Source organism: Vibrio tapetis subsp. quintayensis (assembly GCF_030409945.1).
GTDB lineage: Bacteria > Pseudomonadota > Gammaproteobacteria > Enterobacterales > Vibrionaceae > Vibrio > Vibrio quintayensis.
Window position 1 is genome coordinate 1 of the sequence record NZ_JAUFQV010000032.1, and the last position, 230,686, is coordinate 230,686.

At 44.1% G+C, this 230,686-nt stretch carries 199 protein-coding genes and 2 pseudogenes (1 of these 201 cut by a window edge); 96 read left to right on the forward strand and 105 right to left on the reverse strand.

Going from position 1 to position 230,686, the window contains the following annotated elements:
• The 5 genes and pseudogenes from QWZ04_RS15685 to QWZ04_RS15705 form a co-directional block, all read left to right on the forward strand.
• Positions 1–101 (forward strand): annotated as a pseudogene (locus QWZ04_RS15685) (IS6 family transposase); the annotation flags it as partial.
• A gap of 531 nt (positions 102–632) precedes the next feature.
• Positions 633–791 (forward strand): hypothetical protein, encoded by a 159-nt coding sequence (locus QWZ04_RS15690; protein WP_290329194.1) that lies wholly within the window; start codon positions 633–635, stop codon positions 789–791.
• Between the two features lie 111 nt (positions 792–902).
• Positions 903–2,810 (forward strand): methyl-accepting chemotaxis protein, encoded by a 1,908-nt coding sequence (locus QWZ04_RS15695; RefSeq protein ID WP_290329195.1) that lies wholly within the window; start codon positions 903–905, stop codon positions 2,808–2,810.
• Positions 2,811–3,562: 752 nt separating this feature from the next.
• Positions 3,563–4,267, forward strand: coding sequence for an oligogalacturonate-specific porin KdgM family protein (locus QWZ04_RS15700; protein ID WP_290329196.1), 705 nt, complete (start codon positions 3,563–3,565; stop codon positions 4,265–4,267).
• Between the two features lie 367 nt (positions 4,268–4,634).
• Positions 4,635–5,333, forward strand: coding sequence for an oligogalacturonate-specific porin KdgM family protein (locus tag QWZ04_RS15705; protein ID WP_290329482.1), 699 nt, complete (start codon positions 4,635–4,637; stop codon positions 5,331–5,333).
• Positions 5,334–5,474: 141 nt separating this feature from the next.
• On the opposite strand, the gene QWZ04_RS15710 is transcribed toward QWZ04_RS15705, so the two are convergent.
• From QWZ04_RS15710 to QWZ04_RS15725, 4 genes are all read right to left on the reverse strand, one after another.
• On the reverse strand, positions 5,475–6,350 hold the full coding sequence (locus QWZ04_RS15710) for a DMT family transporter (protein ID WP_290329197.1): 876 nt from the start codon (positions 6,348–6,350) through the stop codon (positions 5,475–5,477).
• Between the two features lie 71 nt (positions 6,351–6,421).
• Positions 6,422–7,138 (reverse strand): 3'-5' exonuclease, encoded by a 717-nt coding sequence (locus tag QWZ04_RS15715; RefSeq protein WP_290329198.1) that lies wholly within the window; start codon positions 7,136–7,138, stop codon positions 6,422–6,424.
• Positions 7,138–9,006, reverse strand: a complete 1,869-nt coding sequence (locus tag QWZ04_RS15720) for a putative nucleotidyltransferase substrate binding domain-containing protein (RefSeq protein ID WP_290329199.1) — start codon at positions 9,004–9,006, stop codon at positions 7,138–7,140. Before QWZ04_RS15720 ends, QWZ04_RS15715 begins: the two co-directional genes overlap by 1 nt.
• Before the next feature lie 158 nt (positions 9,007–9,164).
• Positions 9,165–9,884, reverse strand: coding sequence for a FadR/GntR family transcriptional regulator (locus tag QWZ04_RS15725; protein ID WP_290329200.1), 720 nt, complete (start codon positions 9,882–9,884; stop codon positions 9,165–9,167).
• Between the two features lie 389 nt (positions 9,885–10,273).
• Between QWZ04_RS15725 and QWZ04_RS15730 the strand changes: the two genes are divergently transcribed.
• A complete protein-coding gene (locus QWZ04_RS15730; RefSeq protein WP_290329201.1) occupies positions 10,274–10,996 on the forward strand; it encodes a FadR/GntR family transcriptional regulator in 723 nt (240 codons plus the stop codon).
• Between the two features lie 133 nt (positions 10,997–11,129).
• The gene (locus tag QWZ04_RS15735; RefSeq protein ID WP_435433626.1) at positions 11,130–12,434 is read left to right on the forward strand and encodes an MATE family efflux transporter; all 1,305 of its coding nucleotides are present in this window, start codon (positions 11,130–11,132) and stop codon (positions 12,432–12,434) included.
• A gap of 154 nt (positions 12,435–12,588) precedes the next feature.
• Here the strand turns inward: QWZ04_RS15735 and QWZ04_RS15740 are convergent, their stop codons facing one another.
• From QWZ04_RS15740 to QWZ04_RS15750, 3 genes are all read right to left on the reverse strand, one after another.
• A complete protein-coding gene (locus QWZ04_RS15740) occupies positions 12,589–13,344 on the reverse strand; it encodes an SDR family NAD(P)-dependent oxidoreductase (protein ID WP_290329203.1) in 756 nt (251 codons plus the stop codon).
• A gap of 224 nt (positions 13,345–13,568) precedes the next feature.
• Positions 13,569–14,855, reverse strand: coding sequence for a sensor histidine kinase (locus QWZ04_RS15745; protein ID WP_290329204.1), 1,287 nt, complete (start codon positions 14,853–14,855; stop codon positions 13,569–13,571).
• Positions 14,856–14,868: 13 nt separating this feature from the next.
• Positions 14,869–15,552, reverse strand: coding sequence for a response regulator transcription factor (locus QWZ04_RS15750; RefSeq protein WP_290329205.1), 684 nt, complete (start codon positions 15,550–15,552; stop codon positions 14,869–14,871).
• 212 nt (positions 15,553–15,764) lie between these two features.
• On the opposite strand from QWZ04_RS15750, the gene QWZ04_RS15755 reads away from it, so the two are divergent.
• Both QWZ04_RS15755 and QWZ04_RS15760 read left to right on the forward strand, forming a co-directional pair.
• Entirely contained in the window at positions 15,765–16,538 is a 774-nt protein-coding gene (locus QWZ04_RS15755; RefSeq protein WP_290329206.1) for an efflux RND transporter periplasmic adaptor subunit, read from the forward strand.
• A gap of 8 nt (positions 16,539–16,546) precedes the next feature.
• Positions 16,547–19,588 (forward strand): efflux RND transporter permease subunit, encoded by a 3,042-nt coding sequence (locus QWZ04_RS15760; protein ID WP_290329207.1) that lies wholly within the window; start codon positions 16,547–16,549, stop codon positions 19,586–19,588.
• Between the two features lie 111 nt (positions 19,589–19,699).
• Here the strand turns inward: QWZ04_RS15760 and QWZ04_RS15765 are convergent, their stop codons facing one another.
• The 3 genes from QWZ04_RS15765 to QWZ04_RS15775 all read right to left on the reverse strand — a co-directional run bounded on the left by QWZ04_RS15765 (position 19,700) and on the right by QWZ04_RS15775 (position 25,828).
• Positions 19,700–21,451 carry a sodium:solute symporter family transporter gene (locus tag QWZ04_RS15765; protein ID WP_290329208.1) on the reverse strand — a complete coding sequence of 584 codons (1,752 nt, stop codon included), beginning with the start codon at positions 21,449–21,451 and terminating at the stop codon, positions 19,700–19,702.
• Positions 21,452–21,545: 94 nt separating this feature from the next.
• Complete coding sequence (locus QWZ04_RS15770; protein WP_290329209.1) at positions 21,546–23,696, reverse strand: heparinase II/III domain-containing protein; 2,151 nt, start codon at positions 23,694–23,696, stop codon at positions 21,546–21,548.
• On the reverse strand, positions 23,696–25,828 hold the full coding sequence (locus QWZ04_RS15775) for a heparinase II/III domain-containing protein (protein WP_290329210.1): 2,133 nt from the start codon (positions 25,826–25,828) through the stop codon (positions 23,696–23,698). The genes QWZ04_RS15770 and QWZ04_RS15775 overlap by 1 nt, the downstream gene beginning before the upstream one ends.
• A 305-nt stretch (positions 25,829–26,133) precedes the next feature.
• On the opposite strand from QWZ04_RS15775, the gene QWZ04_RS15780 reads away from it, so the two are divergent.
• The 6 genes from QWZ04_RS15780 to QWZ04_RS15805 all read left to right on the forward strand — a co-directional run bounded on the left by QWZ04_RS15780 (position 26,134) and on the right by QWZ04_RS15805 (position 33,231).
• Positions 26,134–26,475, forward strand: a complete 342-nt coding sequence (locus QWZ04_RS15780) for a cupin domain-containing protein (protein WP_290329483.1) — start codon at positions 26,134–26,136, stop codon at positions 26,473–26,475.
• A gap of 31 nt (positions 26,476–26,506) precedes the next feature.
• Entirely contained in the window at positions 26,507–27,439 is a 933-nt protein-coding gene (gene kdgK, locus QWZ04_RS15785; RefSeq protein WP_290329211.1) for a 2-dehydro-3-deoxygluconokinase, read from the forward strand.
• 25 nt (positions 27,440–27,464) lie between these two features.
• Positions 27,465–28,088 (forward strand): bifunctional 4-hydroxy-2-oxoglutarate aldolase/2-dehydro-3-deoxy-phosphogluconate aldolase, encoded by a 624-nt coding sequence (locus QWZ04_RS15790; RefSeq protein WP_290329213.1) that lies wholly within the window; start codon positions 27,465–27,467, stop codon positions 28,086–28,088.
• Between the two features lie 488 nt (positions 28,089–28,576).
• A complete protein-coding gene (locus QWZ04_RS15795; RefSeq protein ID WP_290329214.1) occupies positions 28,577–30,340 on the forward strand; it encodes a sodium:solute symporter family protein in 1,764 nt (587 codons plus the stop codon).
• 239 nt (positions 30,341–30,579) lie between these two features.
• Positions 30,580–32,013 (forward strand): sodium:proton antiporter NhaD, encoded by a 1,434-nt coding sequence (nhaD, locus tag QWZ04_RS15800; RefSeq protein WP_290329215.1) that lies wholly within the window; start codon positions 30,580–30,582, stop codon positions 32,011–32,013.
• Between the two features lie 210 nt (positions 32,014–32,223).
• Positions 32,224–33,231 (forward strand): substrate-binding domain-containing protein, encoded by a 1,008-nt coding sequence (locus tag QWZ04_RS15805; protein WP_290329216.1) that lies wholly within the window; start codon positions 32,224–32,226, stop codon positions 33,229–33,231.
• A 129-nt stretch (positions 33,232–33,360) separates the two neighbouring features.
• Here the strand turns inward: QWZ04_RS15805 and galM are convergent, their stop codons facing one another.
• From galM to QWZ04_RS15830, 5 genes are all read right to left on the reverse strand, one after another.
• Positions 33,361–34,383 carry a galactose-1-epimerase gene (gene galM / locus QWZ04_RS15810; protein ID WP_290329217.1) on the reverse strand — a complete coding sequence of 341 codons (1,023 nt, stop codon included), beginning with the start codon at positions 34,381–34,383 and terminating at the stop codon, positions 33,361–33,363.
• Between the two features lie 9 nt (positions 34,384–34,392).
• Positions 34,393–36,528 (reverse strand): alpha-galactosidase, encoded by a 2,136-nt coding sequence (locus QWZ04_RS15815; RefSeq protein WP_290329218.1) that lies wholly within the window; start codon positions 36,526–36,528, stop codon positions 34,393–34,395.
• Between the two features lie 113 nt (positions 36,529–36,641).
• On the reverse strand, positions 36,642–37,862 hold the full coding sequence (locus tag QWZ04_RS15820) for an ABC transporter substrate-binding protein (protein WP_290329219.1): 1,221 nt from the start codon (positions 37,860–37,862) through the stop codon (positions 36,642–36,644).
• Between the two features lie 102 nt (positions 37,863–37,964).
• Positions 37,965–38,816: a carbohydrate ABC transporter permease gene (locus tag QWZ04_RS15825; protein ID WP_290329220.1), complete on the reverse strand. Its 852-nt coding sequence runs from the start codon at positions 38,814–38,816 to the stop codon at positions 37,965–37,967.
• On the reverse strand, positions 38,816–39,736 hold the full coding sequence (locus tag QWZ04_RS15830) for a carbohydrate ABC transporter permease (RefSeq protein WP_290329221.1): 921 nt from the start codon (positions 39,734–39,736) through the stop codon (positions 38,816–38,818). The genes QWZ04_RS15825 and QWZ04_RS15830 overlap by 1 nt, the downstream gene beginning before the upstream one ends.
• 309 nt (positions 39,737–40,045) lie before the next feature.
• On the opposite strand from QWZ04_RS15830, the gene QWZ04_RS15835 reads away from it, so the two are divergent.
• Positions 40,046–41,140 carry an ABC transporter ATP-binding protein gene (locus QWZ04_RS15835; RefSeq protein ID WP_290329222.1) on the forward strand — a complete coding sequence of 365 codons (1,095 nt, stop codon included), beginning with the start codon at positions 40,046–40,048 and terminating at the stop codon, positions 41,138–41,140.
• A gap of 178 nt (positions 41,141–41,318) precedes the next feature.
• Here the strand turns inward: QWZ04_RS15835 and QWZ04_RS15840 are convergent, their stop codons facing one another.
• From QWZ04_RS15840 to QWZ04_RS15870, 7 genes and pseudogenes are all read right to left on the reverse strand, one after another.
• Complete coding sequence (locus QWZ04_RS15840) at positions 41,319–43,004, reverse strand: methyl-accepting chemotaxis protein (RefSeq protein WP_290329224.1); 1,686 nt, start codon at positions 43,002–43,004, stop codon at positions 41,319–41,321.
• Positions 43,005–43,205: 201 nt separating this feature from the next.
• Positions 43,206–43,895: a hypothetical protein gene (locus QWZ04_RS15845; protein WP_290329225.1), complete on the reverse strand. Its 690-nt coding sequence runs from the start codon at positions 43,893–43,895 to the stop codon at positions 43,206–43,208.
• Positions 43,896–44,128: 233 nt separating this feature from the next.
• Positions 44,129–44,470 carry a DUF3316 domain-containing protein gene (locus QWZ04_RS15850; RefSeq protein ID WP_290329226.1) on the reverse strand — a complete coding sequence of 114 codons (342 nt, stop codon included), beginning with the start codon at positions 44,468–44,470 and terminating at the stop codon, positions 44,129–44,131.
• 193 nt (positions 44,471–44,663) lie between these two features.
• Positions 44,664–45,851, reverse strand: a complete 1,188-nt coding sequence (gene manA / locus QWZ04_RS15855; RefSeq protein WP_290329228.1) for a mannose-6-phosphate isomerase, class I — start codon at positions 45,849–45,851, stop codon at positions 44,664–44,666.
• Positions 45,852–45,865: 14 nt separating this feature from the next.
• Positions 45,866–47,008: a glycerate kinase gene (locus QWZ04_RS15860; protein WP_290329230.1), complete on the reverse strand. Its 1,143-nt coding sequence runs from the start codon at positions 47,006–47,008 to the stop codon at positions 45,866–45,868.
• Between the two features lie 44 nt (positions 47,009–47,052).
• On the reverse strand, positions 47,053–49,692 hold the full coding sequence (mngB, locus tag QWZ04_RS15865; RefSeq protein ID WP_290329231.1) for a mannosylglycerate hydrolase: 2,640 nt from the start codon (positions 49,690–49,692) through the stop codon (positions 47,053–47,055).
• 160 nt (positions 49,693–49,852) lie between these two features.
• Positions 49,853–50,329 (reverse strand): annotated as a pseudogene (locus QWZ04_RS15870) (fructose PTS transporter subunit IIA); the annotation flags it as partial.
• A 262-nt stretch (positions 50,330–50,591) separates the two neighbouring features.
• On the opposite strand from QWZ04_RS15870, the gene QWZ04_RS15875 reads away from it, so the two are divergent.
• From QWZ04_RS15875 to QWZ04_RS15885, 3 genes are all read left to right on the forward strand, one after another.
• Positions 50,592–51,335, forward strand: coding sequence for a GntR family transcriptional regulator (locus tag QWZ04_RS15875; protein ID WP_290329232.1), 744 nt, complete (start codon positions 50,592–50,594; stop codon positions 51,333–51,335).
• 231 nt (positions 51,336–51,566) lie between these two features.
• Positions 51,567–53,189, forward strand: coding sequence for a PTS fructose transporter subunit IIC (locus QWZ04_RS15880; protein ID WP_290329233.1), 1,623 nt, complete (start codon positions 51,567–51,569; stop codon positions 53,187–53,189).
• Positions 53,190–53,405: 216 nt separating this feature from the next.
• Positions 53,406–54,122, forward strand: coding sequence for a GntR family transcriptional regulator (locus QWZ04_RS15885; RefSeq protein ID WP_290329234.1), 717 nt, complete (start codon positions 53,406–53,408; stop codon positions 54,120–54,122).
• 205 nt (positions 54,123–54,327) lie between these two features.
• Here the strand turns inward: QWZ04_RS15885 and QWZ04_RS15890 are convergent, their stop codons facing one another.
• Entirely contained in the window at positions 54,328–54,918 is a 591-nt protein-coding gene (locus tag QWZ04_RS15890; protein ID WP_290329236.1) for a beta-phosphoglucomutase family hydrolase, read from the reverse strand.
• 185 nt (positions 54,919–55,103) lie between these two features.
• Between QWZ04_RS15890 and arfB the strand changes: the two genes are divergently transcribed.
• The 4 genes from arfB to QWZ04_RS15910 all read left to right on the forward strand — a co-directional run bounded on the left by arfB (position 55,104) and on the right by QWZ04_RS15910 (position 56,744).
• Entirely contained in the window at positions 55,104–55,517 is a 414-nt protein-coding gene (gene arfB / locus QWZ04_RS15895; protein ID WP_102525483.1) for an alternative ribosome rescue aminoacyl-tRNA hydrolase ArfB, read from the forward strand.
• A gap of 144 nt (positions 55,518–55,661) precedes the next feature.
• Positions 55,662–56,018, forward strand: coding sequence for a hypothetical protein (locus QWZ04_RS15900; RefSeq protein WP_290329238.1), 357 nt, complete (start codon positions 55,662–55,664; stop codon positions 56,016–56,018).
• Between the two features lie 8 nt (positions 56,019–56,026).
• On the forward strand, positions 56,027–56,371 hold the full coding sequence (locus tag QWZ04_RS15905) for a hypothetical protein (RefSeq protein WP_290329240.1): 345 nt from the start codon (positions 56,027–56,029) through the stop codon (positions 56,369–56,371).
• A gap of 58 nt (positions 56,372–56,429) precedes the next feature.
• Entirely contained in the window at positions 56,430–56,744 is a 315-nt protein-coding gene (locus QWZ04_RS15910; protein ID WP_290329241.1) for a hypothetical protein, read from the forward strand.
• A 90-nt stretch (positions 56,745–56,834) separates the two neighbouring features.
• Here QWZ04_RS15910 and QWZ04_RS15915 read toward each other — a convergent pair whose 3' ends face one another.
• Entirely contained in the window at positions 56,835–58,652 is a 1,818-nt protein-coding gene (locus QWZ04_RS15915; RefSeq protein WP_290329485.1) for a PhoX family protein, read from the reverse strand.
• Between the two features lie 437 nt (positions 58,653–59,089).
• Between QWZ04_RS15915 and QWZ04_RS15920 the strand changes: the two genes are divergently transcribed.
• The 5 genes from QWZ04_RS15920 to QWZ04_RS15940 all read left to right on the forward strand — a co-directional run bounded on the left by QWZ04_RS15920 (position 59,090) and on the right by QWZ04_RS15940 (position 62,804).
• Positions 59,090–59,491 carry a hypothetical protein gene (locus QWZ04_RS15920; RefSeq protein ID WP_290329243.1) on the forward strand — a complete coding sequence of 134 codons (402 nt, stop codon included), beginning with the start codon at positions 59,090–59,092 and terminating at the stop codon, positions 59,489–59,491.
• 30 nt (positions 59,492–59,521) lie between these two features.
• Complete coding sequence (locus QWZ04_RS15925) at positions 59,522–60,319, forward strand: class I SAM-dependent methyltransferase (protein WP_290329244.1); 798 nt, start codon at positions 59,522–59,524, stop codon at positions 60,317–60,319.
• Between the two features lie 74 nt (positions 60,320–60,393).
• Positions 60,394–60,585 carry a YwbE family protein gene (locus QWZ04_RS15930; RefSeq protein ID WP_290329245.1) on the forward strand — a complete coding sequence of 64 codons (192 nt, stop codon included), beginning with the start codon at positions 60,394–60,396 and terminating at the stop codon, positions 60,583–60,585.
• 307 nt (positions 60,586–60,892) lie between these two features.
• Positions 60,893–62,080 carry a DUF3103 domain-containing protein gene (locus tag QWZ04_RS15935; protein WP_290329247.1) on the forward strand — a complete coding sequence of 396 codons (1,188 nt, stop codon included), beginning with the start codon at positions 60,893–60,895 and terminating at the stop codon, positions 62,078–62,080.
• Positions 62,081–62,333: 253 nt separating this feature from the next.
• The gene (locus QWZ04_RS15940; protein WP_290329248.1) at positions 62,334–62,804 is read left to right on the forward strand and encodes an RDD family protein; all 471 of its coding nucleotides are present in this window, start codon (positions 62,334–62,336) and stop codon (positions 62,802–62,804) included.
• A 183-nt stretch (positions 62,805–62,987) separates the two neighbouring features.
• Here QWZ04_RS15940 and QWZ04_RS15945 read toward each other — a convergent pair whose 3' ends face one another.
• Positions 62,988–63,539 carry a TetR/AcrR family transcriptional regulator gene (locus QWZ04_RS15945; protein ID WP_290329249.1) on the reverse strand — a complete coding sequence of 184 codons (552 nt, stop codon included), beginning with the start codon at positions 63,537–63,539 and terminating at the stop codon, positions 62,988–62,990.
• Between the two features lie 98 nt (positions 63,540–63,637).
• On the opposite strand from QWZ04_RS15945, the gene QWZ04_RS15950 reads away from it, so the two are divergent.
• The 5 genes from QWZ04_RS15950 to QWZ04_RS15970 all read left to right on the forward strand — a co-directional run bounded on the left by QWZ04_RS15950 (position 63,638) and on the right by QWZ04_RS15970 (position 66,986).
• Positions 63,638–64,093 carry an HPP family protein gene (locus QWZ04_RS15950; protein ID WP_290329250.1) on the forward strand — a complete coding sequence of 152 codons (456 nt, stop codon included), beginning with the start codon at positions 63,638–63,640 and terminating at the stop codon, positions 64,091–64,093.
• Positions 64,094–64,328: 235 nt separating this feature from the next.
• Positions 64,329–64,919, forward strand: coding sequence for an outer membrane beta-barrel protein (locus QWZ04_RS15955; protein ID WP_290329251.1), 591 nt, complete (start codon positions 64,329–64,331; stop codon positions 64,917–64,919).
• A 339-nt stretch (positions 64,920–65,258) separates the two neighbouring features.
• Positions 65,259–65,513 (forward strand): type II toxin-antitoxin system Phd/YefM family antitoxin, encoded by a 255-nt coding sequence (locus tag QWZ04_RS15960; protein ID WP_290329252.1) that lies wholly within the window; start codon positions 65,259–65,261, stop codon positions 65,511–65,513.
• Positions 65,506–65,775, forward strand: coding sequence for a Txe/YoeB family addiction module toxin (locus QWZ04_RS15965; RefSeq protein ID WP_290329253.1), 270 nt, complete (start codon positions 65,506–65,508; stop codon positions 65,773–65,775). Before QWZ04_RS15960 ends, QWZ04_RS15965 begins: the two co-directional genes overlap by 8 nt.
• A gap of 449 nt (positions 65,776–66,224) precedes the next feature.
• Positions 66,225–66,986 (forward strand): hypothetical protein, encoded by a 762-nt coding sequence (locus QWZ04_RS15970; RefSeq protein WP_290329254.1) that lies wholly within the window; start codon positions 66,225–66,227, stop codon positions 66,984–66,986.
• Between the two features lie 715 nt (positions 66,987–67,701).
• Here QWZ04_RS15970 and pstB read toward each other — a convergent pair.
• The 4 genes from pstB to QWZ04_RS15990 form a co-directional block, all read right to left on the reverse strand.
• The gene (gene pstB, locus QWZ04_RS15975; RefSeq protein WP_290329255.1) at positions 67,702–68,451 is read right to left on the reverse strand and encodes a phosphate ABC transporter ATP-binding protein PstB; all 750 of its coding nucleotides are present in this window, start codon (positions 68,449–68,451) and stop codon (positions 67,702–67,704) included.
• Positions 68,452–68,495: 44 nt separating this feature from the next.
• Positions 68,496–69,374, reverse strand: coding sequence for a phosphate ABC transporter permease PstA (gene pstA / locus QWZ04_RS15980; RefSeq protein WP_102524764.1), 879 nt, complete (start codon positions 69,372–69,374; stop codon positions 68,496–68,498).
• Positions 69,375–69,376: 2 nt separating this feature from the next.
• The gene (gene pstC, locus QWZ04_RS15985; RefSeq protein ID WP_102524763.1) at positions 69,377–70,306 is read right to left on the reverse strand and encodes a phosphate ABC transporter permease subunit PstC; all 930 of its coding nucleotides are present in this window, start codon (positions 70,304–70,306) and stop codon (positions 69,377–69,379) included.
• Positions 70,307–70,400: 94 nt separating this feature from the next.
• Entirely contained in the window at positions 70,401–71,222 is an 822-nt protein-coding gene (locus tag QWZ04_RS15990; protein ID WP_102524762.1) for a phosphate ABC transporter substrate-binding protein, read from the reverse strand.
• A 388-nt stretch (positions 71,223–71,610) separates the two neighbouring features.
• Here QWZ04_RS15990 and QWZ04_RS15995 point away from each other — a divergent pair, with 388 nt between their 5' ends.
• The gene (locus QWZ04_RS15995; protein ID WP_290329257.1) at positions 71,611–73,254 is read left to right on the forward strand and encodes a methyl-accepting chemotaxis protein; all 1,644 of its coding nucleotides are present in this window, start codon (positions 71,611–71,613) and stop codon (positions 73,252–73,254) included.
• A 96-nt stretch (positions 73,255–73,350) separates the two neighbouring features.
• Here the strand turns inward: QWZ04_RS15995 and QWZ04_RS16000 are convergent, their stop codons facing one another.
• Entirely contained in the window at positions 73,351–74,712 is a 1,362-nt protein-coding gene (locus tag QWZ04_RS16000; protein WP_290329258.1) for a DEAD/DEAH box helicase, read from the reverse strand.
• A 310-nt stretch (positions 74,713–75,022) separates the two neighbouring features.
• On the opposite strand from QWZ04_RS16000, the gene QWZ04_RS16005 reads away from it, so the two are divergent.
• Complete coding sequence (locus QWZ04_RS16005; protein ID WP_290329259.1) at positions 75,023–75,313, forward strand: Lpp/OprI family alanine-zipper lipoprotein; 291 nt, start codon at positions 75,023–75,025, stop codon at positions 75,311–75,313.
• A gap of 50 nt (positions 75,314–75,363) precedes the next feature.
• Here the strand turns inward: QWZ04_RS16005 and QWZ04_RS16010 are convergent, their stop codons facing one another.
• On the reverse strand, positions 75,364–76,278 hold the full coding sequence (locus tag QWZ04_RS16010) for a L,D-transpeptidase family protein (protein ID WP_290329261.1): 915 nt from the start codon (positions 76,276–76,278) through the stop codon (positions 75,364–75,366).
• A 436-nt stretch (positions 76,279–76,714) separates the two neighbouring features.
• On the opposite strand from QWZ04_RS16010, the gene deoD reads away from it, so the two are divergent.
• The 4 genes from deoD to QWZ04_RS16030 all read left to right on the forward strand — a co-directional run bounded on the left by deoD (position 76,715) and on the right by QWZ04_RS16030 (position 82,270).
• Complete coding sequence (deoD, locus tag QWZ04_RS16015; protein ID WP_102524755.1) at positions 76,715–77,425, forward strand: purine-nucleoside phosphorylase; 711 nt, start codon at positions 76,715–76,717, stop codon at positions 77,423–77,425.
• A 119-nt stretch (positions 77,426–77,544) separates the two neighbouring features.
• Positions 77,545–79,056 (forward strand): lactate dehydrogenase, encoded by a 1,512-nt coding sequence (locus QWZ04_RS16020; protein WP_290329263.1) that lies wholly within the window; start codon positions 77,545–77,547, stop codon positions 79,054–79,056.
• Positions 79,057–79,221: 165 nt separating this feature from the next.
• The gene (locus tag QWZ04_RS16025) at positions 79,222–80,706 is read left to right on the forward strand and encodes a tetratricopeptide repeat protein (protein ID WP_290329265.1); all 1,485 of its coding nucleotides are present in this window, start codon (positions 79,222–79,224) and stop codon (positions 80,704–80,706) included.
• Positions 80,687–82,270, forward strand: coding sequence for a diguanylate cyclase (locus QWZ04_RS16030; protein ID WP_290329266.1), 1,584 nt, complete (start codon positions 80,687–80,689; stop codon positions 82,268–82,270). The genes QWZ04_RS16025 and QWZ04_RS16030 overlap by 20 nt, the downstream gene beginning before the upstream one ends.
• 33 nt (positions 82,271–82,303) lie before the next feature.
• Here QWZ04_RS16030 and QWZ04_RS16035 read toward each other — a convergent pair whose 3' ends face one another.
• The 9 genes from QWZ04_RS16035 to QWZ04_RS16075 all read right to left on the reverse strand — a co-directional run bounded on the left by QWZ04_RS16035 (position 82,304) and on the right by QWZ04_RS16075 (position 92,111).
• Entirely contained in the window at positions 82,304–83,512 is a 1,209-nt protein-coding gene (locus tag QWZ04_RS16035) for an iron-containing alcohol dehydrogenase (protein WP_290329267.1), read from the reverse strand.
• Between the two features lie 132 nt (positions 83,513–83,644).
• Positions 83,645–84,418 carry a substrate-binding periplasmic protein gene (locus tag QWZ04_RS16040; RefSeq protein WP_290329268.1) on the reverse strand — a complete coding sequence of 258 codons (774 nt, stop codon included), beginning with the start codon at positions 84,416–84,418 and terminating at the stop codon, positions 83,645–83,647.
• 121 nt (positions 84,419–84,539) lie between these two features.
• Positions 84,540–85,424 carry a DMT family transporter gene (locus tag QWZ04_RS16045; RefSeq protein ID WP_290329269.1) on the reverse strand — a complete coding sequence of 295 codons (885 nt, stop codon included), beginning with the start codon at positions 85,422–85,424 and terminating at the stop codon, positions 84,540–84,542.
• A gap of 46 nt (positions 85,425–85,470) precedes the next feature.
• Entirely contained in the window at positions 85,471–86,691 is a 1,221-nt protein-coding gene (locus QWZ04_RS16050) for a sugar efflux transporter (RefSeq protein ID WP_290329270.1), read from the reverse strand.
• A gap of 276 nt (positions 86,692–86,967) precedes the next feature.
• The gene (locus QWZ04_RS16055; protein ID WP_290329271.1) at positions 86,968–88,224 is read right to left on the reverse strand and encodes a quaternary amine ABC transporter ATP-binding protein; all 1,257 of its coding nucleotides are present in this window, start codon (positions 88,222–88,224) and stop codon (positions 86,968–86,970) included.
• Positions 88,217–89,116 (reverse strand): ABC transporter permease, encoded by a 900-nt coding sequence (locus QWZ04_RS16060; protein WP_290329272.1) that lies wholly within the window; start codon positions 89,114–89,116, stop codon positions 88,217–88,219. The genes QWZ04_RS16055 and QWZ04_RS16060 overlap by 8 nt, the downstream gene beginning before the upstream one ends.
• A 111-nt stretch (positions 89,117–89,227) precedes the next feature.
• Positions 89,228–90,217 (reverse strand): ABC transporter substrate-binding protein, encoded by a 990-nt coding sequence (locus tag QWZ04_RS16065; protein ID WP_290329273.1) that lies wholly within the window; start codon positions 90,215–90,217, stop codon positions 89,228–89,230.
• A gap of 366 nt (positions 90,218–90,583) precedes the next feature.
• Positions 90,584–91,501, reverse strand: coding sequence for a cation efflux transmembrane domain-containing protein (locus QWZ04_RS16070; RefSeq protein WP_290329274.1), 918 nt, complete (start codon positions 91,499–91,501; stop codon positions 90,584–90,586).
• Positions 91,502–91,754: 253 nt separating this feature from the next.
• Positions 91,755–92,111, reverse strand: coding sequence for a YibL family ribosome-associated protein (locus tag QWZ04_RS16075; protein WP_290329275.1), 357 nt, complete (start codon positions 92,109–92,111; stop codon positions 91,755–91,757).
• 179 nt (positions 92,112–92,290) lie between these two features.
• Here QWZ04_RS16075 and QWZ04_RS16080 point away from each other — a divergent pair, with 179 nt between their 5' ends.
• Entirely contained in the window at positions 92,291–93,190 is a 900-nt protein-coding gene (locus QWZ04_RS16080) for an ROK family protein (protein ID WP_290329276.1), read from the forward strand.
• 145 nt (positions 93,191–93,335) lie between these two features.
• Positions 93,336–94,322: an endonuclease/exonuclease/phosphatase family protein gene (locus tag QWZ04_RS16085; protein WP_290329277.1), complete on the forward strand. Its 987-nt coding sequence runs from the start codon at positions 93,336–93,338 to the stop codon at positions 94,320–94,322.
• A gap of 81 nt (positions 94,323–94,403) precedes the next feature.
• On the opposite strand, the gene QWZ04_RS16090 is transcribed toward QWZ04_RS16085, so the two are convergent.
• Positions 94,404–95,375 (reverse strand): phosphotransferase, encoded by a 972-nt coding sequence (locus QWZ04_RS16090; RefSeq protein ID WP_290329278.1) that lies wholly within the window; start codon positions 95,373–95,375, stop codon positions 94,404–94,406.
• Positions 95,376–95,563: 188 nt separating this feature from the next.
• Between QWZ04_RS16090 and QWZ04_RS16095 the strand changes: the two genes are divergently transcribed.
• Together QWZ04_RS16095 and QWZ04_RS16100 are read left to right on the forward strand one after the other, a co-directional pair.
• Entirely contained in the window at positions 95,564–96,298 is a 735-nt protein-coding gene (locus tag QWZ04_RS16095; protein WP_290329279.1) for a PilZ domain-containing protein, read from the forward strand.
• 250 nt (positions 96,299–96,548) lie between these two features.
• Positions 96,549–97,292: a flagellar brake protein gene (locus QWZ04_RS16100; protein ID WP_435433623.1), complete on the forward strand. Its 744-nt coding sequence runs from the start codon at positions 96,549–96,551 to the stop codon at positions 97,290–97,292.
• 216 nt (positions 97,293–97,508) lie between these two features.
• Here the strand turns inward: QWZ04_RS16100 and cspE are convergent, their stop codons facing one another.
• The 3 genes from cspE to yfcC form a co-directional block, all read right to left on the reverse strand.
• On the reverse strand, positions 97,509–97,718 hold the full coding sequence (gene cspE / locus QWZ04_RS16105) for a transcription antiterminator/RNA stability regulator CspE (protein WP_102524737.1): 210 nt from the start codon (positions 97,716–97,718) through the stop codon (positions 97,509–97,511).
• Between the two features lie 401 nt (positions 97,719–98,119).
• On the reverse strand, positions 98,120–99,130 hold the full coding sequence (locus tag QWZ04_RS16110; protein WP_290329280.1) for a succinylglutamate desuccinylase/aspartoacylase family protein: 1,011 nt from the start codon (positions 99,128–99,130) through the stop codon (positions 98,120–98,122).
• A gap of 100 nt (positions 99,131–99,230) precedes the next feature.
• Entirely contained in the window at positions 99,231–100,706 is a 1,476-nt protein-coding gene (gene yfcC, locus QWZ04_RS16115) for a putative basic amino acid antiporter YfcC (RefSeq protein WP_290329487.1), read from the reverse strand.
• Positions 100,707–101,047: 341 nt separating this feature from the next.
• Between yfcC and QWZ04_RS16120 the strand changes: the two genes are divergently transcribed.
• Both QWZ04_RS16120 and QWZ04_RS16125 read left to right on the forward strand, forming a co-directional pair.
• The gene (locus tag QWZ04_RS16120) at positions 101,048–101,944 is read left to right on the forward strand and encodes a DMT family transporter (RefSeq protein WP_290329281.1); all 897 of its coding nucleotides are present in this window, start codon (positions 101,048–101,050) and stop codon (positions 101,942–101,944) included.
• 43 nt (positions 101,945–101,987) lie between these two features.
• Positions 101,988–102,605 carry a glutaredoxin domain-containing protein gene (locus QWZ04_RS16125; protein ID WP_290329282.1) on the forward strand — a complete coding sequence of 206 codons (618 nt, stop codon included), beginning with the start codon at positions 101,988–101,990 and terminating at the stop codon, positions 102,603–102,605.
• A gap of 108 nt (positions 102,606–102,713) precedes the next feature.
• On the opposite strand, the gene QWZ04_RS16130 is transcribed toward QWZ04_RS16125, so the two are convergent.
• The gene (locus QWZ04_RS16130; protein ID WP_290329283.1) at positions 102,714–102,857 is read right to left on the reverse strand and encodes a hypothetical protein; all 144 of its coding nucleotides are present in this window, start codon (positions 102,855–102,857) and stop codon (positions 102,714–102,716) included.
• Between the two features lie 272 nt (positions 102,858–103,129).
• On the opposite strand from QWZ04_RS16130, the gene QWZ04_RS16135 reads away from it, so the two are divergent.
• On the forward strand, positions 103,130–104,020 hold the full coding sequence (locus tag QWZ04_RS16135) for a patatin-like phospholipase family protein (RefSeq protein ID WP_290329284.1): 891 nt from the start codon (positions 103,130–103,132) through the stop codon (positions 104,018–104,020).
• A 142-nt stretch (positions 104,021–104,162) separates the two neighbouring features.
• On the opposite strand, the gene QWZ04_RS16140 is transcribed toward QWZ04_RS16135, so the two are convergent.
• Positions 104,163–104,513, reverse strand: coding sequence for a hypothetical protein (locus QWZ04_RS16140; RefSeq protein ID WP_290329285.1), 351 nt, complete (start codon positions 104,511–104,513; stop codon positions 104,163–104,165).
• A 740-nt stretch (positions 104,514–105,253) separates the two neighbouring features.
• On the opposite strand from QWZ04_RS16140, the gene QWZ04_RS16145 reads away from it, so the two are divergent.
• The 4 genes from QWZ04_RS16145 (at position 105,254) to glpD (ending at position 109,803) form a co-directional block, all read left to right on the forward strand.
• The gene (locus tag QWZ04_RS16145) at positions 105,254–105,922 is read left to right on the forward strand and encodes a YoaK family protein (RefSeq protein ID WP_290329286.1); all 669 of its coding nucleotides are present in this window, start codon (positions 105,254–105,256) and stop codon (positions 105,920–105,922) included.
• 247 nt (positions 105,923–106,169) lie between these two features.
• Entirely contained in the window at positions 106,170–107,540 is a 1,371-nt protein-coding gene (locus tag QWZ04_RS16150; protein ID WP_290329287.1) for a YjiH family protein, read from the forward strand.
• Positions 107,541–107,741: 201 nt separating this feature from the next.
• Positions 107,742–108,161, forward strand: coding sequence for a GNAT family N-acetyltransferase (locus tag QWZ04_RS16155; RefSeq protein ID WP_290329288.1), 420 nt, complete (start codon positions 107,742–107,744; stop codon positions 108,159–108,161).
• Positions 108,162–108,303: 142 nt separating this feature from the next.
• Positions 108,304–109,803: a glycerol-3-phosphate dehydrogenase gene (gene glpD / locus QWZ04_RS16160; protein WP_290329289.1), complete on the forward strand. Its 1,500-nt coding sequence runs from the start codon at positions 108,304–108,306 to the stop codon at positions 109,801–109,803.
• Between the two features lie 118 nt (positions 109,804–109,921).
• Here the strand turns inward: glpD and QWZ04_RS16165 are convergent, their stop codons facing one another.
• A complete protein-coding gene (locus QWZ04_RS16165) occupies positions 109,922–111,922 on the reverse strand; it encodes an ATP-binding protein (RefSeq protein WP_290329290.1) in 2,001 nt (666 codons plus the stop codon).
• Positions 111,923–112,207: 285 nt separating this feature from the next.
• On the opposite strand from QWZ04_RS16165, the gene QWZ04_RS16170 reads away from it, so the two are divergent.
• A complete protein-coding gene (locus tag QWZ04_RS16170) occupies positions 112,208–113,725 on the forward strand; it encodes an HD domain-containing phosphohydrolase (protein WP_290329291.1) in 1,518 nt (505 codons plus the stop codon).
• Positions 113,726–113,819: 94 nt separating this feature from the next.
• On the opposite strand, the gene QWZ04_RS16175 is transcribed toward QWZ04_RS16170, so the two are convergent.
• On the reverse strand, positions 113,820–114,155 hold the full coding sequence (locus QWZ04_RS16175; RefSeq protein WP_290329292.1) for an ArsR/SmtB family transcription factor: 336 nt from the start codon (positions 114,153–114,155) through the stop codon (positions 113,820–113,822).
• A 268-nt stretch (positions 114,156–114,423) separates the two neighbouring features.
• Between QWZ04_RS16175 and QWZ04_RS16180 the strand changes: the two genes are divergently transcribed.
• The 4 genes from QWZ04_RS16180 (at position 114,424) to QWZ04_RS16195 (ending at position 118,113) form a co-directional block, all read left to right on the forward strand.
• The gene (locus tag QWZ04_RS16180) at positions 114,424–115,158 is read left to right on the forward strand and encodes a nucleoside recognition domain-containing protein (protein ID WP_290329293.1); all 735 of its coding nucleotides are present in this window, start codon (positions 114,424–114,426) and stop codon (positions 115,156–115,158) included.
• Positions 115,158–115,625, forward strand: a complete 468-nt coding sequence (locus tag QWZ04_RS16185) for a YjiG family protein (RefSeq protein ID WP_290329294.1) — start codon at positions 115,158–115,160, stop codon at positions 115,623–115,625. Before QWZ04_RS16180 ends, QWZ04_RS16185 begins: the two co-directional genes overlap by 1 nt.
• 10 nt (positions 115,626–115,635) lie before the next feature.
• Entirely contained in the window at positions 115,636–116,772 is a 1,137-nt protein-coding gene (locus tag QWZ04_RS16190; RefSeq protein ID WP_290329295.1) for a M20 family metallopeptidase, read from the forward strand.
• 495 nt (positions 116,773–117,267) lie between these two features.
• Positions 117,268–118,113: a DUF6279 family lipoprotein gene (locus QWZ04_RS16195; protein ID WP_290329296.1), complete on the forward strand. Its 846-nt coding sequence runs from the start codon at positions 117,268–117,270 to the stop codon at positions 118,111–118,113.
• Between the two features lie 43 nt (positions 118,114–118,156).
• On the opposite strand, the gene QWZ04_RS16200 is transcribed toward QWZ04_RS16195, so the two are convergent.
• Complete coding sequence (locus QWZ04_RS16200; RefSeq protein WP_290329297.1) at positions 118,157–120,517, reverse strand: Lon protease family protein; 2,361 nt, start codon at positions 120,515–120,517, stop codon at positions 118,157–118,159.
• 253 nt (positions 120,518–120,770) lie between these two features.
• On the opposite strand from QWZ04_RS16200, the gene QWZ04_RS16205 reads away from it, so the two are divergent.
• Together QWZ04_RS16205 and QWZ04_RS16210 are read left to right on the forward strand one after the other, a co-directional pair.
• A complete protein-coding gene (locus tag QWZ04_RS16205) occupies positions 120,771–121,949 on the forward strand; it encodes a GGDEF domain-containing protein (RefSeq protein WP_290329298.1) in 1,179 nt (392 codons plus the stop codon).
• 240 nt (positions 121,950–122,189) lie between these two features.
• Positions 122,190–123,056 carry a pirin family protein gene (locus QWZ04_RS16210; RefSeq protein WP_290329299.1) on the forward strand — a complete coding sequence of 289 codons (867 nt, stop codon included), beginning with the start codon at positions 122,190–122,192 and terminating at the stop codon, positions 123,054–123,056.
• An 80-nt stretch (positions 123,057–123,136) separates the two neighbouring features.
• On the opposite strand, the gene ppnP is transcribed toward QWZ04_RS16210, so the two are convergent.
• The 3 genes from ppnP to QWZ04_RS16225 all read right to left on the reverse strand — a co-directional run bounded on the left by ppnP (position 123,137) and on the right by QWZ04_RS16225 (position 125,341).
• Complete coding sequence (ppnP, locus tag QWZ04_RS16215) at positions 123,137–123,418, reverse strand: pyrimidine/purine nucleoside phosphorylase (RefSeq protein WP_290329300.1); 282 nt, start codon at positions 123,416–123,418, stop codon at positions 123,137–123,139.
• A 119-nt stretch (positions 123,419–123,537) separates the two neighbouring features.
• Positions 123,538–124,779, reverse strand: coding sequence for a DEAD/DEAH box helicase (locus QWZ04_RS16220; protein WP_290329301.1), 1,242 nt, complete (start codon positions 124,777–124,779; stop codon positions 123,538–123,540).
• 55 nt (positions 124,780–124,834) lie between these two features.
• Positions 124,835–125,341 carry a GNAT family N-acetyltransferase gene (locus QWZ04_RS16225; RefSeq protein WP_290329302.1) on the reverse strand — a complete coding sequence of 169 codons (507 nt, stop codon included), beginning with the start codon at positions 125,339–125,341 and terminating at the stop codon, positions 124,835–124,837.
• 208 nt (positions 125,342–125,549) lie between these two features.
• Between QWZ04_RS16225 and QWZ04_RS16230 the strand changes: the two genes are divergently transcribed.
• The 3 genes from QWZ04_RS16230 (at position 125,550) to QWZ04_RS16240 (ending at position 127,726) form a co-directional block, all read left to right on the forward strand.
• Positions 125,550–126,551, forward strand: coding sequence for a hypothetical protein (locus tag QWZ04_RS16230; protein WP_290329303.1), 1,002 nt, complete (start codon positions 125,550–125,552; stop codon positions 126,549–126,551).
• Between the two features lie 93 nt (positions 126,552–126,644).
• The gene (locus QWZ04_RS16235; protein ID WP_290329304.1) at positions 126,645–127,064 is read left to right on the forward strand and encodes an MAPEG family protein; all 420 of its coding nucleotides are present in this window, start codon (positions 126,645–126,647) and stop codon (positions 127,062–127,064) included.
• 149 nt (positions 127,065–127,213) lie between these two features.
• Positions 127,214–127,726, forward strand: a complete 513-nt coding sequence (locus QWZ04_RS16240; RefSeq protein WP_102524704.1) for a peptidylprolyl isomerase — start codon at positions 127,214–127,216, stop codon at positions 127,724–127,726.
• 36 nt (positions 127,727–127,762) lie between these two features.
• Here QWZ04_RS16240 and QWZ04_RS16245 read toward each other — a convergent pair whose 3' ends face one another.
• Positions 127,763–128,152, reverse strand: a complete 390-nt coding sequence (locus tag QWZ04_RS16245; RefSeq protein ID WP_290329305.1) for a hypothetical protein — start codon at positions 128,150–128,152, stop codon at positions 127,763–127,765.
• 229 nt (positions 128,153–128,381) lie between these two features.
• Between QWZ04_RS16245 and QWZ04_RS16250 the strand changes: the two genes are divergently transcribed.
• The gene (locus QWZ04_RS16250; protein ID WP_290329306.1) at positions 128,382–128,759 is read left to right on the forward strand and encodes a DUF2061 domain-containing protein; all 378 of its coding nucleotides are present in this window, start codon (positions 128,382–128,384) and stop codon (positions 128,757–128,759) included.
• Between the two features lie 211 nt (positions 128,760–128,970).
• Here QWZ04_RS16250 and QWZ04_RS16255 read toward each other — a convergent pair whose 3' ends face one another.
• On the reverse strand, positions 128,971–129,930 hold the full coding sequence (locus QWZ04_RS16255) for a transposase (protein ID WP_290329307.1): 960 nt from the start codon (positions 129,928–129,930) through the stop codon (positions 128,971–128,973).
• A 216-nt stretch (positions 129,931–130,146) separates the two neighbouring features.
• On the opposite strand from QWZ04_RS16255, the gene QWZ04_RS16260 reads away from it, so the two are divergent.
• A complete protein-coding gene (locus tag QWZ04_RS16260; protein ID WP_290329308.1) occupies positions 130,147–130,620 on the forward strand; it encodes a peptide-methionine (S)-S-oxide reductase in 474 nt (157 codons plus the stop codon).
• A gap of 45 nt (positions 130,621–130,665) precedes the next feature.
• Positions 130,666–131,133: a GNAT family N-acetyltransferase gene (locus QWZ04_RS16265; RefSeq protein ID WP_290329309.1), complete on the forward strand. Its 468-nt coding sequence runs from the start codon at positions 130,666–130,668 to the stop codon at positions 131,131–131,133.
• A 122-nt stretch (positions 131,134–131,255) separates the two neighbouring features.
• Here the strand turns inward: QWZ04_RS16265 and QWZ04_RS16270 are convergent, their stop codons facing one another.
• The 8 genes from QWZ04_RS16270 to QWZ04_RS16305 all read right to left on the reverse strand — a co-directional run bounded on the left by QWZ04_RS16270 (position 131,256) and on the right by QWZ04_RS16305 (position 139,465).
• Positions 131,256–134,033, reverse strand: a complete 2,778-nt coding sequence (locus tag QWZ04_RS16270) for a beta-N-acetylhexosaminidase (RefSeq protein ID WP_290329310.1) — start codon at positions 134,031–134,033, stop codon at positions 131,256–131,258.
• Positions 134,034–134,187: 154 nt separating this feature from the next.
• Positions 134,188–135,069: a DUF7916 family protein gene (locus QWZ04_RS16275; RefSeq protein ID WP_290329311.1), complete on the reverse strand. Its 882-nt coding sequence runs from the start codon at positions 135,067–135,069 to the stop codon at positions 134,188–134,190.
• The gene (locus tag QWZ04_RS16280) at positions 135,050–135,412 is read right to left on the reverse strand and encodes a PTS lactose/cellobiose transporter subunit IIA (RefSeq protein WP_290329312.1); all 363 of its coding nucleotides are present in this window, start codon (positions 135,410–135,412) and stop codon (positions 135,050–135,052) included. The genes QWZ04_RS16275 and QWZ04_RS16280 overlap by 20 nt, the downstream gene beginning before the upstream one ends.
• Positions 135,396–136,745 carry a PTS sugar transporter subunit IIC gene (locus QWZ04_RS16285; RefSeq protein WP_290329313.1) on the reverse strand — a complete coding sequence of 450 codons (1,350 nt, stop codon included), beginning with the start codon at positions 136,743–136,745 and terminating at the stop codon, positions 135,396–135,398. The genes QWZ04_RS16280 and QWZ04_RS16285 overlap by 17 nt, the downstream gene beginning before the upstream one ends.
• 4 nt (positions 136,746–136,749) lie before the next feature.
• Positions 136,750–137,073 (reverse strand): PTS sugar transporter subunit IIB, encoded by a 324-nt coding sequence (locus QWZ04_RS16290; RefSeq protein WP_290329314.1) that lies wholly within the window; start codon positions 137,071–137,073, stop codon positions 136,750–136,752.
• A gap of 341 nt (positions 137,074–137,414) precedes the next feature.
• Positions 137,415–138,416: a LacI family DNA-binding transcriptional regulator gene (locus QWZ04_RS16295; protein ID WP_290329315.1), complete on the reverse strand. Its 1,002-nt coding sequence runs from the start codon at positions 138,414–138,416 to the stop codon at positions 137,415–137,417.
• Positions 138,417–138,547: 131 nt separating this feature from the next.
• Positions 138,548–138,985 (reverse strand): DUF3859 domain-containing protein, encoded by a 438-nt coding sequence (locus QWZ04_RS16300; protein WP_290329316.1) that lies wholly within the window; start codon positions 138,983–138,985, stop codon positions 138,548–138,550.
• Positions 138,986–139,204: 219 nt separating this feature from the next.
• Complete coding sequence (locus tag QWZ04_RS16305; RefSeq protein WP_290329317.1) at positions 139,205–139,465, reverse strand: DNA polymerase III subunit epsilon; 261 nt, start codon at positions 139,463–139,465, stop codon at positions 139,205–139,207.
• Positions 139,466–139,792: 327 nt separating this feature from the next.
• Here QWZ04_RS16305 and QWZ04_RS16310 point away from each other — a divergent pair, with 327 nt between their 5' ends.
• The 3 genes from QWZ04_RS16310 (at position 139,793) to QWZ04_RS16320 (ending at position 142,264) form a co-directional block, all read left to right on the forward strand.
• Positions 139,793–140,527, forward strand: coding sequence for an HAD-IIB family hydrolase (locus QWZ04_RS16310; RefSeq protein ID WP_290329318.1), 735 nt, complete (start codon positions 139,793–139,795; stop codon positions 140,525–140,527).
• A gap of 447 nt (positions 140,528–140,974) precedes the next feature.
• On the forward strand, positions 140,975–141,355 hold the full coding sequence (locus QWZ04_RS16315; RefSeq protein WP_290329319.1) for a Rid family detoxifying hydrolase: 381 nt from the start codon (positions 140,975–140,977) through the stop codon (positions 141,353–141,355).
• Between the two features lie 219 nt (positions 141,356–141,574).
• Positions 141,575–142,264 carry a helix-turn-helix transcriptional regulator gene (locus QWZ04_RS16320; protein WP_290329320.1) on the forward strand — a complete coding sequence of 230 codons (690 nt, stop codon included), beginning with the start codon at positions 141,575–141,577 and terminating at the stop codon, positions 142,262–142,264.
• 69 nt (positions 142,265–142,333) lie between these two features.
• On the opposite strand, the gene QWZ04_RS16325 is transcribed toward QWZ04_RS16320, so the two are convergent.
• From QWZ04_RS16325 to QWZ04_RS16355, 7 genes are all read right to left on the reverse strand, one after another.
• Positions 142,334–142,984 (reverse strand): lysoplasmalogenase, encoded by a 651-nt coding sequence (locus tag QWZ04_RS16325; RefSeq protein WP_290329321.1) that lies wholly within the window; start codon positions 142,982–142,984, stop codon positions 142,334–142,336.
• A complete protein-coding gene (locus QWZ04_RS16330; protein WP_290329322.1) occupies positions 142,968–143,375 on the reverse strand; it encodes a hypothetical protein in 408 nt (135 codons plus the stop codon). The genes QWZ04_RS16325 and QWZ04_RS16330 overlap by 17 nt, the downstream gene beginning before the upstream one ends.
• A 120-nt stretch (positions 143,376–143,495) precedes the next feature.
• On the reverse strand, positions 143,496–144,152 hold the full coding sequence (locus QWZ04_RS16335) for a Qnr family pentapeptide repeat protein (protein ID WP_290329323.1): 657 nt from the start codon (positions 144,150–144,152) through the stop codon (positions 143,496–143,498).
• Positions 144,153–144,457: 305 nt separating this feature from the next.
• Positions 144,458–144,607: a hypothetical protein gene (locus QWZ04_RS16340; protein WP_290329324.1), complete on the reverse strand. Its 150-nt coding sequence runs from the start codon at positions 144,605–144,607 to the stop codon at positions 144,458–144,460.
• A gap of 124 nt (positions 144,608–144,731) precedes the next feature.
• Positions 144,732–145,406: a pyrimidine 5'-nucleotidase gene (yjjG, locus tag QWZ04_RS16345; protein ID WP_290329325.1), complete on the reverse strand. Its 675-nt coding sequence runs from the start codon at positions 145,404–145,406 to the stop codon at positions 144,732–144,734.
• Positions 145,407–145,477: 71 nt separating this feature from the next.
• Positions 145,478–146,308: a substrate-binding periplasmic protein gene (locus QWZ04_RS16350; protein ID WP_290329326.1), complete on the reverse strand. Its 831-nt coding sequence runs from the start codon at positions 146,306–146,308 to the stop codon at positions 145,478–145,480.
• Between the two features lie 414 nt (positions 146,309–146,722).
• Positions 146,723–149,863: a chitinase C-terminal domain-containing protein gene (locus tag QWZ04_RS16355; protein ID WP_494338494.1), complete on the reverse strand. Its 3,141-nt coding sequence runs from the start codon at positions 149,861–149,863 to the stop codon at positions 146,723–146,725.
• 434 nt (positions 149,864–150,297) lie between these two features.
• On the opposite strand from QWZ04_RS16355, the gene QWZ04_RS16360 reads away from it, so the two are divergent.
• The 3 genes from QWZ04_RS16360 to QWZ04_RS16370 are packed head-to-tail and all read left to right on the forward strand — an operon-like array spanning position 150,298 to position 153,395.
• On the forward strand, positions 150,298–150,849 hold the full coding sequence (locus tag QWZ04_RS16360) for an ECF-type riboflavin transporter substrate-binding protein (protein ID WP_290329327.1): 552 nt from the start codon (positions 150,298–150,300) through the stop codon (positions 150,847–150,849).
• A 3-nt stretch (positions 150,850–150,852) separates the two neighbouring features.
• Entirely contained in the window at positions 150,853–152,550 is a 1,698-nt protein-coding gene (locus QWZ04_RS16365) for an ABC transporter ATP-binding protein (protein ID WP_290329328.1), read from the forward strand.
• Entirely contained in the window at positions 152,547–153,395 is an 849-nt protein-coding gene (locus QWZ04_RS16370) for an energy-coupling factor transporter transmembrane component T family protein (protein ID WP_290329329.1), read from the forward strand. Before QWZ04_RS16365 ends, QWZ04_RS16370 begins: the two co-directional genes overlap by 4 nt.
• A 93-nt stretch (positions 153,396–153,488) precedes the next feature.
• Here QWZ04_RS16370 and QWZ04_RS16375 read toward each other — a convergent pair whose 3' ends face one another.
• Positions 153,489–154,643, reverse strand: coding sequence for an aminotransferase-like domain-containing protein (locus QWZ04_RS16375; protein ID WP_290329330.1), 1,155 nt, complete (start codon positions 154,641–154,643; stop codon positions 153,489–153,491).
• A 110-nt stretch (positions 154,644–154,753) separates the two neighbouring features.
• On the opposite strand from QWZ04_RS16375, the gene QWZ04_RS16380 reads away from it, so the two are divergent.
• The gene (locus QWZ04_RS16380; protein ID WP_290329331.1) at positions 154,754–155,656 is read left to right on the forward strand and encodes an AraC family transcriptional regulator; all 903 of its coding nucleotides are present in this window, start codon (positions 154,754–154,756) and stop codon (positions 155,654–155,656) included.
• Between the two features lie 162 nt (positions 155,657–155,818).
• Here QWZ04_RS16380 and QWZ04_RS16385 read toward each other — a convergent pair whose 3' ends face one another.
• From QWZ04_RS16385 to QWZ04_RS16395, 3 genes are all read right to left on the reverse strand, one after another.
• Complete coding sequence (locus QWZ04_RS16385; protein ID WP_290329489.1) at positions 155,819–157,816, reverse strand: alpha-amylase family glycosyl hydrolase; 1,998 nt, start codon at positions 157,814–157,816, stop codon at positions 155,819–155,821.
• Between the two features lie 298 nt (positions 157,817–158,114).
• Entirely contained in the window at positions 158,115–158,669 is a 555-nt protein-coding gene (locus QWZ04_RS16390; RefSeq protein WP_290329332.1) for a hypothetical protein, read from the reverse strand.
• A 177-nt stretch (positions 158,670–158,846) separates the two neighbouring features.
• Positions 158,847–159,326, reverse strand: coding sequence for an Lrp/AsnC ligand binding domain-containing protein (locus tag QWZ04_RS16395; protein WP_290329333.1), 480 nt, complete (start codon positions 159,324–159,326; stop codon positions 158,847–158,849).
• Positions 159,327–159,917: 591 nt separating this feature from the next.
• On the opposite strand from QWZ04_RS16395, the gene QWZ04_RS16400 reads away from it, so the two are divergent.
• Complete coding sequence (locus tag QWZ04_RS16400; RefSeq protein WP_290329334.1) at positions 159,918–161,567, forward strand: GGDEF domain-containing protein; 1,650 nt, start codon at positions 159,918–159,920, stop codon at positions 161,565–161,567.
• 22 nt (positions 161,568–161,589) lie between these two features.
• On the opposite strand, the gene QWZ04_RS16405 is transcribed toward QWZ04_RS16400, so the two are convergent.
• The 3 genes from QWZ04_RS16405 to QWZ04_RS16415 all read right to left on the reverse strand — a co-directional run bounded on the left by QWZ04_RS16405 (position 161,590) and on the right by QWZ04_RS16415 (position 164,267).
• Entirely contained in the window at positions 161,590–161,835 is a 246-nt protein-coding gene (locus tag QWZ04_RS16405; RefSeq protein WP_290329335.1) for a hypothetical protein, read from the reverse strand.
• Between the two features lie 258 nt (positions 161,836–162,093).
• Entirely contained in the window at positions 162,094–162,294 is a 201-nt protein-coding gene (locus tag QWZ04_RS16410; protein ID WP_102524675.1) for a chromosome partitioning protein ParA, read from the reverse strand.
• A gap of 56 nt (positions 162,295–162,350) precedes the next feature.
• A complete protein-coding gene (locus tag QWZ04_RS16415; RefSeq protein ID WP_290329336.1) occupies positions 162,351–164,267 on the reverse strand; it encodes a methyl-accepting chemotaxis protein in 1,917 nt (638 codons plus the stop codon).
• Between the two features lie 306 nt (positions 164,268–164,573).
• Between QWZ04_RS16415 and QWZ04_RS16420 the strand changes: the two genes are divergently transcribed.
• Genes QWZ04_RS16420 through QWZ04_RS16445 form a run of 6 tightly spaced genes read left to right on the forward strand, consistent with a single transcriptional unit; the run spans position 164,574 to position 171,477 of the window.
• Positions 164,574–165,530, forward strand: a complete 957-nt coding sequence (locus QWZ04_RS16420) for an AAA family ATPase (RefSeq protein WP_290329337.1) — start codon at positions 164,574–164,576, stop codon at positions 165,528–165,530.
• 8 nt (positions 165,531–165,538) lie between these two features.
• A complete protein-coding gene (locus QWZ04_RS16425) occupies positions 165,539–166,537 on the forward strand; it encodes a DUF58 domain-containing protein (protein ID WP_290329338.1) in 999 nt (332 codons plus the stop codon).
• A complete protein-coding gene (locus tag QWZ04_RS16430; protein WP_290329339.1) occupies positions 166,527–167,027 on the forward strand; it encodes a DUF4381 domain-containing protein in 501 nt (166 codons plus the stop codon). Before QWZ04_RS16425 ends, QWZ04_RS16430 begins: the two co-directional genes overlap by 11 nt.
• Entirely contained in the window at positions 167,020–167,982 is a 963-nt protein-coding gene (locus tag QWZ04_RS16435; protein ID WP_290329340.1) for a vWA domain-containing protein, read from the forward strand. The genes QWZ04_RS16430 and QWZ04_RS16435 overlap by 8 nt, the downstream gene beginning before the upstream one ends.
• Positions 167,975–169,831 (forward strand): vWA domain-containing protein, encoded by a 1,857-nt coding sequence (locus QWZ04_RS16440; RefSeq protein ID WP_290329341.1) that lies wholly within the window; start codon positions 167,975–167,977, stop codon positions 169,829–169,831. The genes QWZ04_RS16435 and QWZ04_RS16440 overlap by 8 nt, the downstream gene beginning before the upstream one ends.
• Positions 169,825–171,477 (forward strand): BatD family protein, encoded by a 1,653-nt coding sequence (locus QWZ04_RS16445; RefSeq protein ID WP_290329342.1) that lies wholly within the window; start codon positions 169,825–169,827, stop codon positions 171,475–171,477. The genes QWZ04_RS16440 and QWZ04_RS16445 overlap by 7 nt, the downstream gene beginning before the upstream one ends.
• Positions 171,478–171,615: 138 nt before the next feature.
• Here the strand turns inward: QWZ04_RS16445 and QWZ04_RS16450 are convergent, their stop codons facing one another.
• From QWZ04_RS16450 to QWZ04_RS16460, 3 genes are all read right to left on the reverse strand, one after another.
• A complete protein-coding gene (locus tag QWZ04_RS16450; protein ID WP_290329343.1) occupies positions 171,616–174,432 on the reverse strand; it encodes a M16 family metallopeptidase in 2,817 nt (938 codons plus the stop codon).
• A 163-nt stretch (positions 174,433–174,595) separates the two neighbouring features.
• Positions 174,596–176,728 carry a sensor domain-containing diguanylate cyclase gene (locus QWZ04_RS16455; RefSeq protein WP_435433624.1) on the reverse strand — a complete coding sequence of 711 codons (2,133 nt, stop codon included), beginning with the start codon at positions 176,726–176,728 and terminating at the stop codon, positions 174,596–174,598.
• Between the two features lie 229 nt (positions 176,729–176,957).
• Positions 176,958–178,157: a multidrug effflux MFS transporter gene (locus QWZ04_RS16460; RefSeq protein ID WP_290329344.1), complete on the reverse strand. Its 1,200-nt coding sequence runs from the start codon at positions 178,155–178,157 to the stop codon at positions 176,958–176,960.
• A gap of 100 nt (positions 178,158–178,257) precedes the next feature.
• Between QWZ04_RS16460 and QWZ04_RS16465 the strand changes: the two genes are divergently transcribed.
• Positions 178,258–179,136 carry a LysR family transcriptional regulator gene (locus tag QWZ04_RS16465; RefSeq protein ID WP_290329345.1) on the forward strand — a complete coding sequence of 293 codons (879 nt, stop codon included), beginning with the start codon at positions 178,258–178,260 and terminating at the stop codon, positions 179,134–179,136.
• A 97-nt stretch (positions 179,137–179,233) separates the two neighbouring features.
• On the opposite strand, the gene QWZ04_RS16470 is transcribed toward QWZ04_RS16465, so the two are convergent.
• On the reverse strand, positions 179,234–179,533 hold the full coding sequence (locus QWZ04_RS16470; protein ID WP_290329346.1) for an isoamylase early set domain-containing protein: 300 nt from the start codon (positions 179,531–179,533) through the stop codon (positions 179,234–179,236).
• A 984-nt stretch (positions 179,534–180,517) separates the two neighbouring features.
• On the opposite strand from QWZ04_RS16470, the gene QWZ04_RS16475 reads away from it, so the two are divergent.
• Positions 180,518–180,988 (forward strand): MarR family winged helix-turn-helix transcriptional regulator, encoded by a 471-nt coding sequence (locus QWZ04_RS16475; protein ID WP_290329347.1) that lies wholly within the window; start codon positions 180,518–180,520, stop codon positions 180,986–180,988.
• 140 nt (positions 180,989–181,128) lie between these two features.
• On the opposite strand, the gene aroG is transcribed toward QWZ04_RS16475, so the two are convergent.
• From aroG to QWZ04_RS16495, 4 genes are all read right to left on the reverse strand, one after another.
• Positions 181,129–182,181: a 3-deoxy-7-phosphoheptulonate synthase AroG gene (aroG, locus tag QWZ04_RS16480; RefSeq protein ID WP_290329348.1), complete on the reverse strand. Its 1,053-nt coding sequence runs from the start codon at positions 182,179–182,181 to the stop codon at positions 181,129–181,131.
• A 319-nt stretch (positions 182,182–182,500) separates the two neighbouring features.
• Positions 182,501–182,956: a GNAT family N-acetyltransferase gene (locus QWZ04_RS16485; protein ID WP_290329349.1), complete on the reverse strand. Its 456-nt coding sequence runs from the start codon at positions 182,954–182,956 to the stop codon at positions 182,501–182,503.
• Positions 182,957–183,224: 268 nt separating this feature from the next.
• Complete coding sequence (locus tag QWZ04_RS16490; protein WP_290329350.1) at positions 183,225–183,848, reverse strand: LysE family translocator; 624 nt, start codon at positions 183,846–183,848, stop codon at positions 183,225–183,227.
• Between the two features lie 166 nt (positions 183,849–184,014).
• Positions 184,015–184,257 carry a hypothetical protein gene (locus QWZ04_RS16495; RefSeq protein ID WP_290329351.1) on the reverse strand — a complete coding sequence of 81 codons (243 nt, stop codon included), beginning with the start codon at positions 184,255–184,257 and terminating at the stop codon, positions 184,015–184,017.
• A 151-nt stretch (positions 184,258–184,408) separates the two neighbouring features.
• On the opposite strand from QWZ04_RS16495, the gene QWZ04_RS16500 reads away from it, so the two are divergent.
• Positions 184,409–185,293 carry a LysR family transcriptional regulator gene (locus tag QWZ04_RS16500; RefSeq protein WP_290329352.1) on the forward strand — a complete coding sequence of 295 codons (885 nt, stop codon included), beginning with the start codon at positions 184,409–184,411 and terminating at the stop codon, positions 185,291–185,293.
• A 9-nt stretch (positions 185,294–185,302) separates the two neighbouring features.
• Here the strand turns inward: QWZ04_RS16500 and QWZ04_RS16505 are convergent, their stop codons facing one another.
• On the reverse strand, positions 185,303–186,160 hold the full coding sequence (locus tag QWZ04_RS16505) for a helix-turn-helix transcriptional regulator (protein WP_353958863.1): 858 nt from the start codon (positions 186,158–186,160) through the stop codon (positions 185,303–185,305).
• Between the two features lie 90 nt (positions 186,161–186,250).
• On the opposite strand from QWZ04_RS16505, the gene QWZ04_RS16510 reads away from it, so the two are divergent.
• Positions 186,251–187,624, forward strand: coding sequence for an MATE family efflux transporter (locus tag QWZ04_RS16510; RefSeq protein ID WP_290329354.1), 1,374 nt, complete (start codon positions 186,251–186,253; stop codon positions 187,622–187,624).
• A gap of 59 nt (positions 187,625–187,683) precedes the next feature.
• On the opposite strand, the gene pepT is transcribed toward QWZ04_RS16510, so the two are convergent.
• Positions 187,684–188,913, reverse strand: coding sequence for a peptidase T (gene pepT, locus QWZ04_RS16515; protein ID WP_290329355.1), 1,230 nt, complete (start codon positions 188,911–188,913; stop codon positions 187,684–187,686).
• A 110-nt stretch (positions 188,914–189,023) separates the two neighbouring features.
• The gene (locus tag QWZ04_RS16520) at positions 189,024–189,356 is read right to left on the reverse strand and encodes a nuclear transport factor 2 family protein (protein ID WP_290329356.1); all 333 of its coding nucleotides are present in this window, start codon (positions 189,354–189,356) and stop codon (positions 189,024–189,026) included.
• Positions 189,357–189,524: 168 nt separating this feature from the next.
• Between QWZ04_RS16520 and QWZ04_RS16525 the strand changes: the two genes are divergently transcribed.
• A complete protein-coding gene (locus tag QWZ04_RS16525) occupies positions 189,525–190,124 on the forward strand; it encodes a class I SAM-dependent methyltransferase (RefSeq protein WP_290329357.1) in 600 nt (199 codons plus the stop codon).
• Positions 190,125–190,164: 40 nt separating this feature from the next.
• Here QWZ04_RS16525 and QWZ04_RS16530 read toward each other — a convergent pair whose 3' ends face one another.
• Positions 190,165–191,208, reverse strand: a complete 1,044-nt coding sequence (locus QWZ04_RS16530) for a GGDEF domain-containing protein (protein WP_290329358.1) — start codon at positions 191,206–191,208, stop codon at positions 190,165–190,167.
• Positions 191,209–191,491: 283 nt separating this feature from the next.
• Positions 191,492–192,031 carry a GNAT family N-acetyltransferase gene (locus QWZ04_RS16535; protein ID WP_290329359.1) on the reverse strand — a complete coding sequence of 180 codons (540 nt, stop codon included), beginning with the start codon at positions 192,029–192,031 and terminating at the stop codon, positions 191,492–191,494.
• Positions 192,032–192,554: 523 nt separating this feature from the next.
• Here QWZ04_RS16535 and QWZ04_RS16540 point away from each other — a divergent pair.
• Positions 192,555–194,432 (forward strand): methyl-accepting chemotaxis protein, encoded by a 1,878-nt coding sequence (locus QWZ04_RS16540; protein ID WP_290329360.1) that lies wholly within the window; start codon positions 192,555–192,557, stop codon positions 194,430–194,432.
• Positions 194,433–194,509: 77 nt separating this feature from the next.
• On the opposite strand, the gene codB is transcribed toward QWZ04_RS16540, so the two are convergent.
• The 6 genes from codB to QWZ04_RS16570 all read right to left on the reverse strand — a co-directional run bounded on the left by codB (position 194,510) and on the right by QWZ04_RS16570 (position 204,087).
• The gene (gene codB, locus QWZ04_RS16545) at positions 194,510–195,733 is read right to left on the reverse strand and encodes a cytosine permease (protein ID WP_290329361.1); all 1,224 of its coding nucleotides are present in this window, start codon (positions 195,731–195,733) and stop codon (positions 194,510–194,512) included.
• Positions 195,730–197,799, reverse strand: coding sequence for a diguanylate cyclase (locus tag QWZ04_RS16550; RefSeq protein ID WP_290329362.1), 2,070 nt, complete (start codon positions 197,797–197,799; stop codon positions 195,730–195,732). The genes codB and QWZ04_RS16550 overlap by 4 nt, the downstream gene beginning before the upstream one ends.
• A gap of 264 nt (positions 197,800–198,063) precedes the next feature.
• Positions 198,064–200,376: a methyl-accepting chemotaxis protein gene (locus tag QWZ04_RS16555; protein ID WP_290329363.1), complete on the reverse strand. Its 2,313-nt coding sequence runs from the start codon at positions 200,374–200,376 to the stop codon at positions 198,064–198,066.
• 295 nt (positions 200,377–200,671) lie between these two features.
• Positions 200,672–202,033 carry an alpha-amylase family protein gene (locus tag QWZ04_RS16560; RefSeq protein ID WP_290329364.1) on the reverse strand — a complete coding sequence of 454 codons (1,362 nt, stop codon included), beginning with the start codon at positions 202,031–202,033 and terminating at the stop codon, positions 200,672–200,674.
• A gap of 280 nt (positions 202,034–202,313) precedes the next feature.
• Positions 202,314–202,883 (reverse strand): RNA-binding S4 domain-containing protein, encoded by a 570-nt coding sequence (locus QWZ04_RS16565; protein ID WP_290329365.1) that lies wholly within the window; start codon positions 202,881–202,883, stop codon positions 202,314–202,316.
• A gap of 73 nt (positions 202,884–202,956) precedes the next feature.
• Positions 202,957–204,087, reverse strand: a complete 1,131-nt coding sequence (locus QWZ04_RS16570) for a hybrid sensor histidine kinase/response regulator (protein ID WP_290329366.1) — start codon at positions 204,085–204,087, stop codon at positions 202,957–202,959.
• A 127-nt stretch (positions 204,088–204,214) separates the two neighbouring features.
• On the opposite strand from QWZ04_RS16570, the gene QWZ04_RS16575 reads away from it, so the two are divergent.
• Positions 204,215–208,264 (forward strand): response regulator, encoded by a 4,050-nt coding sequence (locus QWZ04_RS16575; protein ID WP_290329367.1) that lies wholly within the window; start codon positions 204,215–204,217, stop codon positions 208,262–208,264.
• A 352-nt stretch (positions 208,265–208,616) separates the two neighbouring features.
• Positions 208,617–209,012 (forward strand): hypothetical protein, encoded by a 396-nt coding sequence (locus QWZ04_RS16580; protein WP_290329368.1) that lies wholly within the window; start codon positions 208,617–208,619, stop codon positions 209,010–209,012.
• Positions 209,013–209,085: 73 nt separating this feature from the next.
• On the opposite strand, the gene QWZ04_RS16585 is transcribed toward QWZ04_RS16580, so the two are convergent.
• The 7 genes from QWZ04_RS16585 to QWZ04_RS16615 all read right to left on the reverse strand — a co-directional run bounded on the left by QWZ04_RS16585 (position 209,086) and on the right by QWZ04_RS16615 (position 216,161).
• The gene (locus QWZ04_RS16585) at positions 209,086–209,601 is read right to left on the reverse strand and encodes a YgjV family protein (RefSeq protein ID WP_290329491.1); all 516 of its coding nucleotides are present in this window, start codon (positions 209,599–209,601) and stop codon (positions 209,086–209,088) included.
• Between the two features lie 84 nt (positions 209,602–209,685).
• The gene (locus tag QWZ04_RS16590; protein WP_290329369.1) at positions 209,686–210,312 is read right to left on the reverse strand and encodes a bifunctional 4-hydroxy-2-oxoglutarate aldolase/2-dehydro-3-deoxy-phosphogluconate aldolase; all 627 of its coding nucleotides are present in this window, start codon (positions 210,310–210,312) and stop codon (positions 209,686–209,688) included.
• Positions 210,309–211,277 carry a sugar kinase gene (locus QWZ04_RS16595; RefSeq protein WP_290329370.1) on the reverse strand — a complete coding sequence of 323 codons (969 nt, stop codon included), beginning with the start codon at positions 211,275–211,277 and terminating at the stop codon, positions 210,309–210,311. The genes QWZ04_RS16590 and QWZ04_RS16595 overlap by 4 nt, the downstream gene beginning before the upstream one ends.
• A 1-nt stretch (position 211,278) precedes the next feature.
• Positions 211,279–212,697 carry a glucuronate isomerase gene (uxaC, locus tag QWZ04_RS16600; RefSeq protein WP_290329371.1) on the reverse strand — a complete coding sequence of 473 codons (1,419 nt, stop codon included), beginning with the start codon at positions 212,695–212,697 and terminating at the stop codon, positions 211,279–211,281.
• Positions 212,698–212,766: 69 nt separating this feature from the next.
• A complete protein-coding gene (locus QWZ04_RS16605) occupies positions 212,767–214,230 on the reverse strand; it encodes a fructuronate reductase (protein ID WP_290329372.1) in 1,464 nt (487 codons plus the stop codon).
• Between the two features lie 87 nt (positions 214,231–214,317).
• Positions 214,318–215,625, reverse strand: coding sequence for a TRAP transporter large permease (locus tag QWZ04_RS16610; RefSeq protein ID WP_290329373.1), 1,308 nt, complete (start codon positions 215,623–215,625; stop codon positions 214,318–214,320).
• Positions 215,626–215,642: 17 nt separating this feature from the next.
• Positions 215,643–216,161, reverse strand: coding sequence for a TRAP transporter small permease (locus QWZ04_RS16615; RefSeq protein WP_290329374.1), 519 nt, complete (start codon positions 216,159–216,161; stop codon positions 215,643–215,645).
• A 288-nt stretch (positions 216,162–216,449) separates the two neighbouring features.
• Here QWZ04_RS16615 and QWZ04_RS16620 point away from each other — a divergent pair, with 288 nt between their 5' ends.
• The 4 genes from QWZ04_RS16620 to QWZ04_RS16635 all read left to right on the forward strand — a co-directional run bounded on the left by QWZ04_RS16620 (position 216,450) and on the right by QWZ04_RS16635 (position 221,029).
• Positions 216,450–217,433 carry a TRAP transporter substrate-binding protein gene (locus QWZ04_RS16620; RefSeq protein WP_290329375.1) on the forward strand — a complete coding sequence of 328 codons (984 nt, stop codon included), beginning with the start codon at positions 216,450–216,452 and terminating at the stop codon, positions 217,431–217,433.
• 139 nt (positions 217,434–217,572) lie between these two features.
• A complete protein-coding gene (locus QWZ04_RS16625; RefSeq protein ID WP_290329492.1) occupies positions 217,573–218,334 on the forward strand; it encodes an FCD domain-containing protein in 762 nt (253 codons plus the stop codon).
• Positions 218,335–218,479: 145 nt separating this feature from the next.
• Positions 218,480–219,661, forward strand: a complete 1,182-nt coding sequence (gene uxuA, locus QWZ04_RS16630) for a mannonate dehydratase (RefSeq protein ID WP_290329376.1) — start codon at positions 218,480–218,482, stop codon at positions 219,659–219,661.
• 213 nt (positions 219,662–219,874) lie between these two features.
• Positions 219,875–221,029 carry an acyl-CoA desaturase gene (locus QWZ04_RS16635; RefSeq protein ID WP_290329377.1) on the forward strand — a complete coding sequence of 385 codons (1,155 nt, stop codon included), beginning with the start codon at positions 219,875–219,877 and terminating at the stop codon, positions 221,027–221,029.
• Positions 221,030–221,119: 90 nt separating this feature from the next.
• Here QWZ04_RS16635 and QWZ04_RS16640 read toward each other — a convergent pair whose 3' ends face one another.
• Complete coding sequence (locus QWZ04_RS16640) at positions 221,120–221,302, reverse strand: hypothetical protein (RefSeq protein WP_290329378.1); 183 nt, start codon at positions 221,300–221,302, stop codon at positions 221,120–221,122.
• A gap of 104 nt (positions 221,303–221,406) precedes the next feature.
• Here QWZ04_RS16640 and QWZ04_RS16645 point away from each other — a divergent pair, with 104 nt between their 5' ends.
• The 6 genes from QWZ04_RS16645 (at position 221,407) to QWZ04_RS16670 (ending at position 227,365) form a co-directional block, all read left to right on the forward strand.
• The gene (locus QWZ04_RS16645; protein WP_290329379.1) at positions 221,407–222,009 is read left to right on the forward strand and encodes a LysR family transcriptional regulator; all 603 of its coding nucleotides are present in this window, start codon (positions 221,407–221,409) and stop codon (positions 222,007–222,009) included.
• A 54-nt stretch (positions 222,010–222,063) separates the two neighbouring features.
• Complete coding sequence (locus tag QWZ04_RS16650) at positions 222,064–222,294, forward strand: hypothetical protein (protein WP_290329380.1); 231 nt, start codon at positions 222,064–222,066, stop codon at positions 222,292–222,294.
• A 189-nt stretch (positions 222,295–222,483) separates the two neighbouring features.
• Entirely contained in the window at positions 222,484–224,562 is a 2,079-nt protein-coding gene (locus tag QWZ04_RS16655) for a DUF4962 domain-containing protein (RefSeq protein ID WP_290329381.1), read from the forward strand.
• Between the two features lie 150 nt (positions 224,563–224,712).
• A complete protein-coding gene (locus QWZ04_RS16660; protein WP_290329382.1) occupies positions 224,713–225,363 on the forward strand; it encodes a cupin domain-containing protein in 651 nt (216 codons plus the stop codon).
• A gap of 172 nt (positions 225,364–225,535) precedes the next feature.
• A complete protein-coding gene (locus tag QWZ04_RS16665; RefSeq protein ID WP_290329383.1) occupies positions 225,536–226,813 on the forward strand; it encodes a cytosine deaminase in 1,278 nt (425 codons plus the stop codon).
• A gap of 273 nt (positions 226,814–227,086) precedes the next feature.
• Positions 227,087–227,365, forward strand: a complete 279-nt coding sequence (locus tag QWZ04_RS16670; protein ID WP_290329384.1) for a helix-turn-helix domain-containing protein — start codon at positions 227,087–227,089, stop codon at positions 227,363–227,365.
• Positions 227,366–227,399: 34 nt separating this feature from the next.
• Here QWZ04_RS16670 and QWZ04_RS16675 read toward each other — a convergent pair whose 3' ends face one another.
• A complete protein-coding gene (locus QWZ04_RS16675) occupies positions 227,400–228,008 on the reverse strand; it encodes a GyrI-like domain-containing protein (protein WP_290329385.1) in 609 nt (202 codons plus the stop codon).
• Positions 228,009–228,401: 393 nt separating this feature from the next.
• On the opposite strand from QWZ04_RS16675, the gene QWZ04_RS16680 reads away from it, so the two are divergent.
• On the forward strand, positions 228,402–230,318 hold the full coding sequence (locus QWZ04_RS16680; RefSeq protein WP_290329386.1) for a hypothetical protein: 1,917 nt from the start codon (positions 228,402–228,404) through the stop codon (positions 230,316–230,318).
• A gap of 50 nt (positions 230,319–230,368) precedes the next feature.
• On the opposite strand, the gene QWZ04_RS16685 is transcribed toward QWZ04_RS16680, so the two are convergent.
• On the reverse strand, positions 230,369–230,686 hold the 3' portion of the coding sequence (locus tag QWZ04_RS16685) for a hypothetical protein (RefSeq protein ID WP_290329387.1). The gene runs 231 nt beyond the window's last position; the window shows 318 of its 549 coding nt (coding positions 232–549); its start codon lies off the right edge, out of view; its stop codon occupies positions 230,369–230,371.

A 230,686-nucleotide genomic window follows, 5' to 3' on the forward strand; every position in this document is an offset into this window, starting at 1 on the left:
ACGCCCCCATCAAGAAGCTCGTCGTCAGCACAGGCGGTTTTAAAATACGAAAGCGAGCTTGGTCAACCATCGAGGGATTCGAATCACTTCGAATGTTGAACAACTGGGTAGATCTGCACTCTCTGATTAATTGCAACAGCCCCCTAATTAGTAAAAAAAAGCCCTTACCTAGGGTGTTGTGTAAGGGCATAACCGAAATATTTATACACTACGCTAAATGGTGATTGGGGGATACCACCGCGATCTTGAACAAATCTACAACAAGTGTGTACGTTCACTGGCATTACTCCAACGACAGGCCTGCTCCACCTACATAAAACAAAACCACGCTGACAATAAACCAAATTAACAAACGTGTGGCAACCGATTTAATCGATAATAATGTAATACAAATAAACTTACCACATCTTTGCTTACAAAATATCAATTATACTGTCAGATTGTGCATCAACTCACATCCCAACAAAACCAAAAACCAATCAAAACCAATAAAATCAATTACTTAAAATCACCAGCCTAATCTAAAAAAGCGATATGGACGATGAACGACAACAAAATGATCCGTTTCACAGAATGTCACACGCGCATAGTCTATTATTATTGTAGTATTTAAAACCCATAAAGATGTAGAAATGAAGCACCTCAGAGATGATAACGCAGGCGTTGTGGCTAACAAGTCAGAATGGGGGTCGTTAGCTAAAGACGCAGACTTTTCTCACTTTACGGTTAAGAAAAATCTAGCCGAGGTATGGGCACAGCCCGGCATAGAACTCCTCAACCCACAAAAGTAGTACTTACTATCATTCAATAATTTAAGCCCACAATTAGGCCTCGACTCTGAGGCCATTGTTTTTTTGCCTACGCGCATTAATGACTCATTTATTATCATAAAGGACATATACATGAGAGCTCTTGGATTTAAGCTCAGCTTACTATCTGCCATTACCGCCTGCCTAATTTTGGCTTCTATCATTACAGGCTATTTTTCTCATAGCCAAATTAAAGAGCAAGTAGAAGCTCGCTTGATCAATAATATTCAACATTCTTTGCATGCCGAAAGTAAAGACATCTCCATTCTTTTTGACCGCGCAATCGGCTCAGTCACGGAGTTGGCAGCGCTATACAAAGAAAACCAATACAGCACTGCTCATGAAAAACACGTTGCTTCAGCTGCTCGTATCGGTGGCGTATCAAAGATCACTCTGGGGTTTAATGATGGTCGTTCATACGTTTCTAAATCTTCAGAGTCGTTTCCAAATGGCATTGGTATATTAGAAAAATACGACCCAAGAACTCGTCCGTGGTACCAAAAAGGCAAAAGCAATAACGGGCTTAGCTTAAGTGACGTCTTTTTCACAAAAAGTGACGGTACTCCAATGATTGGCGTGATGCATTCGGTCGCAGACGGTGTAATCATGGCTGACATCCGTTTTAGTAACTTACAAAAACAGTTAGAAAACATGCAATACATCGATGGAGCATCTGGCATCATTGTTGATAAACAAGGAACTGTACTCGCCTCGACTGCAACTTATGCCACAGTAAAAGACAATTTACACAACGGCCTTTTAAGCGAAGTAAGTACCCACATGTTTGGTCAGAGTAATGCCAATATCGAAGGGCAAATTGACGGAGTCAACACTCTGTTCGTCTCTCAGAAAATTCCATTAGTTTCAGGGGATGAGTGGTACCTCATTGTGTCGATAGACAAAGAAGTCGCTTACGCTCCGGTAGCCGATGCTACCTGGAAAATGGCCATTATCATCTTAATGACTGGGCTATTCACTCTACTGATCATGCTTTTCGCCCTAAATCGTCTTTACAGACCAATTCATTCTTTAAGAACACTGGTGGATGACTTATCTCATGGAGAGGGCGACCTAACTCAGCGCCTAAAAGTAGAAAGCAAGGACGATTTAGGTCAAATAGCGACAAGCATTAATGCATTCGTGAGTAAATTGCAGCAAATGTTAATAGAGATACAAAGTGCCACCGCATTGCTTACCGACCGTGTAGACAACTTACATGTGCACAGTCGAAGCAGTGCTGAAATACTGGCTACGCATACAGAAGAAACCACTCAAATCGTTACCGCTGTTGAAGAGTTGTCGCATACTGCGCTGCAAGTTGTCGAACACTCTCAAACCGCGTCTTCATCCACGCAAGAAGCGCACGAGAATACACAAACAGCGAATAACACCATCGGTGCAGCTCAAGGCCGCATTCAAACATTATCGACCGAAATTCAAGAAACCTCACATAATGTTCAAAACATGAATAATGAAACCACCAGTATTCAATCCATTGTTGAAGTGATTGGCGGAATTGCCGATCAAACAAACTTGCTTGCTTTGAATGCGTCTATCGAAGCCGCACGAGCGGGAGAGCAAGGCAGAGGGTTTGCCGTGGTTGCCGACGAAGTCCGAGCTCTCGCCAGTCGAACTCAGTCAAGCACAACAGAAATTGAACACGCGCTATCCAAATTGAAGCAAGAAGCTGAGATGGTCGTAACTTCAATTAACAACACTCAAACGACCTGTGACAAAACCGTTGAAGAAGCACAAGACGTATCAGTAAGCCTGAACGCACTGAACGTAAACATCACGGGGGTGAACGATCTTAACACCCAAATTTCTACCTCGGCCAACGAACAAAACACCGTCATACAAACCATCAGTGAGAATATCCATCACATCCATGCCATCGTAGAAAAGCTAAATGATGAGGGGCAAAACCTCCATTCAGAAACTCAAGAAATTGCTAAAGTTAATCAAAACCTGACTGCACTTTTGAATCAATTCAAGCTATAACGTTAAGAGCAGATTGATAGGCTCTAGGCGATATGCAATGGTCTACAAGTACTAAACAATTAAGCAGTACCGATTTAAGCTCCCTAATCTGGGAGCTTTTTTTGATCTCTTGTCAGTACGTAAACAACACCAACAGTACTCATCACGTCACTACTCACATGGCAGGCGATAGACCTCCGTAATACGTCAGTCATCCACACTACTATCAGATTAGTCCTCTACACAATTCATAAGCACTTAAATGCAAGGGCTCCTGACAACATCCCATTCATATCCCTGTAAAGAGCATGATGTGATCCTCCTCGGCATCCCCCCCCTTTCGGGTGGCTTAGAAGTTAGTGCACTTACTTCAACACAAGCCAATTATTTTTATCTTTCATTCATTGTTTTTAAGCTTTTCATTGATGGTAATTAGAGCGTTATGGGCATACATCACATCGTAGTTGGTTATCACGCCAACTAATGTAATATTAAATGATAAAATAACCTAAAAGATGAGTTAATTACTTCACATTTTCATTGATAAAACCATTCCTCCCCCATGAAACACAAACAACAAAATCAGATAGAAATATATTAAAATCAAACTATTATGATACAGAAATATATGTTTTATAAATTTTATATTTTCTATGCGTGATGTCGATCACGTGAAATAGAATAAAAACAAGCATAAAATATTTGTCATACATTAATTCAATATTGTTAAAGCGCGCCTCCCCTATAGGTGTTCATATAAAGATGGAACTAAAATGAAAAACATAAATAAAATTACTATTGCTCTGACTACTACTTTACTTGCTTGCTCGGTTTCTGCTGCTTCTATTGACTACCGTCACGAGTATAAGCATGAGCAAAAGCGCCACGCTGACCGTATTAAGATTGGTGGTAGCAGTAACGATTTCTACTTCGGTGTAGAGATGAAGTTCAATGGTGCTCAAAATGATGATGGCAGCCAAGATTTGTACAAAAACCTACAACGAGGCGATTCTGAGTTTGATTTTGGTTACAAACACAAAATTGATGACAAATGGTTCGTCCAGCCAGGTATGCCAATCACATTTAGTAGTGAAAAAGTAACCTTTAAGCCTCAGGTTCGTGTTGGATACAAATTTGATTCTGGTGTTCAAGCGAAACTTCGTTACCGCCATGAGTTCCAGCAGTACACAGAACAATCAGGTGATGATAACCGCCAAAAAAGCAAAATCACCGGTAACCTAGACTACAGCTACGAGCAGTTCCAATTTGGTTTTGAAGGTAACTACGAAATCGCTCAAACGGATGGCTACAAACTGTTTAATGATGGTGACACTAACTACGAACTGAACTTTAAAGTGGGTTACAAAATTCCAGATACAGCATGGCGCCCATACGTAGAAGTAGGTAACGCGTCAGTTTCTAGCAGCACGGATCAACGTCAAATGCGTACTCGTGTCGGTATGACATACAGCTTCTAGCGTCAAGTTTTCAAGGTCCTAATGCTAAACCAGCTCACTGAGCTGGTTTTTTTGTGCTCTATTCCCAAAAAACATAGAAACCGGCATCTAAACCAGCTCAATACATCAAAATCGACCTAAATATGATGTTATAGACCTCACAAGTCGAACCAATAGCCCTATTTTCGCCTTTCTGTATAGAACACACTTTTGTTCACTAAGTCACTGTATAGCAAGTAAATGATATCGAAACCATTCGTTACAACTATTAATTAATGTAAAACAGGGAACTTCTAGTGATGGCCGTCACATCAATCAAGTCATTCGATCCGATATTATATTTGTCATACATTACTATGAATCATCAAAAGGGTATCGAATGAGACTTATCTCTAAAACTAATCTTACGCTTGCTGCTACTGCGTTACTGGCTACTACTGCTGTATCTGCTGCTTCTTTTGACATGCGCCACGAATACAAGCACAGCTCTGATCAACATGCGACTCGCGTTAAAATGGGCGATAGCATCGATAACTTCTATTACAGCGGCGAATTAAAGTTTAAAGGTAAAGATGGCGAGTTCCTAAAAGATCTGCAAAACAACGGTTGGGAATTGGACCTAGGTTACCGCCACAAAATCAATGATAATTGGACATTACAACCAGGAATGCCAATTGAAGCTCGTACAAGCGGAATTACGTTCAAGCCTCAACTTCGCCTGACCTACGCGCTAGACAGCATTGAAGGCCTTAGCTTGAGCGGTCGTTACCGTTATGACATCAAGCAATACAGTGACGGTACATCAACCCAGAACCGCCACCGTTTAACCGGTAACATTAACTACAAATTCGATGAGTGGAGCCTAGGTCTAGAAGGTAACTACTACAAAGCAGACGGCTACGATTTATACGAAGATAAAGACACTAATGTTGAGTTTAACTCTACCATTCGTCGCAGCTTCGGACAGTGGGCACCGTACGCTGAATTTGGCTATGCGAGCTACTCTAAAGACGGCGGTTATGGCCAACAAGCGACCAACAACGCATTTGAACTGCGTAGCCGTGTCGGTCTAACGTACAGCTTCTAATCTGCACACATGCTAGGTAATAAAGGCGCTAATATAAGCGCTAGGCAATAAAAAGCCAGCTCGGCAACGAGCTGGCTTTCATCTATCAGCCGATTAACACTTAGTAAAAAGTCAAAACAGCCATTTAAGCGACTAAAGCTATCAATGTGATGCTGCGGTATCTCTACGCCAAGTAAACCACTTGCGCCATTTTATCGGCATCATAGGGACGACAATAAGTAGAATACCAAATGCGGTGAACACATCTGGAATTTCATCAAACCACATCACGCCAAACGCCGTCACAAACGCCAAACCAGAATATTCAGCAAGCGCAATTTGACTCGCATCCGCTTTTTTATAAGCGACCACCACGATGGCGTGGTAGCCTAAGACAAATACGTTAATCGCCATAATCCACATCACGTGATGCCATTCAATCGCTTGCCACTGGTACCAAGCGATCACAGCCGCTAAGGGTAATGTCATTACCGTGGTCCAAAAAAGTGTCGATACCAAATGCTGCTCTGCTGGCAATTTTCTGATCAGAATATTGCCCAACCCCATGGCTAATGCGCTGCCTAGTGCGACAATCGCTGCCCAGTGAAACTGCTCGGGCCGCAACACAATGAGTACACCAACAAAGCCGATGAGAGTTGCGATCACTTTAGCTAAAGGCGGGGACTCTTTTAACAACACGACCGATAACGGCAACATCATCAGAGGCCCAACATAAAACATGGCGTTTGCGGTTGCCAACGTTAAGTGGGTGATCGCCACCATGGCACATGCACTGCCACCTAAAATCAATTGTGCCCGCCAAAACGTAATCGAACAGCACCCTTGATTGCGTGTTTTTTTAGGTAACGTTATCCAAAGCGGAAAAATCAACAACAAGCTCAAAACTTGCCGAATAAAAACATATTGGAAAGTGGGTACTTCACCATTCAGAACTTTAAGAGACACATCTGAAAAAGACGCAAGTAAGTTAGCTAGCACAAGCAAAAAAATCGCTTGGCTAATATTTTTTTGATTCATAGATATTTACAGCACTTATCTGGGGAACAAAAACGGTTCGTAGAACAACGAACCGTTGGATCGGGTTAGCATTAATGGCTCATGCGATACAGGGTGCCAAAGGTTGCCGGTTTATTGGGAGAAATTCGTTTTGATTGTGCCAATAACAGCTCTGCTGTAGAAACCGCATCGACTAACGCATTATGATTATTATACTCAGGCAAACGATAGCGAGCCCTTGTAGTAGCCAGTGTTACGTCAACATCTTCTTGCTGGCTAATGGCATTGACCAACGTCTTCTCCATGCACATGGTATCAAGCCATAATAATGGCAACGCACTAAAACCATAGCTCTTCTTCAGATAGCTGCTGATAAAATTCGCCTCAACGACACAAGCGTGAGCAACCAAAACTTTACCTTCAGCCGCTTCAAAAAATGTCATCATCGCGTCATGAATCGACCCGGCGTCAGAAATCATCTGCGGAGTAATGTGATTGATCACCGCTGTTTCGGGTTTTATTTGAGACTTATCTTTGACGTAAAGGTGCCGGCTAGAGGCGAGATCTATTTTCCCCTTAGCCACTTCCACCCAACCAATCGACAAAATTCTATCTTCATTACAATCAAGCCCCGTCGTTTCAAGATCCAAAACGATGTACTCCAGCTCATCCGCTGATTGGAAAGTGTCAGGACAAGGCTGTTCAATTAGGCGGGTTAATACCTCTGGAAGAACAACTGAATTAACGTATTGCTTACGCTCTCGTTTCATACGCTCCAGTGGGTGGAAATAGTTAAATAACTTTTTCATTACCGTGCACCAAATCGAATTTTTGCCGCATCTTGCATATCTGCCACAATTCTAAAGGCATCTTTAAGGTGTTTTCGCTCAAAGCTGCCAAAGCTATCTGGGTCAATATGATTATCCGGCACTTCGCCTTTCTTTAACGCGTCTAACTGATGGCTATACCTTACCGACAAAATAAATCGGTAAGCGTCCAATATATTACGGTGGGCATCTTCGCTCAAAATACCTTTTTCTCTCGCACGGGCAAACCGTTCATCGGTCGACGAGGAATCGCATTCAACCGCCAAACCGTAAATTCGCGCTAAATCAATAATGAGGTTGATTGCGTATTTTTTAACGTTGAGGGTTTTTCTGTTTTCTCCGGATTTTTCTAACACCAAGTTATTAAATATGCCAAGCGGCGGGTTAGTCGTGACGGCGTCTCGAACCAACATGCTCAAAAACTCTCGGTTAGTTCGGATACTTTGATGCAGCGAATCCCTCATTTCATCGCCAAAGCTTTGGTTGCCGTAAATGGCCCGCACTTCAAGGAACACACTGATATTGAGTAAGCGCTCGTATTCCGGATTCGCAACCCATTTGCTGTAATACTGTTTCCAAACCGATATAGGTTGACACCATTTTGGTGTTGCGGCCATAAATTTGCCCGGGCATAACGGATATGCGCAGGAATCAAGGCCGTTAGCAACCATCATCGATAAGTGTTTAAAGTAAATCCGATCACTATCAGTGGCTGAATCGCTCAACACGATGGCGCTATCTTGGTCAGACAACATGTGCACTTCATTCCGAGCGTGTGAACCCGCAACGATCCAGGCAAACTCACACGGTGGAGGGCCCAATTTGTCGATCGCTATTTGAATTAAACGACGATTATAGGCATCCATGATCATCGCCATCACTTTACCCACGGTTTCCGTGGCGACTTTCCCCTCCACCAAGGCTTCAAAAATCGCTTGGCGTTCAGAGGTAAAGGCGGCCAGCTCTTTAACACTGCCTGCATATTTTATCTTCTCTATCAAAAATATGGCTTGGACACGGTGGTTTTGTACCAAGTGCGACGTGGTCAGAAGGCCAAGTACCTTGTTGTCTTTCACAACAGGCAGATTGCGTATGTTAAATTGCATCATGACTGACGCAGCATGTAACACCAAGTCGTCTGGTTTTATGGTTAATGGCGCATAGGTCATGACATCAGAAATGGGACGCTCGATTGACACCCCTTTCGCGATCACACGCTTAGTCATGTCTCTGTCGGTAATAATGCCGACGATTTTGTCGTCTTCATAAATCACGGCTGAAGACGAACGTTGAACCAAGCGCATTTCATGAGCGACCGCTTGAATCGACATATCTGCTGTCACCACAGCGATACGACCACTTGCCACATCTTCCACTTTACGAATGAACAAACCTTTTTCTTTGTTCGACCACACCACATCAAGCGCCGACTTTAAACGCACTTGAGCTTGTGAGGCAAAATGCTCAGCATATTCTGGATTATTGACGAACAACTCTTTCAAAGCGGCATGAGGAATAAGGTAAAGAAGAGAGCTTTCAATCGCGATGGCTGTATAGCCTTTTTCACTTTCGACGCTGTGATCCAAGAACGTAAAGCCGAACAAATCTTCAGACTGTAAACGAGCTCTTAGTACACCGTCGGGCTTTCTTTGCTCCATGGAGCCGGTGCGAACAATGTAGAGAAACTTCTCCGTCTTTTTGTCCTTGCAAAGGTCAATCACTTCCCCCTTACCCAAATAGGTGATTTGCACCTTCTCAGCGAGTTTTATTAAGATCGGCTTAGGCAGCTTATCAAACGGGTCAATCTGACTAATAAACTGGATAATATTGGGAAGCAGTGATTGTTGCATGGTGATCCTCCATTGTTATCATCATATTGTATAACCAATTAACAATGGATGCGCCAATTTATCTCTCAAAAAATTGAACCTAACCGGTAAGCCTCTAAATAACAGCCACAAAAAAGGCCAGCTCGTAGGCTGACCTTCTGCCAATGCACTAAGGAGTATTAGTTCATTGCAGGTAAACGGTGTTTAGATTCTTGCAAGTGATCAGCCGATGCTTGTCTTGCTTTGTCTTCGTTACCGGCCATGATCGCTTCATAGATTTCACGGTGTTCGTTAATGCAAGTACTGCCCTCTTCTGATGAGTGAGTGATAAAGTTAACAAACATGGTTGTCAAAATATTCCCAAACGGCAGATAGAAGTCATTACCAGTAGAACTAAAAACTAGGCGATGGAATTTTGTGTCGACTTCCGTCCACTTTTCCATATCAAAGACTTCTGCTTCGTCTATGTCACACATTTCTTGGAAAGCTTCAGATATCTTGATACGTTGTTCCGCAGTGGCATAACGAGCAGCCAAAGCACATGCTTCTGGTTCAATCGCACGACGTAGACCTAAGAACTGTTGGCAGAATTCTTCAAGATCGGTTAACCCATCCATCCACTCAATCAATTGAGGGTCAAGGAAGTTCCAATAAGCGCGATCGACAACCTTCGTCCCAATCTTCGGTCGTGATTCTAACAACCCTTTAGAGGTCAAAAGTTTTACTGCTTCTCTGAGCGCCGTTCGGCTAATACCAAACTGCTCACATAACGCCATCTCACCAGGTATGATTGAGCCTTGAGGCAAATCACCAGACAAAATACCACGCGCAATTTCACGTGCAACTTGCACGTGTAGGCTGCGCTTTGAGCCTGAGATTGAAGCAAAATTACCAGCCATAGTCACTTTTCTGCATATATGTATTATTTAAGCCTTATTATAGCATCAACGAATACCCCTACATATAGCAGCATTTAATAAACGTGACGTAGGAGCTTAGTTGCCATCAATACCAATAGTCATACAATACAACTAAAAAGAGTGTTTCATGTCACATTGCTTCAAACAAACCTCCTATTTATTGGCTAACATCGTAAATTTTCGATCCTACCACCTTGACGAAATGATGTGCTATTGTATGATTATTATCACTTATGATAATGAACAACAAATTAAGTGAACCGTGATGTTTAGCAGTTTAAAAGGTAATAATGCTCCAAATACCGAATCAGCAGCCGGTACAATCTTAAAAGTTGCGCATATTTCAGTCGAATTTGGGAGAGCATGAAATGGCTGTTTTTTCCATAGTCTCTGATTCTAGTCGCCGTCTTCATGTCCAGGTCGCTCGACAAATCGCTCGAAAGATACTCTCTGGTGAGTTACAACAGCGCGAAAAGCTGCCCAGTGAGCTCGAGTTGTGTAAACAATTTGGTATTAGCCGGACTGCCTTGCGAGAATCAACTAAACTCCTCACCTCTAAAGGCTTATTAGAATCTAAGCCGAAAGTCGGTACGCATATTAGAGAACGTCAGTTTTGGCACTTTCTAGACCCGCAACTACTGGAGTGGATACAAGATATCGAAGATACTGAACCATTCTTGACGCAATTCTTAGGCTTAAGAAAAGCGATAGAACCAGAAGCGTGTGCGCTCGCAGCGAACAATGCCAGTATTGAGCAACGAAAAACACTATCAGTATTAATCCAAAAAATGACGGTCGCGGCTAAAGAGTTTGATTACGCCACATGGGGGGAAGTTGATCATAAGTTTCACCAAACTATATTCCTTTCAACAGGCAATCAGTTTTATATTCCGTTTGGCAATATTTTGAATACTATCTTTTTGCAGTTTATTGATAAGTCAGCCGAGGGCGGACGCTTTTGTATTGACGAGCATCGTGCAATTTACGATGCCATTATGTCAGGGCAGCCGGATCAAGCACGCTTTTCATCATTAAATCTACTCAATGATGAAAATCAAAAGTTGGCGCAAGAGCATGCCATTAGCGGCTAGTTAATTCTGAATGGCACACCACTCAAACCATAATGTCTTAGGGCATTATGGTTTTTTACATCACAGCGAGGTCTATTTCTTGTCTTCTCCATCTTATGCTAGAAAGAACTTCTCGTTAGCGTGGCCATTAGCGTTGAACGCGCTATTGATGCAATCAATGCTAATGATCGATACTCTTTTGGTTTCACCTCTTGGTGAACTTCCTCTCGCCGCTATGGGCATATCCACCACAGTTGTCGCCTTTATCTTAGGCATTCAGATGGCGCTGGCGAACGGTACTCAATTGGTTATTAGCCGAGCTGTGGGTTCAGGTGTCAAGGAGTCGTTGTCGAAATCGTTTTGGTCGGGGCTGTTAATCAACCTATCCGTTGCGGTTCTATTTTGGTTATTGCTGACTGTTTTTGAACGCCCTTTATTAGAAGCACTGACCGATGACCCGAAATTGTTTAGTCAAATCAGCAGCTACATCGATATTTCTAAGTATATCGTTATCTTCAACGCCCTAACACAGATCATTATCGCGTTGTTCAATGGTTTAGGCCGAACCAAAGTACCGTTTAAAGGCTACTTGATTGAAATGCCGGTCAACGCCATCGTCTCTTACCTGTTAATTCATGGCTATGGCTCAATACAAGGTATTGGTGTTGAGGGAGCAGCTTTGGGTAGCTTATTCGCCATTGCTGTTCGTTTGGCTTATCTCAGTTTGTGCATGCGTTTCGATGACGAAGTAAATATCAGTAAGTTCTCGGTGCTGTCTTCAATGAGGAAAAACATTCGTAACCATCTCATCGAAATATTCCCCGTAGCCGCGAATATGACCATTTTGTCGATTGGTGTAACCGTTTATCAATTACTTTACTCCCAGCTCAACATTAACGCATATGTAGCCATTACGCTTATCATGCCTTGGTTACGTTCTGGCACGCAGTTCATCACCGCGTGGGCTCACGCAACGGCAATCACCATCAGCCAAGCGATTGGTTCTAAGAGTTTGGATAACCTGACCAAAAATGTCGATACGAGTATTAACATCGCTGTTGGTATTTCATTCTTGTGTGCGCTGGCCTTTACTTTAATCAGCTTGGTCATTGCCGATATTTACCCTGATTTAGACCCATCGACCTACGAAGCGCTTGCACTCATTGCCCCGCTGTACATCTTTTTACCCATTGCTCGTGGTTACAACACGGTTCATGGCCATATATTGCGATCTCTTGGCAAAACAACCGCGGTATTTAAGATTAACTTTACCGGCCAGTGGTTAATTTCGATCCCGTTATGTGCGCTACTCGTGCTGGTGTTTGACGTGTCCATTTTTTGGGCATTTGCCATTCAACCATTTGAAGAGATCATCAAAGCCTTGCCATTCCGCCACCTTGCTCGAAAATCGTTAAAAGAGTTTGATGCGAAAAAAGCAAGCAAACTCATGTACGACTAGCTAAACAGAGACGCTCTTCGGAACCATGCCTAAGCAAGTCCGAAATAGCTCAACCAAAAATAGCCATCACATCAACAAAAAAGCACCTCAGATAAGGTCATATCTGGGTGCTTTTTTTATTTCTAACAGTAGCTACTTTGCAAGCTTAACGAGACTAGATACCTAGAGCTTGACCACCACCAATTTGAAGTGTTTCTGCCGTCATGAATGACGCATCTTTGCTTACCAAGAAAGAGATAACAGAGGCCACTTCTTCAGGCTGACCAAGGCGACCTAGCATGATGCTGTCTGCCCATGAAGCAAATACTTCAGGCTTAGTTGATTTGATTTGAGCATGGAATGGCGTGTCGATAGTACCCGGAGAAACCGCATTAACACGAATGTTTGCTGGCGCTAACTCTTTTGCCAAAGCACGAGTTAATGTGTGAACGGCCGCTTTAGAAGTACCGTAAATACCCGCACCAGGGCCGCCTGCGTTCCATGCAGCATTTGAAGTGAAGTTGATGATTGAAGCATTATCAGATTTCTTCAAAAATGGAATCGCTGCACGTGAAACAAAAAATGCGCTATCAAGGTTAAGTGCCATTACAGAACGGAAAAACTCAGTGCTCATTTCCTCAATTGAGCTACGACCGCCTAGGCCACCAGCATTGTTAACGACAACGTCGATGTGGCCGTACTTCTCACCAATGGCTGTGATTGTTTCAGTCACGGCTTTATCATCCGTAACATCAAACCCGTAATACTCAGCTTCAATACCAGACTCTTGAAGTTTCGCAACACAAGCTGCGCCTTTCTCTGATTCGATGCCATTAAGAATAACGGTGTAGCCATCTTGACCAAGACGTGTAGCCACTTGGAAACCAATGCCGCCTGTTGCGCCAGAAATAAATGCGATTTTCTTAGACATAATGACACTCTCCTGAGTAATAAATAATATTTAGGAATGAAGCGGTTGAGTCACATTTCATTGGGATCATTCTACCAAGATGAATACGAAACAACTTAAATCCTATTGTATTACAAATGAGGACTATTTAGAACCGACCCAACAAGGAGAAACAAGAAAATGACTGATAACTCGTCTATTTAAGCGAGAAGTGTGACGAGGGGCTCATCACACATAATTGAAAACTAGTTTGTATCAGGACGTAAACACACCAACCGAGCCACACAGCCGCCTTTCTCGTGATTATCTAGCAAGAATGACCAACCGTAGCTTTCACACAGCCGGCGAACAATCAGTAAACCTAGCCCATGCTCAGTGTTATTCCCACTGAGTTCATTCAGCCCAGAGCCTGTGTCAGTGACTTCAATAAAATCGGAGGTAATCTCAACATGGATGTATCCCTTTTGAGTAAACCGGATGGCGTTTTCAACCAGATTTTTAAGTAGGATATTCATGACGGTATACGGCATATTTAGGCGCGTTCCCTCCCCTACATTCATATTGAACGTCACATCGGCATTAAGCTTGCTGAGGGACTTATCAAGGCTCAGGGTTTCAACGGTATAGTCATACAAGATACCGGTCTGATTAGCGTTTTCTTGCTTTACAATGTTGAGCAGCACTTCTACCGTGTCTTGCATCCCCGTGGCGGCATTAATAATTCGGTCGCGTTGCTTTTTCTGAAAGTCTTTATCCTCTTTCATGCTTTGTAAATTAGCCGCGCCAAGCACAATGGATATTGGAGTTTTCAATTCGTGGCTAGCGTAATTTGCAAACATACGTTCTTGCTTCATTAAGCGGTTTTTCATTTGGTTGTAGTCGTTCAGTCGCTCAGTTAGCATTTGTACTTCATCAATCGCTCGCTCTGATACGGCAAAATCATGATCACTTTGTTTTGCAAGTTGGGCACTTAAATCAGAAATCGGTGACATCAAGCCATCAAACATGCGCTGTAAGGAGAAACGTAAGAATGCGATTAACAGCAGCATCAATATCATAGCCGTCAGCAATAAGGTGTCCCAGTTATCATCACCAAAGTCTAATGCTCTTGAACCGACACTCAGGTACAGCGGACGTTCAATACCAGCATCATCAGTAAAACGAGTGTGAAGTACCATAAAGCCGTTTTCAGAAAAAGGCTTATATCGAGTCACTCGACCGAGTTCGTAAGGCAATTGAGATTTTAATTCATCCGGTAAAAATTGTTCATTATAGTAGGCGTACACATTGGGGCTTATCTTAGCCGTGCCAACTTGTTCTAGCGAATAGTGAGTAATGGCGACGCTCTCAAATGCGACTAAATGTTGCTGGGTTTGCTGATCCTCGTTGTAAACCAGATATAAAGAAAATACCAAAAAAACAACAAATGAAGAGGACAGAGCGATAACCGAAAAGGTTTTGAGTAGCCTAGATTTCACATCTTGAATCGAGTTACCGCCTCGAGCGAGATGACGCGCTTTTAACCATTTCATTCTGTCACCAGCCTCAAGCTTTCACCAATCGGTAACCCGATTTCGGCACGGTCATTAACATTGGATAAGCATACGGCTTGTCCAGTACATTTCGTAACAAATAGATGTGGCTGCGCAACACATCCTTGTCCGGAATATCTTCCCCCCATAGTTGATAAATCAACGCTTCTCGAGAGACAATATCACCTTGTGCTTTTACCAAGGAAAGTAATATTTGATATAGCGCAGGAGCTACCACTACAGAGCATCCGGCACGAGTCACCAAATGCGTTTTTTGATCAATCGAGATTTCACCATAGGTCAGTAGCGTTTGGGCAACTTGCCCTCGGTAACGCTTGATAAGGGCCGTTAAGCGAGCTTCTAATTCAGGGAATTGAAACGGTTTACTAATGAAATCATCAACACCACTTTCGAAGCCCGTCAACAAGTCTTGCTGCCCGTTCAACGCCGTAAGCATCAAAATTGGCGTGGTGCAGCCGCTGTCTCTAAGCTCTTGTGCCATTTGCATGCCATTTTTCTTTGGCATCATCACATCTAAAATGATCACATCAAATTCATTCTCTAGAGCAAGCTGTAACCCTTGCTCACCATTGTCCGCAAAATCGACTTCAGCACCTTTCACTTCTAGAAAATCCGCCAGTATGCCTTGCAGTTCCTCATTGTCTTCTACTACTAAAATCTGTCGACCCGCTAGCATTCTATTACCTCTGCCCTAGTTTCTATTCTGTCTTTCTCTTTGCCATCATACGGATTTTCTGTCGAAAAAAAGTCGAAGCTATGCCAAACCTTACCGTATGTTTCATCCATTCTAAAGTTCCTGTCGATAAAGTCTCTATCTATGTAGTTTCGACAAAAACTCGACACGCTCCCCATCAAACTGCAGCCAACTTGAACATTTAGGAGTCCATCATGAATAAAACATTTCTGTTTTCACTGGCATTGCTACAAGGCGTTTCAACCCACGCATATTCCCTCGACCTCATTGGCAAAGCCACAGGAATCGACCCAGTCAATGTTGTTTCAGAAGTAAGCGGTGTTCTGAAACAGATTAACTGGTACACGGGAGATGTCATTACTCGCGGTGCGCCACTGGCGTTAATCAACCCTGTCGACTTTCAATTAGAAGTACGCAAACAAAAGGCCAACGTTTCTTTAGTAGAGGCCGACTTATCTATCAAGCGTTCTTTATACAAGCGCTACGTCGAACTGCGAGGCAAAAACAGCTTATCGCAAAATGAACTCGACATCGCTAAAGCAGATTTCGATGCCGCTAAGGCTCAGTTGTCTCTTGCCAAAATTGAACTTCAAAAGGCCCAGCTAGATTTAGACCGCACGTCCATTCATTCAAGCATTGAAGGTTACGTGGTGTCTAGGCCACTAGAAGCAGGCGCGTGGGTCAATCAGGGGGATTTACTGTACCAGTTGATCAACATAGATAAACTCAACGTGCGCTTGCTTGCGAGCGAGTTCGACTTAGCGTCACTGTATGTCGGCCAACCGATTCAACTATGGTCTGAATCCAATCAGAACAACAAGATACTTGCCAGTATCAAACGTATTGGCGTTGAGCTTGATCCTAGTACTTACGCCTATCCTGTCGAAGTGAGCATCAATAATGCCGAACATCAATTTAAGCCGGGAATGTCTATTCACGCAACCACCACCTTTGAAACCAATAAGTAAGGGTTACCATGAAATCACTATTGGCCTACTTTGCGCAGCGTAGCTTTTTAGCGCGTATTATAACCTTAATGGTCTTGCTGATTGGCTTTGGGGCAATGAGCACGTTGAAAATGCAAGAATTACCCGACGTGGCGTTCGCTGAAGTCGACATTACCACCCAATACCCGGGGGCATCAGCTCAAGATATTGAGCTTAATATTACCAACAAAATTGAAAAAGAACTTAAGTCCGTCGAGGGCATTAAAAAGTACAATTCCACATCCGCTGACGGTCGCTCTTCCATAAGCCTAGAACTTAACGAAAGCTACGATACAGCGAAGGTCTTGGCAGATATTCAGCAAGCGGTCGATCGAGTAAAAGGCCTACCAAAAGACATCAGCGATCCTCCTCTAGTCGCACAAAAAAGCACCTCTTCTTTTGAGGTCATGACCTTTGGCGTTGTAACTCCCGTAAGCGAAGTTAAATTAACGAAAGCTGAAATTGCCAATAAAAATAGTGCACTGCAAAACTACGCGAGAGAGCTTGAAAAAAGGCTGCGTGATGTTGCCGGAGTAGGTAACATCAGCATGACCGGCTTTACAGAACGCGAATACTGGATTGAAGTCGACCCGAGTAAAGTTTCCCGTTATCAACTGACTTTTTCAGATATTACCTCGGCCATCAACACTCGCAATTTATCCTTATCCGGTGGTGTTGTGGAATCGTGGAATAGCGAGCAACGCATCGTCACACTCACTCAAATACAATCAGTCCAAGAGCTAGAGCAAACGATTGTTGATGTACTCCCTACCGGTGAAATCATTCGAATTGGCGACGTTGCAACGGTTTCGGATACCTTTGAAAAAGCCACTAAATTGGGCATGGTAAACGGGCAAAATGGCATTGTCTTTTCCGTTATAAAAAGCGCGAATGCCGACATCATCGCAACCATTGATCGAATCAAAGCCCTCTTAGAAAAGGAAGAAACCCGTTTAAATAGCAAGTTTGCATTCCCGGTATCACTGAATCTTGCTGATGATATGAGTGACAAATTTTCCATCGTAACAACCAATGGCGGCGTGGGTCTGATATTGGTATTAATCGTTCTTAGCATGGTATTAAAACGCCAGGTCGCTTTTTGGGTATCGGTCTCGATTCCATTTTGTGTGCTTGGGGTAATGGCCGTGTTGCCTATGATGGGAATGAACCTAGACAGCATCACACTAGCAGCGCTTTTATTGGTAATAGGCATAATAGTAGATGACTCGGTCATTGTTGCCGAGAGCATCTACCAAGAAAAAGAAAAAGGGAAAAATGCGTTAGACGCCGCCACGTCGGGCGTACAACAGGTCATAACACCAATCATCGCCAGCCTAACTACAACGGCCTTAGTCTTCATCCCGATGTTTTTTATCCCTGGCTCCATGGGCAAAGCCGTGATTGTGATTCCGATTACTGTGATTGCAGCGCTGCTGTTTTCATTAGCCGAATGTACATTTACGCTACCGGCGCACCTCGCTAAATCGCTAGAAAAAGAACCTCTGAAAACGGACAAAAAAGATCGTTTCCAGTCAATTACTCGTCGCTATCAAGCATTATTGACGCTTTGCCTTAACTGGAAGAAAAGTGTACTCGCGTTTTCTATTCTAGCCTTATTTGGTAGCGCCACGCTGTTAAGCACCATCACGTTGGATTTATTTCCAAGTGAATCGGCAAAATACATTGAGGTTTACACAGAAGTTGCGCCCGGCACTCCGCTAGAAAGCGTTCAAGCTGCCCACCAAGAATTAGAACAAGCTATCTCCGCACTGGAAGACAGCGAACTGGCTGCCTTTCAGATGGCATATGGAAACCCTGCCAGTCGTGGGCTTGTTACCTTAACCAACTTTGAAAAAAGAGAGCGCACGGCCAATACTATTGCGGATGCACTCAATGCACAACTGAGCAGTAACGGTGCGATTCAATTCGTGAAATTCACGGTTGATGCTGGCGGACCGCCTCCAGGAGAGCCCGTTGAAATCCGTGTGATCAGCAACAATCACGCTGAAAGAAACCAAGCTCTGGACATGGTGATGGGTTGGATGGAACAACAGCCAAGTTTAAATAAAGTCAAACACAACGAGGCGCTTACCGATCCACAGTTGCAGATTTTACCTCAATACGAATGGTTGGCTCGCTACAATCTCACTGTTCAAGATTTAGCGGTCACACTTCGTATTGCCTTTGATGGTGAAAACGTCACATCAACATGGATTGGCGATCAAGAAGTCAGCCTGAGAGTGCTACTAAACGAACAACATCGCAGCCTAGAGAAATTGCAAACCACAAAAATATCGACGCCGAGCGGGGCGCAAGTACCACTCAGCCGTCTTGCGAAAGTACAAGAAGTGCAAGCCCCCCGAGAGATATTACATTATGGCGGGGATCGTCAGGTTTTAGTCAGTGCACAAATTGTCGATGAAAATCTGAGCCCGGGCTTACTAAGCAGCCAACTGACCGAAGCGCTGGCAAGTAAAGTCGGCAATTCTGTTCGGTTAGAAATTGGTGGTGAGGCTGAAAATACAGATGAAACTATGTCTGGGTTCCTCGTCGCATTTCCTGCCGCCATGGTTGGCATTTACTTTGTCCTCGCGATTATGTTTGGATCATTGCTGCAACCTTTGATGATCATGGCGGTTATTCCGTTTGCGGTGGTTGCTGCGTTGATGGCGCTATTTGTACACATGCAGCCTTTATCTTTGTTTGCGCTGATTGGTGTGTTGGGGATGACAGGGGTGGTCGTTAATAACTCGTTAGTGCTAATCAACCGAATCAACGAACTACGTCAAGATGGGCTCGCGATGTTAGAGGCCGTGGTGCAAGCATCCACCAGCCGTTTAAGGCCGATATTATTGACATCGATTACCACAGTAGTTGGCTTGCTACCGCTGTCTTACGGGATCGGTGGAACCGATGTTTACATGGGCCCAATGTCCTTAACGCTCGGTTATGGCTTGTTGTTTTCACTGCCTGTCGTATTACTGGTTATTCCATGCCTATACGCCGTAAGCTTTAGCCGTAAATCGTCATAGTATTCACTCTTAGTTGGCTCGCTATGTCTTCACTTAAGCCGCTCGAAAAAGCCTAGCGAGTGCACTGTAAGGGGAGTGGCAATATAGACCCGCCATTCCCCTAATTAGCATTTACTCTGGTTGCACTTCAGGCATTGCCGGTTTTCGGCTTCGATACAAGTGGCTGCCAGCAAGCAAAATCAATCCACCGATCACAAAGAACGTTGCCTTATCTGAGGTTTGATCAAAAAAGAAACCAATACTCAAAATCAATGCTCCTAGTACCTGAGTTATTCTACCCAGGTACGCTCCTTGTCTTCGGTCTACTTTCGCTTCCTCGTCCTTGTCTATATTGGTGTCCAAGTTCTTCATCATTTGATTAAGCTCTTGGCTTCGTTTCCCTACCGGGTCTTGATAAAACAGGCTGGACAATATGAAGAAACCACCGGTAATGACGAACTGCGCAGACAGGGCCGACACAACTGCCAAATCAACAGATTCACGGTGGGTAAAGTTCTGAGCACCAAACAGCGGTAGAAGCCAGTCAACATCAAATACAAAATGCATGAACGAAGAAACCAGTAACCCAACCACAATGGTTGCCCAACCAGACCAATCTGGAGTGCGGATGACCACCAACGCCAACAATGACGGAATAGACAATGGCATTTGCAACAGGGCGCCAAACAACATCATCAAATCAAAGAAGCTGTATTCGTCAATTGATGCGAAAACCAATGCGGCTGCAACGGACAGTACACCAGTGATCACGGTGGCGAGTTTCCCCACTCTCATTTGCTGCTGCTCTGTTGCCTTAGTATTGATAACAGACTGATAAACATTTCGAACAAAAATGCCTGCATTGCGGTTCAACGCGGTGGTCATCGGTGCAATTGTGGCCGCGATCATCGCCGCGAGCACCAAACCCAGCACGCCTGTTGGCATATACTGGTCGATGTAATAAAGATACGCCGCGTTATTTGCACTGGCTCCTAGATTAGGATAAATGGCTTGAAGATCAACGTTCATCGTCGCGGCAACCCAGGGCGGTACAAACCACATCACCGGGCCAATAATAAACAACACACCCGCAACCCAAGCGGCTTTCTTGGCTTCTTTCTCGTTAGTTGTGACTAAAAAACGATAGCACGTCAGCGCATTATTGGTATTGACGGTTTGTTTGGTCATGATAATCACGATCCACACAAAGAATATTTGCCAATATTGGATCCCCTCGCCCATCAAGACGTTGTGTGGATATTTAGCAACCAACTCGCTCGGACCGCCAACATGCACTAATGCAAACACACCAACCGTCATCGTGATCGCCACCAATAAAATTAGTTGAATCACATTCGTCGCCGAAACTGTCCATGCGCCACCACTCACCGCAATAAAAGTAACTAATACCCCCACGGCAAGGATCGTGACATAAAGATCCACATTGAGTACCGCCGCAACGAAAATCGCTAACCCGTTTAGCCAAATTGCGGCGCCTAAAATACCCAGAGGAAAGCTAAGCCAGGTGTAGGTTTGTTCCGATACCTTGCCAAATCGAATCCGAATAACTTCCATTGCGGTTTCAACGCGTAACTTGCGATAACGCTCCGCGAAATAGGCCGCCGCAACAAAAAACCCTAACGCATTGCCCCAAAATAGAAACAACACCGTTAGGCCATCTTCATACGCTTTTGCTGCCGCTCCAGTGAATGTCCAGGCAGAAAACTGAGTCATAAATGCCGTAGCTCCCGCCATCCACCACATCATGGCACCGCCACCACGAATGTAGCCTGAAGAGTTTTTAGAAAAACGCTTGAACACGATTGCCGCCAGCACAATGAAGCCAAAGTAGGCTCCGATAATGGACACATCTAATACTTCCATAATACTCCAGGTCAGTAAAAAAAGGGCGCATTCCTAAGAAAGCGCCCGTTTATTCAGGTTCAATTTGACGATTCAGCGTTCAGCTGATTCAAACTTATAGCTGAGCGAAAGAGCCTTCCCAAGTGAACGTCTCGCCGCCAAATTCAACGGTATGAGTCGCGTTTTGGGCATCTTCAGTTAAGTTAGAAATCGCATAGTGGTAAGTGTTGCCTGATGTTGTCTCGATTTTAACAACCGTTGCAACTTCGTTGTTACCAACCACTGATACCGCTTTAACAAGGCCACGCGCACCGACTGATGCTTCAATTGACTCATTGAAGTAGCCATGAGTTTCTAGTACCGACGCAAACACGTGGTTTTGACCCGTTTGACGCAGGATAAACGCAGGTTCGCTCTTCAGGTTGAAATCTGGATCGTTAGCACCTGTGCGAGCAAAAATCACTTCGCTGCCTTCAACAGCACTGGTTACCATGCTGTAGTAGCTGTTGCCGTGTAGCCAACTCACAAGTGAACCTTGATCAACAGAACCAGATGCAACGTTCCATAGGTGTTGGTAACCGTTATCTTCGCCCAGTGGCTTCAACGTTTTTTCAGCGTTGTAGTCAAAGTCCGTACGGATGATTTGACCTGAGTGGTGTACTGGCAAGTCATATTGGTGTTCAGCATCCGCTTCAATACGGTATACATCAATGACCAGTGGTTTTTCAAATTCAGGCAGCTCAGCCAGAATCACACTACGCTGCATGTCTACGCCAGTGTAGTAATCAGAAATAGTACCGCTCATGCCTTGTAGCGACTGATCGCCGGCAACAAAGAAGTGCTTTTGGCCAAACTTAGACTCAGCTAACGCTGTGTTGAAGTTGTTTTGAGTTTTCTTATCTACAACAACGGTATTGTGCGCAACAGTTTGCTTACAGTACGTTTTGTTTTCAGGAATGTAACGACCACCGAATTTCGGTTCAACGTTCACCCAACGACCAAAGCCGTAATCGTGCAGCACTTCTTGACCGCGGTTAAATACACTTAGGTGCAGGCCGTCGTAATGACCGTGATCCAACGCTGAGTGATATTGATGATCAGAACCATGTTGACCGAACCAGATCAATGCCATGGTATCGTCGTCTTTTTCATCACGATGACGCAAAATGCTGACGCCGCCTTTCTCACCTTTAGGGCCATCCGTTACAAACAAGCTGCCCCAGTTAAATGGTTTGATTTCGTCTGCTGCTGCAACCGCATTAGACAAAGTTTGGCCTGAAGAATGAACCCACACATCTTGTTGGTGGTTCGCCATGCCGAGCAAGGTTTCTGTTTGCTCGTAACGGTGGTAACAAACAGACGTTGCCATGATAACGCCTTCATCATTGATAGAAATCGTCTTAGATGAATCGTTAAGTGCTGGCAAGGTACCGTCTGGGAAGGCTGTCTTAAACACAGAGTACGACGTCGTTTTGATAACAGAATCGTTAAACTCGTAAATGCCGATTTCTGGCTGGCGACGTTCAATGGCTTCTGCGAACAAGTAAATTGGGCGCAATGAGAAGCGGTGGTAGTAAGGCCCTTCCATGTAGTAGCCGTCTGGCGAGAACAATTGGTCTAGCTGTGCTAGGAAGCCGCCGCTTACTTTGTCCATTTTCAGGCCGTATAGCGCTTTGTCTACTGACTCTTGATCGTTAATTGCATAACCACAAATACCGACTGCCGCTACCGCCCAAAGGCCATGGTTGTGCACAATATCGAAATCATGAGCGTAAGTGACCACGAACATTTCGATCATTTGCTTAAGCAAGTCGTCTTCAATCAGGCGCTTTTGCTCGTCAGAAATCGTGTGATAAATACAGCTGTAAGCACATGATGCATAAAGCATCCACATGTTTTCATTCAACGTTTGGTGGAACAACTTACCCGGAGGATTAGAGTCGAGGCTCACGTTGCTTTCTAGTGTAGGGTACACCGTTGCGTATGCTGTTAGCATATCTACAATGTAATCACGGTATTTAGTTTCTTCAGTGATCAGAAACAGACGACCCGCAAGATCCATGTGGATGTAGTTTTGCTTATGACGGTTATGCTCGTAACCGCCACCTTCGCCGTGTCCTGGTACTTCAATACCAACGTCAACCATATAAGCGTCAGTTTTAGCGATATCGCGTGCAAGTGCATTACCAAGCAGAGTGTCTTTACCTAAGTCTTGGCGCAGAACTGCTGCTTCTTCAAAATTTAATAGTAGTGGTTGGTAGCTCATTACTTTGTCTCCATTTCTACAGCGAAGAAGCCTTTCCAGCTATAGATTTTGCCGTTAATTTCTACTTGATTGACCGTATTTTCATTGGCGTCTTCTTGATTACTTACCATAACTAAGTGACGCGCACTTCCGGTTTCAATTGCCACGACACTGCCTTGTTGGTTGTGACCAAGTACTTGAATTTTCTTCACTTCACCACGAGCACTAACCGATTGCTCAAACTCTTCATTAAAGTAACCGTGTGTTTCTAGCACGGAAGCAAACAAAGTATCTTCGCCTTTGCTGCGCATGATAAAGCTTGGTTCTGAGCGCAGGTTAAAGCTAGGGTCATTTGCGCCAGTTTGGGTAAAGATAACTTCATTAGACGCGTTTGAGCTTGTGCCTAACCAAGTGTAATAGGTATTGTTTTGCAGCCAGCTCACAAGCGCACTTTCACCGCATTCGCCACGAGCCACTTCCCATAGGTGCTGATAACCGTAGTCATCGCCTACCGTATTCAGCTCTTTGTGAGCGGTGTAGTCGAAGTCGGTGCGAATCAGTTGACCTTGGAACTGATGAGAGTAGTCGTACTCATGTTCTGCGTCACTTGATAGACGGAACAAATCAAGCAGTAGTGGCGCTTCAAGTTCATCAAACTGAATCATGAACACACTACGCTGCATACCCACATCATCAAAATGTTCGTTAGCAAAAGCACTCATACCATGAATTCGCTCGCCCGCGACTTTAAAGAAGTGCGGCTTACCATGAACGGCATCTGCGCGCTCTACGTCAAAGTAGTTTTGGCACGTTTGGTCAATGGTCACACAGTTATGAGCGATGGTTTGACGGGCGTATGATTTGTTTTCATCAAGGTAACGACCACCGAACTTCGGCTCAACGTTAACCCAGCGGCCAAAACCGTATTCACGCAGTACCTCTTGACCTCGGTTAAAGTAAGTAATACCCAAAGTATCAAAGTGACCATGGCCCATACCGTGCTGACCGTAGTTCATCGACAACTGGAAGACATCTTTTTTGCTGTCTTGCATACGAACAAAACCTTGAGCACCGCAATCGCCATTCGGCCCTTCACTTAGCTCAACACTTGGCCAAAAAGGTAGGCCCACGTTGTCTGCCGCTTCAAGCGCTCGTGATAGTTCTAGACCACACGCATGCATCCAAACGGCACCTTGAATTTTCGCCATACCTAATAGGTTTTGATCTAACTCGTAGTGTTTAGCGTATTGGCTAATCGCCACTTGTACGCCCATGTCGGTGATGCCCATAGTATGAGATGCATCGTTTAGTGCTGGGAATTCACCATTAGGGTATGCGGTTGATAGCATCGCCTGTACCGTGTTACCAATCACGCCACCTTTGTATTTAAAGATATCCAATTCAGGCATATGACGGTGCAATACTTCAGCAAATACACAAGTAGGACGGATCGCATAACGGTGATAGTACGGCCCTTCGATGTAGTAGCCCGACGTAGAAAACAGTTGCGAAATTTGCGCCAGGAAACCGCCGGTATCGTTTTTCTCGATACCATAAACAGACATTTCTAGATATTCACGTTTACCAATCGCCAAACCACAGATACCAACAGCCGCAACAGCCCAAATGCCGTGGTTATGAATACGGTCGAAATCGTGCGCGTACTTTTCAGTAAACATGTCTAGCATTGGGTTAAACAAACGAGAAACTATATGCTGGCGTTCCGTTTCAGACAGATAAGACGCAACGCATGAGTATGCTAGGCTTGAATACATTAACCACACATGTTCATTTAGAATTTGATGGAACAAACGACCTGTCGGGTTGGTGTTTTTCTGAACATGGAAACCAAACGTGAGGTACTTATCGGCGTAAATGTTCAGCAATTCTGCGACGAATTTAGCGTATTTTTCTTCTTTGGTGATAACGAACAAGCGACCCGCTAGGTTCATGTAAGTGTAGTTTTGCTTGTGACGGTTGTGCTCGTAACCGCCCGCTTCACCGTGACCAGGAACATCAATAGCCATCGCCATAAATGCATCCACGTCTTTTTTATGTGCAGCAATAGATTGACCCATCAAAGACGGGCGTCCTACTTCCTTACGTAGTTCCACAATTTCGTCTTCTGTAAACAAAATCGGTTGTGTCGTCATATTCATCATAACCCTCAAAGTATTCGCTGTATTGCTCATCTGCCACATAAAGTAATACAATAAGTCTTATCTGACCACTCAGACTTGATAAAAGAATGAGGAAAGTCACACAAATAAGCTTATAAATGCTGCATTTAGTTGGGTATCACCAAGAACATTAATCACCTAAGCTATTGTTTTATTTGAATTATGAAATAATACTTTTGACTCAGGTCACATATTACCAATGATATTGTATTACAAATAAGACTGGCGTTATATGATTACAACCATCAAAGAGACTGCTAATGATTAAGGGCACCACCATGTTAACTGACAACTTTTTCAACGCGGATGACCAGCCTTGGGAAATGATCTCGGATGGTGTCAAACGTAAAATTGTTGGATACACCGACGATTTAATGGCAGTACATATCAGCTTCGACAAAGGCGCTATTAGCCCGCCTCATGCTCATGAGATTCATGATCAGATAGGTTATGTCGTACGAGGCAGTTTCGAAGCCCAAATTGATGGTGAAACCAAAATCCTAAACGCTGGTGATGCTTACATCGCGAAAAAACACATGCAGCATGGCGCACGTGCTCTTGAACAAGACAGCGTTTTACTGGATATGTTTTCACCCTCTCGTGAAGATTTTTTAGGCTAATAAATATTTTAAGTTAAGGTGAGACAGACATATGACAACCTTTAAGATTGCCGTACTCGGCGAATGTATGGTCGAATTGCAAAAGAAAGGCGACCTAATTAAACGTACCTTTGGCGGCGATACGCTTAACACTGCACTTTATCTTTCTCGCCTAACTCAAGACCAAAATCTTGCGACCTCCTATGTAACGGCTCTTGGCAACGACCCTTTTAGCCAAGACATGCTTGCTAGCTGGCAAGAAGCTGGCGTTGACACTAGCTTAGTTGGCAAAGTCGACGGCAAGCAACCTGGCCTGTATTACATCGAGACTGATGAAACTGGCGAGCGTAGCTTCTTCTACTGGCGTAACGATGCCGCCGCTAAATTCGTATTCGATCAACCAGAAACTCCGGCTTTGATCGAAAAACTATTCGAATTTGACGCGCTATACCTAAGTGGTATTTCACTTGCTATTCTGACTAAAAACGGTAAAGAAGTTTTATTTAACTTCCTAGAGCAGTACCGTGAGCGCGGTGGCAAGGTTATTTTTGATAACAACTACCGTCCAAAACTTTGGGACTGTCGTCGTGACGCAATCGAAACCTACACTAAAATGCTAGGCTTCACTGACACCGCACTATTGACGTTTGACGATGAGCAAGAGCTTTACGGAGACCTGTACATCGAGCAATGCATCGAGCGTACAACAGAGGCTGGCGTTAAAGAGATTGTAATCAAGCGCGGCAGCAAAGACTGTCTGGTTATTGAAGACGGTAAAGGCGAATACGTGCCACCAACTCTAGTAAGCAATGTTGTTGATACAACCGCTGCGGGTGATTCATTCAGCGCTGGTTACTTAGCTAAACGCCTATGTGGCGGTACTCCAATTCAATCAGCTGCTGCAGGTCACATCGTTGCAGGCGCTGTAATTCAACACCAAGGCGCGATCATTCCTGCCGATGCAATGCCAACCCTAGACTTATAATTTTTTGATTAAAGAGAATACGAATATGGCAACTTTAGAACAACAACTTGCAGCTCTTAAAGTAATCCCTGTAATTGCAATCAATAAAGCAGAAGACGCAATTCCACTAGGCCGTACATTGGTTGAAAATGGCATGCCTTGTGCTGAAATCACTCTACGTACTGAGTGTGCAATTGAAGCTATCCGTTTAATGCGTAAAGAATTCCCAGAAATGCTAATCGGTTCTGGTACCGTTTTGACTAACGCTCAAGTTGATGCATCAATTGAAGCTGGTGTTGATTTCATTGTAAGCCCGGGTTTTAACCCTCGCACAGTCCAATACTGCCTAGACAAAAATATCCCTATCGTACCTGGTGTTAACAACCCTAGCCTTGTTGAGCAAGCAATGGAGATGGGCCTAAAAACACTTAAGTTCTTCCCAGCTGAGCCATCTGGCGGCGTTGGCATGCTTAAAGCACTAACAGCCGTTTATCCAGTACAGTTCATGCCAACTGGTGGCGTTAGCGTTAAAAACATCGATGATTACTTAAACATCCCAGCAGTACTTGCTTGCGGTGGTACTTGGATGGTTCCAACCAAACTTATCGACGAAGGTAAGTGGGAAGAACTAGGCCAGTTAGTTGCTGATGCAGTAGCAACAGTAAAATAACCAAATTCTTATAATAATTAGTTCCAATTTTCTGTCGTATTAACTTTAGCGGGCCTTGGCCCGCTTTTTTTTCCTCTCCATCGACTGCTTCATCTGAACGCTCAGATTTCGCCTTCCGCCAAGATTAACTGTCCTGTAACGTCCGTCAATCCGTATCAATTGGGTTTTGATAATTAAACCCACAAAATAAGTCGTGTTGATTATCTCGAGCTTTACGACTAGTTTAGTGATGAAGAATACATCAACGCTCGATTTAATGCCCCTTTGTCAGGTAAATGTAAATTGTATGACAATATAAATGCAAAATTTGGGCTAAATTCATGATATTTCCACGACTCTCACAAAGCCTTACCGTTCATGGGCTCAGCGGATATATGTAACTATTTATTTCATGAGATCGTGATCACGCGCTGGGTATATTGTAGTACAAATTACCTCAACAACGCGCTATATTAACCACAGTTAATACTGACCTTTAAGGCTGAAACATGACCATAGATACGCTAGTTGTTCTTGCCTACTTCTTCTTTTTAGTAGCAATTGGATGGATGTTTAGAAAATTTACAACGTCAACCAGTGACTACTTCCGTGGGGGAGGCAAAATGTTGTGGTGGATGGTAGGTGCTACCGCTTTCATGACACAATTTTCAGCATGGACGTTTACGGGAGCCGCAGGACGCGCATTCAATGACGGTTTCGTTATTGTCATCCTATTCCTAGCCAACGCATTTGGCTATTTCATGAACTATATGTATTTCGCTCCGAAGTTCCGCCAACTACGTGTGGTAACAGCGATCGAAGCCATTCGTCAGCGTTTTGGTAAAACATCTGAACAGTTCTTTACGTGGGCGGGCATGCCAGACAGCTTAATATCTGCGGGTATTTGGTTGAACGGTCTAGCGATTTTCGTTGCAGCAGTATTTAACATCCCTATGGAAGCCACCATTGTGGTGACGGGTATGGTACTTGTATTGATGGCGGTAACGGGTGGCTCTTGGGCTGTTGTTGCATCTGACTTCATGCAAATGCTGGTTATCATGGCGGTAACAATTACTTGTGCAGTTGCTGCATACTTCCACGGTGGTGGTCTGACCAACATCGTAGCGAACTTTGATGGCGACTTCATGCTAGGTAACAACCTTAACTACATGAGTATCTTTATCCTTTGGGTAGTATTCATCTTCGTTAAGCAGTTTGGTGTTATGAACAACAGCATCAACGCATACCGTTACCTTTGTGCAAAAGACAGTGAAAACGCACGTAAAGCCGCTGGCCTTGCATGTATCCTTATGGTTGTTGGCCCACTTATTTGGTTCCTACCGCCTTGGTACGTAAGTGCATTCATGCCAGATTTCGCATTGGAGTACGCTTCAATGGGTGATAAAGCGGGTGATGCTGCATACCTTGCATTCGTTCAAAACGTAATGCCAGCAGGTATGGTTGGCCTACTGATGTCAGCAATGTTCGCGGCAACCATGTCTTCAATGGACTCTGGTTTGAACCGTAACGCTGGTATCTTCGTAATGAACTTCTACAGCCCGATTCTACGTAAAGAAGCAACACAACGTGAATTGGTTATTGTAAGTAAAATTACAACGATTGCTATGGGTCTCATCATCATCGCTATCGGCTTATTCATTAACTCATTACGTCACCTAAGCTTGTTCGACATTGTAATGAATGTTGGTGCTCTAATCGGTTTCCCAATGCTAATTCCTGTACTACTTGGTATGTGGATTCGTAAGACTCCAGATTGGGCGGGTTGGTCAACTCTGATTGTAGGTGGTTTCGTTTCTTACATCTTCGGCATCTCGCTACAAGCAGAAGACATCGAAAACCTATTTGGTATGGAAACGGCATTAACAGGACGTGAGTGGAGCGACTTGAAAGTTGGTCTAAGCTTGGCAGCACACGTTGTGTTCACCGGTGGCTACTTCATCATGACATCTCGCTTATACAAAGGCTTAACGCCAGAGCGTGAAAAAGAAGTCGACCAACTGTTTACTAATTGGAACACACCAATTGTCGCTGAAGGCGAAGAGCAACAGAACCTTGATACAAAACAACGTTCTATGCTTGGTAAACTGATCAGTACTGCTGGTTTCGGTATCCTTGCTATGGCATTGATTCCAAATGAACCAACAGGACGTCTACTGTTCTTGTTGTGTGGTTCAATGGTTCTGTGTGTTGGTATTCTACTTGTTAACGCAGCCAAGACTGGCTCAGGTCAAGCAGAAGCTGCATCAGAGTAATCAAAACTAGCAACACAATTTAAATACAAACCTCTGCATAGCAATATGCAGAGGTTTTTTATTTGCTCTCTACTTCGCAAAAACTCCCCTCGCTTAAGAAAACAAACCGAGACATGCAACAGCTCACGTTTATTTATCAATTTTTTAAATAAAATTTAACCATTCATAACAATCTTACCTGTAATGATGCTATTCGCCTGCTAAATTCTTTTCATATTCTCAAGGAGTTGAGTCATATTATGAAACTTGTGTTAATCCTATTGTCATCCTGTTTGGCCCTATTCTCTTGGCCCGCATTTTCTGCGGAGTCGTCCTTAGATTTTACAACTTCAATGGTCGGTTATTCGGCCCTTATTATTTTTGTTTTGGCCTATTCCTTGGTTATGGCAGAGGAATATCTCAAGCTTAAAAAGTCTAAACCCGTTCTGCTCGCCGCTGGATTAATTTGGATGATCATTGGCTTTGCTTATCAAGAAGCAGGGCAAATAGAAGTCGCCAAGCATGCGCTGGAACATAACCTATTAGAATACGCTCAGTTGTTGCTATTCCTACTTGTTGCGATGACCTATATCAACGCCATGGAAGAGAGAAGATTGTTTGATGCTCTACAATCATGGATGGTCAATAAAGGGTTTGATTTACGTTCACTGTTTTGGATTACCGGCATACTTTCATTTTTTATATCCCCTATCGCCGATAACCTAACCACTGCCCTTTTGATGTGTGCTGTTGTCATGAAAGTGGGCGGCGACAACGACCGTTTCATCAATTTAGCCTGTATTAATATCGTGGTAGCAGCGAATGCCGGTGGTGCATTCAGCCCATTTGGAGACATCACAACCTTAATGGTGTGGCAAACAGGCTTAGTAACTTTTAATCAATTTTTAAGCCTGTTCTTACCATCAGTCCTTAACTATTTAGTGCCAGCTTTGATCATGTCGTTCTTTATCCCTAAGGGGCATCCTTCGGCTTCCGGCGAAGTCATTGAATTAAAACGTGGTGCTAAGCGAATTGTCTTACTATTCCTATTGACCATAGGGACCGCAGTTGCCTTCCACGGCGTGCTGCACTTCCCACCGGTGATCGGCATGATGATGGGCCTGGCCTATTTGCAGTTCTTCAGCTACTTTTTACGCAAAACACTAAGAGGATCTTTGGCGAAAAAACGGGCTCGTGCGGAAGCATCCCACGATGAAGCCGCGTTAAAACGGTTGGGCTCGGTTGTTCCGTTTGATGTGTTCCAAAGGGTATCACGGGCCGAGTGGGACACATTATTGTTTTTCTACGGTGTGGTTATGTGTGTGGGGGGGTTAAGTCTTATTGGTTACTTGAGCGTCATTTCTGAAATCATGTATACCCAGTGGGACCCAATTCTGGCAAATACAGTCGTGGGCATCTTGTCCGCCATTGTTGATAACATTCCGGTGATGTTTGCTGTCTTAACCATGCAACCCGAAATGGATTTAGGTAACTGGCTACTCGTGACACTCACCGCCGGTGTGGGTGGCAGTTTGTTGTCGATTGGTTCAGCGGCAGGTGTGGCATTAATGGGAGCGGCACATGGTAAATACACCTTCTTCGGCCATTTAAAATGGGCTCCGGTGATTGCCATCGGCTATTTCGTTAGTATCGCGGCGCATTTGATGATCAACAGTCATTTATTTACTCCTTAACCAAACGAGTTAATGTCACTGAGTTTACAAGAGCGGTCTCCCCGCTCTTTTCTTTTGCCTTTGAATAAGATAAATGGGTAAACCTTTACACAAAACTAAACGCTTAAAATATAACAACTTAGGGTTAGACATCATGTATTCGTGTAACGTCGATTGCCATCATTGCATTTACGTAGTTTAATAGCTTAAGTAATACGAATAAGGAACGTTATGGCTACCATCAAAGATGTGGCTCGTGAAGCTGGGGTATCTGTTGCCACTGTGTCTCGCGTGATCAATAAATCTCCCAAAGCAAGTGCCAAATCCATCGAATCTGTTAGCCGTGCCATGAAAATGTTGGGTTATCGCCCAAATGCAAATGCACGAGCATTGGTAAGCCAAAGTACGAATACCGTCGGTGTGTTGGTCAGCGATGTCTCTGATCCTTTCTTCGGCACTATGGTTAAATCGGTCGATGAAGTCGCACACTCTCAAGGTAAACACATTCTGATTGGTAATGGCTACCACGATGAAAACGATGAACGAAGCGCCATTGAATTACTGATTAACAGCCGATGTGAAGCCCTCATCATTCACTCTAAAGCGTTATCTGATGAAGAGCTTATTGCTTATGCCAATGAAGTTAAGGGACTGGTCCTTGTCAACCGCCACATTCCAGAGCTAGCTCATCGCTGTATTTCGTTGGATAACTACCGTGGTGCTTATCTGGCAACAGAATACCTGATTCGTAATGGCCACCGACAAATTGCCTGCATTGGTTCTTCTCATAAAATTGAAGATGCCGACGAGCGCATTGCCGGTTACCTAGCCGCATTAAAAGACAATGATATTTCCTTGTCTTCAAGCTACATTGAATATGGCGAGCCAAACAGTGAGGGAGGCGAAGCGGCAATGACCAATCTGCTAACCAAATCCTTGCCTCTAACCGGCATTGTTGCTTATAACGACAATATCGCCGCCGGTGCCTTGTCTATTCTAGAAGAAAACGGCATTAAGGTACCAAGCCAAATGTCGATTATCGGCTTTGATGATGGCCTAATCGCTCGTTACGTTCACCCAAAACTCACCACGGTCCGTTATCCAATTAAGATGATGGCAGAAAAAGCTGCTCATCTTGCACTGGCGTTGGCCCAAGGAAACGCTCCAGAACCAGAGCCTATGATTTTCTCGCCAACATTGGTTAGGCGCGTTTCGGTAGATAAATGCCCAACCCCCTAAGCCGGTCTAACACTTAATTAACGATGTGATTAGAGCTTAATTAGATACAGAATCGAAATCGGAGCCTAGCGCTCCGATTTTTTTCATTCAGACATCTGCCGAACTGAGTCTTACTTGGCTAACCCTAGGCTAGAACTCAAATCGATAATGAGTGAAGTGACGATAGGTTTCCCCTGGTTCTAGAAAACAGCTTGGTTGCGGCCATTCCGGGTGATTAGGGGAATTAGGCAACATTTCCGACTCTAACGCGACACCTGCATAATCATCATATTCGCCACCTCCTCGCTTTGGATTACCTCCGAGCCAATTACCTGTATATAACTGCATGGCAGGTTGACTTGTCGTAACAAACAAGGAAATCGCACCGTCAGGAGATTTCACTGCCGCGCAAGGTTTTAGTTTGTCTCGGCTCGCATCCAGCAGAAAGGCGTGGTCGTATCCTTTCGCAGAACGTTGTTGTTCATCCTCAAGAAAACCCTTGGAAATAGGCCTCATTTTCCTAAAATCGAAATGGCTTGTTTCCACATCGACCAAATCCCCTAACGGAATTCCCGTCTCATTGATAGGTAGGTATTGGTCAGCCGAAATCTGTATTTGATGCTGTAAGATAGTGTCATCGTCACTTAAATTGAAATACGCATGGTTGGTCATCCCAACAAGAGTTAGGACATCAGTAGATGCTTCATATTCTATCTGTACTTCGTTTTCATCCGTCAGAACATAACGAGTTGAGACGATTAGATTACCAGGGAAACCTTGGTCACCATCCGGTGAATCTAACTCAAACACAACTTCATTATCTACTTGATGGGCGACACGCCAGCGGCGCTGATCAAACCCGTCTGGGCCGCCATGCAACGTATTACCCGCCTGGTTAGTCTTAAGTTGAATCACCTCACCGTTAAGTGAGAATTGACCATTTGCTATGCGGTTAGCATACCTCCCTACCGTAGTACCAATAAAAGCAGTCTGACGATAAAAATCTGCCATAGAACTAACGCCAATCAGCACCTCTTTGGGCTTATTTTCTAGGGGCAACCGACAACTCAACCAAGTTGCGCCAATGTCCATAAAGCTAGCGGTCACACCATTTACATTAGTTAAGGTGATGACCCGGGCCGGCTTGCCATCTTTTGCGAGTCCAGTGATCATTTTTGTTCCTTATATTCGAGTTAAATGCAGCATCATGGCGGCTTCGGGATCAAGGACAGGCAGGCTTAAACCATTGCGTTTTAGCACATCGCCGCTAACAACCAGCTCATTCTCTTTCAACCATTGAGGTTGTTTTTTCATTAATGCGGAACTGGTCTCAGGGAAATCCACCAGCTCAATACGGTAGTTAGCCTTGCTGTCTAGCCAGTCAAAAAGAATGTACTCAGGCAAAGCGTAATCAGGCATTGCTAACTGTGCGACCAATACCACCGCCTCATGTGGGTTGTGGACGCCATACACATTGCGCCGTTGGTCGTTATTATCTAGATAAAATGTCTCACCTGTATGCAGTAAATGCCTAAAGCGCTTATGCAGCTGTATGTAATGTGAAAACTGTTGTTTTTCGTGCTCACTCTCTTTAACTGGATCAAGCTCAACCCCCATATGACCGGTTAGAGCGGTTAATCCACGCCAATGAATGTCGTGCGTGCGTCTTGTTGTGTGGCTTTGTTTCGGGCCAATATGTGCGCCCATCACTTCTGGCGGCATAAACAGACTCAAATAGCGCTGCATAGTTTGGCGCTCTAACGCATCGTTACAGTCTGAGGTCCAAAAGCGGTAGGTGTGATGCAGAATTTGATAGTCGATTCGAGCACCGCCAGAAGAACACGACTCAAATTCAACCAATGGGTGCGCCGTGGTGATTTTTTGGAACAACCGGTACATCGCTTTAGTTTGACCGTGAATCGCCGCTCGGCCTAAATGGCTAGCCTGTACGATTTCTCGGTTCATGTCCCACTTCACGTATCTTATTTGGTGATTACTGAGCAGGTTATCTAAGTGCTCATACAAGTAATCAAAACATTGTGGGTTTTGTAGGTTTAAAACCAACTGATTTCGACCCGTGGTCACAGGATAATTGGCCGTAGCAAGTAACCATTCTGGATGCGCACGGTACAAGTCTGACTCTTGGTTCACCATTTCTGGTTCAACCCAGATACCAAACTCCATGTCGAGGTTGATCACATGATCAATCACCGGGGTTAGCCCATTCGGGTATTTTTTGGTATCCAAGACCCAATCACCAAGCGCAGAAGTATCGTCGTTTCGGCCTTTGAACCAACCATCGTCGATGATAAATCGCTCTACGCCAATTGCTGCAGCTTGTGTCGCCATCTCACAGATATACGCAGGGTCATGATCAAAGTAGATCCCCTCCCATGTGTTGAGGTGCACTGGTCGTACTTTGCTGCTATCAAACAATAACACTTCGTCACGCACAAATTGATGGTTCACCGCTCGAATGCCGTTCATACCGGATTCGCTGTAGGCACAATACAAAATAGGCGTGGTGTAGCTTTGATTTTGCCCAAGTGCTATTTCCCCTGCGGCGAGCAGCTCCCCAAACTGAACCAAACGTCGGCCATCACTTTTTACATCGGCGCGCCAATGATGATTGCCGCTCCAGCCTAAATGAAACGACCATACTTCGCCGAGTTGATCAGTGAAGTTAGGAGTACCCATCAAACAACCAGGGAAGTATTCGTGAGACGTTCTGCCACGGCGATTTTCTTGATGAAAGCCACCGTGAGAAATAGTATGTCGTTGAGGTTGAAACTCTCGGCTCCAACGCCCGTGTAACGCCATGCACTCTTGCGCGCGGTGCGGCAATGGCATGGTTATGGATAATTGATTAAGTTGATACGCTTGCTCAGCTAGGTTTGTCACCGTTATCGAATGAGAAAGTACCCCGGTTGTTGGGTGTAGAGAGAGCAATATGATGATCTCTAACTGAGCATGCTCATCTCGACAGCTTATCTTTACTTCATTCTTTAGCTCTATCGATGACTGTAAATTTTCGGTACCTGAAACAGTAAAAATTGGTGCCCAATCTTGGCCAACACGATGCCCCTCGATGCCCGAACGTCCAAAGTAGCCACGCCCCAACTCAGGACACAAACTAATTGGAATATCGTGATCCAATCTTGCTTGGCCAATGCCTCTGTCCATCGTAGCTGCCATTGCATCAAACGCCGCTTCATCCAAAGGCATAATAGATTTCCCCCAGTAAAGTATTTCTGGAGACGGTGTTAAACGCACCACTAAACTGGTGACACGACTGTGTAACTGAACAAAGTTTGGCATTAATTCTTCCTCAATAACGCATGTAGCTGTTGTGTTTACTCAGGCACAAAAAAGGCCGCAGCCGAGTGGCTACGACCTATAAGGTAACGTTGGACCTGTGCTAATTTCCGCGGTTATTTAAACGTTCTTTTACGAGCTTTTTCCAAACGTTTCAGGATTTTATCAAGACGCTCCGGATGTACCATGAACTCTTGGAATCCTTTCATGCCTTCTTTTGCCATCGCCGGATCAGTATCACGGTCGTAGAACTGCGCTGTACCCGCAGAAGAAGCGAGCATTTCAACGCCTTTGTTCAAGAACTCGTCGTCTTTTGCTTTTGCCTTGTTATTGGTCGGGATTTGCAGCATCAACTTATTGATAAGCTCTTGGTTCTCAGCACGAGCAACAAACTCAAGAAATTTACGCGCATCAACTTTGTTTTTCGCTTTCGATGGAATGTGAACCGTATCCATAGGCGCATCTTCTGCCATCGGAACATTCTTATCGATCACAGGGAACTGGAAGAAGCCCATTTTGCCATCAAGATCCGCAGGGAAACTTGGCGTGATAAAGTTACCAATCAAGTACATTGCTGCTTGGCCGTTGTATAGGAAAGGCTGTGCTTCTTGCCAAGAGTACGATGCATGGTTTTCTAAGAAGTAACCTGGCTCAACAAGTTCAGCCCAATTAGCGAATGTTTTCTTAACGCGGTCATCGGTATACGGGATTTTTCCATCCATAAGATCGATATGGAAATCCAAGCCGTTGGTGCGTAAGTTCAAGTAATCAAACCAACCCGCAGCGGTCCAAAGGTACTTAGTACCAATAGAGAACGGCGCAACTTCATTTGCTTTCAACGTTGCACTTGCCGCTTTTAGTTCTTCCCACGTTTTAGGTTCTGCGATGCCGTATTTAGCAAAGATGTCTTTACGGTAGTAAATACCCCATTGGTAATACGTGTATGGCACTCCATATTGCTTACCATTAACCGTCATTGCTGGCGCGGCGGCAGCAAAGTCTTGCTTCATGTTTTTATCTGTCCACAGATCACTTACGTCTTCAAATAAGCCGCGATCTACGAACGTCTTCATACGGTTACCCGCGTACCAGAAAACCACATCCGGCGGCGAAGTCACCAACCAGTTACGTATTGTGGTTTTGTACGCTTCATGGTCGTACAGATTATATTTAACAGTGACATCTGGGTTCTCCATTTCGAAGCGTTTGATTATTTCTCCCCACGCTTCTTTTGGAGCTGGATCCGATGCATCAGAGTTGATCACCAAAGTACCAGCAGTAGCGGATAGCGCAGCGGTGAGGGTAATCGCCGCGGTCAAATGTTTCACGTATTTCATAATAAGGTCCTTGTACTAGAGCACGTGCTCATTTATGGTCCAATTTTTATTGTTATTACTTCGTGTGTTGCGTTTTTAGAGGGGGTAAGGGTGTTACCACTGCTATCCCTTTGTTGCCCCTAAAGTTAATCCTGCTATGAAGTGACGTTGCATCGTAAAGAACAACACCACTGGTGGGATCGCAGCAACAACCGCGCCCGCCGACATAAATTGCCAAGATGCTAACCACTGCCCTTGCAGTGAGCTAAGCCCTGCTGTTACTGGTCGAACTTCATCGCTCTGTACCAGCACTAATGCCCAAAAGAAATCATTCCAAATAAAGGTAAAAACGAGTACCGATAACGCAGCAAGCGCAGGTCGTACGAGTGGTAGCACCACGTGCCAGAAAATTCGCCATTCATTCACTCCCTCTACACGCGCCGCCTCTATCAAGGCGTCCGGAATACCAACGATAAAGTTCCGCATAAACAAGGTACAAAACCCGGTCTGGAAAGCGATGTGGAAGAAAATAAGCGCCCAATGCGTATCATAAATGCCGAAAGCAATCGTGATATCTCGCACCGGAATCATTAAAATTTGAAATGGAACAAAGTTACCGGCAATGAATATGGCAAAAACCCAGATATTGGCTTTAAAGCGATATTTCGCTAGCGCGTACCCACCTAACGTAGACAGGGCCACGGCTCCTGCAACCGCTGGCAGGGTGATGATCAAACTGTTCATCAAGTACTGCCCCATGGCAGTAGAAGTAAACACCTGCGTGTAGTTTTCAATAAAATTAAAGCTGCTCGGCCAACCCCAATAGTTACCTTTGTTAATGTCTTCCATTGATCGAATAGACGTCATCATTACCGCGATAAGTGGCAGCAACCACATGATAATGGAGATCGGCAACGCTACTCGATAACTGATATTGGTGAAGCGTCCTGCTTTTTGAATCGGATGTGGATACATTATTTTTCACTCCTCAACATACGCCACAAGAAGTAAGCGATATAAACATCCATGATAAGGAACAACACTACAGAGACTGCCGCGCCATAACCCATACGATAGTTAAAGATAGATTCTTCATACATTTGATACGCAAGAACGGTCGAGCTACCCCAGGGACCACCAGCGGTCATGGTTGCAACCAAGTCGAACGAACGCAGTGCACCGATAACCGTAACCACAACGGCAATAAAGGTTGCTGGTCTTAATTGAGGTAATACGATATACCAAAGCATGCGCCATTTTTTGGCACCATCAAGACGAGCAGCTTCAAGCTGTTCCGGGTCAAGATTGTTTAAGCCTGTGAGGTACAAAATCATGCAATACGAAATTTGAGGCCATAAGCCGGCAGCAATAATCCCGTAGGTCACGTAGTCTTCGTTGGCTAAGATAGAAATCGGTTCCATTCCAAAGGCGCCAAGCACAATGTTAAAGAGACCAAAACTTGGATCATAAAACCAAGCGAACACTAAACCAACAACCACTTGTGAAATAACAAACGGAAAGAAGAATAACGATTTAACGATACGAATACCGCGAACTTGCTGATTAAGAAAAAGTGCAATTGCTAACCCACATGGTGGAGCAAGCATAAAGAATATCAGCCATAAAAAGTTGTTCTTGAGCGACGTATAAAATGCCTCGGAATCAAACAACTCCACATAGTTACCCAACCCAACCCATGTTTTGTCACCTAACCCATCCCACTCAAAAAAACTGAGCCAGATACTGTCAGCGATTGGGTACATGACATAAACCATGAAAATCGTGATAGCAGGAGCAAGGAACAACCAAGGTGTCACCTTGTTACTTATGCGTCTTTTTTTACGAGCCGAAGCCATTCGGTTCTCTGGGTATATCGTTTTCACTGAAGGTTCCATTTTTTGCTAAATCCCCTTTACATGGACACCAAACCTAACTGCAGACGCTCATATAAACTTTCTTCACTCATTTCAGTTGAAAGCTAATGAATATCGACTCAGTTAAGCGCCTCTGAGATTTATAATAGAAGTATTAATAAGATTTAGCACACTTAATGCTCGATAATGTAAACGTTACCACAAAAAATACACTTTTTTGCTATCGAAGCATGATCCGAGTCAACCTTTGATAACAACGCGCTAACAAATGAGCAGGGTTTCGGTATGTTTAATAGGAGAAATGATTTAAGGCTTACCTAGGAGGTAAAAATGGCAGACATAAAGCTACAACAAGTGATCAAACGTTTTGGTGAGGTCGAGACCATTCACGGTATTGACTTAGATATTAACAATGGCGAGTTTGTGGTCTTTGTTGGGCCGTCCGGCTGTGGTAAGTCAACCTTGCTGCGTTTAATCGCAGGGCTAGAAGAGATCACCGAAGGCAGTATCCACATTGACAATGAGTTAGTGAACGATGTTGATCCGGCGGAACGTGGCGTTGCGATGGTATTCCAATCCTATGCTCTATATCCGCACATGACGGTAGAGCAAAATATGGGTTTTGGCTTAAAAATGACCGGTCATCCTGTCGAAGAAATCGACAAGCTCGTCACGATGGCGGCTAAGACACTGCAACTGGACAAACTACTTGATCGCAAACCAAAAGAGCTTTCTGGTGGTCAGCGCCAACGTGTTGCTATCGGCCGTGCCATTGTTAGAAACCCAAAAGTTTTCCTATTTGATGAACCGCTATCCAACCTTGATGCTGAGCTTCGAGTTGAAATGCGACTTCAAATTGCCAAATTGCACCAAGAACTTAAAAATACAATGGTTTACGTAACTCACGACCAAGTAGAAGCCATGACATTGGCAGACAAAATTGTGGTCCTGAGAGACGGAAATGTCGAACAAGTGGGCTCTCCATTGGAGCTATACCACAAACCTAAAAACCTGTTCGTCGCCGGTTTTATTGGCTCACCAAAAATGAACTTCATCCCAACGAAAGTGGTGTCAGAAAACGAACACACCATCGAGCTACAAACCGATGATAAGCAAATTTTAATGGTGCCTAGGCCATCAAGTGCCTCTTGGGTTGGTAAAGCCATAACTTTCGGTATTCGCCCGGAACACCTGCTTATCGAAGAACAATCCGATATCAAGCTGACTTTCCATAGTGAAGTCGTAGAACGTCTTGGGAACAGTACCTACATGTTTGGTCAATCTGCTGGCGTTGAAAGCTTTAAAGTTCACCTCCCCGGCGATCAAGAAGTGGCTCGCTACCAAACACTAGAGCTGAGCTGTCGTAAAGAAGATGTGCATTTGTTTGATGAAAACGAAGTGTGTGTCTCTAGCCTAGGTACTTAAATAGGCGCACAAATAGCCAATCTATAAGCCTAAATATCAGATCAAAGGGTAACCATATGGTTACCCTTTTTGTTTTTAACGATTTATTCTTGCCCAATTACTCATAAAAATATTGTTAATAAACCATTAAACAGCCATACAAAACAAGACGCCGACAGCATGTAAACGTTATCACAAGTCAGACTTTAAACTGACCCATGAGCTGCTTGAGATCTTGAGCGTAGCCATTCAAATTGTCCGTTCTCTGCGAAGTCACTTCTGAACTATGCAATACTTTTGCACCAGACTCCTTAATCGCTTCAAGGTTTTGGCTTATTTGTTCCGCTACCACCGATTGCTCTTCACTTGCCGTCGCGATTTGAGTGTTCATTTTGCTGATTTCACCCACGACTTCAGTAATGCTGGCAAAGGCTTCTTTCGTTCTAACCGCATGGCTCACGCTTTCGGCGACGCAACCTGTACTTTCTTGAATAGATTCTACTGCCGAGGTTGCATGCACCTGCAGCTCACCGATCAACTTTTGGATTTCTTGTGTGGCGTCCTGAGTTCTCCCTGCGAGAGCTCTCACTTCATCGGCAACTACAGCAAACCCTCGCCCTTGCTCACCGGCCCTCGCAGACTCAATCGCAGCGTTGAGTGCCAATAAGTTGGTTTGTTCTGCAATACTGTTTATCACTTGGACAATCCCGCCAATCTCAGCGGTGCTTTCTTTCACAGTGTCCATCTTCTCTGAAGACGCTTCGGAAATCTTCGCTAACTTTTCGTTGGCGGTTTCGGTTATGACTACCGTGGAGTTTCCTTGTTGTAGTTGATCGTCGGCTTGATCCGTCGCCGAGGCAGCACCATTTGCGCTAGACGCCACTTCATTCACCGTTGCGGCCATTTCGCTCATCGCGGTGGCAACTTGTTCGGTATTTTGCTGCTGGCTATAAATGGCTTGGCTATTGGCTTCCGTTAGTTGATTCACTTCTTCCACCAAGCGCGTAATTTTTTCTGCACTTTGTGCAACGTTATGCATTGTCTTTCTTAATGTCCCTGCCATTAAGCTCATCGAACTCAGTAATTGCCCCACTTCATCTTTGCTGGTTGGCTTAATATCACGGCTAAAATCGCCGTGCGCCATATGATCAGCCAGATTTGCGGCCTGTTTAAGGGGAATCGAAATACTTCGGCTCAGTAATACTCCTATGCCGAGCCCCACCAATGCAGAAATACTGGCAATCAAAATCATGCCTTTTAGTGCCATTTCTTCTTCATGCTGAGTATATAAAATCGAATCTTCAGTCACTTTTTCTAATGCCAACAAAAATGAACTAAGCTCATGATTTAATTCATCCTGTTCGGATTCTAGTTGCGCTACTACGCCATCAATGGATGCGGTTTCGCCATGAGTAATGGCATCAAGAACCTGAAATGAATGCTTTTCGTAATCTTTGTGTTCTTGCTTGATGCGCTCGAGGTCTTTAAGTAGCTTCTGTTCAATGGCAAGAATCTCTGGCGTCAACGCGTGGCTCATCGCCTTTATTAAAATATCCTTGGCCTGCTCTAATTCTTTATCCACCTCTTCACCTAAACGATGATTTTCTTGTTCAAGACTTTTGATTTCTGCTAGAGAGTGATCTCCACTGACTTGGGCGTAACGTAACGCTTTTTCTAACACCACTGCGGATTCTAATTGTTTGATGGTGATGTCACTGGTAATTTGTACCAACGGCATGTTTTCTTGCGCAATGCCTTCAATCTCGTGGCCGACCAAACTCATTTTGGAAACCGCATACCCTGCAGTAATGGCTAGAAGCACTAACATAATGCTAATAAGCACCAAAACTTTTCGGCTAATCGCAAGATCTCGCAACCATTGCATGGCATTTTCCTTATCAATTAAGTGACGATTATTTCTTCGCTTTATTGATAACAGTGTAGAAGCCAAATCAGGTTTTACTAATAAACACGATGTTTGTTCCCTTAACTTTGAGTCACCTTTCCCTAGGACGCCAACCCGTGATAGCCTTTGGGGTACAAAAAAACCGCCTCTCGACGGTTTGTTTTATTCATCATGCATGTACTAACTCACGATAGAATCGTCCTGAGGTTGGGCTTCAGGTTTTTGCTCAAATTCGCAATACAACCTAAACGTAAATACCGTCAGTATCGAGATAAGTACAGACTCAAACGCACCGGATAAAAACCGAGTCATTGGGTTCAGCAACTCTGTAATTTCAAGAAATTGATCAATCGCTATAATTGGCAGTGCTTGTACGATCATCACAAGCAAGTATCCACCTAAAATTGGCCATTGATATTGTTTGGTTTTTTCCCAGCTTGCTTGCAAAGATTCAAAGGCAGTTTTCCCTTCAAATAAGCAGTAGTACTCAGCAATGCACAAACGTGACATGATAATTAGGCCAGGGATCACTAACAAAATGAAACCAAACATGATGCTTAAACCTGCACATAAATAAATGGCAGCTAATCGCAAGTAAGCCGCTGCTCCCAACTTATAGCAGTCCGATACAGATAGACCCTCACCCGTGACTTGGGATTTCAACATCATGATCAATGCGGCTTGGAAGATAGGCAGTAGCAACAAAGGCCCCCAAATCAATAACGATTGCAAGGGGGAGGTGGAATCAAAGTCCACAAAGGCATTGAATGTTTCGCTAATGGCAATGGATGGGATTAATACGGTAAAAATCGCGGTAAGATTTTGTCGAAAAAAGTACCATGACTCTCGACAAAGCTGCATCACGTTCATTTGTTATCCTTAATTCATGTCAGCGCTGCAAGTATCCGGACGCGCTTTTTTGGAAAAGAAAACAAACATATAGTGATCAAAATAAAATTTCAAATTAAACCGCGATTAAGGGCTTGAGTAACCGGATTTCTTGCGACCATTCTCTATTCTAAGAAGAACATGACCATCCTTGGCCATCTTCACCAATGAACGCTTGCGGCTACGTTAAGTAACAGCTAACTCGTTCCTAGTAATTAGCTATTGTCTCTTTCTGCATAGTGGTAATCGATATTCACTATCGCACGGTAAGCAATAATGCCACGCTCTGGAGAGTATTCTTCTACTTTCACTTCCATTTCATCAACGCCAACGCTGTTGTGAACGATGTCGGTATTGACTAGGCCAAGTTTGAACGCTTGCTCTTGAGAGGTCATCTGATTTACGGCTTCAATTTGTGAATAACCTGCGCTGTAAGCTTGGTCTTTGGTTTGATAACCATCGGTTGCTATATCAGTGCTGCCATTCAAATTATTCGTTGATGCGAAAGCCGTTGAGCTGATAAGTGCCGTTGCTGCAATAATAAGTAGTCTATTCATAATAATCTCGCTTTTCGTTATGTGTTCCGACAAGATTTATATTACCGACAATTATGTAAAGTACTGTCACCCTTACGTAAAGCAATGCAAAGTTAACCCCAGCGCAAAGTCAATTCACTGACAGTGTGAAGTCACGGTTAGATCCCACCGCTTCCGTGCGGTTTGGTGCTATTTCTCCGACGTCACAGAACTATTAGTTATAAGCACGAGCGAGAATCGCATTCCCTTTATATTGGTAAACATGAGCATCATTGCTGATGAATACCGATTCGCCAGCTTTAAGAGTCCTAGTCTGTCCCTTTGAAGTTAGCACCGCCTCCCCCTCCACACAGAGCAGAATTTCAGCACTGCGCAAATATTGTACGCTGCTAACTTCTGTTGCCGTAAGAATATCAAAACCAAAATCATCAACCGGAATTGGGTAACTCGCCTTCCCCTCTTTTAAAACAGGCTTAAGACGTATATCTTCCAATTTTATTGGTTCAAAAATAGTGTTATCAATCAGTTCTGGCACATCAATGTATTTAGGCGTGAGTCCTGCACGAAGTACGTTATCCGAATTGGCCATTATCTCAAGGCCGGTACCTTGAACATAGGCATGAGGTGTTTCCGCAAATAGAAACATTGCTTCGCCAGGTGCAAGCTCCACCGTGTTAAGCATAAATGGCGCAAAAAGACCTATATCGCCTGGATAGTGCTTTTTAAAATCCATGCTGTATTGCAGTGCTTCTCGCCCCTGCGCAGTTTTAGCTGGCCTCTCATAGGCCGCGTATAACTCTTCTAAGGCCCTGATTTTACGCTCTCCCTCTAAGGACATAATGGTCGTAAAAAACGCTTTTAGAGCGTCACTTCCTGCATCTGTTTTAAGCAAAGTTAACGCATTAGCCAGCGAAGGGATTTGAACTTCTTCAAACAGAGCAACAATGTCCGCAATTGGACGAAAACCATTCATCGCCTTGTAGAACGTCAATGCATAAACCAACTCAGGCTTGTGATTTGGGTCTTTATAATTACGATTTGAAGCATTGAGTGCGATTCCTTGAGCATTCTCTTGATGAAAACCGACTTCTGAGTTTTGCTTGTTCGGATGAACCTGAATGGATAGCGGGGTTTCGGCAGCAAGCACCTTAAAAAGGAAGGGTAATTCACCAAAACGTGCTGCGGTATAATCGCCCAATACTTGTGTTTTGTTTTCTTCAATTATGTGTGAAAGCAGCTCTCCTGATTCACTCACTTTGGAGCATCCATTTGGGTGCGCCCCCATCCAGATCTCTGCTTGTGGTTCTTGGTTAGGGTTGGCAATGCCAAACAGTTTCTGGATAGAATCTACACTGCCCCATGCGTAGTTTTGAATCACGTTGTCGAGCTTATAAAGAGACATTGCTATTTCTCACCTTAATCTGAAATTTTTGAACCAAGCTTTAACGTGGCTGCGATGTTACGAGCCGTGCGAGTAAGATTGCTATTCGCTTCTGCTAATACTTGTTGTAAAGGCTGTGGTGAACGAACCGTTGCAAAGGTACTGATGATAGTGCCATAGAGTTCATCGATTTCCTGACCTAATGATCCTGCAATACCAATCGTTGGGATACCTTTAGATTGCGCTCTTTTCGCTATACCAAAAGGCGTTTTACCTTGCAGGGTTTGATTATCCATTTGACCTTCACCGGTGATCACAAGATCTGCGCCTTGCAACACGGTATCTGCATCAAGGGCATCCAACACCATCTCAATACCTTGCTTGATCTGAATCTCAAATATCAGGGATAGCCCCATCGGTGTGCCACCAGCGGCACCAAACCCTGATGACATTGCATGATTGACGGAGGTTTGCTTAGCACTCACCGCCGCAAAGTGTGCAATGGCATTATCGAGCGATTTTACTAATTCTGGCGACGCCCCTTTTTGAGGCCCAAATACATGGCTAGCACCCTGTTCACCTATCAGTGGATTTGCAACATCACATGCAACAATAAACTCCACCTCTTTGCTTCGAGGATGAATATTCGACAAATCTATCTGAGCGATATCCGCCAGCACGGCACCGCCAAAAGGAAGTTCATTGCCTTGGCTATCAAGCAGTTTTGCCCCCATTGCCTGTACAATACCCGCACCAGCGTCATTGGTTGCACTACCGCCAAGACCAAGCAGAATCTTAGTTACGCCAAGGTTTAACGCTTCATTGATCAGCTCGCCAGTTCCATAGCTCGTCGTTATCGCTGGGTTACGTTGCTCGGGAGAAATGAGGTCCAATCCGGACGCTGCGGCAAATTCGATCAACGCAGTTTGACCCTTGTCTAAAAGCGCCCACTTTGCATCGACCAACTCACCCAAAGGCCCAGTCACCTGAGATTGTCGAACTTCGCCATCTAGCCCTTGTAGCAAGACGTCAACCGTACCTTCACCACCATCAGCTAGGGGTAAGTGGATATAATCCGCATGAGGAAACACCTCAGAAAACCCCGCTTCAATACATTCACACACTTGCTTAGCGGACAGTGATTCTTTAAATGAATCAGGAGCAATTACAATCTTCATCGTCTTTTACCTAATCCGCCCGGCAATGCGGGCGGATACATTGATTAAAACTCAATCTGGAATGATTTAGCTTGGCAAGGCATAAGTGTACCGAAAGATTGTGCACGTTCGACTGTATCTAGAGTGCGCTCATCCAGACTGACTTTTTCCCAAGCCGTGATGGTTTTAGCAAACTCAATGCCATCTTCGATATCTCCCTGCTCTGCTGGATTATAGACACGAACGATTAACGCATCTCTATCTTCTGCTTTCTTCAATACGCTCAGTACAGCGCCTTTTTGCTCTTTCTTTAGTAAAGAGTAAGTAAGCGGCTTATCTTGTACCCCAACATTTAGCTTCATTGCATTATACGGGATCTTGTTATAGCACTGGATTGGGGTCACATTATCACGCGCTTCGGCCATAATATTGGCGTCAATGTGGTTGCCTGAGAATCCAAATAGAGCAAATTCACACACGATTTTACCGCGAGTCTGAGAGTCTGGTGTTGGGATCTTAATGCCCGATGGACGACCCGGACGAAGGAGTAAATTTTCTTTACCCAGAACACCGACACCTCGCACTAGAGTGAGAGCAAAAGTATCTCGTTCTTCATTTTTCTTTGAAGAGATCACTTCAAACTCACGCAATCCGTTGGTCATCAACGCAATGCCACCAGTTTGATTCTCAACCGCAGCAAAGTTCATTAGCTGATACACTGGCACTGGTGCTTCTTTCCATTTTTCCTCTTCCCAAACGGCCATCGCTGGATCGTTGGTTGGACGAGTAATGAGGCCAAACTGATTATCCGCGACAACATTTTCAGAGACGAACGGCGTTGGCACGAGAACACGAATACGGTGGTCGTCAGCTTGATTATCGAGTTCCATGCGGATCTCAATACGACGTGACCCTTGTTTAAGCACAACTTGACAATCCACATCGACAAAGCCGTTTTGGCCGGAACGATCTTCTCGCTCTTGTAGGTTGGCAGGAACGTTCATTCGCAGCGAAATATGAGCGACTGACTGAAAACCTTCGTGCTTGATGCTGGTCTGCGCTTTAAACTCATCGGAGTACAGTAGCCACTCTTGACGAGAAGGCGAATAGTCATACTCATCACCATCGTCCGAACCATCTTCAATGCGCAGCACTTGATCAAACGTCATCTCGGTGTCTTTATCAAATACGGTGAGTGTGCCGTTATCATTAACATTAATGCGATAGAATTCGTTCTCTAGGAGATGATCTTTTTGAGAGGCCACTTTTACATTACCTTTCTCATTCCCCTGTACGTGCAAAGTCGTGAAACCCATCGCCGGTACTGAGTGCTTAACTTGAATGTCATACTCAATGAAAGGGTCATAGTTGCCGTAGTGAACAATTTGACGATCGATCTTACCTGGGTCAATGATGCGTTGATCTTGGATGAAGTAGTCAACAGCATTTCCGTTGTCATCAAACAAATTAAACTGTTCTGCACGGATGGTAATGGTGGTGTTAATTACTTCTTCACGCTCATACGGAGACAGGTTGAAGAAAGCCAATTTGTCGCAACCTTCTCTCGCGGGCATATGGTCAACGATTTTACGTTGATAGAAATTAATAAGGTTGGTTGCCATGTCGTCCGCTAGGATATAGCGGTTGAGGATTTCAGCATGAACCTTATCGCTACAGCAACAGCCAATTGAGTCGTGAGCATGGTTCTTCATACTCTCTTTCCACATCTTTTCAATCAAGCCGTGGTGGTACTCAAAACCTAATGACCATGCAATCGAGGCCAGTGGTTCAAGGATGTTTACTATCTTGTTCTCTACCTCAGCATGGATCAGTTTGATGTCCATACGAGTGGAAGATATGGTGCGGTGGACGCGCATGTACTTCCCGTCGTTAAACTCTCCTTTCACCGTATCGAGGTTGCTACGCTCTTCACGAACGCGTTCAAACACCTCCTCAAAACGGCTCATCGTAAACTCACGTTCTGGGTAGATTTCACGTAACTTATCCATCACCTCAAAAATGTCTTTTTGGATAGGCATCTGGTCATGACCATTAGGTAACAAAATGTCTTTAGTAACGGACGGTTTTTCTAAAACGGGGAAATATTTGTCAAGTCGAGCACGTAGACCTTCCTCATCTTGAGGTAGGTATTTACCAATGGCGTAACCAAGAGGAAGTACTTGCGCTAATACTTCTGACCCATCATTCGATTGCCAGACAAATTCGGTTTTATCGGTACCGTGACGCTCAGAACACCCCCGCCAAAACATAGTAGTATCGATGCCGAAACCATTATAAATCATAGGTAATTGAGAGCTCATCGAGAACGAATCTGGCAGATAACCAATTTTCATGGGTTCTCCCAACTCAAGGCAGTCGCGCAGGCCATACATCATATTACGGACGATAGACTCACCAGATACCTGCATAGTGTCCGTTTGCGAATACCAAGGACCGACAATCAACTTACCGGCTTCAGCTAATGCTTTTACTCGCTTTTTGTTCTCAGGCTTGATGGCGAAGTAATCTTCAAGAACGGCTGTCTGACCATCAAGAACGTAGTATTTGTATTCTGGATCACTCTCCAGACGTTGCATGATCTCTTCCATGTTGTTCACAAGTAGAATTCGAGACTCTTCCGTTGTGAAATACCATTCACGATCCCAATGCATATGTGGCGTGATATGAACGCGTGATGTAATCATTTTTTGTACCTTTAAAGACGGTTAGCTGTGCGACCTAAATTGACTTGTAGCCTTGGATTAGCGCTGCGGGTTGTTAGCCAAATACCTTGGACATAATCGAACTCAAGAACCCTTTTTTCTCAGGTGTTGGCTTTTCAACGTTTGGCTGCTGTAGAGCGACTTCTGGTTTGGCGATAGGCTCGTGCTCATCATTAAGTAATGCAAAGATTTCCTCAGCGGTGGTGGCCTTTAGAACCGCTTCACGCACATCATCATCCACTAGCGTGCTGGTTAGCTCGGTAAGCAATTGCATATGAGTTGAACCTGCTTCAGCATTTGGAATAGCAATCAAGAAGATAAGGTTTACATCTTCTTCTTCATCAATGCCTTGCCATTTAAGGTCTTGGGTAAGCGTTGCAACCGCAAACGCCGCTTCTTTTACCGCATCGGTTTTACCGTGTGGAACCGCAAGACCTTCACCGAGAGCCGTAGCGCCATGCTCTTCACGCTCAAATACCGCTTGCAGATATTCGGCCTTATCGTGAAGCTTTCCTTGTTGATGTAACTGTTCAGCTAGAGTTTCAATAGCCGCATCACGGCTTTTAAAAGTTGTTCGAAGGTTAATAAGTGATGCGTTAGTAAGAGTTGTAAGATTCATAGTGTTCGCCCCGTGTTCACATTGATCTGTATTGTCTGTTTAGTTGCCTTCAATAATACCAATCAAATACAAATAAACCATGACCAAGATCTCATAAGTGTCACAATATGTATTAAAATAGCCTTAATAAGCACTATTTGTATCTTTATTGAATTGTTATCTGCTTAAATATTAGTATCATCGTTGGCAAGGTGTGTGAGCATTCGCTCGACGAAAGCAACCATATTGGCTTAAAAAGATTATGTAACCTTCTGGGGATAAGATGACAAGATTACCTATGTATCGAAGAATTGCTGACGCGATCAGAGAAAAGATAAGCCATGGTGTTTACAAGGTCGGTGAAGCGCTCCCAACTGAAGCTCAACTTAGAGAAGAGTTCTCCGTTAGCCGTGTCACCGTGCGCCAAGCACTTAAGTTGCTGACAGAAAATGAGGAACTCGAAAGCATTCAAGGCAGTGGAACGTACGTCAAAGAAAGTAAAATCAACTACAACATTTACCAACAAAGTAGCTTTGCAGAGAAGTGGGCGCACTTAGAAGGCGTCACCCATAGTGACGTGCTGTCATTTAAGGTGAAATCAGCTTCGCTAACGATGGCAGAACATTTAGACATTAATGAGGGAGAGCAGATTTTCTATGTTATGCGAGTACGCTTTCTGGACGATATAGCCATAGCAGTTGAAGAGACATGGATGCCAACAAAGCTCTTTCCTGATCTTAGCTATCAAGTCATGCAGGGTTCTAAATACAGTTATATTGAGAAGCAAAAAGGCATGGTGATAGACAGAAGCGAACAAGAAATTGTTCCTGTACTAGCAGCAAAAGACGTGGCCACACTGCTAGGCATCGATCCAGCAATGCCCGTTATTGAAAAACGCACGCGAGGCTATCTTCACGACGATACCGTTTTTGAATACAGTCGAAACTATTTTACTACCAACAACTATAGATTTACGCTTACATCAAAACGCCAAAGTGAAAACACACCTTATCTTAGCGCTATTTGACGACTAAACTTAATACAAGAGTAGTCAACTTAAACCATTAATTTTCAGCTAGGTCGTTCTCACATCTAATTTTGCACTTATTTGTTACAATCAAAAATAACACCAATTTGATACAAATAATACAACTTGTGATTTTTGTCACAGCCAAACAAAACAAATTAGGCGAGTATATAATCATTGAGCGGACCATACAGTGCTCAAATGACTAGAGACGACGCAAAGGAGCAACAGATGAAAATCTTAGCGATTACAGCATGTACTGCCGGTGTAGCCCACACCTACATGGCAGCCAAGAATTTAGAGAAAAAAGCAATCGCTCGCGGTTGGGAAATTAAGGTAGAAAAACAAGGTGCAAATGGCCTTGATGGCAAAATAACAGCACAAGACGTTGCTGAAGCTGACGGTATAATCTACGCCGTAGATGTTGGCGTCGTCGAAGCCGAGCGCTTTGAAGGCCTAACTTCTGTTCACGGTAAAGTCAAAGACGGCATCAAGGCTGCCGATGACATGCTGGATGCGCTTGAAGAGAAGATCAAAGCAGGCGGATCCAAAGCAACAACCACTGCTGCAAACAAATTTGCAGAGGAAGAAGAGAGCAACGACAACATGATCGTTAGCTTTTTAAAACTTTGGTATAAAGGCGCCCTATCAGGCGTATCGCACATCATCCCTCTTGTTATAATCGGTGGTCTTTGTGTAGGTTTACTTAACCTATTCTTCGGCTACGATTACACCCACCTTTATGACGAAGCGATACTGGTAGAGTACACCGGCAAAACCTATGTTGATCTTGGCATTATCAATGCTTCAGAAGGGTTAGCCAACAGTGAAATCAGTGCCATTAAGAAAGAAGTTTATGCTGCAATTGCTGAGCCAGAAGCTAAGGCCCAATTTGAGTCTTCGTTCCAAGGCATTGCTCACTTCCTTTATTACAGTACGTTAAAAGCTTTCAATCCATTGTTAATCTGTGTGCTGGCTGCATTTACAGCTTACGGCATGGTTGGTAAGCCGGGACTCGCCCCAGGTTTTGTCGGTGGTTTCGTCGCTGTCGGTGGTAGTTTTGGTAAAATTTCAATCGTCACTGGCGGTTTCCTAGGCGGCTTGGTAGCGGGCGCTGCAGCGGCAATGTTTGTGATGCTGGTGCGACAAATCAAAGTGCCGCAAGTACTTGAATCCGTCAAGATGATCATCATCACACCGCTATTAGCCGGTATTGCAACCTTACTCTTTATGTATGCAGGCCCTGGCAAGTTTTTCGCTCTTCTTAACTCAGGCCTAGTTGATTGGCTAACGTCAATGGGTACCGGCAACCTACTGGTTCTTGGTTTCATTCTTGGCGCTATGGCATGTTTCGATATGGGTGGCCCGGTGAACAAAGCGGCGTACTTGTTCTGTATCGGCGTAGGTACAAGTGGTGACTTCGCTGGCGATGCATCTATCTTCTATGCAGCCTTTACTGCGGCTAAATGTATTCCTGGTATGTCTCTTGGGATCATGTCGGTTGTCTTCAAACGCTTCTTTGACAAAGAAGACCGCTTGGCTGGCCCATCAACCGCTATCTTAGGTTTCTGTGGGATTACTGAAGGCGCGATCCCTTACGCTGTAAAAGATCCAATGCGCATCATCCCAGCTCATATGATTGGTGGTGGTATTGCTGCAGGTTTAATTCTTTCATCAAAAATTACTATTGGCACCGTTGCAGGTGGCGCAGTATTCATGCTACCAGTAATTGGCAACCCTACGGCTTGGCTAGCTTACTTCGTCATTGGCATTGCAGTCTCTATGGCACTGACCATCGGATTAAAAATGGTCGCACAACACAAAGAGAAGAAGCTCTCTACCGCTAAAGCATAAGACTAATTTAAACTAACAACGCTCCAAAAACTCCAAGTATCCCCCGCTTGGAGTTTTTTTTGCTTGCACACTGTCAAGTTCATCATAAATGTATTATCTGTTAGATCATTCTAAAACCATTTCTTGTACTCACAGCTTTAATTCGTATTATTTACCTTTGTCGGTGGTCACAGAGTTGTTATCATCAATCTCTCTTGTATTAATTTCGAGGTTTTCATGGCAAGACTGCCCCTGTATCGCAAAATAGCTGACGCCATTCGAGAAAAAATTAGCAGCAAGATTTATAAAGTAGGTGAATCCCTCCCAACAGAGGCGCAGCTATGCGAAGAGTTCTCTGCCAGCCGTGTAACCGTTAGACAAGCACTGAAATTGCTAATCGAAAACGAAGAACTAGAAAGCATTCAGGGTAGCGGCACGTATGTATTAGAAAGCAAAGTTAATTACGACATCTATCAACAGAGTAGCTTTGCCGAAAAATGGGCACATTTAGATGCCGTAACACATAGTGATGTCATTGCTTTTGAAATTCAATCAGCCTCGCTGACGATGGCAGAGCACCTAGATATTTCTGAAGGCCAGCGTATATTCTACGTGAAGCGTGTACGTTTTTTAGATGAAAACCCGATCACTGTGGAAGAGACTTGGATGCCGGTTGAGATGTTCCCTGACCTCACCTACCAAGTTATGCAAGGTTCAAAATATGAATACATAGAAAAGCAAAAGCGGTTAGTTATAGATAGAAGTGAGCAAGAACTTGTGCCTATTCTGCCTTCAGAAGATATTGCCGAGAAGTTAGGCATTAGCCCAACAGATCCTATTATTGAAAAACGTACTCGTGGTTACTTACTGGGCGATATCGTGTTTGAGTATAGCCGCAACTATTTTACTACCAATGGATACAAATTCACTTTAGTTTCAAAACGACAACATTAAACTTTATTTGTATAACACGTGAGCTATTAATAAGCCGAAGCCAATACTTAAACTAATACCTGATACCTAAAGTGGCTAACGTTAATCAAGCGGTGCACCTCTGCTGGACAAACCATGCTCATCACGCTACAGATTGCAAAAAGCCCCTTACACGCCAAAACGTTAAGGAGCTTTTTAAGTTGAGGCTATTCTCTATTTGGCTATTCTAAACCGGATAAAACACCAGCTCATCCCCCTCTACCATAATACAGTCCATACCTGCTGCGTGCGCTGCACTTTTGCCTAATGCCGTATCTTCAAACACCACACATTGCTTGGCGGAAAGCCCTAGCTTTTCTGCCGCTAATAAAAAGGTATCGGGTGCTGGTTTGTGGTTTTCTACATCACAAGCGGTTACAACGGCATCGAGTAAAGGCAGTAGATTTCGACCTTCTAATAAACGGGAAGCACTTTGGCTCATGCTGCCAGTGCCGACGGCTATTTTCTTCTTGCCTTGATATTGGTTCAAGATTTCATTTGTCGATGGGATCAACTCACCAAAATCTTTAATATCCGCAAAGAGCGCCATTTTCTTCGCAGCGACGGTTTTTGCATCGTGATTCAAACCATAACGTTTGTTCATTTCTAGTAGAATTTTACCACTCGGCATCCCGCCCATGCTATGGACCCAATCCCGATCAAACGGAATATCGAAATACGCCGCGGCTTGTGCCCATGCATCTAAGTGAGATGGCATCGTATCGATTAAGGTGCCATCCATGTCAAAAATCAAACCTTGGTAACGAGATAAATCCAAACTGCTTCTCCTAAAATCGAGCCAACGGCCGCTATGGTGGGTACGCTAATATTATGAGTAACGCTAATCAGAGTGCCACAATTTTCCACTCTCGCCTATTCAAAGGCGTAGGTTACTTTCTCAATGCTGTGTAATAAGGTAAGGTGTCGCCCTAAAATAGGTTATCGTAAACGATGAGTGGCTTAATGCTGAAGATTTCAAACAATGTTGAACTGGCCGACTGGGAAATCACCCTAACGGCAATTCGTGCTCAAGGTGCTGGCGGACAAAACGTCAATAAAGTATCCAGTGCCATTCATCTACGTTTTGATATTGCCCATTCAACCCTACCCGACTTCTATAAAGAACGCTTACTGGCACTGAAAGATTCTCGCGTAACGAAAGAAGGCGTGATCATCATTAAAGCTCAGCAATTTAGAACGCAAGAACAAAACCGAGAAGATGCTCTTAACCGCTTACGAGAGCTGATCGTCGGTGCCACTCAAGTACAAAAAAAACGCCGAGACACTAAGCCAAGCAGAAACTCACAACGTAAACGCATGGATAAGAAAACTCAGCGTGGCCAAACTAAACAAATGCGCGGCAAAGTGCAAATGTAACTCACACCATTCAATACGCCCCCATACAAACCTTATCGATATCAATACAAAGCCTTACAAAACACTGTTCAAAATAATGCTACCTTATTATCACTATCTAATATTCGGATGCGCCACCTGATCCGAACTTACTAAGGTAACTAAATGAAAAGACTCATACTGGGCTGCTTATTAACCTTGTCTTTTACTACGAGTGCTACCACATTCACAGAGCAAGAAAAACATGATATTGATGCGCTGGATGCTCAAACAACACTGGTTACTCAGCTCCGTGCTCGCTGTACTGAAGCAAAGCTAGCCAAAAGTGCTGACCTCGAAGCGACGTGTAAGGAATACGCAGATCAAGCCGAAATATTTGGTTTAGAGGTACTAAAATACAATGAAGACTCAAGCTCGGCAGTATCCAAATACGTTAACTCATTAAGTGAGCATGAGTTGAAGATATTTAAGGCGATAAGTCAGTTTATGATTGAATTGGAAATCCACCAAACAGACCTATAGAGCCCACTATGCCGATTGAATTAACAGTAACGATTGCAGGCTACCTACTTTTACTCGGACTAGCGGTATGTGCATCACTAAAACAAGACGACTTCCACTGGCAAGATCTGCTTGCTCCATTTTCTTCATTGTTACTGTGGGCAGGCTTAACAAGTATCGGCTATGGCGCCCAAAGCCTAGCAAATCTGATAGAAATCCCTATTTTGGTTTCAGTTATGCTGATCGCCTATTGGTTACGAATACTGTTTGTATCAACATTGGGGATGTTACGTATGGGCCCATACTGTTTATTTTACTCTGGCTTGTTCCTAGCCGGCGCGCTGAGAACCTTAATGCCCCTCATCCCAGAATAAACACGCACTGGTTCTATCATCCTTTCAATTTTAGTTATTTTACTGGAGTACGATTCCCATGCGCTCTTTCGCACTATTATTCGCATTATTCGCGACTGGCTGCACAAGCCAAATTTTGAGCACGCAAGAGCATGTTGAAGCCTATTATGGCTCACCTATTTCATCAGCTCAGCAACTATATTTAACGCCAAGTCATCAATCCATCAGCTTTTGGGACTCCAAGGTATTCGCTTGGACAGAACAACAAACCGAGCATGACAACGGTGATATTACCCACTCGTTTAGCAACCCTTATAAAGACTGCACCATCGAATGGACAGCCGACCCAAAAGGCATGATAAAAAACGGTAATTACCGTGGAGAAAACTGTTAGCCATCAACACCACAACTAAAAAGCCCTCAGTCGCATTCGAGCGCAACTGAGGGCTAATTTGGACGCGTTAAGATTCGGCTACATCACGCTTTATGCGCCGATAACGCCGCCGTCTTCACGGGTGATCATCATGACTGACGAGCGTGGAATTTTGTTTCCACCTTCAGGGAAATGTGATGGCGCGAGTTCTTCACCTGGGTGTTGCACACCAATGAACATAGTTTTGTAATCCGCAGAGAACGTAAGCCCCGTGATCTCACAAGCGATTGGTCCTGTTAAGAAGCGACGAATTTCCCCAGTTTGAGGGTCGCTGCACAGCATTTGGTTGTTGCCCATTCCTGCAAAGTCCCCTTGATTCGAGTATTTGCCGTCGGTTTGAATCCATAAGCGACCCGCTCTATCAAACCCGATGCCGTCTGGGCTGTTGAACATATTGTCTTTATTGACGTTGTCTGTACCCGCCATCAAACCACTGTGTACGTCTGGGTTGCCAGCCATCACATAGATATCCCACTCAAACGTGCCTTTACTGTGGTCTGCATTGGTTGGACGCCAGCGCACAATATGACCATATGGGTTTTTAACGCGAGGGTTAACAGGGTTAAGTGGTTGAGATTCTTTAACACCGCGATATTTGTTGTTCGTCAGGGTACAAAACACCGATTTGTTGTCTGGATGTACTGCGACCCATTCAGGGCGGTCCATCGTTGTAGCGCCAACTTGTGTCGCTGCTTGGCGAGCAAAAATCATCACTGCCGCTTGGTCTTTAAAGCCGTTTTCAGGCGTTAACCCATTCTTACCCCAAGACAATTCCAACCACTCACCCGTACCGCTGATTTCGCCCTCAGTACCCGTAAATTTCGCGACAAATAGAGTACCGTCTTCAAGTAAGTCTCGGTTAGAGTCTGCACCGGCGATGTATTTGTTTTTCGAAACAAACTTGTAAAGATGCTCACCACGTTCGTCATCACCTAGATACACAACAGCGTGGCCATCACCATTAATCAGCAATGCCGCATTCTCATGCTTAAAACGACCTAGCGCACTGCGTTTTTTCGGCTTCGATGTTGGGTTCATTGGGTCAATTTCAACAACCCAGCCAAAACGATGAGGTTCATTAGGGTTTTTCGCCATGTCGAAGCGCTCATCGTGCTTAAACCAGTCGTAGCCCCAGTCTTCTTCCGACAGACCATATCGCTTATAGGTTTCGCCCAATTCTGTTTCTTCTGACGCTGCGAAATAGCCGTTAAAGTTCTCTTCACAAGTCAGGTATGTGCCCCAAGGCGTTAGACCGTTTGCGCAGTTATTAAACGTACCCAAAATCGCTTTGCCCGATGGGTCTTCCGCTGTTTTTAATAAATCATGGCCAGCAGCAGGCCCTGTCATTTCCATTTGGCTGTAAGCCGTAATACGACGGTTCAATCGACCATCGATATTCGTTTCCCATTTGCCATTTTGTTTCTTCAATTCAATGATTGAAACACCATGCGCAGCTTGCGCTTTGCGCACATCGTCGGCATTTATATTGTCACCTTGGTGCGCGTACAGATATTCGTTATTGGTGTATTCATTGTTCACCGCAAGCACAGCTCTATCATTCGATAGAGGAAAGAACGTCATACCATCATTGTTATCACCAAACTGTCGCTCTTGAGCATAAGAGTTATTGTTTTGGTTAAACTCAGGTGCGCTTTTTAATACCGCATCACCCCAAGATATCAACACATCCGCTTGGTAGCCTTTTGGCACTGTCACCGTGTCAGCAGTCGAAATTGGAAGCGCTTCAAAACCCAATAAATTTGAATGACTCGGCATGCCTTTAGCCATTGCTTGGCTTAATGGGCTAGCAGCAAAAAAACCAACCGTTCCCGCAGCGCCACTGGCTTTTAAGAACTTACGACGGGACATGGCTGATTCTACAAAACGGTTAAATTCAGGTTCTTGATCGAGCGTACGTTGATCTTCACTTTTGAATAGCTTCACAGTGCGTTCCTTTGTCTGACTTTTTATTGTGTTAGTTAATGAGTAACGACTTTTTATAAGCGAACACACTAGTTTAATAACATGTCAAACACACTACAGTTTCACGACAGTTCCATTTCAAACATCTAACTTAACTTAGATCATCCAATTTAATCATTAAAATTAAGGATTTAGTGTTAATTAAATGTAAGTGACAACGATAGGGGATAGAAAGGCCCTCAAATAATTACAAAGATGATACGTTAATCACACATTCCCATGATGAATATGTTTACCACCTATACAATCAAGATTACAAATGAGCTAGCATGCATATTCATACACTCTCAGACCATGAACTGAGAGCCTGACCAGAGGGCAACATGTTAAAACAATCTGACTTCATGATTAATCAACATGAGTTTCACTTTAAGAAAGACGCGTACCCAATCTCAAAAATTAATAACGTCCGAGTAAAGAACATCTCACTGTTAGATAACGCATACCAAATCTTATTTTGGTTAGTGGTATTTTCTGGCGCGCTCTGGTGGGCAAGCCCCATCTTTGATTCCTTCCCATTTTGGTGGGAAGTCATACTTTATGGTTTTACCGGTTTAGGATTTATTTTTGCCCTTTTAAGGTGTGCTCGCTTCGCATTGCAAATTGAATTTAGGCACATTGATGAAACAGGCATTCAGTGGATAAATGTCACTAAATCCTACTCAAAAAAAGACGCGGCGCTATTCAGAAAACAAGTTGAACAGTTAAGACAAAAATTAGCCTAACACGCAAATTTCATAAAAAGGGAAATCGCAATGCAAGAACTCATCGATCAATATACAGGTGTTGATGAAGATAACCGCCTAACTCGACAACGTATTACTCAAATAGAATTTGATACCACAATGCACGTATTGGCCGAGTATCTACACCCACACGTCAACGTACTAGAACAAGGCGCCGCTACAGGCCGGTACTCTCTGAATTTTGCCAAAATGGGCTGCATCACAACCGCCGTTGAATTAGCCCCCGAGCAAGTAGAGATTTTAAAACAAAAAGCCAATCAGCAAGCCCTAACACTTTCGATTCACCAAGGCGATGCATGTTCCATTCCCTTCGTTGAAAGTGATTCTCAAGACGTTTGCGTTGTTTTGGGGCCGCTTTATCACCTACAAACACAAGAGCAACGTGATCAAGCACTTACAGAAGCTTATCGAGTCTTAAAACCTAACGGTATTTTAGCGATTGCGTATATCTCTCGATATTTTGTTGCCGGGATGTTTGCTCAGCAAGAGCCTGAACTGATTACACCAGAAGTGCTTAGCACGCTACTTGAATCTGGCTTGGTTCCAAGTCAATTAGCCGACAGCTTTTTTAACGTTGGCTATTTTGCAACTCCGTCTGAAATTGAACAGCTGGTCGAAACGCATCAATTTACCACTCTGCGCCATGTATCCACGGACGGCTTTGGACGTTACATCTCGTCAGGAATCAATAATTTTACTGAAGAGCAATATCAAACATGGCTTCAATACCATTTAAAAACCTGCGACGAGCCCTCTCTTTTAGGTTCAAGTAACCACGGTTTGGTAATAGCGAAAAAAACAGCGTAACTCGGTTCACGTAATTCGACGAAACACTCGATACCGTGTATCTTCTCGCTACATTAAACAGCAAGGTAAAAAGCATGAGTGGAACCAATAGAGCTGATATTCACCCTGGGATAGAAGTGCAAATCGTACTTAAAAAAGACCAACGCACAGGAACGCTGACTTCTGGTATCGTCAAAGATCTTTTAACCAAGTCCCCGACTCACCCTCATGGCATCAAAGTTCGCCTTGAGAGCGGTGATGTAGGCCGGGTTAAGGTCATTAAGTAGCGGAGAAAGGCAATGAATCTCGCGCAGCTTCATTGCCTGCTTACGTCAGAAATAACGAACAAAAATGAACTTTACAGACAATTTTTTCCGCCCTTTTGCCCACATGAATCGCGCCTGCGAACTGAAATAAACAACGCCTATCTTTAGCTTTTATTAAATTATGACTTGCTAACGTGTTTTTTGACTCTCTGAGCATTTTTTATAAATTCCATTTTTGAGCCATATATAGAAGTTAAACTAAGTGCTACCATCGATAAGGTAGAGCAATAACTCTACGTTAATTGATAACAACGTTAAGGGTGAAAATATGAAAAAAATAATACCCATGGTTTTAATGCTAAATTTTGCGCTAATTGGCTGCCAATCTGAAACCGATACCAAAACCAGCGACTTTTCCGCCATGAAAGCAGAGGCCATTACACAGGCCAAACGCGATCTCGCCAAACAACTGAGTGAAAGCTACAGCAACATTGAAAACTCGCTAAAAACGTCGATTTCTGAACAGCAACTCAACGTGCCTTTGTCTGCCTTGCTAGCGTCGGAGCCAAACTCTGAATTCAGTCAGGCAATGGCAATGACCGATACCGAGATCCGCAGTATCAAAGGCATTGATCAGTTCGCTGATGAGCTATTAGAGTTAAGGCTTGCCGATGGTTCAATGGTGAAAGACTGGAAAGACGGTCAAAGCCCACTGTTTGCATTTGAACCAAAAGGTGATGATGAATCTTGGCTATACATTGAAGCGTACGATGTGTACGGACAACTGCATCAATTAAGCGTTGATGAAATGCCAGATGTGCCAGTATTGGTCGTAGACAGCAACAGCGAAAAAGAGCTAAAAGCAGGCCTTAAAGCGATGCGAGCAGAGATGGTGAGCTTAGGCCAAGATACCCTACTTGAGTCTCCATCTGATGGGCAAATCGCCGCGATGAATAGCGCTTTTTCTACCATGTCGGCACCCGCAGCCCCACTTTCTACCACCGCTTTAAAGAAAATTAGACTGGCCGACGACCAAGAACCTTGGATCTCTGGTAAAGCAGAAGTCTATGCGATTGTCACTGGTGTTAACCCAAGCCGCGATAAGCCGACCATCGATCTCGTCGAGATGCCATACCTTGATTATGATAAGAAAGATTACTACCCGAACCAAATCATGATCCACTGGGCCCGTTACCGTTGGGGAGCTGCAGATATTATTCTAATGGAGCAAGATGATGGTACCGACTATAAAGAACTGGCTTCTTTATTAGTGCAGGTAGCGGAAGAAGTGTTAAAAGCGATCCCAGATCCAGAAGTACAAGCTTACGCCGTGATCCCACAGATCACCAACAAGCTGATTCAGGCTATCCCTGATGGCGTATTAGTTAACGATGATGACCATGTTGATGTGTTCTATACCTTACAACAAGACACACCCTACATCGATCACCCTGGAGCAGGCGGTAACGCAGTCGCAACCTTTGAGCCGCTGACGATAAACCCATCCAGGCCATAAAAACCCAGCCTGAACATAGTCATGTTAGTAACATGACTTAAATGACAAAAGTGCGCCAATGCAGATTGGCGCATTTAATGAAAAGTGCTGGATAATATTGCACATATTATGACGAAGACCCACGCAACTAGTTGATATGATTTGTAGAATCTCATTCATTTGATATGTTAAGTGGACTTATAAAAGTGGGAGTATACGGGTTTTATCCGCATATAAAGCGTTAGAAAGTTCACTGGATAACAAGGGGCAGTTTGTGCAAGGAAGTAAGGAAATTGACGTGATTTTAGCAAGTCGTTGGTCTAGGTTTTGGGCAGCATTCATTGATGGCTTAGCCATGGTAGTGGTCTATTTGCCCGTGTTTTTTATTGAACCATTAGGGAAGCTGTTCTACCAATCTAACAACTACTTTCTCGAGTTTTCATATTTTGTCATGGGTTATTTACTTATGCACGGTTATCTACTGCATAAATATGGTCAAACGATAGGAAAAAATGTTTTCGAGATTTCTATTGTAGGTATGGATAACCAGCCCATGGGATTGAAAGAAATCATGCTTAAGCGTTGGTGCCCAACACTCCTCATGGGACTCATTCCTTTCTTGGGTTTAATCGATATATTGTTTATTTTCCGTTCAGATCGTCGCTGCTTACATGACCTTGTCGCAAAGAGTAAGGTTATAGATATATCGAAACCAGATGACCTGGAATTTAGTCAGGCGGACTAGTTTTCTAACAAACAATTTACACATTAAAAGGACATACACTCCATTCTTCGATTAAGACAACCGCCGCTGTGGCTGCGGCTTAATTACTTTAGGTGTGTGTCCTCGCTAGATCCGCGTAGGGTTTCCCATAAGCCAAATACCACGTGCCCCCAATAGAGCTAGACAGTTGCTTGTAACCTGACGTTAGCACTCAAGGCGATGTAAAACCTTTAAACTATTTTTGATTACTTTAGAGCTTTCTCCTGTCACATAAGCCGTAGTAATTGCTCCCTCTTTCAGCAAGCAGATAGCATTAAGTAGATCTTGAGAGTCACCATTCAATTTGCTTTGAATTAACTGTCGAACTTGTTCTTTGTGAAAGCTGCAATAGCGCGATATTTCACTCTCAGCATCACTAAACTCCGCAGATGTATTGATAAAAAAGCAACCTCTAAAATCGCCTAAATCTAACTCATTCCCGCTAAACCAGCTCTCTAAAGAGTTAAAAAGAGCCTCTGTCAGTTCACGATTGTTGGTTGCTCCTTGGAGTTTTTTTTCGAGCCAAACCATAAAGATTTGATGCCTTCTCTCCAAAGCCGCCAATACTAAATCATCTTTCCCTGTAAAGTGGCTGTATAAGGTTTTCTTAGCGACACCAGATACTTTAATGACTTCATTAATTCCGATTGAGTTAATGCCTTGTCGGTAAAATAAGCCTAACGCCGTATCTAACAGTAAATCTCGTTTTTTACTCATAGCAGCAACTCCAACAATTCATTTCGTGCATATTGACAAAGGTAGAACGGTCTGTCTACAATAAATAGTAGACAGATCGTTCTACTTTTGAGGTGTATATGAATCATTATTTATCTGCTGTCATTGCAGGTGTTGGCGCGTCAATTACGATTGGTTTTCTTCTATTAGTTGAAGCGAATATAGAAAGTACCGCGTTAATCATGGCTCCTTTCGGGGCCACGGCGGTATTAGTTTTTGGCTTGCCTAACAGTCCGTTGGCTCAACCCAAAAACGTAATTCTTGGCCATTTAATCACAGCGATAATCGGCGTTATTTTTTCTCAGTATATTGGTGTGACGCCAGCAACATTGGCCGTTGCGACAGGGTTGGGAGTAACGACTATGCTGATATCAAAAACAACGCATCCACCAGCAGGAGCGAATCCCATTTTGATTATGATTGCAGGGTATGGTTGGTCGTTCTTAGTGACCCCTGTTTTAGTTGGCTCTATAGTCATCGTGCTGATGAGCAAATGCCTGCAAAGATCAAAGCTGTACCGCGGTGCGGTGCGTTAAAGGGAGGGGGGAGTTACTTTAGGTGTGTGTCCTTGCTAGCTTCTATACACAGCATTTAAGACTGATTCCCAACGCTTGGCATTTTTTCATTCCATCGTTGGGTTTTGCGGTTACGGCGGTTTATTTTTGTGGTGGCGTTACTAAAAACTGAGTATTTTGAAAGACTTATATTAACAATTAGCGCATTATATTATTGCTATGATAATATGCTGATTTTTATTAAGAGTAATACTAAATGCCTAAAATTAAAGGATTAATTGCTGCCTCCCTTATTCTATCGAGTGCATCTTCTTACGCAAATGTAAATGATCACGTTCAAAAATCCGATAATCAATTTTATATTGGTGCTGATTTATCGATGGCGAACCAAGTGGAGCTTGAAGTAGGGACTGCATCGGCAAAAGAATCGAGTGATTTAGGTTACAACCTTGTGGCAGGTTATGAATTTGATACTCATCAAGTTGTGAAAACTAGCATTGAAGCTGAGTATCGAACATTTGGTGAAATTGATAATACAGGCTCTTTCAGCTCTGATGGTGATGCATTTTTCATTAATGCTAAGACTAAACTATTTGTCCTTTACGATTTTGGAAATATTTATTTAGCACCAATGGCGGGGGTCGGAAAAATAAATATCAATGTTAAAGACAGTGCCAATCAAAACCACTCAAAAAAAGAAACTGGTTATCAATTGGGTGTTGAAATTGGTACTCGATTGTCGCAAGGGTTGGATTTAAATTTAGGATATCGAGCAGCATTCACAAAGATAGAAGACATTAACGTAACGTTAACTGGTTTTTATTTAGGTGCTCGTTACTTCTTCTAAGGTCAACTGCATAGCAAGAGGCGCATTATGCGCCTTTTTCGATTGCTCTCACTCGCTGTCCAAACTTTCCTATCGGCGCTTATGAGTACTTTAGGTGCGTGTCCTCGCTAGATCTTCTTAGCCATTGGCCTCATCGCGCTGGCAAACTAACCAGACGCTCAAGCAAACACGGTAACGTATAGTATTTTTGGTTTAGATTGAGGTGATTTTGACTGGTTAAGTGGGCGTGCTACTTAGCTTAGCGTCGGTTGCTCCATCAATATTACGTGTCCTATTAGCTGTACAAGTTGAAGTTGCAAAACTATACTTGTCCTATAAATTGTACATGTGGAGGTTCTTATGAAAATCGTATCATTTACTGAAGCTAGAAATAGCCTTAAAGCGGTTTTAGACGGTGTCGTTAATGATGCTGACACCACCGTTATTACTCGTCGTGACTCGGAAGATGCAGTGGTTATGTCCCTAGACTATTACAATAGCCTTATGGAGACAGTTCATTTACTTCGCTCACCTAAAAATGCTGAGCACTTAGATCGCTCCATAGCGCAATATCGTGCTGGTAAAACTACAGCACGAGAGCTCATTGATGAATAGCAGTCAACGTTTGTTATCCTGGACTGACGATGCTTGGGGTGACTACCTATATTGGCAAACTCAAGACAAGAAAACATTAAAACGTATCAATAAGCTAATCAATGACGCTAAACGTTCGCCATTTGAAGGCATCGGTAAACCTGAGCCACTAAAAGAAAACCTATCTGGCTTTTGGTCTCGTCGTATTGATGACACAAATAGGCTTGTTTATGCCGTTGATGACAACGCAATCACGATAATCTCGTGTCGCTACCACTACTAAAATCGGCCTCTTCATCAGGTAAGTCAATTCGGGTGTACATTAAAAGGACATACACCTCATTAGTTCATGCCCATGCTGGTCGTACACAAATGCACCAACACTATTTGCTACATCCGGCATTCTAAATTTCTTTGGGATTATCATGTTAAGTGGAAAATTTAGCTTAATTTGTATGGCAGAAAACGGGGACGCTGGCGTTAACTCTCAGAGGTAAATGATGGACTTATGGTACTTTAGGTGTGTGTCCTCACTAGATCTCGATTCTTCGATTTCGACAATCACCGCTTTGGATGCGGCTTAATTACTTTAGGTGTGTGTCCTCTCTAGCTTCTTTGATCTAGATTTTAGAATCATGGAGTTAATGGAAGTAGCAGTTGAGTGGCTAGAGTTGAAATAGCCTTGAAGAAATCCTACAGGCTCGTTATGAATCAAAATGGAGACACCAGTTTGTGAGTTCAGATAAAAAACCAAGAATCGATAAAATTCAGTTTACGACCAAAGAAAAAGTCTCTCAAATTACGTTTACTTATGACAGAACGCGGGATGGATTTATTTTGCCAGATGCAAATTCCGAATCAATAAAAGTAGAGCGGAGCTATGATCGAGATTCAGGTAAGCCTAAGGTCTTAAGTAACGTACCAGGAGTGACAAATTTCGCTTCATTTGATGTAGATAGAATGCTCATGGAAGAGTATGACTATTTAATAAGCATAGATACGAATTCGAGAGAGCTAAAGGGTAAGAAAATCAGTATTTGTACCTGTTATTATGTACCCGGAAAGCTGAGGCAGCATAAGAATGGAGTACCATTTTATCAGTTGACCTCATATATCATCGTAAACCCTAATATGGATGTTAACCCCGAGCAAATTGGCTGGGCTTTGGTTATAAACAACAACCTCAAACTTCCACTCGATGACAAAGATGAAATAATGGCAATTGTTGTAGATAGTGAAAAAGATTCACTCCCTAAATATAATACAAGGTCAAAGCCCTATCTGGGTCAAAGCTATTTACCTGAACAATTGAAATTTTGTTACGCTTCAGACAAAGACAAGGATACTTTGCCTGGACAAATGTTAAAAATGTGCCATAACGTTTCTAACCAAATATTCAGACAAATGCAGTTAGAAAAAACTGATTTGCCTCCACTAACCAATGGTGGAGGTTTATGTGATGGGTATATTGTCGTGCGTGAAAAAGATGCATAACAATATCTAGTTGTTCAAGCGACACCAAAAAGGCGCACTATGCGCCTTTTTCTATTGTCCTCACTGACAGTTCAAGCTTTTCCTGTCGGTTTTAAGTTCCACTATGGTTTGCTTAATCCAACCATTGCAGCCACGGGGCGACACTGGAGATTACCCAGTGACCACCGCAATCATTACGCATCCAATTAATTGAACTCGTTGCGCAGCATTCCCATAAGCAAAGTACTACAGGAACCTTGCGCCAATAGTTACTTTAGAGCTGTTTGCTCACTAGATCTTCTTAGCCATTGGCCTCATCGCGCTGGCAAACTAACCAGACGCTCAAGCAAACACGGTAACGTATAGCATTTTTGGTTTAGATTGAGGTGATTTTGGCTGGTCAAGTGGGCGTGCTACTTAGCTTAACGTCAGTTGCTCTATCAATATAGAGCTTTAACAGGACATACACCTCAATCAACCTATGGAATATGTACACCTTGCCCCTGATTATTTGCAGGATGCGGTTAAACTAAACCCCCTATCAAATGACCACAAAGTGACCACAAAATGACCACATAGTTAATCTCACATCACTATCCGTCATTTCAATAACAAAATAAAACCCCTATAAAACAATAGCATTACGATTAATTACTTTTCCTAATTACACAAAAAAGCCCCTACTAGAGGGGCAAAGAATTACCATCGCTTATAATTATTAATAGAATTTGGTTGATTAGCCGAAGTCGCCATTTACGTAACCTTGGGTGCGGTCGTCGCGTGGTTGGCTGAAGATGACGCTGGTATCGTCGTGCTCGACCAGTTCACCCATCAAGAAGAATGCGGTGCGGTCTGAGATACGGCGAGCCTGAGCCATTGAGTGCGTAACGATAACGATGGTGTAGTCCTTTTTCAGGTCTTCCATCAGTTCTTCAATTTTGTGGGTTGCGATTGGATCAAGCGCAGACGTTGGTTCGTCCATCAAGATGACATCGGGTTCCATTGCAATGGTGCGAGCAATACATAAACGTTGTTGCTGACCACCAGAAAGGCCGAACGCGTGCGATTTAAGACGGTCTTTTACTTCATCCCAAAGTGCTGCGCCACGTAGTGATTTCTCAACGATTGCGTCGATGTTCTTTTTGTCTTTCATGCCTTGAGCACGTAAGCCGTAAGCTACGTTCTCGTAGATGCTCATTGGGAATGGGTTCGCCTTTTGGAAAACCATGCCTACTTTAATACGCAAATCAGACACATCGATGTTGCCGTAGATGTCATCACCGTCCATAGAAACTAAGCCCGTGATCTTCACACCTTCAATCAAGTCGTTCATGCGGTTTAAGCAACGAAGTAGCGTTGACTTACCGCAACCAGACGGGCCAATAAGAGCCGTTACTTGGCGCTTAGGAATAGGCAGATTGATGCTTTTAAGTGCTTGGTTTTCGCCGTAGAAAAGATCTAGGTTTTCAATTGAAAATTTGTTCATTTTTAAACTCTCTTAATTCTTAAATTCGTTGTCGTGTATAACGCTTAGTAAGTCGCTGTATTGAATTTCGCTGCAATCAACTTGGTTACTGTGTTGATAAGCAGAACAACAACTATCAAAACCGTGGCAGTGCCATACGCTTGATTCCACTCTTCAATGGTAAACAGCTCGGTGGTTAGTTTGTAAAGGTGAACGGTCAGCGTACGGCCAGAATCGAGTAACGAATCAGGAATACGTGCAACCATACCCGCGGTCATGAATACCGGGGCAGATTCACCAATGACACGACCAATACTAAGAATGACCGAAGTTAAGATACCTGGCATTGCGCTTGGCAAGATTAAGCGCCAGATAGTGTAGATTTTTGAAGCACCCAAACCGTAAGAACCTTCACGGAATGTTTGTGGTACTGCCATCAAAGCTTCTTCAGTGGTACGAATAATCACAGGAAGAATAAGAATACTCAAGGTTAATGCACCCGACAGAATCGAGAAGCCAAGGCCAAGAATGGCAACGAAGAACGTCATACCAAACAGACCGAAGATGATCGATGGAATACCCGCCAACGATTCGGTACAAAAACGGATGATTTTAACTAACTTACTGCCTACTTTGGCGTATTCAGTTAAGTAGATTGCCGTCATGATCCCTAAAGGTGCTGCGATAGAAATCGAGGCAATAACCATGTAAACCGTCGAGACGATCATCGGCCAAATACCGTGTTCTTCGCCTGTTCTTGTGTAGTCGTCGGTAATGAAGTTCCAATCTACGTGCTGTAAGCCGTTCGAAAGGATGTACCACATAATCCAAAATAAGAAACCAACCGTTAGAGCGGCCGCGCCCCAAATAAATACATTGAGTAGGTTATCTTTTACTACTCGCGCTTTTTTAAGCTTAATTGCATTCGTGTTTGACTGAGTCATGGTTACTTCGCCTTCTCACGGTTCAAAAATAGTAGAATCGCATTCAACGACATAATAAATACCAGTAATACTACGCCTGTCGCGTACAGTGCATTGGCGTGAATGCCACTTGCGTATGACATTTCAATGGCGATGTTGGCGGTTAGCGTACGGGCTGAATCCAAAATGCCTTCTGGCATGGCTGGGGCGTTACCCATTACCATGATGATTGCCATGGTTTCACCCAACGCACGAGCAATACCTAAGATGACACCCGTCATGATCCCCGAACGTGCCGCCGGAACCAATACCTTGAAGATCGTGAAAATCTTAGAAGCACCTAATGCTAAAGAGCCTTCTTTATAAGAATGCGGAACAGCGCGAATCGACGTTTCTGATACCGTGATTACCGTTGGCAGAATCATGACGCCCAATACGATAATACCGGCCAAAATCGTGTTACCCGCAGGAACTTGGAAAACGTTTTGAATCAATGGCACGATGATAACCAAGCCAAAAAAGCCATAAACTACCGATGGGATACCCGCTAAAAGCTCGACCGCAGGGCGAATGATATTGGCTAAACGCTTGGGCGCAATTTCTGCAATAAAAATCGCAGTTAACACACCGACAGGTACACCAACCAACACAGCTCCAACCGTAGAAACCACAGAAGCAACAATCATGGTTGCGACGCCGTACAAGGCTGGTGGTAACCAATTCTGACCTAAAACAATGCCAGAGACACCCACTTCGCGAAACGCTGGAATACTTTCCAGAACGATGAAGTAAGCAATGGTAGCGAGAGAAACAATGCCAATAACCGCACTGCTTAGAAATAAGAAATGGAAGATACGCTCTTTCCAGTCGACACCTTTTTTACGGCGAAGACCACGTGGCTGTTGGGTATTTTCACTCTTCATAGAAGATTCACTATTAATCGCGATGGACATATAAAATACTCATATCGAAATAAAGGCTGTTTAAAGACAGCAATCGAAATGGAAAAGTGCTCAGCCTTCGCAGGCTGAGCAAGATAAAGTTAACTTAGTTTACTGAGATGTAGCCTTTCTTCTCTACTAATGCTTGTGCGTCTGCTTCAAGCATCCAGTCTAGGAATTTTTGAGTTTCAGCAGATGGCTTACCTTCGCGGTAAAGCACTAGGAAAGGACGCGCTACTTTGTAAGAGCCATTCTTAACGTTGTCTACTGTTGCTGGCGTACCGTCTACTGATAGAGCGTGTACTGACTCATCAACCGTACCTAGAGAGATGTAGCCGATAGCAAATGGGTTGCTTGCAACCATCGTTTTTAGAGCGCCGTTACCGTTAGCAACTTGCGCACGCTGTGAAATTGCCGATACTTTCACATCGCCAATTTTCTTTTTAAGTTTCATGATGTCTTCGAATGCACCACGAGTACCCGACGCTGTATCACGAGTGATTGCTACGATAGGCTTGTCTGCGCCACCAACTTGTTTCCAGTTAGTCACTTCGCCTTTGTAGATAGCCGTTACTTGTTCAGCAGTAAGGCCTTTAAGACCATTCTTTGGGTTTACAACAACTGCGATACCGTCACGAGCAACCACTTCTTCCTTAAGTGTTGACTCTTTTTCAGACGCTTTCAGGTTACGTGAAGACATACCCAAATCAGCACTTCCGTTTTTCGCCGCTTTTACGCCAGCAGAAGAACCAGGGCCTTGTACTTCAATAAATACGTTTGAGTGTTGCTTCATGTATGTTTCAGAGAAAACTTCCATCAGTGGTGTCACGCTGCTAGAGCCAACTGCAGAAATTGTTTCTTTCGCCAAAACTGGAGTTACTGTTAGTGTGCCTAGTAGAGCCAATGCACCGATTACTGTCTTTTTCATCACAAATTTCCTTAAGAGGCATTATTGCCGTTGTGTTTTGTGTTTCACTTGAACGATGCTCACTTTAGGCTGCTAATATGACAGTTATGTTTCACTAGTTTGAAACCTATATGACAACGTAAAATAATTCCTTTGCCTAAAACTCCCTTCTACTTTGAAGACGCCTTTCTTTCTAACCTCTCTTTCGTTTAATTTTATAAAATAAGATAAAATTTACATATTGATACAGTTAAGTTGCACCTGCTAACTCCCACAGCCATTGGATTGGTGACTCTCTGACCATTTAGAGCAAGATTTAACCCATATAAACCTTTGAAATTACAGACTTAAGTATTTAAAATAGTGATCTTGAGCCAGATATATAATTTATAAAATAACAGGGTGAACTATGAACACATTTTTAAGGGGCTTCTCTTTGAAGACTCAGGTGATGATACCCATGATCATGACGTTAATCGTGATGAGCGTGGGCGTTTTGATCAGCAGTAATGGGCTTAAAGAAGCCTTTATTAAGGTCACGGTTTCGGCCGATGAGTTAGCCGAACAAAAAGACATCATTTCAGATATAGATGACATTGCGTTTAGAATGCGTATTGCGGCAGTCTACGGGCTTTCTGAGCAATCTAAGCTTGAAACGTTATCGTCCCATCTCGACCAAAGCCAACTCAATATCAACGCGTTGATGCGCCCACTTTTCAACAATTCTGACTTGCAACAAGACTCTAGAATCTTAGAAAACGCAATTAAGGATTACATCACGCACGTTAAGCAAAGTGTCGTTCCTGTCGCTCGCAAAAACCTGCAAGAAAGCCCAACCGACAGCGCCTTTATGCGCCAATATGAACAGGCCATTTCGCAATTTGGTATCAAGGGTGAAGCCATGATTGGCGCAATTGATGAGCTGTCAGCTAAAATGAATAGCCTAACTACTCAAAGCCTTGTGGCCAGTGAAGCTCGCCATGATCAGGTATTAAACCGCTCGACAGTTGGCATGTTCGTTCTGCTAGGCTTAGCACTGGTTAGCTGCTGGTTAATCGCTGGTATGATTGTTGCGCCAATCACCCGCCTACAAGAAACCATGAGAGAAGTCGCCAGTGGTAATCTACGGGTTAACGCCGATATTAACGGCCAAGATGAAATTGCAGAACTCGGAAAAGACGTCAATATCACGGTAAGCAAACTGCACGCTACCGTCGATTCATTAGTCCGAATCAGTGTTGATGTTGCATCAGCTTCTACCGAGCTTGCTGCCGTTATGACACAGGCTAACGTCAACTCGGACCAAGAAAAGCACGAAGTGGAACAAGTCGCCTCTGCAGTGACAGAGCTTTCTAGTACCGCTGAAAACGTCAATGTAAATGCCGTTGAAGCAGACAGCGCATCTCGCCAAGCAAACGAAATGGCCATTCAAAGCCTACAAATGTTTGAGAAAAACGACCAAGCCAACTTACAGATGGCTTCTCAACTGAATGAAGCGGCAACCGTGGTCACCAGTTTACAAATTCAATCAGAAAAGATCGGCTCTGTTATTGAGACAATCCGCAGTATTTCTGAGCAAACTAACTTATTGGCGTTGAATGCCGCGATTGAAGCCGCTCGTGCCGGGGAAAGTGGCCGAGGGTTCGCTGTGGTTGCAGATGAAGTTCGAATGCTAGCCGCACGTACCCAAGATTCAACTAAGGAAATCCAAAATATCATTGAAGAGTTACAAACCCAATCTGGTGTGGCAAACGACAGTATGCAGTCTAGCTTGAATACTCTGATGACCAACCAAGAGCTGTCTGTTCAGGTTAATAACGCTATTGAAGGGATCGCTCAATCTGTTGACAACATGACCGGAATCAATACCCAAGTGGCAACAGCCGCCGAAGAGCAAAGCCAAGTTACGGCGGATATTAACCGAAATATTACGAACATCTATGAGCTGGTCAGCCAAAACGTGGCGGGCATTACTCAATCAGCAGCCGCAAGCCAAGAGCTTTCTCAACTTGCTGAAGAACAAAGATCTCAACTGGGTTTCTTTAAAATTTAATACCTGAAATAGCAAAAGCCCCAGTTAAATTAATAACTGGGGCTTTTTTTCGTCTGACTAACGCAACCCAATACAGGGATCACGCAGTTTAGTCACTTAATCTTCAGATGATGCATCCGTCGAAGAAGGTTCAACAGGCGCTGCTGGCTTTTTCTTCTTAACCATGAACACTTGCTCGCCCACTGCCACGGTTTTATGGAAAGTCTTATCGCGCTTAACCGGTTTCTTCGCCGTTTTAGGTCCTTGAGGGCCTTTCTTTTTCTTCGCCTGAGCTTTGCCTTTAACAAAAGCAGGCTTACGAGGCTTAATGCCTTTGAACTTACCAACCAAGCCTTCTAAGGTGGTAAATGGTAAGTCTTGCTGCAGGAAGGTTTCAACACGCTTAAAGCTGTCCCAGTCTTTTGGGCCAACCAAAGAAATCGCTTCACCTTTATTACCAGCACGGCCAGTACGACCAACACGGTGCACGTATTCTTCAGTATGCTTTGGCATGTCGAAGTTAATCACGTGCGTTACTGCGGCGATATCAATACCACGAGAAGCCACGTCGGTTGTTACCAAAATCTTATAAACATGACGCTCAAACTGGCTCATGATTGCATTACGCTGAGTTTGGTTTAGGTTGCCGCTCAGAGCGACTGCCTTTAATTTACTTTCGTTCAGGATCTCAGTTAAGCGATCGGTATCGGCACGTGTAGCCGTAAAGATCATCACCTGACGGTATTCTGCTTCTTCTAATACGCGCTTAAGAATCGCTTCTTTATGATCTAGGTGATCACACAAGTGGAAACGCTGCGTAATGTCTTTATGTTGCTCGTTTGATGCACCAACAGAAATACGCTTTGGCTCATTCAGCATTTCATTTGCAATGTCATTCACTTCAGCGTGATCCATCGTTGCCGAGAACATTAACGTTTGGCGACGACGGTGTTTTGCTGCTTTATGAATTTTACGTAATTCAGGAGCAAAGCCCAGATCAAGCATACGGTCAGCTTCATCAAGAATTAATGTGTCTAGGCCGTCAAGGAACAAAGAGCGGTGCTCTAAGTGATCCGCTAAACGTCCTGGCGTTGCTACGACAAATTTCGGATATTTTTTCAGAGCTTTAACTTGGTCGTTAAAGTTCTCGCCACCCAAAATTAATGTCGCGTCATAAGACAAACCCGCTAGCATAGTGCGTAATTCACCGTAAACTTGCTTCGCCAATTCACGCGTTGGAGCCAAGATCACTACGCGTGGATCTTTAGCCGAGAATCCTTTGGATTTTAAAGTCTTGTGCAACAGCGGAAGAACAAAAGCTAACGTCTTACCAGAACCGGTTTTAGACGATGCCATCAAGTCTTTCCCGGCAATCGCTACAGGGATAGCTTGCTTCTGAATGTCAGTAGCCTTATTAAAGCCAAAATGCTTAAGATTCTTCAATAAGCGGTTATCAAGACCTAACTCTTTAAATTGCAAAGGATTCTCCGTTATAAAAAACAATTACATTAGATAAATTTTATCTAGCCCGTCATTCTACCCTGTTTTGACTGAAAATGGGTATAGATCACACAAAAATATCCTTGAATTGCATATTGTCTTTGTTAGTCATCTATAAATCTTTTGCCTTTTTTATTCGGTTTTCTTATAGATGCAACATAAATAAGCTGAAATGTGCCATATTATGTAATTAGATAGTTCGTAACGTATCGCAAAACTCGATGCACTACGATAAAAAGGCAATCAAAGGTAGTCCCTAATAGTAGCTCTACCTCAACAAGGAGTGACGATGAATAAGAAGTTAATTTTAGCAGCGGGTGTTTCTTCGGTAGTTTTTCTTGCAGGTTGTTCTGGTAGCCCAGACTCTACTGAAATGAAAATTGAAAAACTGACTAACCAAGTTGAGCAACTGTCTCAGCAAGTACAGACTCTTCAAACGAGCCAAACGACCGCAACAATGCAAGCAAAAGAAGCCGCTTCTTCTGCTATGAGTGCAAAAGATGCAGCGATGTCGGCTCAACAAGAAGCTGGCCGTGCTAATGACCGCATCGATAATATCGCGCAGTCGTACACAAAATAGTATCAAGGCTGGACAGGGTTCACGGCTAGATAAGCCAGAGCTCAGTCGCTTCAAAGATTAGGTGGCGTGGCAATTTCTATTGGCACGCCATTTTGTACCTGTATCGTTGCTCGTGCTTTTGCATCCGACACACCAAACTCTTCAAGCCACCAACCTAACTCTATTGGCATCACTAATGACTCTTGCACCCCTTTGCTGTTCGTCAGTGGTTCATGGACTTCCATAAACACACTTCGGTCGGGCTCTAACGTCATTTTGATCGGCTGATTAATCACCCGCACTTTTTCGCCTTTGGTTGCTTGGCTAAATAGCCATTCGATGTCTTTGGGCTCCATACGAATACACCCAGCACTGACCCGGAGCCCAATACCAAATTCTTTGTTGGTACCGTGAATCAAATACTCTCCAGATCCATAGGCTAAACGAAGCGCGTAGTTTCCTAGCGGGTTATCAGGGCCTGCGGGCACCACTCTTGGCAATTCTATGCCTTTTTCTAGGTATTCTTTGCGTATCGACTTAGGAGGAGTCCAGGTGGGGTTCGGGATTTTAACTGAAATCCGTGTCAGCATTTCTGGTGTGTCTCGCCCAACACGGCCAATACCGACTGGGAAAATATGCACAACGCCACTGCCTTTTGGGAAGTAGTACAAACGCAGTTCAGGCAGGTTGATAACAATGCCTTCATAGGGGGCGTCTGGCAGTACAAACTGCGACGGAATAACCAACACAGACCCTGCCACAGGCAAAAATGGGTCTATGCCTCTATTTGCTGCCATCAGAGACAGAAAGCCAACATCATAGCGTTTTGCTATTAATGCAAACGTGTCTCCCTCTTCAACGATGTAACGCTGTAATTTTCCCGCGAGCCGACTGCCCTCTTCGGGAAGTGGAAATGTCGCCGCAGTGCTCATTTGGCTGAACAGTGCTAATGCTGTAATGGCCAACCAACTCGATTTTATTTTCATATCCCTACTCTGCGACGGCGTAATGGTTAAGGCTAAGCCTGATACTAGGCTCAAATCAACGCCTGTCCTCTCATTTAAATCAATTAAAGTAATAATCGTCAAAAAACCATGCGTTTTTTGACGGTTCCAATGCGTTTTTCTTCAGAATTTTTTATCGAGTTTGCACATTTCCCTATTTTTTGTAGCAGAAAATGCGTGTTTCATCACGATACAAACGTTTACTAATGCTGTTTATTTACGTACGAAACGATTGCCATCTCTCTTTCAACAGATTTGGTTATCTATCTGCATTAAAATGTACATTATGAGTTTTTTTGTGACTGACCTCTCATGGAGCACCGTTGAACAAGGCTAATATTGCTCCCAACAAAACAACTTAATTCAACAGAATTGGTAATTGATTACTTTATTACCAAAAAATTCGGAGTTTGACGATATGGCTACCCCACACATTAACGCTAACCCAGGTGACTTTGCAGAAACAGTTCTAATGCCAGGTGACCCACTTCGCGCTAAATACATTGCTGAGACTTTCCTTGAAGATGTAGTACAAGTTTGTGACGTTCGTAATATGTTCGGTTACACCGGTACTTACAAGGGCAAAAAAGTATCTGTTATGGGCCACGGTATGGGTATCCCATCATGCTGCATCTACGTACACGAACTTATCGCTGAGTACGGCGTTAAAAACGTTATTCGTGTTGGTAGCTGTGGCGCAGTACGTGACGACGTTAAATTGATGGACGTTGTTATCGGTATGGGTGCTTCGACTGACTCAAAAGTAAACCGTATTCGTTTTGCAAACCACGACTTTGCAGCAATCGCAGATTTCGGTCTTCTTGAAGAAGCAGTAAAACAAGCGCGTGCTCAAGAAGTTGAAGTAAAAGTCGGTAACGTATTCTCTGCTGACCTTTTCTACACACCAGAAGCGGATCTTTTCGAAAAAATGGAAAAGCTAGGCATCCTTGGTGTTGATATGGAAGCCGCAGGTATCTACGGCGTAGCGGCAGACTTAGGCGCAAAAGCCCTAACTATCCTAACGGTATCTGACCACATTATTCGTGGCGAAAAACTGTCTTCAGAAGAGCGTCAAAAATCATTCAATGAAATGATGACTGTTGCACTAGAAACAGCTGTAAACCTGTAATTTAGCGTTATCGAATAATTCGTCGCCTTATGCGTTAGATTTTAAGCAAAGAACTTTTTAAGTATCTTGCTTCCTAAGTCATCGCTCTGGCGACCCAAGTTTATCCCGAGGGGGAGATCGTGTCTTACGGCGAATTGCCAAAGGACGCAGATGGGTTACAACTCAACTTTTGTAAAACATTGGCGTGTGACAACTTTGGACTGAGTGATGCAAAGCATTACGTTTTGCAACATGCTAACCCTAAACGTCCTACGATGGTTTGTCGTGAATGTGGCGCTTTCCCCCCCTTACTTAACAACCAAGAAGTGTTAAACGAACTTCGCCGACTGCGCAAAGTTCACAGTGATGGTTTACCCGCTTGTCGCAACAGTGATTGTGACAACTTTGGCAAAACTGTACATACTCATAAACACCTCTATCATGCATTTGGTTTCAGCGGTGATCGACAGCGATACCGTTGCAAATGCTGTCAATCGACGTTCGTTGATAAATGGTCCGGCAGTAATGCCAAACTCTCTGTGCAAGAATCCCTTTTAGGCTATTTATTCACTGGATACTCGGTAAGAGAGATCTGTCGTAAACTCAGCATTAATCCAAAAACGTTTTACGATCACGTGGAACAAATTTCAAGCCGTTGCCGCCGTAAGCTGGCAATGTTTGATGCCCGTTGGACAAAACATGCCGATTCCTACAGCTTTGCCTCTAACTACACTGCACTGCAACCGAGAAGTGACAATGCCGTTTATTGGTTTGTTACCTGCGATGCACAAAGTGGCTACGTGCTGACTCAACATGTCAATTACTCTTTCGACGAAGAAGCGATGGGTAGCGAAGATCATAATCCATATGAGACCCCTGCTCGATTTGTGCCAGTAAGCTTTGTGCCTGAAAGTGTTACGCCACAAGGTTTTTCTTCGGTAAGTCACCCTAACTCTTCACTCCATTTGTCAGGGAAAGAGTTAAACCTTCACGAAAGAATCGATCACAAATATCAGCAGATATTAGCTCGCGGTAACGTTGAAGACCCAATGGGGAACCTCTCGCAATTTAAGTACCCGTCAAAAGGGGCACTGATCCGCCCACCTTACACCACGTATGCGCACTATTTACACGTACTTGAAATGTGTGATGACAATAAACACGTCACCATTTTCATGCCTCAAGACCCTGTATTACGCTCTGCCGCATTAAGTGTGTGCAAACAACGCATTCAGCAAGAAGACGTTGATTTGGTGTATGTAGAAGAAGACAAAGCGTGGAATAAAGACTTCAATCAGCAAAAAGTGGACATTGTTCATATGGGTTGGTGGCGTGATAGATGGGCCATTAAAAATCACCCAAATGCGAGCAAAGGCATTTGTCATTTGGCTGGCACTAAGGTCGATCCTGAATATTGGATTGATCACGCATCCACTTACCAAGCGTCATTTTTCCAACAACGATTCCAAGTGTTATTTGAGAGTTTTATCAATGAGCCGAGGCGAAAATTGCGCCCGGGCGGGTTGTTGCCTATGCTTGATATATTCAAAGCATGGCACAATTTATGCTATCAGGATAAGACAGGGTTAACACCAGCTCAACAGCTCGGGTTAACCGACAAACCGTTGACACTGAAATCGTTGCTTTCTTAACCAAACATGGCAAATTGGCCTACTTTATGATTTAAACCAATATAAAGTCTCGTAACGATTCAAGAAAATGCGGCTATGATCATTATATTACTAGTGCCACATCGTGTTTTGCTGGCCTATAATAAATGTGTTAATAGTAAATAACTCAGCCACTTGGATTGCACTTTGGATAAAGCCCAAATCGTCATAGAAAATGAGCTAGAACAACTTAAAGCTCGGGTCGAATCAGACTCATACAATGTTTTGCCTATGGCTCAACAGTGTTTACTTCGTGCAGAACAAATTCTTTACCACGAGGGTGAAATCCAAGCACACATCGTTATTGCTCGCTGCTATTGGAGCCAGATGGATTACCGAAAAGGTATGAAATCCATCAAGCTCGCACATACGATTCAGTCCCGCGAAGACAACGACAACTACCTCCCTGAAATCCTCCATGTCCACGCTCTACAGTATTGGGGACAAGCCAAATACTATTCTGCTCAGCAATTTTGGATTAATGCCCTAGAGCAGTCCGCGTTGGTGGGCGAATCAACAATTGAAATTGAATCCTTAATTGGGTTAGGCAATGTTTGGCGGATTACTGGTGATGTTCACCTTGCTAAATCAACTCACGAATTAGCGGTTAAAGTTGCCAACAACGCCCGCATCGACTGGCTAGAGGGTAAGGCTCGGATATTACTTTCTTGGGACTACTACCTACTTAATAATTACGTCGAAATGCTATCGGTTCTCGATGGTGCAGAAGAAGCACTCAAATACCACCAAGACCCAACTTGGCGCGCAGAGATCCTAGACTTCCGAGGCCTTGCTTTAATTGGCCTAGAGCGCCTAGAAGACGCTGAAGCGGCAACGTTAGAAGCACACACCTTAGCCGTTGAGAACGACTTAAAATGGATGAAAGCACATTCATTTATTAGCCGTGCTCGGCTGGAACTGATTCGCAAAAACTTTGACTCAGCAAGCGACATTCTCAAAAAAGCTGAAGAAGCAGCCAAGCCTTTTGACAACGGCGAATTACTTTCACAAATTTGTTTCCAGCAATCGGTTGTGGCAGAAGAAAGCCAAGATTTCGAACTCGCATTGCAGGCGTTTAAAAAATACCGACGCTATTCCATCATTATGCAAAAAGAGCAGACAAACCGAATTGGAATGGATAAAGCCAGAGGCTCAAAACGCCAGCTTGAACAACGCGCAAGAAAACTCATCAACCGAATTCGTGGATACATGGAGTTCAACCGTGAGAAGCGTTTCTCCAATGCCGTTTCTGAAACCTACTGGTGGGAACAACTGGTTTTATATAAATCAGAACTGAAAAAATCCAACCATGCCGTGATCATTATTCGTCACCCAGATAATAACTTCCTAGAAGTATCTATCGAATTAGCGCATTGTTTTTGTGGCCGAGATGACCTTATTTCACAACTGGATCAAGAGCGTCTTGGTATGATCATTTCAGAAAAAGACGAGGGCGCCCGCCGCGTGTTCGACATTCTGCAACAGATGATGACCTCTTACCCTTGGGAAAGAAAAGGACTGAAAGGCGACGCGCCTGCTCTTTCTTTACACGATATTCTGACTTTCCCATACACCATCGATCAATTAGATGACCAACCACTGGAGCTAGGCAATGGAAGCACTACTAAGTAAAGTTTCCGAAGCAGGTCTTGACCCAGCCTCGGTGAAAGGTGAGAACGCCATCATATTTTGGGATCACGTAAGGCAGCACATCGCCACCACGAACCAAGAGCGCTCCCACTGTTTTTTAATCAGTTCCGAATACAGAGCAAAGTTAAAACAGCCCAAAGCCAGTATTGATGAGCTTCGTGAAGCGCTTAACTTACTTGCCTTACCAGACGGCCTTGAAGACATACTCAATATCAAAGCGACATTAGGCGACAGGCTGTTTGATAATGGTGACTACGCGTTAGCACTTAAAGAGTTTGTTGAACTGTCGTCACTGTCGGTAGAATTTGGCAGCATCGATTTTTACGCTACCGCAGTACTCGGAATGGGCAATTTATGTGATGCTTACGGCGATTTCTCCCGTGCGCTTAAGTATTACCAGAAAATTGATGGTATTGACCATGCGATAACCAGCCGGTCTTTGAGGCTACGCTACAAATTATACCTCGTCGCCTGTTTGATTTCATTAGGGCGCCTCACTAACGCTGACGAATTGCTCAACGAGTGTGAAGAGTTGAGTATCCTAGTCAGTGACAAGATTTTAGCCGGGCAAATTATTCTTTACCACGCCCGTATTCAGCGTAAACAAAAACTCTATCACGAAGCCCTCATCACACTAGCTAAAGCTCGTTATTCGTTAAACAATACTAGCGCCCTGTGGTTATCTAATATGATGCGGCTTGAACTGGCACGCAGCCTAAATGGCATTGGCCGAACCGACTTAGCCGAATACACCTTGTCGTCAGCCGTACATAGAATTAAGTCCACCAACTCGCCAGTCTTACTGAAAAGCCTGTTTGATTCATTGAGCGATGTTTCTGCCGCTCAAAATGACTATAAACAAGCACTACACTTTGAAAAACGCGCGTTTCGAATCAATTCAGATCTTATCAAAAATATCCCTATCAGTGACTTGGCAGGTTTCCAATTACGCAGGTTGTCTCGCTTTGAACTGCAACTGAAATTGATCATGTCAGAACAAGAAAACCGCGAACTCAAAGAGACGACAGAAACCCAAAAAGACACCGTAGCCAAACTACAACAAGATGTGTTTACCGACCCTCTCACCAACTTACACAACCGTCGTTGGTTGGATGTAAAGCTGAAAGACCTTCTATTGCACGAAACGCCTTTTGCTTTGTTGGTTATTGATATCGACCATTTCAAATCCATCAATGATGAGTTAAGCCACCTCGTTGGTGATAAAGCAATCGTCAACGTTTCTCATGAATTATCCTCTCACTTCCGTTTCAGAGGCGCATCATGTGTGCGCTTTGGTGGCGAAGAATTTTTGGTCATTTTAGAGAATACCAACGTTGATCAGGCGATGCTTCATGCAGAGAACTACCGCGAACGCATTTTCCAATTCGGTTGGCACGAGATTCTTGGTGAACGTGGTCTTACGGTGAGCGTTGGCGTCACCAACCATCGTGATGGCGAAAACACGCAACGTACTTTCTATCGGGCCGATAAAGCCTTATATAGAGCCAAAGCGAGAGGCAGAAACCAAGTCTGTTTCGAAGTTTAACGGCTGGAAGGTTTCGCCCTTTAAAAGTGCTAGCTAATTCCCGGCCACTTTATTGATAAGACGCTCACATTCGTCTTGATCCATGTAAAGCGGCACTGGGTAGTTCCAATGTGCTTCTTTAAGTGCAGCTTTCGCTAAATTGGGGACATCACTTTGTTGAATATCCGTCAGGTTTTGAGGTATTCCCATCCGGTCGAGCATGCCTCGAATATGCTCAATCAACCTATCAGCCTTTATCTCGGCCGCCCCCGAAACCTCTAAACCAGACATCACGGCTATCTCTGCCAGTTTATCGGCAACCGCTCCCTTTGAATGATCAAGAACATAGGGCAGTACAATGGCATTGGCTAACCCGTGAGGTGTTCCATACTGAGCGCCAACATTATGAGAAATCGCATGCACGTACCCTAAACTCGCCTTGGTAAAAGCCAGCCCAGCATAATAAGAAGCTAAAGCCATATTCTGCCTTGCTTGTAAGTTACAGCCCTCTTCAACGGCTTTTTCTAGGTTTTGCATAATAAGTTTGATCGCCGCCATCGCATAGCAATTGGTTTCTTGGCTGGCATTGCGCGAAATGTAGGCCTCAATAGCATGAGTCAGTGCATCCATTCCGGTTGCGGCCGTAACGTGAGCAGGTAAGCCCAGCATTAATTTGGCATCCAGTGCTGCCATCATAGGCACTAATTTGGGGTCAATGATTGGTGTTTTTTGATGGCTAAGCGGGTCGGAGACTACTGCGGCAATCGTCACTTCTGATCCAGTACCGGCGGTCGTAGGAATCACAAACAGTGATGCGGGCGTTCGCCAAACTCTAAATAGCCCCGCTAATCTACGAATTGATTTAGAATTAGTCACACGGGCGGCAATGACTTTACCTGCATCAATGGGCGATCCCCCGCCCACCGCCAAGACCCCATCACACCCGTGTGTTTGATAGATACTCAGTCCTTTTTCAACTTGATCATAAGTTGGATCTGGCAATACTCCATCAAAAATAACCGTTTCCACGCCATACTGGTTCAGTGTCTGAACAATGTCATCGAGTAACCCGAGTTCAGCTAACATACTATCGGTGACAATCAGCACCTTACGCTTACCAACATGAGCCATCGCTTGGCACAACTCTAACGAAGAATCGCTACCAAGAAACAAAATGGGTTTGGGCATGGGGATAACAACAGCCGCAAGCTTAAGGGCTTTCATGTAGGCTTGGTACACTTTGATTCGGTGGCTAAATTTCATGGCGATTCCATTTGCTACGAAGAGTAAACATAGTAGGACAAAAATTAGCCGATCAAGGAAAATGCATGACAAACTGAGAAGTTAAAAGCAAATAACCGCTAAATACAGAAAATTTAGAGAGTAAGATGACGCTTATTGCCCCAAATAACGTTGCATTATTTTTTCGTACTCGCTTGTGTCATCGTCATTTCTTTGTTTGATGAGATCCAATCCACGTTGCAGTTTTCTTATGTACTTATCGTCGGTGTTTACGTTAAATCCATAGTACATCGACAGGTTTTTAAGCACGTAGACCACTTCAAAACTTTCTTTATCAATTCCCACTTTCGCCATTGTCCACATCGCAACATTTTCTTCGTAAGCCCACAGATCAATGCGTCCAAAATCGAGCATTTTAGCTAACGAGGCGGCTGTCGTGATGCGTTCAATGTTCTTGTCATTTGCTCCTGCCTTTAGCACCAATTGGTGGCCGACATCATCGGAGATCACCCCAATGCTGTATTTCGCCAGATCTTGCCCTTGGGTAATCTTAACTCGTGCACTTTTCTTGGCGATGACCACAATTCGAGTATCCCCTATCGGGCCTGCCCATTTGAATTTATCTTCTCTTTGTGGGGTCCTTGCCATTGCAAACAGCACTGTGTCTTTGTCTGTCAGAATAGAACGATACCCTCTAGGCCAAGGCTGTAACCGAATCTGATCTTTTTCCAAGGGGCTACCGACAGATTTTGACGCAGCAAGCAGCAGGTCGATCGAGATCCCTTGGAGTCCACCGTTCTCAAAATAATTGTATGGTGGGTACTCTTCCGTCAAATACGTGAGCCGTTCCAAAGCCAACGCAGATAAGCTTGTCAGCATTAGCAACATAGCAATCAAGGAGGTGAATACGGTTACGATCAGGGGCATTTCTACGCCTGTTTTGTGGGTTCAGTATTGAAAGTATAGGCATAATTGATCTTTAAGGATGAGATTTCCTGAAATTAAATCATGATTTCAATCAAGAATATCGCAAGATAATCTACCTTATCTAGGCCGACGTCGAGTTAGTAAACCGATGCTTGCTCAAGACCACCGTTAGAATACCCCCCAGGACCAAGGCTGAGGAAATCATTAAGCGCAAAGAAAAAGGCTCGTCGACAAACACAACGCCGCCGATAGCTGCAATCACCGGCACCAACAATTGGACGACTGCCGCCTGAGTGGTCGACATCCCTTTCAACGCGCTATACCAGAGCGTATATCCGATCCCAGAGGCCACTCCGCCAGACAACGCGGCAAGTACGAGCCCATTAAGGGTTAAGTTTGCGTTGTACGCACTGGCAACCAATAACAAGATAACCAAAGGAATGGTGCGAAGGAAATTAAATCCGGTGTCTTGCAAAGGGTTCACCGAACCACGACCTGCTAATGTGTAAAACGCCCAAGCCATCCCTGAGATTGTCATCAAAACAAAGCCTAACCATGATGGAGTGGATAATGTCGGCAACACCAAGTAGATGAATCCGACGAATGCGACTACCATTCCAGCCCACTCTAATTTATGCAGCCTATCGCCGCTAACCAGGCTGGCGACAATCATAGTAATTTGCACAGCGCCAAACAAAATCAAAGCGCCAATTCCCGTTTCTAGCGTGACGTAAGCAAAAGAAAACGTAATCGCGTAGCCAAACAACATGAAGCCAGACCACCAACTTCCTCGTTGCGATGGTGAGGACTTTAAAGGCTTTGAACGACCAGCCACCGCCAACAGACAAAACAGCACTAATACTCCTGACAATAAGCGAATAGCAGTAAAACTGGCGGCATCGATTTGCTCGTTCCCCAGCGCTAAGCGGCAAAGGACGGAGTTTCCGGCAAACGCCAATAGAGCCAAAAATGTATATAAGGCTGTTTTATAAGGCGACGCTATCACGGCACTTTTTTCCTTTAATCATTTGCTTTATTTTAATCATCAAATGCTATCTCGCGTCAGATGCCAGCTTCTTGTTCTGCTTAGACAAGTTAGCTTCATGAGCCCACATACCAACACCGGCACAGATCACGGCAACAAAGCTCAACAGCAATGGTGCTTTAAAGCCATAATACTGAGAAATCAAGCCCATTGAACTTGTACCTAGCATAGTACCGATAAGCATTGCGTTGGTGTATAAAGCCGAAGCTCTGCCGATACTGTTCGGCGCATAATCTTGAACAATGGTAATACCCAACCCAACAAACACACCAAAAAACATTCCATTTAGAAGCTGCAACGCCAATAAAACCGGCATGGTTTCAGCAAAGAACATACCAATATAAAACGCCGCCGCTGAGACAAAGCCCAGCTTCATAACACCGGTTTTGCCCCAACGCTTTGACCATTGAACCGCGAGCAACATCACCGGGATTTCAATTGCAGCAGTAATACCAAGCATAAGACCCGGATAAGATGTAGGAAATTTCAAATCATTGGTAATAAATAGCGGCATCGAGTTGATATAAATTGCGTTTGCCATATTGGCAATCATCATAATTAGGCACAACACCCACACTTCTTTTGGGATAGTGCTTGGTATTTTTCTTTGTTGCGACGTTTTTTTTTCTTGTTCTGCTGGGCTTTGTTTATTTTCAACTTCAAGCTTTATGGCCACGATAACCATCACGATACTTGCAATGGCCATTGAGAGGTAAAAGTTGGTATCAAACCCAAAAGTATCAACGGAAAAGAACGCAAGAGGAGGACCAAAAATCCACAGTAAAGAAACAGAAGAGCGCATTTGAGAGTTAATTTTCGCGCTGTCTTTTCCGGTCGAATCTGCATAGTTTCGAATCATGGTTAAAATCAACGGAATGGATGACGAAGCAAACGGCATAAGAAACGCACCAACAACCAGTGCATGCCAAAACTCTGTCGCAAGAGAAAACCCAAAAGACGCGGCAACTATGCCAGACAAAGAAAGTAGGAATAGTTTTTTGCTCGATACCCCTTTGTCGATCATACCAGTCAGTTTTTGGCTTATGAAGATCGTCATCAAAGATACCGTAGCGGTATATAGGCCGATAAACATAGGTTCGGTTTTTAACGATGTCACCAAGAACAAGCTCATGATTGGCATTAGAAATGCAAAAGCCAATGCCGTTAATCCATTAATAACAAAATAGACTCCAGACTGACCTGTCATGAGTGCAGTTAATCTTTTCAATACCAATCTCCTCTTCCCTTAGAGATACACAAGCCTGAACTTGAATACGTAAATACAAATAATCCGTTAACGGGCATTCGAACATGATATTCAGACAATTGCACACAATTAATGTGACTCAGCAGGATGTCGTCATCGCCGCTATCTTCTAATGAACAAGAGCTAAGGTGCTGTGAGGAGTGAGTTTCTAGCAGATTCCAAGATCAAAAAAGGCACTCAACTTCAACCAATAGAAACCAGTTTAAAATTTAAGTGCCTTTACAAGTGTCCGTTGCTTTAAGAGGCTTTATCGACCGCCTTTGCTTCTTGGTTCACTTCTTGCTCTATTTCATTCTTTACTTCAGGCTCTTCACTGCCCTCGGTAAAGATATCAGCAACTGCGCTTCGTTCAAGCTCACCTTTGAGGTTGCCGTCTTCATCGACTACTGGAAGTGAATAATCTGAAGACATGGTTTCAGGAATGATCTCTTCAATAACAGCATCAGGTAATACAGCCGGTACTTCTTCATAGATATCATCACTGAAATCGTGAACGGTGACATCTTCAACCGCATCTTGCAGGCTTTCTTGAGTCACTAAGCCTTGGTAACCTTCGTCGGTAACATGATAACCGTAGTCATGCTTCGATTTCTTCATCTCGGCAAGTGCACCTTCGATAGTTTCGGCAGTAATACGCAACGCAGGTGGCTTCATCACCGTTTCTACTGTTAGTGCTCTAGCTCGGTTTACGTCTTTTACAAACGCTTCTACATAATCATCGGCTGGGTTAAGCAAAATTTCATGCGGCGTGCCTTGTTGAACAAGAAGCCCATCTTTTAGTATGGCAATTCGGTCGCCAATACGAAGCGCTTCATCAAGATCGTGAGTAATGAATACAATGGTCTTGTGCAGTTTTTCTTGCAGTTCAATAAGCTGATCTTGCATCTCACTACGGATCAGTGGATCAAGAGCAGAAAACGCTTCATCCATCAGTAGAATTTCCGCATCAGTACATAATGCACGGCTTAACCCTACACGTTGTTGCTGACCGCCAGAAAGCTGTGCTGGATATTGAGAGCCATAGCCATTGAGCCCTACCGTTTCAAGCCACTCATTCGCTTTTGCCAGTCTTTCGTCTTTTGGCATACCCTTAATTTCAAGGCCATAAGCGACGTTTTCGATCACAGTACGGTGTGGCATCAAGCCAAAGCGTTGGAATACCATCGACATTTTATTACGTCTAAACTCTTCCAGCTCCTTCGTATTCAGGCTCATCACATCAATGCCCTCAACCATGATTTTCCCCTCTGTCGGGTCAATCAAACGGTTAAAGTGACGGATAAGTGTCGACTTACCAGAGCCAGACAGCCCCATGATTACGAAAATTTCACCTTTCTCTATCGACAGGTTAATGTCTTTAAGACCGACGGTATGATCGGTTTCCGCTAGAATTTGGTCTTTAGTTTCACCCGCTTTAACGCGCTTCATCACTTCTTTAGGTTTGCGGCCAAAAACTTTATACAGACCACTAATTTCAATCAACGGCTTAGTCATGTTTGAAATCTCCTAGATGAGCATTGGTACGTTTTGCGTAAGCTTGTGATGCTCGGTCGAACAATATAGCCAGCGCGACAATGGCAAAGCCATTCATCAGCCCTAGGGTGAAATATTGATTGGTAATAGATTTAAGTACCGGTTGGCCCAATCCTTTAACACCGATCATTGACGCTATAACAACCATAGAAAGCGCCATCATGATGGTTTGGTTGATACCTGCCATGATCGTTGGCATAGCCAATGGTAACTGCACGCCCCATAAGCGTTGGCCTTTATTGGCACCAAAAGCGGTGGCCGCTTCGAGTACTTCTTTATCAACTAAACGAATACCTAAGTTGGTCAAACGAATAACAGGTGGAATGGCGTAAATAACAACCGCAATCAATCCTGGAATTTTACCGATACCAAGCAGCATAACAACCGGGATAAGGTAAACGAACGCAGGCATGGTTTGCATGATATCAAGCATAGGCGTGACAATGGACTGCACCCGATTAGAGCGGGCCATCGCGATGCCAATTGGGATTCCGAGCACAATGGAAACCATGGTACACACAGTAATAATACTTAAGGTTCGCATGGTATCTTCCCACATACCAAAGTATCCGATCATCAATAATGAACCGACACAACCCAGTGCAAGCTTCCAAGAACGACTTGCTAAATACACAAGCACCGTACAGATGATGAGTACAATGAACCAAGGGGTAGAGATGAGTAGTTTTTCAAACCAAACGAGGAAGGAAAGAAGAGGGTCAAAGAAAGACTCGATCATTTCACCATATTCACGGGAAAACTCTCGATACCCTCCATCTAACGCTTTTTTTATTGCCCTTAAATCTGCGCGTTCCATTTCTGGAAAGCTCGTTAACCAATTACTGTCAGCCATTTTTATATCCCTTTGTAGCAAGCCATGCTTAAAACTTGATACCTAAATTAAACGCCACATTCCGTGGCGTTACTGCAATTATGAATAGACTGTGCTATCTAATGGTATCGACTAAAGAGCCGCATCAACTTTCATTGCCACTTCTTTTGATACCCACGGGTGCCAAATTTCAGGGAACTCAGTTAAGAAATATTGCATCGCTTCTTCGCCATCAGCTTGGTTATCTTCCATCCATGCTAATAGTTCGTTCATTTTCGCGTTAGTAAAACCACGCTTAGTGAAGTACTCGTATGCTTCTGGTGCACGTACAGCAAATTTCTCAGTCGTAATAGTATGAACTGGTGATGGTGGGTACATGGTCGCTTTTGGCGAGTCACAATCTTCTTTACTGGTACAATTCAGGAATTCTTCGGTATCAACACCGCTACCAAAATCAACTTTAACCATCTTGTATTTACCCAATACAGCGGTAGGAGCCCAGTAGTAGCCAAACCATGCTTCTTCACGGCCATAAGCTTTAGCGATTGAACCAGATAGACCTGCACTTGAACCTGGGTCAACAATACTGAAACCAGCACTTTCTAGTTCAAGCGCTTTGTACAGGTTACCGGCACTGATTTGACAGTTCCAACCAGCTGGACAGCTGTAGAATGCAGAGGTATCTGGATCTTCTGGGTGTTTAAACAATTTAGCGTGTTTACGTACGCCTTCAATCGTTGCGATTTCAGGGTATTTTTCAACTAGGTAACCAGGAACCCAGAAACCTTCTTCACCGCCATTAACAAGTGACTTACCTGCATAGCGAAGACGTTTTTCACTTACACCTTTATCAAGTGCATCTTTCAGAGCGTTACTCCAAAGCTCAGGCGCAACATCCGGTTGGCCTTTTTCGATCATTGAAGTACCGGTTGGCATCGTATCGCCAGGAATCAGTTCAGCGTCACATCCGTAACCGTGAGTCAGAATAAATTGGTCGACATTTGCGATAAGACTAGCAGAACTCCAGTTCATATCTGCGATAGTAACGTCACCACATTCACTTGCGTTTGCTTGCGTGGCCGTTGCCATTAACAAAATGATCGAACCTAATTTAAATTTCATGTTGAGCTTCCTTTCTCCAAAATGTCCTTATAGATTAGCCGAACAATTAGTTAATGTTCAAATCATTTATCAAAAAAAAACAGATTACCACCAGCCCATAACCTCTAACAATCAGAAAATAACGAGATAAAAAACCCATATTAGTTCAATAATACAGCGATCATTGCTATTTTCGTCAGATATACGGCTTTTATCGCTATCTAATAAATGATTAGTACTCTATGCATTTTTTCGACTAAATTTGAATAACGTTGAAAGTCGGCTGAAAAACAACCAAAAAAAAAGAACCTAATTGGCAGATTATCTGCCAATTAGGTTCTCTTTTATAACGTCATATTTGTAGTTTTGACCTACAACAATAGTCAACTATACGAGTACTAACTCGACATCAACAAACGTAAATTCACCGGACAATTCGGTCATTAATGTGTGCTTTAATCCCATCACGGATTCGCTGTCTTTGTCCTTTAATTTATCCAAAGATAGGCTAACAATTACCAAATAACTGCTGCCTGTTTTGCCAATATTGAGTGTCTCAGAGCTAAGATCTAGCTGTTTCAGCTTCATGTTAACTCTGTCTTCAATGGATTTATGCTTCACCGAGTCTTGTAGCTTACCACCAGCAAGCTCAATAAATGCTTCTTTGATAATTCCAATGGGTTGACCGATCATACAAATGGCGAGTAGCAATACCAATAACGCATCACCAATATAAAGTAAGAAATCAAGAGATGATCCAGCTTCTACGTAGCCAATGAGCACCAACACAGCCCCCGTAGAAGCGGATAGCATCCCATCTATCATTGAGGCTTTTTGATCAACTTTGAGCATAGAACTACTCATATTAATCCGCTTATTCTGAACGTGATAAAACGCAGAAAGCCCCAAACATATAGTAACCATCGCAACGGCGTAGTAGGCAATAGGTCCGGTTTTAATTAGGTTAATCGACTGGCCTTCTAGATATTGGAACACTTTACTGCCATTAGACGTAAGCGCAGATATGATCACTCCCAGAAGAAGTAACCCCTTCATTAATGAATACAAGGCTTCCGTCACATAGAGTCCGAAAGGAAATTTTTCAGATCGAATGGTTTTGATTGCCGATATTTTAAGAGCAACGATTGAAGATAAAAACAGAATAAACGACATATTACCGTCAAGCAGTAGTGCTTGAGAGCCCGACAAGTAAAACGTCGCCCAGCCGCTAAGGGCCATGATGAAATTAGCTACAATACCAACGGATATGGATTGACGCTCGATGGATGCGATTTTGTCTTTCATAGATCTCATGCCGAATTTAAGTGATAGCTTACAACAATTAAGCTACATCTCGAATGAGCATGACAGCATCGGAATATGAGTGCAAGAATTCAAGAACTTAGTGCTCAAGATTTAGGTCGGAGACAGAGAATGAAACAGAACGGGAATATAGCGAGAAGAGTGCAAACTAAAAAGAGAATAAAGATACTTGAACAAGTGCGAAGTTCGCTAGCATAAGTGCCGTGAACTTCGCAGCTAAAACCTAACGATAGGTTTAGAATTTTTTAGGAGCGTAGCCCGTCATTTCTTTGATACCAAGCTGCTTACCCAATTTAGTAATAGGGTGAACAATAACAAGACCGCGTACTGATTTTTTCAGAGCGCCTTGATCTGCTTGTTCTTGCTTAGTCAAAGCACGGTTGAATGCAAGTTCTTGCACAGACTTACGCTGATCGTTCACTTCATTTCCTAGGCGGTGTTTAAAGTGTGCGATTTTCTTACTCAATGAAGCGATTTCATCAGTAAATTTAGACACTAAAGCGGAATCACCACGCGACTTAGCAGAATCCAATTTATAACGACATTTGTCTAGACGATTGTTAAGTTGCTGAAGTTCTTGTTTTGCGCTCATAGTGACACCTTTATCTGTTGGGCGGCGAGTATATCAGTAATCACGATCTAGACAAGCCTCTGGGTAGTACAACGGCTAAAAAACTTGCGTTTTTAATGACAATTTTGCAAGCAGTAGATGAGTTTCCTGTGAGCAGTCACGCTAAGATAATAAGTTAACCAACTACGAGGTCTACAAGCATGTTAATCGGATTCGATATCGGTGGTACAAAAATTGAAGTGTGCCTATTAGATGAGCAAGGCGTTGAGGTATTTAAACACCGAGTTGCGACACCTGATAACTACCTAGAATTAGTCACTACCGTTGCGGGATTGGTTCAATTAGCCACCGAGAAAGCAGGAGAAGCTTGTCAGGTTGGTATTGGCCTACCGGGCGCCATTTGTCCTCAGACTGGTTTAATGAAAAACGCCAATTGCACCTTTTTAAATGGCAAAGATTTACTTGCTGACCTCACGAATGAACTTGGTCAACCTGTATCTATCGCCAACGATGCTAACTGCTTTGCTCTATCTGAAGCGGTAGACGGTTCAGGCGCGGGATCTTCTGTTGTATTTGGTGCCATTCTTGGTACCGGCTGTGGTGGTGGCATAGTGGTCAATCAACAGATTATCGGCGGGCCGAACGCACTAGCAGGAGAATGGGGACACAATCCTTTACCAAGCCATGATGAGGTTAAAGATGGTAAAGATCGCGACTGCTATTGTGGCCGAAAAAATTGCGTTGAACGTTTTATCTCTGGCAGTGGGTTCGCACTAAGCCATAAAATGATGTTTGGCACCGAGATGTCCCCTGCGACGATCATTGAACGTTATCAAGCAGGTGATAATGACGCCGCTCTGTTATACCGACAATTACTCGATCAAATGGGGCGCAGCTTTGCAGCTATCATCAACATATTGGATCCCGATGTTATTGTGCTGGGTGGCGGGCTGTCTAATGTGGATTCTCTATATCAAGATCTACCGGCTGCAACTGCACCTTATGTCTTTTCACCGAGCCCAACTCTCAACTTTAAAAAAGCCAAATATGGCGACAGCAGCGGCATACGGGGCGCCGCATGGTTAGGTAAAAATCAATAACCACAGCACCCAGACTAAACAGACAACGTTTCACTTCCAGAGGCAAGCCCTGCCTCTGCTTAGTTTAACCCCACTCAAACTTGGGAAGTGTTCTCGCATAATTTACGTTATGCTTAAGCAATAAACACGCTGCTTGGAATCAACTTTGACCACTTCCTCAATTCGAATTGCGACTTTTAACCTACTCAACTACATTGCCCCACCCGATGCTTATTACGATTTCATCAACATCTACACTGAACAAGAATGGCAAGGCAAAGAGCAATGGACGGAAAAAGCACTCATCGAAGTGGATGCCGATGTTGTTGCATTTCAAGAAGTGTTTAGCCCTAAAGATTTACAAGCCTTGTGTTTACGGGCTGGCTATCGTTTTTTCAGTGTTTGCGATTTACCCCAAAGAGAGAGTGATTACGTCTATTCAAAGCCAGTGGTAGCTTTAGCTTCTAAATGGCCAATCTCTAACGCTAAATCCGTGTCGAGCAGAAACGTAACCAAAATGCCAAAAAATTTTCAATTTTCGCGTAAGCCATTACACGTCCAAGTTCACTTGCCAAAATACGGGTTAACCGATTTTTATGTAGTGCACCTCAAATCACAACGCTCAACCGACACAACAGACGACGAACATTACACTCAACAAAACAGGCACGTCTATGGGCAATGGCTCTCTAGCTTCCAACGTCACGAAGAAGCCGACGCACTGAAGTACATCATGAGAGCCAATAAGAAGACATCAGGCCGACCGGCAATCGTGCTCGGGGATTTTAATCAAAGGCTTAATAGTGATTCACTGCAGAATTTAGTGGACCCAACATCAGCAGATGCGGGTCTTCTGACACAAAAAAGTGCGTTATTTTTGACGGATAGCTGGGACATCTACACTCGCGGTATCAAAGAAGACACAAGCGACGTTACCTCCGATATACAGCACCAATGTCAGCCAATTAAGCGCCCAGCGAGCCACTATTGGGGAGAAACCGGTTCAGTACTTGACTATATATTACTGTCTCAAGAGTTTACGCTCGTAACCCAACATCAAACCATCGATAGGCACTTAGTTGAAGCTATTTTCTCAAGAGACCGATACGCGACAGATCACGGTATTGTCGTGATCAACCTTCAACACCGCTAAATAAGAACGCGTAGCCCAGTAATTCAACGGTTTACTGGAAGAAATGTGGATGTCGACACTAGATTCATAAAGCATCGTTCTCTAGCGTCTAACGTCCGATAAGCGCGTTAACGCCGCCGCTGTTAAGCTTTCAGAATAATCACAAATCTTCCAGTGGTCTGGAGCCCACCCTTTCAGAAATCGAACAAAATCTGCCCAAGCCAAGTTATAGAGGCCACGCCATTGAGCTCCGATGGCGTCTGCATCCAAATGAGGCTGGTAATGTTGCACCGCTTCTTCGAGCGCTTCGAAATACCATGCCAGTATAGATTGTTCCAAATCTTCGGCCTGCTCTAGCGGCACACAGCTGCTAATAAACAACATGACATCTTTGATGCCACAGCCCTTACCGACATATTGGAAATCGACAGCACCCACTCGGTCATTTTCTGGCGAAAAACAGAAATTCGCGAGTTTAGCATCACCATGAATGAGAGTTTGATAGCTTGCTTTATTAAGTTCCTGATCAATATCGCCCGCTTTAAGCTTTAAATCACCTGAAGCCATCACTTGATACTCTTCTTGCCGTGTCTCTAAGTGCCAATAAGAACCAATAGGCCAAAGCCCGTCGGCTGAACTGTTTATGTGCTTTGCGTGAAAATTTGCCAGCCAAGTGAGTACTAACTTCCAATGTCGCCAATCCGATTCTGTGACAACTTCGGTTAACCCGATGGCCGCCAGATCCGTCATCACTAAATCAATCTTGCCTGCATAATGTTCGGTCACTAACCCAACGGGGGATAAGCAGCGAAAATCGAGCTGATTCGAATAGTCACGATACCAAGCAACTTCCACACCAAAGGATGTGAGCTTTCTTTGCTTAGACACTGACGTATTCCAGCCTCTAGGATGTTTAGTCTTCTCAGGCAAACGAATGCGTTTATTTATGACACTGCTGTGGGTTCCATTATTTAACCATTGCCTCACAACTGTACCGTAATCACCCCAAACACGTTGAATGATTTCCTCTTTTTCCACTTTACCCTTAAGCGCTTTGAGGTCATAATCGTTCATTCGCCACCCAATTACCTTTTCTCTATTTCAGTTACATTGCTCGTTTAATCCCAGCAGAGCTATCGTCATTTTCTATTAGCTTATTTGACATGAAATATACTAACGGCTGATAGCACAGCAGTATTGGCCACTTTATCAAGATAATGGGACTTTCGAAACGGCGGCGAACCGCATAATAAGGCACTAACATGAACGACATCGTCACTCCAGCTCGCTCCACCACAAAAAAAGCATCCGTTTCTGCCACACATGAAATAAAAACCAGTGAAGCCATAAACTTGATGTCGAATACCTGCTCCGCCAATATTTCCATTACGCTTCCAGTGGGTGGCCAGCTATCCACAAAATGCAAGACGGTTGGTTTTCACTCTGGTCGTTTATTACTTGTAGAAGTGCCCGAATTAAAAAAAATGGAAATGACGGAGTTCATGCGTGAGGGTTTTTGGGCAAAAATGAAAGTATTTACAGGCAGAGGTAATGGCTCTGTTCTGAGTTTTCGTTGCCAAATCGCCCATGTAATTACTTCGCCACTGCCTTTAATCGCGTTGTCTGTCCCCACCTCCATGCAACAACAGCAGATCCGACGCTCACCCCGTTTTGAGGTCGATCTTCCGTGCTCGATCCAAAGAGATAAGTTAAATATAGAGGCAAAATTAAGAGACATATCTAAGCAAGGTTGCTTGGTTGAAACTTCATTACTTTCCAAAATGCAGCCAATAGGAAATAAGTTTCACATTTCTTTTCCTCGCTTATCCCATCACTTCAGTGGTATGGATGATTTATATTGCACAATAAGAGGGGCCGAACGCGGCTTTTCCGGAATACAGTATGGTGTTGAATTTGATAGCAAAAGCCAAGAAAATGCGAAGATCATTCTCTCATTGTTAACATTCGATGGTAACAAACTTACTATCGCTCAATGACAGTGCCTCTTTTATTAGTATAATTCACAGCTATACTGTTCTTTATCTAAGCCATATCACCTAAATATGAGTAATCGCCCATATTGCTCGGCTATAGAGATAAATACATAACTATAAAATCACGTAACGCAGAGTACACCTCCAGACAAAGCGCTTGAATCAGTAAAAGGCTCCACACAATAAAGTAATAAAACACGGGTACGAATAGACGCTTTGACAGTACGTTACGAATGATGATTCTGAGGTAAAAATGGCTAAAAGTAGTGCAGCGGACGCATTAAGAGACAAAATTGATAACAGTGACCTAAAAGGCACTGAGACCATCATGAAAAGTAGTGAAGCCTTAGCCATGGTTTCCCACAGTAGTGATTTAACCATTAATATCACCACTCCTGTTGGTATTAAATATCAAGGCACAACCTCTTTTATTGGTACTCACGGCAGTGAATACATTTTGTTAGAAATGCCTGAAATGTCGGACGAAGACCACGAGTACTTTCTTCAAGAAGGCTTTTGGATGAATGTTCGGGCTATTTCGCCCCGTGGTGAAGGAGCTTTACTGTATTTTCGCAGTCAAATCCTTCATATCATCGAGACACCAGCTCAAATGATGTTGATCTCGATACCAAGTACAATCAAAGTACTGCAACTCCGAAAAGAACCACGATACGACGTTGCCTTATCTGCGGTGATTTACTGTAATGATCATAAAGTAGAAGCGGAAGTAAAAGATTTGTCGAAAGGCGGCTGTCGGGTAGAAACTAGCCCATTAGTCAGGACTTTTCATGTGAATGATACTATTCGAATTGAATTAGTCGTGCGTACAAAAACCAAAGTCTCTCTTCCTGTCCTATCCGGAAAAATTTGCAATTTGCAGCGCTCGAAACACAACGCAAAGTATGGATTGGTATTTGATGATTCAGGGAAAGAAAGCGTTAAAAAGCTACTTGGATGCTTAAAGTTTGATGGTTCTAAATTGGCACTAAAAGCTTAAGTCACTTTCACTAAAAACAGCGCAGTAAAAGAGAGCAATAAATGGGTTATCACTGTTTTTTGGTGGTGACCCTTTTTTAGTTATATGCCACTCATTAGTTACAAACAGCAGCAGCCTACGGCGATACTCTAGCCTATTTTACTAAGCCCAAAACGACGATCGCCCCGCACACTTTACAGTGTGCAGGGCGATAAATTATTTTGAGTAACTATAAAATTATAGTACTTCTACGTTTGCAGCTTGAGGGCCTTTTTGGCCTTGCTCTACTTCAAACGCAACTTTTTGGCCTTCAGCAAGAGTTTTGAAGCCTTCACCTGTGATTGCACGGAAGTGAACGAATACGTCAGCGCCGCCATTTTCTTGAGTGATAAAGCCAAAGCCTTTTTCTTCGTTAAACCACTTAACTGTGCCAGTTGTCTTAGACATGGGTATTTCCTAAATTAAATCTTTATTCGAGCGCAAAATGCGCATTTGGTTTTAGCCATTATCACAAAGTTACTTAGAGTGAGCGTAGCAACTGAAATAATGCGCTTCTAAACATACTGTAACAGCACGTTTGAAGATTTCATGAAGCAGGTTTCAAACAAGTCGGTCTCTGTGTAGGCCGAGAGTTAAGTTACGCTAAATTGACTTTGTTGTATATATCTTTTTGTATCAAAAATGCAATAAATGAGTGCTTTTATGATGTGTGCACGGTTTCAATGCATCTAACATTTTACTGGCTTTTTGGTATCGAAGTACGTGCTACAAAAACAAGCAAAATTAACGCCACTTTTCGCCTGAAAAGCCAAGCAGGTACCTATCTCGTCAAAGCGCCTATCGCAATGCTACCGGTGGATCAGCCTCACAAGCAGAGCTCCGGTTTCTCGTAACGATTCCGAATGGTGACTTAACACAGTGCCAGCTTGCGATGCGCAATAACGTTCTGTCTCGTCGCCAAACGCATCATATTGAATAGCCACAAGCTCCTCTTGTTCAACTTCTTGAAGCAATGATACCTGCGCAATGCAAAACCCACCTTGCTTAGCACGAATTGACGTCACACTTTGCCCCTCAATACAGCGTTCTTGGAATTTAGGCGCACTCATTGAATGCTCATCGAGCATATGATGCGAAGCGAGAATATTCTTAATTCCGCATACTGCACGCTCTATGTAAGCCTGCTCTGTGATTTTACCTGTACCCACTTCCACGGTAATACAGGGTACGCCATGCTGATTCCAGACGGTTTCTAAAACACCATCATCGCCCGGGTCGTTAAGGATACAATCTGGGTCCATTAAGCGTGCCATACTTAACGCTGATTGAAGTCTAAAATCAGCGAACACATACAATGGGTAAGTAGCGCCACGGGTTTGTGTGTGTAAATCTACGGTAAAACCTGCATTATCCTTAAGTAAACGATGCCACAAGCAGTGCAAATATTGATTGGCAGCATCCCCATTGGATTTGCCAGGAAAGAATCGGTTCAGGTTACACGGAGATGCATCAGGATCCGCACTAACAAAATCCCTTGTTCCCGCATTGATTCCGGATAAATTGATGGTTGGGATGACGATCAGACTGCCTACAAGGATTTTTCCCGCGCATTCACGCGCGATCTGCTGTGCCGTCAGGATGCCATTGAGTTCATCACCATGCACACCAGCAGTAACCATAGCTTTAGGGCCTGCTTGAGTAGCCTTAAAAACGGTCACCGGAATAAGTTGAGGCTGGGCTAAGGCTGATGTAGCGACTTGAAACCAAAATTGATGCTCACCAACCGGCAAGTCATCTACAACAAGGCGGCTAATCACACTTCGGCCTTGCACTGTATCTTGCGTGTAGACTGTTTTCATATTGGTCTCTCTGGTTTAATCATATTTCATGTATACAAAAAGGCGAGATGAGCTCGCCTTTTATTTAATGTTGTTGAGATTGTTTGGCTTTTCTTAAGCGCTAGGCAAAACCCAGAACATGAGATCCCATGACAACACAGCTTGATAGTACGAACAAGAATAAGACAAAACGCCAAATGAAACGCGCCCAATCTCCCCATTCGATACGGCATACCCCTAATGTTGCCATTAGCGCTGCCGATGTCGGTACGATCAAGTTGGTAAAGCCATCACCCAATTGGAATGCCAGAACGGCCACTTGACGAGTAACGCCCGCAATGTCAGCCAGCGGTGCCAATAAAGGCATGGTTAAGGCTGCTTGACCAGAGCCCGATGTCACGAAGAAATTGAAAATCGACTGGAACGCGTACATTAGCCACGCTGCCGCAACACCCGGTAGACCACTTATCACGTTGCCCGCACTGTTCAAGATAGAGTTAAGAACACTCGGGTCGTCTGTCGCTCCTCCCCCCAAAATTAACAAAACACCTTGTGCACAACCTACCAACAATGCAGGAGCAAGCATCAACGACGCGCCTTCTTTAAACGAAGCGGCTATGTCGTTGAGTGTCATGTCATTAAGTTTAAAGACAACGGCTATCAGACCTGCAGTAATACCCATAGTAAAGAACTGAGAAGCAATTTCAGGGATATACCAAGCATGCACAACCACTCCCCATACAACCCAGACCGTAGACGCGATAACCGTTAGGATCACCAGTGTGTCACCAAGCGTCCAACGAGACTCTTGTTCTGATACCGCCTGACCACGGAAGTGTTCATCAGACGCGAAGCTATAGGAACGCTTAGGATCGGCTTTTACACCTTTTGCATAGTACATGACAAAGGCAATACCAATCGCCGTATAAACGACCCACAAACCCATTCGTACATACATGCCAGACAGGACAGGAATACCCGAGATGCCTTGAGCGATCGCTACAGAAAATGGGTTCATCCAGGATGTTGCAAATCCAATTTGGGTCGCGCCATATGTGACCATCGCCGTAGTGATACCATCGTAGCCCAGTCGAACCATTAATGGTGCTATGATGATGGCAAAAGCAATCGCTTCTTCTCCCATACCGAAGACCGCACCACCCAGAGAAAATAGCAGGAATAAAACGGGAATAAAGAGTGCTTCGCTGCCTTTTGTTTTGTCGATCAGGCGCAGTATGCCGTTATCAATCGTTCCTGTTTTCATCACAACGCCAAACGCGCCGCCAATTACAAGCATGAACATGATCACACCAATGGCGCTGCCCCATTTAGAACCCGAAGTCAAACCTTCAAAGGTCAGGTTCATTAGGCCAATATCACCACCACTGGCAAATAAGCCGACAGATTTGTATATCAGCTCTCCACTTTCATCCGTTGCGTACTGAAAAGAAGCAGGATCAATAACCGTTCTGGTTTTTTCGGCGCCATCAACCATATACGTCACTTGCTGGCTATCAAAATGACCAGCGGGAACGATATAGGTAAGTGCGGCAGCAAGAATGCCAACAATGAAAATTAAGATTAACGTATCTGGCATCTGCCAGGTTTTATTCGACACACCAGGCGTAGTGTGAGATTGGGGAACAGCTTGGCTCATAACTAAATACTACGTAGTTTAAAAGTGCGCAAAATATCACTCAATCAGCATAAAAAGTCAATTTAAACCAAGTTGATGGTAGCTAAATCCAATATGTGACCTATAACCAATCATTTACACCCATTCAATTTCACAAATTTGCATACACATCTACATCAATTGTTCTTTAAATCGTATTTCGTATTAACAGAAATCAGAACCTGTGAGACTATCCATTCCATATCCTTGCTAAGTTTCTCTCAACAAAGAGTTTTGTACTCATAACGGAATATAAATAAACCATGTCTAACCATTCACCACTTCAAGGCGCAAGTTGGATGCTTTGTGCTGGGATGGCTTTTGCCGTCGTTAATAGCCTTGCACAATATATCAGCATCAATTTTGGAGTCAGCTCAACCACAGTCGCATTCATTCAATATGGCATCGCCCTTATCGCTATTTTGCCTTATCTACAAACCTTAGGGTTTAGAAGCGCGCTCACCACCCATCAAATTGGTTGGCATTTACTCCGAGTTTTTTTATCTGTTATTGGCATTCAGCTTTGGCTATGGGCATTGGCTTACCCTGTTCCAATTTGGCAAGGCATCGCATTATTAATGACCTCTCCTTTATTTGCCACGCTTGGATCTGGGATCTTTCTAAAAGAAAAAGTCGGCGCGGCGCGCTGGTGCGCTACGTTGGCCGGTTTTATCGGAGCCATGATCATCCTAGAGCCATGGGCTGATTCATTTACATGGGCCACGCTGCTTCCTGTAGGCGCGGCATTCTTTTGGGCTTGTTACTCGCTAATGGTAAAGAAGCTCTCCGCAAAAGATTCGCCAACAACAATGGTCGTTTACCTTCTGTTATTCATCACCCCTTTTAATCTGTTATTGGCGGTCCCTAACTGGGAAACACCAACAGGAACTATTCCTTGGATGATACTAATTGCGGCTGGCGTATTAACAGCGGTTGCTCAATGGGCAATAGTTAAAGCTTATGCTGCTGCTGATGCTTCTTTTGTTCAGCCGTTTGATCACGCTAAGTTACCGTTCAATGTGGCGGCCGGTTGGTTGATTTTTGGTTGGGTACCACCTGGTCGACTATGGGTAGGTGCCGCTATTATTATTCTTTCCGTTGCCTTCATCACACAATGGGAACGAAAAAAAGTTAACTATAATGAAAGTAAATCGGCCTAACGCCGCTCTATTAAGTAAAGGCGAACTAAACACGAGGTGATGAATGACCAAGCCTATGAAAATTACACTTTACCGCTGGGCAGGCTCTTGGGGGCCATTTAAAGTCAACATCCCATGTGGTGAATGCACGTTAACAAAAGACATTTTGCAAGATACCCTCGAAAATGAATTAGCCGGTATCCCTGTTGAAATTGAGATCAAAGACTGGCTTTCTAATTGGTGGGAACCACTAAAACTGGGGTCTTGGCATGCGCCAATCATCGTATTGGAAGGCAAAGTCATCAGCCAAGGCGAAGCCCTTAACCGTGGTGTATTAGTACAAACGGTCATTCAAGAGTGGGCTAAACGAGATAATCTCAAAGGTAACATCGTATTTGGCAAAGCAACCTGTCCGTATTGCGTAAAAGCAAAAGCCAAGCTAGACGAATTAGGGGTGAAGTATCAATACCTTGATGTAGTGAAAGACAGTGCAGCACTGTATCGAATGATCCCGGAAGTAAAAGCAAATATTGGGGAAAAGACGCCTGTTACGGTTCCGCAGATCTGGTTAGATGGTCATTATATTGGTGGTTTTGATCACTTAGAGCAACATATCGCTGATGGAGGCATTGCTCCGCCACCTGATAACGTCATAGAGATGGATGCCAAATCGACAGGTTAGCTGATCGGGTACATAATAGATTGGTTATCCAAGGCCTCTAAAAAAACAAAACCCAAATTGTTGTCAATTTGGGTTGGTTTTTCATTCCATTGAACATCGTCTTTTCTCTTAGCTATTTTTCAGTTTCTTGAACATACGGCTAAATAAAGAACTGCGACGAACGCGTGGTTGTTGCTTTCCGTACAATTGATCATCAATCATTTGCTTTGCCATGTGGTTGGCAACGTAAATCGTACCTAAATCTAAATTCATAATAGCTTTCCTATTCGTAATTTTATTTCAACTATCATCATAATACCCCAATCTCGCCTATAAACAAGATATAGATCACGTTATTTTGTAGTTTTATTACAAAAATTAAAGCCAATGCCCTGTGTACGAATTGATCCTAACCGCATTACACGTTATCTTGTTCCCTACTGTTCAATACAGAAAACCGCAAATATTTTCAATTAGTTAAGCTGAATATAAGCGTCATTCACAACCAGCTTTATCCATTAACTGACAGTGTTCGGAGAACCGTAATGAAGAAAAGTGTGTCCTTAGTTCTAGGTAGTGGTGGTGCTCGTGGTCTTGCACACATTGGTATCATTCGTTGGTTAGAAGAGAATAATTACCACATCGCTTCGATTTCAGGGTGTTCTATCGGTGCGTTAATCGGTGGCATCTATGCTGCTGGAAAGCTGGATCAGTTTGAAGAATGGATAACGAGTATCGACAGCGTCGACATGGCGTTACTTTTGGATATCTCTTGGCAGTCAAGTGGCATATTTAAAGGAGACAAAATCATCAACACCCTGGTGGATCTAATTGGTGATATTGCAATTGAAGATCTTCCTATGCCTTATACCGCGGTTGCTGCAGATGTGGCTGAAGAGAAAGAAATTTGGCTCAATTCAGGCCGCTTATTTGATGCCATCCGTGCGTCTATCTCTCTGCCTTTGTTCTTCACGCCTTTCGTCATTGATGGTGTAGCACTGATAGACGGGGGTGTTCTCAACCCAGTGCCCATCGCGCCAACATTTGGTGACAAAACTGATATTACCTTAGCGGTGAATCTCGGAGGACCAATAGAAGAGCAGGTTATCGCGGCACCGGTGATCACCCGAGATTCAAAATTGCACGCAAAAGTCAGCACTTACATCGACAAACTCCACAATTCAGTGAAAAAAAGTTTCGATTTCAATATAGAGGGTTATGAAATTGCGAACCAAGCTTTCGATGCGATGCAAAGCACCATTGCTCGTCAAAAGTTGGCGGCCTACCCTGCTGATGTCACGATTGAGATCGCTCGTAATGCTTGTGGCACACTTGAGTTCGATAAAGCATCTGAGATGATCGCTTTAGGCAGAACCAAAGCCGAGTTTTACTTCCAGAACACGTCCTACTGTTCGAGCAAGAAGCTCAATTTATAGAGACTGTATTTATAAATGCCAAAAAGCGCCTTAACTTCTTACTTATTCAATATAATCAGAATAAGCCAGAAGCTAAGGCGCTTCGTTCTTTATCATTAATCGCTTGAAGTACGCCTCAGGCCATTACGCTATCATTGAATGATTAACTGCGCTTTGACTGTGTAAATGTGCGACCTGCTGCTTGGTAGGTTTCTTTGTCTTTAATTTCAAACATGGTGTAAAAGAACCAAGCTGCAAACTTAATGAGGTCATCACCTTCATTCATCACATGCTCAACAAACTCTTCCTCTTCACCTTGTTCGTTTTCTAATAAGGAAACATGGTAAACACGTTTTTCACCATTGACTTCAGCTAATGCGAATTGCCCAACAAGTGACGCAGCCGCTTCTGCGACTTCGACTTCTTCACAATTTTTCAAAAGCTCTAAAGCTGCGGGTAAATTTTCTTGCTCAACTACCGCGTTAACCAGTGTCTCAAATTCATTTTGTTGCATGTTGGCCTACCTTTTATGCTAATGCCGCCATTGTAGCGATAATAGAATAAGAACAAAATTGTTTCTGCACATAGATTGTCAGCCGCACAAAAAGAAAAACCCCAATACATACGTATTGGGGTATAAAAATATTTCGATAGCTTATTGATGCTACTAACTGGGCTCATTAATAATCCATTTGAGCACGCTCTATCCTTAGCGTAATCCTTTCGCGCCTTCCCAAGCGGTGTCCTTTAGCGTCCTTGTTTGCATACATCCTAGTATGCAACACTCAAATCCGTTGAGTGTGTCCTAATTCTTCCATGCATCCTTGTGCAATCCTTTTGGATAATCGACCTTGATTACCCTCTCACGTCCTGTGAGTTCCTGATGCCTGCTCCTTGCCGACACAATAAGCTTACAGAACTTACCTCTATTTGTGACTTCTTTTCACTGGACACTTATTAAACAGAAACTAAGCTGTAATTTTTATATATAAAAAACATCAACTTACAACTAACTAGGCACAATCTTAACGTTAGAACTGCTGTTTTCCTACATAATATGTGAGACATCTCTTACAGCAAGCTTCTCTATTTGATACTCATAGTTGAACTAAAATCTAATGATGCGAAAGAGAAACCGAGCAACAAACAACCTATCGTCGTCATTTATAGTAACTCGCGTCTACTTTGCTAGGTTGGTATATCCCTTAAACGGAGTATACTTTGTCGCTTCGTCACTAACACAATTCAACCAATATGATAACCAAGCTACCTCGCTGGATAGAGTCAGGCGCATTTTTGCTCGCCGTTATCGCGGGCATCATCAATGCCGTCGGTTTACTCGGCTTTCAACATCAATCTGTTTCCCATTTATCTGGCACTGTGACCTTGCTTGGGACTCAGCTATTACCTTTTGACCACCAGTCGCTTCACTTACTCATGATTGTGGTGAGCTTTCTTGCCGGTGCCACATTTAGCGGCGTATTGATAGAACGAACAGCGTTAAAACTGGGTCGCCGTTATGGGGTAGCCTTGCTTGTTGAAAGTGCATTACTGGTTGCCGCTACGGTAGCCTTAACTCGGGGCTATGGCGGAGGGCACTATTTAGCTTCGGCCGCATGTGGCTTACAAAACGCCATGATTTCAACATACAGTGGCGCAATTATCCGCACGACTCACATGACGGGGATTATTACCGACTTAGGCCTGATGCTTGGCGCTCGTATCAGAGGAGAACAGTGGGATAAACGAAAAGCTTGGCTCTTTAGCCTTATTTTCCTTGGCTTCCTGTTTGGAGGATTCGGTGGTTCGATTCTCTACTCATATTTACAATTTTCAACACTATTAATACCAGCAGCCCTGGCTTTTGTTGTTGCTATGAGTTATTGGATTTTTCTGTATCAAGAAGGGATTGGCCGCTCGTGATCACTTCTATAAAAACTTCTGGATATATTTTTGCTCAAACATCCTCTCCCACAGATAACATCTACGTTACAATTAACTATATTTTGACCAGTTAGCTCAAGATAAAACTGCATAATTAGTTTTTTTTAATGCATAGTATTTCAATTCCCACTAAAAGCAGTTATTCTTGCCGTCAGTGAGTAAATACCAATGTTTAATGCATTATTATGCGAAACATAATGCATTAGCCGTAACAAGAGTAGAGACGATGGACAACACAACACAAACCACCAGCTCGCCTAAGAGCAAACATAATTTTTGGATTTTCTTAATCCCATCTTTAATTGGCCTGTTCCTTTTCATGGCGCCAATTACCTATAACGGTGACATCACCATTCCCGTAGCAGTCCTTGCTAAGGCGCTTCAATCGGTGCTTGACGGCTACCTAGTGCAAATCGTCACTTCTTTGATTGCTTTCATGTCGGTTGCCACTCTTGCTAACATGGCGTTGAAGCCAAAACTAATTGCAAACAATGAATTTCTTAGTGCATTACTCAGCCCTACTCCTTTATGGCTTGCGGTTCGCCTAATTGGCGGTGCGGCCGTTGTGATGACTTTCTTCCAAGTTGGTCCTGAAGCTATCTGGGAAGAGAATACGGGTGGTTTAGTGCTTGAGGGCTTACTACCCACCTTATTTGCTGTCTTTATTTTTGCCGGCCTATTACTTCCTTTATTACTAAATTTCGGCCTTCTTGAACTTTTTGGTACTTTGCTGAGCAAAATCATGCGTCCTGTATTCAACCTACCTGGCCGCAGTGCAATCGACTGTATGGCTTCTTGGTTAGGTGATGGTAGCGTAGGTATTTTGCTAACCAGCAAGCAGTATGAAAGCAAGTTCTATACGCAACGTGAAGCTGCCGTTGTTGGTACGACGTTCTCAGCGGTATCCATTACGTTCAGCCTAGTCGTTCTGGCTCAAGTTGAACTAGAACACCTGTTCTTACCTTTTTACGGTGCCATCTGTTTAGCGGGTATCGTTGCGGCTATCATCATTCCTCGTCTTCCGCCGCTTAGCCGTAAAAAAGACCTGTACATTGATGGCAGCAAGCCAGAGAAAGGCGCAAACGCAATTCCATCTGGCCACAATAGTTTCTCTTGGGGTTTAGAGCTTGCCGTAAACAAAGCCAATCAAGTTAAGTCAGCGAAAACAGTCGCGGTAGAGGGTCTTAAAAACGCCGCCGATATGGTGTTTGGTGTTCTGCCCGTTGTAATGGCGTTAGGTACCATTGCGCTTGTTATCGCAGAATACACGGCAGTATTTACCATTCTTGGTAAACCGTTCATTCCTTTCCTTGAGTTGCTGCAAATTCCTGAAGCAGTACAAGCATCAGAGACTATCGTTGTTGGTTTTGCGGATATGTTTATCCCATCTATCCTTGCAGCTTCAATTGAAAGTGATTTAACGCGTTTTGTGATTGCAGCGATGTCGGTAACGCAACTTATCTACATGTCTGAGATTGGTGCTCTGCTGCTTGGTAGTAAGATTCCTGTGAATATTTTTGAGTTGTTCTTCATCTTTATTCTACGTACCGTCATTACCTTGCCTGTTATCGCGGGTGTGGCTCACCTTATTTTCTAAAATCAGACACGATTCAATGTCTCGCTGATTTTTAGCTACTCTTGTTCGTTAGGTCTTGTTAATTAGATCTGGTTTATAAAAGCGCCTCTACGTAATAGAGGTGCTTTTTTTTGTATTTGATAAGTTGGTCGTCGTTTTTTCTTCATTCATAAGTTGGATAACTTATACTCAATCAATTGCCCAGTTGAAACGGACCTCATCATGATCATTGAAGTCACGCACCACCCAGAAAAAAAAGACGTCGAGATACTCTATAAGGGCTTAAGCGAATTCAATAGAGAGTTCTTTCCTGACCTAACTGAGCGGCCTGTTGCCCTATTTCTTAGAGACGCCAATGGCCAAGTCGAGGGCGGGTTGACCGGCCGCCTGCACTACAACTCTTTCCACATTCAACGTTTGTGGTTATCTCCAAACATCAGAGGCAAAGGTTTAGGTAAAAAAATCCTTTCTCTCGCTGAAAAAGAAGCGAGAAAATACAAGGTTCAACACATCTTCCTCGATACCTATAATTTCCAAGCGCCCGAATTTTACGCAAAGCAAGGGTTCGCCGAAGTTGGCCGTTACGTTGACTTCCCTAAAAATGGCACCGATAAAATCTTTTACAAAAAAACTCTCGTTTAACTTCCTATTTCAAGAAAAAAGCATAGAGCACACACGAAATGAACATTTTTTGTGTGCTTTTCGCTCGATCCTGTTCTACTTTCAAGATACAATGCTCGAAATCGAACATAATTATAAGTATAACGAAAGTAAAGGAACGAAAATGACTCAACAAAAACAACATTTTGACTTACTGGTCGTCGGCGGCGGTATTAATGGTGTCGCTATCGCATCTGATGCTGCGGGACGTGGGCTTAGCGTTGCCTTAGTTGAAATGTCCGATCTCGCCTCTGCGACCTCTTCGGCCTCCAGTAAACTGATTCATGGAGGCTTACGTTACCTCGAACACTACGAATTTCGTCTGGTCGGCGAAGCGCTTGCAGAACGAGAGATTTTACTTAAAAACGCCCCCCATTTAGTCGCTCCTTTGCGTTTTCGTCTGCCTCACCGACCTCATTTACGTCCCGCTTGGATGATCCGAGCTGGGTTGTTCTTATATGATAACCTTGGCAAGCGAGTGTCACTTCCCGCCAGCAAAGGAATTCGATTCACCGAGAATGATCCGCTAAAATCAGACATGATCACTGGGTTTGAATATTCGGATTGCGCCGTAGACGATGCTCGTTTGGTCGTTTGCAACGCACTATTAGCAAAACAACACGGTGCAAAAATACTGACCAGGACACGCTGCACTCAAGCAACAGCAAGTGACACAGGTTGGACCGTCACCCTGCAAGACGATACATCGACCTACCAGATCCAAACGAAAGCGCTGGTGAATGCAGCAGGCCCTTGGGTAGAGTCGCTATTTTCTGAACAATTAGACAAACCAGCCCCGCGATCAATTCGTTTAGTAAAAGGCAGTCACATTGTGGTGCCAAAACTCTATAACGATGATCACGCCTACATTCTTCAGAACGAAGATAAACGCATTGTTTTTGTTATCCCATACCAACAAGATTACTCCATGATTGGCACAACTGATGTCGATTACGAGGGCGACCCGAGCAAAGTGGCGATCAGTGAAGATGAGGTGGAATACTTGTGTGATATCGTCAATCAACACTTTAAAGCCCCCATCGCCCCAAGCGATGTGATTAACACTTGGTCTGGGGTTCGCCCACTGATGGAAGATGAATCTTCTGATGCTCAAGCGGTGACTCGTGATTACACAATCGAAGTGGATGGCAGTAACCCTAACTCGCCGTTACTTTCAGTATTCGGTGGCAAACTCACCACCTATAGGAAACTTGGACAAGCGGCATTGAAACAGCTTCAACCTTTCTTTCCTGAAATGAAAGGTGAGTGGACAGAAAATGCCTTATTACCTGGTGGAGACTTCCCGTCGAGATCCCATTTGGAAGCCGAGATCACACGTAACGCTCCGACACTTGATGCAAAGCTTATCAAGCGCTGGGTTCGCAGTTATGGCACTCGTACTCATCAATTACTCAGCGGCCTAACGGACGAAAGCCAATTAGGCATGCATTTCGGCCATGGCCTTTATCAAGTTGAAGTTGATTTCTTAATGGATCAAGAATGGGCGATCAATGTTGAGGATATCCTATGGCGCCGAACCAAATTAGGCCTTGCCTTTGATTCAGAGCAAATAACAGAGCTCTCTCATTACATGAGCAATGATTCACAAGAGTTGCGAGCTTAGTTCTTAACTCATCGTTCTTAACTAACAGTTCTTCGTTAATCACAGTAAAAAGTGAATTAAAAAAGCCACCTTATGCATGAGGTGGCTTTTGTATGTTTGAACCGAATTCAGACTCTCTTTACTCTACTTCTACCTTGGCTTCAACATCAAGCACCAAAGGCACCGTGATCCTAAACTGAGCCCCTTCATTTGCTCCGGACAAACACTCTATCTTCCCTTGCAATAGCTGAGACACTAAATTGTAGACTATATTAGCACCTAGGCCGCTGCCACCACGACCGCGCTTGGTCGTTGTAAACGGTTCAAAAATATTCTTAATAACAGCCACGTCGATACCTTTACCTGTATCTCGATAGTCAATCACCAAATAGTTGGCCTCTGCGTGGATATCAAAGAAAATATCTCTGTCGCCATCCCACTCATCAAAGCCATGGCGGATACTGTTGGTGATTAAGTTGGTGTATATCTGAATGTAACCGCTTGGGTAACTGTCTACGTCAATATCATCTGGACAATGAATGTGTGTTTTTACTTGCGAAACTTTCAGTTCGTGCGACAAAGAAAGCAACACTTTATCCAAATTGTCTTTCACGTTAAAACGGTAAATAGATTGGCTACTTTGATCTACCGCAACTTGTTTAAAACTCGAAACGAGCTGCTCTGCTCTAGACAAGTTCGCTGTCAAAATTTCCGTCGACTCTGCAAGGGACGATAACGCACCGGAAAATTGTGTTTTAGAAAGGTTGCCCGTTTCAAAACCTACCTGTAGCACTTTTACTTTTTCTTCGATAAAACTTGTCGCGGTAACACTGATACCTAATGGGGTATTGATCTCATGAGCAACACCGCCAACTAACCCACCCAAAGAAGCCATCTTTTCTGCCTCTATCAGTGATTCTTGAGTATCTTCTAACTGACTCAACGTGAGAGAAAGCTCACCATTTGTTTCTTCCAAGGATTGCGTACGCTCTCGTACTTTTTGTTCCAATTTTTGATTAAGGGAAATCAACGCATTCTCTGTGTTGGTTAATTCTGTTACATCAACCCCAAAGCAAATAACGCGCTGCAATTCTTTATTTTGAACTAATCGCCATTGCAGATAGCGCTCCTCTCCATTGGGATCAATCATGGTCAAGACCATTTCATAGCTCGGAATGTTCTCTAATAAATCACGGCGACTCTCTTCAGACACCTCTTCATTTACAAAGAATTCAAACCAACTTTTTCCGAGTACCTCTTCTTCCGTTAAAGCCAATAAATTCTGTACTTCGGTATTGGCAAGCTGAACGACAAAATCTTCGTTTAGGGAACAAATGAGAGAGGGGGATGAGGCGATGATCACACCAGTGAAGTCACGTTCGTATTCAAGTTGAACGTTCATTTTACGGCGTTTTTCTAGCTGGTAGTCGATGTCTTCATGCAATTTATTGATGGAGGCAACCAATAAATCGATTTCATCATGACGCACATTACGTGCCAAGCTTAGCTGTTCGTTAACCCCGTTGCCCTCAACGCTTCGCATCTGGAAGAATTTTGAGATGAGATTGATGTGCTTAATCATGACGTGAAAAACAATGAACAACACACAGAAAGATACCATTAAATTGATGAACAACTGAGTCAACAAAATAACGGTGGCTTTTTCGGTTAGCCGGTTGTAAATTTCTTGATAAGATATTTCAATGACCAAAGCGCCGATTTTTTCATCGCTATGGTACAATTCAACACTCTTACTGAGTTCATTGTCTCGGCTAGAGTGACCATTCTCGACAGTGACATGCAACGACCCATTGTGGTAGGAATAGACCCCCACATACTCGACACTCGCCAAGTTTTTGATGCCGTTTACTTGTATCTGAAGCTGTTCTTCATCTAAGTTCCACAAACTATTCGCAACGGATGACGTTAAGCTGGTGTCGATTCTCTCTAGAGAAGCTGCAAGTAATCCCTCTTCTCGCTTAAAGTCCCAATAAAGCTGAATACTCGCAATAGCAAAGGCTAAAAGTGAGCCACACAATAAAGTATAAAAAAACAGCCTCAAGCCAATACTATTGCCACGTTTAATCGCCCCTCCATGTGGGAGGTTATTTTGAGCATCTTTATCTAAATGTTTTTCCATTTGCAACCCTTTAAACATGGAGCGAGCCGTCTGATTTAAGGCAATCTTCCTAAAATCAGTATAGACCTATCATTCAGATTTTCTTGCCAATTGTTATTTTTGTGAGCCAACTAATGCGCAGCATGAATAGATAATTGTGCTTTCACTCAAAATTTTATTCAGATTTATCCTATTGCCGAAAAATCTTTACTACAATCATTACATAAGAAGTAAAAATAGTGCCCAGTTGCACTTAAAGTGCTTTTATAAAATACCAATGGAACACCGTTGCTTAAGAGGTATGTAATGGGAAATGATGACCAATTTCTTTTTTCAGATCATGAAGATGAAATCGTTAAGGAAGATCGCGAGCAGTGGAATATATTGATCGTCGATGACGACGTTGACATACACAAAGTGACTCAATTCGTATTGAGTGAGTTTGATTATTTGGGTAAAACCCTCAATTTTTTAAATGCCTACTCTGCAGAAGAAGCGAAAGAAGTGTTCCGCACTCATAAAGACATCTCGGTTGTATTCTTAGATGTAGTGATGGAGTCCAATCACGCTGGTTTAGATTTTGTCGATTGGCTAAGAGTGGAATACGGTAATCGTACGGCTCGTATTATATTGAGAACCGGGCAACCCGGAGACGCCCCCGAAGCCGAAGTCATTAAGAAATATGAAATTAATGACTACAAAAATAAGACCGAGCTCACAGCAACTAAGCTCAATACCACATTATGTGCCGCGCTTCGTTCTTACCGCGACATCATGGTAATTGAAAATACTAAGAAAGGGTTGAACACCATTATCAACTCTTCTGCTTCTATTTTGGTGGAGGGGGATGGCACTCATTGGCTCGATGGCATTTTGTCTCAGCTGAGTGCTTTACTCGATCTTGGTGAAGTTCACGCGTTCAACTTTGCAGCTCAAGAAGTGAAAGGAAAATGGCAGGTTGTGGCCTCGTCAGAGGGAGGAGAAGCGCTCATTGGAAAAGATTTGAATGAGTTCATTTCTTGCTCTGTTGAAGAAGTGGCTAATTCCCAAGAGCGCTACATTCAGGTCAAAGATGAAGAATTTCTAATCCCTGTAAAGGTCAACAAAAGTGTTGGCCTGCTCATCGTTCATTGTCCTCATCACAACCTAGAAGAGAACATTGAAATTTTAGACCTCTTCATCAGAAACATAACTATCGCTTACGAAAAAGTCATTTTACTTAATGAAGTGAGAGACACGCAAAAAGAGATCGCTTATCGCTTAGGGGAAGTGGTAGAAACACGCTCAAAAGAATCTGGCAGTCATGTAAAACGCGTAGCCGAGCTTTCCTTATTTTTAGCGCAAAAATATGGGCTGTCTGATGAACTATCTCACAAAATAAAATTAGCATCACCACTGCATGATATTGGCAAAATCGCCATCCCAGACGCCATTTTAAACAAACCAGGAAAACTGGATTCAGAAGAATGGCAAGTCATGATGTCTCACGCTAGCGTTGGCGCAGAAATCCTTCGGGGCTCTAACTTAGAGATACTGAATATTGCTGCCAATATTGCTGCTTTCCACCATGAAAAATGGGACGGGACGGGTTATCCAAATAACCTTTCTGGAGAAAGCATTCCTATTGAAGCAAGGATCACCGCTATTGCTGATGTTTTCGATGCCTTGTCTTCACGCCGTTGTTACAAAGAGCCTTGGCCTGCAAAACAAGTGTACGACCTGTTTGTTGAAGAGTCCGGAAAGCAATTTGATCCGAACTTGACTAAGCTGTTTTTGGCGCACTTTGACGAACTACAAGGTATACGAAGTTCTTTTCCTGACTAGGAAAAAATAGACTCGTTAGCTTTTACATCAAAAGCGTCCTTTGAGGGCGCTTTTTTTCATTTTTTTGTATCTCACTTCGTATTAAAATACCGGGTCACTCAGTCAACTGCACGTCCATATAGAACTGAAGTGCTTCTTCGGTATCATCCCAAGCAGGTTGGGTGATCGCTAGCCATTGGTTGATTTGATTAATAGGCCCAACATTAAGCGAGCACATATGACGACGCCCTACGATCTCTCGCTTTAACAACCCTGCTCGCTCCAAAATCTTTAGGTGTTTGGTTACGGCTGACTTAGAAATAGGGTGTGGCAACACCAAATCTTTTACCGCAACCGCACCGTGAGACATTTGAGACACCATGGAGCGCCGTGTTTCGTCACTCAATGCCATGAATACATCACTGAGCGGTGTTTTATCATTTAAATTCATACAGTAAAACCTAGCTCTCTCACTGATTCGTGTCAAATCCACCATCACAAAATAGCCATTATTCACGATTGAAATACTCCCTCAAATCTAAAAACATCCCACTAACACCAAACACCACTCGTCCTTAACATAGTCATATCATCTAAATTGTAAGCCAATGACAATACGAAACCCTAGTTGACCTAAGTCATATAAAAATGTTGCATATCAGTCCACTATCTATCAGAAAATTACTATCCTTCTTTTACTTTCAATCAAAGGGGTTGCTATGTCTTCAAAGACAACGACAGATAACAAGGTCACTTTCGGCAGTTACATTGCCTTAGCTTTTGCCGTGGTGTTTTTTTCCGGTTTATTACAATCTAATGAATGGTACGGAGTCTTCGATTTTACGACGTTAAATGGTTCATTTGGTCAAGTTGCCTACGGCGTTAATGAAACCGCTGACGGCGTTCAAGCGTTAACCACTACTATGCGCGGCCAAGGTGGTAATGGCGCTCGTGATGGTTTCCTATTTGCCTTAACCCTTATTCCTACCGTGATGTTTGCTTTGGGGATGATCAACGTATTGGAACACTACGGTGCACTTGATGCCGCTCGTAAACTACTCACTCCACTACTTAAACCTTTAATGGGCATCCCTGGTAACTCAGGCTTGGCACTGATAGCGTCGCTACAAAGTACTGATGCTGGCGCTGCGATGACACGCCAACTCAAAGACGAAGGTCAGCTAACAAAACGAGAAGCCGATGTCTTCACCATGTTTCAGTTTACTGCTGGTGCAACCATCGTTAACTTCTTCTCATCTGGCGCAGTACTTTTCACCCTCACTTACGCTGATGGCAGCAATGCCGTTACCTCATCTATTGGCTTGGCAGTCATTGTGATGTTTGCTTTCAAATTCGTTGGCGCTAACTTGTTTCGTGTTTATCTAAACCTGACAGAAGGAAAGCCTGACGACGAAACCAAAGATAATAAGAAATTGAACGAGGAAGCAGCATAATGAGCGAAGTGAAAGCAAAAAAACCAATGGTTACTGATATCTTCGTAGAAGGCGCTAAAAAAGGCTGGACCATCGCGACAACTTCTACGGTTCCAAACGTTCTGATGGCTTTTGTTATCATTAAGGCGTTACAAATTACTGGCGCTCTTGGCCTTATGGGTGTGGTCTTTTCCCCAATTATGGCAGTCTTTGGCCTCCCCGGTGAAGCTGCTGCTGTGTTGATCGGTGCATGGATGTCGATGGGCGGCGCGGTAGGTGTAGTTATAACACTGTTTGACCAAGGTATTTTAAATGGTAACCATATTGCGATTCTTGCTCCGGCCATTTACCTTATGGGTTCTCAAATTCAATATCTTGGTCGTATCCTCGGCCCAGTAGGAACGGAAGGCCGCTACATTCCAGTGATGATTGCCATCTCTATCATCAATGCCTTCGGTGCGATGTTTGTAATGAACGTTTTATTATAGGGAAGCCACTATGAATCTCGATCTAGATTTTAAATTAGAAGATTACCTCGAAGAACTTCGACCGTTAATCAACGTTGATTGCGGTACTTACACTCTCGACGGCATTGAGTTTATCGCCGAGCAGTTTGCCGCCAAGTTTGAGAGCTTAGCCGGCTGGAACGTTAAGAAGATCGACTGTACCAAAGCAGGGGTTGGCCTAGAGATCCGCAATAAGCCAAATTGTGACCATATTGATATTATGCTGATTGGCCACATGGATACTGTTTTTCCTAAAGGCACAGCAGCTAATCGCCCAATGACGGTTGATAGCGAGAAAGCTTATGGCCCTGGCGTATCTGATATGAAATCTGGCTTACTCAATGTAGTCTACGCGATGCGTAACCTAGATAACTCAGTATTGGACAACCTGTCTATCTGCATTTGCATGAACCCTGACGAAGAAACAGGATCACTGTACTCGGTCGACTGGCTTCAATCTGTCGCTAAGAACGCCAAAACTGTTTTTGTTGCAGAAGCCGCTCGTGCAGACGGTGGATTAGTGAAAGCTCGCAAAGGCATGGCTCGCTACAAGATTTCGTTCAATGGCCGCGCAGCCCATGCTGGCAATGAACCTGAAAATGGCCGTAGTGCCATCACGGAACTGGCCAACTGGGTACTTGCTATTAACACGATGACTAACTTTGAAACCGGCACCACACTCAATGTAGGCGTTGTTACTGGTGGCAATGGTGCGAACATCGTCCCTGAACATGCTGAAGCGATTGTCGATGTCCGCTTTTGGGATAACCAAGAATACGACCAAATTGATACCCAACTCGCTCAGATGATCACATCGCAATTTGTCGATGACGTAACGGTTGAAGTTGAACGTGAAGCTTACAAACCATCAATGGTACCAACTGATGCGACAAAAGCCCTGATGGCGATGGTTGAAGCGTCAGCGGATGAGCTGAACATCGACATCAATTGGAAAGAAGCCGGCGGTGGTTCTGATGCGAACAACACCGCGATATTGGGTGTGCCAACGTTAGACGGCCTTGGCCCAATAGGTGCGGGTTTCCACAGCGATGCTGAGTATTTATTGCTCGCGTCGATTGAGCCCCGTATCAAATTGCTTATGTCGGTAATTAACAAACTGGCTAAGTAATGATTCCAGGCCCTTGTCTGCACATCGCTTATAGCGAATAAACTCTTCTATCCCAGCTTTCGAGCTGGGATTTTTTTACCTCACCCACTTTCTTTAATCAGATCGCTATCGATACTCGGCGTGACAAAAAAATGGTAACGACGATTGTGGTGGCAAAAGTCAGGCAAAAAAAAACCACACGCAAGTCGCGGGTGGTTAAATATTTGGTGAACAATAGTAGGTTCACTAACAACGTCAGTTGGCTAGGTGACCCTCGGCTTTAAAAAGGGTCACTTTTAGTATTGCAGGGAGCGTGCCAACTTTATTTGGTTGTTTTAGCCGTTTAAAGTCCCAAAAAACGCCGTTTATTGATTTTTATTTGCAATATGCAATTCCCACTTTGCAATTTGTTGCACTATAAAACTTGTTTCAGTGCTTCACTGATAAGACTACCAATACGTTTTCTGCTAATCTGAATATAGGATCCCCATTCGCTTTCTAACCGTGAGAACCTAAATGAAGTCATTACGAAATTGCGTTGTCTTACTGCTGTCTTTCGTTATTTTAGGCTGCACTACTAAGTTTCTTTACCGCAACATTGACTGGTTTGTCATGACTTACATCGAAGACTACGTCTCTTTGAATGACGAACAAGAACGCTTGGCTGAATTTAGCATCAAACAGCTGGCAAGCTGGCATAAAGAGCACGAGCTACCACAATACATCGCTTACATTGATGAACTGAGCGCCAAACCGCTCACAGACATTGACGCAACATGGGTTAAGCTCCAATCCGACAGAATGCGGTCTTACTCTCGCAGCATCGGTAAACAAGCGGGGCCGTCGCTCTACGCCTTACTCATGCAACTGAGCGATAAACAAGTCGTAGAACTGCTCGACAATGTGGCAGAAAAGCATAAAGAATACGCAGAGAAATACACCACGTCGGAAGAATCTGAGATCCGCGAGATCTATCAGGAACGAATGGAAGATGCATTCGAACGCTGGGTAGGCGACATTACCGACAAACAAAAAGTGCAGATAGTTGAATGGTCTCAATCTGTCGAGATCACAGCACAAGACAGGATTGCTCAAAACCAAAAGATGTTTGTAGAATTTGAAACTCTATTTGCCAAACGAGAAGACAGTAGCTACTTTCAAGCGACCTACGACCGCTTACTCAACGACCCTGAGTCATTTTACACCCCCAGCCTAAACCAAAAGATGGAACGCAACCGTCCTTTAACTTTTCAGTTCATTGCTGAGCTATCACAAGGGCTAACCGATAAACAGTACCAACACTTATTAGCGGAATTACAAGAGTGGCGTGAGATTGCGGTTGACCTAACTGCTGCACAATAAAGAAGAGGCTCAAGTGCTCATATTAAAGACTTGAGCCCACTCGCTATTTTCTCAGCGCATTCAGTTTTGCCTGCGCAATACCGTAAATGCTGTCTATTGGATAAGTGCCCTCTTCACCCATTTCACCCGCACATTTACCTGTAAATATTTCAATGGCTTCTGTGACGTGTTCAATCGCCCAGATATTAAACTCACCTTTTTCTACCGCTTGAACAATGTCTTGTCTTAGCATCAGATTATGAGCATTAGAGCGAGGGATGATCACACCTTGATTGTTGTTTCTACCTTTGATGCAGCACACATCAAAAAAGCCTTCAATCTTCTCGTTCACGCCGCCGATGGGTTGCGACTCACCAAACTGATTCATGGAGCCTGTAATCGCGATGTCTTGGCGGTTTGGTTGCTTTGAATAAGCCGATACAATGGCACACACTTCCGCCATGCTGGCACTGTCGCCGTCAACACCAGCATAAGATTGCTCAAAAGTAATATGAGTAGAAAGCGGAACCTTCGCCGTTTTGCCAAACACGGACGCTAAATAAGCAGATAGAATCAACACACCTTTAGAATGTATGCTGCCGCCTAGGTCAACATTGCGCTCGATATCGATGACTTCTCCCTCACCATAGGCCGTGGTTGCCGTAATTCGGTTAGGGGCTCCAAACATGAGATCAGAGGTACTCAATACCGACAAAGCATTAATCTGACCGATGGCAGAACCCTCGGTTTTAATTAATGTCGTGCCATTGGTAAAGCTTTCCATCACGCTGTCTTTTAACCGCCCGACTCGCATCATTTGGCTAGCCAACGCTTGATCAACATGCCCAACTCGAATCAAATTTGAGTTGGCAGCTTTAGCTACATAGTTTGATTCACGCAACAGATTGGCAATGTGCGCAGAGTGCAAAGACAGCTTATTACGATCGCCTGCTTGGCGAGAACTGTGTTCAATAATGCGAGCAATGGCCTTTTTGTCACAATGCAGCATGCCGTTGTCATGAACGATACTAGAAATAAAGCGAGCATAATGCAGCTCTGCAGCTTCCGTTCTTGGCATCTCGTCTTCAAAATCAGCGGTGACCCTGAACAGTTCGGCAAATTCTGCATCGTAGTGTTGAAGCAATTGATACGTGCGATAGTCACCAAATAGGATGATTTTAACATCGAGCGGAATAGGCTCAGGATCAAGCGACACAGCTCCGGTTAAGGTCAGTTCTTTTTCTAGCGATGTTAAGCTTAATTGGCGTGCACGTAAGGCTCGTTTTAGGCCATCCCAAACGTAAGGCTGTTCCAGAACTTTAATGGCATCCATTAACAACACACCACCGTTAGCTTTATGCAAACTTCCCGGGCGTATTAAAGAAAAATCCGTAAAGACGGTGCCTTTAAATGTTGCGGTTTCGGTGTAACCAAAAAGGGAATGGTAATTTGGATTTTCTTCCACGATGATAGGTAAATCTGCTGATTTTTGATTCACCAGCACATTAATTTTGTAGCGACGAGGCAATTTATTTTCGAGTGACGCCGAAGATATTTCAGCCTGTTCACCGCCCTCTTCCAAGAAAATTTCGACATTTTCTACAATATCTTTTTGCATATCACCAAGGTGTTTTTTCACCTCTGGATAGTCGGAGTAATCCTTTTTCAGCGCTTTGATAAAGTGAGTAATCACATCCAGTGTTACGTCATTATTCAGCTTCTGAATTTTTTCAGAGAAGCCCTCTTCCCATTCTGTAAGCTTACGCACCATTGTTCTTAGGTTAACTTCTAACTCATCAATGGTTTTATCAAAGTTCTCTTGTTCTTTGCGAGAAAGTGCTTCAAAACTTTCTTCGGTATGCAGCTCTTCACCGTCCATCGCGACAAATTGATAGTCACCCTGATTAGTAATGGTGAGGTTCACACCACGCTCTTTCGCTTCCTGGCTAATTCTATCAAGCTCGACTTGTTGCTTTTGAGCTAATTGATTCTTCAGTTTATCAGCGCGCGAAAAGTACAACTCATTGTCAAACGCCAAAGGCATCGCTTTGACCAACTTCGTCATCAGCTTTTCAATATCTTTGGCAAACTGTGCCCCTAAACCTGCAGGCAGTTTCAAAATTTTAGGCGTACGAATTTCTTCAAAGTTCGCGACATAACACCAATCATAAAGTGCTTCTGCAGTTTGAGCATGACGATTCAGGTAACGTAAGATCATGGTACGCTTACCGAGCCCGTTGCGGCCTATCGCGTAAATGTTGTAACCTTTTTCTTTAATAGACATCGCAAATTCAACGGCTTTTTGAGCACGTTCTTGACCCACGATCTCGTCTATCGGTGGCAGATCTTTCGTTGACTTGCATGGTAAGTTGTCAAGTTGAGCTGTGTTGTACAATTCGCTTGATGATAATGATTGAATTGTCATAGCCACCTCCTTGTTAGTTCATTCTTCTGTTTACGTCCTAAAGGGTTGAGTTACCCACTTTAGTGCAACGCCATAACTTCAGTGTAGCTAGAAATGAGTTAACTTTAAGTGACTTAGCCATAAATCATAGCCAAGTGATTAATATTTATACTATTGAAAGCATTTACTTATAAAAATACGAGATTGCACTAAATTAGCGTTAACTGAATCCTGTACTACACTTAGCGCATATAAAAACAATAAGGAAGTATGGATGCAACCTTTGGCTGGGCGGCGACTGGGTGAAATGGCTGATGTACGCCTGTTGCGCAAGAAAAGAACCATTATTGCTCTGTCGGTGATCGTATTTACGCTGCTGATTTTATTTGGCTCAATCCACTTACGTGAAGGCGACTCCGCTCAAGCATTAATTCACTTTACTTGCACTGTCATCGTTGTAGGAAATCTGATTGCTTACCTGACTCTAGGAAAATACGACCTCGCTTCACACATATTATGCCTTGTCTTATTCACCCATGCGGTGATGCTTATTTTAACTGGGGGAAGCACCCCCGCATCGTTACACTGGATTTATCCGATTCTCGCGACCATCATTTTCGTTAGCAATCAAAAAACAGGCATGGTATCCACCGCCTGTTTTTTGCTATTTTGCGCCGTGGTACTCAATGTTCCCAATTTCCCTTACCTTTATGCCGATTATAGCGAGTTCTCTAATGGCCGCTTTTTGGCAAGCTTGAGCGCCTTTCTACTCATCTGCCACTTTTTCTCGTATCAACATGCCAAAACTCACCGCTACATATTGACGCTATACCAAGAGGGTATTGAAGATCTGGCCTATCGCGATAGCTTAACCGGCCTTGCTAATCGCTGGAGCTTTGAGCGCTGGTGCACCACCAAATTAGTGGACTTAAAACACAATAGTAACATCACCGCGGTCGTGTTCATCGATATTGATAACTTCAAGCAAATTAATGATATCTATGGGCACTCAACGGGAGACAAATTACTGCAGAGTTTTGGTCAAAGATTGGCGAATCAGCTTAGAACAAAAAACAGAAGCGACAACAGAGACGAATTTTCGATCGCTCGATACGCTGGCGATGAGTTTGTGGTGTTTTTATATGATGTACCCAACACGGTGGCCCTAGATAACATCATGGGCCGGATTTTGTCGCTATTTAAAGATGGCTACAAAGTAGACGATAAGGTAAACCATATTTCTTTAAGTATCGGCATATCCATATACAAACAAGATGCAGGCGATTTATCAGAACTTCTAAGATGTGCCGACAAAGCCATGTACAGCGCCAAATGTGCGGGTAAAAATAACTTTGAGTATTACCATAACTCACACCCCGATGCTAAAATAAGTTCAACGTCTTTAGAAACGTCTAGCCAACATAACGTAACACCATTTAGAAAGCGTAAATAGCCGTCGTTCTTTTTTAGCCCCAACCTTCTCCCGCCCCTACCGCTCTATGCCTTATTCCCCACGCCTTTTGCCTTTTGCCTTTTGCCTTTTGCCTTTTGCCTTTTGCCTTTTGCCTTTTGCCTTTTGCCTCAAAAATATCAATGTCATTCAATTTATTAGAACAACTGCCTCTAGTTTTCCAGATCTCTACAACTTTTGCATTGCTTATACTGGTTCCAATATCTTTGTTTGGAGTGCCTCATGAATTCAAGTCGACAAGTTCAACACATTATTGCCTCTCACCCGACCTCTGATGGAGACGGTGTTCGTATTCAACGTATCGCCGGTTTCAGTGATGATCGCTTCTCTCCATTTTTGATGATTGACGAACTAAAATCCGATGACAGCAAAGACTACATTGGTGGGTTTCCGCCTCACCCTCATCGCGGTATCGAAACACTGACTTATATGCGCCAAGGCCACTTCCAGCACCGCGACCATATGGGTAATGTCGGTCAACTTAAAAGTGGTGGCGCACAATGGATGGCGGCAGGACGCGGGGTAATTCATAGCGAAATGCCAATGATGGAAGAAGGTGGTCTACATGGTTTCCAAATTTGGATAAACCAACCTGCGAAAAACAAGATGCAGCCAGCCCAATACCACGACTTTCAAGCCGATGTGATAACACAATGGAACAAAGAAAATCAGGGCCTATTGCGGGTAATTGCAGGAGACCTATCGGTTACATCGAGCACCGGTCAGAAACCAGACATGCTTGGCGGTCCACTGCAAACCACAGGTGTACCGCTTGCTGTTTCCGATTGGGTTGCAAACGCTCACGATACAATAAGCGTATCAACAATCGAGGAGTACAATGCGTTTGTTTACGTCTATAAGGGAGAAGTGAGAGTGGATAATGTTGACCTAAAGCAAGGCCAATTGGCTTTGCTCGATCACGCTATGCTCATTAACTTATTGGCACACGAAGATGCTGGGGTACTGATTTTCGTAGGCCAACCAATAGATGAACCTATTGTTCACTACGGTCCGTTTGTAATGAATACCCAGCAAGAAATTGAACAAACTATTTTGGATTATCAATCGGGTTTATTTGATAACTATTAAGTTCTTTTCAAATAATGTTGATAAAAATACCGCCACAATAATGTGGCGGTATTTATAAATTCATAACAACGATATTTATCTTATAAATACTCGCAAAGATAAGCGGTTGGTTGCTCTACCTTGATATCAAATGACGAATTGCTTGCTACGTTAAACGCCTCACCTGATGTGTACGTTGTCCATTGATCACTGCCGGCTAAACGAATTGTTAGATCACCTTTAATAACCGTCATTTTTTCAGCGGCTTCTGTACCAAACGTGTACTCACCTACCGCCATAACGCCAACGCTTTTGTTCTCTTCAGCTTGTGTGAAAGCCAGCGACTTTACGCTTCCTTCAAAGTACGTATTTTCTGTAATCAAAACTTCATCCTTGTGTTTATGCTCTTGTCCATAGTACCCAGTTTTACCTTTTATTTTGCTTACTTGCAAACTTGTATTGGCATCTCACGCAACTCTCTACCAGAACGTCGAACAAAGATCTACTTAGTCGTTTTTTTCTTAAACTGACTACTGCTGCGCTTTTTAGCACTGCGGCGGTTCGCTTGTTTATCCCGTTTTGCGCGCTTTGGCATGCCCGTATCGTCACTTTCTAAAGCAGGCTTATCGGTTACAGGAAAGCCTTCAAGTTCATTCAAAGACAGCTCTCGCCCAGTGAGCTCTCGGATGGCTTTCAATGCATTAGCCTCACCATGGCACACCAAAGAAATAGCGATGCCACTTTGGCCAGCACGCGCCGTTCTTCCTACTCGGTGGACATAAACAGGCGCACTGAGTGGTAAGTCAAAATTAACCACAACCGGTAACGCCTCGATATGAATGCCACGCGCTAGAATATCGGTCGCTATCAACACCTGAACTTGGTTTGATTTAAACTGTTCTAACGTTTGCTCACGCGTGCTTTGGTCTTTGTCACCATGCAATGCGGCGACGCTTATTCCCGCTTTGGCTACTTTCTTCGCCAATGCGTCAGCATTATCACGCGCGCTAATGAAAACCAAAACCTGCTGCCAATCATTCGCTTTAATCTGAGCGATGAGGGCTTGCGCTTTGCTGCCTTTGTTGACCAAATACAAATGTTCATCAATGGTTTCGACCACTGTATTCGCGGCTTGTGCTTCAATCCTCGTCGGGTCATTGAGTAATGAGCGAAGCACGGTTTGCAAATTATCTGGCATGGTGGCCGAAAAGCACACCGTTTGATATTGGCTTGGAAAGAAACCCAGAATTTTCTGAAGATCAGGCCAAAACCCCATGTCTAATAGGCGATCGGCTTCATCCAAAATCAATTGTTTTACGCCGCTTAACACCACGACTTCCTGATTCAGAAAGCCCAATAACCTACCAGGAGTAGCGACCACAACTTGCGGAGCTTTATCTAATTCTCTCAATTGCTCTGCTTGATCCACACCGCCGCATAGCGTAACAATGCGGACGCCAATTTTTGCAGCAATGGCGTTTAAATTGGTGCTGACTTGAATGGCGAGCTCACGAGTTGGTACCACAATAACCGACTGTATTCGCTCACTTGAACAATCAATGGCTTGTAATATCGGTAATCCAAACGCCAACGTTTTACCGCTGCCTGTTTGTGCTAAAGCGAGGAGATCTTTGCCGGCAAGAACGGCAGGGACGGCTAGCTTTTGAATCTCAGTTGGCGTAGAGAACTGAGCTGAAACAGCATCAGTAATGGCAGAGGACAGGTTAAAATCGGAAAAAGTCATCTAGTTCGCTTTAGCATTAATAAACATCAAGCACTGGATTCTATACTCAATTGCCCTATAAATGTGGGTTTGTGGCAGAAAAATAACTGAGGCTGCTATCATTATAAAAGTCAATTCCCACATGAGGCGACATGTTGAGCTTTTCGAGTAGATGAACTGAACGAGTATTCTGCGGCACCGCCACCCCGTAGATACGTGCCATGTGACCTTGCTTAAACGAAAAATCTAAACACGCTAATGCAGCCTCAAGAGCCACGCCTTGTCCTTGCTCTTGAAGTACGACAGCATATCGAATATCAAAGCAAGTTGGTGAACTGGTTTCTTCTACTCCAACGTAGCCAAGCTTGATGCCGTCAGTTTTACGGATAATAGTAAATGTACCAAACTCATGTTTCTGCCAATGATCAATACGATTCGATAATTCTTTGCGGATCACTTCATCTCGGTAGGGTTGCCCGAATGGCAAAAATTGCGTCACTTCATCATCCGTCAGCAAAGAACAGTAAAGGCCTAAATCTTCGGCGTTGGTCGGACGTAGCATCAAGCGATCTGTTTCAATCATTCTGTACTTCTTATTTTTTATTCACCTATCAAGTTTAGCCACTCTGCGAAGATGCAATGTCAATTTTCGTTTAGTAAATTGTATCAAAATATCACTACTTATTTTAAGAGTATGACAATTACACGACACGAAAGCGACACTTCCACCATATAACAAACACTCTGGCTGACTTACGATAATGCAGTCCTTAACTAACAGAGTGCATTCAATGAAACGCTTTAATCTGCTTTGCCTAATCTCGTTACTCATGGCTTCTCCTTTCTCTTGGAGCTCCGTTCAACCACTTGAACTAAATGCAGTTCCAAGTGAGCAATTAGCACAATACATTGCAGATTTCAAACAACAAAAACAACAGCTCTGGATACGAGTTCACGGTGAAAAGTTTCCTCTTAATATTCACACCATCAGCTCAGAACTACTCATTGCTCACTATGCTAAAGGCTTAGTAACGATTCCATTTAGCTTTGAAGATCCAGAGCCTGGCACCAATGTGACGATTTATGAAGGGCGCTTCGACCAAGCCGAAAGTTTTGAATCTAAGATCGATTTCAAACAAGCGATACTCAAATCAACAACGATTTGGAAATCGAGCAATGTGTCCACTACCGAACAAGAAAATATTGTTTACCATGGAAAGCTAGTGAATCAGAAAGGCACTGAAACCGACTTTGAAATGAGTATCAATGAGGCGCTCATTACCGGAGGCACGAGTCTATTTAGTATTGAACAAAACAGGGCTATTCTAACTGGTGAGTTAGGGACGAATACCTATGTTCAACTTTCAAACCTGGTAGAGCGCAACCCGAACGTCGACACCATAGTGATCAAAGCCGTGAACGGTTCGCTCAACGATGAGATTAACATGCACACCGGTAATCTACTGCGCGATTCTGGCCTAAACACCAAGATACCGAACAACGGCTACGCCTATTCCGGCGGTGTCGACCTGTTTGCTGCTGGCGTTAATAGGCAAGTTGAGGGTAACGGCGTTCTTGGGGTTCATTCTTGGTGTTGTTCCGCTGGCACAACCGCCGACAAACTACCAAAAGACGATGATGCCCATCATGACCAAGTGGTCTACTTTACTAAAATGTTGGGTAAAGAAGTCGGCCCTGATTTTTACTTTTACACCATTCACGCTGCTCCATTTAGCAGCGTACATCCTATGACAAGAACAGAAATGGCTGATTACTCTCTTCTGACTAAGTAACTCATCATTTAAGTTGTGCGCAATTTATTTGCAAGCACGCTCACTTTGCTTTATAGTTTGCGCACAACTTAATAGTTAATAAGGTAAAGTGACATGTTTGCAGAGTACGACGCGACACTATGGGGTGTTTGGTTTATTATCACGATGATCATCGTGCAAGGGTTCATCGCAACACTGGCCCATCGTAAACAAACCAATATGATACCTGGAGTGTTAGACGATAAACTTGGCCACGATTCATTCGTGTTCCGCAGCCATCGTACTCACCAAAACTCACTTGAAAATATCATTCAAATGCTGGTCCCGACAGCATTAGCCATTTATGTTGGAGCCGACGCGACATGGTTAGCTGCTATCGTCTGGGTATACGCCGTTGCAAGGCTTGCTCATATGGTGCTGTATTACCTAATAGCAACGGAAACCAACCCTAGCCCTCGTAGCTATTTTTATATGATTGCATACGTTGCCAACCTCGTTCTGGTTGGATTCGTTGCCACAGCGATGATGAGTTAGCTTTCCCAACTCTCCTTAGCTTAAAAACAGAACGTCTTTCGCCGCATACTTGCCTATAAGTTTGCGGCTTTTTTATTTCCAATGGCAACTTATTCCTAATTCTTTATACTCCACTCATTAACGCATCAATCTAAGAACCATTACCCATTATGATCACTATCACGACTAATCATGGCGACATTGAGATCGAACTTGACCATAAAAGTGCGCCTGAAACTTGCGCCAACTTTGTACGTTATTGCAATGATGGCTTTTACAACAACACTTTGTTTCACCGCATCATCGATGGCTTTATGATCCAAGGTGGTGGCTATGAAATTCGGGACGATGGCTTTGCGATGAATATGGCAGAAAAGAAATGCCGCGCTCCAGTTTCTAATGAAGCCTTTAACGGCCTTAAGAACGTGGTTGGCTCACTCGCCATGGCACGAACCGATGCTCCTCACTCTGCAACGGCGCAGTTTTTTATCAATCTTGCAGACAATGACTTTCTCGATCACACGGGCAAAACAAACTACGGTTGGGGTTATGCGGTGTTTGGTAAAGTTACGCTGGGAATGGATGTGGTTAATCAGATTGGGAAGATTGCAACCTGCACCCGATTTGGTCATGAAGACATGCCGGTTTCTGATGTAATCATTGAAAAAGTAACAATGAAGTAGCCTTTAGCCAAAACCTGCTAACTAGCAACGAATGCTCTAGCTACATTCCTTCAGCATGAGTTGCCAGTCATCCTCGGTCACCCAATTTTTGTAGACTCTAATGCGATAGTATCCATTATTGGCGGTTAAGGACGTAATACGGATACAAGGCTGACTAAATATCGGCGTTTTTTTTCTTAACGCCGCTGGAATTCCGTGTAGGTAGATTTCATTGCCGTCGGTTGCTAAGTGGCTTTTTTTCGGTTTTTTAGGAGACAAATGTTGAAATACTAGCCCGAACACTATGGTGGCATACGTTAAGTAGACATGATCATTTGAAAAAGAGACCAGAAAAGCGACTAACGCTATCGCGCCACCGACCAATGAAGACGTACTCAAGTCAAAATAATACGGTTTGTTATCAACAAAGTGTATTTTTTTCATCATCCCCTCCTGCCATACTAAGCGATTATTCTATACGTTACATAACGTCGCCCACTGTAGCAGTGCTGGAAATTGCGAAAGAGTTCAAACTCACATCGACAAGCCCCCGGTTAAACTCTTCCTATTGATAGCCCATGCCTATCAATAAAATAGCACTAACCCACTTCCTCAAATAAGAATAATTATCAATAATGGCCACATCAACCCAGATGAACCGCGTTAGGATAATACGATGATCAAGACAATCACTTTTGCAGCAATCCATTTTACCATTGCAACCTTGGTCGCGTTTACTTTAACTGGCGACTTCTTATTAGGTAGCTTAATTGCCATGATTGAACCTTCCGTCAATACCGGTGCGTTCTACTTGCATGAAAAAGTCTGGCAAAAAGTAGCGTTTCTAAAACGCAATGAATCCATGACTCAAGTTAAGACCGCCAGCTTTGCCGTGATTCATTTTGGTGTCGCCTTTAGTGTAACTTATGCCTTAACAGGCGATGCTTTCATCGGTGGCTTAATGGCGACCATAGAACCCGCCATTAATTCTGTCGCTTACTTCTACCACGAAAAAGTGTGGTTGCACCTAAGCCACAACCCAATAGCCGCATAAGGACTTTGGACATACACCTAAACATGAAGTTCATGCTATAGCCGTCTGTAATTCATCATCGATAGTTCAAGTAGATATGGCTTGGACAGAAAAAGAAGGCTGAATGCGTTATTTTACCTAAAATTCAACATAGCATTAGGCTCAGAACAAACGCAGATGGCCAACTTGTCGCTGGCGTTATGTTTTAAAGGAGTAACTCAAGCGTCATTGCCTATTCAAGCGGGTAATAGTGAATTCTGGATTTATCTAAAGCTTTTTTTGCTTGCTCAAGACCAATGGGCGACCCAATTGCGGTGGATCGTTTTCTTTCAAGAGTCGTACACACATCTAACCAACTCTGTTGATTGAAGTTAAGTCGTTCTAGAATCGGTGGGAAATCGTCTGCCATTGATGCCTTATCCACTCGAAATTGCCTTGCGGTCCAATCTACTAATTCGATGTAGTCGATTAATCGAAAAGGTATTCCAGTACTCTGATTTTGGGCTGAATTACCGATGAATGGATGCAAACAAGGGGCTGTTTCCTGATTATCATCAAGTGCCTTTAGTCTGGCTTGTATGGAGGTAAAATCTGATTTTTCCGGGCATGGAGCCACGCCAGCACGAACGGGGTTTAGATCGACGTATGCCATCGCAGCGGCTAGCGCTTTTTCATCAAGCAATGCCTGGCTTTTAAATCGGCTTTCCCAAAAATGCCCCGTACACTCATCTTCCTGATTGGCGCGACAGGCTATATCGTAGTTCAACTCTTTCATGAACCAACTTAATGACCACAACCTCTCTCGCCAAACTTCAATGATTTCCAAGCACTTATCTTCCTCAGCTTGTGTCTTTAGCTCCTGACTCAACCAACGCTGAATCAATACGGGCAATTTATGTTCGTGACTCCAGCGCTCAACCACCTCGGACGCAGATAACTCAAGGGCCTTATCGCGATTGATGTGCAGCACCAAATGATAATGGTTGCTCATCACCGCATAAGCGCAAACATCGACACAATAAGTACGAGTGAGAGATTGAATTTTATGCTCAATCCAGTCTCGACGGTGCTCGTAACTTTTATTCGTTGACCTGTCTTCACCGCATAAGAAGCTTTGCCTCACGCATCTTGAGACACAGTGATAGTAAGGAGTCGCATCGACGGAGATGAGCTGTTTTCTTGCCGTGGCCATAAAGGTATCCGATGAATGTTTTGTATAAGATAGCAGTTGTGATCAGCAGGAAAAGTGGGATGGCTGGAATTGAGGTTTTGCTAACGTAACGTCAGTCGTTTGGTCATACTATTTGGTGTGTGTCCCGAGCAGAGAGAGTAGAGAGACGTTGCACTACCAATATACTTGGTAACTGATAATATTCGTGTATTAACACGTTTAATCATTTGGGAAATCATGCAAGAAATCTACTTGGCTGGCGGGTGTCTTTGGGGGGTGCAAGAGTATCTACGTCATCTTCCGGGGGTTCGCTCTACAGAAGCAGGCCGTGCGAATGGCACCGAGCAAACGACGCAGTGCCAATACGATGGATACACTGAGTGTGTACGTACGTGTTTTGACCCGGCACAGGTATCACTAGTACAACTGCTGGAATTCTTTTTTGAAATCATCGATCCATACAGCAAAAATAAGCAAGGCATTGATGAAGGCGAAAAGTACCGTACAGGCGTTTACAGCCTACATGAACATCATTTGGTCATCGCTGCAGACTTTATTAAGCGTAGAGATGACGCCCAAAGAATCATGGTTGAAGTTCTTCCCTTAGCAAACTATGTGAAAAGCGACGACGAGCACCAAGACAGGTTAACCCGCTGCCCAGATGATTACTGCCATATTCCGCAAAGTGTTCTGCATAAATACAAGCAATAACCATTAGATAACTATCGCTGCTACTAACGTAAAGGAATTACTAACATGACCCGCCTGTCTTTTATTAAAGCAAACCCTAGCTCTGTTGATGAACTGATGTCATTACGAGTCAAGGATTCACAGCAACACTTGATTACAAACAACGAAAAGTGGCTAGTTCAAACACTTATCCATAGTGAGAGCCTGACATTCGGTATCTACCATCAGCAAACAGCCGTTGGACTGGTCACTCTTCTCGATCCGCGCACAACTCAACAAGACACGGATCACTTTCAACCGAATTGCCTTTATGTATGGCGACTGATGATAGACCAACACCATCAAGGCGGAAGTTTTGGCATTCAGGCCCTTAACTTTTGTAAAGAAATGGCACAATTGTTGGGCCTGAACGGTGTCACCTTAACCACCATGGATACTGAAAAAGGCAATGCTCTGGAGTTTTACCTGTCTCATGGCTTCCAGCCCACAGGACGTAGGCTTGACGGAGAAATTGAATTGCAGTGGAATATCTGATGTCCGCCTAAGGCGTAACCGTTAAACACATCAAACATTCAATTCAGTAACTAAGGATGCCAACCGAAGACAAAAAAGCCAGCCGTAGGGGGTCGGCTGGCTTATTCCTACTTAGGGATTGACTATTGAGTCACATTTTCTACTCGGCTGCTGCGGCCAGAGAAGGTAATGTTACGAGTTTTTACGTTCGTGGCATGACTCACATCAACCGGACCATAGTATGGAATCCAAGTCTGCCCGTCATCAAGAGAGTATTGATTTTTTAAACCAGGGAATCGAGTATTGATTGTCAGCTTACCCGCTTCAATAATAGCTCCCGGTAGCGGAATACGGTAATTCACACCGACTTGATTACCTATTTGATCATAAGTATCAACGGGTTGAATGTACTCTAGTTTACCTAAAGCATGTTTTCCTAACGTATTAGAGAAGACATCCCAAGCACGATCCATCGCTGTTTTTCCATTTTGATCAGGCAAATCTTCTACTGGCATGTCTGTAACCCATGCACGCTCTGCGACACCAAGTAGCTTAGGGAAAACCAGGTATTCCATAATCTCTGGGGACTTTGCATTTTCTGCAAACAATTGCCCTTGCAGACCTGTCACGTTCTTTTTACCTTCTTCCGAAAGGTGAACCCACGCAGGATTCCATGGAACAGGATTACCTAACTTGTCAGTTTTACCGTTTGCATAGATATTAAATGGACGATACTCGAAGGTCTTTTTAGTGTCGGTATAGCCAGCCCAATGGTAACCTATTTCGTCAGGATGCTTATTGTAAGCTAAGTCGAAATACAAGTTTGTCGCGTGAGATAAAACGACTTGGTAGCCTTGGTTAGCGAATACATACGATTGGTGCTCATTCCCCCAACCCCACACGTTATTCCAAAAGATTGGGAATATCTCACCGTAGTCAGCATTGCCTGTACCATTATGCGTCAGCACATCGCCCCAGCTCGCCATCTGAAAACCGTTTTGACGAATCAAATCGGCCCATTTTATGAAGAAGTAGTCAAACAACTCGGCATCAGTTTTACCCGCTGTTTCAGGGTTATCTTGAATAGCAGGAGATTTTGCCCACCATTCGTTTGGCCCTAAGTGTGGGAGCTCATCACCACCACCGTGCAAGCGCGTAACTTCAGCACCAGGAACAGCATCGTACATTGCCTTAGTTTCACTGATGACCTTATCTAAAAACTCATAAGTACCCGGCAAAGATGGATTCACTAGGTTATCAGTGTAGAACTGCGGTGTATAAAATTGTGACTGATCAAGTGGATCAATCAAGCGATAGCGATTCGCTTCAACAAGATCAATATCTTTATATTTATTGTAGCGATATTCCATCGCCTTTATCGCGGCACGTGCATGAGCTGGGAAGTCATATTCAAGAATGACATCTATATGGCGGTCTGCTGCATACTTTAAGATTTCTTTAAAATCTTCTACCGTATAATAACCCCAACCCTTACCAAGGTAGTTTTGCTGTGCGATTTCGAAACCTTGGAACTGTGGAGCGACGCCGTTATTTGCTTCCACTACATTATTGGGTTTACCTTCAATACCATCTCCAGGCAGAAATTCATTACTTGAACCCATGAAGGTATGTAGCATTGTGGTTTCCGCCGTATCATAACCACGCTTAGAACCGAATTCGGTTAGCTCTGGTATACCCGGAATTTCAATACGCCAGCCTTCATCGTTAGCAATGTTGATTTCAAATTTGTTTATTTTGTAATAAGCAAGAAGATCAATCAGTTTCAATACAGTTTCTTTGCTTTGGAAGTTTCGAGCAACGTCGAGCATCATGCCCCGATACTCGAAGCGCGGAGCATCTAGTGCACTCATCGCTGGTAAAACTGCATGTTGCATTTTATTACCGACGACCGAGGCTTTATAAACATCTTGTGGGATCAACTGTCTTAACGTTTGAATACCATAGAAAACGCCACTTGCATCTTTACCTTCAATTACGATGCCATTAAATGGATCGATGTCTAATCGGTAACCTTCGTTGTCAGGCGTGCCGTCTGAGTCAGTATCTAAATTCGGATTCACTTTTAACGTAATCAAGTTTGCAGTATCTGCTTGAGTCGAGTTTATTGGGAACTCGCCTACGATTAAATCTTGAAGCGCACTTTGCAAATATTGTGCTTCTTTATTTAGACTATCAGGAGCTTTGATGGATCCCATCCAGCCTAGTAATGTTAGGAATGCACCGTCTTTGTCTTGAGCGGATTGTAAGTGCGGTACTACTTGGTTATGCAGTGCAATATCGAGCACTGGTGTATTATTCTCATCAAATCTTAACGCCGGAGTTTGGACTGGCATAGTATCGTGAATGCTCTGCCTAGTTTGCTTCAAATCAGACGGATCCATCTGTACGTCGACCGAAACCGCTCTAGGCGCGTCACCATTAAAAGAAATATGGAAACCCGATGGTGAGTCATTTTTGAGCATTTGCCAGTACTGCGCGGTAATAAATATTTCTCGTGATTCACCCGGTTGAATTGGAACAAAACCTGTCACAGGCTCTAGAACAAAGTAGTCACCACTTTTCGACACGTCTGCGTTTTTCAATACTAGATTTTGCGCTGCAATTTCTTCACGTGCTAGGTTTCCGTCAGCACTATCTAAAGGTAACACCGACGCTGGCGGGCGAACCGAGCTGTAATATAATGACCAACCACTTTCACCTAACGCCTCAGAGCCATTATTCGTTATCGTTAAACTACCTAAAAATTTATTCTCACCAATATTGTGATCAATTACTTTCCATAATAGATCTAACTGCTGCGCTTGAGGATGATAGGTTTCTGCTAATGCGGTAGATGGCATCGACATATGTGATGCCAACGCTATCGCTAGTATTTTTAATGGTAACTTTATTTTGTCCATTCTAATTCCACTCCATGATTAATCGCACCTGCATAAGTAATGCATGTGTTTACAAAAAAGATTGGGTATATATTCGAACTGAATAGTGAAGGTACTCATAGCGAGTATGAGGTACCTTCCTATATCGATATCAGCTTGTTATCGCCGATAGTTATTATCTACGGTTGATCATACGTTTGAATTGGTGACGACGGCCACGTAGGGTCATCCCTAATCGCATGATGTTTTCTGGTGGCGCTATGCCGCTGTAACCGCCATCACCGATATGCACAATATCGGCCCCGGCTGCTTTAGATGCCATTGCCACTTGTTCAATGTAAGACTCCGTCGCCCCTTCTTGAGAAGTACCAATCGCTAACATGCCCAACATGCCACTCGCGTGCACTGCCGACATCATTTCTTTCGCGGTATCGGCACACACACCCGGTGTGGTATACGGTGCCGGGAACATCATGATGTCTGCGCCCGCTTCAGCAAATCCAGGAACAATACTCAGGTTATAGTCGTTACCGACGCCACCCGCATGCATTTTCCCAGCGACTACGATGATGTCTTTTGACACGCTTCGAACTAAACCAATAGCATCGAGAATCGTCTCTTGAGTAACACAGTTACCCGGATTGCCCGTCAGCATGACGTAATCAAGCCCAAGCTCTACCGCCTTTTCAACCGTTTCTTTGGTTACGGTTCTGCCGATATCCACATTGCCAACACCTGTTGGAATTGGCTCCAAGTTGCATCCGATTAATCGGCCTGTTAACTTTTTAACCTCTTCAATAGACAGATATTCGTCGGAAATGTCTGACAACACTTTGATTTGTGGATTCATTACATCCAAGCAGTTAAGCGTGATCATATCTGCACCGAAAGCGGCCGCGATTTCGGGGCCTGATACAAGGTCGATCGGGGGCGTAATTGACACCACATTTTCGACCATGATGGTACGGCCTTCAGAGTTACGAATGCTTGTCACTACTTGCTCTCGTGACGCAACGCGAACGTCTTCCGACGTGTAATCAAATATGCGCTTCTTCATGGGTCTTGCTCCTTTGCAACTGATAATGAATAGCAACTATTTCTTCTGCTAATTCACGACACAACATCGTTGTCATAATATGATCTTGGATATGAGTCAGGATTAACGTCATGGTGACCTTACCTGCCCCTTCATCAAACCCGATCAATGAGGTTTGCGATTTATGTACTTGAACCAGCGCTGTATCTCCTGATTTAAGCAAAGCCTCCGCTTCGGTGAATTGGCCTTTTCTTGCTACTCGCATTGCTTCCATAAAAGCAGAACGAGCCTCACCAACCTGACACAACAGCGTCATCAAAAATTCTTCAGATATATCTGATTCGTTGTTAATTTCGAACTGCATCTAAGTCGCCTCCGTTAACCGTTGTAGTGGTTGTGGTTGGTTCGTTCTCTTCCATTGCTTTCTCTTCGGCTAGCAACTGTCTTTCATGTACTTTTAGGAAAGGATAGAAAACGATCGAGCTCACAATGATACTGCTCAATACAACCAAAGCCGCAGTACCTGAATTGGTCGCAATGATCGCACCAATCGGCGCTGGCATCGTCCAAGGTGGAATCGCGATGATCTTAGCAAGGAAGCCTGTTTTGAATGCCATCCACACAATGGCGGTATTCAACGTTGGTGCGAGCATCCATGGAATGAAGTAGATAGGGTTCATGACAATTGGTGTACCGAAGATAACCGGTTCATTGATGTTAAACGTGCCCGGAACAATCGACATTTTACCAATAGTTCTTAGTTGGGTAGCTTTAGAACGTATCATTAATACGACTAAGCCCCACGTACCACCAGCACCACCAACGAAGATGAAGAAGTCCATCACTGGGTTAATAAAGATAGCCGGAAGCGGCTCGCCTGCAGCTAATGCATCTTGGTTAAGGCCAAGGTTTATCAGTAGCATTGGGCCAATAATACCGCCCACAACTGAACCACCGTGAATACCACTAAACCAAAGCATTTGAACCAATAGAACCGCAATCAAACAAGCGATAAAGCTATCAGAAGCAAGAACAAGCGGTTGGAACAACTGCATGATGGCTGACGGAATTTTCATTCCATATTGTTCAAGATACACGTTCACTGACATCACAATGACGGAAATGACCACGATAGGTATCAACAAGTCGAACGAAGCAGAAATTTTTGGTGGTACAGCGGCTGGCATTTTGATTCGGATGTTGTATTTAATCAGCAAACGCTGCATTTCCGGAACAAATAGACCACAAATGATCGCGGTAAACGCTCCCGTACCGCCTAAGAATGCACCAGGTAATACGCCACCAATTTCAACGCTTACCATAGGAGCAGCTGCTAGCAAAAATGCAAACATCGACAGCATCCCGGTATTCATCGGGCGCAGTTTGTACGCCTCAGCCAAACTAAAACCAATACCAAACGAAGCATACAAGGCAAATATACCCATGCTCAGTTGAAACGGTGTCATGATATTGTCGTGGCCGATCGCAGCGATCAGACCGTGCCAACCATCAAAAAAGAAGTTGCCTTCAGAGGGTGGGAATGCCAGCACTAACAGCATAGAACCAACAATCAAAAATGGCATCGTTGATACAAACCCATCTTTAATCGCATTAACGTGTTTTTGCGCCGATATTTTACCCGCAACCGGAGCGACGACATTTTCTACAAAACTTAATACCTTATCAAAAATAGCCATTGTACTAACTCTCCACTGTTGTCTGTGCTGGGTACAATTCCATTGCTTGTGCCAAGACGGCGTCGCCCTTTAACAGCCCATAATCCATCATATTAATCAGCCCGCACCCTTTGCCTAACTCTGCTGCGGTTTTCTTGAATTCTTCATATTTGAATTTAACCTGTGGTGCCACTAAACAGACATCGCTCCATTTAATACACTCATCAAATTCGGCTATCGAATGAGCGGAAATTTCACAACTCACTCCTTGATCTTTAGCTGCGTGCTCCATTTTAGTCACAAGCATGCTTGTCGACATTCCTGCGGCACAACATAAAAATATTTTCATTGTTCCTCTCCTTAGGGTTCTTTCCTACGCTGAGAATAAAAATGTAACCGGTTTCGGTAACCGGTTACATATATACACCACAATTACTTAGCTGATCGATATTCATACAACTTATGCTACTGAGATCTAATTTTTAGTCGAAAATTAACTATTGAAAGTGACATAGGTCTATTGATAGAAACAACAGAAAACCCTACTAGTTAGCGTGTTGCTGCGGAGATAACGCGGAATTTAAGCAATGTACATGGCATAAAGCGAGAGGCCACATCTGAGATGTTAATGAGAGGAAGGGGGGAATAGTCAATGCTCATCAGGATATAATGAGCATTCTTTAAGCACTATTACTTTATGGGTTTGGTAGAATCTCTGAGTACTAAATGGCCACGCATCGTTTCAGGTTTAAACTCTGAATTCCCAATGACTAACTGCTGAGCGACTTCCATCGCTCTTGCCATAATGTTTTGAATCGGCAAGTCAATGGTGGTTAAGGATGGAGTCACAAAGGCACTACATGGGTCGTTATCGATACTGACGATCGACACCTGTTCCGGAACAATAACCCCACGTTCGGTAAACGCTTTAATACAACCGACGGCAATATCATCTGATGCCGCCAAAATAGCACTACCATATTGACGACTATCTAACAGGTTTTTCCCTGCCGCATAGCCTTCAATGAATCCAAATGAACAGTAATAATGACGAGATACAATGTCTTGTTCAGGCTGCATTGATATCGCTTGTTCAAAGCCCTCAGCTCGAGAAATCGACGTGGGTGTTTTCGGCTCAGGCCCAACATAGGTGATGTCTCGGTGCCCTAAAGCTATTAAGTGCTTCAACGCCATTTCAACGGCGTGCTTTTGATCAAAAGCAATGGAATAGCCAGCCTCCTGTGGCAGCTTTCTCCCAACATTCACTAAAGGAATGTCGATCGACTTATTCAACGCAACCACTTGTTCACCAGACAACATCCGGCTATACAAAACAATAACGTCGCACTTTTTTTCAACGAGAGAATGAACCGCTTCCAGCTCACTTTCAGCTTGGTTGTGCCCATCGGCAATCAACAACTGCTTACCCATTTGATCGGCACTAACCGACGCTTGTTTAAGCAAAATACCAAAATAACTGCCGGTAAAATCCGACAGTACTAAACCTATGCTATTACCGCTTTTTGTTGCCAATGCTTGAGCGACAGAGCTCGGCTTATAATTAAGCTCTTTCATCACGGCAGTAACGAGCGAGCGAGTGCTCTCTTTGACTTGTCCTGTCCCATTGATAACACGCGAAACCGTTGCTTTGGAAACGCCCGCCATGCGGGATACATCAGAAATTGTCGCCATCCATGCCTCTTTAAGACCATAACCACTGTTTGAATGGAAAGATAACAGAAAATCGACAATTGAGAAGACGCTTTATTGGTAATACGAGATAGCCACATAATTAATATGTCTTTCTTGCTAAAGTTAACCGGTTAAAAGCCTCTATTTTTCCAAAACTGACCCTCGTCACGCCCCACAACCTTAAAGGTTTTTTCCGCGATCACATTACCTTGTAATTCCAACACCATGTGCCAGTCGCCAAGGTTACTTTCTAAACCATCTCCTGGGTGCAGTAACTGAATGGTGTCTCCGAGGTAAAATGTCCAATCGTTACTACCCACATGCTCTTCACCATCAAATGGGGCCAGTACTTTTCCTCTTTTATTGATGATACCAGGGTGGGTTATGCAGAATTTCATGCGCTCACCTTTGGCTTTCTTAATATTTACGGTAAAACCAAATTCCACATCTTCTTGTGCAACGATGGTGGTGGTGAACTCTTGAATTTTGGGCAGATCTTTGGTATCCGAATCCCACGTGTTGTATATCCCATAGGAGGTCATTTGAACCTGAGCAGAACGTTTAGCCATGATATGAATAATCCGACGTGTTGATAAAAAACAAAGCAATGATGATGCTAATTATAGATCTAATGGTAGCGCGAATTGATACCACGCTCTAGCGCTATTCTATTGAGTCACTCGGCCTATCCAATGGCAATAAAAAAGGCGAACCATCATTAATGGCTCGCCTTTTTTGCAACTCATGATAACCGTAGGTGTTAAAACGTCGGCGCAATAAACATAGTGCTATTCTGCGTTGTCTTCGCCTTGGAATGCTATTGCTATTCTTTTCAGCTCTTCTTGCTCTTTTAAGTTCGCTTCATCCTGAAGTGTCGCTTTTCTTTCATTAAGGTTGCGACGCTCAGATTTGGTTAAGAACTTAACGGCTTTTTTATTTGCTAAAGCGTATGCCACTACGTCTTCGCCTTTTTCTCTACGTTCACTCACTCGTTGAGAAAAACGCTCTTCATCTCGCGCTTTGCGCTCTGCTGCAGTTAACTTGCTCATATTGGTATCCTCATTAATTCATCATGGTAGATTTCACTACGCTTAATCAAACAAATGAGATTAGAAACTCATTCATATTACAGAACCAGGCATACTAGCATAATAGTTACCGCGCTCTACATGGAATTGAAACTAAATGGTAGCGATTGATTCGATAGCCGATTCATTCTTTGTCATATGCACAATCTTTGCGCTATTCGACAGTTCCCAAAAGCCGTACTTGTTTCCGATAAGGAATTACATCAGCCTGTAAATCATGACTGCACAATAACAGAGTGATCCTCTCACCGACTTCGTGCAAGGCTTTTCATACTTCAAGGATTCGTGATGATAAAAATGCTGGTATGCGACTTCGATGGCACTCTTGACGGAGGATGCTCTAACGGCGTCGAAATATTTTCAGATTACGTACGAGAGCATTCCGGTTTAGGCTTTGTTATCGCCACAGGAAGAACACTGCCACTCATTAAGCAAGGGCTCGCGGGCAACAAGTACCCACTACCGCGAACAATTATTAGTGATGTTGGCACTCAGATCCACCACGGCCATCAACTCAGCTCCGATTCACAATGGCAGAAAAAATTGCATGCCACGTGGAATAAGCCACTGGTACACCATGTACTTAGCAAACTAGCCTGGTTAGGCGAATGCAACCCATTGCATCAAGGTCCATATAAGTGCACTTTTGAAGGTAAACTGGACGAGAACCAATACCGTGACGTCGTTAAGATCTTACAACAGTTTGACGTAGCCGCTGACCTGACGTATTCACACGATTGGTATCTAGACGTGACGCCAAAAGGCATCAACAAAGCCAGTGCAATCCATCACTTAATGGCTCAGAACAATTTAACCGCCGATGAGGTATGCGTTGCCGGAGATTCTGCCAACGATACAGCGATGTTGTCCATCTCCGGTATCAACTCAATTTTAGTCGCGAATCACTATCCAGAAGTGGCTCATCTATCAAAACTAGACCACGTCTACACAAGTAAAGGGACACATGCTGAAGGGGTATTAGAAGGGCTGAAGTACTGGCAAGATTATCGAAGGAACGCTTAACCAAAATCATAGTTTGGAGATCACTTACATAAGGCATGACCACATAATTGATAGTATCCATACACCGAAGGATACTCGCCGTGCCAAGAAGAAAAGGTAAGCGGTAATACATAACGGATTAGTTGCCTTTTAGTCTGTACTCTTCCGCTGCCTCTCACAAAAACCACAAAAACTCACACATCAAACAATTTATCAAGCATCACTTGATTTAGGGGGGTATTTTCCCCATCTTATTTTTATGCAAATTAATTTGAGTAAATTCCAAATCATAGATAGCGAAAATATGCGCCAAACCAGCAATTAATACGACACTGGTCACATAAAAAGCAAAGGTACATTTCAAATGTGCAATTATTTTTGCATTATTCATTTCAAGGCAAATTACAAAACACTTTGACAATGGCTGACAAGTGCTTTGTTATCAAATCAAATTCAAAGGTAGAACTTATGAAAACTGTAATTACTTCTCCATCAGCTCCTGAGGCTATTGGTCCTTACTCTCACGGTACTGAATTCAACGGTATGATCTTCACATCGGGTCAACTACCTGTAGATAGCGCGTCTGGTAAAGTAGTTGAAGGCGGTATCACAGAGCAAAGTGTTCAATCTCTTAAGAACCTATTAAGCGTTCTAGAAGCGGGCGGCGGAAATGCACAAACTGTCCTAAAAACAACTTGCTACCTAGCAAACATCTCGGATTTCGCAGCATTCAACGCTGTATACGCAGATGTATTTAAAACTGATTGTCCAGCACGTAGTTGCTTCGCAGTAAAAGACTTGCCATTAGGCGTTCTTGTAGAAGTTGAAGCGATTGCTCACAAAGAATAGGCTGGCATGAAGGCTCAGTGGAAACAATATCAACTCCGTCGTAACACTGAGCCTATTTCGGCGGGTACACGAGCAATACGATATGCGTTTCAGGCACTGGTATAGCTATAACCGATAAAGAAATCATTGATGATCAATGGCTTCTTGAGCCTCTAAACGCTACTTTAAGAGTTGCGCTGACATCGTTTCATCAATAAACGTGCCAAAAGGAATCTTTCCATGCTCGTCACACTATCTTTAAGTGACAAACTGATATTGCAGGCTTCGTTTAATATCGTCGATGGCATCGCTGCCATGTACGGAAATCACACGGAAGTCGTGCTACACAGTTTGGATATCGAAAACCCATCCATTATTAAGATCGCCAACGGTCACGTGACCGATCGCGATATCGGTGCACCGATCACCAATTTAGCACTCGAAAAACTAAAAACAGGGATCGATGTATCCGAACCTTATTTCAGTAAAGGCCCACAGGGCAAGCTTCTTCGTTCTGTCACGACAGTACTACGCAACGACATAGGTAAAGCCATCGGTCTGCTGTGTATCAATTCAGATATGGACGCGCCAATCCATTCTTTATTCAGCAGCATGGTTCCCAACAGTACGTCGATTTCGCAAAGTCTGACCTCTCCAGAAACTTTTGCCCGAAGCCCTGATGAGATGCTCAATGACACCATAGCGAAAATCCGTAAAGAAACGATGATGGACAAAACCATTTCGCCATCAAAGAGAAATCGCGTCATTGTAGAAAGGTTATATGACTATGGCACATTCAATGTGAAAGATGCCATAGTAACAACGGCCACCAACTTACAAGTATCTCGAGATACGGTATATCGTTACGTACGAGAAATTAAGAGTGGGCAACAGGCTCGTTCAGAAGAGCAAAACACGCCAACCGTTTAATAACGTCGAAACGGAGCAGGCTTTGGGCCTGCTTTTTTATTGCTTAAACTGAGCTAGAAATGGGAACATCTAAACAAGTACAGAACAGGTGATTCCAAATTGAGCTAAGTAATACGTCATCATAAGAAATATTTGCTTAGCCAAACTCGGTTGCTTAAAGCGATGAAACGCCAACGTTAGATCTGACACGAGAAAAACCAATGCGCCTGAAAATGCGGCAATACTCATCATGCTAGGCACAGTGAGATACCATTCCCCAGCGCCCCATGCCATTTGAATAATGACTACCATATAAACCGAGACCGGTACTAGCATCGCATTTAGGTGCGGAAGTAAAATTAGGACAATCATGATCCCTGCAGAAAACAACACCGCCGGCAACCACCAGACCATATCACCATCAACAAGCATCCAAAATGCGCCGCTGTAAAACAGATGGGCAACTAAAAATGCCACTAGCCCAGGAATAAATTTATCTTTGGGGTGCATTAGGAATACATCACCAATGGCAGACATCGCTAAGCCAGTCAGAATGAGCCATGCATAGCTACTCAAGCCAGTACTTGGCTCTGCATTGACGATAATTGCCAACATCATCAGTAAGATAGGTAGCGGTTTAAAAAAATAGTATCGCCAATTAGGAGCCTGATGTATCGCGCTGATATGTAAGATCCCGCTAATCAGGATCGAAAAAAGCAGTACGCTATTCATCCATGTCATCACGATGCGTTACAATGTCTTCATACGCTTTTAACGCGTGAAATTTTTCCACAACACATTGGTAGATATGTGGATCAGTGCTTTTATGCAGGCCTGTATCAACCGCCGCCATATCGTCAGTTGGGACCAATAGTGCCCTTAACTCTACCTCTGGAGCAGACAAATAAGCCCCCACAAAAATGAACAAAAATAACGGAAGCCCCACATATAATGGATGAGCAAGAATACCAACAAAAGCAAAAACCAATGCAATCAAAAGTGCTCGTTTCACTTTATCCAGCGTTGTATGGTTTTTGACATACAATCGATCCATTTTGGTGATGGCAATAACTGAATTGCCAACTTTTAGACCTGACGAGGTCATATAAGGAGCTTCAACTTTTTTGAACATTTGAACTATCGATTCCTTTCCAACAGGTTAGTACGAACACGAATAAAATTATCATATAAGTTCATCGTCTTATGTGCTCAGATCGACAAAGTTATCAGCTTAATCGTGTTTCACTGGCTGTTATCCAGGTAAAACTAGCACACCTAACGGTTCTAAAAGCTGCTCTTGTTGCCATTCACATATTTTCACGCCCTCTAAAGACACTCTTCGAATATCAAGGCCGTTCAATTCTACGTGAGTTAAATCGCTATTTTCTAAGCGAAATGTTCCCCAGCTTTCTGGTGAAAATTCACCACGAGATAAGTCTGATCCTCGAAACGAGGCATTATCTAAATTAGCACCATTCCATTTGTTTTCGAATAAGTCGCACTTTTCAATGCAGGCCATTTCAAAATTGGTATACGACAAGTTGCATCCGGTTATATAAGCTGAACAAAAATAAACCTGATGGCTAACACGATTAGCGAAGTTGGCTTTCATGAAGTTAGCCCCCTTTAAATCACAACCACGAAACTCAACGCCAAAGCAATTCGCCCCCACAAAGTAACTCATGGATAAGCGGCAGTCTTTGAAGCTCGCGTCTTTGAGGTCGGCGAATTCAAAATTACAGCCCTCAATTGCCCCTCCCTCGATGAATCGACAATCAATGAATTGTGCTTCTCTTAGATCGGCTCGACTAAAATCACAATTGTAAAAAGCGCAATTTTCAAATCGTGCAAATTGCAGATCTTGGTGAGAAAAGTCCATTCCGTCGAATGTTTTTGTACTATGGTCCATGATTTACCTTAACGATGAATAATGCCCCCCTGTAAGGTGAGGCCTGATACCAGATAGGCTAACATCGTAAGCCCTTGTTTTTCCACAAAAACAAAACCTTAAAAACCAACAACTTAAAACACCCCAAAATCGCCAATCCTAGCCACCAAACAAGCCGCCTAATGCCGCCATTTTCCGTCATTCGGATGAGGGTGGTGGAAAAATAGTTTTAAGCTGTCACGGGAGGCACAGGGGAAGAAGATAACGCAGGGGGAATAGAATTAAAAAGCTCGCACAGTGCGAGCTTTTTCCGAGAGCGGGTGATCTTAACTTGGCTCTATTGTGGCTTCTTGTTGTTGGATGGTCTGTTCGTTTTCGTTTTGTTCTTCGTCCACATCCTGTGCGTCTTCTTGTTCTTGATAGTGCTTCACAACAAACGGAGTAAGCATGACTGAAGAAGGAAAAAATCGTTTCATAGCAATAACCCTCTGACGAATACTGTTGGTGTTTACTATATCAACTAAACCCATGTTCCAAAAAAAAAAGACCCTCAAATGAGAGTCTAATCCATTAATTTCTTATGGTATTAAGCTTCGCTGTTTACGCCATTAGCAGTTGCTTAAGTTCGAACCAATCCGTGACCTGAAAGTGTGGTTCTATATGTTCAGGTTTCGCATCACCGTTCCAGTTAATCCAACACGTTTCGACGCCAGCATTCAGGCCTCCAAGGACATCTGAATGTACATTATCGCCGACCATCAATACTTTCTGCCTGTCCGGTTGCCCCATTTTGTCTAACGCAAAATCAAAAATGGCTCGATCTGGTTTTGCTACTCCAATTTCTTCAGAGATGATCACATGCTGGAAGTACTCAGTCAGGCCTGTTTTCTCGAGCCGAATTTGCTGCAATTGAGTAAAACCATTAGTGATGATACCCAACTGCGCTTTATTGCCAATCAGTTCGAGCAGATCTTTCACACCAGGTAACACCTGACAAATATCGGCCATGGCTTCAAGAAACAAACGGTTTAATTCGTGAGCGGTCGTACTCAGTTTTTCAGCCCAAGATAAAAAACGGTCTTGTTGCAACTGGCTGGCTGTAATCTCACCGTTTTGGTATTGCACCCACAACGGCTTATTGATGAGTTGGTATTCAGAAAAATCTTGCTGTGTAAAAGTCACCCCCAACCGAGCAAACATGGTTTGTAGGCCCTTAAATGCATCAAAGCTGAACAAGGTTTCGTCTGCATCAAACAGTATCCAATCGTATTTCATCGTCGTACTCCATAAATGACACGTCAGTTTACCGCGCTCACCGTCAAAAAGTAAAACCTAGTCGTTATGTACTACTGCTTTTGCATTGAACTCCAATCCGAGACACCATACTTACTCAGTATCCGGCGTAACTCTCCTGATTTTCTCATTGAGTCTAGCTGTATATCAAACTCATCCGCCCATTGTTGAGCCCGAGAATCTTTCGGTGTAAAGCCGACCATTGCAGGTTGCGCCTCTAAGCACCCCACTTGCTTAACCGAGTCTTTTTGCCCTGATTGAATCAGATAAAACTCCATCACAGCTTCATCTTCGACTACCACGTTAATCCGTTCAGCTTGGAGGAGTTCAGTTAAACGTGATAGCGCTTTATCATTGTCGCCACTATAAACATAGATCTGACTGTCTCTGTATTGCCAAATATGCGAGTCAATAACCCCATAGGTATAGCCACCCACCACGCCTAGTACGACTTGTCTAAGCGATTCCGGCTGTTCATAGTGCCAACGGCTATGTTTGCCCACATAAAAACAGTTTCGTATTTCCCCCACTCCCTCTTTTGGGTAAACAAGGTTCGGCGCGTCCGACGCGAGTAGCCCGACAATTCCAGCATACTTGCCCAATTGGGTTTCCTTAATTTGACGCTTAAATGGTTTAGGTTGGTAATCAATGCTATACCCCATATTACGAAAAGCGGCATTGACGATTTCCACACTAAAGCCTGGCATTTGAGTCTGAACGTTGTTTGCATCAGCAAAGACAAATGGTCGCCAGTCTTCAGTAGTAAACAACAATGATTCTGCTTGAGTATGCACACTGTAAAACATAAGCAGTGAAGATAGCGCTAGCGTCCACCTTTTCGATTTCAATACATGTAGACTATCGCGTGACAACAACGGCAACATACAAACTCCGACCTATCTGTTAATGACAATAACTTACTGTTTTTAAAAGGCAGAGCCAATAGGCAGCCTCTATTTATCTGTTTCTTATCTTTTGGATTTGCTCCACGCATGCCAAATTCATCCTCTTTATGCGACTCATTCCTCACATCAACAACTAATGTAGTATCTGGCTACCACCCTCTCGCTGTCGGGGCATTCGATAATCAAACGGTTCCAACCGACATTGATAGAGAATTGATTGCTAGGTCTCCCCCCGAGATGACTAACTAGAAATGTGTAGAAACAAGACCCTTCCAATCGCACAGTCTTGTTTTTTAAAACATCCTTTGTTTAGTAATACTAGACTACTCTTTTGTTAACGTAAAAAAGCACACTGAAATCATCAGCGTGCTTTTATTTTTCAAGCTAGGTTAGTTAAAGGTTACAGACCTTTGTCCAGCTTCCGTCACTTCCCGGTACGGCGACCGTCCACCAATTCGCTTGATATACAGCGCCTTGATAAATAACTTTATCACCGTTATTCGCGTGATCATTTTGCGGCAGTGTAGGATAGGTTGCCAACCCAGCGTTATCACAAGTCCCCCCTGTATTGCCACCGTTATTACCCCCATTGTTACCTCCAGAAGTAATGGTCGCTATTGGAAGATCTGGCTGTTCAAACTTAAACGCGTAATCCACACCGTTCACTTTTACAGCGTAATTAGCCGGGCCTGCAATCGGTAGGTAATAGACCATATCAAGCTCATACGTTCCACCCGCTGGCAGCGCTTTCCATGTAGGTAAAGTGAACGCGACTCGGTGCATGGTTCCGTCTAAACCGCCAATATTATCGGCACGGGAGTGGCCGGCAGAAATAACCGTTAAACCTCCACCAGACTGATCTTTTGCGTTGTCAGGAGCCGACACAGGAATATCAAACTGGAATTCAGTGCCTCCTGGCAGTTCTTGCCCAGTATTGTTAGTAAAGGTGATTTTAGGGTTAATTGGGTAGTTCTGATCGCCAACTTTAAATCCACCAATGCTCACGCCAATATCCACCGCTTCCGTAGGTATTGGCGTCACCGCCACTTTATTACCATATGGCGTTGCCGTGGCAAACTTGTCATAAATGGCTTTGGTCATGGTATTACCCATATGGTATTCACCATTGCCCGTCTGACAAGCCGCTTCAGTGCTATCGATAGTCGTTCGGTTACCCGTCGCATCGAATACATAACAGTTGTAATCTCCGGCAAGCTCCCAGAACATGATGCCGCCGATTTCTTTATCAATGACATAATCAGATTTCACGTTAATAGAGGCTTTATCTTCGGTTGATAGGAACACGCCTTTCTCAGCGTTCCATAACCATGGAGCGACGGCGACAGCATCGTAATGACGAGTGTAAGTTCCAACGAGTTGATCGCTCGGGTCATTAACGGGGTCAAGTTTATAAGCGGTAGCATACGAACCCCAAACTCCATTTTCTAGGTTTTTGGCATGCCACATTGGGTTTGATCCTGCGCCCATCTCGTTGCCTTTCGGATCGGTATCGTGCCACATGTTGTCGATACCCGTTGCGCCGTAACCACAATTATTTTTCTCCCCTACACCGGTACCTGATGGACATTCAGCTTGATTTGGTAGCGCGCCGCGCCCCCATAATCCGTTGGTTCCGCCAGTAACACCTTGCCAGCCACGAGTATAGTACGGCACACCAATATTGATTCGCCCAGCCGGCATAGCGCCACGGAAGTAATGGAATGCCCAGTCGGTATTGAGGTAACCAATACCGCCATAAGCCGCCGTTCCGTATACATTCCATTGAGCAAGCTCAGAATCTAAACCAGTATCGTACAATGCAGCGTTGTGCCCTACGTGATCATTCCACGCACCATGCAAATCGTAAGACATGATATTGACATAATCTAAGTACTTAGCGACTGACATGGTTTCCATACCACGTAGGAGGTAAGCCGAAGACGGTGCAGCAATAGTCAGCATATAATGAACGCCATCTTGCGCACTGGCCGCATCGAGCTTCTCACGCAGCACTTTCATCAATACATTGTACGATTCCATTAGGTAAGCTCGACGAGGCTCAGAAAAAGCCACATCATCAGGATTACCAGCACCCGCCATTGAGGTTGGGTATTCGTAGTCGATATCTAGACCATCAAACTGGTACTTTTTCATCATCGCGACAGCCGATGTCGCAAAAGTTTCAATGGCTTGATGATTAACGCTACCATCAGCGTTTGTCGTCATTGTGTAGAAACCACCATCTGCTACACGGGTGCCATCTGTAGCAAAATGACCACCGGTTTCAGCCCAGCCACCAATAGAAATGAGGGTTTTCACATCGTGCAGTTTTTTCGCGGTTGCTAGTGCTCCAAAGTGACCTTTAAAGCCAAGCGTTGGATCGATGTCCACATCTGGCCACTCTTTACCAACAGCCGCATTATTTGGATCGGTGACATCACCGACGTTTACTTTGCCATCAGAACCAATACTTACAAACGCATAGTTAATGTGAGTCAATTGCTCCCACGGAATGTCATTCACTAAGTAAGACGATTGCGGATCATCACCTGCTCTCCAGCTGGTGAAGTAACCAATCACCCGTCGAGGGTGATCAACTCCCATCATTTCACGACCATCTTGATCGTAGATGGAACAATAAGGCACATTCACACCTTCCGTTTGGTACAAACCATCAGGGCGACAAGTACTGACCACTGGCCCAGCATTCACGGTAAGGTTGCTGATTGCTGAATTTGTGGTTGCCCCCATGTTATCGGTAGCTTTTGCATACACAGCGAGCGTGCCGCTGCGAGTGGTAGTGTAGTCAAGCGTATAAGGCGCGGATGCCGCGGTGCCCACCAAAGTCCCAGCCACATAAAAATCCACTTTATCAACCGTGCCATCGCTGTCTGCGGCCGTCGCGGTTAGCGTCACCACACCACCCACATCAACAGTGGCAACGGACAAGGCGGCCTCTACCGTCGGCGGTACATTCACTGGCCCGGTTTGCGTCACAGTGATATTAGTACTGCTTAAAACACTTTCAGCACCTTGGTCATCTACAGATTTCGCGCTAACCGTATGAATGCCTTCCGTTGCACGCCATGAGAATGAATAAGGCGCAGAGGTTGCTGTGCCAACAACCGCGCCAGCAACCAAGAAATCAACGTTGGCGACCGAGCCGTCCGTATCGGAAGCATTTGCAGTAAAGGTAACGGCATCACCTACGTTAAATTCACTATTAGCGGCTGGGGCAGTCAAAGACACACTTGGAGGATCATTAACGACGACACCGCCAGAACAGGTATCAACCACCTGCCATTGTGCGTAATCTCCAGAGTGAGTTGAAGGATCGTTATTCTGCGTCCAATAATTCGCTTGGTACGCGGTATTATTGTGCTGAACTTGCGCTCCGCCACCATAGGCCGTCGCGGCGTCCCAATTGGGCATGGCACTGCAATCTACGGCCGCATAACTGTTAAATGCCATCAGGCAAGACACTGTTAGCGTACTAAGAGGGAAAATCCCTTTGTTCCTTGTCACAATGTTCATAACTGTCCGTTCCTTAACTTATTGTTTTATAAATTAATGCCGTTCGAGAAGAATTCGCGAACACTTAACTTCACTCGTAAAACAACTTTAGAAGAACGCATCAAAAACACCCAACCCAATGTTGATATTTACACAATGACTCGCAACAAAGTGTTACTATTATGCAACATTCCGACACTTATTTTGCACCGATAACTAATAATTTCATACTTGCCCTCCCTCCATCTCGACGATCAAGGTGCAATTAAACACCTATTTAACCGGGGAATGGTCGAGTTTAAACAGCGGCTATTAACCTCATGACAAGGACAAACTCGCAAATCCAATCATCATTCTAGATGTCTAGACACACATCTTTCCTGCACCAGCAAAAACAGGTAGAATTCTCGCCTTGGTTTCTCAGCTTGCTTATTTTTTAACCTCAAGGATTTCCTATGAATTTCACAGCAAAAACCGTTGTTGTCATCGCCATTGGCGCGGCACTGTACGGCATCGGTGGATTACCTATGTTCGGTATTCCTGTGTTTGCCAACACCACATTAAAACCAGCGATGGCCGTATTGGCGCTTTTCTCTGTACTGTTTGGGCCAATTGTTGGCTTTTTGGTAGGGTTCATTGGCCACTGGGTAACCGATTTATTTGCAGGCTGGGGCGTTTGGATCACATGGGTACTGGGCTCCGGTATCGTTGGTTTAGTTATTGGCTTGTTTCCTACCCTCACTAAGCACCGCCTTGAACAAGGTCAATTACCAAACAAAGATATCGCATTGTTTGCCATACTAGCCCTTGTTGGTAACGTCATTGGTTACGGTTGCTCCGCATTTTTAGACACCATCTTATACGCCGAACCGTTCACTAAAGTTTTCACTCAGCTTACTATCATTGCATCGGGTAATGCCGTCTTGATTTCCGTTGTCGGCTTCTTCATTTTGAAATCCGTTGCCAAGCGTAAACAACAAAGCCAAAACCTGTCTGAAGCCGAGTAAAGCATGAGCATTGAATTTTCTGACTTCTCTTTTAGATATGAGTCTCTGGATAAACCGACATTAAAACATATCAATCTAAGGATAGAGAAAGGAGAGAAAATCTTAATTATCGGGCCAAGTGGTAGCGGTAAATCTACCCTTGGTCAGTGCTTAAACGGTTTGATTCCCCAAGCTATCAAAGGTGAAACCTCGGGGTCGTTAACCATTAACGGCCAAGACTCATCTAGCATGAAACTGCATCAATTTACCGAGCAAGTAGGCACCGTGTTGCAAGATACCGATAGCCAATTTGTTGGTTTAAGTATCGCAGAAGACATTGCGTTTGCCCTTGAAAACCAACTGCTAGAGCATAGCGAAATGCTGGAACTGGTGGATAAAACCGCGCGGATGGTCGATTTGGATGACTTACTTCAGCACTCTCCTCATGATCTCTCTGGCGGGCAAAAACAGCGTGTTTCTCTCGCAGGGGTCATGGTCGATGATGTCGATGTTTTGTTGTTTGATGAACCACTTGCAAGCCTTGACCCGAAAACGGGCAAAGCGACCATAGAAATCATCGACGCTTTGCATCAACAAAGCGGTAAAACCACCATCATCATTGAGCATCGTTTAGAAGACGTGCTGCACCGCCCTGTTGATCGCATCATTTTAATGGATGCCGGGTCGATCATCGCAGATCTCAGACCAAACGAATTGCTCCACTCTTCTCTTTTGATCGAGCACGGCATTCGTGAACCTCTGTTTTTGTCGGCATTAAAGAGTGCTCAATGCCATGTGCAAGCACACGAGTCACTATCGAACTTTTCCGACTTTGATGTCACACCACATCTAGCGCGCATCGAACAATGGTTTCAACAGCGACCAACGGCTAGCACACGGCCAAAACAAGACACATTACTTGAGTCAAATAACTTAACCTATTCTTATGATGGCGAAAAAAATGCGTTGGAAGATGTATCATTCCACATCAATAAGGGCGAGTTCGTTTCTATTTTGGGTAAAAATGGGTCTGGCAAGTCAACCATCACCAAACTGATTATGGGCGTGTTAGAACCGGATGCCGGCCAGATAATCATGAACGGCCAAGATTTGTCTGAACTCTCTATATTTGAGCGCAGTGCTAAAGTAGGGGTTGTGATGCAAAACCCCAATCATATGATTTCTCATCACCTGATTTTCGATGAAATAGCCTTTGGATTACGTAACCAAGGCGTAGACGAAGCAAGCATTGATACAAAAGTAAGCAAAGCACTAGATCTTTGTGGCTTAAGCAAGTATCGACACTGGCCAATTGAAGCACTTAGTTATGGGCAAAAGAAGCGCGTAACGATTGCCTCTATATTAGTGCTAGAACCCGAGTTACTCATTCTTGATGAACCGACCGCTGGCCAAGATTATCGTAACTACACCTCAATGCTCAGCTTCGTTAAAGAGTTGAACCGCGAACTAGGTTTAACGGTGCTTATCATTTCCCATGACCTGCACCTAGTGCTCGAATACACGACAAGAGCAATCGTCATTGCAGACAGCCAACTCATCGCTGATGCACCGGTAACCTCGGTCTTTAGCCAACCTGAATTACTCAGCAAAGCTAACTTAGCTCCCACGAGCTTGTACGAATTGGCGGTAAAAGCAGGTATTGAACAAACCGATGGGTTTATGCAGCACTTTATCTGTCGCGAACAGGAGCGTTTCGCATGAGTAATCACGCTGCTAAAATGAAATTTGGCATCAACTATGTCAATACAGGATCACCCCTGCACCAATTAAACGGCATCACTAAATTCGTTATGTTTGTCGCATGGGTAACCGTGGTGTTGACCACCTTTGATATCCGTATCATTGCGAGCATGATCTTGCTGGGTATGATGCTGCTGCGCATGAGCCGTGTTCCGTTTAAAGTCTACAGACCATTACTCATTGGTACGGGAACCGTGCTTTCTTTAAACGCGCTGTTTATGTTTTTGCTTGCCCCAACTCAGGGTAGCCAATTCATTGGCAGTAATACGGTTTTAGTGCCGCTTTGGGGAAGCTATTCTCTCACTCAAGAAACCTTGTACTACCTGATCACCGTAACGCTTAAATACTTCAGCATGTTTCCAATGGCGCTCGTGTTTGTTTTCACCACTCACCCAACGGAATTTGCAGCGAGCTTAAATCGTTTAGGGGTGCCGTACAAAATTGCTTATGCCGTCAGTTTGACCTTACGATACCTGCCTGAAGTGAAAAAAGATTTCATCAACATCATGCATGCCCAACAAGCAAGGGGCGTCGATTTGTCTCGTAATGCGCCATTCTTTACTCGAATGAAAAACGTCGCCAGTATTCTTGGTCCGTTGATTTTTTCAAGCTTAGACCGAGCGGAAGAGATCTCCAATGCCATGACATTACGAGGTTTTGGCCGACACAAACATCGCAATTGGTATAGCTTAAAGCCGCTCAATAGCATTGATGTTTTAGTGATCGTGACAACACTTGTCGCGGTTATCGCAGCCATTGCCAAACGTTGCCTAGAAACGGATTTGTTCTGGTACCCATTTGGCTAAGTTAATGAGATAAAAGCTACATAGGTTACGCTTCAACAAAAACAGCCCACTGATTCAGTGGGCTGTTTTACAGAAAAACTAGCGAATGGTAAATCAAGAAACGGACTGAACCAGAGCCTGCTTAATCCTTGTGACTCCGAGCGTTAATTCATCTAGTGAAGAATTAGTAAAGTTGAGCCTTAATGCCGATTGCACCGCAGCGCCTTTCGGATAAAACACCGCACTCGGTACCACCGCAACCCCCGACTCAAGCAATGTTTTCGCCAACTCAAAAGTATCGCATTCGGGCACCTTCACCCAAACGAACATACCGCCTTCAACCAGTGAAAACGAGCATGAACTCGGTAGTTGGTTGGTCAGTTCATCGGTCAGTTTATTACAGCGTGCCTGGTATAAGTCACGAATATTTCTGATATGTTCCTCAAATTCAAGATGCTCTAACAAACCTAGAAGCAGCGCTTGCATTGGCACGCTTGAATGTAAATCCGCCCCTTGCTTCACCTTAATCATTGGTTCGATATAAGAAGCCTTACCCGTTACAACTCCGATACGCAGCCCTGGTGAAGCGATTTTTGAAAACGAGCGCAATACAATAGCATGATCAGGACAAAAGCTAGAGACCAATGGCAGCGCTTCTCCAGAGAAACGGATTTCGCGGTATGGCGAGTCTTCAATCAGTGCCACATTGTATTGCTCGCATAACTGAGCAACACGCTTACGAGTGGCCAAAGACCAACACACGCCCGTTGGGTTATGGAAGTCTGGCACCGCATAGAACATTTTTGGTTTTTGTTGTTTAAAGCAGTGCTCAAGTTGTTCCAAATCCGGGCCTTGAGTGTTTTGTTCAACTGTCACAATGTTCGCCTGGCATAGGCCAAATACCTGCATGGCCCCAAGGTAGCAAGGCGCTTCCATTGCTACCGTGTCATTCGGGTTTACGTAGGCGCGAGCTATCAAATCTAGGCCTTGCTGCGAGCCTGTCGTCACCATCGCTTTATGGTGATCTGGTAGTTCATATTCGGCCGTAAGGTGCTTGATCAGCGGGCCGTAACCTGCGGTTTCTCCATATTGAAACACCTCTGGCATAGCAGAAAGCCCTTCCAACGTCGGCTTCATCAGTTCAATCGGAAATGTCGTTTGATCAGGAAGCCCACCAGCAAGTGAAATGACGTTCGGATTCGTTGCTGCTTCTAATATTTCTCGGATATAAGAAGATTGGATCTGTTGCAGAGCGTAAGTGGTTTCCATTTGGCTTTCCGTGACTGATTGTGTAACAACAGAATACAAAAAAAACCAACTACTCGAATGTCTATTTATGCTTTAATGTATGCCCATTTATGCTATCCACTTGGAATTGTATGCTGAGTAATCAATCCAGTAAGTTCGACCCAGGCCCCAGTCAGAACCTCTCACGAATTAACGACGTGTTGTATTATATTCACCAAGACATCAGCCGAGAGTTGCTGGCTGGGGATCTAGCAAAAGTCGCAGCCTATTCCGAGCAGCATTTTCACCGCATTTTCAAAAAAGTCGTCGGAGAACCTGTACATAAATATATTCGTCGCACTCGCATGGAATACGCCGCCAATCAGTTAATGTTTGATCTGCGCTCGCCAATACTAGATATTGCCGGCCGAAGTGGTTTTAATTCGGTATCGTCTTTTAGCCGAGCGTTCAAGAGTACGTTTTTGGTGTCTCCTGGAGAGTGGCGTAAAGGAAGTCGCCAGCTTCACGATAAACCATACTTAAAAAACGAAGAAGTGGCTCGCTGTTACCGCCGCATTGATGTGAGCCGACTACCAACCCCAGAAATCACGCAAGTACCTGAGCGCCATGTGGCCTACATTCGCCATACGGGCTATAACCGCTCCATTAAGCAACCATGGCAATTACTCAAAGCGTGGGCGGACAGTGAAAGTCGAGATTTTTCAGCGCAATTTGGCATCCATCACTCCAACCCTGCTTGGGTAGAGCTAGATCAATGTCGTTACGTGGCTTGTGTTGAAATTGACCGGCCATTAACCCAGCGAGGAGTCGTAAACCAACTCACCATACCTAAAGGCTTGTACGCCAAGTTTTCACTGCATGGTATCTATGGAGAGTTGTTACCCCAAATAAGCCTTATTCAAGAACATTGGTTACCGCGTTCAGGATTAAAAATGCAATCAACACCTGCGTACGTGAATTATCACAAAAACCATTTCTTGGCCGAAGACGAACGATTTGAGTTAGATTTTTACCTGCCAATCGGTTTCTTCTAACTCCCTATTTCTATTTAAGATGCCCAGACACGGTTTCTAGGCTGTGCTGACGGGTTAGAAGCTTTGATTGTAGAAGTTATACAACAAAGCCAGTATCTCTATTGAGGCTGGCTTTGTTGGGTGTGGTTAAAGTAAAGATCGAATGATCAGTGACTCACCAAACTATGGGCATTGCGCTACCATAACTGAAGTCGGACTGCCAGAGTCATCAAATTTCAAGCTCCAGACATACTCGCCTCCATCCATCAACGATGCAACGGTGTCTTTGCCGTATCCGCCGTTAATTAAAGCCGTTTCTTTGCCCAATTTTAGGTTCATGCCGTCCGCAGTATATTGAGAGCTCCAGCCTTTGGTTGCGTACTGCATTTTGTAGCTGCCCGGTTTTTCGGTAAACGTCACTTGATACACACCATTACCACGATGAGTAAGTTTACGCCCCGCGACGTGTTTCCAGCTCGAATCAGAAAAATCACCAACAACGTATAAAGATTTGCTAACAGGGCCTGAATCACCGGATAACGGGTTATCACATTTTGCCATAAACGCATCGCCGTCGATTGCACCACTTGATGCAGAACTCGCGATAGGCCCAGCAGAGCTAGGTGTCACCACAGTTAAAAATCGAGCTTCAAATGGGGCCAGTGTCACTTGATAATGCCCAGAGGCCAGTTCAAATTCATCGCCACTTTGCAAGTCAACCAACTGACCAGCAGAACCCACTTGCTCTCCCGTCATCGTCAACGTTTGAGTTTGGTCGCTGGTGCTAACCACGTAAAGCACCGTATCATCACCGGATTGTTTATGGTCAACATAGGCTTGATCGGAAGCGATAACATTAACACGCTCGCCCGAATACAAAGCAGGGTGCGCCGTTCTTAGTGCCATCAACGACGTGACGTAGTTTTTTAGGGCCGCTTGCTCGCTATTCAGTGTCGCATTTACGCCAGAAACTTTACCGTCAGTACGCGCGACGTGATCTTCACACAGTCCTTGTACAGCACAGTCCGTTTCAACTTTATCAGCATACCCTTCTAATTGGTCTCCAATTTCATCACCGTAATACAGGGTGATGGGGCCGGTGTAAGCTGCTTGAAACGACAACGCCGCACGGTAACGTTGCCAATACATGGCGTCTGTTGGTTCTGCCAATTTTCCTCTTTGGATAAGGTCACCAAATCTAACCAGATCGTGATTCCCTAACATCAAATTGGGTTTAGCGTGTTCAGGATAAGTCTGGTGCAGGTTCATGCCCTCATTAAGCCAGTCTCCTCCTTTACCACCAACGCCACTTTCATTAACCGCAAACGTTTCTACCACTCGGTAGCGCACAGGAAAGTCGAACGCTGAACACAGGGCTGGGGCATTGGTTTCACCGTACCCGGTTTGCGTGATGTAGCTTTCGTTGTTCCAGATCTCCGCCACCATGTAACCGAGAGGATTCACTGTTTCTCCCTCTTTGTTTTGATAGGTCACATTCGCAGAGGCTTCATCAACCGTTTTGCGAATTTGGCTCCAAGCATCCGTTGGAACTTGATAAGCCTGATCTAAACGCCAGCCGTCGATTTTAAGTTCCGTCACCCAGTACTCAGCAACTTCTTGATAAAACGGCAAGCTGTCAGGGTAGGAAACCGGATTACTCTTACCTACAGGTAATTTACCCGTAGGGGACGCCACAACATTTTCTTTGTGGTGACCAAATACTCCGTCAAAAAACACGTATAGTCCTTTGGCGTGTGCTTTTTCTACCAGTTCTTTGGCTTTTTCCATGGTGCCGAATCGAGGATCTATGGCGAAGTAGTCAGTGGCAAAATAACCTGTGGCATCAAGTCTATCAGCCCAATGATTTTGTCCATCGACAGGAACGGAATTGAAAATAGGCGTGAGCCAAATCGCATTCATCCCTAACGACTCAACATAATCAAGGGAGTCAATGATGCCTTGAATATCACCATTGTGCTGGCTGGTCCCGTAACCCGTACCGTGACCTATGGTGTCATCTCCACTGACAAAGCTTTCCACCATCACTTGATAAATTCGCAAATCATTAACGGCTTGCTCTGTATTATTAAGGCAAGCGTAAGGCGCCACGACGGGCTTATCATCAACGGAAGGCAAAACATCGCTAGTTGAACTTCCACTGCTACCACAACCCACTAACATGCTAGACAAAATCGCACTGACAAGCAGCGTATTGCCTTTACTCCAATTTCGACTGTTCACACACTTCTCCCTAGATAAACGCTTATTGTTCTTACCTATCATAAGGGGGAGAAGTTGAGGTGAATCATCCTATAAATCAGTATGTAAAGGCGTAGATGAAAGGCTGAGAGCGTCGGATCACAGATCGTTTCTCATACTGGCCTACGTTTCGTAATCGCGGTCACGAATCAACCAAAATTAGAGAACATCTTCCTATAAATTTATTTTTAGTCGTGTCTTGTAAGCGATCAAACCTGATTTAACCTTTGTAAGAGTAAACCACGGTTACAAACTCTTTGTCCGTCGTTAAGTTAGCTCTGGACTTATCACCTCGCAGCCAAAGTAGAGTGCGTTGATTTTCGAATGTTGGCCGATTAAGAAAAGGCACCAGGGCTTTGTTGGCCGCTTCCATCGACATCGTCTTAAGCACATCATCCACGATAAACGACTCACCTCCGATGTGAACTTCTTTCAGTAAAAAGCCGTCCTTGCGGAGGTTAATTTGTAATTCAGAATAATGAAGCAGGCTATAGTCACGTTGCAATTGAATTTGAGACATATGCTCATCATCAATGGAGATCTCCGCTAACACCGGCACCTTGTAGTAACGAATTTCTTCACTGCAAAAAAGCTCGTTGTCCGCCTCTAACCCGCAATCAAACAGATCAGATTGGGCCGAGACTTGAGCCAGAGTCCATTGTGGCTCCTCATTCAGCATAAGGGGAGCGAGCCAAAGCGGATAAAAAGCCAAAGCTGATGGAGAAACAAGGCCAGCAAGGCAAACCAACGAGTAACCAAAAGAAGTGAGTTTCATTGTGTTTTCAGAAAAAGAGAAATCAGGCAGGCACCATAACAATCAACACTGTTGCAAACCACTTAACTTATTACAAAGGTCGATTGCTCGCGCATTTTGTAGTGCTCGTGAACAATGAAAGCAGGATTTACTCATATCGCACCGAGGCACCGAGGGATCACAGGTACTACGCTGTCACTAACCCACTAAGTCTGGGTTAATGCCAAAGCCCGATTTGTGCTCTTCAATCACCACCTCACTTCGGGTTTGAATCACCCCCGGCAGTGTACCCAATTTGGTCGACATAAAGGCTTGATAGGCTTTCATGTCTTTAACTCGCACTTTGATCATGGTGTCGAAGTCACCAGACAGTGAATAACATTCTTCAATTTCCGGCATCAACTCTACGGCAGCGGCGAATTTATCAAAGATCGAAAAGCTGGTTTGATCAAGACGTATATGAATAAACACCTGAACTTCTAGATTTAGCTTATCGGGGCACAATTCTGCATGGTAGCCTAGGATATATCCGGATTTTTCTAGTCGTTTTACTCTATCGGTACATGGTGACGTCGTTAGATTAACCAGCTTCGCCAGTTCTACCATAGACAGTCGACCTTTTAACCTGAGTTGCCGTAGAATTTCGTAATCTATCCGATCCAGTGGAGATGTCGCCACATTAACCGCCTATAAATACACATTTAATTAACAATTAAATAGCATTTTTCTTTCCGTTCACGCAATAGGAATTTGTTGTAATTTTGAATAACAGAGCGGATTTTGAGTAGTAATGCGGAAGAAGACTTATCGCAGACAAAAAAAAAGCCAATCGCAAATAATAGTGCGATTGGCCGATATATATTGTGAACAAATAAATTCACTAACAACGTCAGTTGGCTAGGTGACCCTCGGCTTTAAAAAGGGTCACTAAGTATATAGCAATCATCGTGCCAACTTTAAAACACTCAAATCCCCACAAAAATGATGAAAAATGCTGCATATATCAATTTTATTTTTGCAAAATACAATCATCAATTCGCAAAGTGCAATGAAAAATGCAAATTCATAGCTATTTGTCATGTAGATACAAACTGGGCTGTCTATTGTCCGTTCTCACCAAAGGTGATTAATATCGCATTTAATGCCTATTTATTAAGCATAAACAAGATAAATCACTATTGTTTCATATCCTCTATGGCGCATATAACTGAGAATCTTTAGACTACAAGCTCAAGTTCTCACCCTACCAACAATATCAGCGTGCTATCAATGAAAAAAACTCATAAAACCACTAAAATTCTCGCCTTTGTAGTGGGTTGCGTGAGTTGCTCGACCTTTGCTGAAGAGCAGGTGTCCGTCGGGCTACGCTGGATGCATCAATTTCAGTTCGCAGGATATTACGCAGCGGTAGATCAAGGCTTTTACGCACAAGAAAACCTCAATGTCACACTATTTGAAGGCAGCTCTAACAATAACACCATTGACCGCGTGCTCAACAATGAGCTGGACTTTGGCGTTGCGAACGGTGAGCTGGTCTTAGAAAGGCTGAAAGGAAAGCAGGTTGTTGCTCTGTCAGCTATCTTTCAGAACTCGCCGTCAGTGTTGCTAACATTGGCCTCTTCCGGGATCAGTAACTCAGCGGATCTGAAAGGAAAATCCATCATGACCCTTGATGGTAATATCGAACCCGAGTTCCTCTCTATGATGTCTAAAAGCGGAGTAGACATAGATGAAGTTAACCTGGTTCAAAGCTCTTTCGATTTACAGGATCTCATCAAGGGCAACATCGACGCCTTTAACGCTTACCTCCCAAACGAGCCTTTTGTGCTGCAAAAATCAGGCATCGATTACCATGTATTGAACCCTCAACAGTTAGGTATTGATTTTTATAGCGACTTCTTATTTACCAGCCAAAGACTACTCGAAACAAAACCTAAAGTAGTAGAAGCGTTCAGGCGGGCGACATTAAAAGGCTGGCGTTACGCCTTGGCGAATCCTGAACGCATGATACACAGCATTAAAAATAAGTGGGGTGCAGATAAATCTCTAAACGAGCTCCGTTACGAGGCCCTGGCGATCTCTAATCTTGTTCGCTCAGAGTTGGTTGAAATCGGTTACATCAAAACCGATAGAATCAACGAAATGGCCGATGTTTTCATTAATGAAGGGCTTATTGCAACTCGCTACCACTTGAAAAACTTTATCTACCGAGCAGAACAGCGGGCAATTGCGACAGCCAATAATCGCGTGATCTTATTGTCGTTTGTGCTATTTACCATGGTAGCACTGTGTGTTTTTTTGACGTTTGTAATGCGGAAGCTGAGATTAGAAATAGAACGTAGGGAAGAAATTGAAGAACGCTTACGTCACTTAGCATCCATCGATCCACTCACTCAGCTTTACAACCGTCGTATGTTCTCACAATTAATAGAAATAGAAGAAAAACAGGCTAAGCGTAACCTTAGCACTTACTGCCTAGTATTATTGGATATCGACTTATTTAAAGCTATCAATGACCAATACGGTCATAATACTGGCGACAAGGTCATCGAGGGTGTGGCGAACACTATTACGAACATTGCACGAGAGAGCGACATTTGCGCGAGATTTGGTGGTGAAGAGTTTATTGTAATGCTGCCGAATACCGATCTAAGTGATGCCTTGATATTTACTCAACGTTTGCAGCAGGCGCTCAATAACCATACCTTTGTCACCGACACCCACCAAGAGTTTTCGATCACATCATCTTACGGTATTGTTCAATGGGATTTTGAAGAGAGCATAACCCAAGTCATTGCACACGCTGATGATGCCTTGTACCAAGCAAAACGATCAGGACGAGATTGCATTAGAGCGTATCGACATCCATTACTTCCAAGCAAGGCTTCAATTTCGCAAAGCACCCACATTGGACATTAGCAATGAATCAAACATTTAGTTTTTAAGCAACACGTGTTTCTGTTAATCCTTGCTCTTTCATCGAAATAACGCTGTTTTGGTGATTACAAACTCGGCAGTAATGCTGACGCTCCATATCGTAGTAATGTTTACCACAGATAAATTGAAACACTGATTGGTTGGTATAAGACAATTTCTCGAGGAAAGTAGTACATTGAGGCGGGTTTTTGCGCATAATCGATTTGTGGTCGGTTTTCTTATCGCAAGCTTCACAATATACCTTTGGCATGGGGCCTTTCCTTATTAGCGCGTTATGATGATGTCATTGTATTGACACAATTAAAACAAACTCGTTCAGTATTATTAATTCGCACAGTAAAAATTTGTGCAGCAGTTAACAAAACAACTGTTTAATAACCCTAAACAGCCTCTATAAATTGAGCAAGATCAAACTTATCAGGTGAGTAAGATCAACAAGATCCCTGTTAATTTGTAAACGATAGGTACAAAAAAAGCACCTTTCGGTGCTTTTTCTATTAGGCTTAGCTTAGTGGATCGGCCCGCCTGCATTCTCTTGAAATTGGCCAAAGTGCTTTTCTAGAATTTCTGGAGTCAACTTTCCTTCCGCTTCCAAACGCTTCAATTCAGCAACAACGGCTTTTTGCTCTTCGATTGAAGGGAGTTTCACTTCGGGCTCGTTTGCCACTTGCTCTGTTATCTGTTCCAGTTCTTTTTCAAAATCGCTCATATCACTTACCCAATAATTAAATCTAAGTTGAGTCTACTCACTTTTTCAGTCTCAATCTAGAGTTTAAAGCCACCAACCATCGCATCCAAGCGACGAGAAAGCTCCTGCAACTCATTACTCGCATCCGCCAGTTCTTGTGCTGTGTTAGTGGTCATTTCGTTAATTGAATTAATTTCTTCGATGTTCTCATTGATAGTATGAACAACCGTAGACTGCTCTTCTGTCGCCGTAGCCACTTGAGTATTTCGGTCTGAAATGTCAGAGATACTTTCTGAAATTTGAGCCAATACACTCACTGCTTGGTCCGTAGACACTACCCCCTCTTGCGTCACAGCTTTACCGGCTTCCATTGCGTCTACTGCATTTTGAGCATCACCTTGAAGCTGATTAATCATCTTCTGAATTTCTTCTGTTGAAGACGCAGTACGGCTTGCAAGGTTACGAACCTCATCCGCTACCACGGCAAAGCCTCGACCTTGCTCACCGGCACGGGCTGCTTCAATTGCTGCATTCAAAGCCAGTAAGTTGGTTTGGTCAGAAATATCGCGGATCACATCCAAGATAGAACCGATGTCTTGTGTTGTGCCTGCCAGTTTTTGTACGACAGCACCAATATGGTCAATGTCAGATGATAAACGGCTGATGGCATCTTTTGCTTTAAAGACAACCGCACGTCCCTCTTCAGTATTGCTCTCTGCACCACTTGCGGTCTCAGCAGCTGTTGCAGCATTGGTTGCAATTTCACTGATGGTCGCGCCCATTTCGTTGATCGCAGTCACGACTTGAATCGTTTGGTCACGCTGATTTTGGCTATTATCGTGCGTCGAATGGGATTTTTCAGACACCCCTTGCGCCGCAATTTGAAGCGCATGACTAGTTTCAGCCACTTCTTTAACTGACCCATGGATTTTCTCAATAAAGCCGTTAAACCCTTCAGAAAGTTTCGCTAGCTCATCGTTACCGTTAATTGGGATACGTTGAGATAAATCACCATCACCTTCACCCAGCTCTCTAAATCGCTCAGAAATCACCTGAATCGGACGAGTAATACTGCTAGCAAGAATTAGCCCTAAGAATATAAAGGCGGCAGCGACAGCCAGTGTGGTAATCAGCATTTTCTGCGCCGTTGCGTTAAGTTCAGCAAACACTTCATCTACCGGTACTTGAGCGACCACAAACCAGTCCATTGACGGTATGTAGCGAGTTGCAACAAACACTTCTTGGCCATTATCTTGCGCGGTGATCAAGTTAAAATCCGACTTATTAAGCAAGGCCGTAGTTTCACTGCCATACAGTGAAGTTAAGCTATCTTTTCGCTTATTTGCTTGCTTGTGTATTTGAACTTTACCTTCGGAGTTAACCAAATAAACGTAACCCGATTTCTCTATTTGGAAACCGTTAAGCAAATTCACCATATCCGTTAGGGACTTCGATAGTCCAGACATTGCTAAGCCATTCACTTGCTGAAAGTTAGAGAACATTTTCACATCGCCATTGGCTTCTTGGAAAATGCTAACGCTGGTTTTTTGGCCCGATTGTGTAAAGCCAAAGAACCAGCCATCTTGCTGTTGGTTCAATTCACGTAGGAAACCGCCTTGGTTCCAGTAATAGGCGGTATGACGATTCGCGACCGACGCGTCGTTTAATCCGTATTGATCGCGAACTACGTTCAGCTGTTTGACTAACATGGCTTCACTTTCCGGGTCTCGGTCAGTGTTATTGATTGCTTGATGTATAAATTGATTGGAGGCGAGTTGTTCAGCCGCGGCCAACATTTGTGATACTTCGCCATCAATTTGCACCCCCACTAAATCCAACATCGAGGGTAACTCAATGTCTACCAAACGGTGCTCCAATACATCGCGAGACTGGTTTTGAGCAATAAAGCCTACCAGGCTGGTTGATGCGATCACCGCAAAGGTGATCCCGACAACGATTTTTCGTTTAATACTCATTGAACGCGAGCCAATCATAGTTTTGCCTTTTTCAAACAAATAATTAATGCCGGCCACGAAAATGTTATACCAAATACTGACGGCCAGCGTATGCGAATAGTAACAAGGGTTTACGTATGCTTACGCATATCCCTCTAATTATACGCAACAAATCGGAGCTCGTTTAGCCCCTGCTAAGATCGCAAACGTTTGGTATCGAAAACTATTTAGTGGTAGGTTTGTTTTCTCTTTCGCAATCAGTATTTTATTACTTAGTTAAGCTGAACTTTTTTTTCTGATTTTGGTCAGATATGTGATGTTGATAACCATTGGAACGTAATCAGTATGCAATCAAACACCTTCCTTCAATTACAAAGCTACCTAAATTCTCAAGTTATTGGCCAACAAGGACTGGTTAAACAGCTATTAGTTGCCCTGTTAGCTGATGGCCACATACTAGTCGAAGGCCCCCCTGGTCTAGCGAAGACTCGCGCAGTGAAAAGCCTTGCCGACTGCATCGAAGGTGATTTCCACAGAATTCAGTTTACTCCCGATCTTCTGCCTGCTGATTTAACAGGTACCGACATCTACCGTCCGGAGACCGGAGAATTTACCTTTCAAGCGGGCCCAATATTTAACTCTTTATTGTTGGCTGATGAGATCAACCGTGCCCCCGCAAAAGTCCAAGCGGCAATGCTAGAAGCCATGGCTGAGAAACAAATCACTGCTGGCCGAAATACTTATGCACTGCCAGAGCTGTTCTTAGTAATGGCAACACAGAACCCAATAGAGCAAGAAGGCACTTACCCTTTGCCAGAAGCTCAGTTAGACCGCTTTCTATTGCATTTGGAAGTGAACTACCCTGATGCTGAACATGAATTGAAAATACTCCGCCTCAATCGAGGAGAGGCTCAAGGTCAAGTCAGCCACTCCCCCGTAACCGTAACCCAAAGTGATGTGTTTGCAGCTCGCCAAGAAGCGCTGGCAACTCACATGGCTGAAGGCGTTGAGGAGTACATCATTCGCTTAGTCATGGCGACAAGACAACCACAAGAATACAGCCAAGATTTAGCATCGTGGCTTGATATGGGCGTTAGCCCACGAGCGAGTATTGCCTTAGACCGAGCCAGCCGTGCTCATGCATGGTTAGCTGGCCGAGATTACGTAACGCCAGAAGATATTCAAGCCATGGCTTATCCTGTCTTCAGGCACCGTTTACTGCTGAGTTATTCCGCTCAAGCTCAAGGTATTAAACCAAACCAAGTGATAGACCACTTGCTCAGTGTTGTTGGTAGCGCTTAGGGGTTACCATGAAAGTGACAAAAGAAAGTAGGTCAGCAACTTTGGCAAGCACAGCACTCACGCAGGCGTTACCTGATAAAAGCAATGGCGTACAACTGTGCTTAGACGAACTGCTCGCCTATAAAAACCAAGCCGTACACTGGCAGCCACCCGCGAGAAGTTTATGGTCTCAGCTAAACGGTGGTCACCAAAGCCGGCACCAAGGCCGAGGTATGGACTTTTCTGAAGTACGCCAGTACCAAGCCGGTGACGATATTCGCTCTATTGATTGGCGTGTTACCGCTCGCACAGGGAAAACGCACACCAAGTTGTTTACAGAAGAACGAGAGCAACCCGTTATACTGTATATCGACCTGAGCACAACCATGCGTTTTGGCTCTCAGCTGATGCTTAAATCCGTACAAGCAGCCCACATGGCCAGCTTGATCAGTTGGCTAACCGTCAGTCAGGGCGATCGGATCGGAGCCATTATTGATGATGGTGTCTCCCTTTACGATCTAAAGCCCACGGCTCGGGCCAAAGGTGCTTTATACATAGCAGACCAACTGGTTAGAAAGCACTGTGACGCCCTTGCATCCAACCAAACATCGGAAAACTCGACCTCCGTGACCGACGTTTTGCAATCTCTTCACCGATTATGCCCCAAAGGCAGTGACGTGATACTCATCAGTGATTTCCAACGGTTTGGCGAGAAACACCAAGCTCTGCTCAGCCAACTCCGCCAACATAACCACATTCGAGCCGTCCAAATATCCGATCCTCTCGAACACGGTGACACACAATACACAGGGCTTGCCCACGTAAAAGACGCCCTAAGCAGCGCTTGGTTAAATTTTGGTTCAAAAACAACTAAAGCCAAAATAGAGCAACAGTACCAATATGCGTTGACTCCTTTTACCCAAGCTTGCCAGTCGTTAGCGATACCGATTAGCGAGCTATCTAGTAGCGCATCTTTGCTGACTCAACTGCACGATCTACAACAAAGTGGAGGGCATCATGGCCGTTAATAGTACCCAGCCAGTAAGAACGCCACCTCCCCTCCCACTTGAGTCTCTGCGTTTACCATTAGAACCCAGCGCATGGCCCCTAGCATGGGGATGGTGGCTGATTATCTTAGCCACGTTAGGTCTGATCTTTGCTCTCATTTACGCGTTGTACCGTCGCGAGCAAAAACACCGAGCCAAAAAACAAGCACTTCGCCAGTTTTCTACATCAACCAGCGTCATCGAGGCTCATGATCTAATGCGCCAAGCGGCGATGAGCTATTTTCCTCGTCACGAGATTGCCGCCCTAACTGGAAGTCTCTGGTATCAGTTTTTGGATCAGCAGTTAAAAAAGCCACGATTCGAAAGCAAGCACAATCGCTGGAATGATGCACTGTACCAATCAAACTCAGCAGACCCAGAACTAATCGCAGACGCTAAACAGTGGATATCCCAAGCCCTGCCACCGCAGAGACTAAAGATCAAAAAGAACCGAGGAGTCACCCATGCTTAGTTTCGCTTGGTGGTGGGCTTTTTTGCTACTGCCATTACCGCTTTTGGTTTATTTCTTCGCGCCACCAGCACCAAACCAAGAAGCCGTCCGACTGCCATTCGTGCCAGCGGAAGACGCGCAAACACCCAGCCTTTCCAAGTTGCTTAAGTTACTGGCGATCATGACGTGGATAATGACGGTCGCAGCGCTCGCTCGCCCAGTGTGGCTGGGTGATCCGATAGAGTTTCATCCAAAGCACCGCGATATGATGTTGGTCGTTGATCTGTCTTACTCCATGAGCCAGGAAGACATGAAGCAAGGTGACAATTTTATCGATCGTTTAACTGCCGTCAAACAAGTAGTCGGAGACTTCATAGATCAACGAACGGGTGACCGACTAGGCCTAGTTCTGTTTGCTGATCACGCCTACTTGCAAACGCCATTAACGCTAGACAAGAACACCGTCAAACAGCAGCTTAATCGCACGGTATTAAAGCTAATCGGCACCCAAACCGCCATAGGTGAAGGCATTGGTCTTGCCACCAAAACGTTCATTGATAGCGATGCGCCACAGCGTGTCATGGTCTTACTCAGTGATGGCAGCAATACCGCAGGCATCATCGATCCCATTGAAGCGACCAAAATCGCCAAACAATACGACGCAACAATTTACACCATTGGTGTTGGTGCCGGTGAAATGGTTGTGAAAGACTTTTTTTTCGAGCGTACTGTGAACACAGCGCAAGATCTGGATGAGAAAACACTCACCAATATTGCCGAAATGACCGGTGGCCAATATTTCCGAGCAAGAGACAGCCAAGATTTGGCCAATATCTATAATGAAATTAATAAGCTAGAGCCTATTACGTCAGTCAGTCAAACCTGGCGACCACAATCAGAATGGTTCACGCTACCGCTCGCCATTGCTTTATTCTTGTCGATGCTTCTTGCCGTTTTAAGGAGGCACCGTGGCTGATTTTATGTTCATCACACCATTATGGTTACTCGCCATACTCCCAGCAATTGCATTGGCCACATGGCTTATTCGTAACCAGTCGAAGCAAGGCCTAATCGCTTCTCATATCGCTACAGGGCTAGGGCTTGCACAAAGCCACACATCTCATATACCTAAGATCTTGCTGGTCAGCTGGGTCTTCGGATGCATCGCTTTAGCCGGGCCAAGTTGGCAACAACAAGAACGCCCTGCGTTTCAACTGCAAAGTGCTCGTGTGTTGGTATTGGATATGTCTCGCAGTTTATACGCAACCGACATAAAGCCTAACCGCCTCACGCAACTCAAGTACAAGGCGTTGGATCTACTGCCTAAATGGAAAGAAGGCACCACAGGCCTAGTTGCCTTTGCTGGAGACGCCTACACTCTAAGTCCATTAACCAGCGACAGTGAAACCTTAGCCGATTTGATTCAAAACTTAACACCGGAGATCATGCCATTCCAAGGCGGTAACTTACAGGCAGGCATCGAGCAAGCCATCCAACTGATGACCGAAGCAGGCCACCAGCAAGGTGACGTAGTTGTGCTCGCCGACGATATTGATTCTCATCAACTAGAAGCGTTAAAAAAACACCTGCAGAATCAACAGTGGCGTATTTCAATTCTCGCGGTGGGCACACAACAAGGTGCTCCTATCACTCAAACTGACGGGACACTGTTAAAAGACAACAGCGGCGTAACGGTGATGGCAACCGCTAACTTGCCTGGATTGCAAAGCTTGGCACGCAGCACAGGCGGCGTGTTCAGCCCGATAAGACAAGATAATCAAGATGTCGATGCCATTGCCAGTTTCAGCGCAACGTCCAGAACAGACGGCCACAACTCAGAGACCAACGGAGAGCAACTCGAAAGCCGTATCAATAACGGCTTCTGGCTGCTGCCGTTTGTACTACTGCCGTTACTTAGCTTATTTCGTAAAGGCTGGTTATTTTCACTGACCTTAGTGATTCTGCCACTCGTTCCAAATCAACACGCGATGGCGGCATCCCTATCAGCACCTTTGAAAAATGCTGACCAACAAGGTTATGAGTCTTTTCAACAGCAAGACTACCAACAAGCGGCAAACCAATTTGAAAGTAAAGAATGGCAAGGGGTGGCGCACTATCAAGCAGGTGAGTATCAGCAAGCCATCGATAGCCTACAAGGTATCGACACGCCCCATGCGAAGTACAACCTGGCTAACGCATTAGCGCAAAACGGTGATTTGGAGAAAGCCAAGTCGGCCTATCAATCTTTGTTGAAAGAGGCACCTAACGCGACTGATATCAAAAAGAACCTAAGCATCGTAGAGCAAGCGCTGAAGCAAAAGCAGGAGCAGGAGCAGGAGCAACAGAATCAGAAGCAGAAAGATGGCGACAACGATCAACCAAGCCATGAGCAAAAAGGCAATGATCAACATAAGAGCGATCGCGATCAAAATCAGTCCAATCAGTCCAATCAGTCCAATCAGGGGCAGCCTGAACAGCAAAGTCCATCTGAAGAGCGTCAATCTCAAGCTGAGCAACCTGACGATGAGCAGTCTCAAAACGAATCGTCTCAAGAACAACCGTCTTCAGATGACGCTAATCAAGCTTCTCAACAAAAAACTGAGGCTGAACAAAAAGCAGAACAAGATCCCAACGAGAATGAAAGTGGTCACGCTAAAGCAGCATCAATGACACAAGATACGGACAACACACAACAGGTAGACCCGAACTTGCGAAAATTGGAACAGATCCAAAGCCAAGGCGATCCAAGTTTCTTATTAAAAGCGCAGATGCTCTTGCAAGCACAACAGAAAAAATCACCTAACAAAGTGAATAAATCATGGTAAAAATCTCTATTTTCAAAGCATGGCCCCTATTATTGATCGCCTGTTTAGCATCATTCGCTAGCACTCTAAGTCACGCAGCCCCAGTCGCCACCGCGAGTGTAAGTACTAACAAAGTCAATAAAGACGAAGTGTTTCAGTTGACCATCAGCGTGGATACTCGAGCAAAAGGCAACGAAATCGACTTCTCAACCCTAGAGCCAGACTTTTATATTGGCCGCCCGAGCTTTGGTTCTTATCAAAATAGCGTCAATGGACAAACATCCCTACGGAGCGAATGGAAAATCGCGCTCGCGGCGAGCCGGTTGGGTGTATTGACCATTCCGAGCTTTGACATTAACGGAGCCAAAACAGAAGCGATAGACGTGCAAGTTTCCATGGACAGCGATGCAACCACCCAAGCAGACGTGGTGAAGATGCAAGCAGGAGTAGATAAACACACGCTGTACATCGGAGAAACCACGCTTCTTCACACTAAACTGATTCTAAAAGCAGACCCACGTCGATTGCAAAGCACGAGTATTAAAGCGCCAACAGGCGACGGGCTAACCATCACACCTGTGGCGGAAGCCAATCAGTACCAAACCGTCATTGGTGGCATTCAAGCAACCGTGGTTGAGCAATCTTTTACTGTCAGTGCCAATCAAGCCGGTACTGTCACCTTAACTCCACCGACATTAACAGGCTCATTAGTCGAAGCTGATAAGCGTGGCCGCACTCGGTTGATCCAATTGAATGCAAGCGCTCAACCCGTTACTCTCAACATCAAAGACAAACCCAGTGATTACCAAGGTACTTGGTTGCCAACCACACAGCTGTCGCTACAACAACTTTGGCAAGATGCTGATGGCGCACAGATCAACAGCAGTACTTTTGTCTCAGAAGTCGGCACGCCCCTTAGCCGTACCTTAGTTCTCAAGGCTGCTAATTTATCTGCGCAACAATTGCCAAACTTGGTGGTGGAATACTCGGATAACATTCGTTTATATCAAGAGCCCGCAACCTATCAAACGGATGAAAATGGCATCACCACCATGACATTAAAGCAGGTTTTAATCGCCAAACAGGATGGAGAATACACCCTCCCGAGCGTCGGTGTGAACTGGTGGCATAGTGAATCTAACGAAGCACAATTCGCAAAGGTTGACGGCGCAAATTGGACGGTTGAAGCCAGCACGGAATCCGTCAATTTAGTCCCCGCTGTCACGCCGTTCAAACCCACTGACACCATCACGGTTTACGATGCAGGTATCTGGCCTTATGTGAGCGGGCTATTTGCGATGCTTTGGCTTGTGTTTGTCGCCCTTTGGCTGAAAGAAAGGAGTGCTGGGTCAAATATCAACTCAACATTACCTGTCGCACACGTCGACGCCCATTCAACATTATTGCTGTCAATCAACAAGGCTCTAGATGATAACGACGGTATCGAGTTCAGTCGCCATTATCAGAGTTGGAAAACCACTTATTCAGTATCGACTGAAGATCAAAACAAGCTACAAACACTGGTTGATCCGTTTCTTGCGAGCTTATATTGCATTTCATCTCAACAGAAAGGCGTTACATTTGATAACCAAGCATTGAAAACCATGTTCAAACGCTTGTCTCACCAAACCGCCAAAAGCCCTAATTCAGCTCTGGCTAAACTGTAAACTGACGATGACTGAATCTAAGTTCTCAGTTTAATCATCGATATAGAAAAGCCACTCAGAAATCCAACTCTGAGCGGCTTTTAATCGGTTCATTTACAAGCTAAATAACCGCTAGATAGAAGCTTAACAGTCTCATCATTACGGTTTTGGCCATAATTCCGCAACAAACGTTACCGTATTTTGCCCTATTAGCCCGTCCAGAGTACTATTCACATCATCTAATGAAATCTTATCGAGAAGAGCTGGAGCACCGCTGAATATTTCAAAATCATAGCCATACAGCACTGCTCGTTGGTGCCAGGAGAGTTGAGCTAATGGGTTGTCTTTTTGCATCGAAAGCGAATGGATTACCTGTTTTTTTGCGGTATCCAACTCTAGCTGAGTAAAGCCGTTTGCCAGCTCTTTATGGATGTCATTCAATGCCTTTCGAGCTTTCTCTACGTCAGAGGTATCTAGATTCAAACTAATGACGACAGAAGCGATATCGGCCTTATCTTCAACAGATAGAATAACGGCTGGCGTATAATCTAACCCTCTTTCTTCTCGCAGTTCATTTCGGTAGCGAGTCTCGAGTAAGTAGTAAATCAAATCAAGCTGGATTAACTCACGAGTTGAATCGGTAACAAAATAACCTGAGTAGAACTGGTTAAACGCGACGCTATTTTCTTTCGAAATATCTAACCGAAGATCGTTAGGATCTTTGACTAATTTTGCCGATTGCGACCCCATATCGGTTGTTTCATCATATTGGATATTAGCAAGGTAACGAGTCAAGTAGGGTTCAATTTCGGATGCAGACATATCCGCAACAATCACGACGTCAAAGCCGTGCTTTTGACGAAAAAGTCCATCATAAAGACTCTGTACTTCCTGCGCCGTTACCGCGTTAATCTGCTCTAAAGATGGGTGCTGATAATAACTGTTCGGTTGATACAAGGCTTCACGGGCCGCTTTAGTCAACTGGCCCGAGGACGATTTCAACCCTTGAGTACGATTGTTAATCACATTCTTTTTTACTAACTCAAGCTGATTCGGCTGTACCTGCATTGAAGTAGCTGCGGTGTATAACGCAGAAAAAGCGTTATCGAGTGATCCCTTATGGGAAGTCATACTAAACCCTTGCGCGCTCGAAGCCAGCAGCGGGTAAAGAGAAATGCCATTTTCTGTCAAGAAACGATCGGCTTCAATCGCATTGAACTTCCCTAGACCACTGCGCATGAATGAATCTAACGCCAGCTCAATTGCCGGATTAAATTTGGCATCCACACTTTTAATTCCCCCTCTCGCAGCGTACGACAAATACAGTTCTTTCTCGGCTTCTGGTAAACGTTTTAACCACACCTTTATGCCGTTATCCAACTGCCAAAAATGCATATTCTCATTCAACGTTTTTTGCTCAACAACTTTGCCATGGGAAGTCGGCGTAATCAGTTCACTAGGGACACTGCTAATATAAGTTTGCTGGCCAGGCTGCTCCAGCATAGCGAGCATAGGAAGATGATAGGATTGCAATTTACGCTGTTTATCTGCCAACGTTATGTCATCAGCTAAGCTTGCTGAGTAGATGTGCTTTAAGTTTGAATTTAATTGAAGACGCACACGTTGGTTCACATCACTAAGGGTAACTTTGTCTATAAATACCTTCAAATTGTCGCGATAATCTTCGATATCCTGATAAACTCGATCATCGATGAGGGTGTTTTGCTTGTAGTTCGCAATACTGTTAGAGCTAGTGTTGGTTTCGTCTAAGTCGATATTGGCGTGCTCGCTGTTAAACTGAGACATCACAGTGTACAACTCATTGTCTACAAAACCATAATCACGAATACTCGTCAGCTCTTTAGCCATGAACTCAAGCATGGTTAAGCGTTCTTGCTCATCGTAGTCTGCATAAATTACTCTATATTGTTGATCGTAAACCACAAATGACTGGGCGCCGATATCAAGCAGCAATTTATTTTCTTCAAACGCTCGATTTTTTAAGCGGTTGGAAACCAGTTCGTTAACCAGATCAATATAAAAATCTTCTTGTTGGCTTAGCTTATCTGAATCACCCAGCGTACGAAGGTGGCTAAAAAGTCCATAGCCAGACGACGACCCCTCAGGAGCATCCAACAACAGCTCTTGGCTATCCCAAACTTTAATTTCATCCGGAGGTGAAATCACCGCTACATCTTGCTTTTTCCACGATCCAAACTCATCTCGGATCGCTTTAACTAGAGCTGTTTTGTCAAAATCACCGACAATAACAAGTTCCGTGTTATTCGGTACGTACCACGCTCGATAAAAGGCTTTCAATTGCTCAATATCGATATTTGAAATGCTCTCTTTCGTACCCAAGACTTCGTAAGTAGCATAGAGCGAATCCCCTAGTGCTACATCAAATGCCTGATCAAATACAGATTTTTCATTACGCTCGTAACTTCTAAGCTCGCCAAGTACGACGCCTTTTTCTTTTTCAACTTCGGCAGGGCTAAAACTGATGCCATCACCGACATCTCGAAGCCACTCTAATGCCATAGCAAGGCTGGTTTGGTCTGGAAGAGATAATGTATAAGAAGTGACGTCATGGGATGTGAATGCGTTTAAGTCAGCACCAAAGCTCATTCCCGCTTTTTCAAACTCTGCAACAATGTCGGTGCCCTGGTGATGCTTAGTGCCGTTAAAGGCCATATGTTCTAGGAAATGCGCATAGCCGTATTGACTCTTCGACTCATTGAGCGCCCCTGCCCGTACGATGAATCGCAACTCAATTGGCTCACCTTTTTTCTGATAAAGATGATAACCAAGCCCATTGTCGAGCTGGCTAGAATGCCATTTAGTGTCTGGGGAAAACTGATTAGATGTAGTCGATGTGCTGCTACAAGCAGAAAGTAGCGCAGCAAAACTCGCCACGACAGCCGTTTTAGATAGAGTTTGATAATGTCCAAAATGAGCATTTATTTGGTATGACATTCCATTTCCTAACGAGAAAATTCAAATAATTACATGAGGTTATACCAAATGCAGAAATTATAATCCAGACCAATAGCTCCGTGCACTTTAATGTGTAAACACTCATTGATTGGCTGAACATCAATCTATTCATTATGAATAAAGACACACGACAAAATATTCCTCATACGAAACTTGCCTCATAACAAGCTTCGCTTGAGCCCACCACTCTATTTCTCCCTGCAGATTTAGCTTCATAGAGTGCGTCATCGGCTTTGCTATACATGGTCTCAAAGTCGAAGCTTTTTGGCAGCGTAGACGCAAAATAATACCCCACAGAAACCGTTAACAGGTTAGATGGTGGGTTCTGATTATGAGCAATGGCTTCTTTCTCAATGGCATGGCGGATTTTTTCAGCCAACTGTGAGGTGTTTTTATCTGTGGTACCTGATAACAATAAGGCGAATTCCTCTCCACCAATTCGGCAGAAGCTCTCTTCGTCTGTTTTGCAAAATCCACTCAAAATATTACCAATACGTATCAGCGTAATATCTCCTTCAAGGTGGCCATAAGCGTTGTTAAATAAGCCGAAGAAATCAATATCCAACAAAATCAGGCCAAACCCGACAGAGACGTTGTTCGGCATAGACTCGAAATTATCCATCAATTTACTCAATTGACGACGATTACCAAGCCTTGTCAGAGGATCTATGTTAGACAGCAGTTCTAGTTGTTGGTTGGCTTGCTCCAACTCTAACGTGCGCCTTTTAACTTCGCGCTCAAGATTTTCGTTTAGGTTGCGTATCCCTTCTTGTGCTTTGGTACGTTGAAGCACTTCCGTCAAATTGGACGCAAATAGCAACATCAATTCTTGTAGTTGACTGGTTAGCGGTTTACGAGACAATAGATTGTCTGCGGCAATGAATGCAATTGGCCCTTCAGTTGAGCTTTTCAGTAATGTCATGGCAGTCCAACCGTTACCGACAATGCGTTTGTCATGATAGATGGGGACATAGTCTTCAAACGAAATTTCATTTGGTTGTGCTATCGCCGTGCTGACTAACGGCCTATCATATTGAACTTCACTTTGATAATAGCTTTCATCCACCACATTACCTTGAATATCTGTTCCCCAAGTGCCTTGTATCTGAGTTAACTCACTGTCAGTCAGGAACACCGCCAAACGGTCAATACCAAGATGATGAATAGCAAAGTCCACGGCCGAACGACACACTTCGCTAACCGTAGTGCAACGAGACAGTTCTACCATGCTTGAATGCAATAAACGCATGTTCTGTTCTTGTCTTTTACGAATGTAGATTTGAGACATCAAGGAACCAAGGGATCGCAAGATACCTCTATCATATTTACTAATTGGCTCACGGCGAATAAAATTGTCGAATGCCACCCAGCCTATCGCATCGTCTCCATCGCGTAATATCAGCATGCCATTCCAGCCCTGCCCGACCACAGAACCAGAGCTATAAAGCGGGGCGTCTTCAATGATCACTAAGTTCTCATTCGGGCTATACAATGCTTCAATGTATTGCTCTTCTAATTGATGAATATCGTAGATAGTGTGGTATTCCGAAATGGTTTCTCCGCTCTCATTGGTTCCATAAGTCCCCGTAAAGCATCGCTTTTTCAAATCTAACAACATGAACACACTGCGATCAAACCCAAGTTGATGCCGCATAGCTTCAACAATGCCTAAATACAGCTCGTCCAACGTTGGCGGGTTCGATAGCCCCACTGCAACTTGCTGGATCATTTTCATCTGTTCAATAAATTGCTCTCGTGAACGGATCTCATCTAGGTACTTGGCTTCACGGATATCGCGATTTTTAAACTCACGCGCAGCGTCTCGTTCTGCTCGCAAACACTGCCAACGTAAAGCCACAAAATTAAGTACATCTAAGTCCAACCGAAAGTTCTGATCTTCAACACACTTTGGGTCGACTGCTTCGACAAACAAATAGGTCCGCCAGTCGTGGTGATTATCAAACATCATGATATAGCACTCACCGCCTAACGCGTCTTGGTAGTTCCATGCACAAGTGTTGATCTCAAGTGGGATAAGGTTCTCCGAGGTATCAAATTGGGAGGCCCAACGCCAGAACGTCTCAGGAAAGGAAATAACGGGGGTATAATCGCCTCGGGAGTACAGCGGATTGGCTTCGGGCACCAATAATGGATCTTGAATGAAGTACATGGCTCTGGGGTTAACTCGCTTCACAAGAAAATCGAACACCATGTCTGCCACTATTTTATGATCGCGAGCGGATGAAACCGTTGAGATTATTTGCTGTTTCTGCACTTTGTTCACCCTAAGCCCACTGAAATTTTTTATAATTATGGAATCATTATCAAATTTCACGTTAGCTTTAGTACTTTTATTATGCAACTCAGCTTTTATGTTCATGATAAGTAGGCCGCAAAATGACGACAAGAAAAGGGCTAATTCGCGACGTTAGACGAGTTTCATTTTTAGCTCATAATACGACATATTATGAGCACCTACTCATTACTGGCTCGCTCCCTCAGACTTAGCCAGTTGCGGTGGTTATCTTATGGCTCTTTTGGCTATAAACGCGATACCCCAATAAGCCCAACATGATCACAGTCATGATTAAATAAAATAGCCCAAGCGTCGTTTGGCTATGCACCCACGTTGCAAGCCATCCGCCCAACACTCCGGTCAGTGACATCTGTATCGCGCCAGATAGCGCTGTAACCGTCCCTGCTTGTCGTTTATGAGGTTCCAGCAGCAATCTGTTAGCAACTGGAGCAATAAAGCCCTGCGCTGTCGCTAGGAGCCAAACCGAAGCAATGAGAGAAAACATGGTCATATCGCTAAGCAGTAACCACATACCAGACACACTGCACATCATCAAGGCCAACGCCAATATCTGATGGCAGCTCAAATACCGGCGTATGACATTTTGCACTAAACTACCAAGTAGCAAACCAAAGGATGGCAGAATCATAACCACACCGTAGTCGGCTGTGCTCATACCCAACTCATCTTGTAATAAATAGGGCATTAACGACAAGGTCACCATAATCATCAGAAAGTTGATCCAATTATAAGAAGCACTGGTTAACACTTGGCTGCTCTTTATAAGCCCTATATAACGCTGAAAAACTGAATTCAACTTTGGTTTAGACGTCTTATAAGGCAGAGTTTCGGGTAAAATATAACAACCCAGAACATAGATAGCCCCGACATAAACAAACACAAAAAAGAACACAGATTGCCAACCGAAATTCCAGGCAAGCCACCCTCCCAACACAGGGGAGACCATCGGCATGACAGAGCCCATAATAGACATATAAGACAACGCTCGAGCCAACTGCCCGCCGCTATACGAATCCCGAAGAATACTGGCACCAATGACCGACGCGCTGCCTGCACCAAATCCTTGTAGAACCCGGCCAATAATGATCATGGTTAAGTCATGGCCAAACAGAACACATATCAATGTACCCACCAAATAGAGCCCCTGGCCAAATATAAATACCGGCCGGCGCCCTATCGCATCAGCGACTGGCCCGTAAAACAATTGAGAGAGCCCAAGGCTGACTAAGTAGCCCGTTACGATGTACTGAACCTGATCGGCCTGCACACCTAAGTCACCACTGATAAGTGGTAATGCGGGGAGGTAAATTCCAACGCCAACCTGACCGGTGGCAATCACCATCATTGCGAGAAACAACGGCAGTCTATTAAACGATTCATTCTTCATGCAACTAGTGTACATTTAGTCATTAAGATTGATAATCAGCCAATCAGGAAATAGATTAAGTCCTACAAAGAACTAATGACCAAATCGAAAAGGAAAGGTAATGGACTGGAATGAAGCAATACGCAGTTATATTCGAGTGGTCGATGAGGGAAGCTTCACCGGTGCCGCTCGAAGACTCAATACCACCAGTTCGGCCATCAGTAAGAGAATTCATTGGCTCGAAGAACGAGTTGGGGTGCAATTACTAAAACGCACGACTCGCACCATCAACTTAACAGAGGCTGGCGCACTGTTCTACAAACGCTCATGTGTGCAAATGGAGCAGTGGCAATCCGTCATTGATGAAACTCGCTCGGTTAACCAAACCCCGGCAGGTGTACTCAAAATTGGCGCAACACTGGTGGTAGGTTCTAAATTTATCGTCCGTTATTTGAATGACTTCTTACAACAGTACCCGGATATCAAAGTGCAGTTAATCACCACCATTCCTGGGCAGTTACCCGAAATGAGTTTAGATTTACACATCAGCCGAAAATTGGAACAACTCAACTCACTCAGCTTCAAGGCCACCCCGCTGTTTGAGCATAGCCCTGAGTTTTTTGCTTCACCGGATTACCTTGCAAGTAAAGGCACGCCACTCACTGTTGACGCTCTCAAACAACACAACATCCTTTTGTGGGGAGAACAACTAGGCAGAGAAATGGTGCTTTCCAATGGGCAAAGAATCAGCCTAGAGGGCAACTTTGTTACCACCAACCCAGAAGCGCTGTTTTATGGTGCGAAAGCAGGCATGGGCGTATTAGCCACTAGCCGTGTTCTTATAGAGGATTTGCTAGAATCGGGAGATTTAGTGCAGATTTTGCCAAGTATTTCAGCGGAAAGTACCACGGTATATGCTTACTACCCAAAACTGGATTATGAGCATACTCGCACCAAGCTGTTCATTGATTATTTGAAGCTGAGATTGTCTTCAGACTAGGCGAGAAAGATACGTAACGAGCAAAAATAATCGTGAATAAAAGAACGAAAAAGCGCTACTTAGATAGTAGCGCTCGAAATAAATTTCAGAAAAATAATTACGCCTGAATCGTAGAAATCAAACCATTATCTTGTCCGAATGAATTTGGTACGTAGCGGTCTGCTTGAGCATCGTTTACCCACTCAGATTCATTTACTAGATAACGAAATTCAAACTCTTTTCCTTTCGGCAAACGCGTTTTAAATTTGAATGCTTTGTCTTTCTTATTCAGTTTCATTGGTTGCGCTTTCCAATCTAGGAAGTCTGCTACCAAGGCTACCGACGATGCTTTATCTACATCAAGGACAAAAGTCACTTCTACTTCATCTTTTGTTTTAAAAAATCGTTTATTAATCACAAGCCAACTCCAATTTGTTCTGGTTTCACATGAACGACATCTAACCCTTAATAACTCAACCACTTGCATAAGGCAAGGAAAAGCGTTCGTTTTAAGCTCTAAAAACCATCAGGTCAAACCTCTGTACGGTATATTGATTTCCTGCGCAATCAGTGATCTAGGTCCGTTATTAGGGCACAAAAAAACCAGAAAACTTCGCGAGCCTTATCATTTTAATCGGTCGTTATGACAAGCTCATGTTAACTCGGCTGCGGATACATCCTCCACCACTCTTGATGCTGTTCGTCAGCACGACAGACCACAGCATCTACCCCATACTGGTTTAGGCAGAAATCACAGAAGATCTAAATAACCATTCAAACCTACACCAATCCTTTGACGTAAGCGGCTACATCATTGCGGTTTTTTTAAACCTTGTTAGTACTTCTTTGCTTTCAAATCTTTCAAAGATTAAAGTTTGCATTTACGCTCGACAGCTTCAAACCCAACCAGCCATGAATACCTTCAATACTAACTGGCGTTTAGCTTTCCCTAAGGTACGCAATAGTTTGCGCAACTTCACAGCAACCATCACGACGTAATAGCACGCCGCCCTACTCTTCGTATAAGAAGATGAATAGCACTAGCTTGAAGTAAAAATAGAATAGAAGCCTAGTTCTCTTCTCAGTTCCTTTGAACTATCGACTTTTTAATTTAACAACAAATCACACAACACAATGACACCTACCTCTACCATCTACAAGTTGACATAGATCACAGTCGTTATATTTTAAATATTCAACTAATTCAATTTTAAACGATTGCAGTGATTAATCGAGGTCGTAAACACATGAACTAACACCTAACAATCATTATATTTAATGTAAAACTTTAAATGTAAGCATCGGAAATACTTCAAAAAGTATCCGAAACAACTTTCACTTCGAACTATCTTATGGTTATTATGACCCAATAAAGATTATGAATAGATTGAGGAATCAGCTCGTGTCGGATAAAAATGTACTAAAGCCCTATCAAACAACAGCGGGTATCAGCTGGATCGCTACTCGCCAAATGCAAAATCGTATTCAATTAGAAATTCAGAAGCTGCATAAAGAAATCAATGTAGAGCAACTGTTAGTACTGATGGAACTCGATTGGGAAGACGGACTGCGTCCAAGCGTCTTGGCTGAACGTCTACTTCGAAGTAAAGGCACAATGACTAGCCTAATCCGTCACGCTGAAAAAAATGAGTACATTGCGTCAACGCCAGATCCAACACATAAAAATGCCAAGAAGATTTTCTTAACCCTTAAAGGCAAAAAGATTCATGACGAACTGTCCGTCATTATCAATCAAGAAATGGAAGATGCCGTTAGCCATGTGGCTCCTGAGCACCGTGACATTGTATTCAACGCTATGAAAGGCATGGTACTTCGCTACAATCCAGAATATTACGGCAGCGAAGGCGAGTAAAAATTAGCATTATGGAATCCAATCCAATAAGCGTGGCATCAGAATAGCAATAGACATAAAAAAGAGCAGCGTTATCGCTGCTCTTCACTAAAAATACCACAACCAGAGCAACAATGACTCTTAGCGATAAGTTCCGTCAATTACGCGTTACGGCGTGCTTCAACGGCACCTGCAAGTTGGCGTAATACCGTTTCCGTATCATCCCAACCAATACAAGCATCAGTGATAGACTGACCGTAAGTTGGTGCGTTACCGTCGACTAGATCCTGACGACCCTCAACAATATGCGACTCAATCATCACACCAAAGATCGCTTGCTCACCAGCTGCCAGTTGCGCCGAAACATCTTCGGCTACTACCATTTGGCGTTTGTATTGCTTAGAGCTATTAGCGTGGCTAAAGTCGATCATCACTTTTTGTGGCAGACCAGACGCTTGTAACTCATCTTTAATAGAAGCAACGTGTTCAGCACTGTAGTTCGGCTCTTTACCACCACGTAAAATGATGTGGCAATCTGGGTTACCGGCAGTTTCGATGATGGCAGAGTGGCCGTACTTAGTTACCGACAAAAAGTGGTGAGAAGCGCCAGCACTGCGGATCGCGTCTGATGCGATCTTGATGTTGCCGTCTGTACCATTTTTAAAGCCAACAGGGCAAGATAGGCCTGAAGAGAGTTCACGGTGAACCTGAGATTCCGTAGTACGAGCGCCGATAGCACCCCAGCTGATCAAATCACCAATGTACTGAGGCGTGATCATATCTAAGAATTCACTCGCTGTAGGCATACCCATGTCCGTCAAGTCTAGTAACAACTTGCGACCAATGCGCAGGCCATCATTTAGCTTATAAGTATCATTAAGGTAAGGGTCGTTAATCAAACCTTTCCAGCCAACCGTTGTACGCGGTTTCTCAAAGTAAACGCGCATCACGATTTCTAGCTTATCGCCTAGCTCGTCACGCAACACTTTAAGTTTCTTGCCGTATTCTAGCGCAGCCTCTGTGTCGTGAATTGAACACGGGCCAACGATAACTAACAGGCGATCGTCTTTATCTTCTAAGATATTGTGGATGGCCTGACGAGCTTCAAACGTAGTAGAAGCGGCAACTTCAGTCGTTGCATACTTTTCTAATACCGCTACTGGTGGTAGAAGCTCTTTTACTTTGCTGATACGAACATCGTCGGTTTGGTACATACTTACATCATCCTGTTTAATTTAGCGTAAACACCTTTACTGCTTATATATGCGGTGGTGTCTTTTATCCTTCCCCTTAACCTAACTGCTAAAAAATAGAACTTCAATCATTTATTTTAATGAAATTAGAGTTTTTATCACTTTACCGGTGCTATTAAATGGCTTCGGCGGAAGCAATTAACAAAACGGTGCAAAAAAACACCAACACAAATTGATGAAAGTTATACGATTAAATGAATAACAAGGCAGAATCAATAAAGCACCGAAAAACGGATGCTTATCAACAACGAGAGCTTAGCGAGGAAAGCGCGAGAATGAGTTAAGAATGAAGCGGGGAATCATGAGGCGCATGTGGAATACTCTCACCTAACTGGCAACTCATCCGGTAAAAATTAATACCGCACTTAGAAAAACGGTCATCTTCAATATGCAAGCCAAGGCGCTTATAAAAATCCACCGTCGATTCGCGTGAAATACACCAAAAATAATGCACATTGAACCGCTGTACATCACTCAAAATATGTTCTAACAACGCACTGCCTAACCCTTCATGCCGATGTTCAAGCAGCGTGGCAAACTTCCTAACTCTTGCAGTTTCTTCATCTTCATCAATGAAAACTGACGCAACCGTCACTAGTTCCCCATCGATTTCTACCCCATAGTGCTGCGCCTGTTCATCTCCGACTACATAACAAAAATCTTCAGGCATGCCAGGCCACAATACTTCCTGCCTAACCGGAACGGTTTGTTCCCATGTTAGCTGTACAATATTCATGATTGGTTCCTACATCGTCTTGAGCATCAAAAGTAAAAGCGAGTATTTCTATTTATTAGTATTCTATTAAATATAACACCCCTATCTGATTGCGTTCAAAAATCATCCTATTTTTTTCTTCCGCCAGTATTTTCCGGCTTTATGAATACGAGTTAAGGGTTAGAAATGTGTTGTTTCGAACTCAAAGATGAGCGTCTTTAATTGATGATAAAAAACGCCCTCTCGGAAGAAGGCGTCAAACAACCATTGAATAGGAACGAGCTTCACGCTAAGCGCTTAACATCCATAAAGCCAGCAGAACAAACACGCCACCCATGACCTTATGTTGATACTGCCTAAACTTTGCGTTTTCAAGTAACCCTTTACCTAGCGTTCCAACCAATGCCACTAAGAGTAAATTAAACGCAAGGCCCAATACATTGAGTAATAGCCCCAATGCCAACATTTGTTCACCCGAGCTTGCAGTAATGTTGCCAGAAACAAACTGTGGCAAAAACATGACGAAGAAAACTAACGCTTTCGGGTTTAATAAATTACTGACCAACGCTCGTTGGTAAAAGGCGCCGGCCATCTTTTTTTCACTACCAAGCTCAGGGACGTCAGCCGCTTGCGAACGCAGGCAGTCCCAGCCCATTTTCAGCAAGTACGCGCCCCCTAAAACATGCAAAACTTTTAACGCTATCGGGCTCATTGCAATCATAGCTGATACACCTAAAGCGGCTAATAACGTTAAAATAATGCCCGATGTCGCATTGCCTAGACTGGCAAAAAATCCAACCTTACGCCCATAGCTGATACTAGAGCTAGCAATGAGTAACATGTCGGGGCCAGGGAGTAATAAGAGAGCAACCACTGCCGTTAAATAGACAGGGAGGATTGATACATCAAGCATGATTTATTCTGAGATTAGAAGAGAACGGCGGATTTTAAACTATTTTTGATAGCACTAGCAATAACTATGAACTAATGATTGCGCTTTTATTAGAGCTAACCAACGCCTTTTAACTGCATTGCAACATAAAGAAGCAAACCTCGTCCGTGAGGCCGTAAACGTCCGTCTAGCGGTTGTCGTTTGGTTCCATCATTTTTTCATGAGTCAACGGAGAATGAACAGTAGTAAAGCGAACCGCCGTAACATCATCATCTTGATTCATTGACGCTGGGTGAATAATACGCTCGCTTTGGATTTGATTATCCGTCATTGTTGAACATGGCGCATCAGCATTCACATTCGGGCCACACGTTCCCGCTGCTGCCGTAGCAGAAAAGACAATAGATAGAGCGATAATTAATTTTTTCATGAGAATGCCTCGTTTCGTTTCGATAGAATAACTTTAAAATGAAACGTCACTATTCTCGAGGAAATGCGGGATTTCCAACTTGGAAAGGAACTAACTCAATGGCTATCGGTCAGTTCTAAATTCCTCTTACTTTTGCAGGTATCAGCCTTTTATGAATATCGATATTAATAACATAGATGTATTGGTCAAAATGTACGATCTGGGCAGCGTAAAGTCCGTCGCCAGTGCACAAGGCAAAACGTCGAGTGCCATTAGCAAGACACTGGCTAAATTAAAGCAAGAGTTGGATGATCCTCTATTCGTACAGACCGGAACCCTTTTTGAGCCGACCTCTTTCTTGCGGAGTAACATCCACTATTTTCGGTCAGTGTTAACCTGTATTAACAGTGTAAAAAAAGACAATTTTGATCCCAAAACTCACCGCGAACCAATCAAACTCTATTTACAGAGCTACTTTATGGAAACGTATGGCGCAAAGCTGTACCTAGCCATCAAAGAACAAGCACCTCATAGTCTGGTCACTCTAGAGCACTGGAGTAATAAGAAGCTAGACAACCTGCTCGGCGGCGATGGCAACCTAGCCATTCATGTTTTTACCGAAAGCTTGCCTCAGTCGCTTTACCAGCAACCGTTAATATCAGGCAAGGTTTCCGCATTTGTCAGGAAAGACCACCCTGCAAAAACCTTGGAAGACCTACAATCGTTCCCTCTTGCGGGCTTGCTTACTCCGGGGTGGAATGACAAGCGCTTACACTTGGTAGAGAAACTTAAGAACTACGGTTATCATTTCGAACGGGCTGTTCGCATTGAATCGATCCATGCTTGTCATCAACTGGTTCGTTCTAGCGATCACTTTTCATTCACGACTGCAGAACACATACCTGACGGTACTCGAATTATTCCACTGCCTGAAAATTTTGATTTCCAGTTTAATCAAGTTATGAGCTACCGACGCAGTCAAAGAGACAGCCCACAGATGAAGTGGCTGGCACAGGTTTGCTTGTCTGTCACTAACCAGACCAGCTATAAGCTCTAACCCATCTCATTACAGATCCAATTTCCGTCGATAATCCCGTGGCGAACAACCGTGATACTGGCGAAATCGATGAGTGAAATTAAAAGGGTCTGGATAGCCTAAGCGCTGGGCAATCATGCCAACGGACCAATCCTTGTAATGGAGTAAATCAGTCGCCTTTTCCATTCGCAATGCAATCAAGCGCTGTTGGGTCGTGCAACCATACAGTTGCTTACAAATCCGGTTGAGTTGCTCGACTCCAATGAAACTCTGTTCGGCGATCGCTTTTACGCTCCATGGGTGATGCAATTGCGACTCTACGTCGTTGAAAACACTCTGAATTCGAATAATAGTATTGGATGGTGCATCTTGATGAGCAGATCCAATCAACAAACGAGACAGTTCACTTACAAACAGCTTTCTATAACTGACCCGCCCACCAATTTCATTATGAAGTAAGCTCAGAAATGACCAGAGTTGCTCGCATGATGGGGTGTTTTCTATTCTCTGCCCCTGAGAGATAAGAGGAAGCCACTTAGCCACATTACCTAACAACATCCAAGACATTTTCCAACCATCATCCGCCGACAATATTTCAAACCGAAACGGTTGATGCGCTGGAAGTAACGTTACCGTATTTGGCTCTATAACCCTTACATCATCGACCGTGATGAGCACTCCTCGCCCCTCAAGAGTAAACAGCAAAGTATGAATACTCGGATCAGAACGTTCTACATGGTATTCGTCTTGAAGTACGGTTAAGCCTGCCATAAAAACACTGTTGTCAACGAACTCTGGAAAGTCGGACTGCGTGAGAAATCGTTCTCGACAATCGTCACCCAAATGTATTTCATCTTGCCAATGATTTTTAGGTTGAAATTTAGACATGTCAAATTCGCACAGGTTTTCTGGTTTTTTAAACATTTTGTTTATGCTCGTACTTAGTTATATTTTTCGCCTAAATCAGGAGGGCATAATATGAAAACACATTCTTTAACACCTACCGTTCGCCCGCACGCTCTATTGCCTCGAGTACTTAAGCTCGCGTTCCCAGTTGCCATCCAAAGTGCACTGGTTTCTATCTTGGCATTAGCAGACGTCTTAATGGTAAGTGAATTTGGCCAACACGCGACTGCGGCCGTTGGCATCGCCTCAAAATGGCAATTCGTTGCTACCATGATTATGGCAGGTATGGCCGCTGCGACCGGCGTACTTGTATCACAATACTGGGGCAAAGAAGACAAAGTACACGCTAAAACGGTAACGGTACAAGCGCTTAAGTTTGGCACAGCACTCATTATTCCAGTAACCGCGATTCTGACGCTCTTTGCTGGGCAGATAATGCTACTGCAAACCACTGACGAACAAGTGATTAGCCTAGGCGTTGAATATCTAATATATAGCTTTCCTGTGCTCTTACTAACGCATTTTGTGATTACAGTCGAATCCGCATTACGCTCAAGCGGCAATGCGATGTTGCCTCTAATCATAGGCGCCATAACGGTTGCAATTAACATTGCACTGAATTTTTTACTGATCCGTGGCGGCTACGGCATTCCAGCAATGGGCGTTGCTGGCGCAGCATTAGCGACCACCATTGCTCGAGCTCTACAGGTATTTATGATGTGGGCAGTGCTGATGTGGAGCAAAAACTGGCTTGTAACCAGCCACTATATTAAAAAACACCATACTTTATGGATGTCTTTCAAAAAGCTGGCGATTCCAAGCTCGTGCAGCGCGGTTTTATGGGCTGCAGGCACGCTGACGTACCAAATGATCATAGGTCATATGGGCACAACAGAGTTAGCCGTTTATAGCATGATTGGACCATTTGAATCACTTTGCTACGCACTGTTCTTTGGTATTGCAGTGGCCTGTTCAGTGCTTGTTGGTCAATCTCTTGGCCGGGATGAATTTGAAGACGCACAAGCCATATCTGTCACCATTATAAAATGGGTTTTGGCATTAGGCCTTTCTCTTGGTCTAGCTCTGTACTTGAGCCGCGACTGGGTAATTAGCGTTTTGAATTTGGACTCACCTAAGCTTGCAGCGATGGCGTTACCTGCACTAGGAGTAATGGCGTTTGGTATCTGGATTCGGATGCTTAACATGACCATCATCAACGGCGTATTGAGAGCCGGAGGAGAGCACATGTTCTTCATCAAAATGGATTTGATTGCGATGTGGTCTTTCGGCATTCCATTGACTTTATTTGGCGCATTCTTAGGTGAATGGAGCTTTAACTGGGTTTACTTAGCCATTGTCAGCGAAGAATTTGTTCGCTTCTACCTATGCTTCCGCCGCTACCGAGAAAAGCGCTGGGTGGCTAACTTAACTCTGCAAACGGCTTAGAGGCTAAAGGCGGAAGATAATTCAACCTTCTGCCTTCCGCCTAATGCCTTCCGCCTTATCTAACGATGGTATTTCGCCGTATTTTGCGCAATCTTAGCAATCACCAATACCGACTGCTCCATTTGTTCAATTGAGATGAACTCATGAATACCGTGGAAGTTATAACCGCCAGTAAAGATGTTCGGGCAAGGCAATCCCATAAACGAAAGCCTTGCGCCATCTGTGCCGCCGCGAATCGGTTTGATCAATGGCTCTACGTCGCACTCAATCATGCTCTGTTTTGCAATGTCGATAATATGTGGGTGAGGTTCTACCATTTCTTTCATGTTGCGATAGCAATCCGTTAGAACCAACTCAACATGACCTTTGGTTAACTTACTGTTTAACTCATCCACTTTTTGCTGCATAAACACTTTACGGCGATCCGTTTCAGCGGCATCAAAATCACGGATAATGTAACCGAGTTCTGTTTTAGCAACACTTGGCTCCATAGATTTCAAATGATAAAAACCTTCGTAGCCCGATGTGGTTTCTGGGGTTTCCTCAGCTGGCATCATCGCTTGGAATTGAGCGGCAATGTTCATTGAGTTGACCATTTTTCCTTTTGCTGTGCCCGGATGAACGTTAACACCATGACAGATTACATCGGCGCTTATTGCATTGAAGTTTTCGAACTCCAATTCACCTAATGGTCCGCCGTCCACCGTATATGCCCACTGAGCACCAAACTTCGCTACATTAAACAGGTTCGCACCTCGGCCAATCTCTTCATCTGGTGTAAAGCCAATGCAGATATCACCATGCTTAATATCTGGGTTTGCTTGCAGATGCGCAACCGCGGTTAGGATTTCAGCAATACCCGCTTTATTATCGGCCCCTAACAGCGTAGTGCCATCGGTTGTGATGAGGTTTTGACCGTGTAAGTCATGAAGATCTGGAAATTGAATAGGAGACAGTACTATGTCCCCCTTACCAAGCGCGATATCGCCGCCTTGATAGTCATCGATAATCTGCGGTTTTACGTCTTTGCCAGAAGCATCTGGTGCTGTATCCATATGAGCAATAAAGCCAATAGCGGGAACGGCGTAGTCTACGTTACTCGGCAAACGGCCCATGAGGTAACCATTGCCATCAAGACTGACATCAACAAGACCAAGTTCGACCATTTCTTGCTGCAAGCTCTGAGCAAACACCATTTGGCCCGCACTGCTTGGGCAATGTGCATTTTTAGGGTCTGATTTAGTATCAAAAGTTACATAGCGTAAAAATCGTTCAACTAGATTATCCATAACTGTCTCTTTTATTGTGGGCTGGTCTCAGCGCCGAATACGAGCAAGTGATCCGTAACGAATCGTTACAATCATCATAGTTAGATTAATCTTCTGCACATTGCGATAGGTCAGGTTTTATTCTCTTCTTGTATGACCAAATACGAAGTAATTACCGTAACTTGATCGTTTTCAAATTGGAAAACATCACAAAAATTAAAGGCGCGCTCCGCATCCCCATGCCCTTGAACCAACATATGTTCCTCACCGGAAAAATGACTCGATACCTGCAACGAAATAGGTTCAAAGCCCAATTGATAACATATCGCTCTTACCGAATCGATACCATGGATCACTTCTTTACCCACATTTCGCCATTCCACTTGTTCAGACAAATAGGGCAAGAGTTCATCCACTTCACCGTTGGAAAAAGCCAAACATGCTTTCCTCAGTGCTTCGCTCATACATTTACTCCCATCAGAATCTGAGTAAGGTGGAATAAGTATAGGAGATAACGTCACTTTTGGGGCTTGGCTGTTCATCAAACACGCCAGACTTTTGCTACAATGATCCTTCTATCTTGACGAGGCTGTGGATACTCCCAAGAACTTCCCTACGGTGTTGGAGTCACTTTGAACTTTTTTGATCGCCTAAACGTGTACTTTTACCATAATGATCGCCAGAAAAAATGGCCACTTGACGGTCCAAAAACCTTAGGTTGGAAAGACACTGCATCTCAGCGGACACGTTTTAATGCCATTGCACAGCAATACGACTTTACCAATAAAACGGTTTTGGATTTGGGTTGTGGTTTTGGAGACTTAAAACTGTATCTCGATGAGTACTTTAAACTAAAAGCCTATACCGGTATCGACCAACAAAAATCGTTTATCGCTGCGGCTAAGTTAAGGGACATTCCGCTAGCCACTTTCTTACACGCCGATTTTGCTCGGTGTAAGCTCAACAAACATGATGTGATTATCGCCTGTGGCTCATTGAACTATTACAGTAGCAACCCTAAGTATTTATATAATGTAATTAAAGGAATGTACGCCAACGCCAATGAAGTGGTCATTTTTAACTTGCTAAATTCAGACACTTTCCCAACCGATACTCTGCTCCAGAGCTACAACCCAAATGATATACTGACGTTTTGTCGCACACTGACAAAGCAGAGCCTTATTATTCAAGGCTATGCAGCCGATGATTTCACTGTAGTAATGAAGAAATAGAGACTGGCAGATTGAGCAATATCGCCGCCTGATCGAGCAATCAAGTTACCGCATAAGCCACTTGGTTTCGGCCAAGATCTTTTGCCTTATAAAGCAGGCCATCAGCAGTTTTGAACATATCGTCCAGAGCCATGCCGTCTTCACCATATTCAGAAATACCAATGCTGGCCGAAATATTAATGCACTGCCCGTCAATTTCAAAGCAATGCCGAGCAATGACTTTTCTCAAATGTTCAGCCATTGCTCGACCTTTTTGGCGATCGGTATAGGGAAGTAAGACACAAAACTCTTCGCCACCTACACGATATACTGTGTCAGAAAGACGAGCCGTATCTGCTAATAGGCTGGCAACTTTAACCAAAACCTGATCACCCGTATCGTGTCCAAATTCATCATTAATCGCTTTAAAATAATCGAGGTCAATCACCAACAGGCTGAACACATCAGTTTTGCGTCGGTGCATGGTCACCATTTTCTCGAACCCTAGAGCAAGGCTGAGTCTATTATCGATTTTGGTCAGCGGATCCAAGGTTGCCAATGACGTTAGTTGCCGCTCTGTTACTTCTCTGTTGCGTTCATAAACATGAGCTACCGCCCACAGCGCAACCAGACACACCGCGACATTTGCCGCTGAGTTTATCGCTAAGATGGAATCAGGTTGGAGGATCTGCCAGGTGTAGTTAGCGATACCACCGGGAATAATAAATAGGTTAATGCGAAAGCCGTTTGCTTTACCCAATAACAAATACGCAATGATTGGGCTGATAAACATCCAGACAAACACAGTGACAGAAGTTGGTGTCGTCGCAACGGCAAAAAAGATAATTGCAGAAATAGTCGCGACATATAATGTTGGGTGTAGAGGACGATGACGAAAGGTATCGGCGTAGCAAAATAGGTAAGCAGAATAAATAGAAAAACACAGTTCGAAAATACCCAGCATTTTTTGGTCGAGCAAAAGCAAATTAAGCGAACCATAGAATAAGCCCGCCAACAACGTCACCAAGCTCATCCCTTTGAGCATTTTAGTTCGAAACAGCTGTGAACGAGTCAGCCATTCGACATCCAAATCCATCTGTTGCATTACGCTTCCACTCTATGCTTGTGCATCCAGTAGCATTTTGGAACAGATTTCACATTCGAACAACATTTAACCAAAATATGTTGTGATTTTTCTGATCTAGGTTTTACTTCTCAGTAATATGACTTAATTTCTGAGCCTGAAAAACATAAGCATGAGCTAATTAAGAAATTGCATGTTACTAAATATGTCAATGTTTGCTATTCCAAATACAATATCTGGTGTTCGGGCATAAAAATAGCGCCATATCAGGCGCTATTTTTACAACTATAAAACTTAATAAGACTTAAACAAACACTTGGGCTTTTTCTAACAAAAGCTGTGGCGACGGCCAAACTATGATGCATTCTTCTACATTAGTTCCGCATGGTGAGTTCCAATGGCTCTTATGAGAAACTTCGCCTCCCAGTGCCAGATAAAACTGCTTAGCTGCCACATTTTCATTTAGAACTTCCAAATATAAACCAGAATCAGGAAAATATTTCTGAGTCCATTTAGCCGCTTCTAACATCAACTTGGTGCCCAGTCCATGCCCCTGATAAGCCGAGTCTACATGTAAGTTATCGATTATAGTGCCGTTATCGATGTTATGGTTACCATACACACAGATAAAACCACAGAGGGTATCTCCCTCCTCCAACAACAACACGCTTTGATTAAAAGACGGGTTGGTTAGGCGCGTTTGCCAAATCACCAGTCGATCATCAGCGGCAAATTTATCTAGGTAGGCATCAGTGACAATTCCGCGATAGTGCTCTTGCCAGCTTTTGGCATGCAGCTTGGCTATCTTAGCGTAATCCTGATATTCCGCTTGTCTTAATTCCACTCTCTCCTCCTTGAGCGATGACGAATATACAACCTAACTACAGTAAAGCAAAAAGCACCGAATTATGCACCTTATTAATGAAAAACAACCAGACAAACCCGTATATAACTAAATATATGCGCTATTTTCATGCGCCAAATAACATATTCGACTATTATCCGTTCTATAAATTATTTGACCCTAACACCTTTGTTCAGAAGTACTTGGGTGGAACCAGAAAGCCTGCCAATAAATGGCGTAGCAATGACGGTTGCCCGATAGGACAATTCTGAACCTACCGAACAACAAAACCGACGAAATCGGTTGCGCATTTCGTCAATAAACCGATTTAACCATCACAATTTCCTAACAAAAAGCTCAAGTATCACCATCGATGACCGATAGCCCTCTATACTACTTGTAAAGTGGTTAAAACAATAAAATTAAAATCACGGCTTTAATAACAGGAAAATTGTCATTAATTGAACCATAATTTTTGACATATTAATTAATAAAACTTCTAACAAGAGGTTAAAGGAAGACCATGAGATTTCGCCATAAGATTGTTGCCGCATCGTCCTTGCTATTACTGTTAATATTGACTCTTCTCACCACTCAACAATATTTTGCGATGAAGAGTGAGCTTGAAAGACAAGTGAGTTCAAGTGTCAGTGAGATCGTGGATGGGGTTCGAAATACCGTATCCGCAGACTTAAAAGGTAAAAAAGACATCGCGGCTTACGCCACTAGCTTAATAGAAGATGCCTATTTGGATGGCAATGAAGCCAATATCGAAGACATTATTAGCCAAAAAACAGTCACTGATTCTTTCTTACTTGCTGGGTTAGGCATCGAAAGTGATGGCTCCCATGTCAGTAACGACCCAAGCTGGGATCCAGGCCCAACGTGGGACCCACGTGCTCGCCCTTGGTATAAAGATGCCAAAAATGCAGGTAAATTAATCATCACAGCCCCTTACGCCGATTCCGCCACCAATGAAATTTTGGTTTCTATTGCAGAACCCGTGCGAAACAACGGTAAGTTTACTGGTGCAATATTCTATGATGTAAGCCTTGCGGGCCTTGCCACTATCGTCAACAAAGTTAATTTATTTGACGCCGGGTACCTATTCATCGTTGCGGGTGACGGCACCATCATTGCGCACCCAGATGCAAAAATGAATGGCAAACCAATGAAAGAGTTTCTCCCAAACGTTGGGATTAAAGAAACGACTCAAGAAGTAGAGATTGACGGGCAAATTTTCGCAACCGACTTCTCAAAAATCCCAGGAGAAGATTGGTATGTGGGCGTCATGCTTGATGAAACTATCGCTTATGCTGCGGTAGACGATTTAAGAAACAGCTCAATCATCTATGCTTTGATTGCTTTATTGGTCTCCATTTTCGCGCTTCAATTATTGATACGCACCCTCATGGCACCATTGCAAAACCTCAACCAAGCGATTCAAGACGTCGCTTCGGGTCAAGGAGACCTCACTAAGCGATTGGATACCAATACCGATCCAGAATTTGCAGAGTTGGCTCAAGGTTTTAATACATTTGCAGAAACCTTGCAAGAGCGTATTCGCCGAACCAAAGAGCTTAGCCAAGAAATTATGTCGGTCACAGAGAAAACTGCCGATGGCGCGAAACATTCAGCAAGCGCGATGGCCACACAGATGCAAGAGCTTGAGCAACTTGCCACGGCAATGCATGAAATGGCCACCACTTCGTCAGACGTAGCCGGTAATGCACAAGGTGCGGCGAGTGCCGCTAAAGACGCCGATACCGCAACAGAAGACGGCAGCCGAGTGTTTAACCACACAACGCAAGCCATCAGCGCACTTTCAGAACGTATCGATCAAGCAGTAGAAGAAGTGAAACAGCTGGAAACCGCTACCAGCAATATTGAAACCATCTTGAAAGTGATCAACGACATCGCCGACCAAACCAACCTACTCGCACTGAATGCCGCAATTGAGGCTGCACGTGCAGGTGAATCCGGTCGTGGCTTTGCGGTGGTAGCCGATGAAGTACGTACCCTTGCACAACGTACTCAAGAATCAACGACTGAAATCCGTAACATGATTGAACAATTACAATCTGGAGCATCTGCTGTTGCCAGTGCCATGGGGCAAAGCAAAGAAACCGCAGACGAAACAGTGACGCAAGCGGAAGAAGCCAATCAGGCAATTGAGCGTATCCGTGAAGCAATTCAGCAAATCAGTGATATGAATATTCAGATCGCATCAGCGGCTGAAGAACAAAGCTTGGTTGCTGAAGAAATTAACAATAACACCATTAATATCAAGGACCTGTCAGTACAAGTGGCCGACTCAGCGGACTCAGCTAACGACGCGATGTCAACGCAACTGCAACACGTTCGTGACCAAGAAAGTGTCATGAGTAAATTCATTGTGTAGATAAATACATAGCTACATGGCGTAGAGTCACTCAATGTAAAAAATCCCAGTGGTACAAGCCACTGGGATTTTTCATATTACTGATGCGTTGTCATGGGGTTCAACCATCTATTGAGCAGTAAATAAGCCACTATCGAGCCGATGACGGCATTGATTGGCACAATACCAGGCAGCAATAATCCCGCAGTAATTCCGATAACCACCGCATAAATCCCGGCCCAATTCACCGACTTAAACTCCAATTCAGTGTAGTCGTAGTAGCGTTGACGATTTTGCAAGTAATCGGCAATGATCACCGCACCAATCGGTGGGATAGCCAACGAAAGAAAACTCAACCACTCAATAAAATGGTTATACATCCACAAGGCAAACAAAGTTCCCACGATGCCATTCGCCATCGAGATGTACTGGCTAGGACGCCTCGTCACATTAGCAAACGCCAGCCCAGAGACATACAGCGCGTTGTCATTCGTCGTCCAAATATTCAAACCCAACAGGACAATTGCAGGGATCATCAAGCCCTGAGCGAGCAGCACATCAAACACATCGGCATAGCCAACAGAAATCACCCCAATGGCACCAAAAATAAACATGACAGAGTTGCCAACAAAAAAAGCCAACATGGTGATCAAAATTGCGCGCTTTTTTCCTCGGCAAAAACGGGTGAAATCGGCCGTTAACGTACCTGCGCTGATAAACGTACCAATCACCATAGCGAGCGCACTCGAGTAATCTAATGTCGCTTCGTTCGAAACTGGGATGCTGTCCCATCGAATGCTTTGTGCTTCAACAAACACGGAATAACCACCGATGAGTAAAATTGCTGGCACCGCAATGGTCGAAAGAAAAATCAATGAGCTGATACCGAAATAGGCGGTGATCACCATCAAAAATCCAGACACTAATATCACCCACTCTATATCAATGCCTATCGTGCTATTCACTGGAATAGCAAACATCGCAACGCCCACACCAAACCACCCCACCTGTGTGCCGCCCAACAGCAATGAGGGTAGCCAAGAGCCTTTAGAGCCAAACGAAAAATGAGTGAGTAGATGTGTAGATAGCCCCGTAGTACAGCCGATGTAACCCAAAATTGAAGTGTAAACACCTAGAACTAAATTGCCCGCTAATACGATGTAGAGAAATTCTCGATTCTCTAATCCTCTAAAGACTTCTCCACCAGTCACCATGCTTGCGGAAAACAGCGTCAAGCCCATCAACACAAACGCGAGGGAAATACTCTTCTTTCTAGCATAGTGCGGGACTGGCCTTAGGCTGTAGTTCTCGTCAAGCATCACGAGCGGTGCTCATCATCATGGTTTTCCTTACTGTACGTTTCTTTTTCGGCATATTCAGTAAAGCTTGTTACGGCGTTTCTGCCCTTACGTTTCGAGAAGTATAATGAGCGGTCGGCGCACTGCATCACATCAATGGTAGAATGCGTAGGCTGGTACTCTGCCACGCCAAAACTGCACGTAACGACGCCTACATCTTGATGTTCCATTGCCGCCAATTTTTTTCGGAGTAACTCCGCTAACACCATTGCCTGCAACTCAGTCTTTCCAGGACAGATGATAATAAACTCTTCTCCCCCCCAACGGCCAACGAGGTCTAACGTACTCGCATGGCAGTTGAACACAAAGGCAACCTCTTTTAGCACATGGTCTCCCAAGATATGCCCATAACGGTCATTGAACAGCTTAAAGTGATCAACGTCTCCTAAAATGATACTAAACGGCTTTTTACTGAAACGGTATTGTGACACCTGCTCCGCCAAAACCATGTCGATGGTATGTCGGTTGTACAAACCTGTGAGCCTATCCATGGTCGACAGAGACTTCAGCTTGACGTATTTCTTTTGCAACATGTAATAGCTATAACCAATGGCACTGACAATAATCAAGGCCACCACTAGCACAGCCCACACCAGACGGTGGTCAATCACGGGGCGATAGCTAACCGGCGCCCAAGCTGACATGATTGAGGTGTGCAATCGAACGTCCATCTTATCAATGGCTTTATTCAGTATCGACGCCAACAACGGCTGATCTCTTCTCGCTGCGGCCCCCAGTAAAAAGGTATCGGACAGTTGAGTCCCCACCAGCAAATTCGGAAAGTTATGCTGCAATTGATAAGTTAAAATAGGCAACGCGCCAACATAACCAAACAGATAACTGTCCCGTACCTTCTCAAGCCCTTCAGTCGCGGAAGTGACCTCTACAAAGTTGATCGCAGGGTAGCGTTTTCTAAGCTGCTCCCCTAGCGGGTTGCCAAACGTAAAGCCAATGCTACGCCCGCCCAGCGATTCTAAGCTTGCGGCATACGGTGTTTTTTGATGAATAACAATCGCAAGAGGTAAAGATAAATAAGGTTTAGTGTATTCAGCGTAGCCTAGACGAAACTTTCTGGAAGCCGACAAAGATAAAAAGTCACACTCGCCCATTTTGAACTTAAATTGAGCTTCAGCCCAAGACTGCGCGGCCACTAGCTGTACGCTCAACCCCAAACTCTGACTAAAATAGTCTAGGTAATCACCAGTAATACCGATGGATACTTTATTTCTTTGGCCCTCAACGGGCATTAAATCTGGGTGCGAGCAATATCGAAGTACTCGCTTATCGTTTAAATACAATCGTTCTTGTGCCGTTAAATCCAGCACATCAATGGTGGGCGAAGCACTGAATTCAAGCCACTTTTGTTGCAATTCAACGAGACGTTGCTCAGAAATATCCTTGAGCGCTTTATCAATAATACGAGTTAACTCCGGCCAGTCCTTTTTCACGGCCAAACGCCAATATGTCGCGTCTAGGTGGGTTTTATCCTCGAGAGAGATCACTTTCAAACGTGTTGAGATAAGATTTTTGACAAAATATTGAATGACGATTTTATTGCCGACACCGGCGACCGCTTCGCCGCTGATGACCGCATCTAGCATGTGCAAGGTATCTTCGACCAACATCAATTGCCTTGTCGGATAATACTCCGCAAGCATTTCCGCTTCATGAGAACCCGAAACCGCCGCAAAAACCCCCTCCATTATTTCAAAACTGGCGCTATCAAACGCAGCCTCCCCGGTGACCATACCGCTTTCCATAGTCACAATAGGCTGGTGATTAAACTGGGCAAATGATTGAGTCTGTGATGTTTTTTCAAGGTATGTAGAAAGATCAACGCTGCCCTGAGAAAGCAGTTGCCCCGAATTTCGCCAAGAGCCCCCTTCAACAAATTCAATTCTCGCCCCCGCCTTTTGCGCGACCAAAAGCAATAGTTCTATCGTGTAGCCTTTCGTTTGCCCAAATTCTTTATAGCTATAAGGTGGCCAGTCATTATCGACATGCACACGCCAAACAGGGTTAGCTTTCACAAAGGCAAGCTCGTCATCAGTGAGCTCAATGGCACGAGCGAAAAACGGGAGCAATACTATGATGAACAGACATCGGTAACACAATATTTGGACGGGCTTAATCAAATGCTGCCTTCACTACACCAAAAAAAAAACAAGACCGCGACAAAAAGAATAACTTTCATAACACGGCCTAAAAATGTGACATTCATTCCACTATTTAAATGGTAGAACAAATTGCTGGCGCTGAAAACCGCTTGAGTACATTCTCATCCATCTACATATCTAATATTTGAACTGAGTGACCTTGCTATTTAGCTCACTGGCTTGCCCAGATAGGTTCAGCACAATATTATCTATTTCGTTGGTTTGAGTGTTCACTTCCATAGATGCATCCGCAATCGTTGTAATACTTGAACTGATGTCATCGGTCACCGCCGACTGTTCAGTTGCTGCTGTTGCAATTTGCGTATTCATGTCATTAAGCTCTACCAACATCGAAGTAATCTGACCCAGCATTTCCAAATTAACATTACAGCTTACCGTGCCTTTTTCTACCGATTGGTTGGCATTACCTATTCCTTCGACAACCGCTTTGGTTTCCCGCTGAAGCCCTTCAATTTTCTCTCTAATTTCCTCTGTTGAAGATTGCGTTCTGCCCGCTAACGAGCGAACCTCATCCGCCACCACCGCAAAGCCTCGTCCTTGTTCACCCGCCCTCGCAGCTTCAATCGCCGCATTCAGCGCCAACAAGTTCGTTTGCTCTGCAATGGATTGAATCACATCCAGCACTTCCCCTATCGAGTTACTTTCTACCAACAACCGTTCGATGGCTTGATTTGCACTGCCCATTTGCTCGGTCAGTTGAGACATTTCTCCGGCCAATTCACGAGCAGCAGTTCGGCTTTTTTCTCCGGTTTGGTTAGCTTCACTGACATAGTCAGCCGCTTTACTTGCAAACTGCGCAACCTCGGAAACTGACGCACTCATTTCATTCACCGCCGTTGCCGCCGCATCGGACATGCTGTGTTGTTCTGTCACCGCATTTCGGGTATCACTCATGCTAGAGGCAATTTGCTTGCTGTTTTGATTGAGTAAATTGGTTGCCGTGGCAAAGTCACCGATGATGAGCTGTAACTTACTGAACAGTTCATTCAATGATGTGGATAGCTCGGCCATTTCGTCTTTGCCAACCACCTCAAGCCTTTCTGTTAAATCGTTATTCTTGCTGATTTGCCCGACTTTTTCTGTAGCAAGTTTAATTGGACGGGCAATGCTCGCTCCAACAAAATAGGCCGCAAAGCCCGCAAGAGCCACCAAAAATACACTGCTCATCGCGACACTGATGAATACCGCCTGATTCAAGCTAGCCACATCTTCAAAGGCTTCTGATTCGTCAATTTCACTTAACAAGCCCCAGCTTAACCCCGCAATTTTTACTGGCGCGAATGCTGAGAGCACCGCCACACCACGATAATCCTGAATAACTTCTATCCCAGCCTGACCATTTAGTGCCGCTCGGCTGCCCTTCGTATCAATCGCCTGACGGCCTATTGCGCTGTCTTTGCTGTCTATTTGATCTATGGTTGCTTTAGCTACCCCCGCAGCTTGTAAAGCCTGCAAGTAAGCCGCTTTGTCTTGCAGTAAAAAGCGAGACTGACTACGCAATAAAGTATCTTGGCCCACCAGGTACGTTTCACCACTTTCACCTAAACCCGCTTCTTTCCAGCGCTGATCATTGGTCATGATGGCGTTAATGGCATCAATTGGCATTTGAAAAATGAGCACACCAAGCCGCTGACTCCCTTGATATACTGGCGTCGACATGAAAGATGCCGCTGCTTCATAAGAGGGGTAATAAGGTTCGAAATCGATTAGAGACACTTGCCCTTTCGATTGTTGAGCCGCCCCTTGGTACGCTTTACCAAGCCCACTGTTACTGTATGCGCCTGATTTTAAATTGGTTGCAAAATCCAACTCTTTGAAAACGGAATACACAACATTGCCATTATTATCCACCATGAAAATATCGTAATAACCAAAAGACTCGAGAAATTCACGCAAAGAGGGATGGTATTTAGCGTGAGTGTGGTCGTAGTCATTCCCCAATAGATCACTATTGAGTTTATGCTTATTCCCCAATCCATTTGGATTAACACCAATGTAACGAGCTTGAATCGCCCGACCAATGCCATCTAAACGATTAAAACGCGATATTTCGCTGGCTGACGAACCTGAGTTACTGCTGCGGTAAGTCGGCCCAAACTGGCTAGAATAGTACGTTTCGAGTTTGCCGAGATCGGAATCTGAAACCGAATTAAGAGGGTAATTAGTATAACTTGCGGAGAACTGTTTAAGAGCGTCTTGGGTAGAGGGAGTGGCGGCGAGTGTTTCTATTTGGTCCTCAATAGCTGAGAAATAACGCTGTATCTCTGCTTTTTTCATCTCTCGTATGGAAATAAGCTGGCTAGACGCTCTTTCGTACAATGCCTGCTGAGACAAATTTGAGGCTCTCCACGCGACAAAAGCCCCGCTAACTATCACACCTAATGCGCACAATAAAGCACACGCTACAATAATTTTCGTCGCGATTTTCATTCCATTACCTCACTCATTTCACCCTCGATACTCGGCCTTTATTCATTAGCTCTTGCGAGTATAAAGAGGGCGATTTTTGACTGTTTTTTATTTGTTATAAAGAGAGTCTGGTACAGAAATACGGGATTGGGTAATGTGATTTCGATCGTATTTTTATAAATAAATATTTTTTACAAGGTTATTAAGGTATTACGTATTATTTATCAAAAAAAATCCATCCTGATTTATTTAGACCATCGCCCAAAATAACATCAGGCGAATAGTCTATATGAAACCGATAGATATGAGCAAAGGCCTAGTGGAGGATTAATGCAAATGAAGCGTTCGCCACAACAACGTCAATTTCATTATTATCTTTCGTGATAGATTCTGATGTGATGAGCTCAATTCCGCTTGGGCGATTTAACGTAAAGCGACTTTTCTTTTGGCCTTTATTGATGACTACCGTGCCTTTATCTCCGCGAGCAATCACCAAGCGATTTTTGCAGCTTTCAACTATGGTCATTGGCTCACCATGCACGGCTTTATGGAAAGTAATCAACTGAGCCAGTTTGGGATCACACCACATGTCTTTCCAGCGCGGTTGACCAGCTTTATTCGTAATGCCGCTGGTATCCAGATCAGCATAAATCAAAGGCACCCCTCCATCGCGGCCAATGACATACGCCAGCGCCAACCATTCCATATCTTCATCCATAACATGCTCGATAAAGACTTCGTTATTGGGAATATCGTGGGTGGTCGTAAACGTAATGGCTCTCGGGTTCGACAAGGCTTGACCAAGGGAGTATGGGTCAACTAAGTACTCTAGTGAGCCGGTTTTACTGAATGCTTTGAATATGGTGTTAAACAGCGGAAAGTCGTAGGCTGCAAGCTTCGTTTGCTCTAGGTAAGGCTGCAAAAATAACTCGTATTCTTCCTTAGTTGCGCCGCCATCAGTGATAATTTCGCCAAAGATGTGCATGCCGTCGGTGATTTCAGGCACCCATACTTTGGCAAGATGTTCCAAAGTCATGTGTTTCGCGGCATCAATTCTAAAACCACGTACTCCCAAGCCTTTCAACGCCATCAGGTAATGTTTTTGCTGTGTCACAACGTGCTCGCTGTCGCGTAACGTCGGTAACCCTGGATCATGGGCACCGGCACTTATACGCCCATTTTGTACTTCCCACTTATCTTTCCAGTCTGTAATTCCGAACGCTTCAACAAAATCTTTTTCGTCGAATAACGGCTGTGATAAGTCACCAAACAAAGTGAGCTCTGCGTATTGCTTGGCATTGTTTTGGTAATTAAGCATATCTTGTGAGCTAGGGTATTGCAGGTCCAGACGAAGGCCCGACTCATTCGCCATATGGTTAAATACCACATCCACATAAACCCAAAGCCCGTGCTGCTTGAGTGTGTCTACCATGTGAATAAAATCTTTGGTGTTACCAAGTTGGTTGTCGATCACACGATAATCTTGCGGCTGATAGCGCTGCCACCACTGGGTACCACTTTCACAGACATACGATTTCATTGGTGGAGAAACTAACACCGTTTTGTAACCAAGGCGGCTGATTGTTTCCGCTCTTTCGGCCACTAGAGAGTAGGCCCAATCAAACGCATGTAAAATGACATTGCTGTTTTCGTGACAGTCTGACTTGTGCAAATTCATATCTTGTATCCAATTCAAATGATAAGTTGCAACGTGTTTGGTGAGCGAGTGCTCTCAATCGCTACGAAGCATTGACTACATTATAAATAGCCCAGAGGTAAGCAACTCCCCCTAAATGAAGTATTGCACGTATGAATGACAGGGCGTAGATGAGATAAAGTAAGGCTAGTTCGACACTGTTAGGTAGAATCTAGCCTATATTTGATGTAATTTGATAGAAAAAGAATAACGTAACATTCAGAATATCAATAATTTATTCTGCGTTCCTCATCTTTAGAAATTAGAACGAAATACCACCACGACCAGTATTTTGGTCTCGGACTATAGGTTCTTTTTTCTCATTGCTTTTCGATTTTTTCGATGATTTTTTCTTCGGATTGGCTTTTTTATCACCAGATTTACTCTTCTTCGCCGGCTTGCCATCCGAAGCGTTACGCTTATTGCCTTTATTCGCGGCGCTATTTGTTGAACTCATCGATTGAAGATCTTCTCCATCAAACACCGAGTTTTCACTGTCATCAAGCACTTGGTACTCAGAGCTCGTTGACTCCAATGACATTTCCGCCTCAGGCTGATAAATCACCACGTAGAACTCTTGATTAAACTCAACAACATCACCGTCATAAAGTTTACAACGTTTGCGCTGTTCTAGTTCACCATTAACCGCGACATAGCCCTCAGCAATTGCAAACTTTGCTTCACCACCACCGCTCACTGCATTGGCAATCTTCAGTACTTTATATAGCTCGATTGGCTGAGTGGATACTTCAACCGCCAACGCTTCTACTTCGTATTCTTCGGCTTCAATTTCTTCTGCAGGGTGATCGTGCATCATTTCTTGCTCTGACATGGTAACTACTCAATCAAATTTTTCGCTATTCTACCTAACTTTGGCGGTGAAACTAGAATTACTCACTCTCCAATTACAAATCATCCAACTTCATCGGAAAACTAAACTGCCACACTAAGCCCCGCTCATCGCTAACGAGGTCAACTTCCCCGTGTAGTGGGCCCATAATAATATTCGCAGCCACGGTGGCACTTAAGCCCACATGCCCTGCTCGCCCTCGTTTGGTGGTATAAAATGGTTTCAGAACTTGTTCTAACTGCTCGCTTTCAACGCCACGTCCATGATCACAAAAGCATATTGAAATGATGTCTTCCTTTTGCTGCCATTTTATTTCAATTGGCATGGCGGAGTCATCAATATAAGCGTGGGAAAGCGAATTGCCAATGAGGTTGCCCAGTACAATTTGCAAAAGATATCCGTCCGTGTGAATCGTTACAGACGGACCATCCAGTTTAACCACTACCCCCATATGTGAAAGCTTAGCATGATAGTGAGCAATTACTTTCTCAATAGCAGATATCAAATTTACATCTTCCAACACGCGCTCACGATCGGAAGCGGAGATCGCTCTGAACATTTCCATCATGTCGGCAACACGGTTTAGGTTACTCAAATTCAAATCAACACTGTCGTGGCAAAATAAAATAAAGTCTTTCAACTTAGAGCTGGTGACTTGCTGCTTTTGGTAAAGCTGCTCGAAATGAAGAATGGTTTCTTTCATATGCGTTGAAGTCAAAATACTCGTACCCAGTGGTGTACTAATTTCATTCGCCACGCCATCTACGAGTTGGTTCACTGCAGAATTAACCTCTTGCCGAAGCGTTCGCTTTTGTTGCTCTACTCTCATTAATTGAACTCGAATTCGAGCAAGCACTTCTTGGGGATTATAGGGCTTAAGAAAAAAATCTTTACAGTGAGACGCCATGGCAAGCTCTACACTCTCTTCATCATCGAATGCACTCACTAGTATTACAGGAATGGATTTGTAGTTGTCGTCTTGCGCTAATTGTTGGCATAAATCTATGCCGGAAATATCGGGCATTTGAACGTCAGAGATGATCAAATCAGGCACTTTTTTGGCAATAAGCTTTAACGCAACCTGAGCACTGGTCGCCGCTCGAATACGGAAATCTTTGCGTTGCAAAATAGACTGCAGTACTCGTAAGTTCTCTGCCACGTCATCAATGATCAAAAGCTCATACATAGTAGAAAGGCAACTAAAAGTGACTGGTTGATAAAAGTATAGACAAGCAAACGTGATACATATCTTAACCTCTAATCTTTCTCAAAATTAATACGCTTATTTGACTAATAAATGTTTGGAGTTGGCTATGCTCAAGGCAGTAGTATTTTTGCCGAGTGTGATTGCCTCCATGAAGATGAAGTCCCTATTTACATTATTATTTTCCATCATGATTCTGGTGAACATCGGTGTCATTTTTGTTGTGAATCACGCCTTAAGCTCCTTTAAAAATGAAGAGCGCTCGTTACTGCAATTATCCGAAATAACGCTATTAGGCAGCGAACTGCAACAAAGCTCTAATAACCTCACCAAGTTTGCTCGCGCTTACGCCGTCACTGGCGATAAGAAATGGCAACAGTTATTTGATCATGTGGTCGCAGTAAGGCAAGGCATTGCGGCCCCTCCGAAAGATCATGATTTCGACTATTGGGACACCCTTGCAACCATCAATCGCATCGATGCGCCAACTCACAATGGTTCAACGTTCTTCGAAAGGCTCTCTCTCGCAGGCATGTCAGCTAACGAAGTGTCTGCCCTAAGTAACGCATTCGCCGCTTCCGAACGCCTAGTCAATATTGAGCAACAAGCGTTTGCGTTAGCCAACACAGGAGGAACTGAAAGCCGCCAGAAAGCCTTATTGCTCTTGTATTCCTCTGAATACCTCGTTGAAAAAGCTCAAATCATGACCAGCATAGAGACAGCCTACCAAAATGGCGTCGATCGTATTAAAGCGTCACAAGATACCGCTTCGTCCATTGTAGCAACCATGTCGCGGTTTATGCTCGTTGGTATTTGTACCTTGGTCATCCTGTTAAGCCTTTCATTCTGGTTACTCCGACATTTTTACATTTCCCCTATCGAAAAAATGCAAGATCAAGTGGTATCCAATGTTGCGAATCAAGACTATGACTTTGAACTTAACGAAAACATCAACGGAGAGTTGGGTAAGTTTTCTAGCGCCATTAATGCGTTGTTACTCAACTTGCGTACCGAACTAAAACTTGGCCACACGGTGCAAAATTTTAATGACCTACTCAGGGGAAAAACTCACACACACGATGTGGTATCCGAGTCTAAGTCTTTCTTGAGCAGCTACTTTGGCTTTCCACTCATTACTTTTTACCAACTACGCAACGATCAACTTGAGGTCATCGACTCGGTAGGCAACTGGCATGACCCCAGTCCAAACCAAATGTCTTTGGTGACGCTGTGTTTACAACACAAAGAAGCCAAATCGGTTAAATCGAGCGACGGGCAACCATTAAGCCTTTCTATGGGTAATATTCAACTCGGTCTTACTGAGCTCTATTTCATTCCAATTTTAGCAAATGATTCCCCACTGGGTGTGTTGCAGTTTGGTACCCATTCTTCTCTATCCGCTAACGAATATCGAGTATTGAACGACTTAGTCGAAGCGTTCTCGGTCGCATTTCAGCTCAGTTTAAACACTGAGAAACAGCAAGAAATTGAGCAAGAAGTCGCTCGCCAACTTGAACTGAACCAACACATCATAGACTCGATTCCTAACCCCACCTACTACCGAAATCGATTAGGGGAATACTTAGGTGTCAACGAGCAATTTTGTGATTTCTTAGGCGTCACAGAGCAAGACGTGCTTGGAGCAAACATAGAAGACATATTCAAAGACGACGTGGTGTACCAACTGAAGCGATACGAATTAGAATTGTTGCAAGGCACTAAGCGAATTCAATTTGAAATCACAGTCACTAACGGGCAGCAACAAGTACGTGACCTTGTGGTATATGAAGCGCCTTTCTACGATCAAAACAACAGCATCATGGGTGTGGTGGGGTCATTTCTAGACGTGACGGAACACAAACAACTTGAACGCGAGTTAATCAAAGCCAAAGAATCAGCTGATAACCTTAGCCAAATTAAAGGGGATTTTTTAGCGAACATGAGCCATGAAATTCGCACTCCTATGAACGCCATCATGGGCATGACACACATGGTGCTCAATACCGAACTGGATAACAAACAACGTAACTATATTGAAAAAATCGACTCAGCAAGCAACCAGCTATTGGGTATCATTAACGACATTCTGGACTTTTCTAAAGTCGAAGCTGGCAAACTAAAAATTGAATCAACGCAATTTTCGCTCAACCAAGTACTCGACAACCTTGTCAATGTAGTACCGACAAAAACTGAACACAAAACGGTTGAACTGATTTTTAATGTGTCGCCCACCCTACCAAACTTGCTTATTGGCGACCCGCTTCGTATCAGCCAAGTTCTGATCAATTTGGTCAATAACGCCATTAAATTCACCGAGCAAGGTGAAGTTGTGGTCAATGTCATTGAAACCACGCGTTCACAAGACACCATCAACCTCGACTTTTCTGTGGTAGACACCGGCATTGGCATGACCCACGAGCAAGTAAATAACCTGTTTCAAGCGTTCTCTCAAGCAGACAGTTCTACCACTCGAAAATTTGGTGGCACAGGGCTAGGTTTGAGTATTTCAAAACAACTGGTTTCTTTAATGGGAGGCGAAATCCAAGTAGAAAGTCATTATGGCACCGGTTCTAAGTTTCACTTCGAGTTATCAATACCTTATGAGAACCAAGTGAATAGTGAGTATCAAATAGCAGCCGCGCTGGCATTAAATAAATCGGCCCTGCTGGTTGATGACAACAAAACTGCTCGCCATGTGTTAAACGGTATGCTTTCCGGGCTGGGCTTTGACGTCATCACAGCAGGAAGTGGCCGAGAAGCGATAGAACTATTGAAGAAAAACCAACCCGCATTTGATTTGATCTTGATGGACTGGCAAATGCCAAACATGGATGGGCTAAGCACGCTCGAGCACGTTGCACACCATAAGTTGGCACAAGAGTCGAAAGTGATATTACTCCACTCACAATCATCACACGTTCAGCTCAGCGATGACAACCTCTACCCGCTAGACGCCTACCTAAACAAGCCCATTACACCATGCTCGTTATTCAATGCGATAATCGCGAGCCTTGGCAACGAGTGGCGGTCTCTCGATGCTGCGAATAACCTTCTAGAACCTCAACAACTAGAGCGGCTGGATAACCTCGATATTCTGTTGGTGGAAGACAACAAAACCAACCAAGAGATTGCCTGCACTATTTTAGAAAGCCAAGGGGCAAGCATTACCATCGCAGAGCATGGATTAGAAGCATTAAAAATACTGGAGAATCAAGTATTCGACCTCGCCCTAATGGATATGCAAATGCCCGTCATGGACGGTATATCAGCCACCAAAGAGATCCGAAAACACCTCAATGATCAACAACTGCCTATCCTAGCAATGACTGCCAACGCCATGCAGATAGATGTTCAGCGTTGCATGGAAGCGGGCATGAATGAGCACATAGCCAAACCCATTAATGTTCCTAACCTAATTCACAAAATTTCACAGTTGACAGTTGGAGTAACAAAAGCGACTAAATCGAGCCATGCGAGTAGTATTGCGCCCATCCCATCTAGCGCACAACTGAGCTTAGAGGCGTTTGAATTAGAGGGCGTTGATACCGAGCAAGGCATAAAAACCTTGTTAGGCGATGTCGACAGTTACCGAACCACACTGCAATCTTTCTTCAAATCAATGCCTATCGAACTGGCCTCAATGGACAAAGCAATTACCGAGCAAAACAACGACTTCATCGCCAGAAAGCTGCATAGCTTAAAAGGCTCTTCTGGCACCTTAGCGGTTAATTATGTCTATGAGAACATCCTCACATGGGAGAAAGAGTTTAAACAAGGCATTCCGTTACAAACAGCGCAAATAGAAGATCTAAGGCATTACGTAGCGAGAGCAGAAAACCAGCTACTTCACCATGAAACATCACTTACTGGCGATCAGCCACGCAACGAACATTCACGATTTCAAAACGGCGAACTGGCAAAATCAACGCCCCCAATTACCAACGGAACGCGCCAAATCGACGCCCATTTCCACCAGCTAGTCGAGCAACTCAATACCGCACTGTTAGATGCAGATACCCACTCCATTGCACTCATCGAGCAGCTCAAACAATACCGAGTATCCGAGCCTGACTTACTGTCTCAAATGGGGCGTTACCTCAATGAATTTCAATTCGATCAAGCGGCAGACCTGCTTAATAAAGTGAAACGGAGTTTGTGATCTTTATTTACGCTACTCAAACTGGAGTAGCGAGAGCGAGCATTAAGGAGGCCGAGCAGAAAACTGTGACAGCGCTTCACAAGGTTTCAATATTGATTGATCTAGGTCTCTAACAACAACTAAATTGGTCGACCAATAATTGAGTAAGCTGTAACCTTACTGAGTCCAAAAATCGAACACCCCCCGAAACCAAAGAGATATACATGCATCCAAGCATGATTTCCATGCATCCAAGCATGATTTCCATGCATGCATCTTGGTTACCAATTTTAAAAGTCGGCATTATTTCAATACAGTGACTTAGGAGCACTTTGTGACTGGATCCGACTTAATTTTGAATAAGGATAATCACATGAATCAATACGCAAACGTCCTCAACTGGGAGGATAAGTCTATTCCACACCGTCTTTGGATCGAAACTCACAAGGATAAAGCACGTCTTTGTATGAAGATCGTTAAAGACGTCGAGCCTGAAATAATAACATTGGATCTTGTTACCAGCCAGGCCCAGGTCATGGCTTCTTGGCATGGTATGGCATTTCCCGTTTCTTCTGCATTTGAGAAAAGTGGACTTTTCTCGCAAGTAAGATGTTTGCTTAATTTAGCCGATGGCTGTGTTATTTGGGCCGTTAATCATATTGAACTCCCTAACGGCAAAAAGATGTCGGCTGACAAGTTGGCTTTCATTCCCAATATGCGTCAATACTACGGGGACTTAGTCGCTATTGAAGCAACGACCACCCATTAGCCTATCGATATCACCGCCGTAAGTTATTCGCCTATTTAGTTCCTTGTGCTCATTAGGCTAATGGCCTTATTTGCTATATCACCTGCCGTTTTTTCTCTGTTCGTTGATCAATCACCAACCGAGCGATGGTATACCCGTTCACCAAAATGAACGTTGTCTCCATCATGCTCCCCCCGATGGAGCCAAGCAGTAAGTTGTTGGTTAGCCAACAAAGCGAGTTGAACAACACAAGCAACCTCATAGAAACCCCTTGAGTTCGAAACAACCCGTAGGTAGCAACTGATGCGCCAAACAGTGTCAATAGCTCATAATACTGAGTGAGTTGCGGTACCCCCATCAACCACAGCAACGCAATAAAGCTACTCATGACCCACAGCGATTTGGTTTTGGTCGAAGCGTAACTTCTTAACGCACTGATACCACAACTTATCGCCGCGACCATTGCACCCATTAAAATAAAATGACTGCATAAGACCACTTGGAACACCATCAAATGCAGGCGAAACTTACGGCCATCCTTTTGCAAAAACGCCGTCGCTCCAATCAAAAAAGCGAACAACCCGACTCCTTGTGCCACGTTCATGTCCATCATTGAGCTTACCTCACAAAAATGGCCCCCAAATGGAGGCCAAGTAATACAAAAATGCCTTAACAATCGGTGTTATTTCTTACCCTATTTCACTGAGTCAGCCGCTTCACGAGCTAAACGACCAATCTCATCCCAGCGACCTTCATTAATCATGGTTTTGTCGACCATCCAAGTACCGCCGCAAGCAAAGACGCGGTCTATAGCAAGGTAATCGTGGACGTTATTTACGTTCACACCTCCCGTTGGCATAATTTGAATATCACCGTATGGCGCCAACAGGGCCTTAAGCATATTGATACCACCAGACGCTTCTGCCGGGAAGAACTTCAACGTTGTTAAACCCATTTCCAGTGCCGCTTCAACAGCCGATGGGTTATTCACCCCCGGCACAATATCAATGCCAATCTCTTGGCAAGCTTTGACGGTATTTGGGTTAAAGCCTGGAGAAACCACAAAGGTCGCGCCCGCTTCTTTGGCCGCTACTGCTTGAGCACGATTAAGCACCGTTCCCGCACCAATCAGCATGTTTGGCTGATCTTCTCTTAGTAAACGAATGGCTTCTGCGGCCGCGTCTGAACGGAAAGTAATCTCTGCGGCCGGTAGCCCATTTTCCGCCAGCGCTCGCCCTAGCGGAATAATGTCTTCGGCGCGATCGAGCGCAATAACCGGAATGATTTTGACCGCCGCCAATTGCTCTGCTGTACTGCTCATTTCACTGATTCCTTCGTCTTGATATTGGGTTTGATACCATCAATATGGACCATGGCTTGTTTCGCAATAATGGCCCCTTTATGCTGTATGACCGTACCAGCCGTTTGATGTCCAAGTTCTGCACACTGCTTTGGTGATTGCTGAGCTAGCCACGCAGCCAAAAAACCAGCGTTAAAAGCGTCGCCTGCTGATGTGGTATCAACAACATTTTCAACCTTATTTGGCGCTACCTGCTCTTGTTGATTTGAAACAAAATCACGGTAGATACATGCCTCTTTTCCACGCTTAAGCACGGCTCGTTTCACGCCTGAAGAGTTCAACCTTGCGAGGGTTTGTTCATCGCTGTTATCCCCCCACAATAAACGTTCGTCATCATTAGTGACAAGAGCCAAATCGGTAACCGACAGCACTTCGTTGTAGCACTGCCTTGCTTGCTGCGCAGAGTCCCACAACGCTGGGCGATAGTTTGAGTCAAATGCGATTTCTACCCCTTTTTGAGAAGCTGCCTGCAACATTTCTACCAGTATTTCTCTATCTACCTGCGGTAAAATCGCCAAACTTATCCCGCTTAGGTAAATCATATCCATTTGCAGAATTTGCTGCTCTACTTGATCAAACAGTGGATGGCGAAGTAAATAGCGCGCCGCCGATTGATGACGCCAATAAAGGAAAGTTCGCTCACCTTGCTCATCTAGCTGAATCAAGTACAAGCCTGGTTGACGATCATTGTCGGTGAGCACTAACTCTGTATTGATGCCCTCTTGGTCCCAACGTTTTATCATGCCAACGCTTAAAGGGTCGATCCCCATTGCGGTGACGTAATGAACCTCAGTACTTTGACCCGCAATCCGTGACAAATACACCGCGGTGTTCAAACTGTCTCCGCCGTATGTTTGCAGCATTTGGCTAAACGGTTCCCCATTTAGCTCGATCATGCACTCACCGATAAGCGCAATTTTTTTCATTCTAGACTCCTGGCTTCGCAAAGTAGGCTCGGGCGTTATTACTGCAAATGTCTTTCACTAATCCACCTAGCATGCCAATGTCGTTTGGTACTTCGCCGTTTTCTACCCAGCGTCCTAGCATGTCACACAGAATGCGACGGAAATACTCATGGCGTGTGTAAGATAAAAAACTGCGTGAATCGGTTAACATACCGACGAACTGACTCAACAGCCCGAGCTGAGAAAGCTGTTCTAGTTGGCGCTGCATGCCGTCTTTTTGATCGTTAAACCACCAGCCTGAACCAAATTGAATTTTACCGGCGACACCACCCCCTTGGAAGTTGCCCACCATGGTTGCGATCATTTCATTATCACGAGGGTTCAAACAATACAGAATGGTTTTTGGCAGTTGATCACCTTGGTCAATCGCATCGAGCAAGCACGCCAATTGCAATGCAAAAGGTTGGTCGCCGATTGAATCAAAACCACTATCTGGGCCTAGTAAACCAAACATACGAGAGTTGTTATTACGCTGCGCGCCAATGTGTAACTGCATTACCCAATTGCGCTTGCAATACTGCTGACCAAGCCACACCTGCACGGCAGTACTGAACTGATCTATTTCGCTCTCTTGCAGTGCCTGTCCTTTCAAGCGACGAGCTAAAATGGTGTCGAGTTCGGTTTCGCTTGGTACTTTTCCAAAGCGAACAACTTCAATTCCGTGGTCTGCTGCACGGCAGCCGTGAGCGTCAAAATGGTCTAACCTACGATCTAATGCAGTAAGTACGTCAGCAAAACGTACGATCTCTACATCCGCAGATTCACTGAGGAGTTGCATGTATTCGCCAAAACCATCCAGTTCAATTTTAAAGGCTCTATCAGGGCGCCAGCTTGGCAAAACATCAATATCAAAACTTGAGTCTTCAGCTATTTTCTTATGGTGTTCTAGGCTATGAATCGGGTCATCGGTTGTGCCCGCCATCACCACATTCATTTGCTTCATGATGCCACGCGCCGAAAACTCCGAGCTTTGCAGCATTTCGTTGCACTGGCCCCAAATTTCATCCGCCGTATCTGGGCCAAGCAGTTTGCCTGTAATGCCAAATGGGCGGCGCAATTCTAAATGGCTCCAATGATATAGAGGGTTACCAAGGGTCTTAGGCACGGTATTCGCCCAGGCGATGAACTTGTCATAATCACAGGCTTCTTTACCTGTGATGAGCGCTTCTGGCACACCCGCTGCACGCATACCGCGCCATTTATAGTGATCACCTTCTAACCAAATTTGTGCCATATTGCCGAACTGACGATCGTCGGCCACTTCCTGTGGATTTAGATGGCAGTGGTAATCGAAAATAGGCATATCCGCAGCATAGTCATGATAGAGGCGACGCGCTGTCTCATTGCTTAATAGAAAATCTTCACACATAAACTGTTTCATTGTTCACTTCCTTAATAGCCAGAGCCGTTAAGCTCTACTAAAGAACTTTTTGTGGGGAGAAGTTACGGCTTATAGCGACGCTACCGCAGCTCTCGCACCTTTGTTCGCAATTAACTGATACGCTTTTGTCACTTCAGCGACAAACGCGTCATTCTTGATAAGGTCAGTAGAGAAAATCGCTTCAACCGCTAACAGGCCTCTTACCACTGCTTCATCGCAGCTGTTTTGGTTGTGGATCTCTTTTAGCTGCTGCGCCATTGGGTCACGCACGTCAATGTCAGCGCCTTTTTCATCCTCGCCTCCGACATAACGCATCCACCCTGCAATGCCCATTGCAATCCAGCGATAGTCGGTGCCTTTTTCTAAATGAAAACGCAGCGAACCGCCCATGCGTTGTGGGATTTTTTGGCTTCCGTCCATCGCAATTTGCCACGTTTGGTGCTTCAGTGATGGATTGGTGAAACGGTCTATCAGCAAGCGAGCGTATTTTTCAAGATCTGTGCCTTCAGGCATATCTAAGCTTGGAGCCTGAGCCTTCATCATCATCTCAAATGCCGCACTTCGGTAGGCCGTATTCGTCATCGTATCTGAGATGTGCGGGTAACCACCAAGGTAACCAAGATAGGCTAAGAACGAGTGGCTGCCGTTAAGCATGCGCAATTTCATTTCTTCATAGGGCACAACGTCATCAACAAATTCGGCGCCTGCGACATCCCAATTAGGGCGACCATTAACGAACTTGTCTTCAATCACCCACTGACGAAATGGTTCACAAGCAATACCACATGGGTCGCTTACCCCCATTAATTCAGCAATCTCATTCAAAGTTTCGTCAGTCGCAGCAGGGACGATTCGGTCAACCATGGTGCATGGGAAAGTCACGTTCGTTTCAATCCAACCCGCGAGTTCTTCATCAATTAACATAGCGAAGTCCAGCACTGAAGCTCGCGCTACGTGACCGTTTTCTTGTACGTTGTCACAAGACATAACGGTAAATGGCTTAATGCCTCGCTCGCGGCGAATACGCAGCGCTTCTACAATGTAGGCGATCGCAGAGTCTGGTTCGTGGCGATGCTCTAAATCCCGTTGGATAAGGCCATTATTTTTATCCAAACGGCCTGTTGCAGGATCCGCGCAGTAGCCTTTTTCGGTAATGGTCATGGAAACAATGGCGACCTGTTCTTCGGCCATTTTGCCGAGCACTGCGTCTCTACCATCCAATTGAGGATGTAAGGATTCGGTCACAGCGCCGCTGACTTTTACCGTATTTTTATCGGCACCTTTTTCCACTACCGTATACAGATGGTCTTGCTCTCGAAGTTGGTTAACCAGCTCTTCACCACCAAATAAGTTAATTTCGCAAATGCCCCAGTCACTGGCTGATTTCTGAGCGGTTTCACAGGTATATAAACCTTGGTGAGCGCGGTGAAATGCACCAAACCCTAGATGAACAATGCGACTTTTTAACTGGTCACGTTGGTAGTTTGGCCACTGAATATGATCTTGTTTAGTGATGCTTGCAATCGTTGTCATTTTAATTCCCTACCCCACAGCTTACGTTGCCATGGGGGTATTATGTCATCGTGTTAAGAGAGGCAGTTCGCGGTTAAAGGCGGAAAATCACATGCCGTAGCCAAGGACTAAACCTGGAAGAAACAGGCTCAATTCAGGGATAAACGTTACCGCAGCCAGTGCTACGATCAGCGCAGCGTAGAAAGGCAATAGAGGTTTAATAACCTTATCAATCGAGATATTTGCCACAGAACAACCGATGAACAGTGCACTGCCCACAGGCGGAGTACAAATACCAATCGCCAAGTTAAACGTCATCATGATGCCGAAGTGAACCGGATCAATGCCTAAGTCCAACGCTATCGGTAAGAAAATAGGGGTAAAGATAAGAATGGCAGGCGTCATGTCCATGAAGATACCGACAATCAACAAAATAATGTTGATGATAAGTAAGATCATCAATGGGTTCTCAGAAACCGCCAGCAATGCATCAGCAATCATGTAAGGAACATCGGCGTTTGCCATTGCCCAAGACATGCCCATAGAAGCGCCAACCAACAACAAAACAATCGAGGTCGTCACCGCGGACTCTAAAATAATACCCGGTAAATCACGCAGTTTTACTTCACGATAAACCAATACCGCTAAGGTGAAGGTATAAACGACCGCAATCGCAGAGGCTTCCGTGGCCGTAAAGATACCACCGATGATACCGCCCATAATGACAGTAACCAGCAGCAGCGATGGGATCGCTTTAACCGTTGTATCCCACACTTCTGCAAGGGTCGGTTTTTCAGCGACAGGGTAGCCACGACGTTTCGCGATAAAACCCGCAACCAGCATCAAACTCAAACCCATCAAAATGCCAGGAATGTAGCCAGCTAAGAACAACGCCGCGATGGATGTACCACCGGATACCAATGAAAAAACAATTAACGTATTGCTTGGCGGAATCAATAAACCAGTAGGACAAGAGGTAATGTTGACCGCCGCGGAGAAGTTTTCGTCATAGCCATCTTTCTTTTGTAGGGGTGACATAGTGCCCCCCACTGCCGCAGCTGAGGCTACCGCAGAACCCGAAATTGAACCAAACAGCATGTTTGCCATGACATTTACATGAGCCAGAGAACCTGGCAAACGACCACCAAGTACCTTCGCGAAGTTGATCAATCGAACCGCGATGCCGCCTTGGTTCATGATGTTACCCGCTAAAATAAAGAAAGGGATCGCGAGTAGTGCGAAGTTATCAAGGCCAGCGGCCATTCGTTGAGCAACAACTGCAATCGCTGGCTCAAGAGGTAAACTCATCATGATTGTTGCTAATGATGACAACCCGATCGCAAATGAAACAGGGATACCTAAGCAGAGTAATACTGCGAAGCTACCAAATAATGTCAAAATGACTTGCCAATCCATAATCGTGTTCCTTTCTATTAATTGATTGATTCTGATTGTTCTTGAGCAACTTTTTCGTTGCCAAATAATGCTTGTACTTTCTCAGCCGCGAAGACGACCGAGTAAAAAATCATCAATAAACCACTGATTGGCAAACATAAATAGACGTAACCCATTTCTAATCCTAACGCTGGGGTTACTTGGCCCGTCGCCAGTGTTTTCATGGCTAAGCTCGCTCCTCCGTACACCAAAACGATGCTCGCAAACGCCGTAATGGCCATTTGAATAAAAATTTCATTCACCAATTTGCGCTTACCAGTAAGCTTCATGGTTAATAAATCGATGGCCAAGTGACGTTTAACACCCGTTGTATAAGCAGCACCAACCAAAGCCACCCACATAAATAAGTAACGAGCCAGTTCATCCGTTACCGTGCTAGGTTTTCCTATTACATAACGTGATACCACTTGCCAAATTACGCACAAAACCAAAAAGCTAGATAGCGAGACAGTAAACCCCGCCAGCGCTTTATTTACATAACGAACCCATTTACTCATGCTAATTCCTTGATTTCATCGACTACATCTGCCTGTGGTCAACCAAATCGAGAAATGGTGCCAGCATAAGATGCCTAATTCACCCATAGATTATAAATAAACCGCACAAATGTCATGTGAGGCACATCACACATAGATTGGTTGACCAATAATTCCCTAAAATTCGTGACTCTGGTCAACCAATTGAGAATTGGTCTTTGACTGACAGACTTTCATCTTCAATAATGAATCCGTACTCAAATGTACCCCTACATAAAAACGGATAACCAATCTCACGGAGATACGATAATGATGACGCGTAAAAGTGTACTAACCACATTAATTGGTGCAGCTCTAACAGTAGGCGCTTCGGCTTCTGCATTTGCGGCAACAACACTAAAGCTAAGCCACAACCACCCACGTGACCACGCAGTACATAAAGCAATGGATTACATGGCGAAGGAAGTTAAGCAACTCACTGACGGTGAAGTTAGAATTCGTATCTACCCTGATGCTCAGTTGGGTACTCAACGTGAATCAATGGAGCTAATGCAGAACGGTGCATTGGATATGGTGAAATCGAACGCGGCAGAGCTAGAAGCTTTCGCGGCTGATTACTCGGCATTCAATCTTCCTTACCTTTTCCGAGATCAGCAGCACTACTACGATGTCCAGCAAGGTGACATTGGTGAAGAGATATTGGCGTCTTCTGCGAAAAGTGGCTTTGTTGGCCTAACTTACTATGATGCAGGCGCACGTAGCTTCTATACATCAAAACCGATCAATACACCGGCGGATCTAAAAGGCATGAAAATTCGTGTTCAACCGAGCCCGTCAGCTATCAACATGGTTAAAGCGCTCGGTGGTAACCCAACCCCTCTTGCATACGGTGAGCTTTACACGGCCCTACAACAAGGTGTTGTTGACGCAGCTGAAAATAACATTCCATCGTTCAGCCTGAGCCGCCACAGTGAAGTGTCTAAATATTTCAGCTTAGATCAGCACACAATGGTTCCAGATGTATTGGTTGTTTCAACGAAATCTCTAGAAAAATTAACGGATGATCAGAAAAAAGCGCTGAAAACGGCGGCTCTGAAATCATCAGAGTTAATGAAGAAACTTTGGGCGGAGTCAGAAACTAAAGAACGCGCAAAAGCTGAAAAAATGGGCGTGACATTCGTTCAACCGGATAAAGCTTCCTTCGTAGCCGCGGTACAACCCATCTACGCAGAGCTAAAAACAAGCAACCCAGAACTCAACACTCTGGTAGAGCGTATCAAAGCAGTCCAGTAAGCAATTGCTTTAATTGAAACAAAGGCGAATAAAGAATAGATCAAGGTGTTGTTTCACTTTATCATACAGAGGTTGACCAATATCCGTATTGGTTATTATGATGGCGTAATGTGTTCGACGGAATATAGTGACTAATATAATGATTCAATTTGAACCTAAGAGACCTTATCAAGAATTAGGTCTGATACTAAGAGCAGAACTCAGTGATGGTCGTTACCAAGTGGGTGACAGGCTACCTCCAGAGCGCGATATCGCAGAGCGACTCGACGTCAGTAGAACCGTCGTACGTGAAGCCATCATCATGCTGGAGCTTGAGAATTTGGTCGAAGTTAAAAAAGGTTCAGGAGTCTATGTTCTCAATATTCCGGGAAGTCCAAACAACCGAGAGACCATCGTCAGTGATGACGCAGGGCCATTTGAAATGCTGCAAGCAAGGCAGTTACTTGAAAGTAATATCGCTGAATTTGCCGCCATTCAAGTAACCCCTGGCGATATAGCAAAAATGCGCTCGGCACTAGAGCTAGAACGTCGAGAACTGGCCAGTGGCGAAAGTAACTGCTTAGGTGATGAACAATTTCATCTCTATATTGCAGAAGCAACGCAAAACTCGGTATTGGTAGATATGTTGAAACAATCATGGGCCCGACGCGAGCAAAGTCCGATGTGGAAGAAACTCCACACTCGTATTAGCAGCCAGAATTACCGCGAAGAATGGTTAGATGACCACGCAATAATCCTAGCTGCCATGCAACGCAAAGACCCGATTGCTGCCAAAAACGCTATGTGGCAACACCTTGAAAATGTCAAACAACGCCTCTTAGAGCTATCAAATGTGGACGATCCTGATTTTGACGGATACCTGTTTGGCTCTAACCCAGTGGTATCGTTACTAAAGGCATAACGTGAGCGGGCTTCATTGCTCGCTTATCAAGCCTAACGCTTACCACACCTAACTTTACCGTTTTCTTTCAACGGTAGTAAATGTCGTTTAATACTTAATTCGATTCAACTCGACGGGTTAAGTGTGCCCAAAAAAGGTGATTGTCATGGAACAAACTTGGCGTTGGTATGGCCCGAATGATCCGGTTTCTTTAGATGACGTACGTCAGGCTGGAGCAACCGGAGTCGTAAACGCACTACATCATATTCCAAATGGTGAGGTGTGGACGAAAGAAGAAATTCTCACTCGTAAAGCATTAATAGAAAGCAAAGGGCTGACTTGGTCAGTCGTTGAAAGCGTGCCTGTGCACGAAGAAATCAAAACCCAAACGGGTCATTATCAAATTTGGATTGAACACTATAAACAAACACTGCGTAATCTCGCCGAATGTGGCATAGATACCGTATGTTATAACTTTATGCCCGTACTGGATTGGACAAGAACCGATCTTGAATATCAAATGCCAGACGGCTCAAGAGCGTTACGTTTTGATCAAGACGCTTTCACAGCATTCGAACTTTTCATATTGAAACGTCCTGGCGCAAAAGATACCTATGACGCACAGGAACAACTGCGCGCACAAGATTACTTTAAATCAATGACTCAAGCAGACATTGATAAACTAACAAGCAATATTATCGCAGGTTTACCCGGCGCAGAAGAAGGTTATACCCTAGAAGAATTCCAAGCTCAGCTGAATCGTTATAATGGCATTACTAAAGACAAGCTACGTGAAAATATGGCGTACTTCCTAAAGGAAATCATGACCGTTTGTGACCCACACGGCTTGAAGATGGCGGTACACCCAGACGATCCACCGCGTCCAATTCTTGGTTTGCCTCGTATTGTTTCAACCATCGAAGACGTAGAGTGGTTAACCAATGAAGTCCCGAGCATGATGAATGGTTTAACCATGTGTACTGGCTCTTATGGTGTTCGCGGCGACAACGACTTAGTCAACATGATCAAACAACATGGAGAGCGTATCTATTTTACCCACTTGCGTTCGACACAGCGTGAAGAAAACCAACTGAGCTTCCATGAAGCCGCTCACCTTGATGGTGATGTGGATATGTACAACGTGGTAATGGCACTTCTTGAAGAAGAGAACCGCCGTGAAAAAGGAGGCCGTGCCGCTCTCATTCCAATGCGCCCGGATCATGGCCACCAAATGCTGGACGATTTAAACAAAAAAACCAACCCTGGTTATTCTGCTATCGGTCGCCTTAAGGGCCTAGCAGAGGTGCGCGGGCTCGAAATGGCGCTCAAACGCAGCTTCTTCTCATAACGACACACCGGATACACCACTAACAACCATTCCCTTGGTTTTGGGCCTCTTTTAAGAGGCCTTTTTTGTGTCTGTTTCACGCTAACTACCTGCCGCCTTCTCACATGCTGATCTTTTATACAACTCGACGCAACAATTTACATTTTGACATTTGACTTACACGTGTGCGCTGATAATCTAGCGAACAAGTGTACGCTCAAAGGATCAATTTGCATGACAACGGAAAAAAAGCCGCCATTACTCTGGCTAAATATCTTCATATTTTCATCCAGTATGTTGCTCGCCCTAGTGGCTGCGCCTTTGTATGGCGTATATCACGGATATGGGGCTGAACACTGGATCTGGCTCGCGGTGTGTTTCTCTTTTTGTAATCTTTCGATTACCGCAGGTTATCACCGCCTTTGGTCTCACAAGGCCTTTCAAGCGCACGCTAGCTTACGTTTCATCTTTGCTATTGGCGGAGCGTTCGCCCTGCAAAATAGTGTATTGCATTGGTCGTCTGATCACCGTGTCCACCATAAGTTTGTTGACGACAATGACAAAGACCCTTATTCCGCTAAACGTGGTTTTTGGTATTCCCATATTGGTTGGATGCTTCGTCACTATAACCTGGCGGTTTACTCGGATTACAGCAACTGCCGTGACTTACAAAAAGACAAAATCGTCATGTGGCAACATAAACATTACGCATTGCTTGCTCTGTTAACAAACCTTGGCGTGCCTATCTTATTAGGTATTATTTACCAAGATATTATTGGTATGCTGTTAATGGTTGGCGCGGTGCGCTTGGTACTCAACCACCACACTACGTTCTTTATTAATTCGTTAGCACACATCTGGGGAAGCCAGCCTTACACAGATAAGAACACCGCTCGTGACAACGGCGTACTTGCGGTACTGACGTTCGGTGAGGGCTACCATAACTACCACCACATCTTTGAAAATGACTACCGTAATGGCATTTACTGGTGGCAGTACGATCCAACAAAATGGTTAATTAAATCTTGCGAATGGCTTGGGCTTGCAAGCAAGTTACGCGTATCACCGCCGCTTCGCATTGAAAAAGCACGCGCACAAATGATGCTAAAAACCGCACAAGACCGAATTACCGATTTACCAAACCGCAGCCAAATTGCAGAAAAGCTGCAAAGCGAATTTGAAGCCCTAACAAGCCAGATGACGGAATTTTACGACATCAAAAAGCAATTGCTTGAAAGTAAAAAAGTCGATTTGGTGAGAAAATACGAATACTCGGTGCTCACGCTTCGCTACCAACAAATGAAACGCAACCTAGAAGAACAGCAACAACGCTGGAACCAAACCGTTGCAGACATCAGCGCGATGACAAAACCCATCGTCAAATCTTAATAGCGACGCCAATAAAAACAAAAAGCTACTCAAGTAACATGCAAAACAATCAAAAAGGACGCTCGAGGAGCGTCCTTTTTCTATCTAAGTCTAAAGGCTACTCGCAGGTAGACCATCTGATTTTTTGGTCAGCACGAGACTGACCAAATATATCGGCACACATTGGTTGGTTAATGCCAAGGTTTCTGCAAAATCAACGTTTAGCTGAGAGGCATTGCCTTCGTTGTGATTTGAGTAAAACAAGCAATCTGTTTGCTGTCTTGTTGTGGCCATTATGATAAAAAACATTAGACAAGAGACAACCTAAAGAATGGAGTTAACCCTCTCTAATAAGACTCTGCTATCATTCTCTCACTGAATTACACCAAGGAAATGTCATGGCGATGACTCTTGAACAACTTAATGCCGTTGTAGAAACCGTTGATAAAGGCAGTTTTAAACAAGCCAGTTACCGGTTAGGCAAGCACACTTCAACCGTTAGCGGGCTCATTGCTAACCTCGAAGCAGAACTTGGGTTGACCTTATTTGAACGCAAACCTCGCTCTCTCGACATTACCCCTCATGGACTTGAGTTATATGACTATGCGGTTTCAGTAACCCGGGAATGCGAGCATCTTGATATCAAGGCCAGTAGCCTTTTAGAGGGACTGCCGACTACCTTGTCCATCGCGGTCGATGCCACAGTACAAGGACCAGAAGTTGCCAAAGTCCTCACCCAGTTGATGGAAAAATTTCCGGCATTGGAGTTAAAAGTTCTGACCTGCGACCCAATGCAAGTACGCAGCAATGTACTGACTCACCAAGCTGACATTGGTTTCGGCGTTAATTTATTCTCTGGCAATCATGAACTGACGCTTGCCGATGGATTTAGCTTTAACGTGGTTTGCATTGCCTCACCCACGTTGAACGTAAAAGAACAAATAGTCAGTCTAGATAAGATCCGTGGCCAAAAACAAGTGGCCGCTTTGTTCATGAAATAACTCGGACAAACCGATACGCACAACCTCAGTAATCACGTGCTTTACAGTAACGACTTGCGTAGCTCACTCGAGCTGGTGAAACACTCTTCAACATGGGCATTACTTCCTGAGTTCTTGTGTAAAGCTGCCATTGATAAAGGCGAAGTAGACCGTTTTTATATCAGCCTGACGGCTTCTAAGCGGCCTAATCAGTGGACGACAGAAGCGTGTTGGTTATCAGCAAAGCCTAAAAATGCAGCAATGGATTTTTTCTTAGAAAAAGTGACTCAGCTACCTAATTGTTAATCACATTCTATCGGCGCTTTATGTCAACAAAGCGTAAAACCTAAGCGTTAGGTGCAGCCAGCAAACCCTAGATCACAAAATAGGAAAAGGCACTTTATCTAACTAGCCCTTTTATAATACAATAAGTCATATAGTCGAGTTCACGGATAATCCGATGACTCGTTCACTCTGAATTGTAAAAGGGTTCATATGAGTACAGATAAATCATTCGATGCCATTAAGGCCATGAAATTAGAAAACGATACTTCAGCTGGTAACTTAGTTGATTTGCTTCCAATCGAAGTACAAAAGCGCGATTTCGATTTGGATTTTTTAGATAACTTATCAGAAGCTCGTCCTCGCCTTCTTATTCAATCTGATGACTTGGCGGAATTCAAGGCGAAAGTAAACGCTGACAATTCACATTGCATGTTCGATGATTTCTTCAATAACTCGACTAAGAAATTCCTTGATACTGCTCCGTATGCAGAGCCACAACCATACCCAGAAGAAACGGTAGGCAAAGCGTCATTGTGGCGTCCTTACTGGCGTCAAATGTACGTTGATTGCCAAATGGCGATGAACGCAACGCGTAACCTAGCGATTGCAGGTATCGTGAAAGACGATGAAGATCTGATTGCAAAAGCAAAAGCCTGGACTCTACAACTGGCTTCTTACGATCCAGACGGCGTAACATCTCGTGGTTACAACGATGAAGCGGCTTTCCGCGTTATCGCAGCGATGGCATGGGGTTATGATTGGTTACACGGTCACTTTAATGAGGAAGAACTCGCAACGGTTCGTCACGCGCTTGTTACTCGCCTTGATGAAATCATGCACCACCTGAAAGTGACGGTTGATCTACTGAACAACCCACTAAACAGCCACGGTGTTCGTTCAATTTCTTCAGCTATCATCCCTACATGTATTGCGCTATACCATGACCACCCGAAAGCGGGCGAGTACATTGCATACGCACTAGAATACTACGCGGTACACTACCCACCATGGGGCGGTGAAGATGGCGGTTGGGCTGAAGGCCCGGACTACTGGAACACACAAACTGCATTCCTAGGCGAAGCGTTTGACCTGCTGAAAGCATACTGTGGCGTAGACATGTTCAACAAAACATTCTACGAAAACACCGGTGATTTCCCACTTTACTGCATGCCTGTTCACTCTAAGCGCGCGAGCTTTTGTGACCAGTCTTCAATTGGTGATTTCCCAGGCCTTAAACTGGCATACAACATTAAACACTACGCAGGTGTTAACCAAAAGCCAGAGTACGTTTGGTACTACAACCAACTGAAAGGACGTGATACTGAAGCGCACACGAAATTCTACAACTTCGGTTGGTGGGACTTCGGTTACGACGATCTTCGCTTCAACATCCTTTGGGATGCACCAGAAGAGAAAGCGCCGTCAAACGATCCACTGTTGAAAGTATTCCCTATCACAGGTTGGGCTGCATTCCACAACAAGATGACTGAACGCGAAGAACACATCCACATGGTATTTAAGTGTTCTCCATTTGGCTCTATCAGCCACTCGCACGGTGACCAAAACGCTTTCACACTGCACGCGTTTGGTGAAACACTGGCGTCTATCACTGGTTACTACGGTGGTTTCGGTGTAGACATGCACACGAAATGGCGTCGTCACACGTTCTCTAAAAACCTGCCTCTATTCGGTGGCAAAGGCCAATACGGCGAGAACAAGAACACAGGCTACGAAGGCCACCAAGATCGCTTCTGTATTGAAGCTGGCGGCAACATCTCTGACTACGATACTGAATCTGACGTTAAGATGGTTGAAGGTGATGCAACGGCTTCGTACAAATACTTCGTACCAGAAATCGAATCTTACAAGCGTAAGATCTGGTTTGTACAAGGTAAAGTATTCGTAATGCAAGACAAGGCAACGCTTTCTGAAGAGAAAGACATGACTTGGTTAATGCACACGACTTACGCGAATGAAGTGGCAGACAAGTCATTCACTATCCGTGGTGAAAACGCACACCTAGACGTAAACTTCATCAATGCATCTCAAGACAACATTACATCAGTGAAGAATGTTGAAGGGTTCGGCGACGTAGACCCGTACGAGTTCCAAGATTTGGAAATCCACCGTCACGTTGAAGTTGAATTCAAACCGTCTAAAGAGCACGACATCCTGACTCTGCTTGTTCCTAATAAGAACAACGGCGAGCAAGTTGAAGTGTCTCACAAGTTAGTAGGCAATACGCTTGAACTAACCGTAGACGGCGAAACGGTGACTATCGAGCTTTAATAACCGCTTATTCGGTGACTAACATTTAGGCCCAACCTATGTAGGTTGGGCCTTTTTTATTACCCTCACTGAAATTTCTTCGTCAACACCTTGCCAGCAAACGCCAAGTAACCCAGTATTGAAGTAACCACACAATGGAATCAGCACATCATGCTCAATATGGACTTCTCTCAACGATTGGTTATTCCAACGAAAAGTGAACCATGGCAACCAAGCCCTGCGAACGGGGTGTGGCGAAAACCACTCGAACGTGAAGCCAAAGAATCGGGCCACACCACGAGCATTGTAAAATACGAAGCAGGCTGTGCTTTTTCTAGTCATCCCCACCCTTTTGGCGAAGAGATCTACGTCATCGAGGGTGTATTTTCAGATGAACATGGCGACTACCCTGCAGGCACTTACTTAAGAAATCCTCCTAATAGCCATCATGCTCCTTTTAGCAAGCAAGGCTGCACTATCTTTGTGAAGCTCAACCAGTTCAGTCTAGGCGACTCCAAAGAAGTGCGCATTAATACTCTTGAAACAAGCTGGCGCGACGGGATCGGTGGGTTAAAAGTAATGCCTTTGCATAGTTTTGACACTGAGCAAGTAGCCTTGGTCAAGTGGCCTAAAAATGAAACGTTCCAACCCCATTCTCATTTTGGTGGTGAAGAAATACTGGTTCTGTCAGGCACGTTTCAAGATGAACACGGCAGTTACCCAACAAGCACTTGGATTCGTAGCCCAGATAACAGCGTCCACCACCCGTTTGTTACGGAAGAAACCACGATCCTTGTAAAAACAGGGCATTTGGGCGTTTAAATTTCGGCGCACCAAAGTCAATTCGACCAAGTGATAGCGTTCTTGTTCCACCTATTAGTTGCGTTTCCTAGTCAACCGTAAGCGCTTCCAGAAGTTCGAGAGCTACGAATTTAAAACCGTTAACTGGGTAGGTATTTCAGCGGCCGCCGCGCAAACAGCGTAAGGGACAACAATGACCTCATTACTGATAAAAAACGCCAAACTTCAACACAAAGACGGTTTATTCCAGATCTTGGTAGAAGACGGTCAATTCAAAACCGTTTGTGATAACGCAGTAACGCTAGAACACAACGGCGAAGTACTCGACGCGGAGTGTGGCCTAGCCATTGCCCCGTTTTGTGAACCCCACGTACACCTAGATACGACTCAAACGGCAGGTGAACCAAGCTGGAACATCTCAGGCACATTATTTGAAGGCATCGAGCGTTGGTCAGAGCGCAAACAAACCCTTTCAATAGAAGACGTAAAAACGCGCGCCATGCAAACCCTTAAATGGCAAATTGCTAACGGTATTCAGCATGTGCGTACTCACGTAGATGTCTCCGATCCGACGCTTGTCGCGCTAAAAGCCATGATTGAAGTGCGCGAAGAAATGAAGGAGTGGGTCGATATTCAAATCGTCGCGTTCCCACAAGAAGGCATCTTGTCTTATCCAAATGGCAAAGAACTGCTGGAAGAAGCCGTGCAGCTCGGCGCTGACGTCATTGGTGCCATCCCTCACTTCGAATTCACCCGTGAATACGGCATTGAGTCTTTGCATTATGTGTTCGAACTGGCGCAAAAATACGACCGCTTGATAGATGTACACTGTGACGAGATTGATGATGAACAATCGCGCTTTGTCGAAACCCTTGCCGCGCTGGCGCACAAGTTCAACATTGGTGACAGGGTAACAGCCAGCCACACAACAGCGATGCACTCTTACAATGGCGCCTACGCTTCGCGCTTGTTCCGTTTATTAAAAATGTCTGGCATTAGCTTTGTTGCTAACCCATTGGTCAACATCCATCTACAGGGCCGTTTCGACGACTACCCAAAACGCCGTGGTGTAACACGCGTAAAAGAGATGCTAGCCGCCGACATTAACGTCTGCTTTGGTCACGACGATGTATTTGACCCATGGTATCCACTAGGTACCGCTAACATGCTTCAAGTGCTGCACATGGGGCTACATGTATGCCAAGTCATGGGTTACGACCAAATCAACCAATCGCTTGACCTGATCAGCACTAACTCTGCTCGTACACTGAACATTCAAGACCGTTACGGTATTGAAGAAGGCAAACCGGGCAGCTTAATCATTCTGCCGGCTGAAAATGGTTTCGATGCCGTTCGTCGCCAAACGCCAGTGCGCTACTCTATCCGCCACGGTAAAGTCATTGCTGAAACGAAGCCTGCACAAACGCAGATTTGTTTGGGTGAGACTGAGGAAGTGGATTTTAGGAGATAGGCTACAGGCTACAGGCTACAGGCTACAGGCTACAGGCTACAGGCTACAGGCTACAGGCTACAGGCTACAGGCACAAAAGACTAAAAGAGCTGGTACTTGAGTGCCAGCTTTTTCGTTTGATACTAAGGACTTACTCAAGAGATAATACGTTAATAATAGATATTTCCCATTTCAAAGCAGTAACGCTAGTATATAGAGGCTTTCTGCCCTGCTATTGGGATAAGATGGTCTTTAGGAGCACTTTGAAGGCTCTTTTCTTTTTTGGAGCAATACATGTCACTGAGCAAAACTAAAACATCATTCTATCGACGTATTTTCATAGCACACTTAATAGACAACGGCTTTAATACCCTACCCAAAATTCAAGACGAAATCATAATTCCTCGTAGAACGGCCCAAGACACCATCGCAGCGCTTGAAGAATTAGATATTGATTGCCAATTCACTGGCGCACTAAAAAACGGCCACTACCAGATTGTCTCTTGGGGGCCGTTTAATAAAACATGGGTCAACGAGAATATCGCTCACATTAGAGCAGCGCTAGGCTATTAGGCTGTACCACGCTATGTTCGCATGAGGTGAGCAATCAAGAATACGGCTGCCTGATAATCGTCTTTAGGTTTTCAGGCTTTGTGCGGCGAAAATCCGAAAGGTAGATCTCGTGGTGCTTACCTGCTAATTGGTTCCCATTACTTTCGATGAAACGATGCACTCGCTCAACCGTTGGTCCTTCTTCCGAAAATGGGCCAATGTGCATCGTTTGTGCGCAAGAGCCTTCCGTGAAGGCTTCAAAGCGGAGCTTATCCACTGAAGCCAGCTTTTTCTTAGTACGCACTTGCTCAATCGCTTCACCAACCAGTGCTTTCGTAATGTAACTTGGCTGCATGATCATCAAGGTCCACTTCCAGTTGGCTTTGTTATCTGCAATAAAATCGGCCATATCATCAGCCCACCAAAGGCCTTCTAATGGCAATACGCCGTAATCAACCGCGATGTCTCCTTTCTTAATCATAAACTTGAGGGTATAAGAAACCGAGTAGAGCGCTTCTATGGCGATACCAAACGATTCAGAACCTGGTTCGCCCAAGCCATCTATCATTAAAAAGTTCATTTCAGGAACATCCACCGCCACCTCATTTTTTGCCGATGGACGGTATAAGTGCTTTAGTTCTTTTTTAAAATCGATTTTAGACATAGCGCCACCTAAGAAAATGAGATTAACGTCATTTTAGCATGGCTTACTTCGCAGAGCTCTCGGTAAGCTTCAGCTTTCCAAAGCTCAACCTTCATCGCTCGAACCTAATGCCATCAATTGCTTATTGCCATGACAGTTCACGACAAATAAAGACAAAAAACCGACAGACATGTCTGTTTTTTTTACTTTATTCTCAACAACGTACATCTGAAATATAGGATGTTATCTTGAAGCTTTTCTCAGCGTCAATCCTGTCACCGTGAGTATTGGCCATATCATTTAACCGCCGACTCAGGCTCAAGGTTAGATTTAGGCTCGCAATTAAATTTATTAAAAATGAGAAACAAGCCTATTGGTCACTAAGCATTGATTTAGCAATTGTAAGGAAAGAAAATGACAGCACCCAACAGCGACTGTTTGGCCTTTGACCATTCGATGATCCAAAAATCTAATGGCGATTTTCTACCACCCTCTGTATGCAGTACCAACATCGGTAACTGGCTTAAAAAACTCCAAAGTGCATTTGGTAAAAAGCAGGCCAGCCGAGCAATTCCTTATATTCAAAAAGGCATCGATACGATTTATTCGGAACTTGAGGCGATGCGCTATCGGCTCTACCAAAAATCAAGTAAAAGCTACGGCTATGGTGTAGCCGACATCACAGACGAGCCACTATGGATCATTCTTGTAGGCCAAGTCAGTCGCAATTTTTCAAGTATCGTGAAAATTGTGCATCCAAGCAAAACCCCTAATGAAGCGATACGTTCGAAGCACATCAACCGCACTTTTTCGAGTTTTTTTGAGCAAAAAAGAACCTTATTGCAACATTTACAAGGCGGCATCGCCAAGAGCGGTGAGCTAGGTCGACTACAGGCACAAATTTTAGATGGTCAAGTTGAATCACTGAAAAAAGCTTACGATACCCACGAACACCTTGACGAAAATATCTGGCTTATCCTCAACGACTGTCATAAAAAACAGCAATTACTACAAATGAGCCGAGGCGCGGGCAAAACATCAACCGCAGAAGCAAAAGGCAGCATCAAAGATGGCTCTGCGGTAATGGATGTAAGTGGAGAGCTGTTCTCAGAAGCAAAGATCAAATTTGAGAAAACGTGGGACTTTGGAGCCATGCGAAATGAGCTTGAAGCCACCATGAGTGTCGGCGCCAAGCTTTCGTATCAAGATAAGGCGCACATTAACTTAGGTACCGGTGGCGGTGCAACCTACAAAAAGGGCACGCCGGGTAAAGCTGAAATTGGTAATGTTTCTATGGCTGGAGTCAACACCAGCCTACCAAAACAAACCAACTTCAGTGACGCTGAACTAGAAAACAGAAATGGATTTGTACCCATCCAACTCATCCCAGGTGTGGATATTGGTATTGATGCTTTCCTTGCTATTGAGGCTGGGCTAAAAGTCACCGTCACCCACCAACTAACCATCGGCCAGATCATGTCGATGAAAAACGAAGCAGAGCTATTTGTTGGTGCCGAAGTCAAAGGGCAAATTAAAGGCGGTATCAATACCAGCAACATCATGGGGGCCGATGAAGTGTTTGTTGGATCCATTAGTGGTGGTGCCTTCATTGGAGCCAAAGCCAAAGGCTCTAGCACCGTAACATTCATGGCGCGAGGCATTAATGCAGTTTCTGCTCAAGTCAGTGGTGCAGTATCTGCAGGCGCTGGGATCAACGGAACAGTAGAATCAATTGTTCGTCGCTCTGGTGACATCAAATTCCGCATGGCTGCAGGCGCAACGGCGGGCATTGGGGCAGACGTCGATTTCAACACAACAGTAAACCCAATGTTGTTCAAGGTGATTTTATGGGATCATCTTGCTCACTACTTCACCACCCAAGCTTACCAAGATCGTACTAACGCCAAGATGGACTTCAAAGTGAACTGTATAGTGCTCACTCGCTGTGATGACAAACTGGTAAGTTACCTGAATCAAATTCGTTGCGATTACAACACACTGGCAGAAATGCTTTGGCGCTTACCTGCTGACGCACACACCAGTGTTGTCGCTGGTGTATCCGTGTTACACGACCCGATCGTCAAACCAAGCGATGCCAGCATTCAGCAACACCTTACTTCGGTTGGCGTTGCCGACGATGAATACCTTTACGACGAGGATGAAATGACCAATGCAGAGCTTGGCATCGTTCATGGTGCTCAAACACTGCAATCACAAAACAAAACAGAGAAGCAGGCGAAGAAAGCACAATCAAAAGGCAAACGACTGAAAAGAAAACTCAAAGGCCTCTTGGTACTTCCACCTCAACCCGAATCGAAGCAGGCCGCTTAACACCGCATTAAAAGAAATTGCTCTTGTCGTCACGCTATTGGCGACAAGAGCTAACCATTACTAGCCTTATTTTTTCCGTACACCTCATCAATATACGCATTCACCACTGACAATTCCCGAAAGTAACCATACATAGCGATGCTAGTAATTTCGTCATCTGTACAGTATTTAGGGTCTTTAACCATCGCTTCTACGATATGAGTGCTTGATAACAGAGTAAACGGAGGGCAGTCTACAAAGCCATGATCGCGAGCGATGCTCTTTTGCCTTTGATGTTCGAAGATTTGGCCGGGGATAACAAAAATTAAACCAATAACCAATAAAATAGCTAAAAGCTTCCCCATACGACCAGAGCCATCTTTGCCAAG

Bases quoted from the DNA above. Each gene is read 5' to 3' on its own strand.
- QWZ04_RS15875 (WP_290329232.1), top strand. From the start codon at position 50,592: ATGACAAGATTACCTATGTATCGAAGAATTGCTGACGCGATCAGAGAA.
- QWZ04_RS16365 (WP_290329328.1), top strand. From the start codon at position 150,853: ATGAGCATTGAATTTTCTGACTTCTCTTTTAGATATGAGTCTCTGGAT.
- QWZ04_RS16220 (WP_290329301.1), bottom strand. From the start codon at position 124,779: ATGACTTTTTCCGATTTTAACCTGTCCTCTGCCATTACTGATGCTGTT.
- QWZ04_RS16640 (WP_290329378.1), bottom strand. From the start codon at position 221,302: ATGGCCACAACAAGACAGCAAACAGATTGCTTGTTTTACTCAAATCAC.
- QWZ04_RS16040 (WP_290329268.1), bottom strand. From the start codon at position 84,418: ATGCCCCTGATCGTAACCGTATTCACCTCCTTGATTGCTATGTTGCTA.
- QWZ04_RS16450 (WP_290329343.1), bottom strand. From the start codon at position 174,432: ATGTCATACCAAATAAATGCTCATTTTGGACATTATCAAACTCTATCT.
- pepT (WP_290329355.1), bottom strand. From the start codon at position 188,913: ATGGATAATCTAGTTGAACGATTTTTACGCTATGTAACTTTTGATACT.
- QWZ04_RS16420 (WP_290329337.1), top strand. From the start codon at position 164,574: ATGCAATCAAACACCTTCCTTCAATTACAAAGCTACCTAAATTCTCAA.
- QWZ04_RS15795 (WP_290329214.1), top strand. From the start codon at position 28,577: ATGACCATAGATACGCTAGTTGTTCTTGCCTACTTCTTCTTTTTAGTA.
- QWZ04_RS16145 (WP_290329286.1), top strand. From the start codon at position 105,254: ATGATAACCAAGCTACCTCGCTGGATAGAGTCAGGCGCATTTTTGCTC.
- QWZ04_RS16030 (WP_290329266.1), top strand. From the start codon at position 80,687: ATGGAAGCACTACTAAGTAAAGTTTCCGAAGCAGGTCTTGACCCAGCC.
- QWZ04_RS16315 (WP_290329319.1), top strand. From the start codon at position 140,975: ATGAAAACTGTAATTACTTCTCCATCAGCTCCTGAGGCTATTGGTCCT.
- QWZ04_RS15830 (WP_290329221.1), bottom strand. From the start codon at position 39,736: ATGGAACCTTCAGTGAAAACGATATACCCAGAGAACCGAATGGCTTCG.
- QWZ04_RS16410 (WP_102524675.1), bottom strand. From the start codon at position 162,294: ATGAGCGATTTTGAAAAAGAACTGGAACAGATAACAGAGCAAGTGGCA.
- QWZ04_RS16010 (WP_290329261.1), bottom strand. From the start codon at position 76,278: ATGAAAATAAAATCGAGTTGGTTGGCCATTACAGCATTAGCACTGTTC.
- QWZ04_RS16055 (WP_290329271.1), bottom strand. From the start codon at position 88,224: ATGACTAAGCCGTTGATTGAAATTAGTGGTCTGTATAAAGTTTTTGGC.
- arfB (WP_102525483.1), top strand. From the start codon at position 55,104: ATGCTGAAGATTTCAAACAATGTTGAACTGGCCGACTGGGAAATCACC.
- QWZ04_RS15950 (WP_290329250.1), top strand. From the start codon at position 63,638: ATGAATCATTATTTATCTGCTGTCATTGCAGGTGTTGGCGCGTCAATT.
- QWZ04_RS15930 (WP_290329245.1), top strand. From the start codon at position 60,394: ATGAGTGGAACCAATAGAGCTGATATTCACCCTGGGATAGAAGTGCAA.
- mngB (WP_290329231.1), bottom strand. From the start codon at position 49,692: ATGATTACATCACGCGTTCATATCACGCCACATATGCATTGGGATCGT.
- QWZ04_RS16665 (WP_290329383.1), top strand. From the start codon at position 225,536: ATGACCTCATTACTGATAAAAAACGCCAAACTTCAACACAAAGACGGT.
- QWZ04_RS16245 (WP_290329305.1), bottom strand. From the start codon at position 128,152: ATGATGAAAAAAATACACTTTGTTGATAACAAACCGTATTATTTTGAC.
- QWZ04_RS15815 (WP_290329218.1), bottom strand. From the start codon at position 36,528: ATGCCAAACTTTGTTCAGTTACACAGTCGTGTCACCAGTTTAGTGGTG.
- QWZ04_RS16005 (WP_290329259.1), top strand. From the start codon at position 75,023: ATGAATAAGAAGTTAATTTTAGCAGCGGGTGTTTCTTCGGTAGTTTTT.
- QWZ04_RS16210 (WP_290329299.1), top strand. From the start codon at position 122,190: ATGAATTCAAGTCGACAAGTTCAACACATTATTGCCTCTCACCCGACC.
- QWZ04_RS15960 (WP_290329252.1), top strand. From the start codon at position 65,259: ATGAAAATCGTATCATTTACTGAAGCTAGAAATAGCCTTAAAGCGGTT.
- QWZ04_RS15775 (WP_290329210.1), bottom strand. From the start codon at position 25,828: ATGACGACACAACCGATTTTGTTTACAGAAGACGAAATTGTGGAACTA.
- QWZ04_RS16360 (WP_290329327.1), top strand. From the start codon at position 150,298: ATGAATTTCACAGCAAAAACCGTTGTTGTCATCGCCATTGGCGCGGCA.
- QWZ04_RS16405 (WP_290329335.1), bottom strand. From the start codon at position 161,835: ATGCCAAAGGTATATTGTGAAGCTTGCGATAAGAAAACCGACCACAAA.
- QWZ04_RS16355 (WP_494338494.1), bottom strand. From the start codon at position 149,863: ATGAACATTGTGACAAGGAACAAAGGGATTTTCCCTCTTAGTACGCTA.
- QWZ04_RS16120 (WP_290329281.1), top strand. From the start codon at position 101,048: ATGTCTAACCATTCACCACTTCAAGGCGCAAGTTGGATGCTTTGTGCT.
- QWZ04_RS16075 (WP_290329275.1), bottom strand. From the start codon at position 92,111: ATGAGCGCAAAACAAGAACTTCAGCAACTTAACAATCGTCTAGACAAA.
- QWZ04_RS16390 (WP_290329332.1), bottom strand. From the start codon at position 158,669: ATGAAACTCACTTCTTTTGGTTACTCGTTGGTTTGCCTTGCTGGCCTT.
- QWZ04_RS15740 (WP_290329203.1), bottom strand. From the start codon at position 13,344: ATGTCTAAGAAAATCGCATTTATTTCTGGCGCAACAGGCGGCATTGGT.
- QWZ04_RS16370 (WP_290329329.1), top strand. From the start codon at position 152,547: ATGAGTAATCACGCTGCTAAAATGAAATTTGGCATCAACTATGTCAAT.
- QWZ04_RS16490 (WP_290329350.1), bottom strand. From the start codon at position 183,848: ATGCTTGATGTATCAATCCTCCCTGTCTATTTAACGGCAGTGGTTGCT.
- QWZ04_RS16645 (WP_290329379.1), top strand. From the start codon at position 221,407: ATGGCGATGACTCTTGAACAACTTAATGCCGTTGTAGAAACCGTTGAT.
- QWZ04_RS15715 (WP_290329198.1), bottom strand. From the start codon at position 7,138: ATGAAAAAGTTATTTAACTATTTCCACCCACTGGAGCGTATGAAACGA.
- QWZ04_RS16255 (WP_290329307.1), bottom strand. From the start codon at position 129,930: ATGGCCACGGCAAGAAAACAGCTCATCTCCGTCGATGCGACTCCTTAC.
- QWZ04_RS16305 (WP_290329317.1), bottom strand. From the start codon at position 139,465: ATGAGCAAGTTAACTGCAGCAGAGCGCAAAGCGCGAGATGAAGAGCGT.
- QWZ04_RS16495 (WP_290329351.1), bottom strand. From the start codon at position 184,257: ATGAAAAAATTAATTATCGCTCTATCTATTGTCTTTTCTGCTACGGCA.
- QWZ04_RS16430 (WP_290329339.1), top strand. From the start codon at position 166,527: ATGGCCGTTAATAGTACCCAGCCAGTAAGAACGCCACCTCCCCTCCCA.
- QWZ04_RS15710 (WP_290329197.1), bottom strand. From the start codon at position 6,350: ATGAATCAAAAAAATATTAGCCAAGCGATTTTTTTGCTTGTGCTAGCT.
- QWZ04_RS16190 (WP_290329295.1), top strand. From the start codon at position 115,636: ATGAATCTCGATCTAGATTTTAAATTAGAAGATTACCTCGAAGAACTT.
- QWZ04_RS15915 (WP_290329485.1), bottom strand. From the start codon at position 58,652: ATGTCCCGTCGTAAGTTCTTAAAAGCCAGTGGCGCTGCGGGAACGGTT.
- QWZ04_RS15905 (WP_290329240.1), top strand. From the start codon at position 56,027: ATGCCGATTGAATTAACAGTAACGATTGCAGGCTACCTACTTTTACTC.
- QWZ04_RS16680 (WP_290329386.1), top strand. From the start codon at position 228,402: ATGACAGCACCCAACAGCGACTGTTTGGCCTTTGACCATTCGATGATC.
- QWZ04_RS16065 (WP_290329273.1), bottom strand. From the start codon at position 90,217: ATGAAATTTAAATTAGGTTCGATCATTTTGTTAATGGCAACGGCCACG.
- QWZ04_RS16330 (WP_290329322.1), bottom strand. From the start codon at position 143,375: ATGTTCAAAAAAGTTGAAGCTCCTTATATGACCTCGTCAGGTCTAAAA.
- QWZ04_RS15790 (WP_290329213.1), top strand. From the start codon at position 27,465: ATGGCAACTTTAGAACAACAACTTGCAGCTCTTAAAGTAATCCCTGTA.
- QWZ04_RS16635 (WP_290329377.1), top strand. From the start codon at position 219,875: ATGACAACGGAAAAAAAGCCGCCATTACTCTGGCTAAATATCTTCATA.
- QWZ04_RS15880 (WP_290329233.1), top strand. From the start codon at position 51,567: ATGAAAATCTTAGCGATTACAGCATGTACTGCCGGTGTAGCCCACACC.
- QWZ04_RS15900 (WP_290329238.1), top strand. From the start codon at position 55,662: ATGAAAAGACTCATACTGGGCTGCTTATTAACCTTGTCTTTTACTACG.
- QWZ04_RS16080 (WP_290329276.1), top strand. From the start codon at position 92,291: ATGTTAATCGGATTCGATATCGGTGGTACAAAAATTGAAGTGTGCCTA.
- QWZ04_RS16095 (WP_290329279.1), top strand. From the start codon at position 95,564: ATGAACGACATCGTCACTCCAGCTCGCTCCACCACAAAAAAAGCATCC.
- QWZ04_RS16670 (WP_290329384.1), top strand. From the start codon at position 227,087: ATGTCACTGAGCAAAACTAAAACATCATTCTATCGACGTATTTTCATA.
- QWZ04_RS16505 (WP_353958863.1), bottom strand. From the start codon at position 186,160: ATGTCTAAATTTCAACCTAAAAATCATTGGCAAGATGAAATACATTTG.
- QWZ04_RS15750 (WP_290329205.1), bottom strand. From the start codon at position 15,552: ATGCTAGCGGGTCGACAGATTTTAGTAGTAGAAGACAATGAGGAACTG.
- cspE (WP_102524737.1), bottom strand. From the start codon at position 97,718: ATGTCTAAGACAACTGGCACAGTTAAGTGGTTTAACGAAGAAAAAGGC.
- QWZ04_RS16400 (WP_290329334.1), top strand. From the start codon at position 159,918: ATGAAAAAAACTCATAAAACCACTAAAATTCTCGCCTTTGTAGTGGGT.
- QWZ04_RS16510 (WP_290329354.1), top strand. From the start codon at position 186,251: ATGAAAACACATTCTTTAACACCTACCGTTCGCCCGCACGCTCTATTG.
- QWZ04_RS16185 (WP_290329294.1), top strand. From the start codon at position 115,158: ATGAGCGAAGTGAAAGCAAAAAAACCAATGGTTACTGATATCTTCGTA.
- QWZ04_RS16035 (WP_290329267.1), bottom strand. From the start codon at position 83,512: ATGAAATTTAGCCACCGAATCAAAGTGTACCAAGCCTACATGAAAGCC.
- QWZ04_RS16465 (WP_290329345.1), top strand. From the start codon at position 178,258: ATGGACTGGAATGAAGCAATACGCAGTTATATTCGAGTGGTCGATGAG.
- QWZ04_RS15850 (WP_290329226.1), bottom strand. From the start codon at position 44,470: ATGAATAGACTACTTATTATTGCAGCAACGGCACTTATCAGCTCAACG.
- QWZ04_RS16230 (WP_290329303.1), top strand. From the start codon at position 125,550: ATGAAACGCTTTAATCTGCTTTGCCTAATCTCGTTACTCATGGCTTCT.
- aroG (WP_290329348.1), bottom strand. From the start codon at position 182,181: ATGTACCAAACCGACGATGTTCGTATCAGCAAAGTAAAAGAGCTTCTA.
- QWZ04_RS16310 (WP_290329318.1), top strand. From the start codon at position 139,793: ATGATAAAAATGCTGGTATGCGACTTCGATGGCACTCTTGACGGAGGA.
- QWZ04_RS15720 (WP_290329199.1), bottom strand. From the start codon at position 9,006: ATGCAACAATCACTGCTTCCCAATATTATCCAGTTTATTAGTCAGATT.
- QWZ04_RS16250 (WP_290329306.1), top strand. From the start codon at position 128,382: ATGATCAAGACAATCACTTTTGCAGCAATCCATTTTACCATTGCAACC.
- QWZ04_RS15770 (WP_290329209.1), bottom strand. From the start codon at position 23,696: ATGAGCTACCAACCACTACTATTAAATTTTGAAGAAGCAGCAGTTCTG.
- pstC (WP_102524763.1), bottom strand. From the start codon at position 70,306: ATGTCCATCGCGATTAATAGTGAATCTTCTATGAAGAGTGAAAATACC.
- QWZ04_RS16165 (WP_290329290.1), bottom strand. From the start codon at position 111,922: ATGGAAAAACATTTAGATAAAGATGCTCAAAATAACCTCCCACATGGA.
- QWZ04_RS15935 (WP_290329247.1), top strand. From the start codon at position 60,893: ATGAAAAAAATAATACCCATGGTTTTAATGCTAAATTTTGCGCTAATT.
- QWZ04_RS16275 (WP_290329311.1), bottom strand. From the start codon at position 135,069: ATGAAGAAGCGCATATTTGATTACACGTCGGAAGACGTTCGCGTTGCG.
- QWZ04_RS16350 (WP_290329326.1), bottom strand. From the start codon at position 146,308: ATGTTGCCGTTGTTGTCACGCGATAGTCTACATGTATTGAAATCGAAA.
- QWZ04_RS16150 (WP_290329287.1), top strand. From the start codon at position 106,170: ATGGACAACACAACACAAACCACCAGCTCGCCTAAGAGCAAACATAAT.
- QWZ04_RS15760 (WP_290329207.1), top strand. From the start codon at position 16,547: ATGAAATCACTATTGGCCTACTTTGCGCAGCGTAGCTTTTTAGCGCGT.
- QWZ04_RS16155 (WP_290329288.1), top strand. From the start codon at position 107,742: ATGATCATTGAAGTCACGCACCACCCAGAAAAAAAAGACGTCGAGATA.
- QWZ04_RS16540 (WP_290329360.1), top strand. From the start codon at position 192,555: ATGAGATTTCGCCATAAGATTGTTGCCGCATCGTCCTTGCTATTACTG.
- manA (WP_290329228.1), bottom strand. From the start codon at position 45,851: ATGTCTCTTTATAAGCTCGACAACGTGATTCAAAACTACGCATGGGGC.
- QWZ04_RS16625 (WP_290329492.1), top strand. From the start codon at position 217,573: ATGATTCAATTTGAACCTAAGAGACCTTATCAAGAATTAGGTCTGATA.
- QWZ04_RS15805 (WP_290329216.1), top strand. From the start codon at position 32,224: ATGGCTACCATCAAAGATGTGGCTCGTGAAGCTGGGGTATCTGTTGCC.
- pstB (WP_290329255.1), bottom strand. From the start codon at position 68,451: ATGAACAAATTTTCAATTGAAAACCTAGATCTTTTCTACGGCGAAAAC.
- QWZ04_RS15730 (WP_290329201.1), top strand. From the start codon at position 10,274: ATGGCTGTTTTTTCCATAGTCTCTGATTCTAGTCGCCGTCTTCATGTC.
- pstA (WP_102524764.1), bottom strand. From the start codon at position 69,374: ATGACTCAGTCAAACACGAATGCAATTAAGCTTAAAAAAGCGCGAGTA.
- QWZ04_RS16090 (WP_290329278.1), bottom strand. From the start codon at position 95,375: ATGAACGATTATGACCTCAAAGCGCTTAAGGGTAAAGTGGAAAAAGAG.
- QWZ04_RS16385 (WP_290329489.1), bottom strand. From the start codon at position 157,816: ATGTTAGTGGGTTGTGGTAGCAGTGGAAGTTCAACTAGCGATGTTTTG.
- QWZ04_RS16500 (WP_290329352.1), top strand. From the start codon at position 184,409: ATGAATATCGATATTAATAACATAGATGTATTGGTCAAAATGTACGAT.
- QWZ04_RS16125 (WP_290329282.1), top strand. From the start codon at position 101,988: ATGACCAAGCCTATGAAAATTACACTTTACCGCTGGGCAGGCTCTTGG.
- QWZ04_RS15825 (WP_290329220.1), bottom strand. From the start codon at position 38,816: ATGTATCCACATCCGATTCAAAAAGCAGGACGCTTCACCAATATCAGT.
- QWZ04_RS16070 (WP_290329274.1), bottom strand. From the start codon at position 91,501: ATGAAAGACAAAATCGCATCCATCGAGCGTCAATCCATATCCGTTGGT.
- QWZ04_RS16325 (WP_290329321.1), bottom strand. From the start codon at position 142,984: ATGACATGGATGAATAGCGTACTGCTTTTTTCGATCCTGATTAGCGGG.
- QWZ04_RS16175 (WP_290329292.1), bottom strand. From the start codon at position 114,155: ATGAATTTAAATGATAAAACACCGCTCAGTGATGTATTCATGGCATTG.
- uxaC (WP_290329371.1), bottom strand. From the start codon at position 212,697: ATGAAACAGTTTATGTGTGAAGATTTTCTATTAAGCAATGAGACAGCG.
- QWZ04_RS15955 (WP_290329251.1), top strand. From the start codon at position 64,329: ATGCCTAAAATTAAAGGATTAATTGCTGCCTCCCTTATTCTATCGAGT.
- QWZ04_RS16270 (WP_290329310.1), bottom strand. From the start codon at position 134,033: ATGGACAAAATAAAGTTACCATTAAAAATACTAGCGATAGCGTTGGCA.
- QWZ04_RS15965 (WP_290329253.1), top strand. From the start codon at position 65,506: ATGAATAGCAGTCAACGTTTGTTATCCTGGACTGACGATGCTTGGGGT.
- QWZ04_RS16610 (WP_290329373.1), bottom strand. From the start codon at position 215,625: ATGGATTGGCAAGTCATTTTGACATTATTTGGTAGCTTCGCAGTATTA.
- QWZ04_RS16235 (WP_290329304.1), top strand. From the start codon at position 126,645: ATGTTTGCAGAGTACGACGCGACACTATGGGGTGTTTGGTTTATTATC.
- QWZ04_RS16425 (WP_290329338.1), top strand. From the start codon at position 165,539: ATGAAAGTGACAAAAGAAAGTAGGTCAGCAACTTTGGCAAGCACAGCA.
- QWZ04_RS15745 (WP_290329204.1), bottom strand. From the start codon at position 14,855: ATGAAATGGTTAAAAGCGCGTCATCTCGCTCGAGGCGGTAACTCGATT.
- QWZ04_RS15695 (WP_290329195.1), top strand. From the start codon at position 903: ATGAGAGCTCTTGGATTTAAGCTCAGCTTACTATCTGCCATTACCGCC.
- QWZ04_RS15945 (WP_290329249.1), bottom strand. From the start codon at position 63,539: ATGAGTAAAAAACGAGATTTACTGTTAGATACGGCGTTAGGCTTATTT.
- QWZ04_RS15700 (WP_290329196.1), top strand. From the start codon at position 3,563: ATGAAAAACATAAATAAAATTACTATTGCTCTGACTACTACTTTACTT.
- QWZ04_RS15910 (WP_290329241.1), top strand. From the start codon at position 56,430: ATGCGCTCTTTCGCACTATTATTCGCATTATTCGCGACTGGCTGCACA.
- QWZ04_RS16140 (WP_290329285.1), bottom strand. From the start codon at position 104,513: ATGCAACAAAATGAATTTGAGACACTGGTTAACGCGGTAGTTGAGCAA.
- QWZ04_RS16595 (WP_290329370.1), bottom strand. From the start codon at position 211,277: ATGAAAAAAATTGCGCTTATCGGTGAGTGCATGATCGAGCTAAATGGG.
- QWZ04_RS16170 (WP_290329291.1), top strand. From the start codon at position 112,208: ATGGGAAATGATGACCAATTTCTTTTTTCAGATCATGAAGATGAAATC.
- QWZ04_RS16660 (WP_290329382.1), top strand. From the start codon at position 224,713: ATGCTCAATATGGACTTCTCTCAACGATTGGTTATTCCAACGAAAAGT.
- QWZ04_RS15990 (WP_102524762.1), bottom strand. From the start codon at position 71,222: ATGAAAAAGACAGTAATCGGTGCATTGGCTCTACTAGGCACACTAACA.
- QWZ04_RS16240 (WP_102524704.1), top strand. From the start codon at position 127,214: ATGATCACTATCACGACTAATCATGGCGACATTGAGATCGAACTTGAC.
- QWZ04_RS16580 (WP_290329368.1), top strand. From the start codon at position 208,617: ATGAATCAATACGCAAACGTCCTCAACTGGGAGGATAAGTCTATTCCA.
- nhaD (WP_290329215.1), top strand. From the start codon at position 30,580: ATGAAACTTGTGTTAATCCTATTGTCATCCTGTTTGGCCCTATTCTCT.
- QWZ04_RS16570 (WP_290329366.1), bottom strand. From the start codon at position 204,087: ATGTATGAGCTTTTGATCATTGATGACGTGGCAGAGAACTTACGAGTA.
- QWZ04_RS16485 (WP_290329349.1), bottom strand. From the start codon at position 182,956: ATGAATATTGTACAGCTAACATGGGAACAAACCGTTCCGGTTAGGCAG.
- QWZ04_RS16585 (WP_290329491.1), bottom strand. From the start codon at position 209,601: ATGGACATGAACGTGGCACAAGGAGTCGGGTTGTTCGCTTTTTTGATT.
- QWZ04_RS16100 (WP_435433623.1), top strand. From the start codon at position 96,549: ATGGCTAAAAGTAGTGCAGCGGACGCATTAAGAGACAAAATTGATAAC.
- QWZ04_RS16575 (WP_290329367.1), top strand. From the start codon at position 204,215: ATGCTCAAGGCAGTAGTATTTTTGCCGAGTGTGATTGCCTCCATGAAG.
- QWZ04_RS16290 (WP_290329314.1), bottom strand. From the start codon at position 137,073: ATGAAAATATTTTTATGTTGTGCCGCAGGAATGTCGACAAGCATGCTT.
- QWZ04_RS16285 (WP_290329313.1), bottom strand. From the start codon at position 136,745: ATGGCTATTTTTGATAAGGTATTAAGTTTTGTAGAAAATGTCGTCGCT.
- QWZ04_RS16265 (WP_290329309.1), top strand. From the start codon at position 130,666: ATGACCCGCCTGTCTTTTATTAAAGCAAACCCTAGCTCTGTTGATGAA.
- QWZ04_RS16615 (WP_290329374.1), bottom strand. From the start codon at position 216,161: ATGAGTAAATGGGTTCGTTATGTAAATAAAGCGCTGGCGGGGTTTACT.
- QWZ04_RS15835 (WP_290329222.1), top strand. From the start codon at position 40,046: ATGGCAGACATAAAGCTACAACAAGTGATCAAACGTTTTGGTGAGGTC.
- QWZ04_RS16655 (WP_290329381.1), top strand. From the start codon at position 222,484: ATGAGTACAGATAAATCATTCGATGCCATTAAGGCCATGAAATTAGAA.
- QWZ04_RS15755 (WP_290329206.1), top strand. From the start codon at position 15,765: ATGAATAAAACATTTCTGTTTTCACTGGCATTGCTACAAGGCGTTTCA.
- QWZ04_RS16060 (WP_290329272.1), bottom strand. From the start codon at position 89,116: ATGGCTGACAGTAATTGGTTAACGAGCTTTCCAGAAATGGAACGCGCA.
- uxuA (WP_290329376.1), top strand. From the start codon at position 218,480: ATGGAACAAACTTGGCGTTGGTATGGCCCGAATGATCCGGTTTCTTTA.
- QWZ04_RS16620 (WP_290329375.1), top strand. From the start codon at position 216,450: ATGATGACGCGTAAAAGTGTACTAACCACATTAATTGGTGCAGCTCTA.
- QWZ04_RS15725 (WP_290329200.1), bottom strand. From the start codon at position 9,884: ATGGCTGGTAATTTTGCTTCAATCTCAGGCTCAAAGCGCAGCCTACAC.
- galM (WP_290329217.1), bottom strand. From the start codon at position 34,383: ATGATCACTGGACTCGCAAAAGATGGCAAGCCGGCCCGGGTCATCACC.
- QWZ04_RS16590 (WP_290329369.1), bottom strand. From the start codon at position 210,312: ATGAGCAGTACAGCAGAGCAATTGGCGGCGGTCAAAATCATTCCGGTT.
- QWZ04_RS16280 (WP_290329312.1), bottom strand. From the start codon at position 135,412: ATGCAGTTCGAAATTAACAACGAATCAGATATATCTGAAGAATTTTTG.
- QWZ04_RS16340 (WP_290329324.1), bottom strand. From the start codon at position 144,607: ATGAAACGATTTTTTCCTTCTTCAGTCATGCTTACTCCGTTTGTTGTG.
- QWZ04_RS15920 (WP_290329243.1), top strand. From the start codon at position 59,090: ATGTTAAAACAATCTGACTTCATGATTAATCAACATGAGTTTCACTTT.
- yfcC (WP_290329487.1), bottom strand. From the start codon at position 100,706: ATGCCAGATACGTTAATCTTAATTTTCATTGTTGGCATTCTTGCTGCC.
- QWZ04_RS16675 (WP_290329385.1), bottom strand. From the start codon at position 228,008: ATGTCTAAAATCGATTTTAAAAAAGAACTAAAGCACTTATACCGTCCA.
- QWZ04_RS16335 (WP_290329323.1), bottom strand. From the start codon at position 144,152: ATGGACCATAGTACAAAAACATTCGACGGAATGGACTTTTCTCACCAA.
- QWZ04_RS16205 (WP_290329298.1), top strand. From the start codon at position 120,771: ATGCAACCTTTGGCTGGGCGGCGACTGGGTGAAATGGCTGATGTACGC.
- QWZ04_RS15820 (WP_290329219.1), bottom strand. From the start codon at position 37,862: ATGAAATACGTGAAACATTTGACCGCGGCGATTACCCTCACCGCTGCG.
- QWZ04_RS16520 (WP_290329356.1), bottom strand. From the start codon at position 189,356: ATGAGCGAAGCACTGAGGAAAGCATGTTTGGCTTTTTCCAACGGTGAA.
- QWZ04_RS16195 (WP_290329296.1), top strand. From the start codon at position 117,268: ATGAAGTCATTACGAAATTGCGTTGTCTTACTGCTGTCTTTCGTTATT.
- glpD (WP_290329289.1), top strand. From the start codon at position 108,304: ATGACTCAACAAAAACAACATTTTGACTTACTGGTCGTCGGCGGCGGT.
- QWZ04_RS16320 (WP_290329320.1), top strand. From the start codon at position 141,575: ATGCTCGTCACACTATCTTTAAGTGACAAACTGATATTGCAGGCTTCG.
- QWZ04_RS16555 (WP_290329363.1), bottom strand. From the start codon at position 200,376: ATGAAAATCGCGACGAAAATTATTGTAGCGTGTGCTTTATTGTGCGCA.
- QWZ04_RS16260 (WP_290329308.1), top strand. From the start codon at position 130,147: ATGCAAGAAATCTACTTGGCTGGCGGGTGTCTTTGGGGGGTGCAAGAG.
- QWZ04_RS15690 (WP_290329194.1), top strand. From the start codon at position 633: ATGAAGCACCTCAGAGATGATAACGCAGGCGTTGTGGCTAACAAGTCA.
- QWZ04_RS15845 (WP_290329225.1), bottom strand. From the start codon at position 43,895: ATGAACGTGATGCAGCTTTGTCGAGAGTCATGGTACTTTTTTCGACAA.
- QWZ04_RS15885 (WP_290329234.1), top strand. From the start codon at position 53,406: ATGGCAAGACTGCCCCTGTATCGCAAAATAGCTGACGCCATTCGAGAA.
- QWZ04_RS16225 (WP_290329302.1), bottom strand. From the start codon at position 125,341: ATGATTGAAACAGATCGCTTGATGCTACGTCCGACCAACGCCGAAGAT.
- QWZ04_RS16560 (WP_290329364.1), bottom strand. From the start codon at position 202,033: ATGAATTTGCACAAGTCAGACTGTCACGAAAACAGCAATGTCATTTTA.
- QWZ04_RS16380 (WP_290329331.1), top strand. From the start codon at position 154,754: ATGCTGAGTAATCAATCCAGTAAGTTCGACCCAGGCCCCAGTCAGAAC.
- QWZ04_RS16180 (WP_290329293.1), top strand. From the start codon at position 114,424: ATGTCTTCAAAGACAACGACAGATAACAAGGTCACTTTCGGCAGTTAC.
- QWZ04_RS16530 (WP_290329358.1), bottom strand. From the start codon at position 191,208: ATGCAACAGATGGATTTGGATGTCGAATGGCTGACTCGTTCACAGCTG.
- yjjG (WP_290329325.1), bottom strand. From the start codon at position 145,406: ATGAAATACGATTGGATACTGTTTGATGCAGACGAAACCTTGTTCAGC.
- QWZ04_RS15780 (WP_290329483.1), top strand. From the start codon at position 26,134: ATGTTAACTGACAACTTTTTCAACGCGGATGACCAGCCTTGGGAAATG.
- QWZ04_RS15840 (WP_290329224.1), bottom strand. From the start codon at position 43,004: ATGCAATGGTTGCGAGATCTTGCGATTAGCCGAAAAGTTTTGGTGCTT.
- QWZ04_RS15765 (WP_290329208.1), bottom strand. From the start codon at position 21,451: ATGGAAGTATTAGATGTGTCCATTATCGGAGCCTACTTTGGCTTCATT.
- QWZ04_RS16415 (WP_290329336.1), bottom strand. From the start codon at position 164,267: ATGATTGGCTCGCGTTCAATGAGTATTAAACGAAAAATCGTTGTCGGG.
- QWZ04_RS16565 (WP_290329365.1), bottom strand. From the start codon at position 202,883: ATGTCAGAGCAAGAAATGATGCACGATCACCCTGCAGAAGAAATTGAA.
- QWZ04_RS16130 (WP_290329283.1), bottom strand. From the start codon at position 102,857: ATGAATTTAGATTTAGGTACGATTTACGTTGCCAACCACATGGCAAAG.
- QWZ04_RS16445 (WP_290329342.1), top strand. From the start codon at position 169,825: ATGGTAAAAATCTCTATTTTCAAAGCATGGCCCCTATTATTGATCGCC.
- QWZ04_RS15925 (WP_290329244.1), top strand. From the start codon at position 59,522: ATGCAAGAACTCATCGATCAATATACAGGTGTTGATGAAGATAACCGC.
- QWZ04_RS16295 (WP_290329315.1), bottom strand. From the start codon at position 138,416: ATGGCGACAATTTCTGATGTATCCCGCATGGCGGGCGTTTCCAAAGCA.
- QWZ04_RS15995 (WP_290329257.1), top strand. From the start codon at position 71,611: ATGAACACATTTTTAAGGGGCTTCTCTTTGAAGACTCAGGTGATGATA.
- QWZ04_RS16375 (WP_290329330.1), bottom strand. From the start codon at position 154,643: ATGGAAACCACTTACGCTCTGCAACAGATCCAATCTTCTTATATCCGA.
- QWZ04_RS16435 (WP_290329340.1), top strand. From the start codon at position 167,020: ATGCTTAGTTTCGCTTGGTGGTGGGCTTTTTTGCTACTGCCATTACCG.
- QWZ04_RS16300 (WP_290329316.1), bottom strand. From the start codon at position 138,985: ATGGCTAAACGTTCTGCTCAGGTTCAAATGACCTCCTATGGGATATAC.
- QWZ04_RS16605 (WP_290329372.1), bottom strand. From the start codon at position 214,230: ATGACAACGATTGCAAGCATCACTAAACAAGATCATATTCAGTGGCCA.
- QWZ04_RS16200 (WP_290329297.1), bottom strand. From the start codon at position 120,517: ATGACAATTCAATCATTATCATCAAGCGAATTGTACAACACAGCTCAA.
- kdgK (WP_290329211.1), top strand. From the start codon at position 26,507: ATGACAACCTTTAAGATTGCCGTACTCGGCGAATGTATGGTCGAATTG.
- deoD (WP_102524755.1), top strand. From the start codon at position 76,715: ATGGCTACCCCACACATTAACGCTAACCCAGGTGACTTTGCAGAAACA.
- QWZ04_RS16460 (WP_290329344.1), bottom strand. From the start codon at position 178,157: ATGAAGAATGAATCGTTTAATAGACTGCCGTTGTTTCTCGCAATGATG.
- QWZ04_RS16110 (WP_290329280.1), bottom strand. From the start codon at position 99,130: ATGAAAACAGTCTACACGCAAGATACAGTGCAAGGCCGAAGTGTGATT.
- QWZ04_RS15860 (WP_290329230.1), bottom strand. From the start codon at position 47,008: ATGAAGATTGTAATTGCTCCTGATTCATTTAAAGAATCACTGTCCGCT.
- QWZ04_RS16135 (WP_290329284.1), top strand. From the start codon at position 103,130: ATGAAGAAAAGTGTGTCCTTAGTTCTAGGTAGTGGTGGTGCTCGTGGT.